The organism is Pseudomonas sp. 25 R 14, assembly GCF_900004755.1.
Lineage (GTDB): Bacteria > Pseudomonadota > Gammaproteobacteria > Pseudomonadales > Pseudomonadaceae > Aquipseudomonas > Aquipseudomonas brenneri.
In genome coordinates this window covers 56359-231506 of record NZ_CVTS01000069.1, presented here as the reverse complement: position 1 = coordinate 231506, position 175148 = coordinate 56359, and the positions used below count along the sequence as shown (strand labels likewise).

Genomic DNA, 175148 nt, shown 5'->3' with positions numbered 1-175148 from the left:
CCGCCGGTCTGCTAGGCTCGCGCCCTTCTTCACCGCCCGCCATATGAGAACCTCCCGCGTGCCCGACGCCATTTTGCGCCTCGCCCTGCCCTCGCCCCTGCGCCGCCTGTTCGACTACCGGGCGCCGGCGGGCGTGGTGCGGGCGCAGTTGCAGCCGGGGATGCGCGTGCGCGTGCCGTTCGGCCGACGGGAGATGATCGGAATCCTGATCGAAGTCGCGGACCACAGCGAAGTGCCGGCAGAAAAGCTCAAGCCAGCCCTGGCCATCCTCGATGCCACGCCACCGCTGCCGGCGTCGCTGTTCAAGCTGTGCCTGTGGACCTCCCAGTATTATCAGCACAGCCTGGGCGACACCTTGAGCTGGGCGCTGCCGGTGCTGTTGCGCCAGGGCGAGTTGGCCGAGACCCGCCAGGAGCGCTTCTGGTCGATAACTCCCGGCGCGCGCCTGGATGACCCGCGCATCGCCCGCGCCCCGCGCCAGCGTGAGGCACTGGCCACCTTGGCCCAGCATCCCCATGGCGTCGCTCACCAGTTGCTGAGCAAACTGATGTTGAGCAAGGACAGCCTGGACCTGCTGCTGGCCAAGGACCTGGTGCAGGTGGAGATCCGCCGCCACGCCCCCGGCGAACGTCACGAACACTGGCTGGCCCAACCGGAGTTGCCGCTGAACCCGGAACAGCGCGCTGCCTTTGAGGCGATCAGCGCCGGCGCCGACAGTTTCCATGCGTTCCTGCTGGCCGGTGTCACCGGCAGCGGCAAGACCGAAGTCTATTTGCAGTTGATCCGCGAAACCCTGGAAGCCGGCAAACAGGCGCTGGTGCTGATCCCCGAGATCAACCTCGGGCCGCAGACCCTGGCGCGCTTCGAGCAACGCTTCAATGCGCGGATCGCCCTGGTGCACTCGGCCGTCAACGACCGCGAGCGCCTGGAATCCTGGCTCGCCGCCCGGGACGGCGAGGCCGACATTATTATCGGCACCCGCTCGGCGCTGTTCACACCGATGAAAAACCCCGGCCTGATCATCATCGATGAAGAACACGACGGTTCCTATAAACAGCAGGAAGGCCTGCGCTACCACGCCCGCGACCTGGCCCTGGTCCGCGCCCGCCAGGAAAACATCCCGATTGTGCTCGGCTCGGCCACCCCGTCCCTGGAAAGCCTGCACAACGCCTACACCGGGCGCTACGGCCTGCTGCGCCTCAATGAGCGGGCGGGCGGCGCCAAGCAGCCGCGTTTCCTGCGCCTGGATGTAAAAAGTCGCCCGCTGGACAGCGGTATTTCCGGGCCGATGCAACAAGCCATCGGCCAGACCCTGGCGGCCGGCCAGCAGGTATTGGTGTTTCTCAACCGCCGAGGCTTTGCGCCGACGCTGTTGTGCCACGACTGTGGCTGGATGTCCGAATGCAACCGCTGCGACGCGCGGATGACCGTACACCAGCGCTCCGGCGAGTTGCGCTGCCACCACTGCGGCCATGTGGAACGGGTGCCGCGCCATTGCCCGCAATGCGGCAAAGTCGACCTGCGGCCAGTGGGCGCAGGCACCGAGCGCGCCGAGGAACGCCTGGGGATTCTGTTTCCGGACTTCCCGGTGCTGCGTGTAGACCGCGACAGTACGTCGCGCAAAGATGCAATGAACCAGCTGTTCGCCACCATCCAGAAAGGCCAGCCGTGCATCCTGGTCGGCACGCAGATGCTTGCCAAAGGGCATCACTTTCCACGCGTCACCCTGGTCTCGATCCTGGATGCCGACGGTGGGCTGTTCTCCGGAGACTTCCGCGCCAGCGAGCGCATGGCGCAGTTGATCGTGCAGGTCGCAGGCCGCGCCGGGCGTGCCGAAGAGCCCGGCAAAGTGATCATCCAGACCCACTTGGCGGACCACCCGCTGCTGATTCAACTGACAGAACAAGGTTATTTCGCCTTCGCCGAGCAGGCGTTGAGCGAACGTCGCTCCGCGGGCTTGCCACCCTTTGCGCACCTGGCATTGCTGCGCGCAGAGGCCCATAAACCGGGGCAGGCCGAAGGTTTCCTGGATGAAGCGTGCAGCGCGGCTGAACGTTTGCTCGCTGAACTGGGTCTGAGCGGCATCGAGTTACTGGGCCCTGTGCCAGCACCGATGGAGCGCCGCGCCGGCCGTTATCGCGCGCAGCTACTGTTGCAAGCCACTGCCCGCGCGCCGCTGCACCGGCTATTAAGTAGCTGGTTGCTTGCTCTGGAGCAAATGCCCAGTGGGCGGCAGGTGCGATGGTCGTTGGATGTTGATCCGGTGGATTTGTACTGATCGATAAATCGCTATCGCAGGCAAGCCAGCGCCCACATTTGACGGTATTCACACATCAAAATGTGGGAGCGGGCTTGCCCGCGATGAGGCCCGCAGGTCCAGTAACGGACCTTGAAGGTTGGCAAGCCCGCCCTCGCACCGGATAATGTCCAGTTTTTCCACCTGCGCATTGCGCGCCGCCGCTTGCGGTCGAAAGAGAACACCATGAAAGACACCATTCGCCAGTTGATCCAACAAGCCCTCACCCAACTCGTCAACGAAGGCGTGTTGCCTGAAGGCCTGACGCCGGCGATCCAGGTGGAAAACTCCCGAGACAAGACCCACGGCGACTTCGCCAGCAACATCGCGATGATGCTGGCCAAGCCTGCGGGCATGAAACCGCGCGACCTCGCGGAAAAAATCATTGCCGCGCTGCCGGCTGATCCACAGGTCAGCAAGGCCGAAATCGCCGGCCCAGGCTTTATCAATATTTTCCAGAATACCCAAGCCCTGGCCTCGCGCCTGGACGCAGCCCTGGCTGACGCCAAAATCGGTGTGCGCAAGGCCGGCCCGGTACAGCGTGTGGCCATCGACCTGTCGGCGCCCAACCTGGCCAAGGAAATGCACGTCGGCCACCTGCGCTCGACCATCATTGGCGACGGCGTGGCGCGGGTCCTGGAGTTTCTCGGCGACACCGTGATCCGCCAGAACCACGTGGGCGACTGGGGCACCCAGTTCGGCATGCTGATGGCGTACCTGCAAGAGAACCCCATCACCAGCAACGAACTGTCGGACCTGGAAAACTTCTACCGCGCCGCGAAAAAGCGCTTTGACGAATCCGAAGAGTTCGCCAACCGCGCCCGTGGCCTGGTGGTCAAGCTGCAGGCCGGCGACCAGGAATGCCTGGAGCTGTGGGCGCGTTTCCGCGATATTTCCCTGTCCCACTGCCAGAAAATCTACGAGCTGCTGAACGTCAAGCTGACCATGGCCGACGTCATGGGCGAAAGTGCCTACAACGACGACCTGATCAACGTGGTCAACGACCTCAAGGCCAAGGGCCTGCTGGTTGAAAGCAACGGCGCCCAGTGCGTGTTCCTCGACGAGTTCAAGACCGCCGACGGCGAGCCGCTGCCGGTGATCATCGTCAAGGCCGACGGCGGCTATCTGTATGCCACCACCGACCTCGCGGCCGTGCGCTACCGTAGCGGCGTGCTCAAGGCCGACCGTGCGCTGTATTTCGTCGACCAGCGCCAGGCCCTGCACTTCCAGCAAGTGTTCGAAGTGGCGCGCCGCGCCGGTTTCGTCACCCACCCGATGCACATGGAGCACATGGGCTTCGGCACCATGAACGGCGCCGATGGCCGTCCGTTCAAGACCCGCGACGGCGGCACCGTGAAGCTGATCGACCTGCTGAACGAAGCCCAGGAGCGTGCCTACAACCTGGTGAAGGAAAAGAACCCGGAGCTGGCCGAAGCCGACCTGCGCAACATCGCCCGAGTGGTGGGGATTGGCGCGGTGAAATACGCCGACCTGTCCAAGCACCGCACCAGCGACTACAGCTTCAACTTCGAACTGATGCTCAACTTCGAAGGCAATACCGCGCCGTACCTGCTGTATGCCTACACCCGTGTGGCCGGTGTATTCCGCAAACTGGGCAAGGATTTCAGCGAGGTCGACGGCCAGATCATCCTGCAAGCGCCTCACGAGCAGGAACTGGCCGCCAAGCTCGCGCAGTTCGGCGAAGTGCTCAACAGCGTCGGCGAGAAAGGCACGCCGCACATTCTGTGCACCTACCTGTATGAAGTCGCCGGGTTGTTCTCCAGCTTCTACGAGAACTGCCCGATCCTGAGCGCCGACGACGAAACGCAAAAGCAAAGCCGCCTGCGCCTCGCCGCACTGGCTGGACGGACCCTCAAGCAAGGCCTGGAACTGTTGGGCCTGGAAACTCTGGAGCGTATGTAAGTTGGCAGCCAAGAAAAAACCTGCACCCAAGCGCGGCGCCAGCCGCTACCAGGCTCCGGCAAAACAACCGATCCCGGGCTGGATGTGGCTGGCCATCGGCCTGTCGGTCGGTGCGTTTATCGTGTTCCTGATGAAACTGGAGCCGGGCCAGGGCGAGGACGTCAAGCGGGTCAAGCAGGAGCAGCAGAAGGCCAGCAAGATCGCCGAGGCGAACAAGACGCCGCCAAGCCCGACCGCGCCTGTGAAGCCTAAGTACGACTTCTACACGCTGCTGCCGGAATCGGAAGTGATCGTGCCGCAAGACGCCGTGCCGGAAAAAACCCTGCCGACGCCACAGGTGCCGACCACCCCGGTAACCCCGGCGGAAGCCGCGAAAATCGACACGGCACGGGCCCAGGCCGCGCTGGCCGGGATTACCCCGCCGCCGGCACCACCGGTTGCCACCACCAAGGCGGCGCCGGTGACCAAGTTCTTCCTGCAGGCGGGCTCGTTCCCCAAGCAGGCGGATGCGGATCGGGTGCGTGCGCAGATCATCCTGCTGGGGCAGACCGTGACGGTGGAGTCCGGGACGGTGAAGGAGGCGACCTGGTATCGCGTATTGGTCGGGCCGTTCAGCAACCGTGAACAGCTGACCGTGGCGCAGAAACAACTGGCGGGCGCTGGCTTTAGCAACCTGTTGTTACAACAACGCCAGAGCCGCTGATTCACAGCCAACACGGATCAAATGTGGGAGCTGGCTTGCCTGCGATGACGGTGTATCAGTCAATATTCTCGGTGACTGGTGCACCGCTATCGCAGGCAAGCCAGCTCCCACATTTGGTTTTGTGGTGTTTCCACCACTCGTCCACAGACCCGTCCTACGGTTGAAATCTCCCTCGCCACCCCCATATGAGTTCCATCAGGGCATTTTCGCCCCGCAGCGTGGAGACTCTCCCCTTGACCACCATCGTTTCAGTTCGTCGCCACGGCAAAGTCGTCATGGGCGGCGACGGCCAGGTTTCCCTTGGCAATACCGTGATGAAAGGCAACGCCAAAAAAGTGCGCCGCCTGTACCACGGCCAGGTCCTCGCTGGTTTTGCAGGGGCCACCGCTGACGCCTTTACCCTGTTCGAACGCTTTGAAGGCCAGCTGGAAAAGCACCAGGGCCATCTGGTTCGCGCCGCTGTCGAGCTGGCCAAGGAGTGGCGCACCGACCGCTCCCTCAGCCGCCTCGAAGCCATGCTCGCCGTCGCCAACAAAGACGCGTCCCTGATCATCACCGGCAACGGTGACGTAGTGGAGCCTGAGAACGGCCTGATCGCCATGGGTTCCGGCGGTGGCTACGCCCAGGCTGCAGCCAGCGCACTGTTGAAGAAAACCGACCTGTCGGCCCGGGAAATCGTCGAGACCGCCCTGGGTATCGCCGGCGATATCTGCGTGTTCACCAACCACAACCTGACCATTGAGGAGCAGGACCTCGCGGAATAAGCCGTCGGCTTTTTCCTGCTTGAGGACCACACACCACTATGTCCATGACTCCCCGCGAAATCGTCCATGAACTCAATCGCCATATCATCGGCCAGGACGATGCCAAGCGCGCCGTTGCCATCGCCCTGCGTAACCGCTGGCGCCGGATGCAACTGCCCGAAGAATTGCGCGTTGAAGTAACCCCCAAGAACATCCTGATGATCGGCCCGACCGGTGTCGGCAAGACCGAAATCGCCCGGCGTCTGGCCAAGCTGGCCAACGCACCGTTCATCAAGGTCGAAGCGACCAAGTTCACCGAAGTCGGCTATGTGGGCCGTGACGTCGAGTCGATCATTCGTGACCTGGCCGACGCCGCCCTGAAGCTGCTGCGCGAACAGGAAATGACCAAAGTCAGCCATCGCGCCGAAGACGCTGCCGAAGAGCGCATCCTCGACGCCCTGCTGCCACCGGCACGCGCGGGCTTCAATGAAGACGCAGCACCGGCCCAGGACTCCAACACGCGCCAGCTGTTCCGCAAGCGCCTGCGTGAAGGCCAGTTGGACGACAAGGAGATCGAGATCGAAGTCGCCGAACACGCTGGCGTCGACATCTCCGCTCCGCCTGGCATGGAAGAAATGACCAGCCAGTTGCAGAACCTGTTTGCCAACATGGGCAAGGGCAAGAAGAAAAGCCGCAAGCTCAAGGTCAAGGACGCGCTCAAGCTGGTGCGTGACGAAGAAGCCGGGCGCCTGGTCAACGAGGAGGAGCTCAAGGCCAAGGCCCTGGAAGCAGTCGAACAGCACGGCATCGTGTTTATCGACGAGATCGACAAGGTGGCCAAGCGCGGCAACTCCGGCGGCGTCGATGTGTCCCGCGAAGGCGTACAGCGCGACCTGCTGCCGCTGATCGAAGGCTGCACGGTGAACACCAAGCTGGGCATGGTCAAGACCGACCACATTCTGTTCATTGCCTCCGGTGCGTTCCACCTGAGCAAGCCAAGCGACCTGGTACCGGAGCTGCAAGGCCGCCTGCCGATTCGCGTGGAGCTCAAGGCGCTGACCCCGGGCGACTTCGAACGCATCCTCAGCGAACCGCACGCTTCGCTGACCGAGCAATACCGCGAGCTGCTGAAAACCGAAGGCCTGGGCATCGAGTTCCTGCCGGACGGTATCAAGCGCCTGGCGGAGATTGCCTGGCAGGTCAACGAAAAGACCGAGAACATCGGTGCCCGTCGCCTGCATACCTTGCTTGAGCGCCTGCTGGAGGAAGTGTCCTTCAGCGCCGGCGACATGGCAGGCGCGCAGAACGGCGAGACCATCAAGATCGACGCCGACTACGTCAACAGCCACCTGGGCGAATTGGCGCAGAACGAAGACTTGTCTCGTTATATCCTGTAAGCCTCACACAGGAACCGCTCTGCTTTAATGTGGGAGCGGGCTTGCTCGCGAATGCGGTGGGTCAGTTTATGCAACTGTGACTGACCCACCGCATTCGCGAGCAAGCCCGCTCCCACATTTTAAAGCCGGTTCCTTCAGGATCATCCATGAGCGGTTCCCCCAATGTCTAAAATGCCCACCGCCATCAACCTGCACAAAGCCTCCAAGACCCTCTCGCTGACCTACGGGCCGGACGAGGTCTATCACCTGAGCGCTGAACTGCTACGGGTGCACTCGCCCTCCGCCGAGGTCCAGGGCCACGGCAATCCGATCCTGCAATACGGCAAGCTCAATGTTGGCCTGATCAAGATCGAACCCGCCGGGCAATATGCACTGAAATTGACCTTCGACGACGGTCATGACAGCGGACTGTTCACCTGGGACTACCTCTACCAACTCGCCGTACGTCAGGACGCGCTGTGGGCCGATTATCTTGCCGAGCTCAAGGCCGCCGGAAAAACCCGCGATCCGAGTCAGTCGATTGTCAAGCTGATGCTCTAGCTCAGGCTTCCTGCTCATTAGTAAGCATTTTCTAATTTCCTCTGCTTGAATGCTCTGTCGTGTGACCAACGATTGGTCCGCTTGCGAAAAAAATTAAACTCGGGTAACCAATGAGCTTGGCAAGTTCCCTGCATTTGACGATGCGGTATCAACGGTCACCCGAGCAGCAGTACCAGGCTTGAGTTGTGCATCGATAAATGGGTGCACAGCGGTACCCGGTACTCGTCTTTCGGACAATGGAGCGTCGTAGATGAGTAACAAGAATAACGATGACTTGAAACGCCAGGCCTCGGAAAACACCCTGGGGCTGAACCCGATCATCGCGTTACGCAAAAAGGATTTATTGGCTTCTGCGCGGATGGTGCTGACCCAGGCCATCAAGCAACCACTGCACAGCGTCAAGCACGTCGCCCACTTTGGCGTCGAATTGAAGAATGTGGTATTCGGCAAATCCGAGCTTGCCCCTGAAAGCGATGACCGTCGCTTCAACGACCCGGCCTGGAGCCAGAACCCGCTTTACAAACGCTACCTGCAAACCTATCTGGCATGGCGCAAGGAGCTGCACGACTGGATCGGTGACAGCAACCTGTCGGAACAGGACATCAGCCGCGGGCACTTCGTCATCAACCTGATGACCGAGGCCATGGCGCCGACCAACAGCGCCGCCAACCCGGCCGCCGTCAAACGCTTCTTCGAAACCGGAGGCAAGAGCCTGCTCGATGGCCTCTCGCACCTGGCCAAGGACCTGGTGCACAACGGCGGCATGCCGAGCCAGGTCAATATGGGCGCCTTTGAAGTGGGCAAGAGCCTGGGCACCAGCGAAGGGGCGGTGGTGTTTCGCAACGACGTGTTGGAGTTGATCCAGTACAAGCCGATTACTGAACAAGTTCACGAACGCCCACTGCTGGTGGTCCCCCCGCAGATCAACAAGTTTTATGTATTCGACCTGAGCCCGGACAAGAGCCTGGCGCGTTTCTGCCTGCGCAACAACCAGCAGACCTTTATTGTCAGTTGGCGCAACCCCACCAAGGCCCAGCGCGAATGGGGCCTGTCGACCTATATCGAGGCGCTGAAAGAGGCGGTCGATGTGGTGACCGCCATTACCGGCAGCAAGGACATCAACATGCTCGGCGCCTGCTCGGGCGGCATCACCTGCACTGCGCTGCTGGGCCACTATGCGGCGCTGGGCGAGAAGAAGGTCAACGCCCTGACCTTGCTGGTGAGCGTGCTGGACACCACCCTCGACACCCAGGTGGCACTGTTCGTCGACGAGCAGACCCTGGAAGCGGCCAAGCGCCACTCCTATCAGGCCGGCGTACTGGAAGGCCGGGACATGGCCAAGGTCTTCGCCTGGATGCGCCCCAATGACCTGATCTGGAACTACTGGGTCAACAACTACCTGCTGGGCAACGAACCGCCGGTGTTCGACATCCTGTTCTGGAACAACGACACCACGCGCTTGCCGGCGGCATTCCACGGCGACCTGATCGAGCTGTTCAAGAACAACCCGCTGGTGCGCGCAGGCGCCCTGGAAGTGTGCGGCACACCGATCGACCTCAAGCAGGTGACGGCAGATATCTACTCCCTGGCGGGCACCAACGACCACATCACACCGTGGCAGTCCTGCTACAAGTCGGCGCAACTGTTTGGCGGCAAGGTTGAGTTCGTGCTGTCCAGCAGCGGGCATATCCAGAGCATCCTCAACCCGCCCGGCAACCCGAAGGCGCGCTACCAGACCAGCGAGAGCATGGGCGAGAAAGCCTTGGACTGGCAGGAAAATGCCACCAAACATACCGACTCATGGTGGCTGCACTGGCAGGGCTGGATGGGGGAGCGCTCGGGCAAGCTGAAGAAAGCGCCTACGAGCTTGGGTAACAAGACTTACGCATCCGCAGAGGCTGCACCGGGTACATACGTTCACGAAAGATAACGCATACACTTTTTTGTGATTGAAATGGAATCAAATGTGGGAGCTGGCTTGCCTGCGATAGCGGTGGGTCAGCCAACACATGTACTGACTGACCCACCGCTATCGCAGGCAAGCCAGCTCCTACATTGACCGCATTCCAGCTGTAACACTTCACAGGGCTAGAGCATGCCGCAACCGTTCATCTTCCGAACCATCGACCTGGATGGCCAGACCATCCGCACGGCGGTACGACCGGGCAAGTCTCACTTGACGCCGCTGCTGATTTTCAACGGCATTGGCGCCAACCTTGAGCTGGTGTTTCCGTTCGTCCAGGCCCTGGACCCAGACCTGGAAGTGATTGCCTTTGACGTGCCGGGTGTCGGTGGTTCCTCGACGCCCAGCCGGCCCTATCGTTTTCCCGGCCTGGCCAAACTCACCGCGCGCATGCTCGATTACCTGGACTATGGCCAGGTCAATGCCGTGGGAGTTTCCTGGGGCGGCGCCCTGGCGCAGCAGTTTGCCTACGACTACCCGGAGCGCTGCAAGAAGTTGATCCTGGCCGCCACCGCTGCCGGTGCCTTCATGGTGCCGGGCAAGCCAAAAGTGTTGTGGCTTATGGCCAGCCCCCGGCGCTACATCCAACCGTCCCACGTGGTGCGCATCGCGCCAATGATTTATGGCGGCTCGTTCCGCCGGGATTCGAAGCTGGCCGCCGAACACGCGAGCAAAGTGCGCTCGGCGGGCAAGCTGGGTTACTACTGGCAACTGTTCGCCGGGCTTGGCTGGACCAGCATTCATTGGCTGCACAAGATCAAGCAGCCGACCCTGGTGCTGGCCGGCGACGACGACCCGCTGATCCCGCTGGTCAACATGCGCATGCTGGCCTGGCGTATTCCCAACGCACAGTTGCACATCATCGACGATGGCCACCTGTTCCTGATCACCCGGGCCGAAGCAGTCGCGCCGATCATCATGAAGTTTCTCCAGGAAGAACGCTTGCGCGCGGTGATCCATCCGCAGCCGGCCCCCTATAGCAGCACCTGAGCAGTACCGGGTCAGGACGGCCCCTACGCGCAACTTGGCCAGAACCGACTATGGTTCTGAACTTGTGTGCTTGCTTGTGAATTGACGAAGGAGTGTTGGCTCATGCGTGACAGACCCGTGAAGATCCCGGCACCGACCCCCGCCGCGTTCATCAATGCACAAAGTGCAATCACCGGCCTGCGCGGCCGGGACCTGCTATCGACCCTACGCAGCGTCGCCGCCCATGGGCTGCGCAACCCGCTGCACAGCGCCCGCCATGCCCTGGCGCTGGGCGGGCAACTGGGGCGGGTGCTGCTGGGTGAGACCGTGCACGAACCCAACCCCCACGACAGCCGCTTCGCCGACCCCACCTGGAAACTCAACCCGCTGTACCGACGCAGCCTGCAAGCCTATTTGAGCTGGCAGAAACAGACCAAGCACTGGATTGACGACAGCAACCTGAGCGACGACGACCGCGCCCGTGTGCACTTTGCCTTCTCGTTGCTCAACGATGCGGTGTCACCGTCCAATACCCTGCTCAACCCGCTGGCGATCAAGGAGTTGCTCAATTCCGGCGGCAACAGCGTGGTGCGCGGTGTGAGCAACCTGTTCGACGACCTGCTGCACAACAATGGCCTGCCGCGCCAGGTCACCAAGCAAGCCTTCGAAGTCGGCAAGACCGTCGCCACCACCCCCGGTTCGGTGGTGTTTCGCAATGAACTGCTGGAGCTGATCCAGTACAAGCCCATGAGCGAAAAACAGTACGCCAAGCCGCTGCTGGTGGTGCCGCCGCAAATCAACAAGTACTACATTTTCGATTTGAGCCCGACCAATAGCTTCGTGCAGTACGCCCTGAAGAACGGCCTGCAAGTGTTTATGGTCAGTTGGCGCAACCCGGACGTGCGTCATCGCGAGTGGGGCCTGTCCACCTATGTGGCGGCGCTGGAAGAAGCGCTGAATATCTGCCGGGCGATTACCGGCGCCCGCGAAGTGAACCTGATGGGCGCCTGCGCTGGCGGCCTGACCATCGCCGCCCTGCAAGGCCATCTGCAAGCCAAGCGCCAGCAACGCCGCGTGGCCAGTGCCACTTACCTGGTGAGCCTGCTGGACAGCCAGATCGACAGCCCCGCCATGCTGTTTGCCGACGAGCAGACCCTGGAGGCAGCCAAGCGCCGCTCCTACCAACAAGGGGTGCTGGATGGCCGGGACATGGCCAAGGTCTTCGCCTGGATGCGCCCCAATGACCTGATCTGGAACTACTGGATCAACAACTACCTGCTGGGCAAGGAGCCGCCAGCGTTCGACATCCTGTACTGGAACAATGACAACACCCGTTTGCCGGCGGCCTTGCACGGCGACCTGCTGGACTTCTTCAAGCACAACCCCCTGAGCCATCCCGGCGGCCTGGAGGTGTGCGGCACCCCCATCGACCTGCAGAAAGTCACGGTCGACAGTTTCAGCGTGGCCGGGATCAACGATCACATCACGCCGTGGGACGCGGTCTACCGCTCGACCTTGCTGCTGGGCGGCGACAAACGCTTCGTACTGTCCAACAGCGGGCATATCCAGAGCATCCTCAACCCGCCGGGCAACCCCAAGGCCAATTTTGTCGAAAACCTCAAGCTGAGCAGCGACCCCCGCGCCTGGTACTACGACGCCAGCCACGTCGAGGGCAGTTGGTGGCCGCAATGGCTGGCGTGGATCCAGCAACGCTCCGGGGGGCAGCGCGAGACCCTGACAGCCCTGGGCAACCAGAACTACCCACCGATGGAGGCGGCGCCCGGCACCTATGTGCGGGTTCGCTGACACCCTGGCCCATTGACCACTAAGAAGACTGGATGAAAACCCGCGACCGTATCCTTGAATGTGCCCTGCAGTTGTTCAACCACAAGGGCGAGCCGAATGTTTCAACCATGGAGGTGGCCAATGAAATGGGGATCAGCCCCGGCAACCTCTATTACCACTTCCACGGCAAGGAGCCGCTGGTGCTGGGGCTGTTCGAGCGTTTCCAGGGGGAGCTGGCACCGCTGCTCGACCCACCGGCAAATGTGCAGTTGGCGCCGGAGGATTACTGGCTGTTCCTGCACCTGATCGTCGAGCGCATGGCGCACTATCGGTTCCTGTTCCAGGACCTGTCGAACCTGGCCGGGCGCCTGCCCAAGCTGGCCAAGGGGATTCGTCACCTGCTGACTGCGCTCAAGCGCACACTGGCTTCGCTGTTGGCCAGGCTCAAGGCCGAGGGGCAGTTGGTCAGCGATACCCAGGCGCTAGGGCAATTGGTGGAGCAGATCACCATGACCCTGCTGTTTTCCCTGGATTACCAGCGGATTCTTGATCGCGAGGCTGAGGTGCGGGTGGCGGTGTATCAAGTGATGATGCTGGTAGCGCCGCACTTGCTGATGCCGGCGCGGTTGGCGACCGAGCGTTTTGCTCTGCGCTACCTGGACGACACAGACTAAAAATGTGGGAGCGGGCTTGCTCGCTCCCACATTAGGTGTGTGTTGTTCTCAAGCCCCAATAAAATGCCCGACCGTTGAAGGCCGGGCATTTTTGTGTCCCGAACAGATCAGGACTGACTGGATGGCGTCGGGGTTGCCGGCGTTACAGTCGAGGTTGCTGCGGCGGACGTCGGCGCGGTGGCCGAGTTGGTCGCGGCTATAGGAGTTGCAGGCTTGGCCGCTACCGCTGGCTTCGGCGCTGCTGGCTTCTTGGCTACGGCGGGTTTCTTCGCCGCTGGCTTTGCAGCCGGCTTGGCTGCCGCAGGTTTGGCTGCTGGCTTTGCGGCGGCCGGTTTGGCAGCTGGTTTGGCTGCAACTGGCTTGGCAGCCGGTTTGGCGGCAGCCGTTTTGGCCGCTGGCTTGGCGGCAGGTTTCGCTGCTGGCTTGGCCGCAGGTTTGGCTACCGCTTTGGCCGCTACAGGCTTCTTGGCTGCTGGTTTGGCTGCTGCGGTTTTCGCCGCTGGCTTGGCAACTGCCTTGGCCGCAGGTTTAGCGGCAGGTTTGGCAGCGGCCTTGACCAGAGGCTTGGCCACGGTTTTCGCCGCAGGTTTGGCAGCAGCCGTCTTCGCCGCCGGCTTGGCAGCCGGTTTTGCAGCTGCTTTCACTGGGGCAACTTTAGCGCCGGTCAGTTTTTCGATTTGCTTGGTCAGGGTATCGACCTTGCTGTGCAGTGCCTTCACTTCAGTACGGCTAGGCACGCCCAGTCGCGAAATGGCACTGTTGAGGCGCTTGTCGAGTGCGCCTTCAAGCTCACCCCAAGTTCCCAACACCTGCTTCTTCGCATCACTGATGCGCGAACCGGCAGTTGCCTTGGCCGCAGTAACTTGTTTACCCACTGTGCTCTTGGTCAACTTCTCGGCCTTCTCGCCGTCTTTAACCAAAGTCTCGAAGAGTTTGCTGCCGTCACTGTCGATCTTCGAGTACACGCCTAAACCAGCCAGCCAGATCTTGCGGGAGTATTCTTCAACTTTCCCGACCCAAGAGCTGCCTTCTTTCTGAGTAGTCTTTTTAACAGCCATCCGATGTCTCCTTAGTGTTTACGCGCGACACGTTCGAGCAATGCCGTTAGCTCATCGAGCTTAGCAGAGAGTGTCTCCACGTCATGTTTAGACGCAATGCCGATTCGATTCAAGGCACTTGCAACACGCGCGTCAAAAGCCTTCTCGACTTTATCCAGTTGAACTTCGACGCGACCCTTGACGCTGGAGACATTGCTCTTAACGTAATCAATCTGACTGTTGGCAGCATCAAGTTGTTCATTCACAACTTTTTTACCTTTACTTTCAACATGTTGACCAGTCTTCACAAGATCCTTGAAGTACTCGCTGCCTTCACTGCCGACCTTCGCGTAAGCCCCCAAACCCGCCAACCAGATCTTGCGAGCATAGGTTTTAACGTCGCTCAGGGCGCTGACTTGGGTGTCGATTTTTTTCTTCAAAATAACTTTGGCCATGGTGCACCTCACGCATAAAAGGGTGGAGGAACTGCCCACAGGAGTTGAGGGCTGAGTACAAAGTAGGGAGAAAAATTAGAATCGGCACCCTAAGAACTGCGCAATCGACCTGCATTCGATGCGGCGCGCGGTCGCAGATCAGGCCAGCGCCTTATCCAGGGCCTTCTCGATTTCGGACTTGATGGTGCCACTCATGGCGGACATCAACAGGCCCAGTTCCACCTCGATCCTTAAAGAGTCCTCGGCCACTTTCAATGTGCCTTTGACGCCGGAGCGCTTGAGGTTCAGCGTATCGCCGGACCACGACGGTTCCAGGCCATATTGTTCCTTGAGTTTATGTGCCAACTTCTCGGCTTTCGCCCTGGCAGCTTCCTTACCCAGTGCGTGGGCACGTTCAATCTGTATGCGGGCCATTTGAATGACTCCTCGTTATAGAGACGTATTGAGCACCCTGCTCACCCGCCATGCGGCAAAAGGTCTCGGCGGCCACCTATCTTACCTTCAGCCTTGCCAAGACAAAGCATGCCTTGGGGATTAGAATGTCCCGCATTCTCTTTTGGTGACAGCGATATGACTGATCAGCGCAAAGGCAGCGATGCCGAACCCACCACTCACTTCGGCTTCAAGAACGTCCCGGAAAGCCAGAAAGCGGAAAAAGTCGCTGAGGTGTTCCACTCCGTGGCCGCCAAGTACGACTTGATGAACGACGTGCTGTCGGGCGGCATGCACCGCCTGTGGAAGCGTTTCACCATCGAATTGTCCGGCGTACGCACCGGCAACCGCGTGCTGGATATCGCCGGTGGCACGGGCGACCTGGCGGCCAAGTTCTCCAAGCTGGTTGGCCCCACCGGCCAGGTGGTATTGGCCGACATCAACGGCTCGATGCTCAAGGTCGGTCGCGACCGCCTGCTGGACAAGGGCGTGGCGGGCAATATCGAGTTCGTCCAGGCCGACGCTGAAAAACTGCCGTTCCCGGACAACCATTTCGACTGCGTGACCATTGCCTTTGGCCTGCGCAACGTGACTCACAAGGAAGATGCGCTGCGTTCGATGCTGCGCGTGCTCAAGCCGGGCGGTCGCCTGCTGGTGCTGGAGTTCTCCAAACCGACCAACGCGCTGATGTCCAAGGTCTACGACACTTACTCGTTCGCCTTCATGCCGTTGATGGGCAAGCTGATCACCAATGATGCCGAGAGCTATCGCTACCTGGCCGAATCGATCCGCATGCACCCCAACCAGGAAACCCTGAAGTCGATGATGGTAGAGGCCGGTTTCGACCGCGTGACCTACCACAACATGACCTCCGGCATCGTTGCCCTGCACCGCGGCATCAAGCCCTGATGTTGCTCTCGGGCCTTCTCGCCAGCGTCGAACACGGCCTCAATCGTGTCCTGCGCCTGGACAGCACCGCCCTGGCGCGGCTGGCGCACCTGAACGGCAAGATCATTGCCGTCGATTGCACCAGCCCGGCCTTGCAGCTGTTTATCCTGCCCAGCGATGAAGGCCTTATGCTGGCAGCGCACTGGGCTGCCGAGGCCGACTGTACCCTGCGCGCGCCGGCGGCCAGCCTGCTGCGCCTGGCCTTGAGCCGGGACAAGACCTCGATCCTGCACGGTCCGGACGTCACCCTTGAAGGCGACAGCGCGGTGCTGATGGACCTGGCCGCCATGCTGCAAGACCTGGAGCTGGACTGGGAATACGAGCTGTCCCGCTGGCTCGGCCCGGTGGCCACCCAGTTGATCAGCGGCCACCTGCGCAGCCGCTCGCGCTGGTACCAGCAGGGTTTCGCCAGCCTCAACCAGAACCTCGCCGAATACCTGAGCGAAGAATCGCGCACCCTTGTCGGACAACGGGAAGCCGAAGCGCGCTTTCGTGAACTCGACCAGGCCAAACTTGACCTGGAACGGCTTGAGGCGCGCTTCGAGCGTCTGAGCCGCTCCCTTGATCCAAGCGATAACGCATGAAGCTGCTCGCCGTCCGCCGTCTGTTTCGTATCCAACGCGTCGTCATCCGCTACCGCCTCGATGACCTGCTGTTCGCCCTGCCGCTGCCGTGGTTTCTGCTGGCTGTGCGCTATGTGCTGCCGTGGCGCTGGTTCCCGCGCAAGACCCTGGACCTGAGCCGTGGCGCGCGCCTGCGCCTGGCCTTGCAGGATCTGGGGCCGATCTTCATCAAGTTCGGGCAGATCCTGTCCACTCGCCGCGATTTGCTGCCCGAAGACATCGCCGACGAGCTGATGCTGCTGCAGGACCGCGTGCCGCCGTTCGACTCCCAGCAGTCGATGAGGCTGATCGAAGAGCAGTTGGGCAAGAAAATCAGCGACGTGTTCAGCCGTTTCGATGTCGAACCCCTGGCCTCGGCCTCGGTCGCCCAGGTACACGCCGCCCAACTGAAAACCGGCGAAGAAGTAGTGGTGAAGGTGATCCGCCCCGGCCTCAAGCCGATCATCGGCCAGGACCTCGCGTGGCTGTTCATCCTCGCCCGTGCCGCCGAGCGTTTCTCTGCCGATGCGCGCCTGCTGCACCCGGTGGATGTGGTCGCCGACTACGAAAAAACCATCTACGACGAACTCGACCTGTTGCGCGAGGCGGCCAACGCCAGCCAGCTCAAGCGCAACTTCGAGGGTTCGCCGCTGCTGTACGTGCCGCAGGTCTATTGGGACTGGTGCCGGCCCAAAGTGCTGGTGATGGAGCGTATCTACGGGGTGCAGGTCACGGACCTGGCAACCCTGGCCGACCAGCGCACCGACATGAAGATGCTGGCCGAGCGCGGTGTGGAGATTTTCTTCACCCAGGTGTTTCGCGACAGCTTCTTCCATGCCGACATGCACCCCGGCAACATCTTCGTCAGCACGGTGAACCCGTGGAGCCCGCAATACATCGCGATCGACTGCGGCATCGTCGGCAGCCTCACGCCCGAGGACCAGGACTACCTGGCGCGCAACCTGTTTGCCTTTTTCAAGCGTGATTACCGCCGCGTGGCGCAGTTGCACATCGATTCGGGCTGGGTGCCGGCCGAAACCAAACTCAACGAATTCGAGGCGGCGATCCGCACCGTGTGCGAGCCGATCTTCGAAAAACCGTTAAAAGATATTTCCTTCGGCCAGGTGCTGATGCGCCTGTTCCAGACTGCGCGACGCTTCAATATGGAAGTGCAGCCGCAGTTGGTGCTATTGCAGAAGACCCTGCTCAATATCGAAGGCCTGGGCCGCCAGCTGTACCCGGACCTGGACCTGTGGAACACCGCGCAGCCGTTCCTCGAACGCTGGATGCGCGAACGCGTCAGCCCGAAAACCCTGCTGGGCAACCTGCAAAGCCAGGTCGAGCAACTGCCGCACCTGGCCAACATGACCCGCGATCTGCTGGAGCGCATGTCCCAGCCCCACGCCAAGGACCCGGCGCCGCCGTGGCACCGGCGCAAGGACGACTGGTTCCTGCGCCTGCTCGGCGCGGCGCACCTGGGCGGTGGCGCGGTACTCGCGGCCGGTGGGCCATTGACCGACCTGAGTTACTGGCCAGCGGGCATCATGGTCGCCGTAGGCCTTTATCTGGTCGTGCGTCGATAGCCCGCGCGGTTATACACTGTTGCACATCGCCGGAGCGGCTAGCGCACGGTTGTCGGAGTCGAAGATGAAAGACTGGCTGGACGAGATCAAATGGGACAGCGACGGCCTGGTGCCGGCCATTGCCCAGGACCACAAGACCGGGCGCATCCTGATGATGGCCTGGATGAACCGCGAGGCCTTGAGCCTGACTGCCGCTGAGCAGCGTGCCATCTACTGGTCACGTTCCCGTGGCAAACTGTGGCGCAAGGGCGAAGAGTCCGGGCATGTGCAAAAACTGCATGAAATGCGCCTGGACTGCGACGCTGATGTGATCGTGCTGATGGTCGAGCAGATCGGCGACATCGCCTGCCATACCGGCCGTCACAGCTGCTTCTACCGCGTGTTCGAGAACGGCGCATGGAAAACCGTCGAGCCGGTGCTCAAAGACCCGCACGCTATTTACTCGGCAGGACATTGAACATGAGCGATACCCTGAACCGTGTGGCCCAGGTGCTGGAGGACCGCAAAGGTGCGGACGCCGACAGCTCTTATGTCGCCAGCCTGTACCACAAGGGCCTGAACAAGATTCTGGAAAAACTCGGCGAAGAATCCGTCGAGACCATCATCGCCGCCAAGGATGCGCAAATCAGCGGCGATTACAGCGATGTAATCTATGAGACCGCCGACTTGTGGTTCCATAGCCTGGTCATGCTCGCCCAACTGGGGCAGCACCCACAGGCCGTACTGGATGAACTGGACCGTCGCTTCGGCTTGTCCGGGCACGCCGAAAAGGCCTCGCGCCCGTCCGCCTGAATAACTTTTTGACTTGAGGAAGTGCAGCATGGGCATTTTTGACTGGAAACACTGGGTTGTTATTCTCGTCGTGGTCGTACTGGTGTTCGGCACCAAGAAACTGAAAAACCTGGGCACTGACGTCGGCGAATCCATCAAGGGCTTTCGCAAGGCCATGAACGACGACGAAAAACCGGCCGACACCGCCAACCCGGTGCCACCGGCGCAGCCTGTACACCCGCAGGCCGCACAGCCGATCACTGAACGTCGCACCTTCGACGTGCAGGCCGAGAAAGTCGAAGAGCCGTCCCGCAAAGACTCGTGAGCACTGACTAATGTTTGGTATCAGCTTCTCTGAACTGCTGCTCGTCGGCCTCGTCGCCTTGCTGGTGCTGGGCCCCGAACGCCTGCCTGGCGCGGCACGCACGGCCGGCCTGTGGGTCGGGCGCCTGAAACGCAGTTTCAACGCCATCAAGCAGGAAGTTGAACGGGAAATCGGCGCCGACGAAATCCGCCGGCAGTTGCACAACGAACACATTCTGTCCCTGGAGCAGGAAGCGCGAAAAATCCTCTCGCCCCAGCAACAGGCACCGAGACCCGTTGAGCCGGTGGCCGAACAGAGCATTGCGCCAGTGGTTGACCCCGCAGCGCCCGCCGCACCCTCGACAGAACCGGCACCGGCGCCCACCGCGTCGCCCGCGCCCCACGATCCTACATTGCCGCCGCGAGCCCCATGAGCGCTGATAAACCGGAAAACGACCAGCATATGCCGCTGGTCTCGCACCTCACCGAGTTGCGCACCCGCCTGCTGCGGTGTGTCGCGGCGATCTTCGTCATCTTCGCCGGGTTGTTTGCCTTCACCCAGCAGATCTACACCTTCGTCTCCACGCCGCTGCGCGAGTACCTGCCGGTAGGCGCGACGATGATCGCCACCGACGTGTCCTCGCCGTTCCTCACGCCGCTCAAGCTGACGATGATGGTTTCGCTGTTTTTGGCGATCCCGGTGATCCTGCACCAGATCTGGGGCTTTATCGCGCCAGGCCTGTACAAGCATGAAAAACGCATCGCCGTGCCGCTGCTGGTGTCGAGCATCATGCTGTTCTACACCGGCATGGCGTTCGCCTACTTCCTGGTCTTCCCACTGATCTTCAAGTTCTTCGCCGCCGCCACCCCGGCCGGCGTGGAGATGATGACCGACATCACCAGCTACCTCGACTTCGTGATGACGCTGTTCTTCGCCTTTGGCGTGGCCTTCGAGATTCCGGTGGCAGTGGTGCTGCTGGTATGGATCGGCGTGGTCGACGTCAAATACCTGCGCAAGATCCGCCCGTACGTGATCATCGGCTGCTTTGTGGTCGGCATGATCCTGACTCCGCCGGATATCTTCTCGCAAACCCTGCTGGCCGTGCCGATGTGGATGCTGTTTGAAGTGGGCATCCTGTTTGGCAGCCTGGTGAGCAAGCGTGGCGAGCACCCGGATGATCAACCCGCCGACGACGATCAGCCACCAGCGACGCAACCGTGAACCTGCTGCTACTGGAGGAGGCCGACTTTATCGCGGCCGACCGGGTGATCCTGCGTGACCGGCGCCTGGTGCACATGCAGGAAGTCCATCGCGCGGTGGTCGGCGACAGCCTGCGTGTCGGGCGCATTGGCGGGCTGATGGGCAATGCCCAGTTGCTACGCCTGGACGCCGGCGAAGCCGAGTTGCAAATCAGCCTCGACCAGCCGCCACCGGTAAAACTGCCGCTGACCCTGCTGCTGGCCCTGCCGCGCCCGAAAATGCTGCGCCGGGTATTGCAGACCGTAGCCTCCATGGGCGTACCGCGGGTAGTGCTGGTCAACAGCTACAGAGTTGAAAAAAGCTTCTGGCAGACTCCGTTCCTGGAACCTGAAGCGGTTCGCGAACAACTGATCCTCGGCCTGGAACAGGCGCGCGATACCGTGCTGCCCGAAATCATCATCGAAAAGCGCTTCAAACCCTTCGTCGAAGACCGCCTGCCCGCCCTGGCCCAGGGCACCCTTGGCCTGGTTGGGCATCCCGGCGATTACCCGCCCTGCCCACGCGGCCTCGATGAACCGGTGACCCTGGCCATCGGCCCCGAGGGTGGCTGGATTCCCTACGAAGTGGACTTGCTGGCCAAGGCCGGCTTGCAGCCGGTGCAACTGGGCGCGCGGATCCTGCGAGTAGAAACCGCCGTCACCGCCCTGCTGGCCCGCCTCTTCTGACCAAACTGAGATCTCCTGTAGGAGCGAGCTTGCTCGCTCCTACAGAATCGCGTTGACGTGCCGATAGCCTTTGAATAAGTCCAAGCCTTGTTCAGGGGAGTTCACCGCATGTACCGTTGGCTAGCTGAAAAACTGGGAAATGTAAGCGTCAATCGCAAGCTGAGCATGGGCTTTGGCCTGGTATTGGTCCTCACGCTCCTGATCACGTTCACCGGCTGGACGGGCCTGAGCGGCGTGATCAGCCGTGGCGACAAACTGGGCTTTATTTCCAGCCTAAATGAACTGACCAAAGACCTGCGCCAGGCCCGCCTGGACTATGAAATGCGTCGTGGCGAACAAGGCCCGGGACTGGTCAACGAGCTAATGGACAAGCTCGACAGCGGCCTGAAAACCGCACGCAGCCAGATCGAGCAGCCGGCCGATGTCGCCATGATCGACGAGCAACTGGCCGCCGTCGCCAAGTACAAACAGTCCTTCAGCGCCATGGTCCAGGCCGGCGCCCACCGCGAAGATGCCCGCAGCAAACTCGGCGCCACAGCTGACAACGCCGTTGCACGGGTCTCTGAAATCGAAAAAAACCTGCTGCAAGGTGACAGCGTCAGCCAATTCAACAGCGTGATCGACTTGAGCAAGTTGATCCAACAGGCACGCTTCCAGGTGCGCGGCTACACCTACAGCGCCAAGGCCGAAGCCGAACAGCCGGCCCTGGATGCCATCGCCAATGCCCTGAAGAACGCCGACAGCCTGCGCAGTCAACTGCCGGAGCAATACAGCGCCAACCTGCAAGAGGCCAGCGACTCCCTCAAGGCCTACCTTGCCGCTGTCAGCCAGTTCCGCGACTCTCAGGTGGCCAGCGCTGCGGCCCTCAAGGCCATGGCCGAACAAGGCGACCTGCTGTTCGATCACAGCAAGAAACTCACTGTTTCGCAAACCGTGGTCCGTGACAACGATGCCGCACAAGCCAAGCAACTGCTGATCCTGGCGACCGCCCTGGCCCTGGCTTTCGGCTTGTTCGCCGCCTGGGCGATTACCCGGCAGATCGTGATCCCATTGAGCCAGACCCTCAAGGTCGCCGAGCGCGTCGCCGCTGGTGATCTGACCCACGACCTGGTGTCGCAACGCCAGGACGAACTGGGCCAACTGCAGCGCGCCATGCAAAGCATGACCATGGGCCTGCGCGACCTGATCGGCGGGATCAGCGACGGTGTGACCCAAATCGCCAGCGCCGCCGAAGAGTTGTCGGCGGTGACCGAACAGACCAGCGCCGGGGTCAACAGCCAGAAGGTCGAGACCGACCAGGTGGCCACCGCAATGAACGAAATGGCCGCCACCGTGCAGGAAGTGGCGCGCAATGCCGAGGAAGCCTCCGAGGCTGCCGTCGCCGCCGACCAACAGGCCCGCGAAGGTGACAGGGTGGTCGGCGAAGCCATCGCCCAGATCGAACGCCTGGCCGGTGAAGTCGGCAACTCCACCGAGGCCATGGGCCATCTCAAGCGCGAAAGCGACAAGATCGGCAGTGTGCTGGACGTGATCAAGTCCGTGGCCCAGCAAACCAACCTGCTGGCCCTCAACGCCGCCATTGAAGCGGCGCGTGCCGGGGAGGCCGGACGTGGGTTCGCGGTGGTGGCCGATGAAGTACGCAGCTTGGCGCAACGCACGCAGAAGTCCACCGAGGAAATCGAAGAGTTGATCGTCGGCCTGCAAAGCGGGACCCAGCAGGTCGCTACCATCATGGACAACAGCCGGGACCTTACCGACAGCAGTGTCGAACTGACCCGCCGTGCTGGCCATGCCCTGGAAAACATCACTCGCACGGTCTCGGCGATCCAGGCGATGAACCAGCAGATCGCGACCGCCGCCGAGCAGCAGAGCGCCGTGGCCGAGGAGATCAACCGCAGTGTGTTGAACGTACGTGATGTGTCCGAGCAGACCGCTGCGGCCAGTGAAGAGACCGCCGCCTCCAGTACCGAACTGGCACGCCTGGGTACCCATCTGCAGACGCTGGTTGGCCGCTTCCGGGTCTGAGGCCTGCCCTTCGCGGCGATCCGTCCGGGTCGCCGCTTGCAGCTTTTGAAATTTCCTACATGTTTTTCAGTCCTTGATCAGTACGCCTGGCGCCCAAGGGAACTAGCGTTCAAATGGATTTAATGTGTCCACGCCCGTCGGCGCCCCGGCACGTTGAACTCCTTTGCGCACTTGCCGGAGGTTGGCCATGCTTCGTCGAATGACTCAACTGCTGGGTAACGCCAGTGTCACCCTCAAACTGGTCCTGGGTTTTGCCTTGGTGCTGGCCCTGAGCCTTGTGATTGCCCTGACCGGTTGGCAGGCCCTCGCCGCCTCGCTCTACCGTTCACAGACCTTGACCGTTCTCGCACAACTGGCGGTCACCGGCGAAGAACTACGGGCCGACCGAATCGTTTATCGCACCCTTGACGATGAGGTCAGCCTCAACAAACTGAGCCTGTCCATGGGGAAGATCGACGGGTATCTGGCCGAGCTTTCGAACCGCCTCAAAGTGGCGAAACCTCTGCAGTACTTGCAAAGCATGGCCAGCTTTTCCGGCCAGTTCAAAACCACACTCAAGGATGTGCCATCGCTGGTCAAACAACGGGAAACTGCCCGCGAGCAACTCAAACAAAGCTCTGTGCGCACCAGTGACGTCCTGGCGCAATTGGCCAGCGACCTGCCAGATCAGGAGGACGAAAAAGCCCTCGATGCCGTCGAAAACCTGCGCCTGGCTATCGAACAGGCCGAAGACCGTGCCCTGAGCCCGGCCTGGGCCGCCAGCAGCCTGGATGCCTATGCCCAGGCCGTCAGCGACGCGGAGCGCAGCCTTGAACTTGCCCAGGCGGCCGTGGAGAAGCTGCCCGTGGACAGCAGCGCATTGAGAAATGCCGTACTCAGCATCCGGACACACCTGACACGCCTGCGGGACACCCAGCTTACGACCGAGGGCGCGCAAAACCAGCTGGAGCAGCAGTTGGACCAACTGCTGGCTCAAAGTGACCTGCTCAGCCAGGACCAGACCCAGCGCCGCGACCGGGAGGCCGAGCAAGCCCATACCCAGACCCTCGCCATTACCGGTGCAGCCTTGCTCTTCGGCGCCCTGGCCGCCTGGGTAATCGCCGGGCAGATCGTCAAGCCACTGCGCCGGGCACTGGCAGTGGCCAATCGCATTGCCGATGGCGACCTGAGCCACGACGTGCAGACCCCGCGCCGGGATGAGCTGGGCCAGTTGCAATGCAGCATGGCGCAAATGACCCTGAACCTGTGGGGGCTGATTGGCAGCATCAGTGACAATGCCCGGCAAATCGCCAGCGCCGCCGAGGAGCTCTCCTCCGTCACCGAGCAAACCCGGGCGGGCGTCAGCAATCAGCGCGACGAAACCGAGCAGGTGGCGACCGCAATGAACCAGATGCTCGCCACCGCCCAGGAAGTCGCCCGGCATGCCGAACAGGCCTCGATTGCCGCCAACCAGGCCAATCAGCAGACCGAACTGGGCGACCAGGTGGTGACGGATGCGGTGGCGCACATTGAACATCTGGCCCACGAAATGGCGCGCTCAAGCCAGGCAATGCTAGGCCTGCAACGGGAAAGCCAGAAAATCGGCAGTGTGCTGGAGGTGATCAAGTCGGTGTCCCAGCAAACCAACCTGCTGGCCCTCAATGCGGCGATCGAGGCGGCACGTGCAGGTGAAGCTGGTCGAGGGTTCGCAGTGGTTGCTGACGAAGTACGCAGCCTTGCCCAGCGCACCCAACAGTCCGCCGAGGAAATCGAAGAACTGATTGGCGGGCTGCACAGCGGCACGCAACAAGTCGCGGATATCATGGACAACAGCCGCACCTTGACCGATCGCAGCGTCGGCCTGACGCGCAACGCTGGGGACGCCCTGACAGAAATCGCACGTACCGTGCTGGTCATCCAGGAAATGAATCCACAGATCGCCGCCGCCGCAGAGGAGCAAAGTGCGGTGGCCGAGGAGATCAATCGCAGCGTGTTGAAAGTCAGGGACGTGTCGGAGCAAACCGCCGCTGCCAGTGAACAGACGGCGGCGGCGAGCATTGAATTGGCACGCTTGGGAGCGGATCTTCAGCGGTACGTGGGCAAGTTCAAGGTATGAACCTGCCCAGGTGCCTTACAGAACCTGGCGCAAAAACGCCTGTGCCCGTGGGTCCTTCGGCGAGTCGAAGAACTGCGCGGGCGCAGCATCTTCCAACAGTTTGCCGTGATCGAAAAACAGCACCCGATCCGCCACTTCCCGGGCAAAGCCCATTTCATGGGTCACGCAGACCATGGTCATGCCTTCCAGGGCCAGGGTTTTCATGACGTCGAGCACTTCGCCGACCATTTCCGGGTCCAGCGCCGAGGTGGGCTCGTCAAACAGCATGACCTTGGGTTCCATCGCCAACGCCCGGGCAATCGCCACGCGCTGTTGCTGGCCACCGGAAAGCCTGGACGGAAACTCGTTGGCTTTCTGCGCAATGCCGACCTTCTCCAGCAACGCCAGGGCCTTGGCCTCGCGCTCCTTCTTGCCACGCTTGCGCACCACTTTCTGCGCCAGGCACAGGTTTTCCAGCACGGTCATGTGGGGGAACAGGTTGAAGTGCTGGAACACCATGCCGACTTCCCGGCGATAGGCGTTCACATCGGTCTTGGGGTCGGCCAGTTGCAGGCCGTCGATGCTCACCGAACCGGAGTCGAACTCCTCCAGGCCGTTGAGGCAGCGCAGGAAGGTCGATTTTCCAGAACCGGACGGGCCGATCACTACCAGCACTTCGCCCTTGGCCACCTGGGTGGTGACGTGATCCACCGCGCGGACCACATGCCCACGAGTATCGAAGACTTTTACCAGATCGCGGACTTCAATCACTTTGCGCGAGCCTCCGCTCAAGCCGGCTGGCCATTTTCGACAGCGGCAGGTTGATCAGCAGGTACAGGCCTGCGACACAGAACAGGATTTCAAACGGCGAGAACGAGGTGGTGATGACCTCGCGACCGCTCTTGAGCAGCTCGGTAATGGCGATCACCGACACCAGCGAAGTGTCCTTGACCAGGCTGATAAATTGCCCGGCCAACGGCGGCAGCACGCGTTTGAAGGCCTGCGGCAGCACCACATGACGCATCGACTGGCTGGCGCTCAAGCCCAGGGACCGGGCAGCTTCGCCTTGGCCACGGGCAATCGACTGCACACCGGCACGCACGATTTCTGCCACATAGGCGCCGGTAAACAGCGACAGCGCGGCGATGCCGGCAAACTCACGGGACAGGTTCAGCACCGTGCCGATAAAGAAATAGAAGATGAAGATCTGCACCAATAGCGGCGTGCCGCGTACCAGTTCGACGTAGATCGTCGACAGATCGCGCAAGGTCGGGTTATTCGACAAACGACACAGGCCGGTTGCCAGGCCGATGAACAAGCCCAATACCCCCGAGACCAGCGACAGCCACAGGGTGGTCCACAAGCCCCACATCAACGGGCCCAGCGCCCAATGCCGAGTCACGCCGATCACATCGCCTTCGGCCACATCGTCGCCACGGGCCACTTGCAGGCTGTTTTCGGCCACCGTCAGGTGCTGCTCGGCGCCAGCGTCGTTGCGCAAGGTAACTTCAGCAACGTCGCCTTTGCGCACCAACTCGACCACGGTGGAAATATCCGCCGCCCGCTTGGATTCTTCAGCCTGATAGGCAAAGTATTGCGGCACGCGGTTCCAGCGCCATTCGTAGGACATCAGCGAGGTGGCGTAGTACAACGCGCCGGCCAGGCCGACCAGCACCAGCACGGTCAGCAGGTGCCAGGGCCATTGGGCTTTTTTCTGTTTCATTGCAGGTTCCGGGATTGATATCGCCTGTCAGGCCGCCATCGCGAGCAAGCCCGCTCCCACCTTGGAATACATTCCAAATGTGGGAGCGGGCTTGCTCGCGATAGGCGCGACTCGGTATTCAGACAGCCTTATTCCATGTCCTTGAGCCACTCGGAGCTCTTGAACCACTTGTCATGGATGCGATCGTAGGTGCCGTCGTTGCGGATCTGGTGCAGGAAGTTGTTGATGAAGTTGATGCTGTCGTAGTCACCCTTCTTCAGACCGAATGCCAGAGGCTCGTAGGTGAAGGGTTCTTCGAGGTACACCAGCTTGCCATTGCCGACTTTTTTCTCGGCAACCACGTTGTACGGCGCGTCGTAGACAAAGGCGTCGGCCTTGCCGTTGACCACGTCAAGCACGCCTTCCTGTTCGTTGTCGTAGCCGTGGTACTTGGCCTTGGAGATCAGCTTCTTGGCCACCATCTCGCCGGTGGTGCCGAGTTTGGAGGTCAGGCGGTACTTCTCGTCATTCAGGTCTTTATAGGACTTGATGGTGCCTTCCAGTTCCTTGCGAATCAGCAGGGTCTGGCCAACCACGATGAAGGGTTCGCTGAAGTTCAGGCGCAGGTTGCGTTCCTGGGTCAGGGTCATGCCGCTGCCGATCATGTCGAACTTGCCGGTGAGGAAGGCCGGGATAATGCCGTCGTAACCGGTGGAGACCAGCTCCAGCTTGACGCCCATGGACTTGGCCATCGCCTTGAGCAGGTCGACTTCGAAACCAATGATTTCGCCGCGTTTGTTGGTCATCTCGAACGGCATGTAGGTCGGATCCATCCCGACTTTCAAGGTACCGCGCTTGACCGCTTCGTCAATCGCACCCGCCTGGGCCGTATTGACTGCCAGCAGGGCCGTCACGCCGAGCATCAGCATCGAAAGATACTTTTTCATCACCAAGTCCCCTGACTCATTTTATTTTGATGCAGGCCTTCGCATGGCCGCACTATTTCTTCGGGGAGCGATGCTAACCCACTCGCCCATCGGCACAAAGGTCTAGCCAGGATTTGTTGGCGGATATGACAGAAAAACCCCACATAAATCCAGGGAAAAGCGCTATTAGACGGTTTGCCATGGTGGCTGCTTACCTTGGAGTTATGTAAGCAGTTGTGACCATCATTCGATCTCCGACAGCCAGTCCGTGTCCCTGAACCACTTGTCATGCAACCGATCGTAGGTGCCATCCTGGGCAATTTGGTTGAGGAAGTGATTGATCCAGTTCAGGCTGTCGTAATCGCCCTTCTTCAGGCCAAACGCCAGGGGTTCATAGGTGAAGGGCTGCTCCAGGGCCAGCAGCGCGTGGTTTTGCGGCTTGGCCAGGGCAATCAGGTTATAGGGCGCATCGTGGATAAAGGCATCCATCCTGCCGCTGACCACCTGGCGTATGCCCTCCTCCGCCGTGGCAAAGCTGCGCAGTTGCGCAGCGCCCACAAAGCGTCGTGCCGCCGCCTCGCCCGTCGTGCCGTCGGTTGAGGCAATCCGATAGCCGGCCTCGTTCAAATCCTCAATGCTGCTGACTTTCCCGGCCAGGCGCGGGTGGAGCAGAACGGTCTGGCCGACGATGATGAATGAATCACTGAAATTGAGCTTGAGGTTGCGCTCCTGGGTCACGGTCATGCCGCTACCGATCATGTCGAACCGGTCGGCCAGCAGGCCCGGGATCAGTTCGGTATACGCCACTGGCACCCATTCCAGCGTCACCCCCAGGGCATCGCTCATGGCTTCGAGCAGATCAGCTTCAAAGCCGATGACACGCCCCTGCCTGTCAGTCATTTCAAAGGGCACGTAGTTGGGATCGGTCCCCACTTTCAGCACGCCACGCCGCACCGCCTCGTCAACGGCGCCTGCCTGTGCCATCTGCACCTGTACCAACGCGACAATGCCCAGCAACAGCATCGACCAGTAACCTTTGATCATGAAAAGCCCCTTTTTCGTTAAGCAGCCGCGCACCAGGCGTTGCGCGGCCAGCGCACACCAGAGGCGGTCGATTCAGATTTGGGGGGCGATCCTAACCCACTGACAGGCACGGCAATACGCCTTGAGCCAGGGTCTTTTGTATCGAAGTTAGAGGGGTAAAGCGCAAGCGACTGGCGCTGTAGGAAGGGCGTTTCAAGCGCCCCCGAGACAGCTCTCGGGGGCGTCTGAATCAGGCAGGTTGCGCCTGGGATGACAGCGGTTGCAACGGCAGCAACGGCGCATGCGGGTCGGACTTGACCGACTCACGCCAGGCGCCAAGCCACTCGGCATGCCCTTCGCCCCAGACTTGCTCATGCAAGCGCGCCAGGGCCACCGGGTCGCTGAGCAAGGCCACACGCTCATTGTTGTTGAGGCCGGCAGGGCCAACCTTCAACGCATGCCGCACACGCTCGGTACGCAGCCACTCGATCGGCTCCGCCTGGCCATGCCGGGAAGTCGCCAGGGCGCAGGCCAGGGCGTTCTGCTGCGGATCAACCACCGCCCGCACAAAACCGTCATTGAGTGCATGCCAACGGTTTTCATGGGTGTAGCGGTCGGTCGACAGCAACGCTTGCGGCGGGTTGTATTCCTCAGGAATCAGGAACAGGCTTTCGTCGCGAGACTTGAGGCCCAGCTTGACCCGGCTGGAGATCACCGAGACCGGGATCGACAGCATCAGCGAACCGACAATCGGCACCAGCCACCACAGGAAGCTGGGGTTCAACCACACCACCAGCAGTGCCCAGAAGAAGCCCAGCAAGGTCTGCGGGCCGTGGCGCTTGACCGCCTCGCTCCATGGCGTGGAGTCGTCGTCACGTTGCGGCGAGTTCCAGGTCGCGGCCCAGCCAAGGAACGCGGCCAGTACAAAACGGGTGTGGAAAATCATCCGCACCGGCGCCAGCAGCATGGAGAACAGCATCTCCAACAGCATCGACAAGGTCACCTTGAACTTGCCACCGAACTCTTTCGCACCCTTGGCCCAGATCAGGATGATGCTCAGCAACTTGGGCAGGAACAGCAGCACGATGGTGGTGGAGAACAGCGCCACCGCCTTGTCCGGATGCCATTGTGGCCACAGCGGGTACAACTGGCGGGGCGCCATGAAGTACTGCGGCTCCATCAGGGTATTGACCGCCAGCAAGGCCGTAGACAGCACCAGGAACAGGAACCACAACGGCGCCGACAGGTACGACATCACGCCAGTGAGGAACACCGCACGGTGTACCGGGTGCATGCCCTTGACCAGGAACAGGCGGAAGTTCATCAGGTTGCCGTGGCACCAGCGACGGTCTCGCTTGAGTTCGTCCAGCAGGTTGGGCGGCAATTCTTCGTAGCTGCCGGGCAAGTCGTAGGCAATCCACACACCCCAGCCGGCACGGCGCATCAGCGCAGCTTCAACAAAGTCGTGGGACAGGATGGAACCGGCAAACGCGCCTTTACCCGGCAATGGCGCCAGGGCGCAGTGCTCGATAAACGGCTTCATGCGGATGATCGCGTTGTGGCCCCAGTAGTGGGACTCGCCCAACTGCCAGAAGTGCAGGCCAGCGGTGAACAGCGGGCCGTAGACGCGGGTAGCGAACTGCTGCATGCGTGCATACAGGGTGTCCATGCCCGAAGCCCGTGGCGCGGTCTGGATAATCCCCGCGTCCGGCGTGGCTTCCATCAGGCGCACCAGGCTGGTCAGGCATTCGCCGCTCATCACACTGTCGGCGTCGAGGACCACCATGTACTTGTAGTCGCCGCCCCAGCGACGGCAGAAGTCGTCGAGGTTGCCGCTCTTGCGTTTGACGCGACGGCGACGGCGACGATAGAAGATCTTGCCAAAGCCACCGGCCTCGCGGCAGACATCAAGCCAGGCTTGCTGTTCGGCGATGCAGATATCGGCGTCGTTACTGTCGCTGAGCACGAAGAAATCGAAACGGTCCAGGTCGCCAGTGGCGGCCACCGATTCGAAGGTCGCGCGCAGGCCGGCAAACACCCGCGGCACGTCTTCGTTGCAGATCGGCATCACCAACGCGGTACGGGCATCCTTGGGGATAGGCTCGTCGCCGGCGCTTTTCCCGGAAATACGGTATTTGTCATGGCCGGTGAGCAACTCAAGGAAGCCCATCAGCGCCGTCCAGAAACCCGCCGAAACCCAGCAGAACAGAATCCCGAACATGATCAGAATGCTGGTTTGCAGGGCGTACGGCAGCACCTGGGTGGCGGTTTGCAGCAGGGTCTGGTTGCGGATCTCGTCAAAGTCGACGAAGGACCAACCCTGGTAAGGCATGATGCCTTTCATGTACCAGCCCGCCACAATCGTCTGGCCGAGCATCAGCACCAGCAGGATATAGCGGCGGATCGAACCGACGGTGCGCCAGCGGGCAGCGGGCAGCACGCGCTCGTCTTTTTTCGGTTCCGGCGGATTGGTGCGACCCGTCAGCCGGCGCCAGCCGCGTACCAGGATATTGGTGCGCCAAGGCTCGGGCACCACTTTGGTGCGACGAATCGGCGGCGTGGCCTTCAGGCAAACCCGACCGCTGGCATCGAGCACCAGCATTTCGGCGTCTGCCAGTTCTTCGGCAGTGCTCAGGGTCAACCGACGGCCAACCGACGCCTGTGCAGCATCCACAGGCGCATCAAAAGTCGAGGACGACAGGCGCTCGTGCAGCTCGGAGAAGGACTTGCAGCCCGCCAGTTCGGCGCGCTGCTCGTCGGTCATCGGAAGATGCGCCAGGTACTCGGCAAGAGTCTCTGGCTGGGCTTGAGAGTTACTCATCGGCAGGCAACTGATTGCTCCAGGTTTCAGTCAGGACTTGTTCTGTCTTGACCGGTTCCGGGGTGGCTGGGGCAGCTTCTGGCTGCTTGTCTTGCTTGTCCTTGGCGTCTTTCTTGGCGTGCTTCTCGTGTTGCTTGGCCAAGACTTTGTCAGCCTTCAGGACTTGGGTGGAAACCTGCTCTGGCTCGCTCTTGACGATATCCTGGACCAGGGCCGCACGCATTTCGGTCGGTTTGCCCGCATCCTTGATCTTCAAGCGCAGGGTCAGGCGCCAGCCCTTGGTGTGCGGGTTGTAGCGCACGCTGTTTTCCACGACTTCGCCGTTTTCACCGACGCTGACCTGGCCGCGCACTGCTGCATCTGGCTTCAAGGCCTTGAGGGACGGGCCCTCGAAGTCCACCAGATAGGCCACGCTGCCATCTGGCTGGCGGATCAGGTTCGATTGTTTCACGTCACCGGTCGAACGCAGGGTCTGCTTGACCCAGGCGCTGTCTGGCGAGTGGAACGGTGCATCGTCCAGGGTCCAGTGCAGACGGTAGGCGACGTCCAGCGGCTCACCTGGCTTAGGCAGTTCGGCCGGGCTCCAGAACGCAACGATGTTGTCGTTGGTTTCATCGGCGGTCGGAATCTCTACCAGATCGACCGAACCCTTGCCCCAATCGCCTTCAGGCTCAATCCAGGCGCTTGGGCGCTTGTCGTAGTTGTCGTCGAGGTCTTCGTACTGGCTGAAGTTGCGACCACGCTGCAACAGGCCGAAACCACGCGGGTTTTCCACCGAGAAGTTGCTGACCGACAGGTGTTTAGGGTTGTTCAGCGGGCGCCAGATCCACTCGCCGTTACCGGCATGGATCGACAGGCCGCTGGAATCGTGCAGTTCGCGACGGTAGTTGAGGACTTTGGACGGCTGGTTGGCGCCGAACAGGAACATGCTGGTCAGCGGGGCAACGCCCAGCTTGCTGACCTTGTCGCGCAGGAACATCTGCGACTTGACGTCGACAATGGTGTCGGTGCCCGGGCGCAGGATCAGGCGATAAGCACCAGTGGCCCGTGGCGAGTCCAGCAGGGCAAAGATCACCAGGTGCTTGTCACCCGGCTTTGGACGCTCGATCCAGAACTCGGTGAAACGCGGGAACTCTTCGCCGGACGGCAGCGCGGTGTCGATTGCCATGCCACGGGCGGACAGGCCGTAGACCTGGTCCTTGCCCACAACGCGGAAATAGCTGGCGCCGAGCATGGTCATGATTTCGTCTTGCTTGTCGTCCTTGTTGATCGGGTACAGCACACGGAAACCGGCATAACCCAGCTGTTCGGTGGCTTTGGGATCGAACTTGACGTCACCGAAGTCGAAACGCGTCGGGTCGTACTTGATTTCCTTGACGTCGGTCGCGGTGACTTCGTTGATCTTCACCGGCGTATCGAAGTGCATGCCCTGGTGATAGAAGGACAGCTTGAACGGGGTTTTCTGATCGGCCCACTCGGCCTTTTCATTGCGGAAACGAATTTTCTGGTAGTCAGCGAACTTCATTTCGCGGAATTCGTTCGGCAGATTGCTGCGCGGGGCTTCGTATTTCTGCCCGGCCAGCTCTTTTGCCTTGGCCGACACATCGTCCAGACTGAATGCCCACAGTTGACCCGCGCCGAACAGGCAAAACAGGGCAGAGCCCGTTACCAGTGCGTTTCGCAACCGTTTGGCAGACAATTTTGGTGCATTACAGGGACTAACAATCACGAGCAACCCTCGCCGAAAACAGATCAAAAAACCAACGGCCAGCTATCTATATGCCAGGTTGGCGAGCATTGTTCCGACTCCGAAGGGGCTAAATGATTCCCCAACGGCACTCGGACAAGTCTCTACCTAAGTCAAAAATGGACCAATTTACGCTGATCCCCGTAGCGCGCGATTATCTAGTAGCCGGTGAGATAACGCAGCAGGGGCAGCGAAGTATTTGTAGCGAAAACTTGCGTTTTTGCGCATTAAAAGTCGTTTTTCATACAATCAGGTCTGCAAAAGGAAGGTGACCGGCCCGTCATTGACCAAATGCACCTGCATATCCGCGCCAAAACGCCCCGACGCCACAGTGCCATGCAATTGTTGCGCTTGTAGCAACAAGTGCTCGAAAAGCGCCTCGCCCAGCGCCGGAGGAGCCGCCGTGGAGAAGCTGGGACGCAAGCCGCTCTTGGTATCGGCTGCCAGGGTGAACTGAGACACCAGCAGCAAACCGCCGCCAATGTCCTTCAACGACAGGTTCATCTTGCCCTCGTCGTCACTGAACACCCGATAGTTAAGCAGCTTATGCAACAGCTTGTCGGCACTGGCCACTGTATCTGAAGGCTCGACGGCTACCAGCACCAGCAAACCCTGGTCTATCGCACCGACCACTTCCCCCGCCACCTCGACCCGGGCACCGCGTACCCGCTGCAAAAGGCCTTTCATGCTTCTTCGGGTGGCATATCAAGCAGGCGCCGTGCCATCTGGCTCGCCGCACGCACCAATGCATCAGTGATTCCGGGCTCGGAAGCCGCGTGCCCCGCCTCGCGGATCACCTGCAGTTCGCTGTTCGGCCAGGCTTGATGCAGTTCCCAGGCATTGTCCAGCGGGCAGATCATATCGTAGCGGCCATGCACGATGATGCCAGGCAGATGGGCGATCTTGTGCATGTCGCGAATCAGTTGGTTGGGTTCAAGGAATGAATTATTGGTGAAGTAGTGGCACTCGATGCGGGCAATCGACAGGGCACGCTGGGGTTCGGAAAAGCGCTCGATCAGTTGCGGGTTGGGACACAGGCCGAGCATGCGGCCTTCCCAGGTGGACCAGGCCTTGGCGGCATGCATCTGGGCGATCTGGTCGTTGCCGGTCAGGCGCTTGTGGTAGGCGCTGATCATGTCGTGGCGTTCTTCCACGGGGATTGGCGCGATGTAATCCTGCCAGTAGTCCGGGAACAAACGGCTCGCGCCGGCCTGGTAGAACCATTGAATGTCCTGGGGACGGGCCAGGAAGATGCCGCGTACGATCAGTCCATGCACGCGGTCGGGGTGGGTTTGCGCGTAGGCCAGGGCCAGGGTCGAACCCCAGGAGCCGCCGAACAGCACCCATTTTTCAATACCCAGGTGCTCGCGAATGCGCTCAAGGTCGGCCACCAGGTCCCAGGTGGTGTTGTTTTCCAGGTTGGCCCGCGGCGTGGAACGCCCGCAACCGCGCTGATCAAAGGTGACAATGCGGTACAGGTTGGGATCGAAATAGCAGCGGCTATTGGCATCGCACCCGGCACCCGGGCCGCCATGGATGAAGACAACGGGCAAACCTTGCGGGGAACCGCTTTCGTCGACATACAGCGTGTGGGTTTGGTCGACGGCCAGATCGTGCCGGGCGTAGGGTTTGATCTGCGGGTACAAAGTCTGCATTGCGCGCTCCGTAAGGGGTCGGTTCCATCCCTGGGGGGACGTCTATTATTTTGCCGTCTGGCATCATAAACCCGAATTGTGCAATGAGCATGTCCTTGAGGGCTTGGATCTGCGTCAGCGATTCGCCAGGAAGACTCACTGAACCACGTGTGGGAGCGGGCTTGCTCGCGATAGCGGCGTATCAGTCGACATATTTTTTGAACTGACAGACCGCTTTCGCGGGCAAGCCCGCTCCCACATTTGTTCTCCATTGTTTGATCTGGCGCGTACGAAGCAGGGTTTGAGGCCTGGGCAGCTGTAGATCCTTTGCGTCGTGTTATCAGCGCTTATTGAACAGCCGCTTTATGCCTCGCCACTGGGTCCGTTTGAGGTTTTCATCCAGAAGCCGACAGACCCACAGCAAGAACTGGTGGTTGTTACAACCGAAGTAATGCTCTGAAAAGCACAGTTCATAATCAAACGGTGCGGCATTGCGCAAGCGGCCAGATGCCAGGTTATTACGCAGGTAGCGGTGTATTTCCCGCTTGAGTAGCCAGACGCCGAGGCGGGAGTGAGCGTCAACATAGCCTTGCACAATGTCCTGCAAGGAAAAGGGCACAATTGCAGCTTCACCTTCCCTGCGCCACGCACCGACCCTCTCGCCCACTTCGCTATACATGAAACTCGTTAAACGTTCGTAAGCCATAACCGCCTCAGATAATCACAAAGGCAGTCAACACATACATCCTGAGACACCACAGAACATCCTTCTCTGATCATTAGGGCGCGCAGACTAGCAAGCACCGTGGCGTCATCTATGGCGGAAAGAGCATTAGGGAAATGACCTACTCGAATACCGGAACTATCTTAAGAGGCCAGCCCTTTCAATATCTTTGAAAAAGTAGCCGAAGTGGGCCAGTCAAACTCTATCTGGCTGACCCAACTCTATCGCGAGCAAGCCCACACACATTTTGATCTTCATTGGCTCAGGTGTAGTGCTTCTGGCCCCAGGCCAAGAATCCTTGCAGCAACTGCTTCAACACCACCCGCGTCGGCTCGGCCAGATCTGCCCGATAACGGAACGGCTCGAACTCTTCCATATACGTGCACTGCCCCAGTTCCAGTTGCACCGCATGGATATCCTGCGCCGGGTTGCCGTAGTGCCGGGTGATATGCCCGCCCTTGAAGCGTCCGTTCAGCACATGGCTGTATTGCGGATGAGTCGCGCAGATCGCTTCCAACTGGCTGGCCAACCCAGGGTCGCAGGCGGCGCCGTTGAACGTGCCGAGGTTGAAGTCCGGTAGCTTGCCGTCGAACAGGTGCGGGATGACTGAGCGGATAGAATGCGCGTCGAACAGCAACGCGTAGCCAAACTCAGCCTTGAGCCGTGCCAGTTCGTGTTGCAGGGTCTGGTGATAGGGCGTCCAGATCTGCTCCAGGTAGGTCGCCCGTTCCTCTTTCGACGGCTCCTTGCCTTCGCTGAACAACGGCACACCCTCAAACAGCGTCGCTGGAAACAGGCCGGTGGTCGCGCCGACATACAGCGGCTTGTCGTCAGATGGCCGGTTCAGGTCGATCACAAACCGCGAATATTCGGCCGCCAGGGTGCTGGCGCCCAAGCCTTCGGCAAAGTCATACAACGTGGGGATATGCCAGTCGGTATCCGGCAGGCTTTGTGCCTCGGGGATCAAGCCGGCCTCGACCGCAGGCGTCAGGCGCAGGCCGGCGTGGGGCATGCTGATCAGCAGTGGCACACGACCTTGTTTGAAGTTCAGAACCTTATCCACAGCGGTACTCCTTTTACACAGTGACGTCGACGCCATGGCGCACGACGCGTTTACCCAGCTCGCCGCCCAACCAGTAGGCCAGGTCGGCAGGACGGTCGATCTGCCAGGCGACAAAATCCGCGACCTTGCCCACTTCCAGTGAGCCATGGGTGTCGCCCATGCCCAAGGCGGTCGCCGCATGTCGGGTGGCACCGGCCAGGGCTTCTTCCGGAGTCATGCGGAACAAGGTGCAGGCCATGTTCAGCATCAGCCTTACCGACAACGCCGGCGAGGTACCGGGGTTGAGGTCGCTGGCGATGGCGATCTTCACCCCGTGCTTGCGCAAGGCGTCCATCGGCGGCAACTGGGTTTCGCGCAGGAAGTAGAACGCTCCCGGCAGCAAGACCGCGACGGTACCGGCAGCAGCCATGGCGATGGCATCTTCCTCGGTCATGAATTCCAGGTGATCCGCCGACAATGCGTGATACCGCGCAGCCAGGCTGGAGCCGTGCAGGGACGACAATTGCTCGGCGTGCAATTTCACCGGCAAGCCCAAACGCTGGGCGACCTTGAACACACGCTCGACCTGCTCGGTGGAAAACGCCAGGTATTCGCAGAACGCATCCACGGCATCCACCAGCCCTTCAGCAGCCAGGGCTGGCAGCATCTCGTTGCAGATATGCTCGATGTAGTCGTCGGCGCGATCCTTGTACTCCGGCGGTAACGCATGGGCTGCCAGGCAGGTGGCGCGCACGCTGACCGGCAGCTCCTCGCCCAGGCGCCGGGCCACGCGCAACATCTTGCGTTCGTTGGCCAGGTCCAGGCCGTAGCCGGACTTGATCTCCACCGTGGTCACACCGTCACGCAGCAGACTGCGCAGGCGCTGGCGGGCGCTGTCGAACAACTCGTCCTCGGTGGCTGCGCGAGTGGCGCGCACAGTGCTGGCAATGCCACCACCGGCCGCCGCGATCTCGGCGTAGCTCACGCCTTGCAGCCGTTGTTCGAACTCGCCACTGCGATTGCCGCCGAACACCGTATGGGTGTGGCAATCGATCAGCCCCGGCGTGACCCACGCCCCCTGCAGGTCATGAATCTGCCCATAGTTGCCGCTCGACAGCTCGGCCCGAGGGCCGATCCATTCGATCAACGTGCCAGCCGTGACCATGGCGCCATCCTCGATGATCGAGTACGTGCCCTGGGCCATGGTTGCGATGTGGCAGTGGTGCCAAAGCGTTTTCATCAACGCCTCCCTTTAAGTTATCGGTGAGACAAAGCCGGGTCGTAATGAACCTTGGCAGCTTGCCCGGCTGCGGGCTTGACCCACAGCAGATAGGCGACGACCAGCAGCACAATCCACGCGGCGCCAACCAGCAACGCGGCCTGGGTGTCCGGGAAGTAGCCGAGTACGCCAAAAATAAACAGCATGAACACAATGGCCGCCGCCGGCGCGTAAGGCCAGAACGGTACCGGGAATTTCAGTTCGGCGACCTGCTCCTTGGTCATCGAGCGGCGCATCGCCACCTGGGTGACCAGGATCATCAGCCACACCCACACCGTGGCGAAGGTGGCAATCGAGGCAATCACCAGGAACACGTTTTCCGGGATCAGGTAGTTCAACACCACCCCGCCGAGCAGCGCCGCGCCCATTACCACTACGGTCATCCATGGCACGCCGTGGCGCGACAGTTGCGCAAAGCCCTTGGGCGCCTGCCCTTGCTGGGCCAGGCCGTACATCATGCGGCCTGCGCCGAAGATGTCACTGTTGATGGCCGAGACTGCCGCCGAGATCACCACGATATTAAGGATGGTCGCCGCCGAGCCAATCCCCAGGTTGCTGAAGATCTGCACGAACGGGCTGCCCTGGCTGCCGATCTGCGGCCATGGGTAGATGGCCATCAGCACAAACAGGGTCAGCACGTAGAACAGCAGGATGCGTAGCGGCACCGCATTGATGGCCTTGGGGATGACCCGTTGCGGGTCCTTGGCTTCACCGGCGGTAATGCCGATGATCTCGATGCCGCCAAAAGCAAACATCACCACGGCAAAGGACGCGATCAGGCCGCCCACGCCATTGGGCATGAAGCCGCCATGGGCCCACAGGTTGCTCAACCCGCTGGCTGGCGCATCACCGGCCGAATGCACGCCAAACAGCATGATGCCGAAGCCGCCGAGGATCATCGCGACAATCGCCGCGACCTTGAGCAGTGACAGCCAGAACTCCATTTCGCCAAACACTTTGACGTTGCACAGGTTCAGCCCGCCGATCAGCAGGACAATCCCGAGTACCCAGACCCAACGCGCGACTTCGGGAAACCAGAAGCCCATGTAGATGCCGAAGGCCGTGACGTCTGCCAGGCAGACGATGATCATTTCAAAGGCGTAGGTCCAGCCGAGGATGAAGCCAGCCATCGGGCCCAGGTAGGTGCTGGCGTACTGACCGAACGAGCCGGAGACCGGATTGTGCACGGCCATTTCGCCGAGGGCGCGCATCACCATGAACACCGCGGCGCCACCGATCAGGTAGGCCAGCAGCACCGCCGGGCCAGCCATCTGGATGGCCGAGGCAGAACCGTAGAACAGCCCGGTGCCGATCGCCGACCCCAGTGCCATGAAGCGAATATGGCGGGCGGTCAGTCCGCGTTTTAGACCTTGTGCTTGCTGGTGCATTTCTCGTCCCTAATTATTGTTATGCAGGGAAAACGCTCCCCTTTGTAGGAGCGAGCTTGCTCGCGAAAAACCTGAGAACGCCATGGGGTGTCAGGTTTCCCGCGTCATCGTTAACGATTTTCGCGAGCAAGCTCGCGCCTACAGGGGGCCTTGTGGTTAGAAACTTGGCAGCAGCTTGCTGGGTACCAGCTCGTTGAGGCAGCGGCTGGCCAGCAGCTCGCTGGCGGCGTTGATGTCCGGGGCGAAGAAGCGGTCCTTGTCATAGAACCCGACTTTGGCGCGCAGGATGCCGCGGGCTTTTTCCAGCTTCGGCGAGGTTTTCAAGCCGTCGCGCAAATCCAGGCCCTGGCACGCGGCCAGCCATTCCACGGCGAGAACTCCACGGGTGTTTTCAGCCATTTCCCACAGACGCTTGCCAGCAGCCGGAGCCATGGACACGTGGTCTTCCTGGTTCGCCGAAGTCGGCAGGCTGTCGACGCTATGGGGATGGGCCAGTGCCTTGTTCTCGCTGGCCAGGGCCGCAGCCGTCACCTGGGCGATCATAAAGCCGGAGTTCACCCCGCCATTGCCCACCAAGAATGGCGGCAGTTGCGACATGTGCTTGTCCATCATCAACGAGATGCGGCGCTCGCTCAGGGAACCGATCTCGGCAATGGCCAGGGCCATGTTGTCAGCGGCCATCGCCACCGGTTCGGCGTGGAAGTTACCGCCGGAAATCACATCACCTTCGGTCGCAAACACCAGCGGGTTATCCGAGACCGCATTGGCTTCGACCACCAGCACTTCGGCCGCCTGGCGGAACTGGGTCAGGCAGGCGCCCATGACTTGTGGCTGGCAGCGCAGGGAGTACGGGTCTTGCACCTTGTCGCAGTTCTGGTGGGACTGGGACACCTGGCTGCTGTCACCCAACAGGTCGCGATAAGCGGCGGCGGAGTCGATCTGCCCACGCTGGCCACGGGCCGCATGAATACGTGCATCAAACGGCGAGCGCGAGCCCAGCACCGCTTCCACGGTCAGGCCGCCACAAGCGATGGCTGCGGCGAACAGGTCTTCGCCTTCAAACAAACCGCGCAGGGCATAGGCAGTGGACACCTGGGTGCCGTTGAGCAGCGCCAGACCTTCCTTGGCGGCCAGGGTCAGTGGCGTCAGGCCGGCAATTTTCAGCGCCTCGGTCGCCTCCAGCCATTGACCCTTGTAGCGGGCCTTGCCTTCGCCCAGCAGCACCAGGGACATATGGGCCAGAGGCGCCAGGTCACCGGAAGCACCCACCGAACCCTTGAGCGGGATATGTGGGTAGACCTCGGCGTTGATCAGCGCGATCAGCGCATCGATCACCTGACGGCGAATCCCGGAAAAACCACGGCTCAGGCTGTTGACCTTGAGCACCATCACCAGACGCACCAGCGCGTCGCTGATCGGCTCGCCTACACCGGCGGCGTGGGACAGCACCAGCGAACGCTGGAGGTTTTCCAGGTCTTCACTGGCGATACGGGTCGAGGCCAGCAGGCCAAAACCGGTGTTGATGCCGTAGGCGGTGCGGTTCTCGGCGAGAATCTGCTCCACACAGGCCACACTGGCTTCGATCTGCGCCGTGGCGCTGTCATCCAGGCTGAGGGTCACCGGCTGCTGGTAGATGGCTCGCAGGTGGGCAAGGCTCAGTTGGCCTGGAATCAGATTTAGCGCAGTCACATTCATGCTCCTTTTTGAAATAGGGTTCAGTGCACATTCGGTAAAGCGTGGTTCAGCAAATCCGTGTTCTTGAGCAGCTTGGCGGTGGTCGCGATATCCGGCGCCAGCCAGCGGTCTTGCTCATAGGCCGGGACCTGCTCGCGCAGCAGGCGCCAGGCGGTGTGGGTGCCGGCGCCGAAGCCTTGTTCCTTGAGAAACTCAAAGGCCTGGGCCGCCAGCAGGTATTCGATGGCGAGGATCTGGGTGACGTTGTCCAGCACCGCATGCAGCTTGAGCGCGGCATTGGTGCCCATGCTCAGGTGGTCTTCCTGCAGGCCCGAGGTGACGAAGTTATCGAGCACCGCCGGCTGCGCCAGTTGGCGATTTTGCCCACACAGGGAAGCGGCAACGTACTGCACGATCATCATCCCCGAGTTGACGCCAGGGTTGCTCACCAGGAAGGCCGGCAGGCCGCTGACATGGGGGTTGATCAGGCGATCCAGGCGGCGTTCGGCGATGGAACCGATTTCGGCCATGGCGATGGCCAGCATGTCCGCCGCCAGCGCCACGGACTGGCCGTGCGGGTTGGCCTGGGAGACCACGCGGTAGCTGTCCGGCGTGCCCAGCAGCAAAGGGTTGTCGGTGGCACCGTTGAGCTCGGTCTCGATCTGCCGGGTGGCGTGCTCCAGTTGATCGCGGGCAGCACCGTGGACTTGAGGGATCGAGCGGATGCTCAACGCGTCCTGGGTGCGAATGCCCTTGCTCGCGGCAATCACTTCACTGCCGTCGAGCAGCGCGCGCAAATTGATCCCCACTTGCTGCATGCCGGGGTGCGGCTTGAGGGCGATGATTTGCTCGTCGAATGCGTCGATCTGCCCGCGCTGTGCTTCAAAGCTCATGGCCCCGATCACATCGGCCCATTGCAGCAAATGGTGGGCATCGGCCAGGGCCAGGCAGCTCAGGCCGCTCATGCACGGCGTGCCATTGACCAGGCACAGGCCGTCCTTGGCGCCGAGTACCACTGGCTGTAGGCCTTCGGCGGCCAACGCCGCCTGGGCCGTAACGATCTGACCCCGATAGCTGACATTGCCCACGCCCAGCAAGGCAATGCCGATATGCGCCATATGGGTCAGGTAGCCCACCGACCCCTGGGACGGCACCTGTGGGGTGATGCCGTGGTTGAGCAGCGCCAGCAGCGAATGCACCACCTGCGGATGCAGGCCGGACTTGCCCTGGCTGTAGTTGATGATCGCCGCACAGATGATTGCGCGGGTCTGCTCATTACTCAGCGGCGCGCCGACACCACAGGCGTGGCTGAGTAAGGTGTTACGCGACAACTGGCTCAGTTGCTCGCCCTCGAGCGACACGTTGCACAAGGCGCCCAGGCCGGTGTTGACACCATAGGCGCGCTCGCCGCTGGCGACGATGCGCTGCACGATGGCCTGGGCGTTGTCGATGCGTGCCCAGGCCTGGCCCGACAGCCCCAGTTCGGCGCCAAAACGAGCGACGGCGACCACGTCCTGCCAGTGCAGCGGGGTGTCGGCGATGATGATTTTTTTAGCCTGGGACATCTTCATACCTTCTTCAATTCTTTTTCAGCCTTGCCGCCTCTTCGCGAGCAAGCCCGCTCCCACAGGGGAAACGCATTCCAAATGTGGGAGCGGGCTTGCTCGCGAAGAGGCCAGCCAACTCACCACAAAACCCGGCTCAGACCACCGCCGCCCGCCGCTGAACAAAGCGGTCCACATACTCGTCCGCCGGCGAATGCAGGATCTCCCGCGGCGTGCCGACCTGGATCAGCTTGCCGTCCTTGAGGATCGCAATGCGGTTGCCGATGCGCACAGCCTCGTCCAGATCGTGGGTGATAAACACGATGGTCTTGTGCAGGGTCTTTTGCAGTTCCAGCAACTGGTCCTGCATCTCGGCGCGGATCAATGGGTCGAGGGCGCTGAACGCCTCGTCCATCAGGATGATGTCCGTGTCGGCCGCCAGGGCCCGGGCCAGCCCCACGCGCTGGCGCATGCCGCCCGACAACTGGTGCGGGTATTTGTTTTCGTAGCCCTTCAGGCCCACGGTTTCGATCCAGTGCAACGCGCGCTCGGTGCACACCTGCTTGGTTTCGCCACGCACTTTCAGGCCATAGGCCACGTTGTCCAGCACACTCTTGTGCGGCAGCAGGCCGAAGCTCTGGAACACCATGCTGATCTTGTGCCGGCGGAACTGGCGCAAGGCGTCCATGTCCAGTTGCAAGATGTCTTCGCCGTCTACCAGGATCGCGCCGCTGGTGGGGTCGATCAGGCGGTTGAAGTGGCGCACCAGCGTGGACTTGCCGGAGCCCGACAGGCCCATGATCACAAAAATCTCGCCGGTACCGATGCTCAGGGACAAGTCATTGACGCCCACCACGCAACCGGTCTGGGCCAGCACCTGGTCCTTGGTCTTGCCCTGGCCAATCAGCGCCAGCGCCTCTTTGTCCCGCGCACCGAAAATCTTGAATACGTTTTTCACTTCGATCTTGCTGACAGTGGTCATTTGCTCGCCTCATGCCGTGGACGGCCATAGGCCTGGGTAATGCGGTCGATGACCACAGCGAGAATCACAATCGCCAGGCCGGCTTCAAGGCCGCGCCCAACGTTAAGGGTCTGGATACCGACCAGTACGTCTTCGCCCAGGCCACGGGCGCCGATCATCGAGGCGATCACCACCATCGACAGGGCCATCATGGTGGTCTGGTTGATCCCGGCCATGATGCTCGGCAGGGCCAGCGGCAGTTGCACACCAAACAGTTGCTGCCAGCGGTTGGCACCGAAGGCATTGATGGCTTCCATCACTTCACGGTCCACCTGGCGAATGCCCAGGTCGGTCAGGCGAATCAGCGGCGGTGCGGCGTAGATCACCGTGGCGAAAATCGCTGGCACTTTGCCCAGGCCAAACAGCATCAGTACCGGGATCAGGTACACGAAGCTGGGCATGGTTTGCATGATGTCCAGCAACGGCATCAGCACCGCGCGCAGGCGATTGCTGCGTGCCGAAAGAATGCCCAGCGGGATGCCGATCAATACCGAGATCACGGTCGCGACCAGCATCAGCGCCAGGGTCTGCATCAGTTTGTCCCACAGGCCGACCGCGCCGACCAGGAACAGCAGGCCGACGATTACCGCCGTGGTCACTACCTTGCGGGTGGCGTGCCAGGCAACGCCGCCGACAATCGCCAGCATCAGCCACCAGGGCGCCATGCGCAGCAGGCCTTCCAGGTTGACGATGGCCCACAGCAAGGTGTCGGAAATTTGCCGGAACACATCGCCGTAATTGGTCACTAATGCATCGACCCAACCGTTGACCCAGTCGGCGATGGAAAACGTAAAACTCTCAGGAAACATAACGTGCTCTCGATCCAATGGAGTGTGGCCGGGTGCCCGGCTGCCTTTTCAGGGTAGCCGGGAGCACTGTGCCTACAAGGCCGCGTCGATTTTCTTGGCTGCGTCTTCACTGACCCAGGCGTGCCAGACTTCCGGGTGTTCCTTGAGGAAAATCTTCGCCAGCTTCGACGAATCAATGCGCTCTTTGCTCATGCGCGCCAGGTTCTGGTTGAGCAGGTCGATCGGCAGGTTGACCTTTTCCAGCACCGCCACCAGTTCCGGGGCTTGCTCGTGGAAGGTCTTGGACAGGCCGACCTTGATGGTCACGCTTTTATCCACGCCAGGTTTTTCGTCGAGTTTGACCAGGTCCACCTGGCCCATCAGCGGCGTTGGCGTCCAGTAGTAAAACAGGATCGGCTCGCCACGTTTGTAGCTCGACAGCACCGCCGCATCCAGTGCCGGGCCGGTGCCTGGGCGGAAGTTGGTATAGGAACTTTCCAGGCCATAGCTCTTGAGCATTTCGCTGTTGTCCAGCTCACAAGTCCAGCCGGCCGGGCAGTTGTAGAAGCGGCCCTTGGACGGCTCTTCCTGGTCCTTGAATACCGCAGAGTACTTGGCCAGGTCGGCAATGTTTTTCAGGTCCGGCGCCTTGGCTTCGAGCTTGCGCTTGGCGTCGCCTTCGATCACGTAGCGTGGCACGTACCACCCTTCAACAGCACCAACCACGGGCGCACCGACACCCACGACTTTGCCGGCCTTCTCGGCCTTCTTCCACACTTCGCTGCGGCCAACCCACTCCTCGGCGAAGATCTGAATATCGTTGCTGCCCAGGGCGTTTTCCATGGTGATGGAATTGCCCGGCAGGCTATCGGTTTTGCAGTCGTAGCCTTTTTCCAGGACCACTTGCAGGACATCGGTCAGCAACATGCCGCTTTCCCAATTCAGGCCGGCGAATTTCACCGGTTTGCCCGACTCGCACCAACCGGCTGCCTGAGAGGCGCCAGCAGCGGTGAGCAAGCCTGCGGCGAGCAATGGGGTCAGCAAGGTCTTATGCATTTTCATTGTGTGACGCTCCCAATCATGAAATGGATTACGGCAGTCAAAAGGCATCCTGCCTCGTCCACGTCCCATCAGGCTTGTGCAAGCTGCCCGGTTGTTGTTGATGCAGCGCCCTGCTCTACCGGCAGGATCAGTCGTTCAGGGATTGCGCCGTGCCATTTTTTTGCACATACGTAATACAGGGCTGCTGGCAGTACCAGGCCGATGATCCAGGAAATATCCACACCCCCCAGGGCGGCCACCAGGGGGCCGGTGTAGAACTTGGTGGCGATGAACGGCAATTGCACCAGCACGCCGAACACATAGACGCTGATACCGAGCAGGTTCCACCGGCCGTAGCGACCGTTCGGGTCGGCCAATGCCGGCACGTCATAGCGATCGCGGGTGATGCAGTAGTAGTCCACCAGGTTGATCGCGCTCCAGGGCGTAAAGAACGCCAGCAAGAACAAGATGAAGGACTTGAACGCACTGAGGAACGAGTGCTGGCCGAGCAACGCGATCAGGGTCGCAGCACCGACGATGAGCAGCACGAAAGCCAGGCGCTGCAAGCGCGTCACCTCCATGCGCCCCCGAAAGCCGCTGACAATGGTCGCAATGCACATGAAGCTGCCGTAGGAATTGAGCGTGGAGATGGTGACCTTGCCGAACGCGATGCTGAAGTACAGCAGCGCCGCCGTGGCCCCCGTGCCACCCAGCCCCACGATGTAGGCCACTTCGTTACCGGCAAATTGCCCGTTGGACATGGCGGCGGCGAACACCCCAAGGATCATCGCCACCTGTGCGCCAATGACCGAACCTGCGCCTGCGGCCAGAAAGGTTTTCACCGAGGACGTATTGCTCGGCAGGTAGCGCGAATAGTCAGCCACGTAGGGGCCGAAGGCGATTTGCCAGGAGGCCGCGAGCGACACTGCGAGCAAAAAACTGCTCCAACTGAAGTGACGGATTTGCAGGAGTGCGCCAATGTCGGTCTGGCTCATCAGGCGGCTGAACAGGTAGACAAAGGCAATCACGCCAATGACGCTGGCAACACGCCCGATGAAATGGATCACCCGGTAACCGAGCACCGTGACCAGCACAATGACACTGGCGAAGATAAGGATGCCGACACTGTCGCTGACCCCAAACAACTGGCCCAGCGCCTGGCCGGAAAGCACCGTCCCGGTTGCGGTGAAACCGAGGTACATCAAGCACACCAGCACAATCGGAATGGCCGCGCCATACACACCGAACTGCACCCGGCTGGAGATCATCTGTGGCAGGCCGAGCCTTGGCCCTTGCGCCGCATGCAACGCCATCACGCCGCCGCCCAGCAGTTGACCGATCAACAGACCGATCAACGACCAAAACACATCACCGCCCAACACCACGGCCAGGGCCCCGGTGACAATCGCGGTGATTTGCAGGTTGGCGCCCATCCACAGGGTGAACTGGCTCAATAGACGACCGTGTCTTTCCGCTTCCGGGATGTAGTCGATCGAACGCCTTTCGATCAACGGGGTGGAGCTTGCACGCGCGTCGTTTGCAGCCATGGGTGTTCAACCTCTGATGGATTGTTTTTCGGTGGTGCGGATGAAGCAGGTCTTGTGTACACAGCAGGTCAAATGTGGGAGCTGGCTTGCCTGCGATACGCGCGACGCGGTCTGTCAGGCAGACCGCAGTGATGCCATCGCGGGCAAGCCCGGCTCCCACAGGAGCCGAGCCAGCCGTTATTTGATCATCGGCAGGTTCAGGCCCTGCTCCTTGGCGCAGTCGATGGCGATCTGGTAGCCGGCGTCTGCATGACGCATCACCCCGGTAGCCGGGTCGTTATGCAGCACCCGCGCAATCCGCTCGGCGGCTTCATCGGTACCGTCGCAGACAATCACCATCCCCGAATGCTGGGAGAAGCCCATGCCTACGCCGCCACCGTGGTGCAGCGAAACCCAGGTCGCGCCGCTGGCGGTGTTGAGCAAGGCATTGAGCAACGGCCAGTCAGACACGGCGTCGGAACCGTCCTGCATGGATTCGGTTTCGCGGTTCGGGCTGGAAACCGAGCCGGAGTCCAGATGGTCACGACCGATCACCACCGGTGCCGACAACTCACCGCTGCGCACCATCTCGTTGAATGCCAAACCCAACTTGGCGCGCTGGCCCAGGCCAACCCAGCAGATACGCGCCGGCAGGCCCTGGAAGCTGATGCGTTCGCGGGCCATGTCCAGCCAGTTGTGCAGGTGGGCGTCGTCGGGGATCAGTTCCTTGACCTTGGCGTCGGTCTTGTAGATGTCCTGCGGGTCGCCCGACAGTGCCGCCCAACGGAACGGGCCGATGCCACGGCAGAACAGCGGGCGGATGTAGGCCGGTACAAAACCCGGGAAGTCGAAGGCATTTTCTACACCTTCTTCTTGCGCCATCTGACGGATGTTGTTGCCGTAGTCGAAGGTCGGAACCCCCATTTTCTGGAAGTCCAGCATGGCCTGGACGTGTACGGCCATCGACTGCTTGGCCGCCTTGATCACCGCCGCCGGTTCGGTCTTGGCGCGCGCGCGGTATTGGTCCCAGGTCCAGCCAGCCGGCAGGTAACCGTTGAGCGGGTCGTGGGCGCTGGTCTGGTCGGTGACCATGTCCGGGCGTACGCCGCGCTTGACCAGTTCAGGCAGGATTTCAGCAGCGTTGCCAAGCAGGGCAATGGAGATGGCCTTGCCTTCCTTGGTGTACTTGGCGATGCGCGCCAGGGCGTCGTCGAGGTCGCTGGCTTGTTCGTCGACATAGCGGCTGCTCAAGCGAAAATCGATACTGACCTGCTGGCATTCAATGTTCAGCGAGCAGGCACCGGCCAGGGTCGCGGCCAACGGTTGTGCGCCACCCATGCCGCCCAGGCCGGCGGTGAGGACCCAACGGCCAGTCAGGTCGCTGTTGTAATGCTGGCGACCGGCTTCGACGAAGGTCTCGTAAGTGCCCTGGACGATGCCCTGGCTGCCGATGTAGATCCAACTGCCGGCGGTCATCTGGCCGTACATGGCCAGGCCCTTGGCATCCAGCTCGTTGAAATGTTCCCAACTGGCCCAGTGCGGTACCAGGTTGGAGTTGGCGATCAGCACACGCGGGGCATTGCTGTGGGTCTTGAACACGCCGACCGGCTTGCCCGATTGCACCAACAGGGTTTCGTCGTCATTGAGGTGGGTCAGGCTTTCGACGATCTGGTCGTAGCACTCCCAGTTACGCGCCGCACGCCCGATACCGCCATACACCACCAGCTCCTTGGGGTTTTCGGCCACTTGTGGGTCGAGGTTGTTCATCAGCATGCGCAGCGGCGCTTCAGTCAGCCAGCTTTTGGCAGTGAGCTTGTTACCGCGGGCAGCGCGGATTTCGACGTCACGGTACTTGGTGGGCTTACTCACGAAAAATTCCTCTGCGATCAATGCGCGAACATGATGGGTGCGAAGAGGATTGCCTGTGACTCTTACGCACACATATTTACTTGTACATACAAGCATATGCAATCAAGCGGCCAACTTGGATTGGACGAGGTGGAGATTTTTCTGGAGAGGAGTGAAAGCCCCGGAAAACAAGGCTTTTCGGCTTGATGAAATTTCTTACAAAGGGGTTTTGAAGTGCCGCAGGATTGCTACTGAAGCAGGGCATTGCGCCATGCTGGGGCATTCGGTAACAACTTGGTGCGGGACTGGAAACAGATTTTGTAGCCTATGAAGATCCAAATGTGGGAGCGGGCTTGCTCGCGAATGCGGTGGGTCAGCTAACGCTTGCGGTGACTGATACACCCCATTCGCGAGCAAGCCCGCTCCCACATTTTTAATCGTGTGCGGTCAGTTCGATCAGGCAGCAGCGGCCAGTTACCGCAATGTCCAACAGGCCGGTGTTACCGTCCACCTGCAAGCAATCATGATGGCCCAGCACTTCGCCAAGCGCCTTCACCTCATCAGCCACGCTGAACACCAGCACGGTGTGCGCAGTACTGAAAAACTGCTGCACCCCATCCACCCACTGCAAACGTGCGTGGTAACGCTGGGGCGCATAGATCAGGTTGAAGTCGCGGATCGGCCCGGTGATCAAGCGGCACGCGACCTGGCTTTCGCCACTGAAGGCAAAGGGCTGCAGCGGTAACAACCCACGCTGCTCCTCGCCATCCACGGTCAACACCATACCGGCGCCCTGGATCACAGTGATCACCCGCTGATAACCGGCAAACGTGGAAAAACCACCCGACTCGGCGATATCGGCAATCGACAGGCGCCAACCAAAACCGTCCAGGCCGTGGCCTGCGTCCCGGGTGATTTCTTCGGTACTGCCGCCGCCGTTTTTCCACGGCATGCGCACGTAATCAGCGGCGCGCCAGACCTTTACCGTAGTCATTTGCTGAAACGCCCTTCGAGGCTATGACGCGAGCCAGGGTGGATCAACCGCGCCGCCGTCACCGGCTGGCGACCGGACCAGGTGCGCCTGCGAATCAGCAGGCACGGCTCGCCGGCCTCGATCTGCAATAGCTGGCATTCCTGCGGGTCGGCCAGGATGGCTTCCACCACATGCTCGCCCTCGGTCAGTGGCGCCACCTGGTTGAGATAGGCGTAAGGGGTTTGCTGGGTGAAATCCTGTTGCAGGTATTGCGGTGCGACCAGGGCGTTGACGAAACGGTCTTCGATTTGCACCGGGATATCATTTTCGTAGTGCACGATCAGCGAGTGGAAGACGCGCCCGCCTTCGCGCATTTCCAGGGCCACGGCGCGCTCGGACCCGGCGGCTTCTTCGCCCAGGGTGATCACCTTGCAGGTGTGACGATGGCCACGGGAGGCAATCTCGTCCGCGATGTTATGCACCTCGAACAGCGCCGACTGACTCTTGGGCTCGGCGACGAAGGTGCCGACGCCCTGCATGCGCACCAGCAGGCCTTCGGCGGTCAGCTCCCGCAGGGCGCGGTTGATGGTCATGCGGCTGAAGCCCAACTGGCTGACCAGTTCGCTTTCCGACGGCACGCGATAGTGCGGCGGCCAGTTGCCGTTGAGAATCTGCTGGCTGATCATCTGTTTGACGCGGGCATACAAGGGCGCCGGACTTTCGTCCATGTGGGCAGCCAGTGGAGACTTGGCGGGCGGAGTCGGCACGGGGAATCCTTGCAGGGGGAAAAGATGCATAGATTGCCGGAGTTTACCGAGCAGGCAAACGTCTGTATATGTATATACAAATAAACACACGACTGGGGTGCCTTGATCATGTCCGCTTTCTTTGCCGAACGCGCGCTGCTGCCTAATGGATGGGCCAACGATGTACGTCTTGAAGTCAGCGCCGATGGCCTGCTGACCAACGTGACGGCCAATGCCAGCGCAGACGGTGCCGAGCGGCTCAGGGGCCCGTTGCTGCCGGGCATGCCGAACCTGCACTCTCACGCATTCCAGCGGGCCATGGCGGGGCTGGCGGAAGTCGCCGGCAACCCCAATGACAGCTTCTGGACCTGGCGCGACCTGATGTACCGCATGGTCGGCCAGATCAGCCCCGAGCAATTGCAGGTCATCGCCCGCCAGCTGTATATCGAGATGCTCAAGGCCGGCTACACCTCAGTCGCCGAGTTCCACTATGTGCACCACGATGTCAGCGGCCAGCCGTACGCCGACCCCACCGAACTGTCACGCCAGATCAGCCTGGCGGCAGCCAGCAGCGGCATCGGCCTGACGTTGTTGCCGGTGCTGTACAGCCACGCAGGCTTTGGCGGCCAGGCACCGAACGACGGCCAGCGCCGGTTTATCAACAGCACCGAAAACTACCTGGACCTGCAAGCGCGTTTGCAACCGATAGTGGCCGCACAACCGGCGCAGCAACTGGGCCTGTGTTTCCACTCATTGCGCGCGGTAACGCCGCAACAGATCAGCGCAGTTCTGGCCGCCAGCGACAAGGCCTGCCCGGTACATATCCACATCGCCGAACAGCAAAAGGAAGTCGACGACTGCCTGGCCTGGAGCGGCAAGCGCCCGCTGCAATGGCTGTATGACAATGTCGACGTCGACCAGCGTTGGTGCCTGGTGCACGCCACCCACGCCAACCCCGAAGAAGTGACGCTGATGGCCCAGAGCCGAGCGATTGCCGGGCTGTGCCTGACCACTGAAGCCAACCTGGGCGACGGGATTTTCCCGGCGGTGGACTTCCTGGCCCAGGGTGGGCGCATGGGGATTGGCTCTGACAGCCATGTGTCGTTGAGCGTGGTCGAAGAACTGCGCTGGCTGGAATACGGCCAGCGCCTGCGCGACCAGCGGCGTAACCGGCTGTATCGCAGCGATCAACCGATGGTCGGGCGTACGTTGTTCGACGCAGCCCTGGACGGTGGCGCCCAGGCCTTGGGCCAGCCGATTGGCCGACTGGAAGTGGGCAAGCGTGCGGACTGGCTGGTGCTGGACGGCAATGATCCGTACCTGGCGACGGCCAGTGAAGACGGGATTCTCAACCGCTGGCTGTTCGCCGGGGGTGATCGCCAAGTGCGTGATGTGCTGGTCAATGGCCAGTGGGTGGTGCGCGATGGGCGGCATGCTGGCGAGGAAGAGAGCAGCCGGGCCTTCACGCAGGTTCTTAGAGACCTACTGTCCTAACAGTACATCCCACTGTAGGAGCTGGCTTGCCAGCGATGACGGATTGCCAGTCAATAAATTCATTGGCTGACCCACCGCTATCGCTGGCAAGCCAGCTCCTACATGGACCTCTTCAGCTACAGATTTGCGGACACTGCTCGCGGACTTCTCCCACAAACTCATCGGCAGTCGCCTTGAGCCAAGCAAATAGCCGGGCGATATCCGGCTCAGACTGTCGCCCGTTTCGACAAATGATGTAGTACGCCGCCGGTGACATCATCACCGGACAGTTCAAAGCCAGCAGGCTCCCCTCTTTCAGCGCGTCATACACCAGCGCCGTCCTGCCCAGAGCAATCCCGCCGCCTTTGACCGCCAGACTGATGGCCTGACTGGAATCCGCAAACCGCGGGCCATGGTGAGACGGCACAGGCGCCATCCCCTGGAATGCAAACCAGCCGTCCCAGCCTGGACACACTTGATCGTCGACCCGATGAATCAACGAGTGCCGCGCGATATCCTCCAGCGCAATATCGCCATTGGCCCGCACAAACTCCGGCGAGCAGACCGGGAACACGCCATCACGCATCAGCAGTTCGACATGATGCTCCGGATAGTCGCCGTACCCCATCACCACCGCGACGTCGTATTGATGGGCACCCAGGTTATCGGTACTGGTCAACACCAGATCCAGATTGAACGAAGCCTCTGCATGAGAGCCATGCAGCCTGGGAGTCAACCATGTCGAACAGAGGGACGAGGTGCACGAAAAATAGAGCGGCTGGGGTGTGCTCAGGTTGAGCGAATGCAGCACGGCATCCAACTCGTTGAAAAAACCAGCCGTCACCGGCAACAAGGCCTGCCCGGCGTCGGTCAGCTTGACGCCCCGCGAGTGGCGCTCAAACAACTGCACGCCCCACCACTCCTCCAGTCCGGAAATTTGGTGACTGATGGCGCTGGCGGTGAGGTTAAGGCCAGCAGCTGCACGAGCGAAACTGCCGGTCTGTGCGGCACTGACAAACGCTTGAAGCATGGGTGTCGGGGGTGGGCGCTGGGCCATCAGGTGCTCACTTTGATCAGGATGATCCCGCAAACAATGACAAGCGCCGAAAGCATCCGCCGCCAGCCGAACCGTTCATGGAAGAACAGCGCGGCAATAATGGCGCCGATAATAACACTGGTTTCCCGCAGCGCTGACACCTTGGCGACCGCATCCAGCGACAGCGCGAACAACACCAGGCCGTAGGACGCGAGGTAAAAAATACCGCCCAGCATGCCTACCCGCCAATGGCTGCGAATTGCCTGGACGAAACTCGTACGCGCTTTCAAAAACGCCAGCAGCGGAATCGGAATGCTCTGGAACACAGTCAGGTAGATGATGTATTGCAGTACCGTCTGACTGGCTCTTACACCCTTGGCATCCACTACTGTGTAGGACGCAATAAACACCCCCGCGCCCACCGCCATCAGGATCGGCCTGAGCCTGTGCGCCGTCATCCTGCGCACAAACGTCAGGCTGATAATCCCCAGGCAGATCAACAGCACCCCCGCCATCGCCTGGAACGACAGGTGTTCGTGCAGCAGAAAGTAGGAAAACAGCGCGACCAATACCGGCGGCACGCCGCGCATCACCGGGTAGACCTGGCCGAAGTCGCCCGTTTCATAGGCCTTGATCAGAAACAGTCGATAGACCGTATTGAGCACCACCGAAAGCAGGACATAACCCCAGACCTGCAGGCTCGGCACATCGACCAGCGGCAGCGCCGCGAGGCAGATCAGCAATGCGGTGCCATCGACCAGGGCCAGGGTCATGAAACGGCTGCTACCGGCCCGAACCACCGCATTCCAGGTGGCGTGCATAAAGGCGGAGATCAGGACCAGGGTGATCGCAATATCGGAGTTGTCCATGGGGTGGGGCCGTTCAGAGGAAAAGGCGGGTATTTAACTCAGCCTCGCGCGCTGGCCAGAAGCGAATCCTCATCAGCACAGCCATCAAAATCCATCATCGACGCCGGAGCCCTCTGTAGGAGCGAGCTTGCTCGCGAAAAACGTCAACGATAACGCGTGCTTACTGAATGAATGCGGCGCCTGTAAGTTTTTCGTCGGAACGCCGCCCGGAGACAAGCTCGCTCCTACAATTTGGTCATGGTTTGTAAAGGGCCAGCAAGGCGTGTCCCTTTAAATTGCAGGACGTTTCCGAGACAATCCCTGCCGCCTTGTGTCTGTTGGAATCGATGGCTAGCCTGCGCTCCGTCACTGCTCATCAGTGATCGGGTTTAGTCGCCCGGTACATCACAAGGTGCATGGTCCCATGAAGTTTTATGGTGGCTGTGCGCAGGGCACCCTCGGGTGCGCCGGATTTCCTTGTGGCCGGTCGACTAACCTGCGTACAGCCGCCACCCTTCGTTTAGTCGCGACGGACCGGCTCCGATTCTCACAAGGAGCTTCGCCATGCATAAACTTGTCCCCGACCCACCTCGTGATCCCGCCAAAGACCGCGCCGCGTTCAACCGCGCCATCGACCATTACCTGCCGACCCGGGAAGTTCACAGCACCCACGCAGACTTGAGCTTCGAAGATGCGTTGCTTTATACCGCCAGCCTGCTGGACAGTGCCTGCGCGACGGCACTCGATTGCACAGAGTCGCTGGAGAGCCCCGAGCGGGCGAAGGTGTTGGCGGTGTGGCATCTACTGGAAATGGCCAAGACCACCGTCGATCAATCGATTGAGTGCCTGCACCCTGCCAGGGCAAAAACCTGAGTGCAAAAAAAGGCGGGCTTGTATGGCAAGCCCGCCTTTTTTAATCGACCCGTGGCCAGGTTACTGCGAGGTCTTCGCCATCTGCTTATCCGACGTACGCCAGATCAAACGCGTGGTGTCGTAGCCCTGCTGGCGTGCCCTGCTCAGCAGGTCTTCGCGGGTTTCGGCGCTGACAGTCGGCGTTCGCGACAGCAGCCACATGTAGCGTCGGCTCGGGCTGCCGACGATGGCAGTCTTGTAGTCATCGCTGACGTACAACACCCAGTAATCACCCTTGGCCACACCCGGCAGCAATGCGGTGAACCAGTTGTTGAATTCGACCCACAGCTTGTCAGTCTTGCCCGGTACTTGCGGCGTGGCCGTGCCCTTGGCTTCTTCCCACTTCCACTCGGTGGTCAGGCAGCGGTTGAACACTGACATGTCACCATCGGGCAGCAGGGAGTAACGCGCCTCGGACTGCGCGCAGTTACGCTGGAAGTACATGGGCAGGCGGGCCAACTCGTACCAGGTGCCCTGGTAACGCTTGAGGTTGACACTGCCGACAGTCTTGGGTTGCAGATCATCGCCAGAATGGCTGGCGCAGCCTGCCAAAAACAGGCTGGCGCAAAGGTACAAAACAAAACGCATCATTCTTCTTCTCCCGCAGGCTTTCGCCCCGGTTTACTTCAGGCCTTGCCCGGAAAACATCAGAACTTTGTCACCGGCGTACTGCACGCTGATAAAGCTGGTTTTGTCGCCCCAGGTGCAGCTGGACATGCCCAGCGCGCCGGAACAATCAGTGGGCTTGCCCAGCAATGACTCCACCTCGGCCTTGGCCATGCCAGCCGAAAGCTTCTGGTAGTTTTCCTGGGTGACCTTGCTGCAAGCGGCCAGCAGGACGCAAAAACACAAGAGGGCGATACGGCGTAACGACATGGTAGAGCTCCTGGAGGGACACGCAGCAGTGGGGATCTGCCAGAAGCTTAGAAGGGAAAAGGGGGGTCTGGTTCCCGGAAGGGGGTGGTATTTCTTTTTTCTACAAAATGGCCTTTTTCGAAAATTTTTAAACGAGTAGATCGCCGCCTTTCGTCGATCAGGCTGATTGAACAGACCAGAAACAACTAAATTAAGACTAAAATCAGTCCTAATTTCAAGTAGGGGTCTTGTAATGAAATTCTCATCCCAGATAAAACCGATCAGTTACCTGAAAAGCCATACCGCAGAGATCGTCAAGAACCTCACAGAAAGCCGCGAACCGCTGGTCATCACCCAAAATGGTGAGGCCAAATTAGTCGTAATGGATGTGAAGAGCTTTGAAGAGCAAGCGGAAACGATGGCGCTGTTGAAGCTTTTGGCACTAGGCAACCGACAAATTGAGCTGGGCCAGTTTCAGGATATGGAGGACGTGTTCGCTGAACTGGATCAGGACGAAGCTCAATGACTTATCGAGTTGTTATTCTTCAATCTGCAAAAAACGATCTGAAAGAACTCAAGTCCTACCTCACGCGACAGTTCTCTACATCAACCTGGCAACAGACTTACGAGTTGCTTAAACAGGCTTTACGCCGCCTGGAAACCCAACCGTATGCAGGCTCGATGCCGGAAGAAATCGAAAAGCTGAACCTGACCCAGTACCGACAAGTTATCTGCGCAATGAACCGGATCATCTACGAAGTCCGAGACAAGACCCTCTACATCCACATCATTGCCGACACACGTAGAAACCTGCAGGCACTGCTACTCAAAAACCTTATCCAATAAAAAGCCCCGCAACGCTGAAACGTTTCGGGGCTTGATCTGACGCGCAAGGTTCACTGTAGGAGCGAGCTTGCTCGCGAAAAAAGTACAGCCAACGCAACAATGCGCCTGGAATACTTTCGCGAGCAAGCTCGCTCCTACAGAAGGCGTTACGCCTTCTTGTGGTAACCGGTCACACGCGCCACTTCTTCCTTGGAGCCCAGGAACACCGCTACACGCTGGTGCAGGCCTTCAGGCTGGATGTCGAGGATGCGCTGGTGGCCGTCGGTGGAAGCACCGCCGGCTTGTTCGACCAGGAACGACATCGGGTTGGCTTCGTACATCAAGCGCAGTTTGCCCGGCTTGGACGGCTCGCGGCTGTCGCGTGGGTACATGAACAAGCCACCACGGGTCAGGATGCGGTGTACGTCAGCGACCATCGCGGCCACCCAGCGCATGTTGAAGTTCTTCTTCAACGGGCCTTCTTCGCCTTCCATCAACTCGTTGACGTAGCGCTTGACCGGCTCTTCCCAGTGGCGCTGGTTGGACATGTTGATCGCGAATTCCTGGGTAGAGGCAGGAATCGAGATGTCTTCGTGGGTCAGCACGAAGCTGCCCATTTCACGGTCCAGGGTGAAGCCCTTGACGCCATCACCCAGGGTCAGCACCAGCATGGTCTGTGGGCCGTAGATCGCATAACCGGCAGCAACCTGCTCGGTGCCTGGCTGCAGGAAGGCCTTTTCGTTCAGGGCTTCGTTCTGGCTCAGGTATTCGTTCGGGCAACGCAGTACCGAGAAGATGGTGCCGACTGGCGCGTTGATGTCGATGTTCGACGAACCGTCCAGCGGGTCGAATACCAGCAGGTAGGCACCCTTGGGGTATTTGCCCGGGATCTGGTAGGCATTGTCCATTTCTTCGGACGCCATGCCGGCCAGGTGACCGCCCCATTCGTTGGCTTCGAGCAGGATTTCGTTGGAAATCACGTCGAGTTTCTTCTGCACTTCGCCTTGCACGTTTTCAGTGCCCATGCTGCCCAGGACGCCGCCCAGCGCGCCCTTGGACACGGCGTGGCTGATTTCCTTGCAAGCACGCGCCACCACTTCGATCAAAAAGCGCAGATCGGCAGGGGTGTTGTTGCTGCGGGTCTGCTCAATCAAATAGCGACTCAGGGTAACGCGGGACATGGACGGCTCCGGAGAATGGGGGGGCTAAAAACCCGCGCAGTTTAGCGCGAGTCGGGGCGCATTTCCTCCTATCAGACGAGATAACCCTGACAGAGTTCATGCAACCCCCGGCTCAGGGCTTGGGCACAGGCTTGCGCAACAGACTGTAGGCCATCGCCCCGAGTGCCGCCACGCCCAGCAACAGCACGGCCCACAGGCCGACTGCCTGCCAGTTGATGCCTGCGGCCTTGGGTGCGACAGGTGGATTGAGCCGCCACTCGCCATCGAGCCTGGCCTGGCCCAAACCGGCCAGACGCTGGGGGCTGTAGTCAGGAATCAGCGTCGTCAACGACAGGTTCGCCGCCTTGGCCGACGGATTGCCCACCGCCAGGGTAAACGGCGGTTCGCCCCGTGCCAGAAACACCAATTGCGTGGCCCGCACGGCAAAGCTCAACGCCGGTGCCTGGGCCCCCAAGCCACCGCCGCGCTCATCGACATCCAGCTTGAGTTGCTGGACCGGGTAACCGGGCAACTGCAATTGATCCTGGGTGACTTCTTGCCCACCCTGCGTCAAGCGGTAGAGCAAGCCACGACTCAACGGTTGCCACACCTGCTGGCTGTCCTGGCGCCCCAGCAGGCCAACTGGAGCCAGGCTGTTGGGTTGGCGCAACTCGATGCGGACCCGCTCGATGTTCAGCGCGGTGGGCAACTGCCAGCTGTATTGCCCAGGCTGGATGACGCTACCGGCCAGTGGCTGCGACCACACCAGCGGCAATGGCTGGCTGTGAGTGCTCTGCACCTGGATCGACGTCAGCTCCGGCGCGGCCTGGCCTTTCCATAACAACCGCAAGTAGCGGGTGGACTGTCCGGGTAAAACCACTTCACGCTGCTCAACCCGTTCGTCGGCAAATGCCAGGCGCGCCACCTGCCCTTCGCCCCAGGATCGCCAGTGCTGCAAATCGTCGCTGGCTTCGATGCTGAAACGCTGGAAACCGTCATGCTCACTGCTCCAGTCGAGGATCAGCTTTTGCAGCGGCGCCTTGATTGCACTGGCATCCAGCAACCAACCACGACGCACCTGCACGCTGGTCGGCAACTCACCCATCGGTTGCACCTGGACCAAGGTTCCGGTGGCGCTGGATTGCACGCGCACGCCCGGTACGGTCTCGCCAGTGTTGTCGACGGCGTACAACGGGAACCCCTTCAGGCGGGCCAGGCTGTCTGCGTTTTCAGCCGACTGGCGCACCAACGCATACGCCTGGGGTTCACCGGCCGCGTTGAACACCCGCACATCACTGAGATCGGCCTGGCGGGCGCTCAATTGCACCGCCAACGGCAGCTCCAGTGTGTACCAGGGGCCTTCGCCGCTGATCGCCAGTGGTGCCTGGCTGCTGAAATCAGCGGGGGCTTCCCGGGCACCTGCCGTGAACGCGGTACACAGGCCCAGCAGTGTGATGCTCAGTTTGCCGATCAAGAGGTTGCTCCTTGGGGTTCACGCTTGGGCGGCAGCGGGGCGAAATACCCCACCACCAGCAACAGTCCGCCCACGCCGATAAACGACACGATCCGCTCCAGGCCGCCACGGTTGCTCAGCTCGACGAGGAACAGCTTGGCGACCACCACGCCAATCAGCGCCGCGCCAATCAGCCACACCTCCCGACGATTGCGCAGGTGACCGCCGATCATCAGGCCCAGGGCAATCAGGGTCCAGACAATCGACAGACCGGCCTGGACCAGCATTGACTCCAGCAACGCATCCAGATGAAACGGCACGCCACCCCAATGGTGCGCCGCACGCATCACCAACGCGGTGAAGAAGGCAAACAACGAAACCCCGGCCACGCCCTGCGCAATCCATGGGGTGCGCCCGCCCAATTGCGGCGCCGCGCTGCGCGCCCACAAGTACACGCCCAACAGCGCGAACAGCAGGCCAAGGTCCAAGGGGTTGAGCAACGGCACATAGGGCAACGGCTTGGCGGTACCGTCGCTGAAGATATTGGCCAACCAGAACCACACCAGCATCAGCGCGGCCAACGGCAGCGCCGCCAGCAGGCGGTATTCACGCGAATAGGCAGATATCGGCCACGGCCACTGACGCGGCGCAGCGATGGCGATCAGGTACAGGCTTGGGAAAATCGCCCAGCCCAGCCAACGCCAGGCGTTGTATTGCACCGACAGCACCAGCAAGCCATAGCGCAACTCCAGGGCGAGCATGCCGATCAGCATCCAGCAGCCCAGCACATGGGCGATGCTCAGGGCTTTGACCGGCGCCACGTTGCTCAACCGGCGCAGCGCGATGAAATGCACGGCGAACACGCTGATCCAGGCCAGCCAGCCAAATTCGGCCGCCGGGTGATAATAACGATGCGCCGAGACCAGCAGCACCATCGCCGCCGCCGGCATCAGCAACAGGCTCAGGGCGCCCAGCGATGCCCAGCGCAGGCGCACGGCCAACAGGGTCCAGAGCGCCACACTGGCCGCCGCGGCAACCAACAGGAACGTGGCTTGCAACTCCGGTGGTGTGAAGCGCAGCACTTCGTTGCTCAACGCCGACGCCCACCAGATCACGCCCCAGGCCAGCAGCCCGTCCGAGATGCGCGGCAACTTGAGCCCGTCAAACACCGACGATTGACCCGTACCCTGCAAACGCCAGGCGCCCACAAATGCCGCCAGGCCCACGAGCATCGGCGCCCAGAATGCGAGGTGCCGGAACGCCGGCCACTCTTCATCGATCCATGGCGCCCACCACAACAGCAATGCGCCGCCCAGCACTTGCACAGCAAGCCCCGCGAACAGGAAGGTGCGCGAAGCGATGTGCAGGCCGACAAACAGCGTCACCGCGCCCGCCAGCGCCCAACTGATTGCCGTACCGTTAATCGACAACAGCAACGGCGCCAGCAAGTACAAGCCGCCCAGCCCCAAGCCGGCCAACACCGGCAAGCCGTAGCGCTCCCAGCCAGACACCTGCCCATCGCCCGCCTTGCGCAGTTGCCAGAAGCTGAACAGCAATGCCACGCCAAGCAGCAACGCGCCCAACGGTGCCCCCTCAAGCAGTGTGTGTTCGCCCGCCTCCAACTCACTGAGAAACGCCAGTGCCGACCCCAGTTGCAGCAACAGGCCAAACCCGCGCGCCAGCAAGCGCTGCTGGCGCAGGCCCAGCCAGAAGATCCCAGCGCCTTCCACCGCCCAGGCCGCAGCCGTCCAGCGCGCATCCAGGCCCAGCGGGATCGCCAGGCTGGCAAAGATCACGCCCAGGGCCAGGCAGGTTTCTGCGAGCAACACCGTACGCCCGCCACTGAGCACACGCGCCAGGAGCATATAGATGATGCCCAACGCCAACGCGCTGAATGCCGGTGCGAACGCCAGGTGTTGCACCAGGGTGAACTGCAAGCCGAACGCCACAATCGGCGGGCCGAACAACAGGCCACCATCGACATAATCGCCCTTGGCCGCCGACCAGCGCAGCAGTGCGCCACGGCTGTCATCGGCCGGGGCGTCGCTCATTTCCAGGAGTTTGCGCCGCGCAAACAGCAGGCCGATGGCCAGGTACATCAGGAAAAACACAATCAGGAACGGCTCGGTACTCCACAGCAACTCCGGCGTATAGGAGCGAATCCCCCAGGCAAAGCCAATGCCGAAGGTGCCGGCAAAGCCAATCACATTGAGCAAGCGCCAGGCCTTGAACCAGGCAATGGCGAGGATGCCAACGTTGAGTAAAGTGAAGTAACTGAACAGCGCCACATGGCTGCCCTCGCCGGTGGACGCCAGGATCGGCGCGGCGAAACCGCCCAGGGCGGCGGCGCAGGCCAGGCCGATGGCGTCCTGGGTAATCGCGAGGATCGCCGAAAACAGCGTCACCGCCACCAGCAGGCCGAGTGCCGCGCCGGGGTCGAGCAAAGGGTGCAGACGCATGGCGGCGAATACCGTCAGGTACAACACGGCGATGCCGGTGCCTTGCAGGATCAGCGCGTAATTGCCGTTGCGCAGGCGCAGCCACCAGCCCAGGCCCAGCAAGCCCAGGGCGCAGGCAGCAACCCCGGCGTAACGCAGTTCGATGGGCACATCGACGCCTTCAGTGGCATAACGCAGCAAAAAGGCCAGGCCAAGAAACAGCAGCACCACGCCCACGCGCAGCACAGTATTGCCGCCCAGCAGCCAGTTGCGCGCCCCCAAAATGGCACGCTCGATCAGGTTGGGGCCGCGGGGGATTTCGGGTTCAGCGACGCGCGCAGCAGCGGCAGGTTTCCACAGGTCGTCCGGTAGTGGCTGACTGGGTTCGGGGGGATAGGTCGGTTGCAGTTCGGCGGGCAGTTCCCAGACCAGCTCGGGCGCAGCCACGGGTTCAGCAATGGGCGGTTCGACTTGAGGCGGCTTTTCCAGCACCGCGAGGCGTTGCTCCAGAGCCTTCAAGGCGCTGCCCAGGTTCGACAGACGAATGGCTTGGCCAATCCCCAAACCCAGTAGCGCACCGAAGCCTGCGTCACTGAACGATTCATCCAGTGCCCAGCCAAGCACCAGGCCAATCAGCATGAACATCCATTGCATGGTCGAGATCCCTAAGCAAACCGAGGCCTAGTATATCGATGCAATCCCAACGTGGGAGGCTTGTGTGGGAGCTGGCTTGCCTGCGATAGCATCCCCTCGGTGTCACTGATACACCGAGGCGCCTGCATCGCAGGCAAGCCAGCTCCCACACAAGCCCGTCACACCTCGCTTTGCGCCGTCTAGTCCAAGGCTTTCCAGATCTCGGTCGCATATTCCCGGATGGTGCGGTCCGAGGAGAACCAACCCGTGCGTGCGGTATTGAGCACCGCCGAACGCCACCATTCCTTGGAATCATGCCAATGGGCCTCGACCCGCGCCTGGGCGTCCCAGTAGGAATCAAAGTCGGCACACACCAGGAAACGGTCGTAGTAGATCAACGAGTCGATCAGCCCCACATAACGGCCCGGATCGTCCGGCGAGAACACCCCGCCACGGATCGCTTGCAGCACGTCGTTCAGGCGGTGGGAGGCGGCAATATCAGGGCTGGCATTAAATTCTCCGGCCTGTTTGCGTGCTTCGACCTGCTCGGCACTCAGGCCGAAAATGAACATGTGCTCGCCGCCGATGCGTTCGTGCATCTCGACGTTGGCGCCGTCCATGGTGCCGATGGTCAGCGCACCATTGAGGCCGAACTTCATGTTGCTGGTGCCCGAGGCCTCGAAGCCTGCGGTGGAGATCTGCTCCGACAGGTCAGCCGCCGGAATGATGTTTTCTGCCAGGCTGACGTTGTAGTTGGGCAGGAACACCACTTTGAGCAAGCCACGCACGGTCGGGTCGTTGTTCACGGTGCGGGCGATGTCGTTGGTCAGCTTGATGATCAGCTTGGCCTGGTGATAACTGGCCGCTGCCTTGCCGGCGAAGATCTTCACCCGTGGCACCCAGTCCACTTCGGGCTCGGCGCGAATCGCCTGGTACAGGGCCACGGTGTGCAGCAGGTTGAGCAACTGGCGCTTGTATTCGTGGATGCGCTTGACCTGCACATCGAACATCGCCGCCGGGTTGACCGAAATGCCCAGGCGCTCGTGGATGATGTCCGCCAGCACCCGCTTGCTGTGCAGGCGCTGCTCGGCGAAGGCTTTGCGAAAGGCGTCTTTCTCGGCGAAGGTTTCCAGCTCTACCAGGCGCTGTTCCATGTTGTCGAGAATGTCCGGCCCAAGGGCCTCCACCAGCATCGCAGTGAGCTTGGGGTTGGCCTGGAACAGCCAGCGGCGGAAGGTAATGCCGTTGGTCTTGTTGTTGATACGGTCGGGGTAGAGCTTGTGCAGTTCGGAAAACACCGTGCTGCGCATCAATTGGGTATGCAGGCCGGAAACGCCGTTGACGCTATGGGAACCGAGAAACGCCAGGTTGCCCATGCGTACGCGGCGGCCGTTGTCTTCCTCGATCAGCGATACGGCGCGCAGTACGTCGAAATCGTGAATGCCCTTGGCCCGTAGCGAGTCGATGTGCTGGGCGTTGATCAGGTAGATGATCTGCATGTGCCGGGGCAACATGCGCTCCATCAGGCCCACCGGCCAGGTTTCCAGGGCTTCGGGCAGCAAGGTGTGGTTGGTGTAGGACAGCGTCTCGACGGTGACCTGCCAGGCCGCATCCCAGGCGATATCGTGCAAATCGACCAACTGGCGCATCAATTCGGCCACGGCGATCGAGGGGTGAGTGTCGTTGAGCTGGATCGCCGCGTGTTCACCCAGGCTCAGTACCGAGCCGTGCATGTTTTTGTGGCGGCGCAGCAAGTCTTGCAAAGAGGCGGCAACGAAGAAGTATTCCTGGCGCAGGCGCAATTCCTGCCCTGCTTCGGTGCTGTCGGCCGGGTAAAGCACCCTGGAGATGCTTTCGGCACGGGCCACTTCGGCCACGGCGCCCAAATGGTCGCCGGCATTGAAGCGCTCCAGGTGCAGGTCTTCCACGGCCCGCGCACGCCACAAGCGCAAGGTGTTGACGCTGGCACCGCGCCAGCCAACGACCGGCGTGTCGTAGGCCACTGCGCGCACGGTCTCGTTGGGCGTCCAGACCTGGATTGATTTGCCGGACGCATCCAGCACAGTCTCGACGCTGCCGCCAAAGCCGATCGGGTAAATCACCTCGGCGCGCTCGAACTCCCAGGGGTTACCGAAATCCAGCCAGCGTTCGGTCTGTTCCTGCTGCCAGCCATCGACAATCGCCTGGCGAAACAGGCCGTGCTCGTAGCGAATACCATAGCCATGGCCGGCGATACCCAGGGTCGACATGCTTTCCATAAAGCACGCGGCCAGGCGTCCCAGGCCACCGTTGCCCAGGGCCGCATCGGGCTCCAGCAGGCGAATGCGCTCCAGGTCCACGCCCAACTCGCCTAGAGCTTCGCGCGCCACCTCCAGCAGGCCGAGGTTGCTCAGGCTGTCAAACAGCAGACGGCCAATCAGGAACTCCAGGGACAGGTAATACACCCGCTTCTGCCCGCGCCGGTAGATATGCCGGGTATGGTCCATCCAGTGATCGACCATATGGTCGCGCGCCGCCAGGGCGATGGCTTCGAACCAGTCGTGGTCGAAGGCGTGATCGGGATCCTTGCCCACCGCGTAAGTGAGTTTGGTCAAGACGGCATCGCGAAATGCGGCTACCTCTGCTTCTCGTACAAGCGGTTCCTGAGACATCGGTGCGACCTCGGGCGAGATAGAAGAAGGGAAATCCTAGAGCCTAGACGGTCTGACAAACGGCATGGCTGACGGTTCGGCAGTTTTTTCACTGATTGCCTGGCGCAGGAATTAGATGCAGGGGCCGTGCCCAACTCAGGCAGCGAATCAGCCTTTGAGCCGAAACCCGCAAAATATTGTTCAAAAAATCACCAATCCCGGTATGATCGCGCGCCCGGACAAAGCCCCTCTTGGAAACCTGATGAAGCCTCAACTGATCGCCGCCGCGGAACTCGACCGTCTCGAAACGTGGCAGAAATACTCCAGCCACATGTGCGGCGGCTGCACGTCCAACTGCTGCACCCTGCCGGTTGAGGTGAAGATCAAGGATTTGATCCGCATTGGCATCGTCGACGAATTCGAGCGCGGTGACCCGCCGAAGAACATCGCCAAGCGTTTGCAGAAGGAAGGCATCGTCGAGCGTTTCAACTCCAAATCCGAGATCTTTACCCTGCAGCGCATGAGCAACAACGACTGCCTGTACCTGGATCGTAAGACGCGCTTCTGCACTATTTATGACAAGCGCCCGGATACCTGCCGTAACCACCCGAAGATCGGGCCACGGCCGGGGTATTGCGCGTACAAGCCCAAGGAAGTGGTGCGTGAGACCAAGCTGCGTACGCTCGACAAGTTCTAAATGTTTGTTGCCTGACAGATCGCCATCGCAGGCAAGCCAGCTCCCACAGTTGATCGCGTTCATCCTGAATAAACTCGGTCAATGTGGGAGCCGGGCTTGCCCGCGATGAGGCCAGGCCAGACACCACAAAAACTGCAGGCATAAAAAAACGCCCCCGGCCTTTCGACCGGGGGCGTTTTTATTCAGCTAGAACCCAGTATCAGTTCTTGGCCTTTTTGGCAGCGCGGGTACGCTCGCCTTCGTCCAGGATCTTCTTACGAAGACGGATGGACTTCGGCGTCACTTCGCACAGCTCGTCGTCCTGGATGAATTCCAGGGCCTGTTCCAGGGTGAAGCGAACAGGTGGAACCAGGGCGATGGTTTCGTCTTTACCCGAAGCACGCATGTTGTCGAGCTTCTTGCCTTTGGTTGGGTTGACGCCCATGTCGTTGTCACGGCTGTTCAAACCAACGATCTGGCCGTTGTAGATCTCTTGACCGTGTTCAACGAACAGCTTGCCACGTGCCTGGAGGGTTTCCAGGGAGTAGGTCAGCGCCTTGCCGGTTTCTACCGATACCAGAACACCGTTCTGACGGCCGGACATATCGCCGGACTTCATGGTGTCGTAGCGATCGAAGATCGAGGTCAGGATGCCAGCACCGTTGGTCAGGGTCAGGAACTGGTTACGGAAACCGATCAGACCACGAGCAGGGATGTTGTATTCCAGACGCACACGGCCTTTGCCATCCGGCACCATGTTGGTCAGGTCGCCCTTACGCAGGCCCATCTCTTCCATCACCTTGCCCTGGGATTCTTCCGGGGTGTCGATGGTGACGTTCTCGAACGGTTCCTGCTTCACGCCGTCAACGGTACGGATGATCACTTCCGGACGACCAACGCCCATTTCGAAGCCTTCGCGACGCATGGTTTCGATCAGTACCGAGAGGTGCAGCTCACCACGGCCGGAAACCTTGAACTTGTCAGCCGAGTCGCCTTCTTCAACGCGCAGAGCAACGTTGTACAGCAGCTCTTTGTCCAGACGTTCCTTGATGTTACGGGAAGTCACGAACTTGCCTTCTTTACCGCAGAAAGGCGAGTCGTTTACCTGGAAGGTCATGGAAACGGTTGGCTCGTCAACGGTCAGAGGCTTCATCGCCTCGACAGTGTCCGGCTGGCACAGGGTGTCGGAGATGAACAGCGAGTCCATGCCGCTCACGCAAACGATGTCGCCGGCGAAAGCTTCTTCAACGTCGATACGGTGCAGGCCGTGGTGACCCATCAGCTTGAGGATACGACCGTTGCGCTTCTTGCCGTCGGCGCCGATAGCCACAACCGGGGTGTTCGGCTTGACGCTACCACGAGCGATACGGCCAACGCCGATAACACCCAGGAAGCTGTTGTAGTCCAGTGCCGAGATTTGCATCTGGAACGGACCGTCACGGTCAACTTTCGGTGGTGGCACGTGGTCAACGATCGCCTGGTACAGCGGGGTCATGTCTTCCGCCATGGCGGTGTGTTCCAGACCGGCAATACCGTTCAGGGCCGAAGCGTAGATCACTTGGAAATCAAGTTGCTCTTCGGTAGCACCCAGGTTGTCGAACAGGTCGAAGATCTGGTCCAGAACCCAGTCCGGACGCGCGCCTGGACGGTCAACCTTGTTGATGCACACGATCGGACGCAGGCCGGCTTCGAAAGCCTTCTTGGTCACGAAACGGGTTTGCGGCATAGGGCCGTCTTGAGCGTCAACCAGCAGCAGAACGGAGTCAACCATCGACATTACACGTTCAACTTCGCCGCCGAAGTCGGCGTGGCCCGGGGTGTCCACGATGTTGATGTGGTAGCCGTTCCAGTTGATGGCGGTGTTTTTCGCCAGGATGGTAATACCGCGCTCTTTTTCCTGGTCGTTGGAGTCCATCACGCGCTCGTCGTTGAGCTCGTTGCGCTCCAGGGTGCCGGATTGACGCAGGAGTTTGTCTACCAGGGTGGTTTTACCATGGTCAACGTGGGCAATGATGGCGATGTTACGTAGATTTTCGATCACTTGTGTATCTCGATCAGAGGATTCGGTGTGCTGACAGGTCGTGGCAGCGATTAACAGTAGAGTCAGGCCTTGCCGTTACAGCTTGACGGCAGAGTCGGGGGGCCGGTGACGCAGGCCACAGGCAAACAGCCCCGGGCTCTTAGCTCGGTCGATAAACGCGCACATTGGCATGCCCCTCACTGAGCAAATGGTGGGCATGCAGGCGACTCATCACGCCTTTGTCGCAATACAGCAGGTACTGACGGCTGTTATCCAGTTCCTTGAAACGCGCGTTCAGTGCATAGAACGGCAGCGTTTGCACGTCGATGCCAGCGATTTCCAGCGGCTCATCCTCAGCGGCATCCGGGTGACGGATGTCGATGACGATCTGGCCGGCCAGGGCCTCGCTGACTTCTTCGATCTGCACATCCTGGCCCAGTTCATCGATTACACGATCAATCGGCACCAGTTTGGCGTTCTCAAGCGCTCGCTCCAGAATCGCCATGTCGAATTCTTTCTCTTCATGCTCCACGCGGTAGCGCTTGGCATGGGTCTTGGGGTTCACCGAGATGACCCCGCAGTACTCTGGCATGTGCTTGGCGAAATCCGCGGTGCCGATTTCGTTGGCCAGGTCGATGATGTCCTGCTTGTGGCTGGCGATCAGCGGGCGCAATACCAGCTTGTCGGTCACGCAGTCGATCACGGACAGGTTCGGCAGGGTCTGGCTGGAGACCTGGGAAATCGCCTCGCCGGTCACCAGCGCTTCGATTTGCAGACGGTCGGCGATTCTCGACGCTGCGCGCAACATCATACGCTTCAATACGACGCCCATATGACCGTTATCGACTTTTCCGAGAATTTCTCCCAGGACTTCCTCGAACGGTACGCTGACAAACAGTACACGTTGGGAGCTGCCGTACTTCTTCCAGATATAGTGCGCGACTTCCATCACGCCCAATTCGTGTGCACGCCCGCCCAGGTTAAAGAAGCAGAAGTGGCTCATCAGGCCGCGGCGCATGATCTGGTAGGCCGCCACGGTGGAGTCGAAACCACCGGACATCAATACCAGGGTCTGCTCCAGCGCGCCCAGCGGGTAGCCGCCGATGCTGTTGTGCTGGCTGTGGATCACATACAACCGTTGGTCGCGAATTTCGATGCGAACTTCGATTTGCGGCTCTTTGAGCGAAATTCCAGCGGCGCCGCACTCACGACGTAGCTTGCTGCCGACGTATTTTTCGACGTCCATGGAGCTGAACGGGTGCTTGCCGCCACGCTTGCAACGCACGGAAAAAATCTTGCCCGCCAGTTGGGCGCCGTAGTGCTGCTTGCACTTCTCGGTGATGTCGTCGAAATCGCCCAGCGGGTACTCGTCAATCTGCAGGAAATGCGCGATGCCCGGCATGCAGCTCAGGCGCTCGGTCATATCTTTCAAGGCTTTAGGGTCGGTAACGCGGGTTTCCAGTTCGAGATTGTCCCACACACCATTCACCACCACAGCCGGGTCCAGGTCACGGAGCACGGCGCGGATATTCTTGGCCAATTGACGGATGAAACGCATCCGTACCGGTCGGCTCTTGATGGTGATCTCGGGGAAGACTTTAACGATTAATTTCATGGAAACAGCGCGCACAGGGCCAGCCGAAAAAGGGGGGCGCGGATTATAGCGGAAATAGCTCAAGGTTTAACCAGTTAATATACAAACGGCATGCAGCGCACCAAACAGGTGCATTTGCAGAGGATTGCGCTACATTGCAGTGCGCTATTTTTGCCGTTTTGACGGTTTGCACCTTTATAGGAGCGATTTTGAGGCAAAAAACCCATGTCGGGGCACTGGCATGCAATTTGCTCTCTTGTGAGGCAGGTTGCCATGGCGGACTATCCGCGCCGGCATCACCCACATTCTAAGGGCTACTCCACTACCCAAGCCCGAAGCCACCCGGAGGACACTATGTCGAAGTCGGTTCAACTCATCAAAGATCATGACGTTAAATGGATTGATCTGCGCTTCACGGACACCAAAGGCACTCAGCACCACGTGACCATGCCGGCTCGCGACGCGCTGGATGACGCCTTCTTCGAAGAAGGCAAAATGTTCGACGGCTCCTCCATTGCTGGCTGGAAAGGCATCGAAGCCTCCGACATGATCCTGATGCCGGACGACTCCACTGCAGTCCTCGACCCATTCACCGAAGAGTCGACCCTGATCATCGTCTGCGACGTGATCGAGCCTTCGACCATGCAAGGCTACGACCGCGACCCACGTGCGATCGCCAAGCGTGCCGAGGAATACCTGAAGTCGACCGGTATCGGTGACACTGTATTCGTGGGCCCGGAGCCAGAATTCTTCATCTTTGACCAAGTCAAATTCAAGTCTGACATCTCCGGCTCCATGTTCAAGATCTACTCCGAACAAGGTTCGTGGATGTCCGACCAGGACGTGGAAGGCGGCAACCATGGCCACCGTCCAGGCATCAAAGGTGGCTACTTCCCAGTTCCGCCGTTCGACCACGACCACGAAATCCGTACCTCCATGTGCAACGCCATGGAAGACATGGGCCTGGTCATCGAAGTGCACCACCACGAAGTGGCCACTGCCGGCCAGAACGAAATCGGTGTGAAGTTCAACACCCTGGTAGCCAAGGCTGACGAAGTCCAGACCCTGAAGTACTGCGTACACAACACTGCCGTTGCCTACGGCCGTACCGCTACTTTCATGCCTAAGCCTCTGTACGGCGATAACGGTTCGGGTATGCACGTTCACTTGTCCATCGCCAAAGACGGCAAGAACACCTTCGCTGGCGAAGGTTATGCCGGCCTGTCGGACACCGCCCTGTACTTCATCGGCGGTATCATCAAGCACGGTAAGGCCCTGAACGGCTTCACCAACCCGTCGACCAACTCCTACAAGCGTCTGGTCCCAGGTTTCGAAGCACCGGTAATGCTGGCCTACTCGGCTCGCAACCGTTCCGCTTCGATCCGTATTCCTTACGTGTCCAGCCCGCGTGCTCGCCGTATCGAAGCCCGCTTCCCGGATCCAGCAGCCAACCCGTACCTGGGCTTCGCTGCACTGCTGATGGCTGGCCTGGACGGCATCCAGAACAAGATCCACCCAGGCGACGCCGCCGACAAGAACTTGTACGACCTGCCGCCTGAAGAGGCCAAGGAAATCCCACAAGTGTGCGGCAGCCTGAAAGAAGCCCTGGAAGAGCTGGACAAGGGCCGTGCGTTCCTGACCAAAGGCGGCGTGTTCAGCGACGACTTTATCGATGCCTACATCGCCCTGAAAAGCGAAGAAGAAATCAAGGTCCGCACCTTCGTACACCCACTGGAATACGAGCTGTACTACAGCTGCTGATCCGGTAGCGCTGCTTAACGTGGCGTGACAAAAAGACCTCCTTCGGGAGGTCTTTTTTTGCCTGGAATAATGACGATCCACCTTTGCAAACCCCATCAAGCCAGCCCCTACAGTTTGATTGGGTGCTTTCAGGAAATATTTGATCGATGAACAGAATGCAGTGATTCGCACTATATTGGTGCGATAGGTTGCACCCACGCCCACAGGCCAACCCATTTTGGGTCGAAATCTCCCGAACTGGCTGGCAGAGCGCCATTGTTTCGCGCCTCAAGCCCTTATTTCAGGGCATTTACGCTTCTTTTCGGAGCCTTGGTTTGGTTTTTGCATTTTCCTGGTATCAGCGTGAGCCTCAAGCCCGCGCCTTGCTCCAAAAGAGGTCCTAATGACCATCAGCGACGCACTGCACCGCTTGCTACTCGACAACCTGACCACCGCGACCATCCTGCTCAATGACCAATTGCGCCTTGAGTACATGAACCCCGCGGCAGAGATGCTGCTGGCCATCAGCGGTCAGCGCAGCCATGGGCAATTCATCAGCGAGCTGTTCACCGAGTCCGCCGAGGCCTTGAGTTCGCTGCGCCAGGCCGTGGAGCAAGCCCACCCGTTCACCAAGCGCGAAGCGATGCTCACCGCCCTCACCGGCCAGACCCTGACCGTTGATTACGCGGTCACGCCGATCCTGAGCAAAGGTGCGACCCTGCTGCTGCTGGAAGTCCACCCCCGTGATCGCCTGCTGCGGATCACCAAGGAAGAGGCGCAACTGTCCAAGCAAGAAACCAGCAAGATGCTGGTGCGCGGCCTGGCCCACGAGATCAAGAACCCCCTGGGCGGGATTCGCGGCGCCGCACAGTTGTTGGCCCGCGAGCTGCCGGATGAGCACCTCAAGGACTACACCAACGTCATCATCGAGGAGGCCGACCGCCTGCGTAACCTGGTGGACCGCATGCTCGGCTCCAACAAGCTGCCGTCGCTGGCGATGACCAATGTGCATGAAGTGCTGGAGCGCGTCTGCCAGCTGGTGGAGGCCGAAAGCCAGGGCTGCATCACCCTGGTGCGCGATTATGACCCGAGTATTCCCGACGTGTTGATCGACCGCGAGCAGATGATCCAGGCGGTACTCAATATCGTGCGCAACGCCATGCAGGCCATCAGCAGCCAGAACGAGCTGCGTCTGGGCCGCATCAGCCTGCGCACCCGCGCCCTGCGCCAGTTCACCATCGGCCACGTGCGCCATCGCCTGGTGACCAAGGTCGAGATCATCGACAACGGCCCGGGCATCCCGGCCGAACTGCAGGAAACCATTTTCTTCCCGATGGTCAGCGGCCGCCCGGACGGTACCGGGCTGGGCCTGGCCATTACCCAGAACATCATCAGCCAGCACCAGGGCTTGATCGAATGTGACAGCCATCCCGGCCACACGACCTTTTCGATCTTTCTGCCACTGGAACAAGGAGCCCCATCGACATGAGCCGTAGTGAAACTGTCTGGATCGTCGATGACGACCGTTCCATCCGCTGGGTCCTGGAGAAAGCCTTGCAACAGGAAGGCATGACCACCCAGAGCTTCGACAGCGCTGACGGGGTGATGAGCCGCCTGGCACGCCAGCAGCCTGATGTGATCATCTCCGATATCCGCATGCCCGGCGCCAGTGGCCTGGACTTGCTGGCGCGGATCCGCGAGCAGCATCCGCGCTTGCCGGTGATTATCATGACCGCGCACTCGGACCTCGATAGCGCTGTCGCGTCCTACCAGGGTGGTGCCTTCGAATACCTGCCCAAGCCATTCGATGTCGATGAAGCGGTGGCGCTGGTCAAGCGCGCCAACCAGCACGCCCAGGAACAGCAGGGCCAGGCCGTCGTGCCCACACTGACCCGCACCCCGGAGATCATCGGCGAAGCGCCGGCAATGCAGGAAGTGTTTCGCGCCATCGGGCGCTTGAGCCACTCCAACATCACCGTGCTGATCAACGGTGAGTCCGGCACCGGCAAAGAGCTGGTCGCCCATGCCCTCCACCGTCACAGCCCACGGGCCGCCTCGCCGTTCATCGCCTTGAACATGGCGGCAATCCCCAAGGACCTGATGGAGTCCGAGCTGTTCGGTCATGAAAAAGGCGCGTTTACCGGCGCGGCCAACCTGCGTCGTGGCCGTTTTGAACAGGCGGATGGCGGCACACTGTTTCTGGATGAAATCGGCGATATGCCGGCCGATACCCAGACCCGGCTGCTGCGGGTGCTGGCTGACGGTGAGTTCTACCGCGTGGGTGGCCACACGCCGGTCAAGGTCGATGTGCGGATCATCGCCGCGACCCACCAGAACCTGGAAACCCTGGTACACGCCGGGAAGTTCCGGGAAGACTTGTTCCACCGCCTCAACGTGATCCGCATCCATATTCCACGGATGTCGGACCGCCGCGAAGACATCCCGACCCTGGCCCGTCACTTCCTCAGCCGCGCTGCCCAGGAGCTGGCGGTGGAGCCCAAGTTACTGAAGGCGGAAACCGAGGAATACCTGAAGAACCTGCCGTGGCCAGGCAACGTGCGCCAGCTGGAAAACACCTGCCGCTGGATCACGGTGATGGCGTCCGGGCGCGAAGTGCATATCAGCGACCTGCCACCCGAGTTGTTGAGCCTGCCGCAGGATTCGGCGCCGGTGACCAACTGGGAACAAGCCCTGCGCCAATGGGCCGACCAGGCTTTGGCCCGTGGCCAGTCGAGCCTGTTGGACAGCGCCGTGCCAACCTTTGAGCGGATCATGATCGAGACCGCCCTCAAGCACACTGCCGGCCGCCGGCGTGACGCCGCCGTGCTGCTGGGCTGGGGCCGCAACACCTTGACCCGCAAGATCAAGGAATTGGGGATGAAGGTTGATGGCGGGGAGGATGACGAGGGAGAAGAGGGCTGAGCACAGCCCTCCAGGCCACTGAAGATCCCCCCTGTGGGATCTTCATCCTGTCGCGGGATCGTGCACCGCTTCAACGCACCGCGAACCGGCATCGCGCACAAACCCAGGGTCGTTTTCACAGAAATCCTGAGCGCCGAAAACACAAAAGCCCCGTAAATCGGGGCTTTTCGCTTTCTGGATAAGATTTTTTGCACCCTCAGCCAACTCTGGCACGCACCCTGCAATAACCCTTGTACTACCCAGTTTCGGGGACCTTGGTACAGGCAGGCCGAGAATCCCCTCTTTAATTCGAGCTTCACACCGTTTTGGGAGCCCTGGTACAGGCAGGCCGGGAACTCCCTCTTTTATTGCTCCAGGAGATGGATCTCCAGCCGCCAGCGGTCATCGACCGCCTTGCCCGACCATTCCCCGCGCAGCGGCCGCGCCGCCACCAGGTTCAGCAGCAACCCTTTGTCAGCCTTGCGCACCCGCCAGTTCACATCCTTGTCATTGACCTTCAATTGTCCCGCCTGGGCCGTACCCAGCGCGTCGAACAGCAGCGCCACGGTGCCGTCGATATGTTCGCCGTGCAGCTTCGGCTCGCTGTTGAACCACACCACCAGGCCATCGGTTGCAGGCTCCACCTGGAGCAGCTCAACCGGGTCCGGGGTGGTCAGGCGACCGATCATCAGGCCCACCATCAGGCCGACAATCGCCAGTGAGCCCAAGACTCTGGGCAATAGCTGCGGCCTGGGATCATCTTCAGGGGTAGAATGCGCTGCATCTTTACCTTCGGAGCCGTGCATGTTTCACGTCATCCTTTTTCAACCAGAAATTCCGCCGAATACCGGCAACGTTATCAGGCTGTGCGCCAACAGTGGCTGCCACCTGCATTTGATCGAGCCGCTGGGCTTCGAGATGGACGACAAGCGCCTGCGTCGCGCAGGCCTGGACTATCACGAATACGCCACCCTGCAACGCCACGCCGACCTTGCCAGTTGCCTGGAAAGCCTGGGCCATCCACGGCTGTTTGCGTTCACCACCAAAGGTTCGCGGCCGTTTCATGATGCCAGCTTTGCCGAGGGGGACGCCTTCCTGTTCGGCCCGGAAAGCCGTGGCTTGCCGGCCGAGGTACTCGACGCCCTGCCCGACGGCCAGCGCCTGCGTTTGCCGATGCGCGAGGGCTGCCGCAGCCTGAACCTGTCCAACACCGTGGCCGTTGCCGTCTACGAAGGCTGGCGCCAGCTCGGTTTCAAGTAACACCCCTTCTCCCTGTAGGAGCGAGCTTGCTCGCGAAAAACCAACAGGCGACGTGGGCGACCTAATAGCGCTGCGTCATCGTTGACGCTTTTCGCGAGCAAGCTCGCGCCTACAGGCGTTAGCAGTGCATAAAAAAAGCGCCTGTGATGGCGCTTTTTTATGCATCGAAGGCTTACTGAACCGTCGGCGCGCCTTCCTGTTGCATGCGCTGCAGCTCTTGCGCGTACAGGGCATCGAAGTTCACCGGGGCCAGCATCAGCGCCGGGAACGAACCACGGGTGACCAGGCTGTCCAGAGTCTCGCGGGCATACGGGAACAGGATGTTCGGGCAGAACGCGCCCAGGGTGTGGCTCATGGACGCATCGTCCAGGCCCTGGATCAGGAAGATACCGGCCTGTTGCACTTCAGCGATGAACGCCACTTCTTCACCGTTCTTCACGGTGACCGACAGGGTCAGCACGACTTCGTGGAAGTCGCCTTCCAGTTGCTTTTGACGGGTGTTCAGATCCAGGCCAACGCTTGGAGTCCACTCCTGGCGGAAGATCGCCGGGCTTTTAGGGGCCTCGAACGACAAGTCACGCACGTAGATACGCTGCAGGGAAAACTGTGGGCCTTGAGCCTCTTCTGCTGCCGCTTCGGTGTTCTGTTGGTCAGTCATCTCGCAGATCCTTCTTGATCTTGGGGTCTTTTAGGTTTTTGGAGTCAGACGTGAAGCAGCGCATCCAGTTTACCGGCGCGCTCCAGGGCGAACAGGTCGTCGCATCCACCGATATGCCTGCTGCCGATCCAGATCTGCGGCACGGAAGTGCGCCCCGCCTTCTGGGCCATCTCGGCACGCACCTGGGGCTTGCCATCGACCTTGATCTCGTCGAAGGCAACCTTTTTGCTCTGGAGCAACTGCTTGGCTCGCATGCAATAGGGGCAATAATCGCTGGAATAAACGACAACCTGGCTCATATCACTTCACCAACGGCAGGTTATCGGCGCGCCAGCTGGAGATACCACCCGACAGCTTGGCCGCGGTGAAACCGCTTTTCATCAGTTCGCGAGCATGGCCGCCGGAGTGCTGGCCTTGGGCGTCGACCAGGATAATGGTCTTGGCCTTGTGCTTTTCCAGCTCGGCGATGCGGGCGATCAGCTTGTCCTGGGGAATATTCAGCGCACCAACGATGTGACCGGCGGCAAAATCCTTGACCGGACGAAGGTCAACCACTACGGCCTGGTCCTTGTTGACCAGCGCGGTCAGCTCGCCCGTGCTGAGGCTACGGCCGCCACGGCTCACTTCATGAGCAATCAGCAGTGCCAGCAGTACGACGAAGGCACCGACCAGCAGATAGTGAGAGGTAGCAAATGCAATCAGGTGATCAACCATCAAGGAGGTTCCAGGGCGTTAAAATGGCGGTAAGTATACACAGCCGTCATGGGGGGCCAAGCCCCGTAAAGCGGTGACGGCATCGGAACTTCGCTTTAAACTGCCACTCACTTTTCAATCGCCTTCCTTTAATACCGCCGCGAGAGGATCTATGACTACCACGCCTAAACCTTTGGTCCTGATGATTCTCGATGGCTTCGGTCACAGTGAAAACCCCCACGACAACGCGGTATTCGCGGCGAACAAGCCTGTTCTAGACCGCCTGTGCGCCACGGTGCCCAATGGCTTGATCTCCGGTTCCGGCATGGATGTCGGCCTGCCGGATGGACAGATGGGCAACTCCGAAGTCGGCCATATGAACCTGGGCGCCGGACGAGTGGTGTATCAGGACTTCACCCGCGTGACCAAAGCCATCCGCGATGGCGAGTTCTTCGAGAACCCGACCATCTGTGCGGCGGTGGATAAAGCCGTTGCCGCCGGCAAGGCCGTACATTTCATGGGGCTGTTGTCCGACGGTGGCGTGCACAGCCACCAGGACCACCTTGTAGCCATGGCCGAACTGGCCTTCAAGCGCGGCGCCGAGAAGATCTACCTGCACGCCTTCCTTGATGGCCGCGACACCCCACCCAAAAGCGCGCAATCGTCCATCGAGCTGCTGGACGCGACCTTCGCCGCGCTCGGCAAGGGCCGTATCGCCAGCCTGGTTGGCCGCTACTTCGCCATGGACCGCGACAACCGCTGGGACCGCGTGGCCCAGGCCTACAACCTGATCGTCGACGGCAACGCCGAATTCAACGCCGCCACCGCCCAGCAAGGCCTGGAAGCGGCCTACGCCCGTGGCGAGAGCGATGAGTTCGTCAAGGCCACCACCATCGGCGAGCCGGTGAAAGTCGAAGATGGCGACGCGATGGTGTTCATGAACTTTCGCGCCGACCGTGCCCGCGAACTGAGCCATGTGTTCGTCGATGACGGTTTCAAAGACTTCGAACGCGCACGCCAGCCGAAAGTCGAGTTCGTGATGCTGACCCAATACGCCGCCAGCATCCCGGCCCCTTCGGCCTTCGCGCCGGGCAGCCTGGAAAACGTGCTGGGCGATTACCTCGCGAAAAACGGCAAGACCCAACTGCGCATTGCCGAAACCGAGAAATACGCCCACGTCACCTTCTTCTTCTCCGGCGGGCGCGAAGAACCGTTCCCGGGCGAAGAGCGCATCCTGATCCCATCGCCGAAAGTCGCCACCTACGACTTGCAGCCAGAGATGAGCGCACCGCAAGTTACCGACAAGATCGTCGACGCCATTGAACACCAGCGTTATGACGTAATCGTGGTCAACTACGCCAACGGCGACATGGTCGGCCACAGCGGCAACCTGCAAGCGGCGATCAAGGCCGTGGAATGCCTGGACCTGTGCGTAGGTCGCATCGTCGAGGCCCTAGAGAAGGTTGGCGGCGAAGCGCTGATCACTGCCGACCATGGCAACTGCGAGCAGATGTCCGACGAATCCACCGGCCAGGCCCACACCGCGCATACCACCGAGCCGGTGCCATTCATTTATGTGGGCAAGCGCGACTTCAAGGTACGCGAAGGCGGCGTGCTGGCAGACGTGGCGCCGACCATGCTCATGCTGATGGGGCTGGAGAAGCCGGTGGAGATGACCGGTACGTCGATCCTGGTCTAATTTTCAAACCCACCACTAAACAATGTGGGAGCGGGCTTGCCCGCGATAGCGGTGGATCAGTCGACATTTCCATGGCTGACACAACGCAATCGCGGGCAAGCCCGCTCCCACATGGGTAGGTGGTGTTTTTGAAGATGGCTTTTAGCCACACCCGCGCCACTGGGCGCCTAACTTGCCCGCCAGCCCGAATTGGACGTTTTTTTTGCCGCGTGGGCCGGGCATACTAGGCCGTCCCTTTCCCTGGTGTCGCCCGCCTCTATGCTTCGCGCCTTGATTACCCTTGCTCTTGTCTGCCTGCTCCAACCGGCCTTTGCCGACGAGCGCGCGCAAACCCAACAACAGTTGGACGCTACGCGTCAGGACATTACCGAGCTGAAAAAACTGCTCGGCAAACTCCAGGAAGAAAAATCCGGGGTGCAGAAAGACCTGCGCGGCACGGAAACCGAAATGGGCAAGCTGGAGAAGCAGGTCCAGGAGCTGCAAAAAGAACTAAAGAAAAGCGAGTCGGAACTGGAGCGACTCGACGGTGAGAAAAAAAAACTCCAGAGCGCGCGCGTTGAACAGCAACGCCTGATCGCGATCCAGGCCCGTGCCGCCTACCAGAACGGCCGCCAGGAATACCTCAAGCTGCTGCTCAACCAGCAGAACCCGGAAAAATTCGCCCGCACCCTCACCTACTACGACTACTTGAGCACTGCGCGCCTGGAGCAACTCAAAAGCTTCAACGAGACCCTGCGCCAGTTGGCCAATGTCGAGCAGGAAATCGCTGACCAGCAAAGCCAACTGCTGGCCCACAAAAGCAGCCTCGACACCCAGCGCGACGAACTGGACAAGGTGCGCAAGGAACGCCAGCAGGCACTCGCCAAGCTCAACAGCGACGTAAAAGCCCGGGATGCCAAGCTCCAGGCGCGCCAGCAGGACCAGGCCGATCTGGCCAAAGTGCTGAAAACCATCGAGGAAACCCTGGCCCGCCAGGCCCGCGAGGCCGAGCAAGCGCGGCAAAAAGCGCTGATCGCCCAGCAGGAAGCAGAAAAAAAGCGCCAGCGTGAAGCCGAGGCGGTCGCCACCGACGCCCCGCGCAAACCCGCGCGCGCAGCACCTGGCCCACTGGTTTCCAGTGCCGGCGAATCGTTTGGCGGGCCTTTTGCTACTGCCCGAGGCAAACTTCCATGGCCAGTTGATGGTCGACTACTGGCACGCTTCGGTGAAACCCGTGGCGATGACACCCGCACCAAGTGGGACGGCGTGATGATCAGCGCCTCCGCGGGCAGCCAGGTACATGCCGTCCACGGCGGGCGCGTGGTGTTTGCCGATTGGCTGCGCGGCGCCGGTTTGCTGGTGATTCTTGACCACGGCAATGGCTATTTGAGCTTGTACGGCCACAATCAGACATTGCTCAAGGCCGCAGGTGATGTTGTAAAAGCCGGTGAATCCATCTCCACTGTCGGTAACAGTGGCGGCCAGGACACCCCGGCGCTGTACTTCGCTATTCGTCAGCAGGGCCGCCCAAGCGACCCTGCACAATGGTGTCGCGCCCAAGGATAGGGCCGCATCTACATTAGGAGTTCGTTCGACATGCTGCATTTGTCCCGCCTCACATCGCTGGCCCTGACGATCGCCCTGATAATCGGCGCGCCTATGGCATTCGCCGACCAGACCGCCCCGTCAGCCATGGCCGCGACCACCAAGGCGCCGCTGCCGCTGGACGAATTGCGCACCTTTGCCGAGGTCATGGACCGGATCAAGGCAGCCTATGTCGAACCCGTCGACGACAAGACTCTGCTGGAAAATGCCATCAAAGGCATGCTCAGCAACCTTGACCCGCACTCTGCCTACCTGGGCCCGGAAGATTTCGCCGAGCTGCAGGAAAGCACCAGCGGCGAATTTGGTGGCCTGGGCATTGAAGTCGGCGCCGAGGACGGCATCATCAAGGTGGTGTCGCCGATCGACGACACCCCGGCGTCCAAGGCCGGCATCCAGGCTGGCGACTTGATCGTGAAGATCAACGGCCAGCCGACCCGGGGCCAGACCATGACCGAAGCCGTCGACAAGATGCGCGGCAAGGTCGGCCAGAAAATCACCCTGACCCTGGTACGCGACGGCGGCAGCCCGTTTGACGTGACCCTGACCCGCGCCACCATCACGGTCAAGAGCGTGAAGAGCCAGTTGCTGGAGTCCGGCTACGGCTACATCCGCATCACCCAGTTCCAGGTCAAGACCGGCGACGAAGTGGCCAAGGCCCTGGCCAAGTTGCGCAAGGACAACGGCAAGAAGCTCAACGGCATCGTCCTCGACCTGCGCAACAACCCGGGCGGCGTACTGCAATCGGCGGTGGAAGTGGTCGACCATTTCATCACCAAGGGTCTGATCGTCTACACCAAGGGTCGTATCGCCAACTCCGAACTGCGCTTCTCGGCCACCGGCAAGGACCTGAGCGAAAACGTCCCACTGGCGGTGCTGATCAACGGTGGCAGCGCCTCGGCCTCGGAAATCGTCGCCGGCGCCCTGCAAGACCAGAAACGCGGCGTGCTGATGGGCACCACCAGCTTCGGCAAAGGCTCGGTGCAGACCGTGCTGCCACTGAACAACGAACGCGCACTGAAAATCACCACGGCGTTGTACTACACGCCTAACGGGCGCTCGATCCAGGCCCAGGGCATCGTCCCGGATATCGAAGTTCGTCGGGCCAAGATCACCAACGAGACCGACAACGAGTACTTCAAGGAAGCCGACCTGCAAGGTCACCTGGGCAATGGCAACGGCGGTGCCGACCAGCCAACCGGCAGCGGCCCGAAAGCCAAGCCGATGCCTCAGGACGATGACTACCAGCTGGCCCAGGCGCTGAGCCTGCTCAAGGGCCTGAGCATTACGCGCAGCCGTTGATATGCGTTTTGCCCTGATCATCGCCTTGCTGTGCTGTATGGCAGGGGTCGCCCAGGCGAACCCTGCCAACCAGCCCCACAAGGCTTACCTGACGCTGATCATCGACGACCTCGGGCAGAACCTGCCTCGCGACCGTCGCGTGCTGGCCCTGCCCGGGCCGGTCACTGCGGCAATCATGCCTGACACCCCTCACGCCGCCGAATTTGCCCGCGAGGCGCACAAGGCCGGCAAGATCGTGATCCTGCACATGCCCATGGACCCGGCTACCGGCCCGTTCGCCTGGCACCCGGAGCTGTCCATCGAAGAACTCGGCAAGCGCCTGGACGCGGCGTTCAAGGCTGTGCCCTACACCGCAGGCATCAACAATCATATGGGCAGCCGCATGACCACCGAGCCTGGCGCCATGGCCTGGTTGATGGGTGAACTGCAACGCCGCCACAAGTTCTTTGTCGACAGCCGCACCAGCGCCAAGACCGTGGCCGCCGCTGAAGCGCAGAAGATTGACCTGGCGCATGTCTCGCGGGATGTATTTCTCGATGACGAACGCACCGAAGCGGCCATCACCACGCAGTTGCAGACCGCTATCAAGCTGGCCCACAAACAGGGCTCGGCCGTGATGATCGGCCATCCTTATCCGCAGACCCTGGCGGTATTGGAGCGCGAACTGCCCAAGCTCAAGGCACAGGGCATCGAGTGGATTGATATCAAGCTGATGATCAGTGTGCGCAGCAACCGGGCCATGGCTGGGCACGGCAAGGACGGAATTTACCGCTGAAACCTGTAGGAGCGAGCTTGCTCGCGAAAACCGTCAACGATAACGCGAGCTGCCTGGTTAAACGCGGCGCTTGTGAGTTTTTCGCGAGCAAGCTCGCTCCTACAGGTAGCGCGTCATGATCTCGTCAACGACACCCTCTTTACGCAACTGGTCCAGCGCCGCCTGCAGCTTGGCCACTACCTCATCCGGCACTTCCTTGTTCAGCGCCAGATAGAGCTCGGCGCTGTTGAAGCGCAGCACCGTCTTGAGTCCGGAAACACCGACCTGGCGCGCCAGATAGCGCCCAGCAGGGTCGCCAGTGGCCCAGAGGTCAATCTGCCCCTCCATGAGCTTTTGCGCATTGTCCTGGTCGCGCAGCACGATAATCGGCTTGAGCCCGCGTTTTTCCAGGGTCTGGGCAATGGCATCGCCTTTATAGGCACCGATCTTGTAGCTACGGGCGTGCTCAAGATCGGTCAACTGAATGGGGCTGTCGGCCTTGGCCAGCAACACCCAATCATCCGGGCCAATCGGGCCGACCCATTTGAACAACGCTTCACGGTCCGGCAGGCGGGCCATGACAAAGACCCCATAGCCGGGCTTTTCCAGGGCGAGTTTATAGATTCGCTCCCAGGGGAAGCGCAGGGTGAGGTTGTAGGAAATACCGGCAAGCTTGCAGGTTTCGCGCACGATGTCTGCGGCGATGCCTTCGATGTTTTCATCTTTGGCGAAGTTCTTGCCGTTTTTCGCCATGTTGTAAGGCGGAAAGTTTTCCGTCAACAACACCAGGGAATCACCAGACGGCTCGGCAGCATGGGGCGAACCCGCCAATAAAATGGAGGAACTGGCGAGGGCAAGAAGCAGGTCTTTGAGCATCAAGGGTTACCGGAATCCATGGCAGGCCCCAGAGTGCCGCGAGCCTGTCATGGTGTCCAGTGACGTTTAGCGTACGACGATTCCGCGCGCCGCCATGTAGGCCTTTGCCTCGGGAACGGTGTACTCGCCAAAGTGGAAAATGCTCGCCGCCAGCACCGCGCTGGCGTGGCCTTCGATAACGCCGTCGGCCAGGTGCTGCAGGTTACCGACACCACCGGAAGCGATCACCGGGATGCCCAGCGCATCGCTGATGGCGCGGGTCACGCCCAGGTCGAAGCCGTTTTTCATGCCGTCCTGGTCCATGCTGGTCAGCAGGATTTCACCAGCGCCCAGGCCTTCCATCTTCATCGCCCACTCCACTGCGTCCAGCCCGGTAGGTTTGCGACCGCCGTGGGTGAAGATCTCCCAGCGCGGGGTTTCGCCCGGCCCGGAAACCTTCTTGGCGTCGATGGCGACGACGATGCATTGCGAGCCAAAGTGCTGCGCGGCTTCGCCGACAAACTCGGGGTTGAACACCGCGGCGGTGTTGATCGAGACCTTGTCCGCACCGGCATTGAGCAGGTTGCGGATGTCTTGCACGGTGCGCACGCCACCACCCACGGTCAGCGGGATAAACACCTGGCTGGCCATGCGCTCGACGGTATGCAGCGTCGTGTCGCGGCCGTCGACGCTGGCAGTGATGTCGAGAAAGGTAATCTCGTCGGCACCCTGCTCATCGTAGCGACGGGCAATTTCCACCGGGTCGCCGGCGTCACGGATGTTCTCGAACTTGACGCCCTTGACCACCCGACCGTTGTCGACGTCCAGGCAAGGGATGATGCGTTTGGCCAGCGCCATGGTCAGTCCTCAGCCGTTGTAGGCATCGCAGTAGGCCTGGGCCTCGGCGACGTCCAGGGTACCTTCATAGATCGCACGGCCGGTGATCGCGCCGATGATCCCTGGAGCCTTGGCGTCCAGCAGCGACTTGATGTCGCCCAGGTTGTGGATACCGCCGGAAGCGATCACCGGGATCTTGGTCGCGGCGGCCAGTGCGGCGGTGAAGGGTACGTTGCAGCCCTGCATCATGCCGTCTTTGGCAATATCGGTATAAACGATGGCGGACACGCCGTCGGCTTCGAACTGCTTGGCCAGGTCGATCACCTGCACGGTGCTGATTTCAGCCCAGCCGTCGGTGGCGACAAAACCATCTTTCGCATCCAGCCCCACGATCACCTTGCCCGGAAACGCGCGGCAGGCCTCGGCGACGAAGGCCGGGTCTTTCACGGCCTTGGTGCCGATGATCACGTAGCTCACGCCCGCCTTGACGTAGTGCTCGATGGTTTCCAGGGAACGGATGCCACCGCCGATCTGGATCGGCAGGTTCGGGTAGCGCTTGGCGATGGCCGTAACCACTTCGCCATTGACCGGCTGGCCTTCGAAAGCGCCGTTCAAGTCCACCAGATGCAGGCGGCGGCAGCCACTCTCCACCCACTTGGCAGCCATGCTCACCGGGTCATCGGAGAACACCGTGGAATCTTCCATGCGGCCCTGGCGCAGGCGTACGCAAGCGCCGTCCTTGAGATCGATAGCGGGGATAATCAGCATCTGGCAAACCTTATTCGATATTCAGCATTGCTTGAAAAATCAGGGTTTCTCAAGCGCCCACAGGTCGCTTTCGATGCTCTCGAACCTTTCTTTAAGGTGCGTCTGCACATCGAAAATCGCCCTGTTGTAATAGTGCGGAGCAATTTCAGTGGTAAACAGTTCGAGGATCTCAGCCACCTCGAACGACCCGAGCCTGAGCTCGAAGCGGTCTTCCATGAAACGCTTGATCTTGTCGGTCGCCTCACTCTCCTGCTGGGGAGTGAGATTGAGGATCGGCGGCTTGATCTTCTTGGCCATTACCAGCGCCCGTTCCAGCTGGCGAAGTTCTGCAGCAATTGCAGGCCATGGGTATGGCTCTTCTCCGGATGGAACTGCACGGCAAAGCGCGAGCCTTCGGCCAGCGCCGCGGCGAAATCGACGCCGTAGTGCCCGCCACCCACCACCTGGCGCGGGTTACCGGCGGCGATGTAGTAGCTGTGCACGAAGTAGAAACGCGCCATGTCCGGGATGTCATGCCACAGCGGGTGATCGACGGTGCGGCGCACTTCGTTCCAGCCCATGTGTGGGACTTTCAGGTGCTCGCCGTCTTCGTGCAGGTCCTTGCCGAAGAACTTCACGTCCCCCGGGAACAGCCCGATGCAGTCGACGCCGCCGTTTTCTTCACTGCGATCGAGCAAGGCTTGCATGCCCACGCAGATCCCGAGGAACGGCCGGTCCTGGCTGACTTCGCGCACCAGGCTGTCAAAGCCCAGGCGGCGAATTTCAGCCATGCAGTCGCGAATCGCGCCCACACCGGGAAACACCACCCGGTCGGCTTCGCGAATCACCTTGGCATCGCTGGTGATCAGCACTTTGCCGGCACCTACATGTTCGAGGGCCTTGGCCACCGAATGCAGGTTGCCCATGCCATAGTCGATAACCGCGACCGTCTGCATTACAGAACGCCCTTGGTCGAAGGCATTTGCCCTGCCATGCGGTCATCGAGCTCCACGGCCATGCGCAGGGCGCGGCCGAAAGCCTTGAACACAGTTTCGATCTGGTGGTGGGTGTTGGTGCCACGCAGGTTGTCGATATGCAGGCTGACCAGCGCATGGTTGACGAAGCCCTGGAAAAACTCCTGGAACAGGTCCACATCGAAGCCGCCCACGGTGGCGCGGGTGTACGGCACGTGCATCTGCAGGCCTGGGCGGCCGGAGAAGTCGATGACCACCCGCGACAGCGCCTCATCCAGCGGGACATAGGCGTGGCCATAACGGCGGATGCCTTTTTTGTCGCCGATGGCCTTGGCAAACGCCTGGCCGAGGGTGATACCGACATCCTCCACGGTGTGGTGGTCGTCGATATGCAGGTCGCCCTTGCTGACGATATCCAGGTCGATCAGCCCATGACGGGCGATTTGATCCAGCATGTGCTCAAGAAAAGGGACACCGATATCAAATCGGGCCTTTCCGGTGCCATCCAGGTTGATCGAGGCTTTGATCTGGGTTTCCAGAGTGTCGCGCTCGACGGACGCCTTACGTTCGGCCATCACCAACTCCGCAAAATCATTGGGCGAAAAAGGTGGCCATTATAGGGGCTGCGGGCGCTAAACAGAAACATCGGAGGGGATAAGACTGACCGCGTGTCGGGGATAGACATGTCAGTACAAGTGTGGGAGCTGGCTTGCCTGCGATGCAGACGCCTGAGTACTACAGATACACCGAGCTGGTTCTATCGCGGGCAAGCCCGGCTCCCACAGGAACCGGGCCCACATGCCTACAGCGGTGTTAGTGGAACAACACTGCCGTCTTCTGCAAGGTCACCCACACGCCCCACGCCAGCGGAATACCCACCACCAGCCACGCGGCAATGGCCAATGGCACGGTGCCGGAAGCGGCTTTCCACTCCAGGGACGTGCTGGCATCAGCACCCTTGTCATGGCCCAGCGCCTGTTCGGCCGCCAGCTCAGCGTCGGTCATGAAGTACTTGTCGGCCACCGGACGCACCAGCAGGTTGCAGATAAAGCCCAGCACCAGCAGGCCGGCGAGGATGTACAAGGTGATGTCATAGGCTGCGGCGCGTTCGACGCCGATGCTCAACTGATATTCACGCAAGTAGTTCACCAACACCGGGCCCAGCACGCCAGCCGCAGCCCAGGCGGTGAGCAGGCGACCATGGATCGCGCCGACCATTTGCGTACCGAACAGGTCCGCCAGGTAGGCCGGCACGGTCGCGAAACCGCCGCCGTACATCGACAGGATGATGCAGAACGCCGCCACGAACAGCGAGACGTTGCCCAGGTGGCCGAGGTTCGGGATCAACGCATACAGGGCAAAGCCCAGGGCGAAGAACACGAAGTAGGTATTTTTACGGCCCAGGTAATCGGAAAACGACGCCCAGAAGAACCGCCCGCCAATGTTGAACAGGCTCAACAGGCCAGTGAAACCCGCCGCGATGGCCGCGATGGAGGCCAGTTGCCCGGCATCCAGTTGGCCAAATGGCACATCGACACCCAGCAACTTGCCGCCAAACACTTCCTGCAACAACGGCGACGCCATGCCGAGAATGCCGATACCGGCCGACACGTTCAGGCACAACACCAGCCACACCAGGCGAAATTGCGGGGTTTTCCAGGCCACGTTCACATGGACGTGACGGTGGGTGATCATCGCGTTGCTGGCTTTTTTCGCCGGCGCGGTCCAGCCCTCAGGCTTCCAGCCGGTCGGCGGCACGCGGTAGGACAAGGCGCCACCGATCATGAACACGAAGTAGATCGCGGCCATGACCAAAAAGCTCTGCCATACGCCCACGCCGGTCGGCGAAGCGAAGTGGCCCATCAGTGCCGCTGCAAGGGGGGCGCCGACCATCGCACCACCACCAAAGCCCATGATCGCCATGCCCGTGGCCATGCCGCGCTTGTCCGGGAACCACTTGATCAGGGTCGAGACCGGCGAGATATAGCCCAGGCCCAGGCCGATACCGCCAATCACCCCAGAGCCGAGCCACATCAGCCAGATCTGGTGGGTATAAATCCCCAGCGCCGAGATCAGCAGGCCACCACACCAGCACAAGGCCGACACAACGCCCGCCTTGCGCGGCCCGGCATGTTCCAGCCAGCCGCCCCAGATCGCCGCCGAGCAGCCCAGGAAGATAAAGAACAGAGTGTAGATCCAGCCCAGCATGGAGATCGGCCAGTCGCAGGACGACGAGAAAATCTGCGCGATAAAGCTCATGTCCGGTGCGCAAGCGACCGGCGCGGTGACGCCCAGCGCCTTGGACAGCGGCAGCCAGAACACCGAGAAACCGTAGGCCATGCCGATGCACAAGTGGATGGCCAGGGCGGCCGGCGGAACCAGCCAGCGGTTGAACCCGGGCTTGGCGATGATGCGCTCCTTGGACAGGAACGCAGGCTGCGCGGCGGTAGATCCGGCCGCAGTGCTAGTGCTCATTGGTGTTTCCCCCAGTTATTAGTCTGTGTTCGCCAGGCGCTCTCCTCCTCGGCCTTTGCACGCGAGGCGTGGCCGTTCTGTTGAGTAAAGCTCCCTGTAAGCGCGACGTTTAGTCGCAGAAGGCGGGCGAACGCGCAGAGATTAGCATTTGCCGGTGACAGAAAAACCAAACTGACACTACCTTTTTCGGCTCATCTGTTTTGTTTGACACGATGTAACGATGCGTAAACAGCCACCGGCCTCGCGGCGTTATACTCAGCGGCTAAATTTTAAAATCGACATACAAGGACTCGCCCATGAAAGCGTTCGGCAAAATCCTGGGTCTGGTACTTCTCGGGCTGTTGCTGATCATTGTGGCCCTGGGCTTTGCCCTGACCCACCTCTTCGATCCCAACGACTATAAAGACGAGATTCGCCAGATTGCCCGCGACAAGGCCCACATCGAGCTGACGCTCAATGGCGATATCGGCTGGAGCCTGTTCCCGTGGCTGGGCCTGGAGCTGCATGAAGCCAGCGTGGCCACCCTGAGCAATCCTGCCCAACCATTCGCCGACCTGCAGATGCTTGGCCTGTCGGTACGCGTGCTGCCATTGCTGCGCCGCGAAGTGCAGATGAGCGATGTGCGCGTCGAGGGCCTGAACCTGCGCCTGACCCGTGACAAGCAAGGCCATGGCAACTGGGAAGATATCGGCAAGGCGCCGGCCGTTGCGGCCACAGGCACCGCCGAGGTGCCCGCGACGCCAGCACCAACCACGGCGCCAGCGCCGGAGAAAGCGGCCCAGCCGATCCGCCTGGATATCGACAGCCTGACGGTCAACAACGCGCGTATCGAGTACAACGACGAGCAGACCGGCAAGCAATTCAGCGCCGAAAGCATCCAACTGAGCACCGGTGCCGTGCATGAAGGCGCGAGCATTCCGGTCAAGCTCACCGCGTTCTTCGGCAGCAACCAGCCGGTCATGCGGGTCAAGAGCGAACTCAACGGCGAGCTGCGCTTTGACCGCGCCCTCAAGCGCTATCAGTTCGAAGACATGAAAATTGCCGGCGAAGCCACGGGCGAGCCGCTGCAAGGCAAGACCGTGACGTTTGCCACCCAGGGCCAGTTGCTGGTGGACCTGTCGGCGAACATTGCCGAGTGGACCAGCCTCAAGCTCTCGCTCAACCAACTGCGGGCGCTGGGCGAACTGAAGGTCAACGACCTGGATAAAACCCCACAGGTCAGCGGCGCCCTGTCGATTGCCCAGTTTGACCTGGCCAAGTTCCTCGACAGCGTCGGCCAGCCACTGCCGGCCATGGCCCCCGGCAGCCTGAGCAAGGTCGAACTGGTCAGCCGCCTGCAAGGCACGCCTTCGAGCATCGCGCTGGAAGACCTGAACCTGAAACTCGACGGCAGTACCTTTACCGGGCGCCTGGCCGTTGAAGACTTTGCCAAGCAATCCCTGCGCGTCCAGCTCAAGGCCGACACGTTCAACGCCGATAACTACCTGCCGACCAAGTCCGAGGCGGCCAACAGCGCCGCCGTCGCACGCCAGGCCGAAGTGCAGAGCAGCGAAGCCGGGGCCATGGCCGCCGGTGGTACCACACCGCTGCCGGACGCACCGACCAAAGGCGCCTGGAGCACCGACAAACTGCTGCCACTGGCACGCCTGCGCACGCTGGATGTGATTGCCGACCTGTCCTTCGGCCAACTGACCCTCGGCCAGTTACCCATCGAGAACGCCACCCTCAAAGCCTCCGGCCAGGGTGGTCAGCTCAAGCTCGACACCTTGAGCGGTGGCCTCTACAACGGCACGTTCCAGGCCAACGGCAACCTTGACGCCCGCGAAGATGTGCCCGTACTGGCACTGCAGACCAAAATCAAGCAAGTGCCGGTCGAACGCATCCTCCAGGCCCAGGGCAAAACCCCACCAGTCAAGGGCCAACTCACCCTAGATAGCAACCTGACGGGACGCGGCAATAGCCAGAAGGCGCTGATCGACAGCCTCAACGGCAGTGCCAGCTTTGTGATCAACAATGGCGTGCTGCTCAACGCCAACATTGAACAACAGCTGTGTACCGGCATCGCCCTGCTCAATCGCAAGACCCTGGCCAGCGAGCCGCGCGGCAAGGACACACCATTCCAGGAGCTCAAGGGCAACCTGACCTTGCGTAACGGCGTCGCCAGCAACCCGGACCTGAAAGTGCGGATCCCCGGCCTGACCGTCAACGGCAATGGCGACATCGACCTGCGCGTGCTGGGCATGGACTACCGCGTAGGCATCATCGTCGAAGGCGACAAGCGCGACATGCCGGACCCGGCCTGCCAGGTAGGCTCGAACTTCCGCGGCATCGAAGTCCCGCTGCGCTGCCGTGGCCCGCTGGAGCTGGGCGCCAAGGCCTGCCGCCTGGACAAGGACGGCCTGGGCCAGGTGGCGGCCAAGATGGCGGGCAACAAGCTCAGCGAGAAGATTGAAGAGAAGCTCGACAAGGTCAATCCCAAGCTCAAAGACGCCCTCAAAGGTTTGTTCAACCGATGAGGAACGAGCAATTTTCAGCGGCCGTACTGGAGTGGTACGACCAGCACGGTCGCCATGACCTGCCCTGGCAGCAGGGCATCACCCCCTATCGGGTGTGGGTCTCGGAAATCATGCTGCAACAGACCCAGGTCAGCACCGTACTCAATTACTTCGACCGTTTCATGGCCTCGCTGCCAACAGTCGAAGCCCTGGCGGCCGCACCGGAAGATGAAGTGCTGCACCTGTGGACCGGGCTGGGCTACTACACCCGCGCACGCAACCTGCAGAAGACCGCAAAGATCGTCGTCGCCGAGCACGGCGGCGAGTTTCCCCGCGACGTCGAGAAGCTCACCGAACTGCCCGGTATCGGCCTGTCCACCGCTGGCGCCATCGCCAGCCTGAGCATGGGCCTGCGCGCGCCGATCCTCGACGGCAACGTCAAGCGCGTGCTGGCGCGCTTTACCGCCCAGGAAGGCTATCCGGGCGAGCCCAAGGTCGCCAAGCAGCTGTGGGCCACCGCAGAGCGCTTTACCCCGCACGATCGCGTCAACGCCTACACCCAGGCGATGATGGACATGGGCGCCACCCTCTGCACCCGTAGCAAGCCCAGCTGCCTGCTGTGCCCGCTGGAAAAGGGCTGTGAAGCGCACATGCTGGGCCTGGAGACCCGCTACCCGATCCCCAAGCCACGCAAGACCATCCCGCAAAAGCGCACGCTGATGCCCTTGCTGGCCAACCATGAGGGCGCGATCCTGCTTTACCGTCGCCCGTCTACGGGCCTGTGGGGCGGGCTGTGGAGCTTGCCGGAACTGGACGACCTGAATGACCTGGAACACCTGGCCAACCAGCACTCACTGGCGCTGGGCAAGCAGCAGGCGCTGCCTGGGCTGGTCCACACCTTCAGCCATTTCCAGTTAGCTATCGAACCCTGGCTGGTCCGGGTCGAGGAATCGGCCCATCACGTGGCCGAGGCCGACTGGCTCTGGTATAACCTCGCCACCCCGCCGCGCCTGGGCCTTGCCGCCCCGGTAAAAAAACTGCTGAAGCGCGCGGCCGATGTATTGAACGCAGGAGTTTCGTCATGACCCGCACCATCATGTGCCGCAAATACCACAAAGAACTGCCTGCCCTGGAGCGCGCCCCGTTCCCAGGTGCCAAGGGTCAGGACATTTTCGACCATGTCTCCGCCCAGGCCTGGGCCGACTGGCAGAAGCACCAGACCCTGCTGATCAACGAAAAACGCCTGAACATGATGAACGCCGAAGATCGCAAATATCTTCAAGGCGAGATGGACAAGTACTTTTCCGGCGAGGATTACGCCAAGGCTGACGGCTACGTGCCGCCTGCTCAATAATTGATCAAAAACCGGGGTCGGCACGTAAGCGACGGTAATAATTAAATATTTTTTGAAAACTTGCTTGACGACCCCCTGAAAAACCCGTTTAATGCGCCCCGTTGCCCAGATAGCTCAGTCGGTAGAGCAGGGGATTGAAAATCCCCGTGTCGGCGGTTCGATTCCGTCTCTGGGCACCACCTTTCGTTTTCAGGTGATGCCAAGCACACCTGAAAGCACCCAAAAAACCCGCCTAGTGCGGGTTTTTTGCTTTCTACGGTTCACAACCGTTTCCTTGTAAGCCCAGTGAATGACGATCGATTTGCGCATCCATTGAGACCTGCCGCGTCTCAAACGGTCAGGCAAAAAATATTATACAAAGCCTTCCCGCTCCCCAAATATCCATGCATCGCCCGCATCAGCGGCCCCTCCCTCATTCTTGCGGCAGGATCAATCATGGCGGGACTTAAAACCACGCTATTGGCTTTCCACCTCATGACATTCGCAGGCCTGTTCATGCCCTCACTGACTGCCCACGCCAGCCCGGTGGAAACAACCGTGCCGGCCAAGAAACAAGACGCCGTCTATCAATTGCGTGTCTACGAGATTTTCGAGACCAACAAAGCCGCATTTCATGAGCGATTCCGCGATCACGCCATGCGGATCATGACTCGCTATGGGTTCGACATCATTGCCTTGTGGGAAACCAAGACCGACCAGCGCACCGAATTTGTCTATCTGATCAAGTGGCCGGATGCCAACGTGATGCGCCAGGGATGGGAAAAATTAATGGCCGACCAGGAATGGTCGGCCATCAAGGCAAAAAGCGCCGCAGAGCACGGCGCGATGGTGGGGGAGATTCAAGAGAAGGTCATGACACTGACCGATTACTCACTGATTCCTACAGGCCTGCCACGCCCTTGATGCCACTGGGCTCACAGTTCTTTGAAACGGTGGCGAGGAACACCGGGGACAGGCAACCGGATACTGTAAATATTTCCCGCTTCCGGGAAGTCCGCCTGCTCGGCGGCCGACATGCCGAACTTGGCGGTGGTAATGAACAAGGTACGCATGTCCGGCCCGCCAAAGCAGCAACTTGTGGGGCGCGGTACTGGCACTGGCAAGGTCTGGGTCAAGACGCCGTTACGGTCGTACCTGAGCAGGCAGCCGCCGTTGAACTGGCAGACCCAAAGGCCGCCTTCCGTGTCCAGCGCAAGGCCGTCCGGGCGGCCCAGTTCGGTAGGTGTCTGGGCAAACACTGCCACTTGTTCCAGGTAACTGCCGTTGGCCGGGTAACGGGCGCGGTAAATGGTACAGGCCACTGAGTCGACAAAAAAAAGCTCGGTGCCGTCGATCGACCAGGCCAGGCCGTTGGGCAGACTGATGTGATCCAGCATCACCGAGGCATTCAAGCCGGCATCGTAGCGATAGAGCTTGCCGGTGCTTCGACTGTGCCCTTCATCCATCAAGCCGGTGACAAAACGCCCTTGGGGGTCGCAAGCACCATCGTTGAAACGATAGGACGAGAGGGTGATGGCCAGTTTGGAGTTATGGATAACCCGCAGGCTGGTGCGGTCGAGGATAGCAACCCCGGCATTCTGGGCAAAAATCAGATTGCCCTTCTGGGTCAACGCCAACGCACCGATCCGCGAAGGCGACTCATACAGTCGCGTGAGGTTGGCCTGTTGATCCAGGGCATTGATCTGCCCGCCACTGATATCCACGAATAACAAACTGTTTTGGGCTTCGTCCCAGACCGGGCTTTCGCCCAGGTCGGCCTGGCACGATGCAAAAAGACGTAGCTCTTCCTGAGCAGACATTTTCAGCACTCCTTGATGTGGTCCCACTGTTGAGCAACTTGCTCGGCGCTGGCTGCGCTGATCCGGGCGAGATCGACGGGATAGTCGACACCCGGGTTCTCGGCAAACCGTGTGGCCGTAAATTGGCCATTGCTGGCGCGCAGGATATAGCCGGTGTCCTGGCATTGCTGCGACGCCAAGAAGATCACGCCAGGGGCTACCCATTCGGGCTTGAGGTTTTCCGGCTCGCCCTTCACGCCCCACATACGGGTCTTGGCCACCGGCGATACCGCATTGACCAGGATGCCCGCCTCTGCACCTTCCATACTCAGTGCATTCATAATACCCAGTTGCGCCATTTTACCTGCGGCATACGCCGTCAGGCCGGGTTGTGCATATTGCTGGTACATCGCCCGATCCGATGAAGTCAGCACCACCCGCGCAGCAGCAGATTTTTTGAGGTGTTTCCAGGCATGCTTGCATAACCACACAGGCGTATAGATATTGATATCCACCGCTCGCCCAATGAAAGTTGCATCCGCATCTTCAATAGATTGATAACCCACCCAACCGGCGTTGTGAATCAGGATATCGAGTTGCCCAAACGCCTTGATGGCCGTCTCTACCAACTGCTGGCAACCCTGCTCCGTGGAAAGGTCGCCATGGTGGCCAACCACGCTAAACCCCTTGGACTGAAGCGTTCGCGCAGCGTCCATGGCAATCGAGGCATCGGTCCCCGCACCCAGGTTATCCGAGCCAACATCACTGATCACCACATTGGCGCCCAATTTCGCCAACTCTTGGGCATAAATAAAACCCAACCCTCGGCCAGCGCCCGTTACAACCGCTGTTTTACCTGTAAAGTTCATTGGTTCTTCCTCTTGATTATCACCTCACCTTAACAATGAATATCTGGCTTGTTTAATACTAACGACGGCGCAAATTGATACTTACCCTATATCAAGTTAACGTTTAACTCTTGTGAAGCATTAAAGAATATTCACCTGTCTCCCCCCATCCATGAACTTCCCCATGGCATTTAGGCCTGCTGAATGGGCTTGTAAAATCCGGATCCAAAATATCAAATAACGGTATTTAACACTCAATCGAGCGTCCAATAGCCGGTAACATTGCCCTCCCCTGATCAATTCAAATGAAGGAACAGAAGAAATGATCGAAACCCGCCTGCTGCGCCAATTCATCGCCGTGGCTGAAGAGCTGCATTTTCACAAGGCCGCTATTCGCCTGCACATGGCCCAGCCACCCTTGAGCCAGGCCATCAATCGCCTGGAAGACAAACTGGGGTTTAGCCTGTTCACCCGCAACAAGCGCGGAGTAAAACTGACCCCTGCCGGCGGTGCTTTCCTGAATGCGGCCTACAGCACCCTCAAGGAGTTGGAGCTGGGTATCGAACACGCGCGCCAGGTGTCCGAAGGCATCGCGGGCAAACTGACCGTAACCGCCGTATCGATCGCCTACTACGAGTCGCTGCTCAGTACCCTGCGCCAGTTCCGAGAAACCTTTCCCAAGGTCCAACTGATCATCAAGGAGATGCCGTCCTCCAGCCAGGCCAAGGCAATCCTTTCGGGGGAAGCGGATATCGCGTTCATGCGCAAGTTGCCAATCTCGGCGGAAAACGTCGAGTCGCGCCTGCTGCTGGATGAAGAGATCGTGATGGCAATGCCCACTCATCATCCCAAGGCGCGGGATGGCCAGATCGACCTGAGGGATTTCGCCGGGGAAGACTTCGTGTTCACCCCGGAAGCCCTGGGCACCGGCTATCACAGTCAGCTCATTGCCTTGTGTGAAGCCGCCGGTTTTTATCCCAAGGTGGTCCAGGAGGCCGCGCAGATCCATACCTTGATCGGTCTCGTGGCCTGTGGCTTCGGCGTGGCCCTGGTACCCGAGTCGATTGCCAACTCGATCATGCGCGACAAGGTGTTGTTTCGCCGGATCTACCCAGTCACCGCGTCCCCCAACCCGGCAATCGGCCTCTACATGACGTGGAACACCCACAACGAATCACCCTTGATGGACAGTTTCATATCCATGCTCGATTTCGGCGCCGCCCCCCAGGTTGAAAAGACACTGGCCACCCAGCTCAGTTAAAGCGCCAGCTTGTAATCCTTCAGCCACGCCGCAAGGGACAGGGCCGTTTCCAGATTATTGCGCTTGAGTTGAGAGTTGAAATAACTCACCGGCTGCTCAAGCTCGCGACGCAGGTGAGTGCGATCAATAATCTGGAACACCGGGTTATCCGCTTGCTGCAATAGCGCCCGGGTCTGACCACGCAGGAACTGCTCATAAGCGAGGTTGGCTGACGTCGGATACGGGCTCTTTTTGCGCTGCAGTACGGCAGCCGGTACCAGGTCGGCGCAGGCTTGCTTGAGCAACCACTTCTCCACGCCGTCCTTGCCCTTGATGCTCCACGGCACGTTGTAGACGTAATGAACCAGCTCATGGTCGGTAAAGGGCACCCGCACTTCGAGGCTGGCGTACATGCTCAAGCGATCCTTGCGATCCAGCAGGATCGGCAGCCAGCGATGCAAATGCATGTGGCAGACCTCACGCATCTTGCGCTCCTCAAGACTGTCGCCACTCAGGTGTTCGACACTGTCCACCGCCTGGCCATAACTGGCGCGCTGGTACTCGGTAAAATCACAGAGTTTGTTGAAGTCCGGGTTGATCATTTCGCTCTGCAACAGCTGCATGCGCGACAGCCAGGGAAAGCGCTGGGCTTCCAGGGCCTGAGGATCGCGAAACCAGGCATAACCGCCAAACACCTCATCCGCCGCCTCACCGGAAATGGCTACGGTGGAATGCTCGCCAATGGCCTTGAACAACAAGTGCAGCGAGGTATCCACATCGCCGAAGGTCTGGGCCGAATCATTGGCCCTGAACACCGATTGCCGCGCGGCCTCATCCACCAGTTCCTGGTTGTCGATCAGGATCGTCTGGTGATGGCTGCCGATGGCTTCGGCCGCCGCCAGGGCGAAGGGTTGGTCGCGATCCGGACGGAACGTATCAGCGCGGAACTGCTCGGCCTGGCCGACAAAGTCCACGGAAAACGAGTTAACCACTCGCCCGTGCTCTGCCTGCAATTTCTTTTGGGCCATGGCAGTGAGAATGGTCGAGTCCAGGCCACCGGAAAGCAGCGTACACACCGGCACGTCAGCATACAGTTGCTCACCCAACGCCTTCTCCAGCAAAGCGCGGGTCTTCTCCACCGTTTGCGCCTCGCTGTCGGTGTGTTCGCAACGCTCCAGCGACCAATAACGCTGCACCAACGGCGCCCGCCCGGCCAGCAATTGCAAGCGATGGCCCGCAGGCAACTCACGAATGCCCTTGAATGGGGTCTGCGCGGTAGCCTTGGACAGGGACAATGCATCCACCAGGCCCACGACGTCCAGCGAGCGCTGGAACTGCGGGTGGGCGAGGATGGCCTTGGGCTCCGAGGCGAACAACAGGCCCGAGTCCAGCGAGGCATAGAACAGCGGCTTGACCCCCAGGCGATCGCGCAGCAGCAGGAAACGTCCGTGGCGCTCATCGAAAATGGCAAAGGCGAACATGCCGTTGAGGTGATCCACGCAGTGCTCGCCCCACTCCAGATAGGCGTGCAGTACCACTTCCGTGTCGCTCTGGGTATTGAACTGATGCCCGGCCTTGCGCAAGGACTCGCGCAATTGGACATAGTTGTACACCTCACCGGTGTACACCAGCGCCATCGTGGCGCCACCCGCCGTGGTAAACGTCATCGGCTGCGCGCCGCCGCTCAAGTCAATGATCGCCAGGCGCCGATGCCCCAGCAAGGCATGCTGGCCCTGCCAGATACCTTCGGCATCCGGGCCGCGTCGGGCGAGGCTGGCGGTCATCTCGCGCACCACCGGCAGCTGGTCTGTCAGGACTCTCGAAAAATCGACCCAACCAGTAATTCCACACATATCAGATGATCCTTATCGTTCGGTTGAAGCAGCAGGTAACGGACCGCGTAACGCTTCAAGCCGTTTGGCCAGGTCAATCAATTGCAGCTCGCTGTCGCGGCGCCCCATGATCTGTAAGGCAAGGGGTGCCTTGCCGTCGGCACTGAGGATGATCGGCAAGGTGATGGCCGGCAGGCCGCTGAAACTGGCCAACGGGGTGAAGCCGATTTTTTGCCCGTAGTCCGGGTCGGTCGGGCACGGAATGGTCGAATCCCCCGGCTGTGGGTTGCGGATATCGAAAGGCCGGCAAGGGTCGATGGGGAACACCACGAAATCCACCGCGGCGTCCTCGAAGCAGCCTTCGATCCCAGCCCGTACCGAGTGCATACGCTCGATTATCTGCAGGTGCTCGCTGTCTGTAACACCGGCGCCAACGTCAAGAGCCGCCTGGGTCGACCAATGCAGTTCGGTATCGAATACATCACGCCAGACCTTCGAAGCCAGCCATGCGTCCCGGGCACACAACTGCCAGGCGGCACCGCGGCAGTCCCACAGTTCAGGCAACTGCATGGCGACTTGAGGCATGTTCAGGTCGGCCAGCAGGCTTTTGGCCTGCTTCATCATGTCGAGCATCGCGGTGCTGGTGACGCCCTCGTCGATGTGGCTCAACACGCCAATCCGGTAGGTGTCCGCCAGCGGTCTCTGCTGGCCCAGGTGTTGCTCCAGGCCGAGCCTGGGCATCAGGAAATCCAGGTCATCGGCGGTGCGGGTGACCCAGCCCAGCGCATCCATGGAGGGTGATAGCGGAAATACGCCGTCCAGATTGGAAGCCTTGTGGGTCATGCGCAGCCCGACCATGCCGCAATGGGCCGCGGGCCAACGCACGGAGCCGAGCACATCGGTGCCCAAGGAGATATCGCACAAGTGGGCGGCCACCGAGACCGCCGAACCGGTGCTGGAGCCCGACGGGTCAATGGAGGGGTACAACGGATTACGGGCACCACAGCCAAAGCCGATATTGAGTTCGGTGGTCGCGACCTTGAACAGGGTGCGCACCTCGGGATGCAAACCACACAGGGCGCTGGCCGAAACTTCGGGGTAGTGGCGATAGCTGCGCAGCCCCAGGCGCGTCGGCATGCCCGCCACGTCGACCGTATCCTTGACCCCCAGGCGGAACATTGCACTGTCGTCGATCACACTCGACACCAGGCAACGGTATTGGTTGTCGGCCCAGCCGGCCCAGTGGTTGTACTGTCGGGCCCACTGTTGTTGTAGTTGGGGCTGTTCCTGCAGCAAGCGATGGCGTTGGCGTAACGGCAACTTGAGAAAGTCCGGCATGGCCTCGGCTTGCTCACCACTACTCGCGTGGCCGGACAGGTAAGCGGTAATGCTCTGCTCTGCAATACGGGTGTTCATAACACTCAATTCCCTGTTTGCTGGATAGCCCAAGCCTGCGGCTTGCCGCTGGCCGACAACGGCAAATACTCGACGCGCCGGATCTGCACCGGCTTGGGAAAATGGACGCCCAGGCGTTCGATAGCCAAGGTAATGCTCGCCTCACTGAGGGTCGGCGAGCTGAACAGCACTTCATAGGCCTCGCCGCGCAACTCATCGCGCAGGGGCACACAGGTGAGGTGCTGGCACTGGGTCGCGGCACCCAGTTCGGCGCGCAGGACGCCCAGGTCCTGGCGCACGCCATTGATTTTTATCAGTTGGCTGGCGCGGCCCAACCACTGGAACTGCTCGCGCTCCCCGGCCAGGATCCAGTCATCGCTCTGGTGGGTCAGCGCCGCCACCCGATTCCCAGCGGCCCTGGCGATCCGCAGGCTGTGGACCTTGAGGCGCGACTCGACGCCAATCGGGCTGAGCAATGAAACATCCTCGAATACCGTCCAGGGCATGCTCGCCTCGGCGATGGGGCGATGGGCAATGGCACCGGTCTCGGTCGAACCGAGGATCTCGACAAAACGCACATTGCCCCCGGCAAAACGATTGACCACCTCGTACGCCTTGGACGGTAACGTCGAGGCGCTATGCAGTACCAACACCGGCACCTGCGGGGCCAGGCGCTTGAGTAAAGAGGGGAGCAATGTCCAGGTGCTGGCAATACACAGGATGACCGTAGGCCCCGTGACTTGCAGGTCCGGCAGCACCAGTTTTTCCAGGGAGCACCGTTGCAGCCGCGCCTTGGTCACGTCGGCCCCCACCTGCCCCAGAATCATGCCGTAGCTGTGTTCAGTGGGCGCAAACGACAAGATATCGGTAACGCCCGGAGCCCATGCCCCCAGGATCATCCGCGCCTCCTGCTCCATTTGCCACCGGGTGCGGACCCACTGGCGCGGCGCGCTGGTGGACCCCGAGGTGCTGAAAACGTGTTCCAGGCTCATCGCTTACATAGCCTGCAAGGTAACGTTATCTTCCAGGCGTTCTTTGACAAACTGCTCCATCTTTTCCAGGGTCTCGAACCAGTAGCGGACGTCATCGCCCACATAGTCCACCTCGATCCCGAAGCGCTCTTCAATGGTGGTCACCACTTCTACGGCCATCAGGCTGTCAAAGCGCTCGCCGATAAAGTCACGAAAGCTCTGGTCAACGCCGATGGCGCGGACTTCAGGCCCAAGCAAGGTCTCTAGTGCTGAACGAATATCTTCTTTTACAGAGTTGGAGTTGATCATGTTATTAACCCTTTATGGCTGCGTTATTCAGAGCTTCGCCTGTGGAATAGAAAACACTTTCAGGGAAAACATCTTCGTACTGCAGGTAGAAAAATACATCGGCAAACTGGGCATTAAAAAAATTGAACAGTTGCGTGGCGAAATCCTTGCGAAAAAACTGATCGCGGCTGGCCGCGATTGATGCACGAATAAAGAACACACGACTCTTCTTCGAGTCGCCATGATTAATCGGCATCGAAAGACCGGCGCTGAATACACTGTCTTCATCCAGCGCACTAAAAATCACCATACAGTGAGCGGGGTCAAGTCCATGGCCTTTGAGTTCACGGGCAACTTTCAAGGCGATTTTTTTCTTTTCACTTATTCCAAGAAAACCGGAACGAATATTGATCGTCGGCACAACAGCCTCTCAAGACAAATATAAGTGGGGAAGTACATCCAGGCGCCCCTGGAACCATTGCCTTAATAAACTTCCCAGGCACGTAGAGAGCGCGTCTTGCCCCTCGCGATACATCGGTGACCAGGCGTATCCGCTGGCAGTCTCAACCTTCTCCAAGAAATACAACACGTGGGCGCGGTCCACCTCCAGATCAAAGGCACTGGAGGCAGCCATGGCTTCGTAAGTGCTCAGCAGGTCCGGAATGCGGTTGCCGATATTGGCAAAACCACCCTGCTTGACCTTGTGCCGCAGGAGCAGAGCCTGCATCGCGCCCCCGTTGCCGTGCCCCAGGTACCGGAGGCACTTGAGCGCCTGGATACTGGAGCGAAGCGTTGGCGTGCCGTCAGGAAAGTTTCCGTAGGTCGGCGGCTCCTGGGTGATGGCGCACCGCCGGATAAAGTGCTCCAACTGAGCGCAGTCGACACCGTTATTGCTACCCAACATGGCCATGATCGACACGGCTGAGGCCGTCGAAACCATGTCCGAGCCGCGCCCCTCCCAGAAGCCGAAACCGCCATCAGGGTTCTGGATCCGGCCCAGCCAGGCGAGCACAGCCTGTCGGCCTTGCACAGCATCACGCAACGCTCCGGCAGCCAAGGCCCAGGCGGTGCAGCGCACTTCCGCGCCCCGGCCCGGCATGTACATCACTCCGGCTTCGTTGGGCAGTTGGCATCCCTCGATCCAACGCACCGCCGAGTCGCGGTCCTGGGGGGCGAGAGTTCCGCCCAACACGGTGGCCGCTGTGGTCAACACGTCAGCCGCCGCGCTTTTTTCACGGTAGGTGTAGCCGCCATTGTCGACATAAAGGTGCTGGATAAACTGGCTGACACCCTGGGCCAGCCCGCTGACATCCTGACCCAGGGCCTTGAGCGACCCCACCGCACAAAACACCGCCCACACGTCTTCACAATCGTAGCCTTGCCAACGCACGAAACCGCCGCCTGGGCCACGCAACGAATCAATCCATGCCACGCAACGGGCACTGTGCAGCGGGCTGGTACCCAGTGCTGCCAGGGTCGCGGTCGTGCGATAGGTCGCCCACAGGCAAGGCGTATCCGCCGCTTCACTGAAGCGGAAACCGCCGCATTCAAGCTGCTGGGCCTGCATCCACTGGACCAGTCGGTCCATGTCCCATGTCGGTACCCACGCGCCTTGCTGGCTAAGGGCTTTCCAAGCCATCACCCCATAAAAACAGGCGCGCACGTCGGCTTTGTTGCGCCGGGCAAACGCCGGAGACCAACTGAGACCGCCGCTTTCACATTGCAGCCCGCTGAGCCAATCGAGCAGCTCCGCCGGCTCTTTTACTTCGCCATGACAGACATTGATCAAGGTGCGCACGGCATAGTGGGTAGCCCACACGTCTGCGCCCTGGCCCGCGCACATGGCATAGGCGTGGCCGTCCCAAAGGCTGTCCAGCCAGGACTCGGTCTTTTGCGTCCCCCGCTCCTGCGCGCCAAGGTCGTTGAGGGTTTCTGTGCAGTAAAAAGTCGCCCAGGCATCTGAAGGCATGCCTTTGCTCCAGGCATAGCCACCATCGCGGTTCAGCCGGGACTCGATGTAGCGGCAGATCTGCGGCCGGTCGACGCTTTGCAACTGGTCGACCCAGGCCAGGCTGCGAATAGCGGCATAGGTGCACCACAAATCCGGCTGGCCGCTGACCACCGCGTTCCCCGCGGGAAAACGTGGTGCGATCTGGCTCAAAGCATTCATTGCTGGCCACCGACAAAACGCAGGTTGGTTTTTTTCCAGCTCTTCTGCGAGGCCCCGCTTTTGCTGACCGCCGCCAGGTTGTTGACGAACAGAATCTTGTCCCAGTCCAGCTTGATCCGCTCCTGGGAACACTCGCGCAACGCGTCGGCGAGCCCCGCCTCCAAGTCGTTGTCCCAGACAACGTCGCGTTCCAGGATCAGACTGGCACGATCCGTCTGGCGGTCCACCTCGATCAGGTAGCCGGTGGCGTTGCTGTTGCCATAGACGATTTCTTCGATCTTGCGGATTTCAAGATCTACCCCGGACACTATTACCGCGTCCGAATCGCGACCGTTGACCATCATCGTCGGCCCCGGCAACCCCGGCGCGCACTGGGACGTGATGGTCACGCTGTCGCCAGTGTCCAGGCGCAGCAGGGGACGGGCGTACAGATTCAGCGGGGTGACCACCAAGCGCCCGGTGGCGCCATCACTCAGGGGCACGATCTGGCCATTGGCTGTCACCAGCTCGAAATAGTTGGTGGCCGTGGTCAAGCGCTGGACCTTGCCCTGGGTGACCGCGGCCAAGGTACCGGTTTCGGTGCTGCCATAGCTGGCGTCGTGGATATCACAGGCCCACCACTAAGCCAGCTTTTCCCGGAACGGCCGGGTGTTGACCTCGCCCAGCAACATGATCACCTTGATGGACTCGCTGACGCGTTCGAGCATCTGCCGCTGCTTCAGGTAGCGGGTCAATTGCACCAATACCCCCGGGGCGATAAAGATCACTGTCGGGCGGTAGGTCTCGAACATTTTGCACAGGCGCTCCCAGTCGGTGATACCGGTAGTAAAGGGATAGGCCCGAACGTGGGAAACATCGAGGTATTCGCAAACATTGGCGATCAAGTCGCCGACTGGGACGATATCCGAAGGCATCAGATTGGCCACCCGCGAGCCGGGCTCGATGACATGGCGCCAGTGGAAGGCTACCGAAACGGCGTTCCAGATGATGTCTTCTTTCAGCCGTGGGCTGGGGGTGGGCTCGCCGGTGGTACCCGTGGTCGCGTAATACTTGGCGGCCTGGCCGTAATCGACGGTGCAGAACGCGCGCGGAGAGCCCTTCAGGCTGGCCTTGGGCGTCAACTCCAAGGCCTGGAACCCGGCAAAACTGTACTCACCCAGGGACCGGTAGAACTCGCTGTGGCAGGCACGCGCCCACACGGCTTGAAGTTTGTGCTCATAGAAAGTGGCGTCGGGGATCAACTCCCCATGACGCAGGATTTCGCGTTCGGCGCCCTGCAAAATCCCATAGTAATGATCGTTGTGAACTAACATTAACCCGCCCTCTTTCTTTAAACAGCGAGAATTGGCGAGTCGACGGACAAAGTAAAATACTTTCGCGGTCTGTTTGTAAGAGCCTGCAGATATCAGAGAGAAAGCCCAACTACTTGTTGGCGACCTGGCGGTATCTGTTAGTCGCATCGTCGCGGGCCCGCCAATACGCTAATCACCTGCACAATACAATCAACCTAAAAAACAGCTCATCGAACGTGAATCAATTTTTCATCAATAATTCATTAGCACCTGCCAAAAGTATTAAACAGAGACTTTTATAGTATTTCCCATCGTAGTTTTACCACCGCACTATCACCGCCACCTCAGAAGAACTAGTCCCGAACATAACATCTGCTGCCCTCTAAAGTCGGCGCCGACTTACTGTATTTGCACCGGCTGAATCCTCGATTGCTGTACCGACAAGGAGACGCTGAATGCTGACGACGCACAAACACATCCACGCCACCGTCACTGGCTGGACACCCGAAACCTGGCGCTCGTGCACTGCCCTGCACCAGCCCACCTACCCTTGCCCCACCGAACACCGCCAAGCCTTGCAAACGCTGGCCAGGCGACCGTCCCTGGTGTGTGCCGACAAAATCCTGCAACTCAAGGTATTGATCGCCCAGGCCCAGGACGGCGAGCGCTTCATCCTGCAGGGCGGCGATTGCGCCGAGTCCTTTGATCAGTGCTCCAGCAAAGCGGTGACACAGCAGATAAAAGTGCTACAGCAAATGGCCCAGATACTGATGCAGCGCCTGCACATGCCAGTGGTGTGCCTGGGACGCCTGGCCGGGCAATATGCCAAGCCACGTTCCAGCGGCAGTGAAACCCAGGGGCAGAAAACCCTGCCGGTGTACCGCGGAGATATCGTCAACGGCAGTGCGTTCACCCACGAGGAGCGTCGCGCGGACCCTCAACGCTTGCTGCAGGCTCATGCCCACTGCGCCTCGACGCTCGGGTTTGTCCGGGCACTCTATGAAACCGGTGTCGATGACCTGCTCAAGCCCGCTCACTGGGCCACCGAGTGGATCAATGCGCTGCCCGAACGAGAAGACTTCCACCGCACCGTCCAGGACGTACAGCACTCCTCACACTTCATGGCGTCCCTGGCTGGCAGCGATGCGGATAAATTCCTACATCGAGAGACCTTTTTTTCCCACGAAGCGCTGCTGCTGGACTACGAGCACGGCCTGACCCGGCAAGTGCCTGGTTTCGACGGTTGGTTCAACCTGTCCACCCACTTCCCATGGATCGGTAAACGTACCGCCGAGCTGGACGGTGCCCACGTGGAGTATTGCCGGGGTATTCGTAACCCGCTGGGAGTCAAGGTCGGGGCCGAAGTCACCCCCGAAGCCTTGCTGGCCCTGATCAACCGGCTCAACCCGCATAACGAGCCCGGGCGGCTGACCCTGATTCACCGCATGGGCGCCGAGAACCTGCGGGAAAAACTACCGGCCCTGCTCAACGCCGTCCATCGCTCGGGGGCCAAGGTGCTATGGCTGTGCGACCCCATGCATGGCAATACCGAAACCCTGGCTTGCGGCACCAAGACCCGGCGCTTCGAACAGATCATGACGGAGATCGAAGAGGCCTTCAGCGTCCACCGCGAACACGGCACCCGCTTGGGCGGCCTGCACCTGGAGTTGACGGGCGACGACGTCACCGAATGCCTGGGGGGAGCACGCAACCTGCAGCCCGATGACCTGTCTCGACGTTATCTGAGCAAGGTCGATCCGCGCCTCAACTACGAACAGTCCCTTGAACTGGCGCTGCGGGTTGCGCACCTGGAGCACGCGCCTCGCTGAGGTGCACCTGCCCTTTTCCTAAAACTTGAGTTCCTATGCCAGCCGTCATCTACATTTTTTCGCTCTGCACCTTCACTTTCGGCCTGTCCGAATTCGTCGTCGCCGGCCTGGTGTCGGCGATCTCCATGGACCTGCACGAATCCATCGCGCAAGTCGGCTCGACCATCGCGGCCTACGCCCTGGGCGCGGCGATTGGCGCCCCGCTGCTCACGGCAATGCTGGCCACCTGGCGCGACAAGTCAGTGCTGCTGCTGACCCTCGCCGTGCTCGCCGTCGGTAGCGTGGCCATCAGCCTGGCACCGAATATCGTGACCTTGTACGGCGTGCGCTTCATCATCGGCCTGGCCCATGGGGTGTTCATGGCCGTGGCATCCAATGCCGCGGTCAAACTGGTCGACCCGATGCGCGCCGGGCGGGCATTGTCCCTGGTGTGGATGGGCCTGACCCTGTCCATCGCCTTCGGCGTTCCTATCGGTACCTTCTTCGGCAGCTACTGGTCGTGGCGCGTGGTGTTCCTGGCCATCGGCGGCTTGGGCCTGATCAGCACCATTGGCCTGGTGCTGCTGATGCGCCTTCAACCTGCGCCCCAGCCCCACGAACGCCAGGGCATCAAACAAGGCCTCACCGCTCTCTTTCATCGCGAACTACTGATGGCTGCCACGATCGCCATGCTGGTGAGCGTGGCCACCTTTTCGTTCTTTACCTTCGTTTCGCCATTTCTGCTGGATATCACCCGTATCCAACCGCAGGTTCTGAGCTTCGCCATGCTGCTGTTCGGCGTCTGCTCCATTCTCGGCAACTTGCTGGGCGGCCATCTTGTGGATGCCTTCGATGTCGACCGGTGCCTGCTTGGCGGGCTGACGGCCTTAATGCTGAACCTGTTGGGTCTGTACCTGTGGGGGGATTCGAAGATCGTCACCTTGACGCTGGTCGGGCTGCTGGGGGTGGTGTTCTTTGCCATCGTCACCATGTCGACCCTGCGTTTGTTGCGCCTGGCGAACCAATACATCCCGCAATCCAGTGCAGTGGCCTCGGGGCTTAATATCGCTTCGTTCAACCTTGGCACGGCATTGAGTGGCATAGGCGCGGGCTGGGTGATTACCCATGTGGGACTGGCGTATATACCGATTGCGGGAGCAGGCGCGGCGTTGGTTGCCATTGCCATGCTAGGCCTGCAAATGAGGACAGGACGAGGGGTAGAAGCGGCTCTGCCTATCTCTATATCAACGCCGAGAGCATGCGCTGAGACAAAACAGCGATTGCCTGATGAAACCCTGTGAGAAGTGCTCATCTGAAATAGAAGAGACCCAATTCTAGGGTGCTATTGGCACAACGCACTGCCAAGAACGCGCCACTGCAAATGTCATCTGCAACACACAAAAAAACCGCCTGGCCGCTAGTGCGGTTTTTTTGTTGCCTGCGATTTAATACCCACAGGCTTTACGCCGCCACAGCCGAAACTGGATACTTTCATGCATGCCGCGCCAGGCCCGGTAAACACCTGAGGGTTGTTTATCGCGCAGCTCAACCGTCTAGCCTTTACCCAACTTTCAGCAAGGTAGTTATTTCATGACCCGGTACTTGTTCTGCACGCTATTAATGCTGACAGCGCTGCTCAGTGGATGCGCCACGACGATGGACGTCGCGATCAACGCAACCCCGGATCCGGACTATCACTTTGACCGGCAAGCCCCCGTACTGGTGACATCGGCAAACGGCAGCGACGAAAACGCTCTCAATGCCCGCTACTACCTGCGCGACATGGTCAGCGCGCTGAAGGACCAGGGTTTTCGCGAGGTGTTTACCGACACCAACAAGCCCAAGCATCATGCGCCGATCAAAATGACCGTCACCCTGGATATTGGCAGCCGCCAGAAGACTTACCGCTATGTCGCCACCGACTACGGGCAAGTGCCGACCAGCACGTCCACCGTGTGCAAGAACAGTAAGAAAAAAGACGACCGAATGGTCTGCACCAGCACCCCGAACACCACCTACGGCCCGGTAGGCAGTTCGGAACGAACCGGCTACACCACCCTCACCACCTTCACCGCCACGGCGCGGGATGAAGCGAGCAAGCGCGCGGTGTACCTGCTGCGCGTGACGTCCTACAACGACGACTGCCAGGCCGCCAAGGTCGAAGCCTTTGTGGTGCAGCAAGGCTTGCAGAACCTGAACTTCCAGGACCGTGTACAACGCAACTACACCGTTACGATGCCTGAAGGGTACCGCTGCAAATAGTTCGTTCATGAGCTACAGGTAGCTCAGGGTAAAGGTCACTTCGCAGTCAACCGTTGCGGCCCCAGGCCAGGATCGACTGCACACCAATATTGCTAATAGCAATTATTATCATTTAAGCTGCGCGCAAAATATCCTCCCCCCGCATCACTAAAAATAATCAAGGAGTTGCGATGCCCTTTGCACGCGAGCCAGGTTCATGGTTGAAGGCACTCAGCCTTGCCCCCTTCGGATTCGTTTCGATGCTTATCCCCGTCGCCGTCGCGGCCGAGGAGAAAGGCCAACTCGAACTGCCCAGCCAAAGTATTACGGCGACGGCTTCCGAAGAAACGGCAAACGGCCCGGTCCAAGGCTATGTCGCCAAGCGCAGTACAACAGGCGCCAAGACCGACACCCCGATCACCGAAATCCCTCAGTCGATTTCCGTGATCAGCGCCGACCGCATGCGCGACCAGGGCGCACTGACCGTGCAGGACGCGCTGCGTTATGTTTCCGGGGTGCGGGCCGAGCCCTTTGGGCTCGATAGCCGGGGAGACTGGTCGAAAGTGCGAGGCAGCGCGCCTGCCCTGTTCCTTGATGGTTTACAGCAGAGCTTCGGCAGTTACACCAACATCCGCACCGACCCCTTCACCCTCGAACGCCTTGAAGTCCTCAAGGGCCCCGCGTCGATGCTGTATGGGCAGAGCCCGGTGGGTGGCCTGATCAACCAGGTCAGCAAACGCCCCAAAGCCGAGCAACACACCGAGCTGCAGCTGCAATACGGCAATTACAACCGCAAGCAAGTCGCGGTGGACACCACGGGCGCCCTCAACCCAGAAGGCACCTTGCTGTATCGGCTGGTGGCTATTCAACGCGACAGCGACACTCAGGTTGATCACGTCAAAGATAACCGTCAGGTCCTGATGCCGTCGCTGACCTGGCGCCCCAACGAGGATATCGACTGGACCGTGATGGCTAACATCCAGCGCGATGACAGCGGCTCCACCACACAGTTTTTCCCACACAAGGGCACCCTCTGGAACGCGCCGTACGGTCGGTTCCACAGCAACCGCTTCGCCAGCGAGCCGGGGTTTGACGAGTACGACAGTGACCAGACAGCCCTGACCTCGCAATTCTCGTGGCACCTGAACGATACGTGGACGCTGCGCCAAAACCTGCGCTGGCAGAAAAGCAAAGTCAGCTACCAGTCGGTCTACGCGAAATTTGCAGCAAAACCACTCTTTAAACCCGATAACCAGACCCTCGACCGCGTCTATTACGTGTCCAAGCCAGAGGTCAAAGTCTGGGTCGCCGACCAGAACGTCGAGGCCCGGTTTGATACCGGCCCGCTGCAACACACCCTGCTGCTGGGGGGCGACTACCAGCATGCGGTCACCAACCGGGACAGTGCCAGCGGCGCGGCAACCCCCCTGAACATGTACAACCCGGTGTATGGCACCTTTGATCCGTCAATCATTCGCCTCACCGCAGACCCGGAACAACGGGTCATGCAACAAGGGCTCTATGCCCAGGACCAGATCAAATACGAACAGTGGTTGCTGACCCTGGGCCTGCGCAAGGATTGGGCCGACAGCCAGACCCAAGGCAAAACCCGGCAAAAGGACGACAAGGTGACCGGCCGCGCGGGCCTGACCTACCTGTTCGACAACGGCATTGCGCCCTACTTGAGCTACAGCGAATCATTCCAGCCGCAAATCGGCCTCAACCAGCGCACGCTTGAACCCTACGTACCGCTCAAGGGCAAACAGTGGGAACTGGGCGTGAAATATCAGCCGGTTGGCAGCAGCAGCCTCTACACGGCAGCGGTGTACGACATCCGCGAGCAGAACCGCCGCATGCCCGACCCCGTGGATCCGATGAACACCCTGCAAAGTGGTGAGACCCGTGCCCGTGGGCTGGAGCTTGAAGCACTGGTAGCCGTCACACCCGACTGGGACCTGATTGGCACCTACAGCTACACCGACACCACCGTCCTCAACGGCTCACCGGCAGAACAAGGCAAACGCCTGGCCAGTGTTCCCGAAAACATGGCCTCGGTATGGAGCCAGCATCGATTCAGCATCGGTGACATTCCCGGGTTCAGTGTCGGTGCGGGTGTTCGCTATGTGGGGACCAGTTGGGATGGCGCTGACCGGGTGAAGACGCCGTCTTCAACCTTGCTGGACGCGATGCTGGGGTACCGCTACCAGAACTGGAACATGACCCTCAACGCAACCAATCTTGAAGACAAGACCTACTACACAACATGCCTGGCGCGAGGCGATTGCTTCATCGGCAACCGTCGTACGATCGTTGGTACGTTGGCCTACAACTTTTGATTGCGCTGTAAGCCAGAACAACTGATCACGGCACACGGAACACCAGCAGCGGGTTGTCATTGAGCCGCCCATTGAACGCTGGAGCCAGGTGCTCCAGCGGCGTGCCGTGTAGCAGTTGGGTTTCCTTGCGCGCGACGATGACCCAGGACGAGCGCGGCAGCGCGTTCAGTTGCGCAAGGTCGTCGCGCCCGATAAACAGCGGCTGTTCGTCGTGGTCCAGGTTCATGATGTAGCGAATGGCCCAGGTGTCCTTGCCGAGGTTGAGAAACACCAACTGCCCGGGATTCTCGGCCCGCAGGGTTTCCACGGCGCCCACGAAGTTTTTCGTGTCAAATTGCAGGTCCTTGGCCGGCTCCACGACCATCACCAGCACCAGCCATTGGGTGGCCAACGCGATCAGGCTGAGCACCACCAATCGCTGCGCGACGCAACCACGCAGACGACGCCAGGCAACGACCGCCGCCAGTTGCAGGGCAATCAACAGTGCAATCAATCCCGGCACCGAGACATCGGGCCAGTAGCCGTGTTTGCTCCACAGTTGCCGGCAGACCAATACCACGACAACCCCCAGCAGCGGCAGGATCGCCACCAGCCACTCATAGCCCCGACGCACGCCAAGCAGCCAGCCTCGGGCCTGAAGCAGGCCATAGGCCGCCACAGCGGCAAACATCGGAACCATGGGCACGATGTAGTACGCGCGCTTGAAGTTCGGCACCGACAGCCCCAACAGGATCATCAAGCCACAACCGCCCAGGCGCAGCATCAACCGCACATCCGCCTCATCATGACGCGCCGACCATGTATGGCGCAGGGCAATCAACGTCGCCAGCGCCAACGGTATCACCGGGAAATAGCGATACAGGCTCAGCTTGAAGTAGAAGTAAAACGGCTCGCCACTTTCATCAAGACGACCGGCCACCTGCATCTTCTGCACCTCATCGGCAAACCCATCGCCCCCGCTGATCCGCGCCAGCTTCAAGAGCACCCACCAACAGGCAGCCAGCAGGATCAGTCCGATCACCCCGTGGGCAATCACCTTTTTCAGCAGGCCAATCTTCTCTTCTCGCGAGCGCGCAGGCCCCAGCGCCCAGTACACACAAGCAACCCCACAGACCTCGATCAGCCCCAGAGGGCCACGAATGGCAAACGCCGCCACGAACAGGGGAAAGATTGCGTATTGGCGCAGCCGCGACCCCAGGCGCTCACCGGTGTGCAGCAGGTAGAAACAGCCCAGGCACAATAAAGAGACCATTTGATCCAGGCAGACCGAGCGCGACTTCTCCAGCAACTGGGCAGTCAATGCCGTCAGTAACACTGTCAGCAACGCCCAGGCTCGCCCGCAAGGCACCAGCAAACGGTAGACCAGCGCCATCACCCCAGCCGAAGCCAGGGCGGTGGGCATGACGTTAGCCAGGTCGTTAGGCGCGCCGAACAGCCGAGCGAAGAGCAGGCTGAAATAGGTCGCGGTGCCTGGGTAATCCGGGTAAGGCTCACCGTAGGTGGTGGGGAAGAGGCTGGCGCCGTGGCGAAACATTTCCTGCAGGAACACCGCCCAACGCCCGTCAAACCCTTGCGGCTGCTGATCCCAGATACCTGCTGTAAACAGCAGTAGGGCCACCAGGAAAACACCCAGGGCCTCCAGACGAAAACGCGTGCGGTGTTCCATGGTTCAACCTGCCAGGCCGGGGGAATGCTGGCGTATATTGCCGACAGCACGCCTGAATCACGCCTGAACCAAATGCAACATTCCCCGCACCCAGTTGCATTTAAAGATCACGAGCCTTTGCCCGTCGATTTTGTTAGCGTCAACTTCCAATAAAAACTGCGCACGGGTCACCAAACCCCATCGAAAGCGCATGGACCGAGGCCCGTCATGAACCTGCCCACCCGCCTTCACCCCGAGGCATTCCGCGAGCCCGCCGCCGACTGCTACCCCATCGGCGGTTTCACCTGGCGGCATATCCGCACCGATATCAAGCGCCCGGTGGTGATCATCAACGCCGCCACCTCGGTGCGCTGCCGTCACTATTCGCGTTTTGCCGACTACCTGTTTGCCAACGGTTTTGACGTGATCACCTATGACTATCGCGGCATCGGCGAATCACGCAGCGGCTCATTGCGCGGGTTCAAGGCCTCGTGGTCAGACTGGGGCCGGCTGGATTTCGAGGCGATCATGCAGCGCGCGCAGCGGGAGTTTGCCGGGCAGCCCATTGATGTGGTCGGCCACAGCTTTGGCGGTTGCGCGGCCGGGCTTGGCGCATCGGGTGCAGCCATCAGGCGGCTGGTCACGGTGGGCGCGCAGTTTGCGTACTGGCGTGACTACCAGGCGAATGGCCGCTGGCGGATGTTGGCCAAGTGGCACTTGGTGATGCCGCTGGTGACGGCCGTGTGCGGGTATTTCCCAGGCAAGCGCCTGGGTTGGCTGGAAGACACGCCAGCCGGGGTGGTGCGTGACTGGAGCAGCCCCACGCCCACCTACCAGACACGGCCCAGTGGGCGCGCCTTGGGCGAGCTGCCCTTTGCCCGGGTGAAGGCACAGATCCTGGCGATCAGCATTACCGACGACCCGTTTGGCACGGTACCAGCCATTGAACGTCTGCTGGACTACTTCCACGCCAGCGAGCGCCTGCACTTGCGGATTGCGCCGACGGATATTGGCGAAGAAGCCGTCGGGCATTTCGCGTTTTTCCGCAGTGAATATCAGGATCGCTTATGGCCGATTGCGCTGACCTGGCTGCAGCACGGCCAGCTCGCGGCCGACACACCGGGGGCACGCCTGTAGAAACCCTTGGGATTTCGCCAGACCTGCGCTTCAATACGCCACCCAGATCCTGAACCAAGGACGTGAGCCCATGGCTTCGCCAGACAAGCAGCAAAAACGTGCCCAACGGGCAAAAGCCAAGGCCAAGCAGAACCGCACCCAGCGCGCCAATGCACCCAAGCAGGATGCGTTTGCCGACGACGACGAGCGTATTGACCTTGAATCGGTGGATTTGACCGAACTGTTCGTGGAAATGCGCGAGGCCGGCGAGACCAGCCAGCAGGCGCTGTGTGCGGCCTTCCTGGCGCACCCGTTGCTGGCGCTGGTGCTGGAGCAGGAAGGCGAAGAAAACGCCACCGACTTTATCCTCGCGGCGCTGATCGAGTATCGGCAGTGGTCCACCCATAGCGATGATGAAGCAGCAGCGTTGGCGTGGATTGAATCGCCAGCGTTCCAGGCCGACTACGTGGCGGCGTCGCAAGCACTGACCCATTCGCAAGATTGATACAAAACCAATGTAGGAGCGAGCTTGCTCGCGAAGAACTCAAGAACAACGCGTTTATTCAGGCTGTACGCGTTATCGTTGACGTTTTTCGCGAGCAAGCTCGCTCCTACAGTGTTTCGTGGCGTTAGCAGCAAGGCTTCAACTGATCAGTTAAGCACCGCAGCCCCGAGGCGCCGGCTCGCCACCAGCAACCCCGCCGCCACCACCAGCAAACTCAAGACACCGGTCGCGATGATCTCCACCCGGTGCGCCTCCTGGAACAGCATGATGGTCAACGCGCCGACGATAAACACGATCACCGCGTAGGTCAGGCCCGGGAACAGCCACATCTTGAAGGCAATTTTCTCGCCCGCTGCCGTACGTTTCTGACGCATGCGCAGTTGCGATACCGCAATCACCAGGTACACCAGCAGCGCAATCGCGCCGGAGCTGGCCAGCAGGAACTCAAACACCGCAGCCGGTGCCACGTAGTTGGCAAACACCGCGAGGAATGCCGCGCCTGTGGACAACATCACCGCCCAGTAAGGCGTGCCACTCTTGTTGGTGCGCTTGGCCACCGCCGGAGCATCACCACGACGCCCCAGGGAGAACAGCATGCGCGACGCGGTGTACAGCGCCGAGTTCAGGCAACTGGTCACAGCGACCAAGACCACCAGGTCGACAATCAGCTTGGCATTCGGGATGCCCATGCGCTCCAGCACGGTCTGATAGGAACCGACGGCCGCGAGCGTAGGATCGTTCCACGGCACCAAGGCCACGACGATGAAGATCGATACCAGGTAGAACAAGCCGATCCGCCAGATCACCGAGTTGGTGGCCTTGGTGATCTGCTGGCCAGGGTTTTTCGATTCTGCGGCGGCAATGGTCACGATCTCGGTGCCCATGAACGAGAACATGGTGGTCAGGATTGCCGCCAACACCGCGCCCATACCGTTGGGCAAAAAGCCCTGGGTGTCGAACAGGTGCGAGACGCCGCTGACTTGGCTGCCCGGCAAAAGGCCGAAAATCGCCAGCACGCCGAGAATCACAAAACCGATGATCGCCACCACTTTAATCAGCGCAAACCAGAACTCGAACTCGCCGTAGTTCTTCACGCTGAACAGGTTGGTAGCGGTCAGCAGCAAGGTAATGACCAGGGTAAAAGCCCAGATCGCCACGTCGGGGAACCAGGCATGCAGGATGGTCGCGGCGGCGTTGGCTTCCAGAGGAATCACCAGCACCCAGAACCACCAGTACAGCCAGCCGATGGTGAAGCCGGCCCAATGCCCGATCGCCCGGTCGGCATAGGTGGAAAAAGAACCGGTGTCGGGAGACGCGACGGCCATCTCGGCCAGCATGCGCATCACCAGCACCACCAGCGTACCGGCCGCCGCATAGGCCAGCAGCACGGCGGGCCCGGCTGCCGCAATCGCGTGGCCGGAGCCGACAAACAGACCGGCGCCGATCACACCGGCAATCGACAACATGGTGACATGTCGCGGTTTGAGCCCCTGTTCGAGGTCATTGGAGCTTTGCGTACGACTCATTGACACACCTTTGCGAGGAATTGCGAATACGGTCCGCCCGGCCTGCCGTGTTTCGTGAAAATAAACAAACGGGGCGTTCTTTATTTCTTACGCAAGATTTGCGCCAAAATGTAACAAACTCAAGGTTGATGCGGGCTGTAGGGAAATTCCTAACTGATCGCAAGTCATTGAGATTGCTGGCAATCCGCCACAGCGTTACCCGCCGACTCACTTCAAGAACGAATCAGCGCACCAAAAACACACACAAAAAGTAAGTGACGCCCAATTAAAGGGCTGATAGGCACCGTTTACCCGTTTAACCCTTCCAACACCCGGCCAAAGCTGGCACCATCGCGCCCTTTTTTACGCGACTGCCACGGGTTTATCGGTTAAAACGGCTGTTCGGTTGTTGATGGCGCGACACGCTGCTGTGCCGATGCGACAACCTGTCACACACCGTCTGTTTAACGCCCGTGGCGCTGTTGGCTGTCATCCGGACGCTATGCTAGCTTGGCGCCACGCCAGGAAGGCGACCCAACAGCAGGAACGCAATGAACACAATGAGGACCGCACATGGCTTTGGCCGCGCCCGCGCTTGAAATCCGCAACTTGCATAAACGCTATGGTGAGCTGGAGGTGCTTAAAGGCATCTCGCTGACCGCTCGCGACGGCGATGTGATCTCGATCCTGGGCTCCTCCGGTTCCGGCAAGTCCACGTTCCTGCGCTGCATCAACCTCTTGGAAAACCCGCACCAGGGCCAGATCCTGGTGGCCGGCGAAGAGCTCAAGCTCAAGGCCGCGAAAAACGGCGAACTGATGGCCGCCGACGGCAAGCAGATCAATCGCCTGCGCAGCGAAATCGGTTTTGTCTTCCAGAACTTCAACCTCTGGCCCCATATGAGCATCCTCGACAACATCATCGAGGCCCCACGCCGCGTGCTCGGCCAAAGCAAGGCCGAAGCCATCGAAGTGGCCGAGGCGCTGCTGGCCAAGGTCGGCATCAGCGACAAGCGCCACGCCTACCCGGCGCAATTGTCCGGCGGCCAGCAACAACGCGCCGCGATTGCCCGTACCCTGGCAATGCAACCTAAAGTCATTCTGTTCGATGAGCCCACTTCGGCACTTGACCCGGAAATGGTTCAGGAAGTACTTAATGTGATCCGCGCGCTGGCCGAAGAAGGCCGCACCATGCTGCTGGTCACCCACGAAATGGGCTTTGCCCGCCAAGTGTCCAGCGAAGTGGTGTTCCTCCACCAGGGGCTGGTCGAAGAGCAAGGATCGCCACAGCAGGTGTTTGAGAACCCGCTTTCGGCGCGCTGCAAACAATTCATGTCCAGCAACCGCTAACGGAGCAACATGCATGCAGAACTATAAAAAATTCCTCCTGGCCGCCGCCGTTTCCATGGCATTCAGCGCCACGGCCATGGCCGAGACGTTGAAAATGGGGATCGAAGCGGCCTACCCGCCCTTCAACAATAAAGACGCCAGCGGCAATGTTGTCGGCTTCGACAAAGACATCGGCGACGCCCTGTGCGCCAAGATGAAAGTCGAGAAGTGCGAAGTGTATGTATCGGACTGGGACGGCATCATCCCGGCCCTGAACGCCAAGAAGTTCGACTTCCTGGTGTCGTCGCTGTCGATCACCGACGAGCGCAAGCAAGCCGTTGACTTCACCGACCCGTACTACTCCAACAAGCTGCAATTCATCGCGGCAAAATCCATCAAAGACTTCAAGACCGACGCTGGTTACCTCAAAGGCAAGATCATTGGTGCGCAACGCGCGACATTGGCCGGTACCTACCTGGAAGACAAACTGCCAGACACCACCGCCAAGCTCTACGACACCCAGGAAAACGCCTACCTCGACCTGACTTCCGGGCGCCTGGACGGGATGCTCGCTGACAAGTACGTGCAATACGAGTGGCTCAAGAGCAAAGACGGTTCGGCCTATGAGTTCAAAGGCGATCCGGTTGTAGAAAGCGACAAGATCGGCATCGCCGTGCGCAAGGGCGACCCGCTGCGCGAACGCCTGAACAAGGCACTGGCGGAAATCAAGGCCGACGGCACCTACAAGAAGATCAACGACAAGTACTTCCCTTTCAGCATCGAATGATCTGATCGGCCTGCCCGGCGCGCTCACCCGAGCGTGCCGGCTTTTAGCAAGCCTTGCGCGATATGACTAAACCATGAATTTCGATCTCTACGGATTCGGCCCCGCACTCGCTGCCGGCGCGCTGATGACCGTCAAACTGGCACTCACGGCGTTATGCCTGGGGCTGGTGCTCGGCCTCGCCGGCGCCCTGGCCAAGACTTCCCCGTACAAGCCGCTGCAATGGCTTGGCGGCGCTTACTCGACCCTTGTCCGTGGCATTCCCGAATTACTCTGGGTGCTGCTGATCTACTTCGGCACGGTCAATATGATGCGGGCCCTGGGGGAGTTTTTCGGCAACCCCGACCTGTCGCTCAGCGCCTTCGCCGCCGGGGTGATCGCCCTGGGCCTGTGCTTTGGCGCCTACGCCACCGAAGTGTTTCGGGGCGCGATCCTGGCGATCCCCAAGGGCCACCGTGAAGCCGGCGTTGCCCTGGGCCTGTCGAAGCTGCGCATCTTCACCCGGTTGATCATGCCGCAGATGTGGCGCATCGCCCTGCCGGGCCTGGGCAACCTGTTCATGATCTTGATGAAGGACACCGCGCTGGTCTCGGTGATCGGCCTGGAAGAAATCATGCGCCACGCGCAGATCGGCGTGACCGTCACCAAGCAGCCTTTCACCTTCTTCATGGTCGCGGCCTTTATGTACCTGGGCCTCACCGTCCTGGCCATGGCCGGCATGTACTTCCTGGAAAAACGTGCCGCTCGCGGCTTTGCGAGGAGCACACAATGAACGGCGACTACAGCTGGCTGTCGCATTTCGACCTGGGCCTGAACTGGGCCGTGATCATCAAGTGGCTGCCGAGACTGGCCCAGGGTGCGACCCTGACCCTGGAACTGGTAGCCATCGCCGTGATCGCTGGCCTGCTGCTGGCGATCCCACTGGGCATCGCGCGCTCATCACGCCTGTGGTACGTGCGCACCCTGCCCTACTGCTACATTTTCTTCTTCCGCGGCACACCGCTGCTGGTGCAGTTGTTCTTGGTCTACTACGGCCTGGCGCAGTTCGACGCCGTGCGCGAAAGCGCCCTGTGGCCGTACCTGCGGGACCCGTTCTGGTGCGCCACCGCTACCATGACCCTGCACACCGCCGCCTACATTGCCGAGATCCTGCGCGGCGCGATCCAGGCCATCCCGCCCGGTGAAATCGAAGCGGCGCGGGCGCTGGGCATGTCCAAGCCCAAGGCGCTGTTCTACATCATCCTGCCGCGTGCCGCGCGCATCGGCCTGCCGGCCTACAGCAACGAAGTGATCCTGATGCTCAAGGCCAGCGCCCTGGCCAGTACCGTGACCTTGCTCGAACTGACCGGCATGGCCCGCACCATCATTGCCCGTACCTACCTGCCGGTGGAGATCTTCTTTGCCGCCGGGATGTTCTACCTGCTGATGGCCTATGTGCTGGTGCGCGGCTTCAAGCTGCTGGAACGCTGGTTGCGGGTCGATGCCTGCCAGGGACGCTGATACCAGGTTGACGGGCGAGCGGCTGCTGGCCCGTTTCCTCGCGCTGGATGCGTTCCTTACCGAGCATCAAGGGCTGTGGCGACCACGGCCCTTTACCCATCTGCAATTGCCCTGGGAAACCCAGCATCCACAACTGGCCCAATGGCTGCGCCAGCGCTCGCTGGCAGAGGCCGAAAGCAACCACAACCTGCCCACCGAACTACAGGCGCCAGCGCCGTTTCGCCAATGGGCGGAGCTGTCGACGCGTCTGAGTGCTGTGGATAAGTTACCGTCGGGGGCGCTACATGCGCCGCCAACGCGCCTGAATGTGGACGTGCCCGGGCGCAAATGGCAGCAGATCGAGGCGTTTGGCGCGGCTCTGCACTTTGCCGAGCGCCCCACCCACTGGCTCGACTGGTGCGCCGGCAAAGGCCATCTTGGTCGTCGGCTGTTGCAACCAGGGCAAGACCTGACTTGCCTGGAGTACGATCCGGCGCTGATCACCGCAGGCCAGGCGCTCAGCGACCACCATCAAATGCCCGCCCGCCACCATCAGCAAGACGTGATGGCCGAAAGCGCCGTGCAGCAACTCACCCGCGAGCACACCCCGGTCGCCCTGCACGCCTGTGGCGACCTGCACGTGCGCCTGCTGCAACTGGCCAGCGCCGCCGGCTGCCAGCACCTGGCCGTGGCGCCCTGCTGTTACAACCGCATCGCCAGCGAACACTACCAGGCCCTGTCGGCCCCGGCCCGCGCTTCGGCGCTACGTTTGTCGCGGGATGACCTTGGCCTGCCCCTGAGCGAAACCGTCACCGCAGGCTTGCGGGTGCGCCTGCAACGCGACACCTCCATGGCCCGGCGCCTGGGCTTCGACCTGTTACAGCGGCAACTGCGCGGGAGCGACGAGTACCTGCCCACGCCTTCGTTGCCCAGCGAATGGCTGAATCGGCCCTACGCCGATTACTGCCAGCACCTCGCGGCGCTCAAAGGGTTATCCACAGGTGAACAGGACTGGGTCACGCTGGAACAGCACGGCTGGCAACGCCTCGCCCACGTACGAAACCTGGAACTGGTGCGTGGCCTGTTTCGTCGCCCATTGGAATTGTGGCTGGTTCTGGATCGGGCATTGTTTCTTCAGGAAAACGGCTACAAGGCTCAAGTCGGCCACTTCTGCGAAACAGCCCTGACACCACGCAACCTGATGGTGCTTGCCGAGCGCGATTAAAGGGCAATGCGCCCTGTGGATAACTCTGTTGATGAAATTCTGTAGGACGCCGTAGAAGCGGGCGCTACAGGCAAAAATGCTGACTGGTCATTTTTTGTTCACAAAATAAAACGCACGCAAAACAGGCAGTTGCAGCGTAATGAGAACAGCTCCACAAAATGGCTGTTTCAACCTCTGTCCAACCAACAGATTGTGCATAAGCATCTGCGGTTAACCGTATAAGACGCGGTTCAAGCACCATCCAATCGCTGGCACAGCCCATGGATATCGTCACAGGCCATGCTCACCGCCTCGCTGTCCAGCGGGTCCTCGCCAAAGGCCAGTGCCTCACTGATCAGCGGGTCGCGATGGATCACTTCCAGAGCGTTTTCCCCAAGGCGCTGCTTGAAGACCTCCACCATATCCAGGCTGAAGGCGCTGCCTTCATCCAGTTGGTTGACGAACACGTGGCAACGCGGGGCCGACGGCCGCGCAAGGTACGGCGCCAGCAAGCGCTGCATTTGCTCCAGCGCACCCAGCGACGCCGCGTCCGCCAGGGCAACCACCACCACGCTATTGGCGACATGCAACGCCTGGTGCAGGTAAACGTTATTGCCGGCGGGGGTGTCGATGATGACCATGTCCTGCTCACTCAAGCCCAGGCGCGACAGGTGTTGCGCCAGCCAATCCGGGTCCTGCTTGAGCCAGCGCTGCAAGTCCTCCTGCTGTTGCAGGTCGGTCTCGCCAAAAACCAGCACCCGACAGCCAGCGAAACCGGGCTGGACGAGGTAATCCCACGGTTGATTGCACAGACTGGCGCGGCCGATGCCCGGGGTGTCCTGAGGCAGGCCAAAGTGCAGGCGCAGGGCGTTTTGCGGGTCCAGCTCCAGGACCGTCACCGCACGCCCCAATCGTTGCAAGCCACTGCCCAACAGCGCCGCCAGAGTGCTGCGCCCCACCCCGCCATTGACCGACGCCAACACCACAACCCGCGCATGGCAGGCTGGCAAAGCGATTGGCTGGGGTTGTTCAGCGGCGCAGGGCGCATCTGCGATGGGGGTATCTTCGAAGAACTGCAGCGTCGACGTCATCTGCTGATCATGACGGGCAGTATTCGTTGCAAAACGTTTGTCGTCCTGGCTCACAGACCATCCTCCCTTGTCACGGCACCTTTTAGGTGCACTTGTTGTTTAGGCAGTGTGGGACAGGAGCATGAGAGTGTCATTAATTTGGTGTTTTCTATTGGATCCATTTCGACGAACGGTAAATGGTCAAATTAATGGCGAGTATTTGTCCGCTGCCACAGCAGGATCTCACCCCCACGAATCCGCTGGAAAGCGCAGCCGGCAGCGGAAAAACCGCGATCTGAAAAATAGTCAGAATTCAGGGGTTTACAGAACCTTTCCAATCGCTATAATCGTCGCCCTAACACGCCGGTATAGCTCAGTTGGTAGAGCAACTGACTTGTAATCAGTAGGTCCCGGGTTCGACTCCTGGTGCCGGCACCATACAAAACGAAGCCTCCACAGAAATGTGGGGGCTTTGTTGTTTCTGGGGTTTGGGGTTTTGAGCGTACCCTTCTTCTCCACTCGCCGTGGGCATCCTCTTCACCGTCCTCTCCTCGCCATTGCTTAGCTCCGTCCCGGCACCTGACGTGCGGGATGCCTCCAGATTGAGGCCGAGAATAAATCGGTCTCCTTTTCCAAAACGTCCACAATGTGTCCACACCTGAATTACGAGGCCCCGCGCCACCACTTCATTTCGACGGTTGATGCTGCTGTCAGCTCACTAGCAAATTTCAGGGCAGGCGCTGGTGAAAATAAATCCGCCCCCTTTTCACTCCCTTCGGGCTTCAATCCCTAACGTCTCCGGCTGGAGGTTTGCGTGCTTGACCGAATAGTAGGGCACCATGCCAATATCGCCGCAATAATCTGACCTCATTAGCGCGTTGAACGGAAGCAAGCCATGCGTAAAGCTGCTCTTTTACTGACATTTACTGCTTTGGTCGCCGGATGCACAAACACCGGGCCAGGATCACCGGGCGACCCCTACGCAAGCATACGTTGCTCGAAATCATTGGATCACCCCCCCATCCCCAGTGAGCATGTCGAGTACATCCGCGCGCAAAGCGATGACGGAGACCTCTATTGCAAAAACGTACTTGCCCTTATGTACGAGAGCGGCACGGGTGTGCCGCAAGATATACCGAAAGCCAGGGCGCTCTTTCAATCAATAGCGAATGTGGACGAAGCGGGTTATCACAACCTTGGCCGCATGGCGGAGGAGGGTATTGGTGAGACATCCGACTATGTGAAGGCAAGAGCCCTTTACCAGCGGTCTATTTCTGTTTCTGATAGCAAAACGAAGTTGGCCAAATTCATGGAGGAAGGGATTGGAGGGCCCCAGGATCTTAACGGGGCAATGGCGCTATATCTGCGAAGCAGCAGCGAAGGTATGCACCGGCTACGCGCCAAAGGTGTGACATTAACCCCCGAGCAGATAGAAGACTTCAACGCACGCTGGCTCAAGGGAGTGACTGCCTACAGTCAAATGAAGATACTCCAGGTAGAAAACAGTCTGCCCTTGGAAGTAAGGCGGGGCCCTGCTCTCAAGCCAGTTTGGTTCGCGATGAAGTACACCAAGGGGTCCTTAGTACCTGAAATCGAGCTTCTCGAAAGTTCGGGCAATAATTCCGTCGATCAGATGGTGTTGAAGGGGATGAGTTCCTACAGATTTCGCTATGAACCTATCATGCCCGAAGGCAAGACCGTTTGGCCGCTGGTTACCAGTCTCAATCCAAATTCAGCTCCACGCAGTTTGGAGTAGTACGTTTCCCTTGCTGCGCAGCGGGCCGGGCTTTCGTGCTGCGCATCGAGCCTAGTCAAACAGCCGACCTGTCTCCACCTCTTCTGGCTTCAATACCTAACGTCCGGCCGGGCGGCCTGCTGACCAGCACCCAAACTCAACCCGCCCCACCTCAACCCAACCTATTCAAAAAATACCGACTCGGCACCTCCCCCAACACCCGCCTGAAAACACTCGTAAACGCACTCGAACTGCTATACCCCAAATCAATCGCCACCCGCGTGACCGACTCGCCATTCCCTAACCTCACCACCGCCGCCAACAGGCACGCCTGCTGGCGCCACTCCACAAAGCTGATACCCGTCTGCTGTCGAAACAAGCGGGTAAAGGTGCGGCGGCTCATGCCGAGGCGTTGGGTCATGTCGTCGATGCCGGTTTCCAGGGATGGTTGTTGCAGCAGGTTGCGGCAGATGTGGGCCAGGCGGGGGTCGTTGGGGATTGGGGCATTGAGTGAGAGGGCGCGCATGGCGGCTATTTCGTCGAGTAGCAAGGTCATCAGATGGCCTTCGCGGTGCTCCTTTTCGTACAGCGGCGGAAGGTCGACGGCGCGGGTCAGCAGTTCTCGCAATAAGGTCGATACGCCGAACACCTGGCACTGCGTGGGCAGGTTGAGCCGGGTTGCAGCGGGGGTGCGGATGTAGGTGTTGAGCATGGTCACCGGGCCGCTCATGCTCATTTCATGGGCCACACCTGCCGGGACCCAGATGGCGCGAAGTGGCGGCACGACCCAGTTGCCTTGTTGGGTGAAGACGGTAATAACGCCGCAGGCGGCGTAGGCAAACTGCCCGCGTTGATGGGTGTGTAGCGCAAAGTGCTGGCCATCGCGATAGTCGTTGGCCGTGACCACGGCGTCGCGGGGGGTGTTTTCGTAGGGGTCGATGTCAGTTTCGCGCATGGCCCGAATTTAATGATTTATGACCTGATAGTGCAAGCGAGCCATCACGCCTATTACGCATAGTTGCGCCTTGGCTGGCGTACTCAAGCGCCGGCGCTGTTTTGTGGAATCAGAACACCATGCAAAAGAAGCATCTGGCCCTGGCCGTGTTGGTGACGGCTGTCTGGGGGCTGAATTTTCCGATTACCAAACTGGGGTTGGTGGGGATCGATCCGCTGTTGCTGACCGCGTTGCGTTTTACCCTGGCGGCGTTGCCGTGGGTATTTTTTGTGCGGCGCCCGGCTATTGCGATGAAGTGGCTGGTGGCCTATGGCTTGATTTTCGGGGTGGCGATGTGGGCCTTGATCAACCTGGGGATTGAACTGGGAGTGCCGCCAGGCACCGCGGCCTTGCTGATCCAGTTCAGCGCATTTTTCACCCTGGGTTGGGGGGTGTTGTTGTTTCGCGAGCAACTGAGCGTCGGACAGATCCTCGGGGTGGGGCTGGCGGCTGTAGGACTGATCGGCATTATCGCCAGCAGTCCAGGCGAAGCGACCACGCTGGGTTACGGCCTGTTGCTAGTAAGCGCGTTCAGTTGGAGTGTGGGCAACGTCATCATCAAGCAATCAAAAGTGCGAGAGATGTTTGCCTTTGTGGTGTGGGCCAGTCTGTTCCCGCCGATTCCGTTGCTGCTATTGACCTGGCTGGCCCATGGATCGGCGCCGTTCAATGAGCTGGTGACGCATGTGGAGTGGCTGACGGTGTGCTCGCTGCTGTTTCAGGTCTATGCGGCCACGCACTTTTGTTACTGGGGCTGGAATCTGTTGCTGCGCGAGTACCCGGTTTCCAAGGTGGCGCCGCTGTCGTTGCTGATCCCGGTGTTTGGTGTCAGCGGCTCCATGCTGTTGCTTGGGCACCGGGTGGGCTTGAACGAGGGAATCTCGATTGCGCTGATTCTGTCTGCCCTCGCGGTGGGGTTGGTGAAATGGCGTCGGCCCTCACCAGCCACGCCCCGATTGCTGCCGTAGGCGATGGGCGCGAGATGGCACTTAGCCACATTTCTAATTGACACCCCCCTCCCCGTCCTTTAAAACCCATGCATTCGCTGCGTTCATGCGGGAAACCCTGCCCCGTCACAGCACCCGCCGTTTTTTATTGAGACATGGATGTCGAACAACCCCCCGCTGTTCAATCGTCGCCGCTATTTGCTCGGGTTTTTTATCGTGTTGCTGGCGGTGCTCGATCCCTTCGGCCTGGCAAGCTCCAGTGACAAGGCATCCGCCCAGTGGCTTAACCGGATGTTTTCCAGCAATTACCCCAGCACCGGCCAGCAGCACATCGCCGTGGTGTTGATCGATGACGCCTACCTGATGCGTAACAACACCTCATGGCCGATGCCGTATAGCGAGCAGAGCAAGTTATTCAAGCGCCTGCTGGCCTACAAGCCCAAGGCGGTGTTTGTGGATTTGTTGTACAGCCACGATCACTCCCTCGGCGACCCGACGCGCGGCAGTCAGTTGTTGGCGAATGTGTTCGAGCGCTATCAGCACCGGGGCATTCCCTTGTTGCTGGCCAATACCGGGGTGACGCGGGGCAAGAATGGGCAAGCCAATACTCTCGAACAATTTGCCGCATTCACTCAGCCCGGGCTGGTGATGTGGTCGGGGGTGGATGACAAGTACCCCTTGGCGATGCCGACGGCGTTGGGGGTGATGGAGACGCCGGCCCTGGCACTGTACCGCCAGTTCTGCAAGGACCGGCCGTGTGCAGATCTGCCCGCGGATGCCGAGGCGGCTGCGCAACGGCAGCCGATCGCCGTGCAGTGGGGCTTGAAACTGGCACCCGAGCAGGCGCAGATCTCGGATATCCGTCACTGCGCACCGCCGCGCAATTTTGTGCTGGATTGGGTGGCGCAGTTTTTCCAGGCGGTGTTCTGGAAACTCGACGACTCGGCCCAGGCCCGCTGCCCTTATAGCCTGACCCTGTCGGCTAGCGATCTGGAGGTCAGTTCGCCAGAGGATCAGGCACTGGTGGCCGGGTTGTTGCGCGACCGCCTGGTGATGGTCGGGGCCAGTATCACGTCCACCGGCGACCTGGTGCAGTCCCCCGTGCACGGGCTGATTCCCGGGGTGTATCTGCATGCCATGGCCCTGGACAACCTGATCTACAAGGGCATGGATTACGACCGCGAGCCGGCCAATTTCCCCGGTTTCAACCTGCACTGGGTGGACCTGCTGGAGCTGGGGCTGCTGGCGTTGATTCTCGTGCTCAAGGCCCTGCATGCACGGCGCTTGGCCGGCTTACCGAGCTGGACGCGCTGGCACGCTCAAGAAGTCCGCTTCTTCACCTCACCCTACTGGTCGTGGGGCTTGGTGATGCTGATGCTGCTGGCGGTGTGCGGCGTGCTGTATCTGAACCACATCACCCTGGTCAACGTGCTGGGTATTGTTTTGCTGTCATTGGCGCTGTTCAGCGAGCGGATCGAAGCCTTCTTCGACCGTGGCCACTGAAGGGCGCCACCATGTCGTCTCACTCAAGGAAACCAAGGATGAACAGAATCCTCATCGTGCTACTCGCCGCGCTCTACAGCCAGGGCGTGCTGGCCGAAACCCACGTCATCAAGGAGTTCCTGGCCGACCCGGTGGAGGTGGTGGACGAGCAAGGCAAGCTGCAGCGAGAAATCGCCCGCAAAGACACACCCAAGCAACCGGTTCAGGTGTTGCAGCTCAACACGGACCTGGAACTGGTGCTGGTGGAATTGGCTGGGCAGAAAGTCTGGCTGGACACCCGGGACCTGCGAATCGAACCGCCACTGAATGTCATGAGCCTGCCGTGCCAACAAATGCCCCAGAGCCTGGCCAGCGACACGCACAACAAATCCACCCTCGGCTACGGCGCCGGTTGCAGTCAATAAAGGAGTATCGCGGTGAAGGGATATCTATTGCTGGCCAGCGCATTGCTCAGCGGTTGCGCCACCTTGAAGGGTGCGGACCAGGCGTTTCTGAACCTGGTGGGGTCGTCGACCCAGTCGCAGGTCCAGGGCCACTACGTGGATAACAGCGAAGTGCGCCAGTACTACAAGCTCGACCCGCAACGCGCGGGCCAGCAGCGCTTGAGTTACGACGGCCGCACCGTGCCTGCCGCCGAGGCGCGCCAGCAGAACCTGGTGGATATCCCGATGTTGCAGGTGTACTTGCAGGGCATCGTCATGCGCCTGTCCAAGGGCTGGCCGGGGGAGTTGCCGCTGTTGCAGGTGAAGATCACCGACAGCTACAGCTTCGGCCCATCGGCGGATCCCTACGGCAATATTTTCGTGCCGCTGGGCATGCTGGAAAACGTCGGCAGTGAAGATGAAATCGCCGCCATGCTCGGCCATGAAATGAGCCATGTGTTGCTGCATCACCATGACCGCGCCGCCGCCTTCCAGCAGCAGAAAGAAATGTTCACCACCGTGGCCTCCACCGTGGCCCTGGCAACAGTGGCGGCCAACACCGGGGTGGATCGCAGTTCGGGCACCATGAAGCTGTTCAGCAAGGACCCGGCCGGCACGCAAAAAACCATCGGCAACACCGTGTTGTATACCTCGCTGGCCAATAGTTTTTCCGACAATGTGTGGAGCACCGCCTGGGGCCGCAGCCAGGAAGACCAGGCAGATCTGCTCGGCACCGACCTGATGATTCGTGCCGGCTACGCCCCCCGCGCGGCCACCCACAGCCTGGAGCGCCTGAATGATTTCCAGGGCAAGCAGAAGCCGCTGCTGACGGGTTTTCTCACCGCCCGCAAGAACGCGATGCAAGACTCGTTGCAGCAGTTCAACCTCGACCGCTTTACCAAAGAGTTGGATGTGTTGGTCAAAGACGGCCTGAACACCACCATCAGCGCCACCAGCCAATACTTCAACCGCTCCCACATGTCTGCGCTGGACCGTGACACCGAGCTGCGTCAATACCTGCAACGCGAATACCCCAAGGAGCGCCGCGCCCGGGTCAATAAGCAGAGCTGGCCAAAGGTGCGTGACGCAGCCCCCGTGGCCAAGGCGATGCAGGGCTACAAGGACGCCTACGCCGCCACCGCCGCCCTGGCAAAAAACAAGGTGCCCGAGGCCGATGCGTTTATCCGCCGCGCCTTGGGTTCACCGGTCAAGGACCAGCCGAACATCCGCCGCACCGCCTACGCCGTGCGCCTGGCCCAGGGCAGAAATGCCGAGGCGTTGAAGGAGTTGCAGGCGATCAAGGACTGGTCCCTGGCCGGGCCTTCGACCTATGACTTGATGATCAGCTATTACCTCAAGCGCGGCGACGGCAAGGCGGCGCTGGCGATGATCGACAAGGCCGAACGCAACTTGGGCTCGGAAGAGCTGTTCATCACCGAAAAGCTGCTGGCTAGCCAGCAATTGCAGAATGCCCAGCAGGTGCAGAGTGTGTTGCGCAAATGCGGGCAGTACCCGGCGCGCAAGGCTAACTGCCAGAAACTGGCGCAGGTAAAGGCGTAGGTTTCAGGCAGCCATAAAAAAACCCCGACACGTCGGGGTTTTTTATGGCCTGGTATCAGGCACGACGCGCGATCTTAGAACACGTTGATCGGGTAGTCGGCGAACAGACGGATTTCGTTGCCGCCAACGTTGTAGTTGTTGGCGTTGGTCGAAACACGCAACCAGGAGGCACGGGCACGCAGGCTCAGGTCTTTAGCCGGGCCGCTCTGTACCACGTACTTGAACTGGTTGAAGATTTCACGCTCGGTGCCATCGCCACGGTTGCTACCGTCGTCGATGTTGGTGCCGCGCACGTAAGCGATGTTGTAAGTCAGGCCCGGTACGCCGAAGGTGCTGAAGTCAATGCCGTAGCCGACCTGCCAGGAGCGCTCGTCTTTAGCGTTGAAGTCAGACCAGTAGGAGTTGGCCAGCAGGATGGTGTTACCACCGTCGCCAATGCCGCTGCCCTTGGTGTTGTTACGATAGCCGCCGTACATGTAGCCGGTATCACCGGAACTGCGCTGGTGAGCCAGGGTCAGGCTGTGCGGACCGAAGGCCCAAGTGGCACCCAGGCTCCAGATTTTGTTGTCACGAGCGTCAGCATCACCCTGGGTCAGCTGGGCGAAGCTCTTGTCCAGCTTGGTCTTGTAGCCGTTGAAGTCAAACGTCAGCGACTGCTCTTGTGGCAGGGCCAGCACATAGTTGACGTTGACGTATTGCTTTTTCAGCACGTCTTCCATGTCGGATGCGTACAGCGCGGCCGACAGGCTTTCGGTGAACTTGTAGCTACCGCCCAGGTAGGCGATGTTTTTCAGGTTGCCACTGTCGGTGCCTTCGGCGCCTTTTTGGGCTTCCTTGGTGAAGTAACCACCTTGCAGCTCCAGACCTTTGATCTCTTTGGAGACGATCGAGGTACCGGTGTAGGTTTCCGACAACAGACGGGAGTTGTCGTACTGCAGGACCGGCACGGCTGGCATCTGGTCACCGTACTTCAGCACAGTGTTGGAGATACGAGCCTTGACGGCTGCGCCGCCCTTGGCCAGGTCGTGTGGTGCTGCGCCGCTGTCGCCTTGTTTGAAGAAGTTGATGCCACCAGCGCCGCTGCGACCTTTACCACCATCCAGACGAATGGCGTATTGGCCAATCACGTCCACACCCACACCGACGGTGCCTTGGGTGAAGCCGGATTCGAACTTACCGATGAAGCCCTGGCCCCATTCGGCTTTATCTTTACCGCCGTCTTTGTAATCGCGGCTGATATACGCATTACGCGCCGCGATGTTCAGGTGGCTGTCTTCCACGAAGCCCTTGGATTGCTCCTGGTCGTTTGCCATTGCCTGAGTAGCGCTCAAAATCCCCAGAGCGATCAGACCCATCCGTTGCTTCAACATTTTTTTATTCCTTATTACTGGTTGAGTACGCGCTGTGACACCTGGCTCCGTTTGGATTTTTTGGTATCGACTTTCCCCGGATAAAAAAAGGCCCGCGGACGACCGAACATGCCGCGGGCCATTTTTTTATAGAGAAGTCATGGCGGTTAGCCACAGGCGTTGAGGCGAATCCTATCCGTGCCCTGAACCACGTGTCAATTTAGTGAATCGTCTGAATTTAGGCGAAAAAAGTCTAAGCAATATTATTTGGCCACTATTTACGCGTTATAGACGCTCAGCCGACTCATAACGTGAATAAGCGCTGGCGGGTAACGCATTTTCCGATGCGACAAAAAAACCCATAAAAACACGCAGAAATATTTAGAAATATTTATTCGCGCCAACAGCACAAGAATAAATCACGCCAGCAAATGGCAAGCATTATCATTCGCGCGCAATTTTTCCCTCCCTCTTACGGATGCACCCCCTTAATGCCTGCCTCTCGCCTGACGCCCATGACCCTTGGGCTTTCTGCACTGCTGTGCGCCGGATTTGCCGGCGCCGCGACGACACTGCCCGCTACCTCCATCAGTGCAGAAGCTGACGAGGACGATCCGCGCGTCAAAAACACCAACACCGCCACGCGCACGGCCACGCCGGTGCGCTACGTACCCCAGGCGATCGACTCGGTGAAGACCGAGAACCTGCGCGCCTACGGCACCAACGATCTGGGCCAGGCCTTGAGTGGTATCCCCAACGTCAGCAGCGGCGCCGATACCCGCTTCGACAGCCTGCGTATCCGCGGCTTCGAAGCCAGCAGCGACTTCTACCTCGATGGCATCCGTGACGACAGCCAATACGTGCGCGACCTGCACAACATCGAGCGCATCGACGTGCTCAAAGGCCCAGCCGCAGTGCTGTACGGGCGTGGTGGCCAGGGCGGGATCGTCAACCGCGTCAGCAAGCTGCCCCAGGCCGGGCGTGCTTCCAGTATCGAAGCCCAGGGCGGCACAAACGGGACGCGCAGCCTGTACACCGACTTGAGCGCCGACCCGACGGACAACATCAGCCTGCGGCTGAACATGGGGAACGAGGACACCGACAGCTTGCGCGACAACATCAGCGGCAACCGTAAACTGTTCGCACCGTCGATGAGCTGGCAACTGACCCCGCAATTGAACTGGCTGGTGCAATACGAATACAGCCGCTACGACCGCACCCCGGACCGTGGCATCCCTGGTGTGCGTGGACGCCCGGCCGATGTGAGCCGCGACACCACCTACGGCGACCCGCGCGACTACATCGACGACACCACCCAATCGCTGCGCTCCAAGCTCGCCTATGAGCTCAACGACAGTTGGCAACTGCGCCACACCCTGGGCGTGTTCAAACTCGACAGTGACTTCGACAACACCTACCTGACCGGCTACGACGCCAAGACCAACACCGTCGGGCGCCAGCGCTGGCAGCAGGACCTGACGACCCGCAATGTGTTCAACAACGTCGAGCTTGAAGGCGGCTTCAACACCTTTGGCCTGGAGCATCGCCTGCTGACCGGCATTGAGCTGGGCAGCCAGCGCCGTGACCCTAAACTGTCGACCTCAACGGCCGTCAAGGACGGCGGCCAAGCGGTCCCCAGCCTGGATCTCAAGCACCCCAATCGCCATCTGAGCCATACCGGGCCGATGTTTGTTTCCAGCAATAACCACACCGAAGTCGAAAGCCAGGGCCTGTACGTGCAGGACCAACTGCGCCTGAACGACCAATGGCAAGTGCTCGCCGGCCTGCGCTACGACCGCTTCGAAGTGGACACCACCAGCAAGGTCACCAACGCTCGGCGAAAGGTCGACAGCCACAACACCAGCCCACGGCTGGGCGTGGTGTGGACGCCGGTGGAGAACCACTCGTTCTATGCATCGTGGAGCAAGACGTTTTCCCCCACCGGTGGCGGCCTGATCGGCATCACCCCGAATGCGGCCGGCAATGCCAACGACCTGAGCCCCGAGCTGACCAAACAAAAGGAAATCGGAGTCAAGAGCGACTGGCTCGACGACCGCCTGAGCACCACCCTCGCCGTCTATGAACTGGAGCTGTACAACCGCCGCACCCGCGACCCGGAGAACCCGCTCGTCACCCTGCTCAGCGGCGAGCAACGCTCCCGAGGGATCGAGCTGACCACCACCGGCAAAATCGTCGGCAACTGGTATGTACGCGGCGGCGTCGGTGTGCAGGATGCCAAGGTCGTCAAAGACAACAACGGCTTTGAAGGCAAACGCATCAGCGACGTGGCCAAGCGCAACGCCAGTCTGTTCGTCACCTGGAAACCGGAAATGGGCTGGTACGCCGAAACCGGCCTGACCCTGGTGGGCGAGCGTTATGCCGACAACGCCAACACCGTTGTATTGCCGGGCTATGGCCGCTGGGACGCCCTGGCCGGGTTCCGGCACAAGGAATGGGATGTGAAAGCAGCACTGAACAACATCAGCGACAAGACGTACTACGCGTCGGCGACCAGCGCCAACCAGATCCAGTTCGGTGACCCGCGTAGCCTGGTGGTCACTGGGACCTATAACTTCTAAGCCACATGCGGTTCATGTGGGAGCGAGCTTGCTCCCACATTTGGATAGTCAGTGCCCGTCAGTTCTGTATCAACTCGCACAACACCTGCATTTCATCCTCGCTGAACAACCCCGCTGGATAACGCTCACTCATCACCCGCCGCGGGTCAGCCTGCCTGATCCGGCGCGAGCCGTTGGCCTTCAACCAGAGTGCCAGCGCGTGAATCGCGTCGCCCCGTACTGCCAGGGGATGGGGCGCGCGTTTATAGACCAGGTTGATATCGGCGTTCATTTCAGCGCTCTCTCCTACTGCTTGAGCGGCTAACTTACTCAAGGTTTATGACAGAACTGCGCAGTCACAAACCCCGATCACTGTCACAGCGCCGATACAGAGCTGTGCCAATAAGCCCGGGTTATCGGACGCCAGGCACAAAAAAGCCCACGGCCCTGATGGGCCATGGGCTTGCTGTTACTGCCAAGTGCACTGGCTGGCAAGCAGCCGCTTTCCCGGGAAATCGGCTGTTACAACTGCACTCAGATTTTGTGCGGTGCGGGCTGTTGTTGGGTCAGGCAATGGATATTGCCGCCGCCCAGTAACAGTTCACGACCTGGCACCATCACCACTTCATGTTGCGGGAACAGACCCTGGAGGATTTCCCGGGCGCGTTCATCCAGCGGGTCATCAAAGCTCGGCGCGACGATGCCGCCGTTGACGATCAGGAAGTTGACGTAGGAGGCGGCCAACCGCACGGTCGGATTACGCTCCTGGGAACCGTCCACCGGGTCAACCCCGGCGCACTCTTCCTCGGTCGCATACAACGGCCCCGGAATCGGCATTTTATGCACGATAAACGCGCGCCCCTTGGCGTCAGTGCTGTTTTGCAGCACGTCCATGGCGGCATGGCAGCGCACATAGTTCGGGTCTTGCGAGTCATCGGTCCAGGCCAGCAACACTTCACCCGGACGCACGTAGCAGCAGAAGTTATCCACATGGCCGTCGGTTTCGTCGTTGAACAGACCGTCGGGCAGCCAGATGATCTTATCCACCGCCAGGTTGGCGCTGAGTACCGCTTCGATTTGCCCACGATCCAGATGCGGGTTGCGATTGCGGTTGAGCAGACATTCCTCGGTGGTGATCAGCGTGCCTTCACCGTCGACGTGAATCGAACCACCTTCGAGCACAAACCCCTCGGTGCGATAACGCGGGCTGCGCTCGATCTCAAGGATCTTGCCGCCCACCTGGGAGTCGCGGTTCCACGGCGCATACAAGCCACCGTCAAACCCGCCCCAGGCATTGAAGTCCCAGTTCACGCCACGGACTTCACCCTGGTCATTGATCACGAAGGTCGGCCCGCTGTCGCGTACCCACGCGTCGTCGCTGGACATCTCCACCACGCGAATATTCGGCACATCCAGGCGCGCCCGGGCGTTTTCGTACTGGCCGGCCGACACCGCGACCGTCACCGGCTCAAAGCGCGCAATGGCCTTGGCCACCGCCACATGGGCCGCCTGCGCTGGCTTGCCGCCCAGGCGCCAGTTGTCCGGGCGCTCGGGCCAGATCATCCAGGCCTGGGTCTGGGGTGCCCACTCGGCTGGCATATGGAAGCCGTCAGCGCGAGGCGTGCTGTGCAAAGTGGTCATGGCGATCAGGACTCCAGGGAACCGTCGAGGGTCTTGAGTGCGCCGTACAGGTTCGGCCGACGATCACGGAACGAGCCCCACGCGCTGCGGATGTGTTCAAGCTCATCGAGGTCGAAGCTGTGCACCAGGATGCCTTCTTCGGTTTCGTTGAGCTCTTGGACTTTTTCGCCGAACTGGTTGGCAATGAACGACGAGCCGTAGAAGTCGATGTCGTAGCCGTCCTGCTCTTCGTTGCCGATACGGTTGCTGGCGATCAGCGGCATCAGGTTGGCGCCGGCATGACCTTGCTGCACGCGCTGCCAGTGGTCACGGGAGGAAATGCTCTTGTCGTGTGGCTCGCTGCCGATGGCGGTCGGGTAGAACAGGATTTCTGCGCCTTGCAGCGCCATGCTGCGGGCACATTCCGGGAACCACTGGTCCCAGCAGATGCCCACGCCGATTTTCGCGTAGCGGGTGTTCCACACTTTGAAGCCGGTATCGCCCGGGTTGAAGTAGTACTTTTCGTGGTAGCCAGGGCCATCCGGGATGTGGCTTTTACGATAAATCCCGAGGTTGGAGCCATCGGCATCAATGATCGCGATGCTGTTGAAGCGCGCACGGCCGGCCAGCTCGAAGAAGCTGATCGGCAGGACCACTTGCAGTTCCTTGGCGATTTTCTGGAAGTGCTTGATGGCCACGTTGTCGGCCACCGAGGTCGCCAGTTGCAGGTAGTCCGGGTTCGGCTTCTGGCAGAAGTACGGGCTCTCGAACAGTTCCTGGATCAGGATGATCTGCGCGCCTTTGGCGGCGGCCTCACGGACCAGCTTTTCAGCGGTCTCGATGTTGGCTTCAAGATCCCAGGAACAAGCCATCTGGGTAGCGGCGACGGTAACGATACGGCTCATGAATCATCTCCTGGGCGGTGGTCAGCGGCCAGGATAACCATGGCCGATGACAGAAAGGGGAATGCTGGACGACTTTATAACGGATAAAAATCGGCTTTTAAAGCTGACCGATCTCCATCTATCGAAAAAATACAAAATATTCCCGATAACAATCGAATTTAAAATTGAAATCCAATCAACAGTGTTGATCTCATTTCAAGTCATTGAAAGGGGTCTACAGCCCTTCATCCAACACCTTCGACAGCATGTCGACAAAGAAATCCACACTGCGTCTGGACGTCACCATCGGCGGTTTGATCTTGAGGATGTTCAGGTAGTCCCCCGTCGGCTGCATGAAAATCCCCAGCTCGCGCAGGCGATCACACAACTTCGCGGTCTCTTGCGTCGCTGGCTCCAGGGTCTGCCGATCCCGCACCAGCTCCAACCCCAGATAGAAACCCGAGCCATGCACCGCCCCCACCAGCGGATGCCGTGCGATCAACGCCTCCAGCCGCACCTTGAAATGCCCGCCGACCACTTGGGCGTTTTCCCAGAGTTTTTCCTCATCCATCACGTCCAGCACCGCCATGCCAATCCGGCAACTGACTGGACTGCCGCCCGAAGACGAGAAGAAGTAGCCCTCAGCCTCCAGCGCTTCGGCGATTTCCCGGCGGGTGATCACCGCGCCCAGAGGCTGGCCGTTGCCCATGCCCTTGGCCATGGTGATGATGTCCGGCACCACGCCCTGCTCTTCAAAACCCCAGAAGAAATGCCCCATGCGGCCATAGCCGACCTGCACTTCATCGGCGATACATACCCCACCCCGGGCGCGAACCAGGGCATACACCTGCTGCAAATAGCCTGGCGGCAGGGAGATACCGCCCGCATTGCCATACACCGGCTCGCAGATAAAACCCGCCAGTTGGCGCTTGCTGGCGGCGATCTTCGCCAGGTTGTGCTCGACGCTGCGCACATAATCCGGTGCACTGTGCGGGCCGCGGAATTCGCCTCGATAAGTGTTGGGCGCGGTCACGGGATGCACCCAGTCCGGCCGGCTGCTCAAGGCCTGGGGGTTGTCGGCGATCGAGGTGGACACCGCATCCGCCGCCACCGACCAGCCGTGATAGGCCTCCAGCACGCTGAGCATGTCGCGCCCGCCGCTGTAGGCCCAGGCCAGGCGGATCGCCAGGTCGTTGGCTTCGGTACCACTGTTGACCAGGAATACGCGGTCCATGGAATCCGGCGCCAGCGCCAGCAGCCGCTCGGAAAACTCGGCAATCGCGGCGTAATGAAAACGCGAGTTGGTGTTGAGCAACGACCACTGCCGTGCTGCCACCTGTGCCATGCGCGGATGGCCGTGGCCCAGCACCGCGACATTGTTGAGCATGTCCAGATAGGAACGGCCCTGCATATCGATCAGATGATTGCGCCAGCCGCGCTCGATGCGCGGCGGGTCAACGTAATAGTGCTTTTGCGAGCGGGCGAAGCTGGCATCGCGCCGGGCCAGCAAGGCGTCTGGATCCAGCTCCGGCTCAGCGTCACAGGCAAGGCCCAGCAACGTCGCCGGGGACGGGCACAGCGCCTGCCAGGCCGCAGCGCGCGATGGCGTGCAGAACAACGGCGGCTCAAGATCGACGCGGCACAACTGCACCCGTAATGGCCCGCCAGCCTCACCCAGGACCTGGCCCTTGAGCACCGCTGCACCGGGTTGCAACGCGGGTTTCACCCCCCAGAGTCGTACATTCAGTTCCGCGCTGTGCACACATAAGCCGCCATCGGTCGTGCTGCGCAGGGTGCCGGCAAACGGTGCTTGTACGGCAGTGCCTTGGGGCGCATGCAGTTCGACGTGCAGCGCGAAGGTCTCGGGTTCGGTCGCGCAGTCAGGCAGCGTGCGGGACAGCCGATATTGACCATAACGGCTGGCCGCCAGGCCATGGACCGCTGCCGCTTGCTGTAATAGATGTTGGTCGATGCCGGGGGTTTCCCAGTTTCCCGCCTCGAAATGCGGACTGAGCACGCCCAGGTCGATCAGTGCGAATTCGCGCCCCACCAGGCTCGGTAGCAGCGGGGCAAACCCTTCGCTGGCCAGCGGCGCCAGGCTTGTACCGACGCACGCCAGGATCGCCGCTTCCATCAGTTCGAAGGGTACCGAGAGGGCAACCTGGAATATTTCCCACTCGTGCTCGGCATTCTTCAACAGGTAGGTGTTATCCGGGTCCAGGCGCTGTTGCTGTTCACTGCTCAACACCAGGACCGCCGCGCGGGCCACAATCAGCGGCCACAACGCCTGCAACTCTTGCGGTTGCAACGGAGTCAGCGCGTGATAGGCCTGGATCGCCGGCAGGATCGCAAACGGGTCACCTTCGGCGTGGTGCAGTAGCGCGGCGCAAGTCACCGACATATCAGCAATCCGCCAGGTGTGCACCAAGTCACCGAAATCGATAACGCCCTGCACCTGCCAATGCTGCTGGGTATCGCGCTGCCACATCACATTGTCATCGGTGATGTCCATGTGCGCGGCCTGCCAGGGCAATTGATCCGCCAAGGGGCGCAGGTGCTGCTCGACCTGTACCGCGACCCGCTCCAGGGCCGCGCGCTGGGGCACGTTGTCGAGTGTCGACAATAAATGCCTGATCAGCTCCAGCGCGTGGCGCGGGTCCCATTGCAGGGTGCGCGCAAGCCCCGCATGGGTGAAGCCAGCCAATGCCTGGCTCATCTGCCCGCATAGCCGGCCGAAACCTTCGATCACCCCACGATCCAGGTGCGGCAGGTGGGTCAGCGGCTGGCCGTCGATATAGTCCAGCAGCCGCAGATGCACGGCCTGCCCGGCAACCGTCAGACTCAACAGTTGTTCGCCGGCGAGGGTGCTGATGACCTTGGGCACTCGGACGCTGGCGTGTGCCTGCAAGTGCGCCAGGGCCGCATGCTGGGCGTGCAACTCGATGGCCGCGTACTCGCCACGGCAGATTTTCAGGACGAAGCGCCCACGATCACTGTCGACCCGGTAATTGAGATCTTGCTGGCTGCCCAGGGACTGCAGCGTGCCACCGAGGCCGTAATGCTGCTCAAGCAACTGCAAGGCTTGCCCAGGTCCGACCTGTGGGCACGGCAAACTGGCGCGGTGGATCAATGTATCGAGCAACATCTGACAGCCCCTGGTTTTTTATCTGGCGCTTATATCGCCATTGTTTACGGGGGTTGCGCAACCCCCTGGGCGACAGCCAAGCCAGCAATCTGACCACGCGCCCTTGCACCGGCCTGCGCCACAACACAAGCTATGCTCCATTCGCTTTATGTCTGTCTAAGGAAAAGGGCTTCTGACATGCGCATTCTCATTACCGGCGGTGCAGGATTTATCGGTTCCGCTCTGATCCGGCACTTGATTCAACACACCGGGCATGAAGTGCTCAACCTCGACAAACTGACCTATGCCGGTAATCTTGAGTCGCTGACCAGCATCGCAACCAACACCCGTTATGAGTTCGTCCAGGCCGATATCATCGACCAGGCCACCGTCAGCGCAGTGCTGGCACGCTTCCAGCCCCAGGCCATCATGCACCTGGCGGCCGAGTCCCATGTCGACCGCTCCATCGATGGCCCGTCGGATTTTATCCAGACCAACATCGTCGGCACCTACAGCCTGCTTGAAGCCACTCGCGCCTACTGGCAACAGTTGGCAGAGCCGGCCAAGAGCGCCTTCCGTTTCCATCACATTTCCACCGACGAAGTGTATGGCGACTTGCATGGTGTAGATGACCTGTTCACCGAAACCACGCCTTACGCGCCAAGCTCGCCTTACTCCGCCAGCAAGGCGGCGTCCGACCACCTGGTCCGTGCCTGGCAGCGCACCTACGGCTTGCCGGTGCTGCTGACCAACTGCTCGAACAACTACGGGCCGTTCCACTTCCCCGAGAAACTCATCCCGCTGGTGATCCTCAATGCCCTGGCAGGCAAAGCCCTGCCGGTGTACGGCGACGGCCTGCAAGTGCGCGACTGGTTGTTTGTCGAAGACCACGCTCGTGCGCTGCTCAAAGTGGTCACCGAAGGTGTGGTGGGCGAGACCTACAACATCGGCGGGCACAACGAGCAGAAGAACATCGACGTGGTGCGTGGCATCTGCGCACTGCTCGAAGAGCTGGCGCCACAGCGCCCGGCCGGCGTTGCCCAGTTCAGCGACCTGATCACTTTCGTCAAGGATCGTCCAGGCCACGACCAGCGCTACGCTATCGATGCCAGCAAGATCGAGCGCGAATTGGGTTGGGTTCCTGAAGAAACCTTCAAAACCGGCCTGCGCAAGACCGTTCAGTGGTATCTGGATAACCTGGAGTGGTGCCGCAGGGTCCAGGACGGCAGCTATCAAGGACAACGACTGGGCAACACCGACCTAAAGGATCTGATCGCATGATGAAGGGAATTGTATTGGCCGGCGGCTCTGGTACACGCCTGCACCCCATTACCCTGGGCGTGTCCAAGCAGTTGTTGCCAGTCTATGACAAACCGATGATCTACTACCCGATCTCGGTGCTGATGCTGGCTGGGATCAAGGAAATCCTGGTGATCTCGACCCCCGCGGACCTGCCGCAATACCGCAATCTGCTGGGAGACGGCAGCCAGTTCGGGGTCACCTTCAGCTATGCCGAACAGCCCAGCCCTGACGGCCTGGCCCAGGCGTTCCTGATTGGTGAAGCGTTTATCGGCAATGATCCCGTGTGCCTGATTCTGGGCGACAACATCTTCCACGGCCAGAGCTTCAGCCAACAATTGCACAGCGCCGTCAAGCGCGGCAAAGGCGCCACGGTATTCGGCTACTGGGTCAAAGACCCGGAGCGCTTTGGCGTGATCGATTTCGATAGCGAAGGCCGCGCGCTGTCTATCGAAGAAAAGCCACTCAAACCCAAATCCAGCTATGCCGTAACGGGCCTGTACTTCTACGACAACGACGTGATCCAGATTGCCAAATCGATCAAGCCATCACCACGCGGCGAACTGGAGATCACCGACGTCAACAACGCCTACCTGCAACGAGGCGACCTTCAGGTTGAGCGCTTCGGTCGCGGCTTCGCCTGGCTCGACACCGGTACCCACGACAGCCTGCTGGAAGCCTCGCAATATGTACAAACCATCGAGCACCGCCAGGGTTTGAAAGTGGCGTGCCTGGAAGAAATCGCCTACCAGAGCGGCTGGATCGACCGCGAGCATTTGCTCGCACGGGCGACGTATTTTGGCAAAACCGGCTATGGACAGTACCTGTTTGCCCTGGCGGGAGAGCCCCGGTGAATATCGTCGAAACCACCTTGCCCGGCGTATTGATCATCGAACCCAAGGTGTTTGGTGATGAACGCGGTTTTTTCTACGAGAGTTTCAACGCCCGCGCATTTGCAGAGGCGACTGGCCTTACGCGCAATTTTGTCCAGGACAACCATTCCCGCTCACAGAAAGGCGTGTTGCGCGGCCTGCATTACCAGTTGGAACACACCCAGGGCAAACTGGTGCGCGTCAGCGCAGGTGAAGTGTTGGACGTGGCGGTCGACATCCGCCGCAATTCACCGAATTTCGGCCAATGGGTGGGCGTGCGCCTGTCCGCGCAGAATCATCGTCAACTGTGGGTACCCGAAGGGTTCGCCCATGGCTTCGTGGTGTTGAGCGACTTCGCCGAGTTTCTCTACAAAACCACCGACTATTACCAGCCAAGTGCCGAGCGCTGCATTGTGTGGAATGACCCAACACTGGCCATTGACTGGCAACTGACCGAGCCGCCACAACTGTCTGCCAAGGATCAGCACGGCAAGCCCCTGCTGGAAGCCGACCTATTCCCATGAGCAGCGCCTTGAAAATCCTCATCACCGGCCAACACGGCCAGGTTTCCCGCGAGCTGCAACAGCGGCTCCAGGGCCTGGGGGAGTTAGTCGTGCTCGGTCGCGACCAGCTCGACCTGGCCAACCCCGAGCAGATCCGCCAACAGGTACGCAGCCATCGCCCCGGGTTGATCATCAACGCGGCGGCGCATACCGCTGTCGATCAGGCCGAGAACGAGCCCGATGTGGCCTTCGCGATCAATGCCACGGCGCCCGGTATCCTGGCCGAAGAAGCCAAGGCCTTGGGCACCCCGCTGATCCACTACTCCACCGACTACGTGTTCGACGGCAGCAAGCCTGCGCCCTACACCGAAGACGATGCTCCCAACCCGTTGGGTGTCTACGGCGCGAGCAAACTGGCGGGCGAACAGGCCATCGCGGCAGTGGGTGGTCAGTACCTGATCCTGCGCACCAGTTGGGTGTATTCGAGCCACGGCAAGAATTTCCTGCTGACCATGCAGCGTCTGCTCCAGGAAAAACCTCACATGCGTATCGTCGCCGACCAGATTGGCGCGCCGACCTGGGCCGGGACCATCGCCAACAGCACCCGCGCCCTGATCGAGCGCTGGCAGGCTGGCCAGGCCGGGGACTGGGGCGTGTATCACCTGACAGCCCAGGGCGAAACCTCATGGTTCGGCTTTGCCCAGGCCATCGGCGAGCAACTGCTGGCCGAAGGCAAGGCATGCGCCGCGCTGGAAGGGATTCGCGCCAGTGAGTACCCAACGCCCGCCAAACGCCCGTTGAACTCGCGCCTCGATTGCAGCCGCCTGCAACAACACTGGCACGTTAGCCAACCGCAGTGGCGCGAAGCATTGCGCGAGTGTCTTGCACAGCAGCACTAGGCATAATGCGCCTGTACCCACAGGCGCAGACTTACATGACTCCACCCCTTCCACGCAGACCCCGCTGGCGCAGCCTGGCCTTGCTGGCATTGTGCCTGGCGCCACTGCTGTGGCCGCTGGAGCATCTGGCCGAGCGTTACTACCGCAGCGAGCTGGCCGGGCAGAACCGCCAGACCCTCGACCTGTACGTCGCCAACCTGCTGGGTACCCTGCACCGCTACGAAGTGTTGCCGCAAATCCTCGGCGACCTGCCGGCCCTGCGCACCGCCCTGGCAGCGCCCCACGTCAGTACCAACCTGGTCGCCGCCAACCAATTGCTCAAGCAGGTAGCGGCCCAGGCGGGCGTGGAAGTGATGTACCTGATGGACACTCGCGGCAAGACCCTGGCCGCCTCGAACTGGGACAAACAAGACAGCTTCGTCGGCCGCAACTTTTCTTTTCGGCCTTACTTCAGTGAGGCCATGGCCGGGCGCCTGGGTCGTTTCTTCGGCCTGGGGACCACTTCGGCCAAGCGCGGGTATTTCTTCGCCGCCGCAGTCCGCGAAGACGAGCATGTGATCGGCGTGCTGGTGGTCAAGGTCGACCTGGACCACACCGAAAGCCTCTGGGGCCAGACCCCCGAGCAATTGCTGGTCACCGACCACAATGGCGTGGTGATCCTGACCTCACGCCCACAATGGCGTTTTCGCACCACCCGGCCACTGACCGAGGCCGAGCGCCAGGCCATCATCGCGATCCAGCCCTACCCGACCCGCGATCCGCAGCCCCTGAATTTCAGCTCCAGCGCCTGGCTGCGCCAATCCACCGAAATCGCCGAAACCGGCTGGAATGTGGAAATCCTCGCTCCGCGCACCTTGATCGATCGCCCTGTACGCACGGTAGTCGCGGTCGGCGGCGCGACCTTGCTAGTGCTGATGCTGCTGCTGGGCCTGATGATGCAGCGCAGGCGTCATTACCTGGAACGCATTGCCTTTGAAGCCAAGGCCCGGCGCGAGCTGGAAATGCGCGTGGCTGAACGGACCAGCGACCTCGAAGGCCTCAACCGCCGCCTGCGCCAGGAAGTGCTGGAGCGCGAAAATGCCCAGCAGGAACTGGTGCGCGCCCAGGACGATCTGGTGCAGGCCGGCAAACTGTCGGCGCTGGGCACCATGTCGGCCAGTATCAGCCATGAACTCAACCAACCCCTGGCGGCCATCCGCAGTTACGCGGAAAACGCCGAGATTCTCCTCGACCACCAGCGCACCGACGATGCCCGGGGCAATCTCAAGCTGATCAGCGAACTGACCGGGCGCATGGCCTCGATCATCGCGCATTTGCGCGCGTTTGCCCGCCGCGACCGCCATGCCCCGGAAAGCGTGGCCCTGCAGCCGGCCCTGGACGATGCACTGGCGTTGCTGGCCAAGCGCCGGCGCTCCATGGAAGTGGAGCTGATCCGCGACTTGCCAGAGGCATCCTTGTGGGTAGAAGCCGGGGAAACCCGCTTGCGCCAAGTGCTGGGCAACCTGCTGGCCAATGCCCTGGACGCCCTGACCGAAAAAGGTCCGCCGCGCAAACTGTGGCTGAGTGCCGAATCCACCGAACAGGGCGTCAACCTGTACATCCGCGACAACGGGCCGGGGTTCTGCATGGAGGCCCTGGGCCGCGCCGGCGAACCCTTCTACACCACCAAGACCCGCACTCAGGGCCTGGGGTTGGGCCTGGCCATCTGTGACACCCTGATGCGTGCCTTTGGTGGTGAACTGTTGTTCGCCAACCACAAGGAAGGCGGCGCACTGATAACCTTGAAACTGCGCGCCGGAGCACCCGGCGTCAGTCTGCAACCGTCCGAGGACCGCAGTGTATGAGTATCGATAACCAGATTCAGGTGGTGTTGATCGACGATGATCCACACCTGCGTCAGGCCCTGTGCCAGACCCTGGACCTGGCCGGGCTGAAAGTCCTGCCCCTTGGCGAAGCCACCGGCCTTACGGCGCAGCTGTCGCGCGACTGGCCGGGGGTGGTGGTCAGCGACATTCGCATGCCCGGCATGGACGGCCTGGAGCTGCTCGCCGAACTCCACGGCCAGGATCCGGAGTTGCCGGTGCTGCTGATCACCGGCCACGGCGATGTGCCACTGGCGGTGCAGGCGATGCGCGCCGGCGCCTATGATTTCCTCGAAAAACCCTTTGCCAGCGACGCCCTGCTCGACAGCGTACGCCGCGCCCTGGCCCTGCGCCGACTGGTGCTGGACAACCGCAGCCTGCGCCTGGCCCTGAGCGATCGCCAGCAACTGAGCACGCGCCTGGTGGGCCAATCGGCGCCAATGCTGCGCCTGCGCGAGCAGATAGGTGCGCTGGCGGCGACCCGCGCCGATGTGCTGATCCTCGGTGAAACCGGGGCCGGCAAGGAAGTGGTGGCGCGCGCCCTGCACGACCTGTCGAACCGCCGCACCGGGCCCTTCGTTGCCATCAACGCCGGGGCGCTGGCTGAGTCCGTGGTGGAAAGCGAACTGTTCGGCCATGAACCGGGAGCATTTACCGGGGCGCAGAAGCGGCGGATCGGCAAGTTCGAATTTGCCAACGGCGGGACCTTGTTCCTCGATGAAATCGAGAGCATGAGCCTGGATGTGCAGGTCAAGTTGCTGCGCCTGTTGCAGGAGCGTGTGGTCGAGCGCCTGGGGGGTAATCAGCAGATCCCGCTGGATATCCGCATCATCGCCGCCACCAAGGAAGACCTGCGCCAGTCCGCCGACCAGGGCCGCTTTCGTGCGGACTTGTACTACCGCCTGAATGTCGCGCCACTGCGCATTCCACCCCTGCGTGAGCGTGGCGAAGATGCCTTGATGCTGTTCCAGCACTTCGCCGACGAGGCCAGCAGCCGCCACGGCCTGCCGCTGCATGAGTTGCAACCCGGCCAACGGGCAATGCTGCTGCGCCATAACTGGCCCGGCAACGTGCGCGAACTGCAAAACGTCGCCGAACGCTTCGCCCTTGGCCTGGAATTGGCCCTGGACAGCGCACCGGACGGGCCGGCGCCCGGTGTGCCGATGTCTACCGGAGGCTTGAGTGAGCAAGTCGAACACTTTGAAAAAGCCTTGATCGCCGCCGAACTCGGTCGCCCTCACAGCTCCATGCGCAGCCTGGCCGAAGCCCTCGGGGTGCCGCGCAAAACCCTGCATGACAAGCTGCGCAAGCATGGGCTGAACTTTGCCGACAGCGGTAACCAGCACGCCGATGACGAATGACCTTTCCCACCCGCCAAGAGACCGCCATGAGCCGCGATAGCCGTTACCTGGAATCCATTCTGCACCATGACATCCCCCTGACCCGGGAGATGGGCCTCAAGGTACTCGACTGGCAGGATCGGCAACTGCGCCTGCACTTACCCTTGCAAGCCAATATCAACCACAAGAGCACCATGTTCGGCGGCAGCCTGTACTGCGGCGCCGTGCTGGCGGGTTGGGGCTGGCTGCACCTGCAATTGCGCGAGGAAGGGATCGAAGACGGGCACATCGTGATCCAGGAAGGGCAGATCAGCTACCCGCTGCCTGTCACCCAGGATGCCACGGCGATTTGCCAGGCCCCGGAGGACAAGGTGTGGAAGCGCTTTTTGGCGACCTACAAACGCCATGGCCGGGCGCGGCTGGCGTTGCAGACGTGGATTGTCAATGAGGGCAGTGAAGAACAGGCGGTGGCGTTTACCGGGCAGTACGTCCTGCACCGCTAAACCCCACAACGCATAACCAATGTGGGCACAGGGCTTATGTGGGAGCGGGCTTGCTCGCGATAGCGGAGTGTCAGTCAATACATGTGCTGACTGACCTGCCGCATTCGCGAGCAAGCCCGCTCCCACATTTTGTTCTGCATTGCCTTCAAGAACGGGCCAGCGCCAGCAAGCGCTCGCGCCACGCAGCCTTGGCCGGCAAGGCCAGGAAGAACGGGTTCAACAGCGACGCACGCGCCGGGTAGCTGAACGGCTGGCCATTCAACTCCAACACTTCGCCGCCTGCGCCCTCCAGCACGCCTTGGGCGGCGGCGGTGTCCCACTGTGAGGTCGGCGCCAGGCGTGGATAGCAATCGGCGCTGCCTTCGGCCAACAGGCAAAATTTCAGGGAGCTGCCGATATTGGCCAGTTTCAACGCCCCCAACCCTTCACTCAAACCGTCGAGCAAGCGCTCCTGCTCAGGGCTGGTATGGCGACGGCTGGCAACCACAGTAAACGCCTCGCCTACGGCGGGTTTCTGCCGCACCTGGATCTGCCGGGGCGCAGCATTCACATCGGAGCGCCACGCCCCAAGGCCGGCACCACCGAAGTAACAGCGGCCGCTAGTGGGCATCGACACCACGCCAAACACCACCCGCCCGTGTTCGATCAAGGCAATGTTGACGGTAAATTCTTCACTGCCGCTGATAAATTCCTTGGTGCCATCCAGCGGGTCCACCAGCCACCAGCGCTGCCAGCCAGCGCGCACGCTCTGGTCGATATCGGCGTCTTCTTCCGACAGCACCGGGATGCTCGGGTCCAGCGCGGTGAGGCCGGCGAGAATCAGGTGATGGGCGGCCAGGTCGGCGGCGGTGACCGGCGAATCATCCGCCTTGGCCGTCACGGCCACATCGGCGCGCCAGTACGGCAGGATGACCTCGCCGGCCTGGCGGGCCAGTTCAATCACCGGAGCAATGTACGGGTGGCCGAGGAACAACTCGCTCATGGCTGGTACGCTCCGCGCTGGGTCAGCAGGTCTCGCACCAGGTACAACGCGGCCAGGGCACGGCCTTCGCTGAACTGCGCGTTCTGCGCCAGTTGCGCAAGCTCGCGCAGGTTGACCCGGTCCACGCGCATCGGCTCGGGCTCGTCACCTTCTAGGCGTTCTTCGTACAGATCGGTGGCCAGCACCACCTGGATTTTCTGGCTCATGTAGCCGGGGGAAAGGGACAGTTCGGTCAAGTGCTCCAACTGCCGTGCGCCGTAGCCCGCCTCTTCCTTGAGTTCACGGTCGGCCGCCGCCAGCACGTCTTCGCCCGGTTCGATCAGGCCCTTGGGCAAGGACAGCTCATATTCATCGGTGCCGCCGCAGTATTCTTCCACCAGCAGCGCGTGGTCAGCGTCGATCATCGCCACGATCATCACCGCGCCATACCCTGCGCCACGGCCCACCAGGCGCTCGTAGATCCGCTCAACGCCATTGGAGAAGCGCAACTGCACTTGCTCCACGCGGAACAAACGGCTACTGGCGACAATTTCGCGGGCGAGGACGGTGGGTTTCTGGCGCATAAAGGGCTCCTTGGCGTGATCGGGTTACTATACCGTGGCTTTTCCGATTGTCTGTGTCGGATATATTTACTTACCTGCTTGAGAACCCACCATGCCTCCATTGCCCTGGTCCGATATCGATACCGTCCTGCTGGACATGGACGGCACTTTGCTCGACCTGCATTTCGACAACCACTTCTGGATGGAGCACCTGCCCCGGCGCTATGCCGAACTGCACGGGGTGAGCCAGGCCATGGCCGAGATGGAATTGCAGCCGCTGTTCGAGCGTAACGCCGGACAGTTGCAATGGTATTGCCTGGACTTCTGGAGCGCCGAATTGAAGATCCCGGTGCGCGAACTCAAGCTGGAAACCGCCCACCTGATCGCCCTGCGACCGGATGCCGATACCTTCCTGGCAGCCATCAAACAGGCCGGAAAACGCGTGATCCTGATCACCAATGCCCACCGCGACTCGCTGTCGTTGAAGCTGGAACGCATTGAGTTGGCGCCATATTTCGAGCGCCTGATCAGCTCCCATGACTATGGTTTTGCCAAGGAAAACCCGCAGTTCTGGGACGCATTGCAAGCGGACATCGACTTCGACCCGGCGCGCAGCCTGTTTATCGACGATACGTTGCCGATTCTGCGCAGTGCACGGGATTTTGGCGTAGGGCATTTGCTGGCGGTCAAACAGCCGGACAGCCGCAAGGGGCCTAAGGATACGGCGGAGTTTGCTGCTGTGGGGGATTACCGGGAATTGATTTCAGGATTACCGTTGTAGGAGCGAGCTTGCTCGCGAAAAACGTCTAGACAGCGCTTTCATTCAGGATGTCCGCGTCATCGTTAACGACCTTCGCGAGCAAGCTCGCTCCTACAAGGGGACAAGCTTACTCAGGAATACGCAGCGTCTGCCCTGGGTAGATTTTGTCCGGGTGCGACAGTAGCGGCTTGTTGGCCTCGAAGATTTTGTTGTACTTGTTGGCATCGCCATAAACGGTCTTGGAGATCGCACTGAGGGTATCGCCGCTTTTCACCACGACAAAGCGCGAAGCCACCACTACGGCCCCTGGGGCCACGGTAATCTGATCGTCAACAGTAGCCACGCCGGCAATATTGCCCAGCGCCAACAGAATCTTCTCTTTCTCTTCCTGGCTGGCGACTTCACCGGTGACCGTCACCTTGTCGCCGTCCACCGTGGTCTGCACATTCGGGTTACCCAGACCAACCTTGGCAACGTGATCCTTCAACTGCTCACTCGCGTTCGCATTACCCGGCGTCAACAGATCAACGATTTTTTCGCCGGCTTCTTTGATAAAGCTAAAAAGACTCATAGTGCGCTCTCCTTGGGATTGGGTTTCCAGATGCCAAAGACTAGACCAGTCTTACAGACCTTGGTTCCAGTCCGACCAATGACGCAAACGCGCTAGAATCCCTACGCCATTGGAATAAGAGCCCCGGAGCGAAGATGGACATCAAACAACTGAAATTCCTCATCGCCCTCGACGAAACCCGTCACTTCGGCCAGGCCGCCGCGCGCTGCCACATTACCCAGCCGACGCTGTCGATGCGCTTGCGCAGCCTGGAAGAAGAGCTGGAACTGCCGCTGGTCAATCGCGGCCAGCGCTTTGAGGGCTTTACCGCCCCAGGCGAACGGGTGCTGGCGTGGGCGCGTACGGTGCTGGCAGCCTATGACGGCCTGCAGGCCGAGGCGGCAGCCTGCCGGGGCAACCTGGTGGGGACATTGCGCCTGGGCGTGGTGCCGCTGTCGAGCTTTGATCCACTGGCCTTGATGCAACAACTGCACAAGCAACACCCCAGCCTGCGCTTTGAGTTGTCGGCGTTGAGTTCTGAACAGATCCTTGAGCAACTGGCGAGCAATCGCCTGGACCTGGGCGTGTCCTACCTTGAGCGCCTGGACGCCGAGCGCTTTGACTCCCTGGCCCTGGACGAAACCCGCATGGGCCTGCTGTACGACCAACGGTTCTTCAGTTTTGGCGAAAGGCCCCTGAGCTGGGAGGCGCTGATCGAGCTGCCTCTGGGCATGCTCACCAGCGGCATGCACTTTCGCCAATCCATCGACCATAACTTCCACAGCCGGGGCCTGACGCCACAACCGTTGCTGCAAACCGATGCCGTCCATCAGTTGCTGCAGGCCGTGCACGGCGGCCTGTGTTGTGCGGTGATGCCCCTGGACGGCGGCCTCGACGCCCTGACCGAACACCTGCGGCTGCAACCCATCGAAAACGCGCAGACCCTGGCCAAACTGGGGCTGATCATGCGCCGCAGCGCGCCGCGTTCGGCACTGGCCGAGGCGTGTTTCGCGCTCTATCAGTAATCGTTGCTGGAACCTTGATCGACGTCATCTATCGGTAGATCAGTACTGACGATTAGACGCGACCCTTTGTCGCGCCTAGTCTTCACGCTGAACACTTCGCCGGTGACTAGACTTCATGAACGCCCAGCGCCCAGCGTGCGCGGCGCCCGCCCTGACAACGCCCGCGCCCACCGCCAGCCAGAGTTATCAGTACTGCAACCTCGAACACACGGAATCGGCCAGTACCGCACTGGCCGAGGAAGTCGCGTTGGCGATTGCCTATAACGACATCAGCCAGGCCGTGATGCTGGTGACCCCGACCGACCTTGAAGACTTTATTGTCGGTTTCAGCCTGGGCAGCGGCATCATCAGTGACATCAGCGATATCTACGACCTGCAACTGAGCGGTGCAGGCTCAGCCCAGTACGCCCAGGTGCAAATCTCTAGCCGCGCCTTCTGGAACCTCAAGCAACAGCGCCGGCAACTGGCTGGCACCAGCGGCTGTGGCCTGTGTGGCGTGGAAGCGGTGGAGCAAGCGCTGCCGGACCTCAAGGTGTTGCCTGGCGCACCATTGCCGCCTGCCGTGTGGCTGGAGGGCTTGCGCCAGCGCATCAGCGCCTTTCAGCCATTGGGCCAGTACAGCGGCGCGGTGCATGCGGCGGTATTCATGAATGACCAGGGCGAACTGCTGCTGGGCCGCGAAGACATCGGCCGGCACAACGCCCTCGACAAACTGATCGGCGCCCTGGTCCGCCAGCGCATCCCGACGGCAGGCGGCGTGGCAATTGTTACCAGCCGTTGCAGCCTCGAATTGATCCAGAAAGTCCTGCGCGCGGGCATCCAGACCCTGGTCAGCCTGTCGTCGCCCACCGGCCTGGCCCTGCAATGGGCACGCCGGCACAACCTCAATCTTATCCACCTGCCGCAGAAAAGCGCGCCGCGGGTCTACAGCCCTGCGATGGAGTACCAGCCATGAGCAATCATCACCAAGCCGACCAAACCCCAACCCCGCGCTACAAGCCCTACAAAGGCCCGGCTGGCGGCTGGGGCGCGCTGATCAGCGTGGCGCAGGCGTGGCTGACCAGCGATAACGCGCTGAAAAACCTGCGCATGATGCTCAAGACCAACCAGAACGGCGGCTTCGACTGCCCAGGTTGCGCCTGGGGTGACTCGCCGGAAAGCGGCATGGTCAAGTTCTGCGAGAACGGCGCCAAAGCGGTCAACTGGGAAGCTACCAAGCGCCGGGTCGATGCCGCGTTCTTCGCCAAACACAGCGTCAGCGCGCTGCTGGAACAAAGCGACTATTGGCTGGAATACCAGGGCCGCCTGACCGAGCCGATGAGCTACGACGCCGAGACCGACCGCTACAAGCCCATCAGTTGGGAAGCGGCCTTCGACCTGATCGGCCAGCACTTGCAAGCCCTGCCAAGCCCGGACATGGCCGAGTTCTACACCTCGGGCCGCGCCAGCAATGAAGCGGCCTACCTGTATCAACTGTTCGTGCGGGCCTACGGCACCAACAACTTCCCCGATTGCTCGAACATGTGCCACGAAGCCAGCGGTGTGGCCCTGGCGCAAAGCGTGGGCGTGGGTAAAGGCACGGTGACGTTTGACGATTTCGAGCACGCCGACGCGATTTTTGTCTGGGGCCAGAACCCCGGCACCAACCACCCACGCATGCTCGAACCGCTGCGCGAAGCGGTGAAGCGCGGCGCCCAGGTGGTGTGTATCAACCCGCTCAAAGAGCGTGGCCTGGAACGTTTCCAAAACCCGCAACATCCGCTGGAAATGCTCACCAACGGCGACAAGCCAACCAACACCGCGTATTTCCGTCCGGCACTGGGTGGCGACATGGCCATCCTGCGCGGCATGGCCAAGTTCCTGCTGCTGTGGGAGCGCCAGGCCCAGGCCGAAGGCAAGGACGCGGTGTTCGACCACGACTTCCTCAATGAACACACGGTCAATGTGCTGGATTACCTGGCGAAGATCGACGACACCTCCTGGGAAGAAATCGTCGCGCAGTCCGGCCTGCCGTTGGTCGAGATCGAACAAGCTGCGCGGATGTATGCCAAAGGCAAGAACGTGATCATGTGCTGGGCAATGGGCATCACCCAGCATCGGCACTCGGTGCCGACCATCCAGGAAATCGCCAACCTGATGCTGCTGCGCGGCAACATCGGCCGCCCTGGTGCCGGCCTGTGCCCGGTACGCGGCCACAGTAACGTGCAGGGCGACCGCACCATGGGAATCAACGAACGGCCGCCCGTGGCCTTTCTCGATGCCCTGGAACGCCGTTTCCAATTCAAGGTACCCCGTGACAATGGGCATAACGTGGTCGAAGCGATCCACGCCATGCTTGAAGGCCGTGCCAAAGTGTTTATCGGCCTGGGCGGCAACTTCGCCCAAGCCACGCCTGACAGCCCACGCACCTTCCAGGCCCTGAGCAACTGCGACCTGACGGTGCAGATCAGCACCAAGCTCAACCGCAGCCACCTGGCCCACGGCAAACAAGCCTTGATCCTGCCGTGCCTGGGCCGCACCGACATTGATATTCAAGCCGACGGCCCGCAGGCGGTGACCGTGGAAGACTCGTTCAGCATGGTGCACGGCTCCAATGGCCAGCTGCAGCCGCTGTCGAAGCTGATGAAGTCGGAACCGGCGATTCTGGCGGGTATCGCCGCCGCCACGCTGGGCAGCAAACCCGTGGACTGGAACTGGCTGGTGGCCGACTACCGCCGCATCCGCGACTTGATCGCCGATACCATTCCCGGCTTCAAGGATTTCAATGAGCGCGTGCAGCATCCAGGCGGTTTCTACCTGGGCAACAGCGCCGGCGCACGCCGCTGGAACACGCCGTCAGGGCGTGCCAATTTCCGCGCCAATATCCTGCCCAAGGATCTTGTGCATGAACGCACCCGCGCCACTGGCCAATTGCCCGACCTGATCATGCAATCCATGCGTTCCCACGATCAGTACAACACCACCATCTATGGCCTGGATGACCGCTATCGTGGGGTCAAGGGCCAGCGTGATGTGCTGTTCGTCAACGAAGCCGACATCATCCGCCTCGGTTTCAAGCCAGGGCAGAAGGCCGATATCGTGTCGATCTGGGATGATGGCCGCGAACGCCGGGTCAAAGGTTTTACCTTGCTGGCATTCGATATTCCGGCGGGGCAGGCGGCGGCCTATTACCCAGAGGTCAACCCGCTGGTGCCGTTGGAAAGCACGGGGGATGGTAGCCATACGCCTACTTCCAAGTTCGTGGCGATTCGCCTAGAAGCGGCCAGTGAGAATGGTTTGATCATGGCCAAAACCGCCTGATCGTTCCTGGCACAAAAAAGGCCGCTTTTGCATAAAAGCGGCCATTGCGAAGTAGTTAAAGACCGGCAAAAACGACTTAAGTTCCCTTGTCAAAACAGCAACTTAGCTAATTGTATACAACCTGCACCACTGGTCGGAATTCGATTGTCAGAAAATTCTCGCAACCTCAGGATCGCGCCGTCATCCTCTTGAGGTTCCCCTATGAAGTTCTCCTCGATTCTCTTGTTGTCCCTTGGCCTGGTCAGTGGCGCAGCCATGGCCGGTGGCACCACCGAAGCCGGTGTAGGCGGCGCATTGGGCGGGGTTCTAGGTTCGGTCGTCGGCCAACAGCTTGGCGGCAATACCGGCTCGGCCATTGGTGCAGCCCTGGGCGGCGCTGGCGGCAGTGCAGTGGGCGCAGACAAACGCAGCCGTGGTGAGGCCGCCATCGGTGGTGCGCTGGGCGCAGCGGGCGGCAACGTGGTCGGACGCAGTGTCGGCGGCAGCACCGGCAGCCTGATCGGCGCGGCAGCAGGCGGTGGCGCCGGCGGCGCGCTGGGTAACTACATGGGCAACAAGAGCGATGACGACGACCGTCGCTATCGCGATCGCGGGCGTGATGACCGTCGTTACTACCGTGACGACCACCCAGGTCGCGGTCATGCCTATGGCCATCGCAAGAACAAGCATCACTACCGTCACCGGTAAAACCTAAAGAACACTGCACAACCCTTGTGGGAGCAAGCCCGCTCCCACATTTGCTTCGGTGGCGTTTACGCGTTCGGGGTCAGATCACCAACCGCTGCAACGCCTCGCGCAACACTCCCGCAATCGCCACCGGCTGGTTTGTCGCCCGGTCCACAAACACATGGACAAACCGCCCCGCCGCACAGGCTTCGTCCTCACCGGCCTTGAACACAGCCAATTCATACTGCACTGAACTGTTGCCCAACTTACCCACCCGCAGGCCAATGTCGAGGCGGTCGGGAAAGGCAATCGAGGCGAAATAGTCGCACGCCGAACTCACCACAAACCCCACCACCTTGCCGTCATGGATATCCAACCCGCCCTGCTCGATCAGGTAGGTGTTCACTGCCGTGTCGAAGAAGCTGTAATAGGTGACGTTATTCACATGGCCGTACACGTCATTGTCGTGCCAGCGCGTAATGATCGGCTGGAAGTGACGGTAGTCGGCACGCTGTGGCGTTGAGTCTGGCATGGACAAGTCTCGTTGAAGTTGATTTACACGTCGCCCAAGTGCGCCTCGGCCCACTCCCGCACCTCGGCATACGGATACTCTTCCAGCGCAGCAAAGCCCGGAATCCCCCGGGCCTTGAGCTTGGTAAACAACGGCACGCTGATCCCACACAAGAACCGCGTCAGGCGCTCAGCACCCGGAAAACTGCCGGTGTGCTGATGATGCCTGTGGATAAAATCGCCGCACAATCCCTGAAAGTGTTTATCCACAAGCGGCGCCAGGCCAGGGGGAGATGGCAAGTGGGCGATCTGGCCATGACAAACCGAGCAATGCCCGCACTGCCGGGGCGCATCCGTATCGCCAAAATACTCTGCCAGCCGAAAACCCAGGCAACGCTCGCTGGCGAACAGTGCCAGCATCCCATGAATCCGCGCCACTTCTGTGGCCTCATGCTGCTTGAAGCTTGTGTATAACTCGGCGCTCAAGGCCAGGGGATCAAACCCGGTGTCGAGCAGGCTGTAGACCTCGGTCATCTGCTTGCTCTCCAGTTCGATCAGCCCCAGCTCCTGGAAATAGTCCAGCGCCTTGACCACCCGGCCACGCTCGGCCTGGTGCTGCTGATACAGCGCGTCGAAATCTACGGTGGCCCAACTCCTGGCCCGCTTGCACACCTGGATGATCGCGGCGACGAACTGCTGCCGTTCGCCGGAAAAACGCGCCAGCAATACCTCCGGCTCCACCAGATACTTGAAGCGATACTCAGCGTAAAACGCGTAGCGCGGTGCGATCACCCCCTTGAGCTCCAACTGCACCAGCAAGGTCTTGAGCGGTAGCTCGCGGATATTGCTCAGGTCCGCCAGCGCTCGCAACAGGAACTCCCATTGCCCTTCGCCACTGGCCGCCAGCAAGTCCTCCAGCACAAGCCGGATGCCTGCCTGTTCCGGCGTATCGCCGTACACGAAGTTCTCCAGCACATTGAGGCTGTCACGATTGGCCAGCACCAGGCACTCGGAAGGCTGGCCATCGCGACCGGCACGCCCGATTTCCTGGCTGTAGTTTTCGATGGATTTGGGCAGGTCGAAATGCACGACGTTGCGGATGTCACTCTTGTCGATGCCCATGCCAAACGCGATGGTGGCGACGATGCAATTGGACTGGCCGCCCATGAACCGGCGCTGGATACCCTCGCGTTTATCGTGAGGTAAACCTGCGTGATAGGCCTCGGCCTGGATGCCATGGCGATTCAGATGCTCGGCGATCTGCTCGGCGGTTTTCTGCAAGGTGACATAAACGATGCTCGGCTGGTTGGGCCGCGCGCCCATCCATTCCACCAGGCGCCGGCGCTTGTCCATGCCCGTGACCGGCTCCACCCACAGATTGAGGTTGGGCCGGTAGAAGCCGGTGGTGATCACGTCAGCGGGGGCGATAGCAAACTTGGCCTGCATATCGGCAATCACCTTGGGTGTCGCGGTGGCCGTCAACAACAGTGCCTGGGGAATCTTGAACTGGCGCTGGTAGTCAGGGAGCTTCAGGTAGTCCGGGCGGAAGTTATGGCCCCACTCGGAAATGCAGTGCGCCTCATCCACCACCAGCAACGAAATCGAAACACTGTGCAAAAAGTTGCGAAAGCGCTCGTTCTTCAGGCGCTCCACGGAAATCATCAGGATTTTCAGCTCGCCGGCGCGGGCACGAGCCATGACGTCATTGGCTTCATCGCGACTTTGCGCCGAATCGATGCTGCCGGCCGAAATACCATGGCGCTGCAAAAAGCCCAACTGGTCCTGCATCAACGCCAACAGCGGCGACACCACCAACGTCAGGTGCGGCAGCAATACGGCTGAGAGCTGGTAACAGAGGGATTTACCGGAACCGGTGGGAAAGATCGCCGCCGCCGAACGACCGGCCAGCACGGCGCTGACAGCCGCTTCCTGGCCCGGGCGAAATTGTGGATAACCAAAGACCTGCTGGAGGGTGTCGTGCATGAGCTGTCACTCCATTGACCGCTGAACAGGCTTAAAACATAGCCCGGTATTTTCAGCGCATCGAGAAAGGTCGCGAGTAAAAGAGAGACAGGATGATACACAGGCTGCGGGGGCGAAGCCGGTAGCAAATGGCAATCTATAAAACACCCAAAAACAAATGTGGGAGCGGGCTTGCTCGCGAATGCAGTGGTTCAGTCACTGTCTCTGTTGACTGAGCCACCGCATTCGCGAGCAAGCCCGCTCCCACATTTTTAGATATTCACTACAGCTCAATCAGCGATTCTGTACACGCTCAATAGCTTTGTCATACACCGGGTTGGCCTTCTGTTCCTTGGCCAATTGGTAGTGACGCAGCGCATCGGCAAACTGCCCAGCCGCTTCGTAGATCCGCGCGATGTTGTAGTAGGAACCGGCACGCACAGTGGCGGCTGTCGGGCCACTGGCCAGGGCAATCGCCTTGCGGTTGGCCCAGATCGACTCGGCGGTGTTGCCGGCTTTCTGATAGGCCAGGCCGAGGTTGCCGTAGGCTTTGCCGAAGGAATTGTCCAGCTCGATGGCCTGGCGGAAGTAGTCGATCGCCTGGTCCAGGTTACCGGCCTGGTAGGCCGCTTCGCCTTTGAGGTTCAGCTTTTTCGCATCACCCTGGACTGCGGAACTGACCACCACGGCATCCACGGCAACGCTATCGTTGAGCAGGGGTTTGACTTCGTTGAGTACATCCTTGGCTTCGACCAGCACGCCGGTGAAGGTATTGATGTCCTGGAAGTCGCCGCTGCCAGTCATGCGGAACACCGTCCACAAGTTGCCGGTGCGGTTGGTCGGCACGTAGTAGGTACGTACCAGGGACTGGCCCATGTACACAAACACTTTGGCCTGGCTCTCGGAGAGTGCCGTGGAACCGGTATTGGTGCGGTTGGAGAAGTCATGCACGGCGTAGACGTAGCTTTCGCCGTAGTGTTTTTTCTGCAGGGTGATGGTTTCGGGGCCGTAGCTGTCGGTGTCATCCACATCCAGCTCGGCGTCGGTGCCGGTCTTGCTGTTGAAGTAGATGTTATTGCCAGGGAAGATCATGTGGGAGTCGAGGTCCGAAGGCGTCTGCCCCCAGGTCAACACCACACGCAGGCCGTCGAGGTTTTCCATCACCGGGCTGATGGCGTAGGTCATGCCTTTGCACGGGCACTTGACCACCAGGTTGGAGTAGCCGGGCTTCTTGATGATCAGCAGGTTGTCAGCACCGTCGGCAGCTTCGCTGGTGAGGGTGACTTGGCCCTGGGCATTGGTGCGCCCCACCACGTTCTGTGCGCCGTTGCGTTGCAACAAAACTTCGGCATCGGCGATTTTCTGGTCCTTGACCACCGCACTGAGCACTTCAATTGGCAACTGCTCGGCCTGGACGGCAAACGCCAGCGCGCACAAAGACATCGCCGAAGCGACACGAAGCAAACCCATGCTTAACTCCCTTTAAGTAGTGGGCGGAATCGCCCTACAAGATTTTGCGGTGAAACATACGCTGAATTCAGGCTGTTTGCCGGGATTTTATACAAAATGTGACGTGGTTTTTATCCCAACTATGGGTGGGCGCCTCTTAGCCCAACTTCAAGTATCGGAAGCCTCTGTAGGAAATCGCCAAGCAAGGCACCATACGCTTCCCAAACTACCTCCAGTGCAAACTCAACCCCCTACAGAATCAACCAAGCTTGACCGAAACTAGCGCCCTCACAACCCTCTCGGCAAGAAATCCATGGACCTTGAAAGGACTCAATACATTGGCCATTACGGGGTCACGTTCAGCGTGATTCGTTTCACTGTACGACCCAACAACAAGCAAGCACTTGCCAGCCTTTGCTTACTAGAAGCAAAGACCTCAGCGCAGGAAGTTCGCCTGCGACTACAAAATCTGTATGAGCGAATGCTCGCCCAAGACCTTCCTTGCCTCATGACAGTGGTCATTTCAAAACCGCTGACTAGAAAACAGGCAGATAGCTTGAACAACCGGAACAAAGTCATCAAAGAAACTATATCTGGAGCGGTGGCAGCCCCAATTGGGCTCATGTCCAGCAAGGCAGAATCACTGGTCGAAAAAGCTACCAGCGATTTGATATCGCGCCAGCTGCGCAACTTCCAGCATGCAGACATCATCATCGGCCTAGAGGCTCAGGTCAGCGGGGGAATTGGCCCGCAGCGCTCCAGCCTCTCACTACACGTGTACTCAAATGAGCCATAGTCAAATGCTCTATCTACAGGCGGCGATCTTCTTCGCCTTTTATCTGTTGCTGTATTACAAAATCACCGACTGCACACTCAGGAAACGTTTTGCTGTCACGTTTATCGCAAGCGGCTTGATCCTGACATTCTGGCTACCTTACGTAGCGATCATTCTTAGTATTCAACTGCTCCCCCTCGCTCTGTTCTTGATAGGCTTGGCACTGTTCTTCACCCGCAACAAGTACCGCTACCGCCATGACCAACCCCCTCACCCACTCCGGCGTGCCCCCACCATGAACCTGGCCCCGCACTTCCCAGAAGACCCCGTCATGCAGCAGCTCCTGCAATTGCTGCATGAAGAAATCGGCCTGCCCAAGCACAAGACCATCCGCCTTAAAACCTCGCTCAACTTCGACCTCGGGTGCGACGGCGCGGAAGCCAGGCAGTTCATGGAAGCGCTGGAGCAGACATTTGATCTCGACCTGGGCGACTATGATGCCTACCGTTACTTCAACCCACCGGTGTTTGACGTGTTCCTCAAACATCGCGCCAAGGGCCGGGGCGAGAAGATGCCGCTAACCATTGGCATGCTCTACCTGGCCGTCAAGACTCAGGGCTGGGATACGCAGACGCTGGAAAATTTGAGTTGAAAAACACCGAGTCATTAATCTCGGAGCGGGCTTGCTCGCGATAGCGGTGTATCAGTACCAGATTTATCAACTGACACTCTGCTATCACGGCATTGCTAAGCAGATAGGGCTGCTGTGGCGAGCGGGCTTGTCGGAACGCCGCATCGTCCGCGCTGGGCTGCGAAGCAGCCCAAAAACCAGCCGCCACGGTGTATCTGATACAGCACATTCGGCTTACTGGGGCTGCTTCGCAGCCCAGCGCGGCTGGTATTTCAGATTCCCTTGCGCACAAAAAAGCCGCCCACTAGGGGCGGCTTTTTAACAGCCAGCGAATCTTACAACTTAGGACCCGCTGCCTTGATCGCGTCGCTCACTTCAAACTTCTTGAAGTTCTCGACGAACAGGCCGGCCAGAGCCTTGGCTGCTTCGTCGTAGGCAGCCTTGTCAGCCCAGGTGTTGCGTGGGTTCAACAGGCCAGTCTCAACGCCCGGTACGGCCAATGGCACGTCGAGGTTGATGGTGTCCAGGTGCTCGGTTTGCGCACCGATCAACGCGCCGCTCTGGATCGCTGCGATCACTGCACGGGTGGTCGGGATGTTGAAGCGCTTGCCGACACCGTAGCCGCCGCCGGTCCAGCCGGTGTTGACCAGGTAGACCTTGGAGCCGAAACCGCGGATGCGCTTGATCAAAAGCTCTGCGTATTCACCAGCCGGGCGCGGGAAGAACGGCGCGCCGAAGCAGGTTGAGAACGTCGACTTGATGCCGCTGCCCGAACCCATTTCAGTCGAGCCAACCAGTGCGGTGTAACCGGACAGGAAGTGGTAGGCCGCTTGCTCTTCATTGAGGATCGACACCGGTGGCAGCACGCCAGTCAGGTCGCAGGTCAGGAAGATCACTGCGTTCGGCTCGCCACCCAGGTTCTGCTCGGAACGCTTGGCAACGTGCTCCAGCGGGTACGCGGCGCGACTGTTCTGGGTCAGGCTGACATCTGTGTAGTCGGCGTGCTTGGCATCGTTGATCACGACGTTTTCCAGGACCGCGCCGTGCTTGATGGCTTTCCAGATGACCGGCTCGTTCTTCTCGGACAGGTCGATGCACTTGGCATAGCAACCGCCTTCGATGTTGAACACCACGCCCTCGCCCCAACCGTGTTCGTCGTCACCGATCAGGTAACGGCTTTCGTCGGCGGACAGGGTGGTCTTGCCGGTGCCGGACAGACCGAAGAACAGGGTCACATCGCCTTCTTCACCGATGTTGGCAGCGCAGTGCATTGGCAGCACGTCAGCGGCCGGCAGCAGGAAGTTCTGCACCGAGAACATGGCTTTTTTCATCTCGCCGGCGTAGCGCATGCCAGCGATCAGGACTTTCTTCTGGGCGAAGTTGAGGATCACGCAACCGTCGGAGTTGGTGCCGTCACGCTCAGGTACGCATTCGAAGTTGGCAACGTTGAGCACTTGCCACTCTTCACGACCGGCCGGGTTGTACTGGGCCGGGTTGATGAACAGGCAACGACCGAACAGGTTCTGCCAGGCAGTCTGGGTGGTCATTTTCACGGCCAGGTAGTGGTCTTGCGCAGCACCAACGTGAACGTGGGAAACGAAATGCTCTTGCGCGTTGTTGAAGGCCTCGACGCGAGCCCACAGGGCATCGAACTTGTCGGCCGGGAACTTGCGATTGATCGGGCCCCAGGCGATGGCGGCCTGGGTGGACGGCTCTTCAACGATGAAACGGTCGACCGGCGAACGACCGGTACGGTGACCGGTTTCTACGACCAGCGCGCCAGTATCGGCAAGCACGCCTTCACCGCGCTGCAGGGCTTCTTTGACCAGATCGTCAACACTCAGATCGGTGTATACGGCGTTATTGGCTTGCGTCATGAGGTTCCCCGTCGGCCTATGGCCGAGTGCTCCAAACGTTTTGTAGTAGAAAGTTGCGCACTACTACCGCGAAAAAAGTGGGCCGGATTATGCCAGAAAAGCCCAAAAAGAGTAGGGCCCTCCCGTCAGAACACCTCTAATCCGGCGTTTGTCAGGTGATTTACCTGTGCTTAAACGTTTTAGTGGTGGGTACCCGAAGGGGTGTCAACGCCAGCGCCAGCGAACAATTGGGCGATATCGGCAGCGTCGAACAGGTAGCGCTGGTTGCAGAACTGGCAGTCGATTTCGATTCTGCCACCGTGCTCCACCGCAAGGTTTTGTGCATCTTCCAGGCCCAGGCTCACCAGAGCATTGCCCGAACGCTCGCGGGAACAGCTGCAATGGAAACGCAGCGATTGCGCATCGAACAGGCGCACCTCTTCTTCGTGGTAGAGGCGGTGCAGGATGGTTTCGTTGTCCAGTCCCAGCAGCTCTTCAGCGGTCAAGGTACCGGCCAGGGCAGTGAGACCGCGCCAGCTTTCTTCGCGCTCATCCTCGTCCTTGATACGGTCGGCCGGCAGCTGTTGCAACAGCAGGCCACGGGCGCGCTTGCCGTCGGCATTGAGCCAGAAACGGGTGCCCACTTGCTGGGACATGACGAAATAGTTGGTGAAGCAGTCGGACAGGGTTTCACCGTCCAGGTCGACAATGCCCTGGTACCGCTGGCCAACGGTCGGGTCGATGGTCAACGCCAGCACGCCGTTGGGCATCAGGTCGGCCAAGGTCGCGTCCGCCGGGATCTGGTCCTCTTCATAACGGGCCAGGCCACGGATTTCGCGCTCGCTGGAGCACTCGATCATCAGCATGGGAACCGGGCCTTCGGAGCGGGCCTGGAGAATCAGCAAGCCATCGAACTTCATGGTGCCCACCAGCAGCGAGGCGGCGGCCATCAGCTCGCCGAGCAACTGCGCGACCGGCTCCGGATAGGGGTGCTTGGCAAGGACTTCGGCATAGCTGCGCTCCAGGGCAACCAGTTCGCCACGAGCGTCGTTGTCGTCAAAGAGGAAACGTTGGGTGAAGTCGGTATCCGGTAGATCAGTCATAGGTCTGGGTATCTGAATTGATGACGATATTTCTAAAATTATGCGCCCTGGCACCAATTTGGTGCGCTCTTCTTCCGATAGGTGGAGAGTTTTAGAGCGAAGAGGAAACAGTTTATGAACAATCCGGGTTTGTTCCAAGCCAAGTGAAACCTCGGGCGATTGGCCCTGTGCAATTTACTCGCTCTGGGGCTCCTGTGTTTTGGCTATGGCCCACGGGCCAGATGCTTTGCGTGATATTCGACGAGTGGCTGTTTCAGTTGCTCAATGACCCGCTGGCCAGCCACCCGTTCTGACTGAATGTGTGGGCGATCGCCCGAGCGTGATCCACAACGCCTGAGCCAGTTCCTACAGCAGATAACTGACATTCAGTCGTCATTGCCACTGCCGCGAAACTTGAACAGGTCGCGACGCTGTTTCTTGCTCGGTTTGCCATCAGTGCTCATACCCAACGCTCCGGCCTTGCGCATGGCCGCGGCGTTTTCGCGCTTGGCGATACTGGCCGGGGTCTCGGTGTACAGCGCCTGCGCTTCGGGAGCGCCGCGGCGGACGATGGACAGCGCCTCTACCACCACTGTTTTCTCTTCAAACCCAACACGAATCTGCAACTCGTCGCCAATGCGCGGCTCCTTGCCCGGTTTGCAGCGCTCGCCACGGCAATGCACCTTGCCGCTCTCGATGGCGGCCTTGGCCAAGGCCCGAGTCTTGTAGAAACGTGCGGCCCACAACCACTTGTCCAAACGGACTTTTTCGTCCTCTTCCTGCTTTTGAGCCACTTGAATTCCTCGCTCTGAAAAATGTCGCAACTTAACAGTCGAACCCCTTCGACGCACAAACGCCAAGGCTCACCTAAGATACGCCAGGTGCCAGGCAGTTTCCCTTCAGCCGTGGTTTTTCATGGCGTGAAGATATCTGTCGCCATTTGGTGAATATTCTGCGTGAATACCGCGAATTCGGCTCCAAGCGCTCGTCAACGTTCCTGGGTTGTCACAATCCGTGAGCAGTTGGGCGCTAGTGTCGTCTGACTTGGAAATATTTCTGATTGCCGGTTGTTCATATTGAAGACATTTGACCATTTGACCGTTGTCGGTCTGCGCGAGTGGGTGGCACTTCCCGATTTGGGAGTGGCGGGCCTGCGCGCGAAGATCGACACCGGGGCCAGTACCTCCAGCCTGCACGCCACCGAGATCGAGCCTTTTGAGCGTGACGGTGAAAAGTGGGTGCGCTTCACCGCGCACCTGGGCAGCGTGGTGCAACTGCGCCACCGGCGCTGCGAAGCACCGCTGGTGGCAATGAAAACCATTAAAAGCTCCAACGGCCAGGCGCAGGTGCGCTACGTCATCAGCACCACCTTGGCCCTGGGTGATCGGGTATGGCGGGTGGAGTTCACCCTGGCTTGCCGCAAAACCATGCGTTACCGCCTGTTGCTAGGTTCCAAAGCCCTGATCGACGGCCAATTGGTGGTCAACCCCGGGCTCAAGTACGTTCAAGACAAGCCGGTGTTCCCGGTCTCTACTATTGCTGCCACAGGTGTTGCATGAAGATCGCTGTGCTGTCGCGTAACCCGCGTCTGTATTCCACCCGTCGTCTGGTCGAGGCCGGCACCGAACGGGGCCATGAGATGGTGGTGATCGATACGTTGCGCGCCTATATGAACATTGCCAGTCATAAGCCGCAGATCCACTACCGGGGCAAACCGCTGGAAGGCTTCGACGCGGTGATCCCGCGTATCGGCGCCTCGGTGACCTTCTACGGCTGCGCGGTACTGCGCCAGTTTGAAATGATGGGGGTGTTTCCGCTCAACGAATCGGTGGCCATTGCCCGCTCCCGGGACAAGCTGCGCTCCCTGCAACTGCTGTCGCGCCGAGGTATCGGCTTGCCAGTGACCGGCTTTGCCCATTCCCCGGATGACATTCCCGACCTGATCGAGATGGTCAACGGCGCCCCCTTGGTGATCAAGGTACTAGAAGGCACCCAAGGCATTGGCGTAGTGATGTGTGAAACCGCCACGGCGGCAGAGTCGGTGATCGAGGCGTTCATGGGCCTCAAGCAGAACATCATGGTCCAGGAATACATCAAGGAAGCCGGTGGCGCTGATATCCGTTGCTTCGTGGTGGGGGACAAGGTGATTGCGGCGATGAAACGCCAGGCCAAGCCGGGGGAATTTCGCTCCAACCTGCACCGAGGCGGCAGCGCCAGCCTGATCAAGATAACCCCGGAAGAACGCATGACCGCCCTGCGAGCAGCCAAGGTCATGGGCTTGAGTGTGGCAGGTGTGGATATCTTGCGCTCGAACCACGGGCCGCTGGTGATGGAAGTGAACTCCTCACCGGGCCTGGAAGGGATTGAGACCACCACCGGCAAGGATGTGGCGGGGATCATCATTCAGCATCTGGAGAAGAACAGCGGGCCGAATATGACCCGGACCAAAGGCAAGGGCTGAAATACGCCCTGGAAGACGGCACGAACCCTTGTGGGAGCTGGCTTGCCTGCGATGACTGACTAACATTCAACATCAATGTCGACTGTTACATCCTCTCGCAGGCAAGCCAGCTCCCACATTTGATATTCGTCGTGGTTTAGACCGCATCTCTTGGCAACATCAACCCCAACGGCAAGCGCACCCGCGCTTCCAGCCCGCCATCGACACGGTTGCGCAATTCGACATTGCCGCCATGCATCGAAGCAATCCTCCGCACAATCGCCAGCCCCAGCCCGGTGCCTTTACCGCCACGAGCACGGTCGCCACGGGTAAAGGGGTTGAAAATGCCCTCCAGCTCCGCCGGATCGATCCCGGCGCCACGGTCCATGACACTCAGCACCACATAAGGCGCGCTGGTATCACCAGACACATAGGCAGCGACCTCCACCTCAGTGCCCGCATGATGCAAGGCGTTGCCAATCAGATTGTTCAGCAGGCGCTTCATCGAGACCCGACGCAACGCAAAGGGTTGGATCGGTTCCAGGCGCAAATGCACCTGCTCGCCGTTCTGGTTATAGGGCGCCACGACCTCGCGTACCAGGTCGGTCAGGTCCACCTCTTCCACCACTTCATCGCGACCATCACGGATAAACGCCAGGAACTGGTCGAGAATCGCGTCCATGTCTTCGATATCACGGACCATGTCATCGGTAAGGTCGGTGTGGTTGCCCATCAACTCCAGGGACAGGCGCAAACGTGTCAGCGGCGTGCGCAGGTCGTGGGAAACCCCGGCCAGCATTAGCTCGCGCTCACGACCGGCCTGTTCGACATCCTCGGCCATCTGATTGAACGCGCTGTAGACCTCGGTCATTTCGCTAGGCGTGTCGCTGATTGGCAGGCGCACACTGCGCCCCTGCCCCAGTTGCCTGGCCGCGAACACCAGGCGCTTGAGCGGCTGGTTGAGCTGGCGCACGAAAATCCAGGCCGAGGCGGTTGAAAGCAAGCCAATGGCCAGGAACCAGCCGAGTACGTTCCAGATCTTCTGCCCTCGCAGCGGATGGGGATACAACGGCACTTTCAGCCATCCATCCCCCAGGCTCGGAGCCCGTACCCACAGGGCTGGCGAGACATGCATACGCAGCCGCACCTCGGTGTCTTCACCCAGTTCGGCCTGCATCTGTCGCTGGTAGATTTCACTGTATGGCCAATGTTGCTCCCCCTCCGGCACACCTGCACCCACCACGCGGGTCAAGGTCGCCGCCTTGGCGATTTTTTCGCGGTTCTCCGGGTCGGCAGCCCAATAGGCACGCAGTGTCAGCGCAACACCGTGGCTGTACTGACGATCCACCAGCACGTCTTCGTTCATCAACAGATAAACGAGGGTCAACGCCTTGGAAAACAGCACGACGATCAGCACCAGCCAAAGGGTGCGGGAGAAGAAGCTTTGCGGGAACCACAGCGGGGTTTTCATAGAGGACAGCTAGACACCTGGCAAGAGCGAACATGGCTCGCAGAATTGCAGACGCCGGGCATCCGGCCGACCCCTTGGGATCGAACTCCGGAATACCCGCCTGTGCAAATCATCGGTTACTTGGTTGCCGTACCATCCGGCACAAACACATAACCCACGCCCCACACTGTCTGGATATAACGCGGCTTGGACGGATCGGGCTCGATCATCCGGCGCAAACGGGAGATCTGCACGTCAATGGAGCGCTCCAGGGCGTCCCATTCACGGCCACGGGCCAGGTTCATCAGCTTGTCACGGGTCAACGGTTGGCGAGCGTTCATCACCAGCGCCTTGAGCACCGCGAATTCACCGGTCGTCAGCATGTGGACTTCTTCACCACGCTTGAGCTCACGGGTCGCCAGCGACAATTCGTAGTCACCAAACGTGACGCTTTCGTCTTCGCTGCCAGGGGCTCCGGGTACCGGCGCGGCTTGGCGACGCAATACGGCCTTGACCCTGGCCATCAGCTCATCGGGGTTGAACGGCTTGGCCAGGTAGTCGTCGGCGCCCAGTTCCAGGCCCTTGATACGGCTCAGCTCATCGCCCTTGGCGGTCAGCATGATGATCGGGATCTGGTTGTTGGTGCTACGCAGGCGCTTGCAGGCGGTCAGGCCGTCTTCGCCCGGCAACATCAGGTCGAGCACGACCAGGTTGAACACCTCGCGCCCCAGCAGGCGATCCATCTGCTCGGTGTTCGGCACCGCGCGGGCACGGTAGCCCTTGGAGGTGAAGAACCGCTCCAGCAGGCTGCTCAGCCCCGGATCGTCATCAACGATGAGAATTTTTTCGCCTTCAGCAGTTTGTGCAGTGCTGCTCATTGGATGCTCCTCTTATCTGGCGCGCATTATGGCTTAGCTGCCGTTATACGCACGGTACGCATTGTTAGCAGATTTTTCTCCAACCACCAGTGCGCGCGCCCTTGGCGCAATCCCCCCAAGAAGGGAACGCTGGTTATAATGCCGCGCCTCAGTGCCCGGCAATGCCATGGCCGGCCTGGTGTTTTTTTCATCTGCTTGTCGTGATTTTTTCGATTTCGAGGGTCAATAGGCTGCCTCTTGACCCAGGCAGCGGCGCCAGTCGGGCCGCTCAACCAGCCGCGCAAGGCCTTGTTTTCCGGGCCTGTGAACTGCTTTCAAGAATTTCAGGTGGTTTTATGGACAGCATCAACAGCCGCATCGCCGAGGAACTCGGTGTACGCCCACAACAGGTCGAAGCGGCCGTCGCTCTACTGGATGAGGGCTCCACGGTGCCCTTCATCGCCCGTTACCGTAAAGAAGTGACCGGCAGCCTCGATGACATCCAGCTGCGGCATCTGGAAGAGCGCCTGCGCTACCTGCGAGAACTCGACGAACGGCGTATCAGCATCCTCGCCAGCATCCAGGAGCAGGGCAAGCTGACCCCGCAACTTGAACGCGATATCAAGCTCGCCGACACCAAGACCCGCCTCGAAGACTTGTACCTGCCGTACAAGCAGAAGCGCCGCACCAAGGGCCAGATTGCCCTGGAAGCCGGCCTCGGCGAGTTGGCCGACGGCCTGTTCAACGACCCGTCCCTCGCCCCGGAAACCGAAGCCGCGCGCTTTGTCGATGCCGAAAAAGGCGTCGCCGACGTCAAGGCTGCCCTCGAAGGCGCCAAGTACATCCTCATGGAGCGCTTCGCCGAAGACGCCAACCTGCTGGAAAAACTGCGTAACTACCTGAAACAGGAAGCCACCCTCAGCGCCCGCGTCATCGCCGGCAAAGAGGAAGAAGGCGCCAAGTTCCGCGATTACTTCGAACACGATGAACCGCTCAAAAGCATGCCGTCCCACCGCGCCCTGGCCATTTTCCGCGGGCGCAACGAAGGCATTCTCAGCTCCGCGCTGAAAGTCGGCGACGAACTGCCAGGCACCATGCACCCGTGCGAAGGCATGATCGGTCAACAATTCGGCATCCAGAATCAGAATCGTCCTGCGGACAAGTGGCTCGGTGAAGTCGTGCGCTGGACCTGGAAGGTCAAGCTCTACACCCATCTGGAAACCGACCTGCTGGGCGAGCTGCGCGACGGCGCCGAAACCGAAGCGATCAACGTGTTCGCCCACAACCTGCACGACCTGCTGCTGGCCGCCCCGGCCGGCCCGCGTGCAACCTTGGGCCTGGACCCGGGCCTGCGCACCGGCTGCAAGGTCGCCGTGGTCGATGCCACCGGCAAGCTGCTGGACCACGCCACCGTGTACCCGCACGTGCCGCACAACAAGTGGGACCAGACCCTGGCCATCCTGGCTGCCCTGTGCGCCAAGCACGCGGTGGACCTGATCGCCATCGGCAACGGCACCGCCAGCCGCGAAACCGACAAGCTGGCCCTGGAACTGATCAAAAAATACCCAGGCATGAAAATGACCAAGGTCATGGTCTCCGAGGCGGGTGCTTCGGTGTACTCGGCGTCGGAACTGGCCTCCAAGGAATTCCCGGACCTCGATGTATCGATCCGTGGGGCCGTATCCATCGCGCGCCGCCTGCAGGATCCACTGGCCGAGCTGGTGAAGATCGACCCGAAATCCATCGGTGTCGGCCAGTACCAGCACGACGTATCGCAGCTGAAACTGGCGCGCGGCCTGGATGCAGTGGTGGAAGACTGTGTGAACAAGGTCGGCGTCGATGTGAACACCGCCTCGGTCGCCTTGCTCGCACGGATTTCCGGCCTCAATGCCACCCTGGCGCAGAACATCGTCACCCATCGCGATGAAAACGGTGCGTTCAAAACCCGCGCAGCCCTGAAAAAGGTCGCACGCCTGGGCGAAAAAACCTTCGAACAGGCCGCCGGCTTCCTGCGCGTGATGAACGGCGACAACCCGCTCGACTCGTCGGCGGTCCACCCGGAAGCCTATCCGCTGGTACAACGCATCGCTGCTGAAACCGACCGCGACATTCGCTCGCTGATCGGCGATGCCGCGTTCCTCAAGCGCCTGGACCCGAAGAAGTACACCGACGAAACCTTCGGCGTGCCGACCATCACCGACATCCTGCAAGAGCTGGAAAAACCTGGCCGCGACCCGCGCCCCGAGTTCAAGACCGCCGAGTTCCAGGAAGGCGTCGAAGACCTCAAGGACCTGCAACTGGGGATGATCCTCGAAGGCGTGGTGACCAACGTGACCAACTTTGGCGCTTTTGTGGATATCGGCGTGCATCAGGACGGTTTGGTACACATCTCCGCGCTTTCGGAGAAGTTCATCAAGGATCCTCGTGAAGCGGTGAAGGCCGGTGATGTGGTCAAGGTCAAGGTCATGGAGGTCGATATCCCGCGCAAACGCGTGGGCCTGTCGATGCGCATGAGCGATACCCCTGGCGAGAAAATCGACGGTGCCCGTGGCGCACGTCCAGGTTCCGCGCCGCGCCAGTCGCAAAACCGCTCGGAAAACAGTGCACCACGCAAGGAAACACCCACCGCAGCCCCGGCCAACAACGCCATGGCTTCGCTGTTCGCCAACGCCAAGCAACTGAAGAAACGTTGATGGAGCTGCCGGCCGGCCTGACCCACAGCGCCTTCAGCGAACTGCTCGGCTGCCGCCTGCAACGCCTGGACCAAGGCGTTGCCGAGGTTGCCCTGACCCTGGAGCCGCAATTGCGCAACCGCGCAGGCAAGCTCCATGGCGGGGCGATTTTCAGCCTGGTAGACATTGCCATGGGGCTGGCCTGTTCCAGCGCCCATGGGTTTGACCAGCAGAGCGCGACCATCGAGTGCAAAATCAACTACATCCGCGCCGTTTCCGACGGAGATGTGGTGTGCACGGCCCGGGTTATTCACCCTGGCCGGCGCACGCTGGTGGTCGAGGCCGATGTGTATCAGGACGAAAGACTCGTCGCAAAAGCACAAGGTACCTTCGCTGTCCTATAGCTCCCTGTCATCAATTTGGGTTAATTTCGGCGCTGCAAAAGCGGCGTCGGAATTTTCTTCCTGCGCGATAGCCACATTCAGGGAATGAAGTCGGCACTTTCAGAGCAGGTTATTCCGGCTCAAAAACCAGGCGATAACGCCAGTTTTAACTTCACCCTTGTAGACCGTCTTGCCCACCCCCATATTGGGGCGACTGACGCGTGAAGGAATCCAACTTGAGCGAACTTCTCAACCGCCGCCTGGCTCTGCTCGGCAAGCGCGAACACCTCTCTTTGCTTGAGCACTGCCTGCACGGCATCGAGCGTGAATGCCTGCGTGTCACCGGCGAAGGTCGCCTGGCTCAAACGCCGCATCCAGAGACCCTGGGCGCAGCATTGACCCATGAATCGATCACCACCGACTATTCCGAGTCGCTGCTGGAGTTCATCACCCCGGCGCTGCCCAACCCGGCAGACACCCTGCGCAGCCTCGATCGAATTCACCGTTTTGCCTACAGCAAGCTCGGCAACGAGTACCTGTGGAGTCCATCGATGCCGTGCCCGTTGCCGGCCGAGGAAGATATTCCGATTGCCTATTACGGCACCTCCAACATCGGACAGCTCAAGTACGTGTATCGCAAGGGCCTGGCCCTGCGTTACGGCAAGACCATGCAGTGCATCGCAGGGATCCACTACAACTTTTCCCTGCCAGAAGAACTGTGGCCGTTGCTCAAGGAAACCGAAGGTTTCGTGGGCACCGACCGTGACTACCAGTCCACGGCTTATATCGCGCTGATCCGTAATTTCCGTCGCTACAGCTGGCTGCTGATGTACCTGTTCGGTGCCTCGCCGGCCCTGGATGCGGGCTTTTTGCGCGGGCGTTCCCATCAGCTTGAACAGTTCGATGCCGACACCCTGTACCTGCCGTATGCCACCAGCCTGCGCATGAGCGACCTGGGTTACCAGAGCAACGCCCAGGCCGGCCTGACCCCTTGCTACAACGATCTGGCCAGCTACACCGACAGCCTGCGCGAAGCGGTGGCAACGCCTTACGCACCTTACGTCGAAGTCGGCACCCACAAGGACGGTGAATGGGTACAGCTCAACACCAACATCCTGCAGATCGAAAACGAGTACTACTCCAACATCCGCCCCAAGCGCGTGACCTACACCGGCGAGCGGCCGATCCAGGCGCTGATGGCCCGTGGCATCCAGTACATCGAAGTGCGCTGCCTGGACATCAACCCGTTCCTGCCGATGGGCATCGATTTGCCGGAATCGCGCTTCCTCGATGCATTCCTGTTGTATTGCGCACTGAATGACAGCCCGTTGTTCGAAAACAGCGAGTGCGGCAACGCCACATCGAACTTTCTCAGTGTGGTCAAGGAAGGCCGGCGCCCGGGCCTGCAATTGCAGCGTCGCGGCCAAGCCGTGGAGATGAAGGAATGGGCTGCCGAACTGCTGGAGAAAATCGCCCCGCTGGCCGCGCTGCTGGACCAGAGCCATGGCATCAATGAGCACAGCCAGGCGCTGGATGCCCAGCTGGCGAAGATCCAGGACCCGTCCCTGACCCCCTCGGCTCAGGTGCTGGCGACCATGCGCGAGCACAAGGAGAGCTTTGCCCAGTTCTCCCTGCGCCAGAGCCAGGTGCATGCCGAGCACTTCCGTAACGAGCCGTTGCCGGCGGACGAACAAGCACGCTTTGAAGAGCTGGCGCGCAGTTCCCTGGCACAACAGGCGGAGCTTGAGCAGAACGAAGTGGGCGATTTCGATGTGTTTGTCGGTTCGTACCAGGCCAGCATCCTGGCGATCAGTAACTGACACTCCCTTTGTAGGAGCGAGCTTGCTCGCGAAAAACTCAAGCACGCCGCGTTTATCCAAGCCGAACGTGTCATCGTTAACGTTTTTCGCGAGCAAGCTCGCTCCTACATAAGCTAATTCGAAAATGTTATTTATTTTCGGATTCTTAGATCATTTAGTCTCCTCACTCGCCGACCCTCGGCCGCCTGATGAGGAGCTTTCCCATGAAACTGCCTGCCCCCTTTCGCCTCCTGGCGGCCCTGTCCCTGGCCGGCGCCAGTCTGTTTGCCCATGCGGCCGACGTGACCATCGCCTACCAGACCACCGTTGACCCGGCCAAAGTCGCCCAGGCCGACGGCGCTTATGAAAAAGCCACCAACGCCAAGATCGACTGGCGCAAATTCGACAATGGCGCCGATATCATCGCCGCCATCGCTTCCGGCGACGTGCAAATCGGCTATCTCGGTTCCAGCCCGCTGACCGCAGCCATCACCCGCAAAGTCCCGGTGCAGACCTTCCTCGTGGCGACCCAGATCGGTGGCGCCGAAGCCCTGGTGGCGCGCAACGGTTCCGGGATCAACAGCCCGCAGGACCTGATCGGCAAGAAAATCGCCGTGCCGTTCGTATCCACCGGCCACTACAGCCTGTTGGCCGCGCTGAAACACTGGAACATCGATCCGTCAAAAGTCACCGTGCTCAACCTCGCCCCGCCGGCCATCATCGCGGCGTGGAAGCGTGGCGATATCGACGCCACCTACGTCTGGGACCCGGCCCTGGGCGTGGCCAAGGAAAACGGCAAGGTGCTGATCACCTCCGGCGAGCTGGCCAAGTTCGGCGCACCGACCTTCGATGCCTGGATCGTGCGTAAGGACTTCGCCGAGAAACACCCGGAAATCGTCAGCGCCTTCGCCAAAGTCACCCTCGATGCCTACGCCCAATACCGCAAAGACCCACAAGCCTGGCTGGCCGACAAGGGCAACGTCGAGAAACTGGTGAAGCTCTCCGGCGCCAAGGCCAGTGACATTGCGCTGCTGCTGCAAGGCAACGTCTACCCGCTGGCCGCCGACCAGGTGACGTTGCTCGGCGCCCCGACCACCAAGGCGGTGACCGACACCGCCGCGTTCCTCAAGGAACAAGGCAAGGTCGAGGCCGTGCTGCCGGACTACGCCCCTTACGTCAGCGCCAAGTTCATCACTAACTGATCAGGAGTTCACCGCGATGGCCTTGCTACAGCTGGAGCGCATCAGCGCACAGTACCCAGGCGCGAGCACGCCCGTGCTGGCGGATATTTCCCTGACGCTTGGGCCCCAGCAATTGCTGGTGGCCCTCGGCCCCTCCGGCAGTGGCAAGACTTCGCTGTTGAACCTGATTGCCGGTTTCGTCGAACCCAGCGCCGGGCGCATCACCCTCGACGGCGTACCCGTCAAAGGCCCGAGTGCCGAGCGTGGCGTAGTGTTCCAGGACGATGCCTTGCTGCCCTGGCAGGATGTGCTGACCAATGTCGGCTTCGGCCTGGAACTGGCCGGCGTGCACAAGGCCCAGCGACAAGCCCGCGCCCGTGAAATGCTCGCGCTGGTGGACCTGGCGGGCTTTGATAGCCGACGCATCTGGCAACTGTCCGGGGGCCAGAAACAACGCGTGGGCCTGGCCCGCGCACTCGCCGCCGACCCACGGGTATTGCTGATGGACGAACCCTTCGGCGCCCTCGATGCCTTTACCCGTGAACAGATGCAAGAGCTGCTGCTGCAAGTGTGGCGGCGTACGGCCAAGCCGGTGTTCCTGATCACTCACGACATCGAAGAAGCGGTATTTCTCGCCACCGACCTGATTCTGCTGGCCCCCAACCCCGGGCAAATCGTCGAGCGCCTGAGCCTCGACTTCGGTCAGCGTTACGCCGCTGGCGAGTCGGCACGCGCGATCAAGTCCGACCCACGGTTTATCGAAACCCGCGAGCACGTGCTGGGCAAAGTGTTCTCACAACGGCAGGTGTACGCATGAGCAGTTATGAAATCCCGGCCACTGCCGTCACCCCAACCGCCCTGCCGCTACGCCGCAGCCTGAGCACGCGCTGGATAAGCGTGCTGACCCTGGTTGCCCTGCTGGCGCTCTGGTGGGCCGTGACTGCCAGCGGGCTGATTGAGCCGCTGTTCCTGCCACCACCGTCGGCCGTATTGCAAAAAGGCTGGCTGCTGGCAACCAGTGGTTACATGGACTCCACCCTCTGGCAGCACCTGGGTGCCAGCCTCGGGCGCATCGGCCTGGGCCTGGGTTTTGCGGTACTGACCGCCGTGCCGGTCGGCATTGCTATCGGCGCCAACCGTATCGCCCGTGGCATTCTCGACCCGCTGATCGAGTTCTACCGCCCGATTCCACCGCTGGCCTACCTGCCGCTGATCGTGATCTGGTGCGGCATTGGCGAACTGTCCAAAGTGCTGCTGATCTACCTGGCGATCTTCGCCCCGATTGCCATCGCTACCGCCACTGGCGTACGTACCGTCGACCCGGCCAAATTGCGCGCAGCGCAGTCCCTGGGCGCAACACGGGCGCAGTTGATCCGCCATGTGATCCTGCCCAGCGCCCTGCCCGATATCCTCACCGGCGTGCGGATCGGCCTGGGGGTGGGCTGGTCGACCCTGGTCGCCGCCGAACTGATCGCCGCCACCAGCGGCCTGGGGTTCATGGTGCAGTCAGCGGCGCAGTTTTTGGTCACCGATGTGGTGGTGCTGGGGATCCTGGTCATCGCCCTGATTGCCTTCGCCATGGAAATGGGCCTGCGCGCCCTGCAACGCAAACTGGTGCCATGGCATGGCCAGGCCCACTGAATAACAACAGCACTGACTACGCCGGCATCTCGGCGCCCGACATTTGCGAGAACAGCATGAGCCGCCTGACCGTTACCCCTTTAAGCACCGCCCTGGGCGCCCAGATCAGTGGCGTCGATATTTCCCAACCACTGAACGTCGAGCAGCGCGACGCCATCGAGCAGGCGCTGCTCCAGCATTCGGTGCTGTTCTTTCGCGACCAGCCGATCACCCCGCAGCAACAGGCGCGCTTCGCGGCAAACTTCGGTGACCTGCACATTCACCCGATCTACCCCAACGTGCCGGAACAACCCGAAGTGCTGATCCTCGACACCGCCGTCACCGACGTGCGCGACAACGCCATCTGGCATACCGACGTGACCTTCCTGCCCACTCCGGCCCTGGGCGCCGTGCTCAGCGCCAAGCTGCTGCCGAGCTTTGGCGGTGACACCTTGTGGGCCAGCGGCATCGCGGCCTTTGAGGCGTTGTCGGAACCGATGAAGGGCTTTTTGACCGGCCTGACGGCGACCCACGACTTCACTCGTTCCTTCCCGCTGGAGCGTTACGGCAACAGCGCCGAAGACCTGGCCCGTTGGGAAGAAGCACGTAGAAAAAACCCGCCACTGTCACACCCGGTGATCCGCACCCACCCGGTCAGCGGGCGCAAATCGCTGTTTGTCAGCGACGGCTTCACCAGCAAGATCAATGAACTGGAACCGGCCGAAAGCGAGGCCATTCTCAAACTGCTGTTCGCCCACGCCACCCGCCCGGAATTCTCCATTCGCTGGCGCTGGCAGGCCAACGACGTAGCCTTCTGGGACAACCGCGTGACCCAGCACTACGCGGTGGATGACTACCGGCCACAGCGGCGGGTGATGCATCGGGCGACAATCCTCGGCGACGTGCCCTTCTAACAAACCCTTGTAGGAGCGAGCTTGCTCGCGAAAAACCCAAGGACGCTGCGGGGCATCAGATGCCCCGCGTTATCGTTGACGATCTTCGCGAGCAAGCTCGCTCCTACAGTTTGTTCAGCGAACCAGATGCAGGAACTGCAAGTGCCGTTCGTACTGGTCAAGGATGTCGTTGATGATCTGCTCCTTGGTGTAGCCCACCAGGTCATAGTCCTGGCTGCCCTCGCTCAAGTGCACTTCCGCCCGGTAATAGCGACGGTTGTTGATGGCCTTGGAGCCCAGCCCACCGAGGGCAAAGGACGGCGTGAAGTACCCGCGCATTTGCACCTGGTAGATAAACGGACGCTCTTCACCGTGGCCGATCTCCAGGCTGACGCTGTCGTTGGCCGGGTCAGGCTGGGTGACGACGTTCAGGCCCTTCTCGACAAACACCGCAGTCACTTCTTCAATCGCCGGGCGCACCGTGGTTTCAAGGAAGCGGTACACCTCATCGCGCGAGGGGAAATGCACTGCCTGGCTCAAGCGCTGGCGCCAGCCGCCACGGCCTCTGCGTGAAGCCGCCGAGACGGGTGTCAGGGAATGCATCCGCGCGATCTGCTTCTGCGATTCGAGGTAGAACGCCTTGTGCAGCCCTAACATCATCAACAGCAGGATCAACGAGAACGGCAGCGAGGTCAGCACCACCGCTGACTTGAGCGAATCGATGCTGCCGGCGAACAGCAAGGCGCTGGTCACCAGCGCCGTCATCGCGCCCCAGAACACCCGTAGCCACTTCGGCCCGTCTTCATCGGCGTTGCCGCCCTTGGACGACAGGGTCGACAGCACCACGGTGCCGGAGTCGGCCGAGGTGACGAAGAACACGAAGCTGATAAACACCGTGACCGCAATCACGGTCTTGCTCCAGGGATAGGTTTCCAGCAGCAGGTAGAGGCTCATCGATGGATTGTCGATGGCCGACTGACCCAGCGCAGCCATCCCATGGTTGAGTACCTGGTCAATGGCGCTGTTGCCGAAGATCGACATCCAGGCCAGGGTGAAGCCCAGCGGGATCAGCAGCACGCCAAAGACGAACTCACGGATGGTCCGGCCACGGGAAATGCGTGCGATAAACAGACCCACGAACGGCGACCATGCAATCCACCAGGCCCAGTAGAACACGGTCCAACCGCCAAGCCAGTCGCTGGGTTCGTTGTAGGCGTAGACGTCAAAACTCTTGGTTGGCAACGCGCCGAGGTAGTCGCCCAGGTTCTGGATCAAGGTGTTGAGCAAATGCTGGGTGGGGCCTGCGAACAGCACAAACAGCAACAACGCACAGGCCAGCAACATGTTGATATCGGACATGACCCGCACGCCCTTGTCGACCCCGGCGATGGCCACCAGGATCGCCGCGCCCATCATCAGGGTGATCAGGCCGACCTGGATCCATTGGGTGTGGGCGATGCCGAACAGGTAGTCCAGGCCAGA

155 protein-coding genes, 2 tRNA genes and 3 pseudogenes (1 of these 160 running past the window's edge) are annotated in these 175148 nt (G+C 60.5%); 82 read left to right on the top strand and 78 right to left on the bottom strand.

What is annotated here, in order from left to right; translation table 11 throughout:
* Window positions 1–58 precede the first annotated feature (58 nt).
* The 10 genes from BFQ03_RS28660 to BFQ03_RS28615 all read left to right on the top strand — a co-directional run bounded on the left by BFQ03_RS28660 (window position 59) and on the right by BFQ03_RS28615 (window position 12993).
* A complete protein-coding gene (locus tag BFQ03_RS28660) occupies window positions 59–2278 on the top strand; it encodes a primosomal protein N' (protein WP_032862221.1) in 2220 nt (739 codons plus the stop codon).
* A gap of 204 nt (window positions 2279–2482) precedes the next feature.
* Window positions 2483–4219: an arginine--tRNA ligase gene (gene argS, locus BFQ03_RS28655; protein WP_032862344.1), complete on the top strand. Its 1737-nt coding sequence runs from the start codon at window positions 2483–2485 to the stop codon at window positions 4217–4219.
* 1 nt (window position 4220) lies between these two features.
* Window positions 4221–4922 carry an SPOR domain-containing protein gene (locus BFQ03_RS28650; protein ID WP_029296044.1) on the top strand — a complete coding sequence of 234 codons (702 nt, stop codon included), beginning with the start codon at window positions 4221–4223 and terminating at the stop codon, window positions 4920–4922.
* A gap of 233 nt (window positions 4923–5155) precedes the next feature.
* Window positions 5156–5686, top strand: a complete 531-nt coding sequence (gene hslV, locus BFQ03_RS28645; protein ID WP_017738857.1) for an ATP-dependent protease subunit HslV — start codon at window positions 5156–5158, stop codon at window positions 5684–5686.
* 38 nt (window positions 5687–5724) lie between these two features.
* Window positions 5725–7062, top strand: a complete 1338-nt coding sequence (gene hslU, locus BFQ03_RS28640; RefSeq protein ID WP_065944534.1) for an ATP-dependent protease ATPase subunit HslU — start codon at window positions 5725–5727, stop codon at window positions 7060–7062.
* A 162-nt stretch (window positions 7063–7224) separates the two neighbouring features.
* Entirely contained in the window at window positions 7225–7602 is a 378-nt protein-coding gene (locus tag BFQ03_RS28635) for a gamma-butyrobetaine hydroxylase family protein (RefSeq protein WP_032862225.1), read from the top strand.
* 250 nt (window positions 7603–7852) lie between these two features.
* Window positions 7853–9532, top strand: a complete 1680-nt coding sequence (gene phaC / locus BFQ03_RS28630; RefSeq protein ID WP_032862226.1) for a class II poly(R)-hydroxyalkanoic acid synthase — start codon at window positions 7853–7855, stop codon at window positions 9530–9532.
* A 165-nt stretch (window positions 9533–9697) separates the two neighbouring features.
* Complete coding sequence (gene phaZ, locus BFQ03_RS28625; protein ID WP_032862228.1) at window positions 9698–10555, top strand: poly(3-hydroxyalkanoate) depolymerase; 858 nt, start codon at window positions 9698–9700, stop codon at window positions 10553–10555.
* A 102-nt stretch (window positions 10556–10657) separates the two neighbouring features.
* Window positions 10658–12340, top strand: a complete 1683-nt coding sequence (gene phaC, locus BFQ03_RS28620; RefSeq protein WP_065944533.1) for a class II poly(R)-hydroxyalkanoic acid synthase — start codon at window positions 10658–10660, stop codon at window positions 12338–12340.
* 32 nt (window positions 12341–12372) lie between these two features.
* Window positions 12373–12993, top strand: a complete 621-nt coding sequence (locus BFQ03_RS28615) for a TetR/AcrR family transcriptional regulator (RefSeq protein WP_032862232.1) — start codon at window positions 12373–12375, stop codon at window positions 12991–12993.
* 107 nt (window positions 12994–13100) lie between these two features.
* Here the strand turns inward: BFQ03_RS28615 and BFQ03_RS28610 are convergent, their stop codons facing one another.
* The 3 genes from BFQ03_RS28610 to BFQ03_RS28600 all read right to left on the bottom strand — a co-directional run bounded on the left by BFQ03_RS28610 (window position 13101) and on the right by BFQ03_RS28600 (window position 14899).
* Window positions 13101–14051, bottom strand: coding sequence for a phasin family protein (locus BFQ03_RS28610; RefSeq protein WP_032862234.1), 951 nt, complete (start codon window positions 14049–14051; stop codon window positions 13101–13103).
* An 11-nt stretch (window positions 14052–14062) separates the two neighbouring features.
* Window positions 14063–14485, bottom strand: a complete 423-nt coding sequence (locus BFQ03_RS28605; RefSeq protein WP_065944532.1) for a phasin family protein — start codon at window positions 14483–14485, stop codon at window positions 14063–14065.
* A 138-nt stretch (window positions 14486–14623) separates the two neighbouring features.
* Entirely contained in the window at window positions 14624–14899 is a 276-nt protein-coding gene (locus tag BFQ03_RS28600; RefSeq protein WP_032862236.1) for a polyhydroxyalkanoic acid system family protein, read from the bottom strand.
* Between the two features lie 156 nt (window positions 14900–15055).
* On the opposite strand from BFQ03_RS28600, the gene ubiE reads away from it, so the two are divergent.
* From ubiE to BFQ03_RS28545, 11 genes are all read left to right on the top strand, one after another.
* A complete protein-coding gene (gene ubiE / locus BFQ03_RS28595; RefSeq protein WP_003209306.1) occupies window positions 15056–15826 on the top strand; it encodes a bifunctional demethylmenaquinone methyltransferase/2-methoxy-6-polyprenyl-1,4-benzoquinol methylase UbiE in 771 nt (256 codons plus the stop codon).
* Complete coding sequence (locus tag BFQ03_RS28590; protein WP_032862237.1) at window positions 15826–16449, top strand: ubiquinone biosynthesis accessory factor UbiJ; 624 nt, start codon at window positions 15826–15828, stop codon at window positions 16447–16449. The genes ubiE and BFQ03_RS28590 overlap by 1 nt, the downstream gene beginning before the upstream one ends.
* Window positions 16446–18050, top strand: a complete 1605-nt coding sequence (ubiB, locus tag BFQ03_RS28585) for a ubiquinone biosynthesis regulatory protein kinase UbiB (protein ID WP_032862238.1) — start codon at window positions 16446–16448, stop codon at window positions 18048–18050. Before BFQ03_RS28590 ends, ubiB begins: the two co-directional genes overlap by 4 nt.
* Before the next feature lie 64 nt (window positions 18051–18114).
* Window positions 18115–18507, top strand: a complete 393-nt coding sequence (gene hisI, locus BFQ03_RS28580) for a phosphoribosyl-AMP cyclohydrolase (protein ID WP_029296001.1) — start codon at window positions 18115–18117, stop codon at window positions 18505–18507.
* 2 nt (window positions 18508–18509) lie between these two features.
* Entirely contained in the window at window positions 18510–18842 is a 333-nt protein-coding gene (locus BFQ03_RS28575) for a phosphoribosyl-ATP diphosphatase (protein ID WP_003187881.1), read from the top strand.
* A gap of 28 nt (window positions 18843–18870) precedes the next feature.
* Window positions 18871–19146 (top strand): twin-arginine translocase TatA/TatE family subunit, encoded by a 276-nt coding sequence (locus BFQ03_RS28570; RefSeq protein ID WP_032862239.1) that lies wholly within the window; start codon window positions 18871–18873, stop codon window positions 19144–19146.
* Window positions 19147–19156: 10 nt separating this feature from the next.
* The gene (gene tatB / locus BFQ03_RS28565; RefSeq protein ID WP_065944531.1) at window positions 19157–19558 is read left to right on the top strand and encodes a Sec-independent protein translocase protein TatB; all 402 of its coding nucleotides are present in this window, start codon (window positions 19157–19159) and stop codon (window positions 19556–19558) included.
* Window positions 19555–20346, top strand: coding sequence for a twin-arginine translocase subunit TatC (gene tatC / locus BFQ03_RS28560; RefSeq protein WP_032862241.1), 792 nt, complete (start codon window positions 19555–19557; stop codon window positions 20344–20346). Before tatB ends, tatC begins: the two co-directional genes overlap by 4 nt.
* Window positions 20343–21050, top strand: coding sequence for a 16S rRNA (uracil(1498)-N(3))-methyltransferase (locus tag BFQ03_RS28555; protein ID WP_065944530.1), 708 nt, complete (start codon window positions 20343–20345; stop codon window positions 21048–21050). The genes tatC and BFQ03_RS28555 overlap by 4 nt, the downstream gene beginning before the upstream one ends.
* Window positions 21051–21158: 108 nt before the next feature.
* Window positions 21159–23075 (top strand): methyl-accepting chemotaxis protein, encoded by a 1917-nt coding sequence (locus BFQ03_RS28550; RefSeq protein ID WP_032862243.1) that lies wholly within the window; start codon window positions 21159–21161, stop codon window positions 23073–23075.
* Between the two features lie 187 nt (window positions 23076–23262).
* Window positions 23263–25170, top strand: a complete 1908-nt coding sequence (locus tag BFQ03_RS28545; RefSeq protein WP_065944529.1) for a methyl-accepting chemotaxis protein — start codon at window positions 23263–23265, stop codon at window positions 25168–25170.
* Window positions 25171–25185: 15 nt separating this feature from the next.
* On the opposite strand, the gene BFQ03_RS28540 is transcribed toward BFQ03_RS28545, so the two are convergent.
* From BFQ03_RS28540 to hutC, 22 genes and pseudogenes are all read right to left on the bottom strand, one after another.
* Complete coding sequence (locus BFQ03_RS28540; RefSeq protein WP_029295984.1) at window positions 25186–25920, bottom strand: amino acid ABC transporter ATP-binding protein; 735 nt, start codon at window positions 25918–25920, stop codon at window positions 25186–25188.
* The gene (locus tag BFQ03_RS28535; protein ID WP_032862245.1) at window positions 25913–26872 is read right to left on the bottom strand and encodes an amino acid ABC transporter permease; all 960 of its coding nucleotides are present in this window, start codon (window positions 26870–26872) and stop codon (window positions 25913–25915) included. The genes BFQ03_RS28540 and BFQ03_RS28535 overlap by 8 nt, the downstream gene beginning before the upstream one ends.
* A gap of 128 nt (window positions 26873–27000) precedes the next feature.
* Window positions 27001–27798 carry a transporter substrate-binding domain-containing protein gene (locus BFQ03_RS28530; RefSeq protein ID WP_032862246.1) on the bottom strand — a complete coding sequence of 266 codons (798 nt, stop codon included), beginning with the start codon at window positions 27796–27798 and terminating at the stop codon, window positions 27001–27003.
* Between the two features lie 222 nt (window positions 27799–28020).
* Window positions 28021–28821, bottom strand: a complete 801-nt coding sequence (locus BFQ03_RS28525) for a transporter substrate-binding domain-containing protein (RefSeq protein ID WP_032862247.1) — start codon at window positions 28819–28821, stop codon at window positions 28021–28023.
* 229 nt (window positions 28822–29050) lie between these two features.
* On the bottom strand, window positions 29051–31621 hold the full coding sequence (gene mdoH / locus BFQ03_RS28520; RefSeq protein ID WP_032862248.1) for a glucans biosynthesis glucosyltransferase MdoH: 2571 nt from the start codon (window positions 31619–31621) through the stop codon (window positions 29051–29053).
* Window positions 31614–33350: a glucan biosynthesis protein G gene (locus BFQ03_RS28515; protein ID WP_032862346.1), complete on the bottom strand. Its 1737-nt coding sequence runs from the start codon at window positions 33348–33350 to the stop codon at window positions 31614–31616. Before BFQ03_RS28515 ends, mdoH begins: the two co-directional genes overlap by 8 nt.
* A gap of 267 nt (window positions 33351–33617) precedes the next feature.
* On the bottom strand, window positions 33618–34055 hold the full coding sequence (gene dtd / locus BFQ03_RS28510) for a D-aminoacyl-tRNA deacylase (RefSeq protein ID WP_032862249.1): 438 nt from the start codon (window positions 34053–34055) through the stop codon (window positions 33618–33620).
* Window positions 34052–35023, bottom strand: a complete 972-nt coding sequence (pip, locus tag BFQ03_RS28505; RefSeq protein WP_065944528.1) for a prolyl aminopeptidase — start codon at window positions 35021–35023, stop codon at window positions 34052–34054. The genes dtd and pip overlap by 4 nt, the downstream gene beginning before the upstream one ends.
* 319 nt (window positions 35024–35342) lie before the next feature.
* The gene (locus tag BFQ03_RS28500) at window positions 35343–35708 is read right to left on the bottom strand and encodes a hypothetical protein (protein WP_065944527.1); all 366 of its coding nucleotides are present in this window, start codon (window positions 35706–35708) and stop codon (window positions 35343–35345) included.
* Between the two features lie 280 nt (window positions 35709–35988).
* Window positions 35989–36789, bottom strand: coding sequence for an N-formylglutamate deformylase (gene hutG / locus BFQ03_RS28495; RefSeq protein WP_065944526.1), 801 nt, complete (start codon window positions 36787–36789; stop codon window positions 35989–35991).
* Window positions 36790–36802: 13 nt separating this feature from the next.
* Window positions 36803–38008, bottom strand: a complete 1206-nt coding sequence (hutI, locus tag BFQ03_RS28490; RefSeq protein WP_065944525.1) for an imidazolonepropionase — start codon at window positions 38006–38008, stop codon at window positions 36803–36805.
* A gap of 17 nt (window positions 38009–38025) precedes the next feature.
* Entirely contained in the window at window positions 38026–39435 is a 1410-nt protein-coding gene (locus BFQ03_RS28485; protein WP_032862253.1) for an amino acid permease, read from the bottom strand.
* A 43-nt stretch (window positions 39436–39478) separates the two neighbouring features.
* Window positions 39479–39565, bottom strand: a pseudogene (locus BFQ03_RS30965) (outer membrane lipoprotein carrier protein LolA); the annotation flags it as partial.
* Between the two features lie 26 nt (window positions 39566–39591).
* The gene (gene hutH, locus BFQ03_RS28480) at window positions 39592–41130 is read right to left on the bottom strand and encodes a histidine ammonia-lyase (protein WP_139115757.1); all 1539 of its coding nucleotides are present in this window, start codon (window positions 41128–41130) and stop codon (window positions 39592–39594) included.
* Between the two features lie 20 nt (window positions 41131–41150).
* Window positions 41151–42674, bottom strand: a complete 1524-nt coding sequence (hutH, locus tag BFQ03_RS28475) for an HAL/PAL/TAL family ammonia-lyase (RefSeq protein WP_065944544.1) — start codon at window positions 42672–42674, stop codon at window positions 41151–41153.
* A 136-nt stretch (window positions 42675–42810) separates the two neighbouring features.
* A complete protein-coding gene (locus BFQ03_RS28470; RefSeq protein ID WP_050593423.1) occupies window positions 42811–43635 on the bottom strand; it encodes a quaternary amine ABC transporter ATP-binding protein in 825 nt (274 codons plus the stop codon).
* Window positions 43632–44483, bottom strand: a complete 852-nt coding sequence (locus tag BFQ03_RS28465; protein ID WP_032862254.1) for an ABC transporter permease — start codon at window positions 44481–44483, stop codon at window positions 43632–43634. The genes BFQ03_RS28470 and BFQ03_RS28465 overlap by 4 nt, the downstream gene beginning before the upstream one ends.
* A gap of 72 nt (window positions 44484–44555) precedes the next feature.
* Window positions 44556–45524 (bottom strand): ABC transporter substrate-binding protein, encoded by a 969-nt coding sequence (locus BFQ03_RS28460; protein WP_032862255.1) that lies wholly within the window; start codon window positions 45522–45524, stop codon window positions 44556–44558.
* Window positions 45525–45592: 68 nt separating this feature from the next.
* A complete protein-coding gene (locus BFQ03_RS28455) occupies window positions 45593–47050 on the bottom strand; it encodes a purine-cytosine permease family protein (RefSeq protein WP_065944524.1) in 1458 nt (485 codons plus the stop codon).
* A gap of 177 nt (window positions 47051–47227) precedes the next feature.
* Window positions 47228–48898, bottom strand: coding sequence for a urocanate hydratase (hutU, locus tag BFQ03_RS28450; protein WP_032862257.1), 1671 nt, complete (start codon window positions 48896–48898; stop codon window positions 47228–47230).
* 412 nt (window positions 48899–49310) lie between these two features.
* Window positions 49311–49871: a HutD/Ves family protein gene (locus BFQ03_RS28445; protein ID WP_065944523.1), complete on the bottom strand. Its 561-nt coding sequence runs from the start codon at window positions 49869–49871 to the stop codon at window positions 49311–49313.
* On the bottom strand, window positions 49868–50647 hold the full coding sequence (gene hutC, locus BFQ03_RS28440; protein ID WP_174553297.1) for a histidine utilization repressor: 780 nt from the start codon (window positions 50645–50647) through the stop codon (window positions 49868–49870). The genes BFQ03_RS28445 and hutC overlap by 4 nt, the downstream gene beginning before the upstream one ends.
* Before the next feature lie 78 nt (window positions 50648–50725).
* Here hutC and BFQ03_RS28435 point away from each other — a divergent pair, with 78 nt between their 5' ends.
* A complete protein-coding gene (locus BFQ03_RS28435) occupies window positions 50726–52090 on the top strand; it encodes a formimidoylglutamate deiminase (RefSeq protein WP_032862260.1) in 1365 nt (454 codons plus the stop codon).
* 112 nt (window positions 52091–52202) lie between these two features.
* On the opposite strand, the gene BFQ03_RS28430 is transcribed toward BFQ03_RS28435, so the two are convergent.
* Both BFQ03_RS28430 and BFQ03_RS28425 read right to left on the bottom strand, forming a co-directional pair.
* Window positions 52203–53126 carry a LysR substrate-binding domain-containing protein gene (locus BFQ03_RS28430; protein ID WP_032862261.1) on the bottom strand — a complete coding sequence of 308 codons (924 nt, stop codon included), beginning with the start codon at window positions 53124–53126 and terminating at the stop codon, window positions 52203–52205.
* Window positions 53126–53974, bottom strand: a complete 849-nt coding sequence (locus BFQ03_RS28425) for an EamA family transporter (protein ID WP_032862262.1) — start codon at window positions 53972–53974, stop codon at window positions 53126–53128. The genes BFQ03_RS28430 and BFQ03_RS28425 overlap by 1 nt, the downstream gene beginning before the upstream one ends.
* Before the next feature lie 543 nt (window positions 53975–54517).
* Here BFQ03_RS28425 and BFQ03_RS28420 point away from each other — a divergent pair.
* Window positions 54518–54826 carry a DUF6124 family protein gene (locus BFQ03_RS28420; RefSeq protein ID WP_065944522.1) on the top strand — a complete coding sequence of 103 codons (309 nt, stop codon included), beginning with the start codon at window positions 54518–54520 and terminating at the stop codon, window positions 54824–54826.
* A gap of 60 nt (window positions 54827–54886) precedes the next feature.
* Here BFQ03_RS28420 and BFQ03_RS28415 read toward each other — a convergent pair whose 3' ends face one another.
* Both BFQ03_RS28415 and BFQ03_RS28410 read right to left on the bottom strand, forming a co-directional pair.
* Entirely contained in the window at window positions 54887–55456 is a 570-nt protein-coding gene (locus BFQ03_RS28415) for a lipocalin family protein (protein WP_065944521.1), read from the bottom strand.
* Window positions 55457–55486: 30 nt separating this feature from the next.
* Complete coding sequence (locus BFQ03_RS28410) at window positions 55487–55741, bottom strand: lipoprotein (RefSeq protein WP_032862265.1); 255 nt, start codon at window positions 55739–55741, stop codon at window positions 55487–55489.
* Between the two features lie 232 nt (window positions 55742–55973).
* Here BFQ03_RS28410 and BFQ03_RS28405 point away from each other — a divergent pair, with 232 nt between their 5' ends.
* Both BFQ03_RS28405 and BFQ03_RS28400 read left to right on the top strand, forming a co-directional pair.
* Window positions 55974–56246, top strand: coding sequence for a type II toxin-antitoxin system Phd/YefM family antitoxin (locus BFQ03_RS28405; RefSeq protein WP_032862266.1), 273 nt, complete (start codon window positions 55974–55976; stop codon window positions 56244–56246).
* Window positions 56243–56566, top strand: a complete 324-nt coding sequence (locus BFQ03_RS28400; RefSeq protein ID WP_032862267.1) for a type II toxin-antitoxin system RelE/ParE family toxin — start codon at window positions 56243–56245, stop codon at window positions 56564–56566. Before BFQ03_RS28405 ends, BFQ03_RS28400 begins: the two co-directional genes overlap by 4 nt.
* Window positions 56567–56712: 146 nt before the next feature.
* On the opposite strand, the gene BFQ03_RS28395 is transcribed toward BFQ03_RS28400, so the two are convergent.
* The 4 genes from BFQ03_RS28395 to BFQ03_RS28380 all read right to left on the bottom strand — a co-directional run bounded on the left by BFQ03_RS28395 (window position 56713) and on the right by BFQ03_RS28380 (window position 64880).
* Window positions 56713–57726, bottom strand: coding sequence for a class 1 fructose-bisphosphatase (locus BFQ03_RS28395; protein ID WP_032862268.1), 1014 nt, complete (start codon window positions 57724–57726; stop codon window positions 56713–56715).
* A 112-nt stretch (window positions 57727–57838) separates the two neighbouring features.
* Window positions 57839–59176 (bottom strand): DUF3999 domain-containing protein, encoded by a 1338-nt coding sequence (locus tag BFQ03_RS28390; protein ID WP_065944543.1) that lies wholly within the window; start codon window positions 59174–59176, stop codon window positions 57839–57841.
* Complete coding sequence (locus BFQ03_RS28385; RefSeq protein WP_065944520.1) at window positions 59176–62250, bottom strand: DUF2339 domain-containing protein; 3075 nt, start codon at window positions 62248–62250, stop codon at window positions 59176–59178. The genes BFQ03_RS28390 and BFQ03_RS28385 overlap by 1 nt, the downstream gene beginning before the upstream one ends.
* Before the next feature lie 179 nt (window positions 62251–62429).
* Entirely contained in the window at window positions 62430–64880 is a 2451-nt protein-coding gene (locus BFQ03_RS28380; protein ID WP_065944519.1) for a glycogen/starch/alpha-glucan phosphorylase, read from the bottom strand.
* Between the two features lie 241 nt (window positions 64881–65121).
* On the opposite strand from BFQ03_RS28380, the gene BFQ03_RS28375 reads away from it, so the two are divergent.
* Window positions 65122–65556 carry a YkgJ family cysteine cluster protein gene (locus BFQ03_RS28375; RefSeq protein WP_032862271.1) on the top strand — a complete coding sequence of 145 codons (435 nt, stop codon included), beginning with the start codon at window positions 65122–65124 and terminating at the stop codon, window positions 65554–65556.
* Window positions 65557–65755: 199 nt separating this feature from the next.
* Here BFQ03_RS28375 and typA read toward each other — a convergent pair whose 3' ends face one another.
* Entirely contained in the window at window positions 65756–67576 is a 1821-nt protein-coding gene (gene typA, locus BFQ03_RS28370; protein ID WP_024072901.1) for a translational GTPase TypA, read from the bottom strand.
* Between the two features lie 139 nt (window positions 67577–67715).
* Complete coding sequence (gene thiI, locus BFQ03_RS28365; RefSeq protein ID WP_032862272.1) at window positions 67716–69170, bottom strand: tRNA uracil 4-sulfurtransferase ThiI; 1455 nt, start codon at window positions 69168–69170, stop codon at window positions 67716–67718.
* Between the two features lie 333 nt (window positions 69171–69503).
* Between thiI and glnA the strand changes: the two genes are divergently transcribed.
* The 3 genes from glnA (at window position 69504) to ntrC (ending at window position 73811) form a co-directional block, all read left to right on the top strand.
* Entirely contained in the window at window positions 69504–70910 is a 1407-nt protein-coding gene (gene glnA / locus BFQ03_RS28360) for a glutamate--ammonia ligase (protein ID WP_032862273.1), read from the top strand.
* A 382-nt stretch (window positions 70911–71292) separates the two neighbouring features.
* On the top strand, window positions 71293–72378 hold the full coding sequence (gene glnL, locus BFQ03_RS28355; protein ID WP_032862274.1) for a nitrogen regulation protein NR(II): 1086 nt from the start codon (window positions 71293–71295) through the stop codon (window positions 72376–72378).
* A complete protein-coding gene (gene ntrC / locus BFQ03_RS28350) occupies window positions 72375–73811 on the top strand; it encodes a nitrogen regulation protein NR(I) (RefSeq protein ID WP_032862275.1) in 1437 nt (478 codons plus the stop codon). Before glnL ends, ntrC begins: the two co-directional genes overlap by 4 nt.
* A 344-nt stretch (window positions 73812–74155) precedes the next feature.
* Here the strand turns inward: ntrC and BFQ03_RS28345 are convergent, their stop codons facing one another.
* The gene (locus BFQ03_RS28345; RefSeq protein WP_032862276.1) at window positions 74156–74596 is read right to left on the bottom strand and encodes a hypothetical protein; all 441 of its coding nucleotides are present in this window, start codon (window positions 74594–74596) and stop codon (window positions 74156–74158) included.
* On the opposite strand from BFQ03_RS28345, the gene BFQ03_RS28340 reads away from it, so the two are divergent.
* On the top strand, window positions 74595–75050 hold the full coding sequence (locus tag BFQ03_RS28340; RefSeq protein ID WP_032862277.1) for a tRNA (cytidine(34)-2'-O)-methyltransferase: 456 nt from the start codon (window positions 74595–74597) through the stop codon (window positions 75048–75050). The two genes, BFQ03_RS28345 and BFQ03_RS28340, sit on opposite strands and share 2 nt — an antisense overlap.
* A gap of 172 nt (window positions 75051–75222) precedes the next feature.
* Here the strand turns inward: BFQ03_RS28340 and secB are convergent, their stop codons facing one another.
* Genes secB through BFQ03_RS28325 form a run of 3 tightly spaced genes read right to left on the bottom strand, consistent with a single transcriptional unit; the run spans window position 75223 to window position 76422 of the window.
* A complete protein-coding gene (secB, locus tag BFQ03_RS28335) occupies window positions 75223–75708 on the bottom strand; it encodes a protein-export chaperone SecB (protein WP_065944518.1) in 486 nt (161 codons plus the stop codon).
* A gap of 44 nt (window positions 75709–75752) precedes the next feature.
* A complete protein-coding gene (grxC, locus tag BFQ03_RS28330; protein WP_065944517.1) occupies window positions 75753–76007 on the bottom strand; it encodes a glutaredoxin 3 in 255 nt (84 codons plus the stop codon).
* A 1-nt stretch (window position 76008) separates the two neighbouring features.
* Entirely contained in the window at window positions 76009–76422 is a 414-nt protein-coding gene (locus tag BFQ03_RS28325) for a rhodanese-like domain-containing protein (RefSeq protein ID WP_032862282.1), read from the bottom strand.
* 151 nt (window positions 76423–76573) lie between these two features.
* Between BFQ03_RS28325 and gpmI the strand changes: the two genes are divergently transcribed.
* The 4 genes from gpmI to BFQ03_RS28305 all read left to right on the top strand — a co-directional run bounded on the left by gpmI (window position 76574) and on the right by BFQ03_RS28305 (window position 81758).
* Window positions 76574–78100 carry a 2,3-bisphosphoglycerate-independent phosphoglycerate mutase gene (gpmI, locus tag BFQ03_RS28320; RefSeq protein ID WP_065944516.1) on the top strand — a complete coding sequence of 509 codons (1527 nt, stop codon included), beginning with the start codon at window positions 76574–76576 and terminating at the stop codon, window positions 78098–78100.
* 258 nt (window positions 78101–78358) lie between these two features.
* Entirely contained in the window at window positions 78359–79645 is a 1287-nt protein-coding gene (locus BFQ03_RS28315) for a murein hydrolase activator EnvC family protein (protein WP_065944515.1), read from the top strand.
* Window positions 79646–79675: 30 nt separating this feature from the next.
* Window positions 79676–80983 (top strand): S41 family peptidase, encoded by a 1308-nt coding sequence (locus BFQ03_RS28310; protein WP_032862287.1) that lies wholly within the window; start codon window positions 79676–79678, stop codon window positions 80981–80983.
* A gap of 1 nt (window position 80984) precedes the next feature.
* A complete protein-coding gene (locus tag BFQ03_RS28305; protein WP_065944514.1) occupies window positions 80985–81758 on the top strand; it encodes a divergent polysaccharide deacetylase family protein in 774 nt (257 codons plus the stop codon).
* A gap of 99 nt (window positions 81759–81857) precedes the next feature.
* Here BFQ03_RS28305 and BFQ03_RS28300 read toward each other — a convergent pair whose 3' ends face one another.
* The 7 genes from BFQ03_RS28300 to BFQ03_RS28270 form a co-directional block, all read right to left on the bottom strand.
* Window positions 81858–82613: a substrate-binding periplasmic protein gene (locus tag BFQ03_RS28300; RefSeq protein ID WP_032862289.1), complete on the bottom strand. Its 756-nt coding sequence runs from the start codon at window positions 82611–82613 to the stop codon at window positions 81858–81860.
* Window positions 82614–82679: 66 nt separating this feature from the next.
* On the bottom strand, window positions 82680–83450 hold the full coding sequence (gene hisF, locus BFQ03_RS28295; protein ID WP_003171107.1) for an imidazole glycerol phosphate synthase subunit HisF: 771 nt from the start codon (window positions 83448–83450) through the stop codon (window positions 82680–82682).
* Between the two features lie 9 nt (window positions 83451–83459).
* Window positions 83460–84197, bottom strand: a complete 738-nt coding sequence (hisA, locus tag BFQ03_RS28290) for a 1-(5-phosphoribosyl)-5-[(5-phosphoribosylamino)methylideneamino]imidazole-4-carboxamide isomerase (RefSeq protein ID WP_065944513.1) — start codon at window positions 84195–84197, stop codon at window positions 83460–83462.
* Window positions 84198–84236: 39 nt separating this feature from the next.
* Window positions 84237–84494 carry a DUF2164 domain-containing protein gene (locus tag BFQ03_RS28285; RefSeq protein ID WP_029295898.1) on the bottom strand — a complete coding sequence of 86 codons (258 nt, stop codon included), beginning with the start codon at window positions 84492–84494 and terminating at the stop codon, window positions 84237–84239.
* Window positions 84494–85132: an imidazole glycerol phosphate synthase subunit HisH gene (hisH, locus tag BFQ03_RS28280; RefSeq protein WP_032862291.1), complete on the bottom strand. Its 639-nt coding sequence runs from the start codon at window positions 85130–85132 to the stop codon at window positions 84494–84496. The genes BFQ03_RS28285 and hisH overlap by 1 nt, the downstream gene beginning before the upstream one ends.
* The gene (gene hisB / locus BFQ03_RS28275; protein WP_003218037.1) at window positions 85132–85725 is read right to left on the bottom strand and encodes an imidazoleglycerol-phosphate dehydratase HisB; all 594 of its coding nucleotides are present in this window, start codon (window positions 85723–85725) and stop codon (window positions 85132–85134) included. Before hisB ends, hisH begins: the two co-directional genes overlap by 1 nt.
* A gap of 238 nt (window positions 85726–85963) precedes the next feature.
* Complete coding sequence (locus BFQ03_RS28270; protein ID WP_032862292.1) at window positions 85964–87625, bottom strand: OFA family MFS transporter; 1662 nt, start codon at window positions 87623–87625, stop codon at window positions 85964–85966.
* Window positions 87626–87921: 296 nt separating this feature from the next.
* Here BFQ03_RS28270 and BFQ03_RS28265 point away from each other — a divergent pair, with 296 nt between their 5' ends.
* From BFQ03_RS28265 to BFQ03_RS28245, 5 genes are all read left to right on the top strand, one after another.
* On the top strand, window positions 87922–90141 hold the full coding sequence (locus tag BFQ03_RS28265) for an AsmA family protein (protein ID WP_065944512.1): 2220 nt from the start codon (window positions 87922–87924) through the stop codon (window positions 90139–90141).
* Window positions 90138–91205 carry an A/G-specific adenine glycosylase gene (gene mutY, locus BFQ03_RS28260; RefSeq protein ID WP_032862295.1) on the top strand — a complete coding sequence of 356 codons (1068 nt, stop codon included), beginning with the start codon at window positions 90138–90140 and terminating at the stop codon, window positions 91203–91205. Before BFQ03_RS28265 ends, mutY begins: the two co-directional genes overlap by 4 nt.
* Complete coding sequence (locus BFQ03_RS28255; RefSeq protein WP_032862296.1) at window positions 91202–91474, top strand: oxidative damage protection protein; 273 nt, start codon at window positions 91202–91204, stop codon at window positions 91472–91474. Before mutY ends, BFQ03_RS28255 begins: the two co-directional genes overlap by 4 nt.
* Before the next feature lie 103 nt (window positions 91475–91577).
* Window positions 91578–91653 (top strand) — tRNA-Phe (locus BFQ03_RS28250).
* 106 nt (window positions 91654–91759) lie between these two features.
* Window positions 91760–92377: an NIPSNAP family protein gene (locus BFQ03_RS28245; protein WP_239695298.1), complete on the top strand. Its 618-nt coding sequence runs from the start codon at window positions 91760–91762 to the stop codon at window positions 92375–92377.
* 11 nt (window positions 92378–92388) lie between these two features.
* Here the strand turns inward: BFQ03_RS28245 and BFQ03_RS28240 are convergent, their stop codons facing one another.
* Both BFQ03_RS28240 and BFQ03_RS28235 read right to left on the bottom strand, forming a co-directional pair.
* A complete protein-coding gene (locus BFQ03_RS28240) occupies window positions 92389–93273 on the bottom strand; it encodes an SMP-30/gluconolactonase/LRE family protein (RefSeq protein ID WP_065944510.1) in 885 nt (294 codons plus the stop codon).
* A 2-nt stretch (window positions 93274–93275) separates the two neighbouring features.
* Complete coding sequence (locus tag BFQ03_RS28235) at window positions 93276–94121, bottom strand: SDR family NAD(P)-dependent oxidoreductase (protein ID WP_065944509.1); 846 nt, start codon at window positions 94119–94121, stop codon at window positions 93276–93278.
* 301 nt (window positions 94122–94422) lie between these two features.
* On the opposite strand from BFQ03_RS28235, the gene BFQ03_RS28230 reads away from it, so the two are divergent.
* Window positions 94423–95361, top strand: a complete 939-nt coding sequence (locus BFQ03_RS28230) for a LysR family transcriptional regulator (protein WP_032862301.1) — start codon at window positions 94423–94425, stop codon at window positions 95359–95361.
* On the opposite strand, the gene asnB is transcribed toward BFQ03_RS28230, so the two are convergent.
* Genes asnB through BFQ03_RS30955 form a run of 8 tightly spaced genes read right to left on the bottom strand, consistent with a single transcriptional unit; the run spans window position 95358 to window position 103309 of the window.
* A complete protein-coding gene (gene asnB / locus BFQ03_RS28225; RefSeq protein ID WP_065944508.1) occupies window positions 95358–97193 on the bottom strand; it encodes an asparagine synthase (glutamine-hydrolyzing) in 1836 nt (611 codons plus the stop codon). The genes BFQ03_RS28230 and asnB overlap by 4 nt on opposite strands.
* 12 nt (window positions 97194–97205) lie before the next feature.
* Window positions 97206–98588 carry an amidase family protein gene (locus BFQ03_RS28220; protein ID WP_065944507.1) on the bottom strand — a complete coding sequence of 461 codons (1383 nt, stop codon included), beginning with the start codon at window positions 98586–98588 and terminating at the stop codon, window positions 97206–97208.
* 5 nt (window positions 98589–98593) lie between these two features.
* Window positions 98594–99559: a class I adenylate-forming enzyme family protein gene (locus BFQ03_RS28215; RefSeq protein ID WP_065944506.1), complete on the bottom strand. Its 966-nt coding sequence runs from the start codon at window positions 99557–99559 to the stop codon at window positions 98594–98596.
* 3 nt (window positions 99560–99562) lie between these two features.
* Window positions 99563–99847, bottom strand: a complete 285-nt coding sequence (locus BFQ03_RS28210; RefSeq protein ID WP_239695297.1) for an acyl carrier protein — start codon at window positions 99845–99847, stop codon at window positions 99563–99565.
* 4 nt (window positions 99848–99851) lie between these two features.
* Window positions 99852–100247 carry a hypothetical protein gene (locus BFQ03_RS28205; protein ID WP_139115756.1) on the bottom strand — a complete coding sequence of 132 codons (396 nt, stop codon included), beginning with the start codon at window positions 100245–100247 and terminating at the stop codon, window positions 99852–99854.
* 9 nt (window positions 100248–100256) lie between these two features.
* A complete protein-coding gene (locus BFQ03_RS28200; RefSeq protein WP_065944505.1) occupies window positions 100257–101996 on the bottom strand; it encodes a prenyltransferase/squalene oxidase repeat-containing protein in 1740 nt (579 codons plus the stop codon).
* Complete coding sequence (locus BFQ03_RS30960) at window positions 101993–102562, bottom strand: phenylacetate--CoA ligase family protein (protein WP_239695296.1); 570 nt, start codon at window positions 102560–102562, stop codon at window positions 101993–101995. The genes BFQ03_RS28200 and BFQ03_RS30960 overlap by 4 nt, the downstream gene beginning before the upstream one ends.
* Window positions 102563–102616: 54 nt before the next feature.
* Window positions 102617–103309, bottom strand: a complete 693-nt coding sequence (locus tag BFQ03_RS30955; protein ID WP_239695295.1) for a hypothetical protein — start codon at window positions 103307–103309, stop codon at window positions 102617–102619.
* A 434-nt stretch (window positions 103310–103743) separates the two neighbouring features.
* Between BFQ03_RS30955 and BFQ03_RS28190 the strand changes: the two genes are divergently transcribed.
* The 4 genes from BFQ03_RS28190 to BFQ03_RS28175 all read left to right on the top strand — a co-directional run bounded on the left by BFQ03_RS28190 (window position 103744) and on the right by BFQ03_RS28175 (window position 109673).
* Window positions 103744–105117 (top strand): 3-deoxy-7-phosphoheptulonate synthase, encoded by a 1374-nt coding sequence (locus tag BFQ03_RS28190; protein ID WP_065944504.1) that lies wholly within the window; start codon window positions 103744–103746, stop codon window positions 105115–105117.
* Between the two features lie 35 nt (window positions 105118–105152).
* Window positions 105153–106397 (top strand): MFS transporter, encoded by a 1245-nt coding sequence (locus BFQ03_RS28185; protein ID WP_083204930.1) that lies wholly within the window; start codon window positions 105153–105155, stop codon window positions 106395–106397.
* Window positions 106398–106686: 289 nt separating this feature from the next.
* Window positions 106687–107358: a YajG family lipoprotein gene (locus tag BFQ03_RS28180; RefSeq protein ID WP_032862311.1), complete on the top strand. Its 672-nt coding sequence runs from the start codon at window positions 106687–106689 to the stop codon at window positions 107356–107358.
* A gap of 239 nt (window positions 107359–107597) precedes the next feature.
* Window positions 107598–109673, top strand: a complete 2076-nt coding sequence (locus tag BFQ03_RS28175) for a TonB-dependent siderophore receptor (RefSeq protein ID WP_065944541.1) — start codon at window positions 107598–107600, stop codon at window positions 109671–109673.
* Window positions 109674–109698: 25 nt separating this feature from the next.
* On the opposite strand, the gene BFQ03_RS28170 is transcribed toward BFQ03_RS28175, so the two are convergent.
* Window positions 109699–111339, bottom strand: coding sequence for an ArnT family glycosyltransferase (locus BFQ03_RS28170; RefSeq protein ID WP_032862314.1), 1641 nt, complete (start codon window positions 111337–111339; stop codon window positions 109699–109701).
* A gap of 207 nt (window positions 111340–111546) precedes the next feature.
* Between BFQ03_RS28170 and BFQ03_RS28165 the strand changes: the two genes are divergently transcribed.
* Both BFQ03_RS28165 and BFQ03_RS28160 read left to right on the top strand, forming a co-directional pair.
* A complete protein-coding gene (locus BFQ03_RS28165) occupies window positions 111547–112455 on the top strand; it encodes an alpha/beta hydrolase family protein (RefSeq protein WP_065944503.1) in 909 nt (302 codons plus the stop codon).
* A 70-nt stretch (window positions 112456–112525) separates the two neighbouring features.
* Window positions 112526–112939: a hypothetical protein gene (locus BFQ03_RS28160; RefSeq protein WP_032862316.1), complete on the top strand. Its 414-nt coding sequence runs from the start codon at window positions 112526–112528 to the stop codon at window positions 112937–112939.
* A gap of 146 nt (window positions 112940–113085) precedes the next feature.
* Here BFQ03_RS28160 and gabP read toward each other — a convergent pair whose 3' ends face one another.
* On the bottom strand, window positions 113086–114465 hold the full coding sequence (gene gabP / locus BFQ03_RS28155; RefSeq protein ID WP_032862318.1) for a GABA permease: 1380 nt from the start codon (window positions 114463–114465) through the stop codon (window positions 113086–113088).
* Between the two features lie 552 nt (window positions 114466–115017).
* Between gabP and BFQ03_RS28150 the strand changes: the two genes are divergently transcribed.
* The 5 genes from BFQ03_RS28150 to BFQ03_RS28130 all read left to right on the top strand — a co-directional run bounded on the left by BFQ03_RS28150 (window position 115018) and on the right by BFQ03_RS28130 (window position 119258).
* A complete protein-coding gene (locus tag BFQ03_RS28150) occupies window positions 115018–115791 on the top strand; it encodes an ABC transporter ATP-binding protein (protein ID WP_032862319.1) in 774 nt (257 codons plus the stop codon).
* A 13-nt stretch (window positions 115792–115804) separates the two neighbouring features.
* Entirely contained in the window at window positions 115805–116557 is a 753-nt protein-coding gene (locus BFQ03_RS28145; protein ID WP_032862321.1) for an ABC transporter substrate-binding protein, read from the top strand.
* A gap of 73 nt (window positions 116558–116630) precedes the next feature.
* Complete coding sequence (locus tag BFQ03_RS28140; protein WP_032862323.1) at window positions 116631–117326, top strand: ABC transporter permease; 696 nt, start codon at window positions 116631–116633, stop codon at window positions 117324–117326.
* Window positions 117327–117364: 38 nt separating this feature from the next.
* Window positions 117365–118054: an ABC transporter permease gene (locus BFQ03_RS28135; RefSeq protein WP_032862362.1), complete on the top strand. Its 690-nt coding sequence runs from the start codon at window positions 117365–117367 to the stop codon at window positions 118052–118054.
* A complete protein-coding gene (locus BFQ03_RS28130) occupies window positions 118035–119258 on the top strand; it encodes a methyltransferase (protein WP_065944502.1) in 1224 nt (407 codons plus the stop codon). The genes BFQ03_RS28135 and BFQ03_RS28130 overlap by 20 nt, the downstream gene beginning before the upstream one ends.
* Window positions 119259–119488: 230 nt before the next feature.
* Here BFQ03_RS28130 and bcsQ read toward each other — a convergent pair whose 3' ends face one another.
* Window positions 119489–120328, bottom strand: coding sequence for a cellulose biosynthesis protein BcsQ (bcsQ, locus tag BFQ03_RS28125; RefSeq protein WP_083204932.1), 840 nt, complete (start codon window positions 120326–120328; stop codon window positions 119489–119491).
* Window positions 120329–120669: 341 nt separating this feature from the next.
* Between bcsQ and BFQ03_RS28120 the strand changes: the two genes are divergently transcribed.
* A tRNA-Thr gene (locus tag BFQ03_RS28120) sits at window positions 120670–120745 on the top strand.
* Window positions 120746–121202: 457 nt separating this feature from the next.
* Window positions 121203–122063 carry a tetratricopeptide repeat protein gene (locus BFQ03_RS28115; RefSeq protein ID WP_065944500.1) on the top strand — a complete coding sequence of 287 codons (861 nt, stop codon included), beginning with the start codon at window positions 121203–121205 and terminating at the stop codon, window positions 122061–122063.
* A gap of 151 nt (window positions 122064–122214) precedes the next feature.
* Here the strand turns inward: BFQ03_RS28115 and BFQ03_RS28110 are convergent, their stop codons facing one another.
* Window positions 122215–122997, bottom strand: a complete 783-nt coding sequence (locus BFQ03_RS28110; protein ID WP_065944499.1) for an AraC family transcriptional regulator — start codon at window positions 122995–122997, stop codon at window positions 122215–122217.
* 119 nt (window positions 122998–123116) lie between these two features.
* Here BFQ03_RS28110 and BFQ03_RS28105 point away from each other — a divergent pair, with 119 nt between their 5' ends.
* The 4 genes from BFQ03_RS28105 to BFQ03_RS28090 all read left to right on the top strand — a co-directional run bounded on the left by BFQ03_RS28105 (window position 123117) and on the right by BFQ03_RS28090 (window position 127468).
* Complete coding sequence (locus BFQ03_RS28105) at window positions 123117–124004, top strand: EamA family transporter (RefSeq protein WP_032856612.1); 888 nt, start codon at window positions 123117–123119, stop codon at window positions 124002–124004.
* Window positions 124005–124142: 138 nt separating this feature from the next.
* On the top strand, window positions 124143–125486 hold the full coding sequence (locus BFQ03_RS28100; RefSeq protein ID WP_032856611.1) for a CHASE2 domain-containing protein: 1344 nt from the start codon (window positions 124143–124145) through the stop codon (window positions 125484–125486).
* A gap of 38 nt (window positions 125487–125524) precedes the next feature.
* Complete coding sequence (locus BFQ03_RS28095) at window positions 125525–125890, top strand: hypothetical protein (protein WP_032856610.1); 366 nt, start codon at window positions 125525–125527, stop codon at window positions 125888–125890.
* Window positions 125891–125902: 12 nt separating this feature from the next.
* A complete protein-coding gene (locus BFQ03_RS28090) occupies window positions 125903–127468 on the top strand; it encodes a M48 family metallopeptidase (RefSeq protein ID WP_065944498.1) in 1566 nt (521 codons plus the stop codon).
* A gap of 74 nt (window positions 127469–127542) precedes the next feature.
* Here the strand turns inward: BFQ03_RS28090 and BFQ03_RS28085 are convergent, their stop codons facing one another.
* Window positions 127543–128838, bottom strand: coding sequence for an OprD family porin (locus BFQ03_RS28085; RefSeq protein WP_065944497.1), 1296 nt, complete (start codon window positions 128836–128838; stop codon window positions 127543–127545).
* A gap of 470 nt (window positions 128839–129308) precedes the next feature.
* On the opposite strand from BFQ03_RS28085, the gene BFQ03_RS28080 reads away from it, so the two are divergent.
* The gene (locus BFQ03_RS28080; protein ID WP_065944496.1) at window positions 129309–131396 is read left to right on the top strand and encodes a TonB-dependent receptor; all 2088 of its coding nucleotides are present in this window, start codon (window positions 129309–129311) and stop codon (window positions 131394–131396) included.
* A 58-nt stretch (window positions 131397–131454) separates the two neighbouring features.
* Here the strand turns inward: BFQ03_RS28080 and BFQ03_RS28075 are convergent, their stop codons facing one another.
* The 4 genes from BFQ03_RS28075 to BFQ03_RS28060 form a co-directional block, all read right to left on the bottom strand.
* Window positions 131455–131667, bottom strand: coding sequence for a hypothetical protein (locus BFQ03_RS28075; RefSeq protein ID WP_065944495.1), 213 nt, complete (start codon window positions 131665–131667; stop codon window positions 131455–131457).
* A gap of 242 nt (window positions 131668–131909) precedes the next feature.
* The gene (gene aguA / locus BFQ03_RS28070; protein ID WP_065944494.1) at window positions 131910–133016 is read right to left on the bottom strand and encodes an agmatine deiminase; all 1107 of its coding nucleotides are present in this window, start codon (window positions 133014–133016) and stop codon (window positions 131910–131912) included.
* 5 nt (window positions 133017–133021) lie between these two features.
* Entirely contained in the window at window positions 133022–133900 is an 879-nt protein-coding gene (gene aguB, locus BFQ03_RS28065; protein ID WP_065944493.1) for an N-carbamoylputrescine amidase, read from the bottom strand.
* A 214-nt stretch (window positions 133901–134114) separates the two neighbouring features.
* Complete coding sequence (locus BFQ03_RS28060; RefSeq protein ID WP_065944492.1) at window positions 134115–137024, bottom strand: aminotransferase; 2910 nt, start codon at window positions 137022–137024, stop codon at window positions 134115–134117.
* Window positions 137025–137201: 177 nt separating this feature from the next.
* Between BFQ03_RS28060 and rfbB the strand changes: the two genes are divergently transcribed.
* Genes rfbB through BFQ03_RS28025 form a run of 7 tightly spaced genes read left to right on the top strand, consistent with a single transcriptional unit; the run spans window position 137202 to window position 144281 of the window.
* Window positions 137202–138284 carry a dTDP-glucose 4,6-dehydratase gene (gene rfbB, locus BFQ03_RS28055; RefSeq protein WP_065944491.1) on the top strand — a complete coding sequence of 361 codons (1083 nt, stop codon included), beginning with the start codon at window positions 137202–137204 and terminating at the stop codon, window positions 138282–138284.
* On the top strand, window positions 138281–139156 hold the full coding sequence (rfbA, locus tag BFQ03_RS28050) for a glucose-1-phosphate thymidylyltransferase RfbA (protein ID WP_065944490.1): 876 nt from the start codon (window positions 138281–138283) through the stop codon (window positions 139154–139156). The genes rfbB and rfbA overlap by 4 nt, the downstream gene beginning before the upstream one ends.
* On the top strand, window positions 139153–139698 hold the full coding sequence (gene rfbC, locus BFQ03_RS28045) for a dTDP-4-dehydrorhamnose 3,5-epimerase (protein WP_065944489.1): 546 nt from the start codon (window positions 139153–139155) through the stop codon (window positions 139696–139698). The genes rfbA and rfbC overlap by 4 nt, the downstream gene beginning before the upstream one ends.
* Window positions 139695–140576 carry a dTDP-4-dehydrorhamnose reductase gene (rfbD, locus tag BFQ03_RS28040; RefSeq protein WP_065944488.1) on the top strand — a complete coding sequence of 294 codons (882 nt, stop codon included), beginning with the start codon at window positions 139695–139697 and terminating at the stop codon, window positions 140574–140576. The genes rfbC and rfbD overlap by 4 nt, the downstream gene beginning before the upstream one ends.
* 35 nt (window positions 140577–140611) lie before the next feature.
* Window positions 140612–142420 carry a sensor histidine kinase gene (locus BFQ03_RS28035; protein WP_032856624.1) on the top strand — a complete coding sequence of 603 codons (1809 nt, stop codon included), beginning with the start codon at window positions 140612–140614 and terminating at the stop codon, window positions 142418–142420.
* Window positions 142417–143799, top strand: coding sequence for a sigma-54-dependent transcriptional regulator (locus tag BFQ03_RS28030; RefSeq protein WP_032856599.1), 1383 nt, complete (start codon window positions 142417–142419; stop codon window positions 143797–143799). The genes BFQ03_RS28035 and BFQ03_RS28030 overlap by 4 nt, the downstream gene beginning before the upstream one ends.
* A gap of 26 nt (window positions 143800–143825) precedes the next feature.
* Window positions 143826–144281: a thioesterase domain-containing protein gene (locus tag BFQ03_RS28025; protein ID WP_032856598.1), complete on the top strand. Its 456-nt coding sequence runs from the start codon at window positions 143826–143828 to the stop codon at window positions 144279–144281.
* A 145-nt stretch (window positions 144282–144426) separates the two neighbouring features.
* Here BFQ03_RS28025 and cysQ read toward each other — a convergent pair whose 3' ends face one another.
* Together cysQ and nudE are read right to left on the bottom strand one after the other, a co-directional pair.
* Window positions 144427–145263, bottom strand: coding sequence for a 3'(2'),5'-bisphosphate nucleotidase CysQ (gene cysQ, locus BFQ03_RS28020; protein WP_032856597.1), 837 nt, complete (start codon window positions 145261–145263; stop codon window positions 144427–144429).
* Complete coding sequence (gene nudE, locus BFQ03_RS28015) at window positions 145260–145826, bottom strand: ADP compounds hydrolase NudE (protein ID WP_065944487.1); 567 nt, start codon at window positions 145824–145826, stop codon at window positions 145260–145262. Before nudE ends, cysQ begins: the two co-directional genes overlap by 4 nt.
* Before the next feature lie 91 nt (window positions 145827–145917).
* Here nudE and yrfG point away from each other — a divergent pair, with 91 nt between their 5' ends.
* Window positions 145918–146586: a GMP/IMP nucleotidase gene (yrfG, locus tag BFQ03_RS28010; protein ID WP_032856595.1), complete on the top strand. Its 669-nt coding sequence runs from the start codon at window positions 145918–145920 to the stop codon at window positions 146584–146586.
* A 106-nt stretch (window positions 146587–146692) separates the two neighbouring features.
* On the opposite strand, the gene lysM is transcribed toward yrfG, so the two are convergent.
* The gene (gene lysM, locus BFQ03_RS28005) at window positions 146693–147136 is read right to left on the bottom strand and encodes a peptidoglycan-binding protein LysM (RefSeq protein WP_032856594.1); all 444 of its coding nucleotides are present in this window, start codon (window positions 147134–147136) and stop codon (window positions 146693–146695) included.
* 134 nt (window positions 147137–147270) lie between these two features.
* On the opposite strand from lysM, the gene BFQ03_RS28000 reads away from it, so the two are divergent.
* The 4 genes from BFQ03_RS28000 to BFQ03_RS27985 all read left to right on the top strand — a co-directional run bounded on the left by BFQ03_RS28000 (window position 147271) and on the right by BFQ03_RS27985 (window position 152127).
* Window positions 147271–148140, top strand: coding sequence for a LysR family transcriptional regulator (locus BFQ03_RS28000; protein ID WP_032856593.1), 870 nt, complete (start codon window positions 147271–147273; stop codon window positions 148138–148140).
* A 115-nt stretch (window positions 148141–148255) separates the two neighbouring features.
* Entirely contained in the window at window positions 148256–149095 is an 840-nt protein-coding gene (fdhD, locus tag BFQ03_RS27995; RefSeq protein WP_065944486.1) for a formate dehydrogenase accessory sulfurtransferase FdhD, read from the top strand.
* Window positions 149092–151440: an FdhF/YdeP family oxidoreductase gene (locus BFQ03_RS27990; protein ID WP_032856591.1), complete on the top strand. Its 2349-nt coding sequence runs from the start codon at window positions 149092–149094 to the stop codon at window positions 151438–151440. Before fdhD ends, BFQ03_RS27990 begins: the two co-directional genes overlap by 4 nt.
* 201 nt (window positions 151441–151641) lie before the next feature.
* Complete coding sequence (locus tag BFQ03_RS27985; protein WP_032856590.1) at window positions 151642–152127, top strand: glycine zipper domain-containing protein; 486 nt, start codon at window positions 151642–151644, stop codon at window positions 152125–152127.
* A gap of 79 nt (window positions 152128–152206) precedes the next feature.
* On the opposite strand, the gene BFQ03_RS27980 is transcribed toward BFQ03_RS27985, so the two are convergent.
* From BFQ03_RS27980 to BFQ03_RS27970, 3 genes are all read right to left on the bottom strand, one after another.
* A complete protein-coding gene (locus tag BFQ03_RS27980) occupies window positions 152207–152638 on the bottom strand; it encodes an acyl-CoA thioesterase (RefSeq protein ID WP_065944485.1) in 432 nt (143 codons plus the stop codon).
* Between the two features lie 23 nt (window positions 152639–152661).
* Window positions 152662–154599 (bottom strand): RecQ family ATP-dependent DNA helicase, encoded by a 1938-nt coding sequence (locus BFQ03_RS27975; protein WP_065944484.1) that lies wholly within the window; start codon window positions 154597–154599, stop codon window positions 152662–152664.
* 273 nt (window positions 154600–154872) lie between these two features.
* Window positions 154873–156048 carry a tetratricopeptide repeat protein gene (locus BFQ03_RS27970; RefSeq protein WP_032856587.1) on the bottom strand — a complete coding sequence of 392 codons (1176 nt, stop codon included), beginning with the start codon at window positions 156046–156048 and terminating at the stop codon, window positions 154873–154875.
* 292 nt (window positions 156049–156340) lie between these two features.
* Between BFQ03_RS27970 and BFQ03_RS27965 the strand changes: the two genes are divergently transcribed.
* Both BFQ03_RS27965 and BFQ03_RS31150 read left to right on the top strand, forming a co-directional pair.
* A complete protein-coding gene (locus BFQ03_RS27965) occupies window positions 156341–156823 on the top strand; it encodes a hypothetical protein (RefSeq protein ID WP_032856586.1) in 483 nt (160 codons plus the stop codon).
* Window positions 156824–157097: 274 nt separating this feature from the next.
* Window positions 157098–157454: a DUF1493 family protein gene (locus BFQ03_RS31150; RefSeq protein ID WP_032856623.1), complete on the top strand. Its 357-nt coding sequence runs from the start codon at window positions 157098–157100 to the stop codon at window positions 157452–157454.
* A 314-nt stretch (window positions 157455–157768) separates the two neighbouring features.
* Here BFQ03_RS31150 and BFQ03_RS27955 read toward each other — a convergent pair whose 3' ends face one another.
* Both BFQ03_RS27955 and hslO read right to left on the bottom strand, forming a co-directional pair.
* Entirely contained in the window at window positions 157769–159310 is a 1542-nt protein-coding gene (locus BFQ03_RS27955; protein ID WP_032856585.1) for a phosphoenolpyruvate carboxykinase, read from the bottom strand.
* Window positions 159311–159489: 179 nt separating this feature from the next.
* Window positions 159490–160392, bottom strand: a complete 903-nt coding sequence (hslO, locus tag BFQ03_RS27950) for an Hsp33 family molecular chaperone HslO (RefSeq protein ID WP_029299788.1) — start codon at window positions 160390–160392, stop codon at window positions 159490–159492.
* Window positions 160393–160551: 159 nt separating this feature from the next.
* Here hslO and BFQ03_RS30945 point away from each other — a divergent pair.
* A pseudogene (locus tag BFQ03_RS30945) lies at window positions 160552–160682 on the top strand (phosphoesterase); the annotation flags it as partial.
* Window positions 160683–160757: 75 nt separating this feature from the next.
* Here the strand turns inward: BFQ03_RS30945 and BFQ03_RS27945 are convergent.
* Entirely contained in the window at window positions 160758–161165 is a 408-nt protein-coding gene (locus BFQ03_RS27945) for an RNA-binding S4 domain-containing protein (protein WP_032856584.1), read from the bottom strand.
* Window positions 161166–161480: 315 nt separating this feature from the next.
* On the opposite strand from BFQ03_RS27945, the gene BFQ03_RS27940 reads away from it, so the two are divergent.
* Together BFQ03_RS27940 and rimK are read left to right on the top strand one after the other, a co-directional pair.
* Entirely contained in the window at window positions 161481–161930 is a 450-nt protein-coding gene (locus BFQ03_RS27940) for a retropepsin-like aspartic endopeptidase RimB (RefSeq protein ID WP_169851488.1), read from the top strand.
* On the top strand, window positions 161927–162832 hold the full coding sequence (gene rimK, locus BFQ03_RS27935; protein WP_010567113.1) for a 30S ribosomal protein S6--L-glutamate ligase: 906 nt from the start codon (window positions 161927–161929) through the stop codon (window positions 162830–162832). The genes BFQ03_RS27940 and rimK overlap by 4 nt, the downstream gene beginning before the upstream one ends.
* A gap of 136 nt (window positions 162833–162968) precedes the next feature.
* On the opposite strand, the gene BFQ03_RS27930 is transcribed toward rimK, so the two are convergent.
* Together BFQ03_RS27930 and ompR are read right to left on the bottom strand one after the other, a co-directional pair.
* Complete coding sequence (locus BFQ03_RS27930) at window positions 162969–164282, bottom strand: ATP-binding protein (protein ID WP_032856583.1); 1314 nt, start codon at window positions 164280–164282, stop codon at window positions 162969–162971.
* Window positions 164283–164398: 116 nt separating this feature from the next.
* Window positions 164399–165139: an osmolarity response regulator transcription factor OmpR gene (gene ompR, locus BFQ03_RS27925; RefSeq protein ID WP_032856582.1), complete on the bottom strand. Its 741-nt coding sequence runs from the start codon at window positions 165137–165139 to the stop codon at window positions 164399–164401.
* Between the two features lie 335 nt (window positions 165140–165474).
* On the opposite strand from ompR, the gene BFQ03_RS27920 reads away from it, so the two are divergent.
* From BFQ03_RS27920 to tauD, 7 genes are all read left to right on the top strand, one after another.
* Window positions 165475–167811, top strand: coding sequence for a Tex family protein (locus BFQ03_RS27920; RefSeq protein WP_065944483.1), 2337 nt, complete (start codon window positions 165475–165477; stop codon window positions 167809–167811).
* Window positions 167811–168194, top strand: coding sequence for a PaaI family thioesterase (locus BFQ03_RS27915; protein ID WP_050593283.1), 384 nt, complete (start codon window positions 167811–167813; stop codon window positions 168192–168194). The genes BFQ03_RS27920 and BFQ03_RS27915 overlap by 1 nt, the downstream gene beginning before the upstream one ends.
* Window positions 168195–168409: 215 nt before the next feature.
* The gene (gshA, locus tag BFQ03_RS27910) at window positions 168410–169993 is read left to right on the top strand and encodes a glutamate--cysteine ligase (RefSeq protein ID WP_032856580.1); all 1584 of its coding nucleotides are present in this window, start codon (window positions 168410–168412) and stop codon (window positions 169991–169993) included.
* Window positions 169994–170196: 203 nt separating this feature from the next.
* Window positions 170197–171174, top strand: a complete 978-nt coding sequence (gene tauA / locus BFQ03_RS27905; protein ID WP_065944482.1) for a taurine ABC transporter substrate-binding protein — start codon at window positions 170197–170199, stop codon at window positions 171172–171174.
* Between the two features lie 16 nt (window positions 171175–171190).
* Entirely contained in the window at window positions 171191–171970 is a 780-nt protein-coding gene (gene tauB / locus BFQ03_RS27900) for a taurine ABC transporter ATP-binding subunit (RefSeq protein WP_065944481.1), read from the top strand.
* The gene (tauC, locus tag BFQ03_RS27895) at window positions 171967–172794 is read left to right on the top strand and encodes a taurine ABC transporter permease TauC (protein WP_032856577.1); all 828 of its coding nucleotides are present in this window, start codon (window positions 171967–171969) and stop codon (window positions 172792–172794) included. Before tauB ends, tauC begins: the two co-directional genes overlap by 4 nt.
* A gap of 56 nt (window positions 172795–172850) precedes the next feature.
* Entirely contained in the window at window positions 172851–173687 is an 837-nt protein-coding gene (gene tauD, locus BFQ03_RS27890; protein WP_065944540.1) for a taurine dioxygenase, read from the top strand.
* An 8-nt stretch (window positions 173688–173695) separates the two neighbouring features.
* Here tauD and BFQ03_RS31145 read toward each other — a convergent pair.
* Window positions 173696–173782: pseudogene (locus tag BFQ03_RS31145) on the bottom strand (outer membrane lipoprotein carrier protein LolA); the annotation flags it as partial.
* 19 nt (window positions 173783–173801) lie between these two features.
* On the bottom strand, window positions 173802–175148 hold the 3' portion of the coding sequence (gene betT, locus BFQ03_RS27885) for a choline transporter BetT (protein WP_167360839.1). The gene runs 618 nt beyond the window's last position; the window shows 1347 of its 1965 coding nt (coding positions 619–1965); its start codon lies off the right edge, out of view — the gene reads right to left on this strand; it ends in the stop codon at window positions 173802–173804.

Coding starts and splice junctions, on each gene's coding strand:
- argS (WP_032862344.1), top strand. CDS start 2,483: ATGAAAGACACCATTCGCCAGTTGATCCAACAAGCCCTCACCCAACTC.
- hslU (WP_065944534.1), top strand. CDS start 5,725: ATGTCCATGACTCCCCGCGAAATCGTCCATGAACTCAATCGCCATATC.
- BFQ03_RS28635 (WP_032862225.1), top strand. CDS start 7,225: ATGTCTAAAATGCCCACCGCCATCAACCTGCACAAAGCCTCCAAGACC.
- phaC (WP_032862226.1), top strand. CDS start 7,853: ATGAGTAACAAGAATAACGATGACTTGAAACGCCAGGCCTCGGAAAAC.
- phaZ (WP_032862228.1), top strand. CDS start 9,698: ATGCCGCAACCGTTCATCTTCCGAACCATCGACCTGGATGGCCAGACC.
- phaC (WP_065944533.1), top strand. CDS start 10,658: ATGCGTGACAGACCCGTGAAGATCCCGGCACCGACCCCCGCCGCGTTC.
- BFQ03_RS28615 (WP_032862232.1), top strand. CDS start 12,373: ATGAAAACCCGCGACCGTATCCTTGAATGTGCCCTGCAGTTGTTCAAC.
- BFQ03_RS28610 (WP_032862234.1), bottom strand. CDS start 14,051: ATGGCTGTTAAAAAGACTACTCAGAAAGAAGGCAGCTCTTGGGTCGGG.
- BFQ03_RS28605 (WP_065944532.1), bottom strand. CDS start 14,485: ATGGCCAAAGTTATTTTGAAGAAAAAAATCGACACCCAAGTCAGCGCC.
- BFQ03_RS28600 (WP_032862236.1), bottom strand. CDS start 14,899: ATGGCCCGCATACAGATTGAACGTGCCCACGCACTGGGTAAGGAAGCT.
- ubiE (WP_003209306.1), top strand. CDS start 15,056: ATGACTGATCAGCGCAAAGGCAGCGATGCCGAACCCACCACTCACTTC.
- BFQ03_RS28590 (WP_032862237.1), top strand. CDS start 15,826: ATGTTGCTCTCGGGCCTTCTCGCCAGCGTCGAACACGGCCTCAATCGT.
- ubiB (WP_032862238.1), top strand. CDS start 16,446: ATGAAGCTGCTCGCCGTCCGCCGTCTGTTTCGTATCCAACGCGTCGTC.
- hisI (WP_029296001.1), top strand. CDS start 18,115: ATGAAAGACTGGCTGGACGAGATCAAATGGGACAGCGACGGCCTGGTG.
- BFQ03_RS28575 (WP_003187881.1), top strand. CDS start 18,510: ATGAGCGATACCCTGAACCGTGTGGCCCAGGTGCTGGAGGACCGCAAA.
- BFQ03_RS28570 (WP_032862239.1), top strand. CDS start 18,871: ATGGGCATTTTTGACTGGAAACACTGGGTTGTTATTCTCGTCGTGGTC.
- tatB (WP_065944531.1), top strand. CDS start 19,157: ATGTTTGGTATCAGCTTCTCTGAACTGCTGCTCGTCGGCCTCGTCGCC.
- tatC (WP_032862241.1), top strand. CDS start 19,555: ATGAGCGCTGATAAACCGGAAAACGACCAGCATATGCCGCTGGTCTCG.
- BFQ03_RS28550 (WP_032862243.1), top strand. CDS start 21,159: ATGTACCGTTGGCTAGCTGAAAAACTGGGAAATGTAAGCGTCAATCGC.
- BFQ03_RS28545 (WP_065944529.1), top strand. CDS start 23,263: ATGCTTCGTCGAATGACTCAACTGCTGGGTAACGCCAGTGTCACCCTC.
- BFQ03_RS28535 (WP_032862245.1), bottom strand. CDS start 26,872: ATGAAACAGAAAAAAGCCCAATGGCCCTGGCACCTGCTGACCGTGCTG.
- BFQ03_RS28530 (WP_032862246.1), bottom strand. CDS start 27,798: ATGAAAAAGTATCTTTCGATGCTGATGCTCGGCGTGACGGCCCTGCTG.
- BFQ03_RS28525 (WP_032862247.1), bottom strand. CDS start 28,821: ATGATCAAAGGTTACTGGTCGATGCTGTTGCTGGGCATTGTCGCGTTG.
- mdoH (WP_032862248.1), bottom strand. CDS start 31,621: ATGAGTAACTCTCAAGCCCAGCCAGAGACTCTTGCCGAGTACCTGGCG.
- dtd (WP_032862249.1), bottom strand. CDS start 34,055: ATGAAAGGCCTTTTGCAGCGGGTACGCGGTGCCCGGGTCGAGGTGGCG.
- pip (WP_065944528.1), bottom strand. CDS start 35,023: ATGCAGACTTTGTACCCGCAGATCAAACCCTACGCCCGGCACGATCTG.
- BFQ03_RS28500 (WP_065944527.1), bottom strand. CDS start 35,708: ATGGCTTACGAACGTTTAACGAGTTTCATGTATAGCGAAGTGGGCGAG.
- hutI (WP_065944525.1), bottom strand. CDS start 38,008: ATGAAAACGCTTTGGCACCACTGCCACATCGCAACCATGGCCCAGGGC.
- BFQ03_RS28485 (WP_032862253.1), bottom strand. CDS start 39,435: ATGCACCAGCAAGCACAAGGTCTAAAACGCGGACTGACCGCCCGCCAT.
- hutH (WP_139115757.1), bottom strand. CDS start 41,130: ATGAATGTGACTGCGCTAAATCTGATTCCAGGCCAACTGAGCCTTGCC.
- hutH (WP_065944544.1), bottom strand. CDS start 42,674: ATGTCCCAGGCTAAAAAAATCATCATCGCCGACACCCCGCTGCACTGG.
- BFQ03_RS28470 (WP_050593423.1), bottom strand. CDS start 43,635: ATGACCACTGTCAGCAAGATCGAAGTGAAAAACGTATTCAAGATTTTC.
- BFQ03_RS28465 (WP_032862254.1), bottom strand. CDS start 44,483: ATGTTTCCTGAGAGTTTTACGTTTTCCATCGCCGACTGGGTCAACGGT.
- BFQ03_RS28460 (WP_032862255.1), bottom strand. CDS start 45,524: ATGAAAATGCATAAGACCTTGCTGACCCCATTGCTCGCCGCAGGCTTG.
- BFQ03_RS28455 (WP_065944524.1), bottom strand. CDS start 47,050: ATGGCTGCAAACGACGCGCGTGCAAGCTCCACCCCGTTGATCGAAAGG.
- BFQ03_RS28445 (WP_065944523.1), bottom strand. CDS start 49,871: ATGACTACGGTAAAGGTCTGGCGCGCCGCTGATTACGTGCGCATGCCG.
- hutC (WP_174553297.1), bottom strand. CDS start 50,647: ATGCATCTTTTCCCCCTGCAAGGATTCCCCGTGCCGACTCCGCCCGCC.
- BFQ03_RS28435 (WP_032862260.1), top strand. CDS start 50,726: ATGTCCGCTTTCTTTGCCGAACGCGCGCTGCTGCCTAATGGATGGGCC.
- BFQ03_RS28430 (WP_032862261.1), bottom strand. CDS start 53,126: ATGGCCCAGCGCCCACCCCCGACACCCATGCTTCAAGCGTTTGTCAGT.
- BFQ03_RS28425 (WP_032862262.1), bottom strand. CDS start 53,974: ATGGACAACTCCGATATTGCGATCACCCTGGTCCTGATCTCCGCCTTT.
- BFQ03_RS28420 (WP_065944522.1), top strand. CDS start 54,518: ATGCATAAACTTGTCCCCGACCCACCTCGTGATCCCGCCAAAGACCGC.
- BFQ03_RS28415 (WP_065944521.1), bottom strand. CDS start 55,456: ATGATGCGTTTTGTTTTGTACCTTTGCGCCAGCCTGTTTTTGGCAGGC.
- BFQ03_RS28410 (WP_032862265.1), bottom strand. CDS start 55,741: ATGTCGTTACGCCGTATCGCCCTCTTGTGTTTTTGCGTCCTGCTGGCC.
- BFQ03_RS28405 (WP_032862266.1), top strand. CDS start 55,974: ATGAAATTCTCATCCCAGATAAAACCGATCAGTTACCTGAAAAGCCAT.
- BFQ03_RS28400 (WP_032862267.1), top strand. CDS start 56,243: ATGACTTATCGAGTTGTTATTCTTCAATCTGCAAAAAACGATCTGAAA.
- BFQ03_RS28395 (WP_032862268.1), bottom strand. CDS start 57,726: ATGTCCCGCGTTACCCTGAGTCGCTATTTGATTGAGCAGACCCGCAGC.
- BFQ03_RS28385 (WP_065944520.1), bottom strand. CDS start 62,250: ATGCAATGGATGTTCATGCTGATTGGCCTGGTGCTTGGCTGGGCACTG.
- BFQ03_RS28380 (WP_065944519.1), bottom strand. CDS start 64,880: ATGTCTCAGGAACCGCTTGTACGAGAAGCAGAGGTAGCCGCATTTCGC.
- BFQ03_RS28375 (WP_032862271.1), top strand. CDS start 65,122: ATGAAGCCTCAACTGATCGCCGCCGCGGAACTCGACCGTCTCGAAACG.
- thiI (WP_032862272.1), bottom strand. CDS start 69,170: ATGAAATTAATCGTTAAAGTCTTCCCCGAGATCACCATCAAGAGCCGA.
- glnA (WP_032862273.1), top strand. CDS start 69,504: ATGTCGAAGTCGGTTCAACTCATCAAAGATCATGACGTTAAATGGATT.
- glnL (WP_032862274.1), top strand. CDS start 71,293: ATGACCATCAGCGACGCACTGCACCGCTTGCTACTCGACAACCTGACC.
- ntrC (WP_032862275.1), top strand. CDS start 72,375: ATGAGCCGTAGTGAAACTGTCTGGATCGTCGATGACGACCGTTCCATC.
- BFQ03_RS28340 (WP_032862277.1), top strand. CDS start 74,595: ATGTTTCACGTCATCCTTTTTCAACCAGAAATTCCGCCGAATACCGGC.
- BFQ03_RS28345 (WP_032862276.1), bottom strand. CDS start 74,596: ATGCACGGCTCCGAAGGTAAAGATGCAGCGCATTCTACCCCTGAAGAT.
- secB (WP_065944518.1), bottom strand. CDS start 75,708: ATGACTGACCAACAGAACACCGAAGCGGCAGCAGAAGAGGCTCAAGGC.
- grxC (WP_065944517.1), bottom strand. CDS start 76,007: ATGAGCCAGGTTGTCGTTTATTCCAGCGATTATTGCCCCTATTGCATG.
- BFQ03_RS28325 (WP_032862282.1), bottom strand. CDS start 76,422: ATGGTTGATCACCTGATTGCATTTGCTACCTCTCACTATCTGCTGGTC.
- gpmI (WP_065944516.1), top strand. CDS start 76,574: ATGACTACCACGCCTAAACCTTTGGTCCTGATGATTCTCGATGGCTTC.
- BFQ03_RS28315 (WP_065944515.1), top strand. CDS start 78,359: ATGCTTCGCGCCTTGATTACCCTTGCTCTTGTCTGCCTGCTCCAACCG.
- BFQ03_RS28310 (WP_032862287.1), top strand. CDS start 79,676: ATGCTGCATTTGTCCCGCCTCACATCGCTGGCCCTGACGATCGCCCTG.
- BFQ03_RS28305 (WP_065944514.1), top strand. CDS start 80,985: ATGCGTTTTGCCCTGATCATCGCCTTGCTGTGCTGTATGGCAGGGGTC.
- BFQ03_RS28300 (WP_032862289.1), bottom strand. CDS start 82,613: ATGCTCAAAGACCTGCTTCTTGCCCTCGCCAGTTCCTCCATTTTATTG.
- hisF (WP_003171107.1), bottom strand. CDS start 83,450: ATGGCGCTGGCCAAACGCATCATCCCTTGCCTGGACGTCGACAACGGT.
- hisA (WP_065944513.1), bottom strand. CDS start 84,197: ATGCTGATTATCCCCGCTATCGATCTCAAGGACGGCGCTTGCGTACGC.
- BFQ03_RS28285 (WP_029295898.1), bottom strand. CDS start 84,494: ATGGCCAAGAAGATCAAGCCGCCGATCCTCAATCTCACTCCCCAGCAG.
- hisH (WP_032862291.1), bottom strand. CDS start 85,132: ATGCAGACGGTCGCGGTTATCGACTATGGCATGGGCAACCTGCATTCG.
- hisB (WP_003218037.1), bottom strand. CDS start 85,725: ATGGCCGAACGTAAGGCGTCCGTCGAGCGCGACACTCTGGAAACCCAG.
- BFQ03_RS28270 (WP_032862292.1), bottom strand. CDS start 87,625: ATGAGCACTAGCACTGCGGCCGGATCTACCGCCGCGCAGCCTGCGTTC.
- BFQ03_RS28265 (WP_065944512.1), top strand. CDS start 87,922: ATGAAAGCGTTCGGCAAAATCCTGGGTCTGGTACTTCTCGGGCTGTTG.
- mutY (WP_032862295.1), top strand. CDS start 90,138: ATGAGGAACGAGCAATTTTCAGCGGCCGTACTGGAGTGGTACGACCAG.
- BFQ03_RS28255 (WP_032862296.1), top strand. CDS start 91,202: ATGACCCGCACCATCATGTGCCGCAAATACCACAAAGAACTGCCTGCC.
- BFQ03_RS28240 (WP_065944510.1), bottom strand. CDS start 93,273: ATGTCTGCTCAGGAAGAGCTACGTCTTTTTGCATCGTGCCAGGCCGAC.
- BFQ03_RS28235 (WP_065944509.1), bottom strand. CDS start 94,121: ATGAACTTTACAGGTAAAACAGCGGTTGTAACGGGCGCTGGCCGAGGG.
- BFQ03_RS28230 (WP_032862301.1), top strand. CDS start 94,423: ATGATCGAAACCCGCCTGCTGCGCCAATTCATCGCCGTGGCTGAAGAG.
- asnB (WP_065944508.1), bottom strand. CDS start 97,193: ATGTGTGGAATTACTGGTTGGGTCGATTTTTCGAGAGTCCTGACAGAC.
- BFQ03_RS28220 (WP_065944507.1), bottom strand. CDS start 98,588: ATGAACACCCGTATTGCAGAGCAGAGCATTACCGCTTACCTGTCCGGC.
- BFQ03_RS28215 (WP_065944506.1), bottom strand. CDS start 99,559: ATGAGCCTGGAACACGTTTTCAGCACCTCGGGGTCCACCAGCGCGCCG.
- BFQ03_RS28210 (WP_239695297.1), bottom strand. CDS start 99,847: ATGATCAACTCCAACTCTGTAAAAGAAGATATTCGTTCAGCACTAGAG.
- BFQ03_RS28200 (WP_065944505.1), bottom strand. CDS start 101,996: ATGAATGCTTTGAGCCAGATCGCACCACGTTTTCCCGCGGGGAACGCG.
- BFQ03_RS30955 (WP_239695295.1), bottom strand. CDS start 103,309: ATGTTAGTTCACAACGATCATTACTATGGGATTTTGCAGGGCGCCGAA.
- BFQ03_RS28190 (WP_065944504.1), top strand. CDS start 103,744: ATGCTGACGACGCACAAACACATCCACGCCACCGTCACTGGCTGGACA.
- BFQ03_RS28185 (WP_083204930.1), top strand. CDS start 105,153: ATGCCAGCCGTCATCTACATTTTTTCGCTCTGCACCTTCACTTTCGGC.
- BFQ03_RS28180 (WP_032862311.1), top strand. CDS start 106,687: ATGACCCGGTACTTGTTCTGCACGCTATTAATGCTGACAGCGCTGCTC.
- BFQ03_RS28175 (WP_065944541.1), top strand. CDS start 107,598: ATGCTTATCCCCGTCGCCGTCGCGGCCGAGGAGAAAGGCCAACTCGAA.
- BFQ03_RS28170 (WP_032862314.1), bottom strand. CDS start 111,339: ATGGAACACCGCACGCGTTTTCGTCTGGAGGCCCTGGGTGTTTTCCTG.
- BFQ03_RS28165 (WP_065944503.1), top strand. CDS start 111,547: ATGAACCTGCCCACCCGCCTTCACCCCGAGGCATTCCGCGAGCCCGCC.
- BFQ03_RS28160 (WP_032862316.1), top strand. CDS start 112,526: ATGGCTTCGCCAGACAAGCAGCAAAAACGTGCCCAACGGGCAAAAGCC.
- gabP (WP_032862318.1), bottom strand. CDS start 114,465: ATGAGTCGTACGCAAAGCTCCAATGACCTCGAACAGGGGCTCAAACCG.
- BFQ03_RS28150 (WP_032862319.1), top strand. CDS start 115,018: ATGGCTTTGGCCGCGCCCGCGCTTGAAATCCGCAACTTGCATAAACGC.
- BFQ03_RS28145 (WP_032862321.1), top strand. CDS start 115,805: ATGCAGAACTATAAAAAATTCCTCCTGGCCGCCGCCGTTTCCATGGCA.
- BFQ03_RS28140 (WP_032862323.1), top strand. CDS start 116,631: ATGAATTTCGATCTCTACGGATTCGGCCCCGCACTCGCTGCCGGCGCG.
- BFQ03_RS28130 (WP_065944502.1), top strand. CDS start 118,035: ATGCCTGCCAGGGACGCTGATACCAGGTTGACGGGCGAGCGGCTGCTG.
- bcsQ (WP_083204932.1), bottom strand. CDS start 120,328: ATGACGTCGACGCTGCAGTTCTTCGAAGATACCCCCATCGCAGATGCG.
- BFQ03_RS28115 (WP_065944500.1), top strand. CDS start 121,203: ATGCGTAAAGCTGCTCTTTTACTGACATTTACTGCTTTGGTCGCCGGA.
- BFQ03_RS28110 (WP_065944499.1), bottom strand. CDS start 122,997: ATGCGCGAAACTGACATCGACCCCTACGAAAACACCCCCCGCGACGCC.
- BFQ03_RS28105 (WP_032856612.1), top strand. CDS start 123,117: ATGCAAAAGAAGCATCTGGCCCTGGCCGTGTTGGTGACGGCTGTCTGG.
- BFQ03_RS28100 (WP_032856611.1), top strand. CDS start 124,143: ATGTCGAACAACCCCCCGCTGTTCAATCGTCGCCGCTATTTGCTCGGG.
- BFQ03_RS28095 (WP_032856610.1), top strand. CDS start 125,525: ATGAACAGAATCCTCATCGTGCTACTCGCCGCGCTCTACAGCCAGGGC.
- BFQ03_RS28085 (WP_065944497.1), bottom strand. CDS start 128,838: ATGTTGAAGCAACGGATGGGTCTGATCGCTCTGGGGATTTTGAGCGCT.
- BFQ03_RS28080 (WP_065944496.1), top strand. CDS start 129,309: ATGCCTGCCTCTCGCCTGACGCCCATGACCCTTGGGCTTTCTGCACTG.
- BFQ03_RS28075 (WP_065944495.1), bottom strand. CDS start 131,667: ATGAACGCCGATATCAACCTGGTCTATAAACGCGCGCCCCATCCCCTG.
- aguA (WP_065944494.1), bottom strand. CDS start 133,016: ATGACCACTTTGCACAGCACGCCTCGCGCTGACGGCTTCCATATGCCA.
- aguB (WP_065944493.1), bottom strand. CDS start 133,900: ATGAGCCGTATCGTTACCGTCGCCGCTACCCAGATGGCTTGTTCCTGG.
- BFQ03_RS28060 (WP_065944492.1), bottom strand. CDS start 137,024: ATGTTGCTCGATACATTGATCCACCGCGCCAGTTTGCCGTGCCCACAG.
- rfbB (WP_065944491.1), top strand. CDS start 137,202: ATGCGCATTCTCATTACCGGCGGTGCAGGATTTATCGGTTCCGCTCTG.
- rfbA (WP_065944490.1), top strand. CDS start 138,281: ATGATGAAGGGAATTGTATTGGCCGGCGGCTCTGGTACACGCCTGCAC.
- rfbD (WP_065944488.1), top strand. CDS start 139,695: ATGAGCAGCGCCTTGAAAATCCTCATCACCGGCCAACACGGCCAGGTT.
- BFQ03_RS28035 (WP_032856624.1), top strand. CDS start 140,612: ATGACTCCACCCCTTCCACGCAGACCCCGCTGGCGCAGCCTGGCCTTG.
- BFQ03_RS28030 (WP_032856599.1), top strand. CDS start 142,417: ATGAGTATCGATAACCAGATTCAGGTGGTGTTGATCGACGATGATCCA.
- BFQ03_RS28025 (WP_032856598.1), top strand. CDS start 143,826: ATGAGCCGCGATAGCCGTTACCTGGAATCCATTCTGCACCATGACATC.
- cysQ (WP_032856597.1), bottom strand. CDS start 145,263: ATGAGCGAGTTGTTCCTCGGCCACCCGTACATTGCTCCGGTGATTGAA.
- nudE (WP_065944487.1), bottom strand. CDS start 145,826: ATGCGCCAGAAACCCACCGTCCTCGCCCGCGAAATTGTCGCCAGTAGC.
- yrfG (WP_032856595.1), top strand. CDS start 145,918: ATGCCTCCATTGCCCTGGTCCGATATCGATACCGTCCTGCTGGACATG.
- lysM (WP_032856594.1), bottom strand. CDS start 147,136: ATGAGTCTTTTTAGCTTTATCAAAGAAGCCGGCGAAAAAATCGTTGAT.
- BFQ03_RS28000 (WP_032856593.1), top strand. CDS start 147,271: ATGGACATCAAACAACTGAAATTCCTCATCGCCCTCGACGAAACCCGT.
- fdhD (WP_065944486.1), top strand. CDS start 148,256: ATGAACGCCCAGCGCCCAGCGTGCGCGGCGCCCGCCCTGACAACGCCC.
- BFQ03_RS27990 (WP_032856591.1), top strand. CDS start 149,092: ATGAGCAATCATCACCAAGCCGACCAAACCCCAACCCCGCGCTACAAG.
- BFQ03_RS27985 (WP_032856590.1), top strand. CDS start 151,642: ATGAAGTTCTCCTCGATTCTCTTGTTGTCCCTTGGCCTGGTCAGTGGC.
- BFQ03_RS27980 (WP_065944485.1), bottom strand. CDS start 152,638: ATGCCAGACTCAACGCCACAGCGTGCCGACTACCGTCACTTCCAGCCG.
- BFQ03_RS27975 (WP_065944484.1), bottom strand. CDS start 154,599: ATGCACGACACCCTCCAGCAGGTCTTTGGTTATCCACAATTTCGCCCG.
- BFQ03_RS27970 (WP_032856587.1), bottom strand. CDS start 156,048: ATGGGTTTGCTTCGTGTCGCTTCGGCGATGTCTTTGTGCGCGCTGGCG.
- BFQ03_RS27965 (WP_032856586.1), top strand. CDS start 156,341: ATGGACCTTGAAAGGACTCAATACATTGGCCATTACGGGGTCACGTTC.
- BFQ03_RS31150 (WP_032856623.1), top strand. CDS start 157,098: ATGAACCTGGCCCCGCACTTCCCAGAAGACCCCGTCATGCAGCAGCTC.
- BFQ03_RS27955 (WP_032856585.1), bottom strand. CDS start 159,310: ATGACGCAAGCCAATAACGCCGTATACACCGATCTGAGTGTTGACGAT.
- hslO (WP_029299788.1), bottom strand. CDS start 160,392: ATGACTGATCTACCGGATACCGACTTCACCCAACGTTTCCTCTTTGAC.
- rimK (WP_010567113.1), top strand. CDS start 161,927: ATGAAGATCGCTGTGCTGTCGCGTAACCCGCGTCTGTATTCCACCCGT.
- BFQ03_RS27930 (WP_032856583.1), bottom strand. CDS start 164,282: ATGAAAACCCCGCTGTGGTTCCCGCAAAGCTTCTTCTCCCGCACCCTT.
- ompR (WP_032856582.1), bottom strand. CDS start 165,139: ATGAGCAGCACTGCACAAACTGCTGAAGGCGAAAAAATTCTCATCGTT.
- BFQ03_RS27920 (WP_065944483.1), top strand. CDS start 165,475: ATGGACAGCATCAACAGCCGCATCGCCGAGGAACTCGGTGTACGCCCA.
- BFQ03_RS27915 (WP_050593283.1), top strand. CDS start 167,811: ATGGAGCTGCCGGCCGGCCTGACCCACAGCGCCTTCAGCGAACTGCTC.
- tauA (WP_065944482.1), top strand. CDS start 170,197: ATGAAACTGCCTGCCCCCTTTCGCCTCCTGGCGGCCCTGTCCCTGGCC.
- tauB (WP_065944481.1), top strand. CDS start 171,191: ATGGCCTTGCTACAGCTGGAGCGCATCAGCGCACAGTACCCAGGCGCG.
- tauC (WP_032856577.1), top strand. CDS start 171,967: ATGAGCAGTTATGAAATCCCGGCCACTGCCGTCACCCCAACCGCCCTG.
- tauD (WP_065944540.1), top strand. CDS start 172,851: ATGAGCCGCCTGACCGTTACCCCTTTAAGCACCGCCCTGGGCGCCCAG.